Source organism: Thermoplasmatales archaeon (assembly GCA_014361195.1).
In the GTDB taxonomy this organism is placed as follows: domain Archaea; phylum Thermoplasmatota; class E2; order UBA202; family JdFR-43; genus JACIWB01.
The window spans coordinates 1-201,435 of the sequence record JACIWA010000003.1; the positions used below are offsets into that span (position 1 = coordinate 1).

At 34.4% G+C, this 201,435-nt stretch carries 200 protein-coding genes, 10 tRNA genes, 1 other RNA gene and 2 pseudogenes; 101 read left to right on the forward strand and 112 right to left on the reverse strand.

What is annotated here, in order from left to right:
- The 3 genes from H5T44_02465 to H5T44_02475 all read right to left on the reverse strand — a co-directional run.
- On the reverse strand, positions 1 to 1,173 hold a 1,173-nt coding region (locus tag H5T44_02465; GenBank protein ID MBC7081097.1), incomplete at its 3' end, for a tandem-95 repeat protein.
- A gap of 107 nt (positions 1,174 to 1,280) precedes the next feature.
- On the reverse strand, positions 1,281 to 1,889 hold the full coding sequence (locus H5T44_02470) for a hypothetical protein (protein MBC7081098.1): 609 nt from the start codon (positions 1,887 to 1,889) through the stop codon (positions 1,281 to 1,283).
- Between the two features lie 100 nt (positions 1,890 to 1,989).
- A complete protein-coding gene (locus H5T44_02475) occupies positions 1,990 to 3,810 on the reverse strand; it encodes a hypothetical protein (protein MBC7081099.1) in 1,821 nt (606 codons plus the stop codon).
- 92 nt (positions 3,811 to 3,902) lie between these two features.
- Between H5T44_02475 and H5T44_02480 the strand changes: the two genes are divergently transcribed.
- The 3 genes from H5T44_02480 to H5T44_02490 are packed head-to-tail and all read left to right on the forward strand — an operon-like array spanning position 3,903 to position 6,621.
- Positions 3,903 to 4,325 carry a response regulator gene (locus tag H5T44_02480; GenBank protein ID MBC7081100.1) on the forward strand — a complete coding sequence of 141 codons (423 nt, stop codon included), beginning with the start codon at positions 3,903 to 3,905 and terminating at the stop codon, positions 4,323 to 4,325.
- Positions 4,322 to 5,320 (forward strand): UbiA prenyltransferase family protein, encoded by a 999-nt coding sequence (locus tag H5T44_02485; GenBank protein MBC7081101.1) that lies wholly within the window; start codon positions 4,322 to 4,324, stop codon positions 5,318 to 5,320. The genes H5T44_02480 and H5T44_02485 overlap by 4 nt, the downstream gene beginning before the upstream one ends.
- A gap of 11 nt (positions 5,321 to 5,331) precedes the next feature.
- On the forward strand, positions 5,332 to 6,621 hold the full coding sequence (locus tag H5T44_02490; GenBank protein ID MBC7081102.1) for an NAD(P)/FAD-dependent oxidoreductase: 1,290 nt from the start codon (positions 5,332 to 5,334) through the stop codon (positions 6,619 to 6,621).
- 4 nt (positions 6,622 to 6,625) lie between these two features.
- Here the strand turns inward: H5T44_02490 and H5T44_02495 are convergent, their stop codons facing one another.
- The 3 genes from H5T44_02495 to H5T44_02505 all read right to left on the reverse strand — a co-directional run bounded on the left by H5T44_02495 (position 6,626) and on the right by H5T44_02505 (position 8,709).
- Positions 6,626 to 7,573 carry a hypothetical protein gene (locus H5T44_02495; GenBank protein ID MBC7081103.1) on the reverse strand — a complete coding sequence of 316 codons (948 nt, stop codon included), beginning with the start codon at positions 7,571 to 7,573 and terminating at the stop codon, positions 6,626 to 6,628.
- Between the two features lie 35 nt (positions 7,574 to 7,608).
- Positions 7,609 to 7,690: transfer RNA gene (locus H5T44_02500), tRNA-Leu, on the reverse strand.
- Positions 7,681 to 8,709 carry a hypothetical protein gene (locus H5T44_02505; GenBank protein ID MBC7081104.1) on the reverse strand — a complete coding sequence of 343 codons (1,029 nt, stop codon included), beginning with the start codon at positions 8,707 to 8,709 and terminating at the stop codon, positions 7,681 to 7,683. Before H5T44_02505 ends, H5T44_02500 begins: the two co-directional genes overlap by 10 nt.
- 327 nt (positions 8,710 to 9,036) lie before the next feature.
- Between H5T44_02505 and H5T44_02510 the strand changes: the two genes are divergently transcribed.
- From H5T44_02510 to H5T44_02570, 13 genes are read left to right on the forward strand one after another with little or no spacing between them, the layout of a single operon-like run.
- The gene (locus H5T44_02510; GenBank protein ID MBC7081105.1) at positions 9,037 to 9,291 is read left to right on the forward strand and encodes a ferredoxin family protein; all 255 of its coding nucleotides are present in this window, start codon (positions 9,037 to 9,039) and stop codon (positions 9,289 to 9,291) included.
- A complete protein-coding gene (locus H5T44_02515) occupies positions 9,281 to 10,384 on the forward strand; it encodes a 2-oxoacid:acceptor oxidoreductase subunit alpha (GenBank protein ID MBC7081106.1) in 1,104 nt (367 codons plus the stop codon). The genes H5T44_02510 and H5T44_02515 overlap by 11 nt, the downstream gene beginning before the upstream one ends.
- Positions 10,377 to 11,186 carry a 2-oxoacid:ferredoxin oxidoreductase subunit beta gene (locus H5T44_02520; protein ID MBC7081107.1) on the forward strand — a complete coding sequence of 270 codons (810 nt, stop codon included), beginning with the start codon at positions 10,377 to 10,379 and terminating at the stop codon, positions 11,184 to 11,186. The genes H5T44_02515 and H5T44_02520 overlap by 8 nt, the downstream gene beginning before the upstream one ends.
- Entirely contained in the window at positions 11,183 to 11,719 is a 537-nt protein-coding gene (locus H5T44_02525; GenBank protein MBC7081108.1) for a 2-oxoacid:acceptor oxidoreductase family protein, read from the forward strand. The genes H5T44_02520 and H5T44_02525 overlap by 4 nt, the downstream gene beginning before the upstream one ends.
- Entirely contained in the window at positions 11,704 to 13,626 is a 1,923-nt protein-coding gene (locus H5T44_02530) for a CoB--CoM heterodisulfide reductase iron-sulfur subunit A family protein (GenBank protein MBC7081109.1), read from the forward strand. The genes H5T44_02525 and H5T44_02530 overlap by 16 nt, the downstream gene beginning before the upstream one ends.
- Entirely contained in the window at positions 13,623 to 14,027 is a 405-nt protein-coding gene (locus H5T44_02535) for a hydrogenase iron-sulfur subunit (GenBank protein MBC7081110.1), read from the forward strand. The genes H5T44_02530 and H5T44_02535 overlap by 4 nt, the downstream gene beginning before the upstream one ends.
- Positions 14,024 to 14,902, forward strand: coding sequence for an oxidoreductase (locus H5T44_02540; GenBank protein MBC7081111.1), 879 nt, complete (start codon positions 14,024 to 14,026; stop codon positions 14,900 to 14,902). Before H5T44_02535 ends, H5T44_02540 begins: the two co-directional genes overlap by 4 nt.
- Positions 14,892 to 16,337 (forward strand): Ni/Fe hydrogenase subunit alpha, encoded by a 1,446-nt coding sequence (locus H5T44_02545; protein ID MBC7081112.1) that lies wholly within the window; start codon positions 14,892 to 14,894, stop codon positions 16,335 to 16,337. Before H5T44_02540 ends, H5T44_02545 begins: the two co-directional genes overlap by 11 nt.
- Positions 16,330 to 16,782 (forward strand): hydrogenase maturation protease, encoded by a 453-nt coding sequence (locus H5T44_02550; protein MBC7081113.1) that lies wholly within the window; start codon positions 16,330 to 16,332, stop codon positions 16,780 to 16,782. The genes H5T44_02545 and H5T44_02550 overlap by 8 nt, the downstream gene beginning before the upstream one ends.
- Entirely contained in the window at positions 16,763 to 17,116 is a 354-nt protein-coding gene (locus tag H5T44_02555) for a 4Fe-4S dicluster domain-containing protein (protein MBC7081114.1), read from the forward strand. The genes H5T44_02550 and H5T44_02555 overlap by 20 nt, the downstream gene beginning before the upstream one ends.
- Positions 17,117 to 17,119: 3 nt before the next feature.
- Positions 17,120 to 17,914, forward strand: a complete 795-nt coding sequence (locus tag H5T44_02560) for a CoB--CoM heterodisulfide reductase iron-sulfur subunit B family protein (protein ID MBC7081115.1) — start codon at positions 17,120 to 17,122, stop codon at positions 17,912 to 17,914.
- 1 nt (position 17,915) lies between these two features.
- Positions 17,916 to 18,593 carry a 4Fe-4S ferredoxin gene (locus tag H5T44_02565; GenBank protein ID MBC7081116.1) on the forward strand — a complete coding sequence of 226 codons (678 nt, stop codon included), beginning with the start codon at positions 17,916 to 17,918 and terminating at the stop codon, positions 18,591 to 18,593.
- Positions 18,594 to 20,243, forward strand: coding sequence for an FAD-binding protein (locus H5T44_02570; protein MBC7081117.1), 1,650 nt, complete (start codon positions 18,594 to 18,596; stop codon positions 20,241 to 20,243).
- A 13-nt stretch (positions 20,244 to 20,256) separates the two neighbouring features.
- Here the strand turns inward: H5T44_02570 and H5T44_02575 are convergent, their stop codons facing one another.
- The 6 genes from H5T44_02575 to H5T44_02600 all read right to left on the reverse strand — a co-directional run bounded on the left by H5T44_02575 (position 20,257) and on the right by H5T44_02600 (position 24,885).
- On the reverse strand, positions 20,257 to 21,705 hold the full coding sequence (locus H5T44_02575) for a TrkH family potassium uptake protein (GenBank protein MBC7081118.1): 1,449 nt from the start codon (positions 21,703 to 21,705) through the stop codon (positions 20,257 to 20,259).
- Positions 21,705 to 22,355, reverse strand: coding sequence for an NAD-binding protein (locus H5T44_02580; GenBank protein ID MBC7081119.1), 651 nt, complete (start codon positions 22,353 to 22,355; stop codon positions 21,705 to 21,707). The genes H5T44_02575 and H5T44_02580 overlap by 1 nt, the downstream gene beginning before the upstream one ends.
- A gap of 46 nt (positions 22,356 to 22,401) precedes the next feature.
- On the reverse strand, positions 22,402 to 22,629 hold the full coding sequence (locus H5T44_02585; GenBank protein MBC7081120.1) for an RNA-binding protein: 228 nt from the start codon (positions 22,627 to 22,629) through the stop codon (positions 22,402 to 22,404).
- Between the two features lie 136 nt (positions 22,630 to 22,765).
- Positions 22,766 to 23,632 carry a restriction endonuclease gene (locus tag H5T44_02590; protein MBC7081121.1) on the reverse strand — a complete coding sequence of 289 codons (867 nt, stop codon included), beginning with the start codon at positions 23,630 to 23,632 and terminating at the stop codon, positions 22,766 to 22,768.
- Positions 23,629 to 24,513: a site-specific DNA-methyltransferase gene (locus tag H5T44_02595; protein MBC7081122.1), complete on the reverse strand. Its 885-nt coding sequence runs from the start codon at positions 24,511 to 24,513 to the stop codon at positions 23,629 to 23,631. The genes H5T44_02590 and H5T44_02595 overlap by 4 nt, the downstream gene beginning before the upstream one ends.
- Positions 24,514 to 24,747: 234 nt before the next feature.
- A complete protein-coding gene (locus H5T44_02600; GenBank protein MBC7081123.1) occupies positions 24,748 to 24,885 on the reverse strand; it encodes a hypothetical protein in 138 nt (45 codons plus the stop codon).
- A gap of 105 nt (positions 24,886 to 24,990) precedes the next feature.
- On the opposite strand from H5T44_02600, the gene H5T44_02605 reads away from it, so the two are divergent.
- A complete protein-coding gene (locus tag H5T44_02605; GenBank protein ID MBC7081124.1) occupies positions 24,991 to 25,521 on the forward strand; it encodes a winged helix-turn-helix transcriptional regulator in 531 nt (176 codons plus the stop codon).
- Here H5T44_02605 and H5T44_02610 read toward each other — a convergent pair whose 3' ends face one another.
- The 3 genes from H5T44_02610 to H5T44_02620 are packed head-to-tail and all read right to left on the reverse strand — an operon-like array spanning position 25,522 to position 29,189.
- On the reverse strand, positions 25,522 to 26,571 hold the full coding sequence (locus H5T44_02610; GenBank protein MBC7081125.1) for a hypothetical protein: 1,050 nt from the start codon (positions 26,569 to 26,571) through the stop codon (positions 25,522 to 25,524).
- A 40-nt stretch (positions 26,572 to 26,611) separates the two neighbouring features.
- Positions 26,612 to 27,499 (reverse strand): deoxyhypusine synthase, encoded by an 888-nt coding sequence (locus H5T44_02615; protein ID MBC7081126.1) that lies wholly within the window; start codon positions 27,497 to 27,499, stop codon positions 26,612 to 26,614.
- A gap of 58 nt (positions 27,500 to 27,557) precedes the next feature.
- Positions 27,558 to 29,189 (reverse strand): TCP-1/cpn60 chaperonin family protein, encoded by a 1,632-nt coding sequence (locus H5T44_02620; GenBank protein MBC7081127.1) that lies wholly within the window; start codon positions 29,187 to 29,189, stop codon positions 27,558 to 27,560.
- A 117-nt stretch (positions 29,190 to 29,306) separates the two neighbouring features.
- Between H5T44_02620 and H5T44_02625 the strand changes: the two genes are divergently transcribed.
- Genes H5T44_02625 through H5T44_02635 form a run of 3 tightly spaced genes read left to right on the forward strand, consistent with a single transcriptional unit; the run spans position 29,307 to position 32,486 of the window.
- Positions 29,307 to 29,699, forward strand: coding sequence for a 4Fe-4S binding protein (locus H5T44_02625; GenBank protein ID MBC7081128.1), 393 nt, complete (start codon positions 29,307 to 29,309; stop codon positions 29,697 to 29,699).
- A 4-nt stretch (positions 29,700 to 29,703) separates the two neighbouring features.
- Positions 29,704 to 31,512, forward strand: a complete 1,809-nt coding sequence (locus tag H5T44_02630) for an aldehyde ferredoxin oxidoreductase family protein (protein MBC7081129.1) — start codon at positions 29,704 to 29,706, stop codon at positions 31,510 to 31,512.
- Positions 31,509 to 32,486 carry a hypothetical protein gene (locus H5T44_02635; protein ID MBC7081130.1) on the forward strand — a complete coding sequence of 326 codons (978 nt, stop codon included), beginning with the start codon at positions 31,509 to 31,511 and terminating at the stop codon, positions 32,484 to 32,486. Before H5T44_02630 ends, H5T44_02635 begins: the two co-directional genes overlap by 4 nt.
- On the opposite strand, the gene H5T44_02640 is transcribed toward H5T44_02635, so the two are convergent.
- The 3 genes from H5T44_02640 to H5T44_02650 are packed head-to-tail and all read right to left on the reverse strand — an operon-like array spanning position 32,483 to position 35,651.
- On the reverse strand, positions 32,483 to 33,304 hold the full coding sequence (locus H5T44_02640) for a carbohydrate kinase family protein (GenBank protein ID MBC7081131.1): 822 nt from the start codon (positions 33,302 to 33,304) through the stop codon (positions 32,483 to 32,485). The two genes, H5T44_02635 and H5T44_02640, sit on opposite strands and share 4 nt — an antisense overlap.
- Complete coding sequence (locus tag H5T44_02645) at positions 33,301 to 35,304, reverse strand: hypothetical protein (GenBank protein ID MBC7081132.1); 2,004 nt, start codon at positions 35,302 to 35,304, stop codon at positions 33,301 to 33,303. The genes H5T44_02640 and H5T44_02645 overlap by 4 nt, the downstream gene beginning before the upstream one ends.
- Positions 35,305 to 35,327: 23 nt before the next feature.
- Positions 35,328 to 35,651 (reverse strand): UPF0058 family protein, encoded by a 324-nt coding sequence (locus H5T44_02650; protein MBC7081133.1) that lies wholly within the window; start codon positions 35,649 to 35,651, stop codon positions 35,328 to 35,330.
- 46 nt (positions 35,652 to 35,697) lie between these two features.
- On the opposite strand from H5T44_02650, the gene H5T44_02655 reads away from it, so the two are divergent.
- Genes H5T44_02655 through H5T44_02665 form a run of 3 tightly spaced genes read left to right on the forward strand, consistent with a single transcriptional unit; the run spans position 35,698 to position 37,766 of the window.
- Positions 35,698 to 36,003, forward strand: coding sequence for a hypothetical protein (locus H5T44_02655; GenBank protein MBC7081134.1), 306 nt, complete (start codon positions 35,698 to 35,700; stop codon positions 36,001 to 36,003).
- A 15-nt stretch (positions 36,004 to 36,018) separates the two neighbouring features.
- Positions 36,019 to 37,257, forward strand: coding sequence for a 3-isopropylmalate dehydratase large subunit (locus H5T44_02660; protein ID MBC7081135.1), 1,239 nt, complete (start codon positions 36,019 to 36,021; stop codon positions 37,255 to 37,257).
- A complete protein-coding gene (locus tag H5T44_02665; protein MBC7081136.1) occupies positions 37,254 to 37,766 on the forward strand; it encodes a 3-isopropylmalate dehydratase in 513 nt (170 codons plus the stop codon). Before H5T44_02660 ends, H5T44_02665 begins: the two co-directional genes overlap by 4 nt.
- Before the next feature lie 168 nt (positions 37,767 to 37,934).
- Here the strand turns inward: H5T44_02665 and H5T44_02670 are convergent, their stop codons facing one another.
- The 5 genes from H5T44_02670 to H5T44_02690 are packed head-to-tail and all read right to left on the reverse strand — an operon-like array spanning position 37,935 to position 41,403.
- Positions 37,935 to 38,723, reverse strand: coding sequence for an MBL fold metallo-hydrolase (locus H5T44_02670; GenBank protein MBC7081137.1), 789 nt, complete (start codon positions 38,721 to 38,723; stop codon positions 37,935 to 37,937).
- A gap of 41 nt (positions 38,724 to 38,764) precedes the next feature.
- Positions 38,765 to 39,499, reverse strand: a complete 735-nt coding sequence (locus H5T44_02675) for a ZIP family metal transporter (GenBank protein ID MBC7081138.1) — start codon at positions 39,497 to 39,499, stop codon at positions 38,765 to 38,767.
- Positions 39,496 to 39,861 carry a Mov34/MPN/PAD-1 family protein gene (locus H5T44_02680; protein MBC7081139.1) on the reverse strand — a complete coding sequence of 122 codons (366 nt, stop codon included), beginning with the start codon at positions 39,859 to 39,861 and terminating at the stop codon, positions 39,496 to 39,498. Before H5T44_02680 ends, H5T44_02675 begins: the two co-directional genes overlap by 4 nt.
- 4 nt (positions 39,862 to 39,865) lie before the next feature.
- The gene (locus H5T44_02685; protein ID MBC7081140.1) at positions 39,866 to 40,657 is read right to left on the reverse strand and encodes an NAD(+)/NADH kinase; all 792 of its coding nucleotides are present in this window, start codon (positions 40,655 to 40,657) and stop codon (positions 39,866 to 39,868) included.
- A complete protein-coding gene (locus H5T44_02690; protein ID MBC7081141.1) occupies positions 40,654 to 41,403 on the reverse strand; it encodes an inositol monophosphatase in 750 nt (249 codons plus the stop codon). Before H5T44_02690 ends, H5T44_02685 begins: the two co-directional genes overlap by 4 nt.
- An 80-nt stretch (positions 41,404 to 41,483) precedes the next feature.
- Here H5T44_02690 and citF point away from each other — a divergent pair, with 80 nt between their 5' ends.
- Both citF and H5T44_02700 read left to right on the forward strand, forming a co-directional pair.
- Complete coding sequence (citF, locus tag H5T44_02695) at positions 41,484 to 43,016, forward strand: citrate lyase subunit alpha (protein MBC7081142.1); 1,533 nt, start codon at positions 41,484 to 41,486, stop codon at positions 43,014 to 43,016.
- Complete coding sequence (locus H5T44_02700) at positions 43,013 to 44,191, forward strand: 3-isopropylmalate dehydratase large subunit (protein ID MBC7081143.1); 1,179 nt, start codon at positions 43,013 to 43,015, stop codon at positions 44,189 to 44,191. The genes citF and H5T44_02700 overlap by 4 nt, the downstream gene beginning before the upstream one ends.
- On the opposite strand, the gene H5T44_02705 is transcribed toward H5T44_02700, so the two are convergent.
- On the reverse strand, positions 44,184 to 45,917 hold the full coding sequence (locus tag H5T44_02705; protein MBC7081144.1) for a hypothetical protein: 1,734 nt from the start codon (positions 45,915 to 45,917) through the stop codon (positions 44,184 to 44,186). The genes H5T44_02700 and H5T44_02705 overlap by 8 nt on opposite strands.
- A 71-nt stretch (positions 45,918 to 45,988) precedes the next feature.
- On the opposite strand from H5T44_02705, the gene H5T44_02710 reads away from it, so the two are divergent.
- From H5T44_02710 to H5T44_02720, 3 genes are all read left to right on the forward strand, one after another.
- Positions 45,989 to 46,324 carry a carboxymuconolactone decarboxylase family protein gene (locus tag H5T44_02710; protein ID MBC7081145.1) on the forward strand — a complete coding sequence of 112 codons (336 nt, stop codon included), beginning with the start codon at positions 45,989 to 45,991 and terminating at the stop codon, positions 46,322 to 46,324.
- Positions 46,324 to 47,238 carry a ribonuclease Z gene (gene rnz / locus H5T44_02715; GenBank protein MBC7081146.1) on the forward strand — a complete coding sequence of 305 codons (915 nt, stop codon included), beginning with the start codon at positions 46,324 to 46,326 and terminating at the stop codon, positions 47,236 to 47,238. The genes H5T44_02710 and rnz overlap by 1 nt, the downstream gene beginning before the upstream one ends.
- A 143-nt stretch (positions 47,239 to 47,381) precedes the next feature.
- Positions 47,382 to 47,454 (forward strand) — tRNA-Gln (locus H5T44_02720).
- On the opposite strand, the gene eno is transcribed toward H5T44_02720, so the two are convergent.
- A complete protein-coding gene (gene eno / locus H5T44_02725) occupies positions 47,455 to 48,711 on the reverse strand; it encodes a phosphopyruvate hydratase (protein ID MBC7081147.1) in 1,257 nt (418 codons plus the stop codon).
- Positions 48,712 to 48,744: 33 nt separating this feature from the next.
- Positions 48,745 to 49,038, reverse strand: coding sequence for a DUF5611 family protein (locus H5T44_02730; GenBank protein ID MBC7081148.1), 294 nt, complete (start codon positions 49,036 to 49,038; stop codon positions 48,745 to 48,747).
- Between the two features lie 42 nt (positions 49,039 to 49,080).
- On the opposite strand from H5T44_02730, the gene pyrH reads away from it, so the two are divergent.
- Together pyrH and H5T44_02740 are read left to right on the forward strand one after the other, a co-directional pair.
- A complete protein-coding gene (gene pyrH, locus H5T44_02735; GenBank protein MBC7081149.1) occupies positions 49,081 to 49,734 on the forward strand; it encodes a UMP kinase in 654 nt (217 codons plus the stop codon).
- A 1-nt stretch (position 49,735) separates the two neighbouring features.
- A complete protein-coding gene (locus tag H5T44_02740; GenBank protein ID MBC7081150.1) occupies positions 49,736 to 49,930 on the forward strand; it encodes a DUF2116 family Zn-ribbon domain-containing protein in 195 nt (64 codons plus the stop codon).
- Here the strand turns inward: H5T44_02740 and H5T44_02745 are convergent.
- Positions 49,927 to 50,940: an RNA 3'-terminal phosphate cyclase gene (locus H5T44_02745; protein MBC7081151.1), complete on the reverse strand. Its 1,014-nt coding sequence runs from the start codon at positions 50,938 to 50,940 to the stop codon at positions 49,927 to 49,929. The two genes, H5T44_02740 and H5T44_02745, sit on opposite strands and share 4 nt — an antisense overlap.
- 41 nt (positions 50,941 to 50,981) lie before the next feature.
- Between H5T44_02745 and H5T44_02750 the strand changes: the two genes are divergently transcribed.
- Positions 50,982 to 51,056, forward strand: a tRNA-Met gene (locus H5T44_02750).
- Here the strand turns inward: H5T44_02750 and H5T44_02755 are convergent.
- Complete coding sequence (locus H5T44_02755) at positions 51,057 to 53,258, reverse strand: CDC48 family AAA ATPase (protein ID MBC7081152.1); 2,202 nt, start codon at positions 53,256 to 53,258, stop codon at positions 51,057 to 51,059. It lies immediately after the preceding tRNA gene.
- 362 nt (positions 53,259 to 53,620) lie between these two features.
- Here H5T44_02755 and H5T44_02760 point away from each other — a divergent pair, with 362 nt between their 5' ends.
- From H5T44_02760 to ftsY, 7 genes are read left to right on the forward strand one after another with little or no spacing between them, the layout of a single operon-like run.
- Positions 53,621 to 54,055 carry a 30S ribosomal protein S19e gene (locus H5T44_02760; protein ID MBC7081153.1) on the forward strand — a complete coding sequence of 145 codons (435 nt, stop codon included), beginning with the start codon at positions 53,621 to 53,623 and terminating at the stop codon, positions 54,053 to 54,055.
- A 49-nt stretch (positions 54,056 to 54,104) separates the two neighbouring features.
- Positions 54,105 to 54,398, forward strand: a complete 294-nt coding sequence (locus H5T44_02765) for a hypothetical protein (GenBank protein ID MBC7081154.1) — start codon at positions 54,105 to 54,107, stop codon at positions 54,396 to 54,398.
- A 1-nt stretch (position 54,399) separates the two neighbouring features.
- Entirely contained in the window at positions 54,400 to 54,555 is a 156-nt protein-coding gene (locus H5T44_02770) for a 50S ribosomal protein L39e (GenBank protein MBC7081155.1), read from the forward strand.
- Between the two features lie 4 nt (positions 54,556 to 54,559).
- Positions 54,560 to 54,970 carry a 50S ribosomal protein L31e gene (locus tag H5T44_02775; GenBank protein ID MBC7081156.1) on the forward strand — a complete coding sequence of 137 codons (411 nt, stop codon included), beginning with the start codon at positions 54,560 to 54,562 and terminating at the stop codon, positions 54,968 to 54,970.
- A complete protein-coding gene (locus H5T44_02780) occupies positions 54,954 to 55,631 on the forward strand; it encodes a translation initiation factor IF-6 (GenBank protein ID MBC7081157.1) in 678 nt (225 codons plus the stop codon). The genes H5T44_02775 and H5T44_02780 overlap by 17 nt, the downstream gene beginning before the upstream one ends.
- A 24-nt stretch (positions 55,632 to 55,655) precedes the next feature.
- Entirely contained in the window at positions 55,656 to 56,069 is a 414-nt protein-coding gene (gene pfdA / locus H5T44_02785) for a prefoldin subunit alpha (protein MBC7081158.1), read from the forward strand.
- Positions 56,053 to 56,958 (forward strand): signal recognition particle-docking protein FtsY, encoded by a 906-nt coding sequence (gene ftsY, locus H5T44_02790; protein ID MBC7081159.1) that lies wholly within the window; start codon positions 56,053 to 56,055, stop codon positions 56,956 to 56,958. Before pfdA ends, ftsY begins: the two co-directional genes overlap by 17 nt.
- A gap of 1 nt (position 56,959) precedes the next feature.
- Here the strand turns inward: ftsY and H5T44_02795 are convergent, their stop codons facing one another.
- On the reverse strand, positions 56,960 to 57,871 hold the full coding sequence (locus H5T44_02795; GenBank protein MBC7081160.1) for a flippase-like domain-containing protein: 912 nt from the start codon (positions 57,869 to 57,871) through the stop codon (positions 56,960 to 56,962).
- Between the two features lie 45 nt (positions 57,872 to 57,916).
- Between H5T44_02795 and H5T44_02800 the strand changes: the two genes are divergently transcribed.
- Complete coding sequence (locus H5T44_02800; GenBank protein ID MBC7081161.1) at positions 57,917 to 60,085, forward strand: PAS domain S-box protein; 2,169 nt, start codon at positions 57,917 to 57,919, stop codon at positions 60,083 to 60,085.
- On the opposite strand, the gene H5T44_02805 is transcribed toward H5T44_02800, so the two are convergent.
- From H5T44_02805 to eif1A, 11 genes are read right to left on the reverse strand one after another with little or no spacing between them, the layout of a single operon-like run.
- Positions 60,086 to 61,762 (reverse strand): glutamate--tRNA ligase, encoded by a 1,677-nt coding sequence (locus H5T44_02805; GenBank protein MBC7081162.1) that lies wholly within the window; start codon positions 61,760 to 61,762, stop codon positions 60,086 to 60,088.
- A complete protein-coding gene (locus H5T44_02810) occupies positions 61,759 to 62,706 on the reverse strand; it encodes a polyprenyl synthetase family protein (protein MBC7081163.1) in 948 nt (315 codons plus the stop codon). The genes H5T44_02805 and H5T44_02810 overlap by 4 nt, the downstream gene beginning before the upstream one ends.
- Positions 62,694 to 63,704 (reverse strand): type 2 isopentenyl-diphosphate Delta-isomerase, encoded by a 1,011-nt coding sequence (locus tag H5T44_02815; protein MBC7081164.1) that lies wholly within the window; start codon positions 63,702 to 63,704, stop codon positions 62,694 to 62,696. Before H5T44_02815 ends, H5T44_02810 begins: the two co-directional genes overlap by 13 nt.
- Positions 63,705 to 63,724: 20 nt before the next feature.
- A complete protein-coding gene (locus H5T44_02820) occupies positions 63,725 to 65,050 on the reverse strand; it encodes an MFS transporter (GenBank protein MBC7081165.1) in 1,326 nt (441 codons plus the stop codon).
- Positions 65,040 to 66,059, reverse strand: coding sequence for a phosphoribosylaminoimidazolesuccinocarboxamide synthase (gene purC, locus H5T44_02825; GenBank protein ID MBC7081166.1), 1,020 nt, complete (start codon positions 66,057 to 66,059; stop codon positions 65,040 to 65,042). Before purC ends, H5T44_02820 begins: the two co-directional genes overlap by 11 nt.
- Positions 66,047 to 66,814 (reverse strand): isopentenyl phosphate kinase family protein, encoded by a 768-nt coding sequence (locus tag H5T44_02830; GenBank protein MBC7081167.1) that lies wholly within the window; start codon positions 66,812 to 66,814, stop codon positions 66,047 to 66,049. Before H5T44_02830 ends, purC begins: the two co-directional genes overlap by 13 nt.
- Positions 66,811 to 67,209 (reverse strand): DUF126 domain-containing protein, encoded by a 399-nt coding sequence (locus H5T44_02835; protein MBC7081168.1) that lies wholly within the window; start codon positions 67,207 to 67,209, stop codon positions 66,811 to 66,813. Before H5T44_02835 ends, H5T44_02830 begins: the two co-directional genes overlap by 4 nt.
- Positions 67,200 to 68,366, reverse strand: coding sequence for an aconitase X catalytic domain-containing protein (locus H5T44_02840; GenBank protein MBC7081169.1), 1,167 nt, complete (start codon positions 68,364 to 68,366; stop codon positions 67,200 to 67,202). Before H5T44_02840 ends, H5T44_02835 begins: the two co-directional genes overlap by 10 nt.
- Before the next feature lie 27 nt (positions 68,367 to 68,393).
- Complete coding sequence (locus H5T44_02845; GenBank protein ID MBC7081170.1) at positions 68,394 to 68,924, reverse strand: RNA-processing protein; 531 nt, start codon at positions 68,922 to 68,924, stop codon at positions 68,394 to 68,396.
- A gap of 1 nt (position 68,925) precedes the next feature.
- Positions 68,926 to 69,630 carry a serine protein kinase RIO gene (locus H5T44_02850; GenBank protein ID MBC7081171.1) on the reverse strand — a complete coding sequence of 235 codons (705 nt, stop codon included), beginning with the start codon at positions 69,628 to 69,630 and terminating at the stop codon, positions 68,926 to 68,928.
- Positions 69,627 to 69,935 (reverse strand): translation initiation factor eIF-1A, encoded by a 309-nt coding sequence (eif1A, locus tag H5T44_02855; GenBank protein ID MBC7081172.1) that lies wholly within the window; start codon positions 69,933 to 69,935, stop codon positions 69,627 to 69,629. The genes H5T44_02850 and eif1A overlap by 4 nt, the downstream gene beginning before the upstream one ends.
- A 226-nt stretch (positions 69,936 to 70,161) precedes the next feature.
- On the opposite strand from eif1A, the gene H5T44_02860 reads away from it, so the two are divergent.
- Together H5T44_02860 and H5T44_02865 are read left to right on the forward strand one after the other, a co-directional pair.
- On the forward strand, positions 70,162 to 73,410 hold the full coding sequence (locus H5T44_02860) for a DNA polymerase II large subunit (protein ID MBC7081173.1): 3,249 nt from the start codon (positions 70,162 to 70,164) through the stop codon (positions 73,408 to 73,410).
- A 35-nt stretch (positions 73,411 to 73,445) separates the two neighbouring features.
- Positions 73,446 to 73,554: transfer RNA gene (locus H5T44_02865), tRNA-Tyr, on the forward strand.
- Between the two features lie 689 nt (positions 73,555 to 74,243).
- Here H5T44_02865 and aspS read toward each other — a convergent pair.
- From aspS to H5T44_02880, 3 genes are read right to left on the reverse strand one after another with little or no spacing between them, the layout of a single operon-like run.
- Positions 74,244 to 75,533: an aspartate--tRNA(Asn) ligase gene (gene aspS / locus H5T44_02870; protein MBC7081174.1), complete on the reverse strand. Its 1,290-nt coding sequence runs from the start codon at positions 75,531 to 75,533 to the stop codon at positions 74,244 to 74,246.
- A gap of 31 nt (positions 75,534 to 75,564) precedes the next feature.
- Entirely contained in the window at positions 75,565 to 76,161 is a 597-nt protein-coding gene (locus H5T44_02875) for a DUF1614 domain-containing protein (protein MBC7081175.1), read from the reverse strand.
- Entirely contained in the window at positions 76,158 to 76,784 is a 627-nt protein-coding gene (locus H5T44_02880) for an HAD-IB family phosphatase (protein MBC7081176.1), read from the reverse strand. Before H5T44_02880 ends, H5T44_02875 begins: the two co-directional genes overlap by 4 nt.
- Before the next feature lie 68 nt (positions 76,785 to 76,852).
- Between H5T44_02880 and infB the strand changes: the two genes are divergently transcribed.
- The 4 genes from infB (at position 76,853) to H5T44_02900 (ending at position 81,813) form a co-directional block, all read left to right on the forward strand.
- A complete protein-coding gene (gene infB / locus H5T44_02885) occupies positions 76,853 to 78,571 on the forward strand; it encodes a translation initiation factor IF-2 (GenBank protein ID MBC7081177.1) in 1,719 nt (572 codons plus the stop codon).
- A complete protein-coding gene (locus tag H5T44_02890; GenBank protein MBC7081178.1) occupies positions 78,564 to 80,396 on the forward strand; it encodes an ATP-dependent DNA helicase in 1,833 nt (610 codons plus the stop codon). The genes infB and H5T44_02890 overlap by 8 nt, the downstream gene beginning before the upstream one ends.
- 22 nt (positions 80,397 to 80,418) lie before the next feature.
- Positions 80,419 to 80,489, forward strand: a tRNA-Cys gene (locus tag H5T44_02895).
- Between the two features lie 37 nt (positions 80,490 to 80,526).
- Positions 80,527 to 81,813, forward strand: coding sequence for a tryptophan--tRNA ligase (locus tag H5T44_02900; GenBank protein ID MBC7081179.1), 1,287 nt, complete (start codon positions 80,527 to 80,529; stop codon positions 81,811 to 81,813).
- Here H5T44_02900 and H5T44_02905 read toward each other — a convergent pair.
- Positions 81,810 to 82,127, reverse strand: a complete 318-nt coding sequence (locus H5T44_02905) for a hypothetical protein (GenBank protein MBC7081180.1) — start codon at positions 82,125 to 82,127, stop codon at positions 81,810 to 81,812. The two genes, H5T44_02900 and H5T44_02905, sit on opposite strands and share 4 nt — an antisense overlap.
- Before the next feature lie 49 nt (positions 82,128 to 82,176).
- Positions 82,177 to 85,323, reverse strand: a complete 3,147-nt coding sequence (locus H5T44_02910; GenBank protein ID MBC7081181.1) for a carboxypeptidase regulatory-like domain-containing protein — start codon at positions 85,321 to 85,323, stop codon at positions 82,177 to 82,179.
- 117 nt (positions 85,324 to 85,440) lie between these two features.
- Between H5T44_02910 and H5T44_02915 the strand changes: the two genes are divergently transcribed.
- Genes H5T44_02915 through H5T44_02935 form a run of 5 tightly spaced genes read left to right on the forward strand, consistent with a single transcriptional unit; the run spans position 85,441 to position 89,255 of the window.
- Complete coding sequence (locus H5T44_02915; GenBank protein MBC7081182.1) at positions 85,441 to 85,845, forward strand: hypothetical protein; 405 nt, start codon at positions 85,441 to 85,443, stop codon at positions 85,843 to 85,845.
- Positions 85,842 to 86,900: an ATP-NAD kinase family protein gene (locus H5T44_02920; GenBank protein MBC7081183.1), complete on the forward strand. Its 1,059-nt coding sequence runs from the start codon at positions 85,842 to 85,844 to the stop codon at positions 86,898 to 86,900. The genes H5T44_02915 and H5T44_02920 overlap by 4 nt, the downstream gene beginning before the upstream one ends.
- Positions 86,900 to 87,301 (forward strand): CoA-binding protein, encoded by a 402-nt coding sequence (locus H5T44_02925; protein MBC7081184.1) that lies wholly within the window; start codon positions 86,900 to 86,902, stop codon positions 87,299 to 87,301. The genes H5T44_02920 and H5T44_02925 overlap by 1 nt, the downstream gene beginning before the upstream one ends.
- Before the next feature lie 16 nt (positions 87,302 to 87,317).
- Positions 87,318 to 88,274, forward strand: a complete 957-nt coding sequence (locus tag H5T44_02930; protein MBC7081185.1) for a bifunctional phosphoglucose/phosphomannose isomerase — start codon at positions 87,318 to 87,320, stop codon at positions 88,272 to 88,274.
- Between the two features lie 33 nt (positions 88,275 to 88,307).
- Positions 88,308 to 89,255: an NAD(P)/FAD-dependent oxidoreductase gene (locus tag H5T44_02935; protein MBC7081186.1), complete on the forward strand. Its 948-nt coding sequence runs from the start codon at positions 88,308 to 88,310 to the stop codon at positions 89,253 to 89,255.
- Here H5T44_02935 and H5T44_02940 read toward each other — a convergent pair.
- The 7 genes from H5T44_02940 to H5T44_02970 are packed head-to-tail and all read right to left on the reverse strand — an operon-like array spanning position 89,248 to position 98,784.
- On the reverse strand, positions 89,248 to 92,274 hold the full coding sequence (locus tag H5T44_02940; GenBank protein MBC7081187.1) for a hydrogenase iron-sulfur subunit: 3,027 nt from the start codon (positions 92,272 to 92,274) through the stop codon (positions 89,248 to 89,250). The two genes, H5T44_02935 and H5T44_02940, sit on opposite strands and share 8 nt — an antisense overlap.
- Complete coding sequence (locus H5T44_02945; GenBank protein ID MBC7081188.1) at positions 92,271 to 93,944, reverse strand: CoB--CoM heterodisulfide reductase iron-sulfur subunit A family protein; 1,674 nt, start codon at positions 93,942 to 93,944, stop codon at positions 92,271 to 92,273. Before H5T44_02945 ends, H5T44_02940 begins: the two co-directional genes overlap by 4 nt.
- Positions 93,937 to 95,211, reverse strand: coding sequence for a CoB--CoM heterodisulfide reductase iron-sulfur subunit A family protein (locus H5T44_02950; protein ID MBC7081189.1), 1,275 nt, complete (start codon positions 95,209 to 95,211; stop codon positions 93,937 to 93,939). Before H5T44_02950 ends, H5T44_02945 begins: the two co-directional genes overlap by 8 nt.
- Positions 95,208 to 96,266 carry a (Fe-S)-binding protein gene (locus H5T44_02955; protein ID MBC7081190.1) on the reverse strand — a complete coding sequence of 353 codons (1,059 nt, stop codon included), beginning with the start codon at positions 96,264 to 96,266 and terminating at the stop codon, positions 95,208 to 95,210. Before H5T44_02955 ends, H5T44_02950 begins: the two co-directional genes overlap by 4 nt.
- A complete protein-coding gene (locus H5T44_02960; protein MBC7081191.1) occupies positions 96,259 to 96,711 on the reverse strand; it encodes a 4Fe-4S binding protein in 453 nt (150 codons plus the stop codon). Before H5T44_02960 ends, H5T44_02955 begins: the two co-directional genes overlap by 8 nt.
- Before the next feature lie 43 nt (positions 96,712 to 96,754).
- Positions 96,755 to 97,525 (reverse strand): FAD/NAD(P)-binding protein, encoded by a 771-nt coding sequence (locus tag H5T44_02965; protein MBC7081192.1) that lies wholly within the window; start codon positions 97,523 to 97,525, stop codon positions 96,755 to 96,757.
- Positions 97,526 to 97,548: 23 nt separating this feature from the next.
- On the reverse strand, positions 97,549 to 98,784 hold the full coding sequence (locus H5T44_02970) for an ATP-binding protein (protein MBC7081193.1): 1,236 nt from the start codon (positions 98,782 to 98,784) through the stop codon (positions 97,549 to 97,551).
- Positions 98,785 to 98,819: 35 nt separating this feature from the next.
- Here H5T44_02970 and H5T44_02975 point away from each other — a divergent pair, with 35 nt between their 5' ends.
- The 4 genes from H5T44_02975 to speB all read left to right on the forward strand — a co-directional run bounded on the left by H5T44_02975 (position 98,820) and on the right by speB (position 104,808).
- Positions 98,820 to 100,916 carry a type II/IV secretion system ATPase subunit gene (locus H5T44_02975; protein ID MBC7081194.1) on the forward strand — a complete coding sequence of 699 codons (2,097 nt, stop codon included), beginning with the start codon at positions 98,820 to 98,822 and terminating at the stop codon, positions 100,914 to 100,916.
- Complete coding sequence (locus H5T44_02980; protein MBC7081195.1) at positions 100,906 to 102,744, forward strand: hypothetical protein; 1,839 nt, start codon at positions 100,906 to 100,908, stop codon at positions 102,742 to 102,744. The genes H5T44_02975 and H5T44_02980 overlap by 11 nt, the downstream gene beginning before the upstream one ends.
- A gap of 901 nt (positions 102,745 to 103,645) precedes the next feature.
- A complete protein-coding gene (locus tag H5T44_02985; GenBank protein MBC7081196.1) occupies positions 103,646 to 104,029 on the forward strand; it encodes a translation initiation factor IF-5A in 384 nt (127 codons plus the stop codon).
- Positions 104,026 to 104,808 carry an agmatinase gene (gene speB, locus H5T44_02990; GenBank protein MBC7081197.1) on the forward strand — a complete coding sequence of 261 codons (783 nt, stop codon included), beginning with the start codon at positions 104,026 to 104,028 and terminating at the stop codon, positions 104,806 to 104,808. Before H5T44_02985 ends, speB begins: the two co-directional genes overlap by 4 nt.
- Here speB and H5T44_02995 read toward each other — a convergent pair.
- Positions 104,791 to 105,825 (reverse strand): HDIG domain-containing protein, encoded by a 1,035-nt coding sequence (locus H5T44_02995; protein MBC7081198.1) that lies wholly within the window; start codon positions 105,823 to 105,825, stop codon positions 104,791 to 104,793. The two genes, speB and H5T44_02995, sit on opposite strands and share 18 nt — an antisense overlap.
- A 67-nt stretch (positions 105,826 to 105,892) precedes the next feature.
- Here H5T44_02995 and H5T44_03000 point away from each other — a divergent pair, with 67 nt between their 5' ends.
- Positions 105,893 to 106,543, forward strand: coding sequence for a gamma carbonic anhydrase family protein (locus H5T44_03000; protein ID MBC7081199.1), 651 nt, complete (start codon positions 105,893 to 105,895; stop codon positions 106,541 to 106,543).
- 1 nt (position 106,544) lies between these two features.
- Here H5T44_03000 and H5T44_03005 read toward each other — a convergent pair whose 3' ends face one another.
- Genes H5T44_03005 through H5T44_03025 form a run of 5 tightly spaced genes read right to left on the reverse strand, consistent with a single transcriptional unit; the run spans position 106,545 to position 109,720 of the window.
- Positions 106,545 to 107,060 (reverse strand): nitroreductase family protein, encoded by a 516-nt coding sequence (locus H5T44_03005; GenBank protein ID MBC7081200.1) that lies wholly within the window; start codon positions 107,058 to 107,060, stop codon positions 106,545 to 106,547.
- A complete protein-coding gene (locus tag H5T44_03010) occupies positions 107,060 to 107,362 on the reverse strand; it encodes a hypothetical protein (GenBank protein MBC7081201.1) in 303 nt (100 codons plus the stop codon). Before H5T44_03010 ends, H5T44_03005 begins: the two co-directional genes overlap by 1 nt.
- Positions 107,363 to 107,373: 11 nt before the next feature.
- The gene (locus tag H5T44_03015; GenBank protein MBC7081202.1) at positions 107,374 to 107,607 is read right to left on the reverse strand and encodes an Lrp/AsnC ligand binding domain-containing protein; all 234 of its coding nucleotides are present in this window, start codon (positions 107,605 to 107,607) and stop codon (positions 107,374 to 107,376) included.
- Positions 107,608 to 107,646: 39 nt separating this feature from the next.
- The gene (locus H5T44_03020; protein ID MBC7081203.1) at positions 107,647 to 108,468 is read right to left on the reverse strand and encodes a hypothetical protein; all 822 of its coding nucleotides are present in this window, start codon (positions 108,466 to 108,468) and stop codon (positions 107,647 to 107,649) included.
- Between the two features lies 1 nt (position 108,469).
- The gene (locus tag H5T44_03025) at positions 108,470 to 109,720 is read right to left on the reverse strand and encodes a hypothetical protein (protein ID MBC7081204.1); all 1,251 of its coding nucleotides are present in this window, start codon (positions 109,718 to 109,720) and stop codon (positions 108,470 to 108,472) included.
- A gap of 100 nt (positions 109,721 to 109,820) precedes the next feature.
- On the opposite strand from H5T44_03025, the gene H5T44_03030 reads away from it, so the two are divergent.
- On the forward strand, positions 109,821 to 110,036 hold the full coding sequence (locus tag H5T44_03030; protein MBC7081205.1) for a 4Fe-4S binding protein: 216 nt from the start codon (positions 109,821 to 109,823) through the stop codon (positions 110,034 to 110,036).
- A 62-nt stretch (positions 110,037 to 110,098) separates the two neighbouring features.
- Positions 110,099 to 110,944: a hypothetical protein gene (locus H5T44_03035; protein MBC7081206.1), complete on the forward strand. Its 846-nt coding sequence runs from the start codon at positions 110,099 to 110,101 to the stop codon at positions 110,942 to 110,944.
- Here the strand turns inward: H5T44_03035 and H5T44_03040 are convergent.
- A pseudogene (locus H5T44_03040) lies at positions 110,941 to 111,445 on the reverse strand (flavin reductase). The gene H5T44_03035 and the pseudogene H5T44_03040 overlap by 4 nt on opposite strands.
- Positions 111,446 to 111,475: 30 nt before the next feature.
- A tRNA-Leu gene (locus H5T44_03045) sits at positions 111,476 to 111,558 on the reverse strand.
- A 92-nt stretch (positions 111,559 to 111,650) separates the two neighbouring features.
- On the opposite strand from H5T44_03045, the gene H5T44_03050 reads away from it, so the two are divergent.
- Positions 111,651 to 112,127 (forward strand): hypothetical protein, encoded by a 477-nt coding sequence (locus H5T44_03050; GenBank protein ID MBC7081207.1) that lies wholly within the window; start codon positions 111,651 to 111,653, stop codon positions 112,125 to 112,127.
- Here the strand turns inward: H5T44_03050 and H5T44_03055 are convergent.
- Genes H5T44_03055 through H5T44_03065 form a run of 3 tightly spaced genes read right to left on the reverse strand, consistent with a single transcriptional unit; the run spans position 112,124 to position 114,352 of the window.
- On the reverse strand, positions 112,124 to 112,768 hold the full coding sequence (locus H5T44_03055; protein MBC7081208.1) for a fibrillarin-like rRNA/tRNA 2'-O-methyltransferase: 645 nt from the start codon (positions 112,766 to 112,768) through the stop codon (positions 112,124 to 112,126). The genes H5T44_03050 and H5T44_03055 overlap by 4 nt on opposite strands.
- Entirely contained in the window at positions 112,752 to 113,972 is a 1,221-nt protein-coding gene (locus H5T44_03060; GenBank protein MBC7081209.1) for an FAD-dependent oxidoreductase, read from the reverse strand. Before H5T44_03060 ends, H5T44_03055 begins: the two co-directional genes overlap by 17 nt.
- Positions 113,969 to 114,352, reverse strand: coding sequence for a response regulator (locus H5T44_03065; protein MBC7081210.1), 384 nt, complete (start codon positions 114,350 to 114,352; stop codon positions 113,969 to 113,971). The genes H5T44_03060 and H5T44_03065 overlap by 4 nt, the downstream gene beginning before the upstream one ends.
- Positions 114,353 to 114,438: 86 nt before the next feature.
- On the opposite strand from H5T44_03065, the gene rplJ reads away from it, so the two are divergent.
- From rplJ to H5T44_03085, 4 genes are all read left to right on the forward strand, one after another.
- Positions 114,439 to 114,948, forward strand: a complete 510-nt coding sequence (gene rplJ, locus H5T44_03070; protein ID MBC7081211.1) for a 50S ribosomal protein L16 — start codon at positions 114,439 to 114,441, stop codon at positions 114,946 to 114,948.
- A 30-nt stretch (positions 114,949 to 114,978) separates the two neighbouring features.
- Complete coding sequence (locus H5T44_03075; protein MBC7081212.1) at positions 114,979 to 115,323, forward strand: hypothetical protein; 345 nt, start codon at positions 114,979 to 114,981, stop codon at positions 115,321 to 115,323.
- A tRNA-Phe gene (locus H5T44_03080) sits at positions 115,289 to 115,361 on the forward strand. Before H5T44_03075 ends, H5T44_03080 begins: the two co-directional genes overlap by 35 nt.
- A 5-nt stretch (positions 115,362 to 115,366) precedes the next feature.
- Positions 115,367 to 116,020 carry a CDP-alcohol phosphatidyltransferase family protein gene (locus tag H5T44_03085; protein MBC7081213.1) on the forward strand — a complete coding sequence of 218 codons (654 nt, stop codon included), beginning with the start codon at positions 115,367 to 115,369 and terminating at the stop codon, positions 116,018 to 116,020.
- On the opposite strand, the gene H5T44_03090 is transcribed toward H5T44_03085, so the two are convergent.
- Together H5T44_03090 and H5T44_03095 are read right to left on the reverse strand one after the other, a co-directional pair.
- The gene (locus H5T44_03090; protein ID MBC7081214.1) at positions 115,995 to 118,277 is read right to left on the reverse strand and encodes a hypothetical protein; all 2,283 of its coding nucleotides are present in this window, start codon (positions 118,275 to 118,277) and stop codon (positions 115,995 to 115,997) included. The two genes, H5T44_03085 and H5T44_03090, sit on opposite strands and share 26 nt — an antisense overlap.
- 28 nt (positions 118,278 to 118,305) lie before the next feature.
- A complete protein-coding gene (locus tag H5T44_03095; GenBank protein MBC7081215.1) occupies positions 118,306 to 119,847 on the reverse strand; it encodes a DEAD/DEAH box helicase family protein in 1,542 nt (513 codons plus the stop codon).
- Between the two features lie 80 nt (positions 119,848 to 119,927).
- Between H5T44_03095 and H5T44_03100 the strand changes: the two genes are divergently transcribed.
- The 3 genes from H5T44_03100 to H5T44_03110 all read left to right on the forward strand — a co-directional run bounded on the left by H5T44_03100 (position 119,928) and on the right by H5T44_03110 (position 122,142).
- Complete coding sequence (locus tag H5T44_03100) at positions 119,928 to 120,413, forward strand: hypothetical protein (GenBank protein ID MBC7081216.1); 486 nt, start codon at positions 119,928 to 119,930, stop codon at positions 120,411 to 120,413.
- Positions 120,414 to 120,486, forward strand: a tRNA-Thr gene (locus H5T44_03105).
- 126 nt (positions 120,487 to 120,612) lie between these two features.
- Positions 120,613 to 122,142, forward strand: coding sequence for a radical SAM protein (locus H5T44_03110; GenBank protein MBC7081217.1), 1,530 nt, complete (start codon positions 120,613 to 120,615; stop codon positions 122,140 to 122,142).
- Between the two features lie 2 nt (positions 122,143 to 122,144).
- Here H5T44_03110 and H5T44_03115 read toward each other — a convergent pair whose 3' ends face one another.
- From H5T44_03115 to H5T44_03145, 7 genes are all read right to left on the reverse strand, one after another.
- Positions 122,145 to 122,801 (reverse strand): TraB/GumN family protein, encoded by a 657-nt coding sequence (locus tag H5T44_03115; GenBank protein ID MBC7081218.1) that lies wholly within the window; start codon positions 122,799 to 122,801, stop codon positions 122,145 to 122,147.
- The gene (hypB, locus tag H5T44_03120; protein ID MBC7081219.1) at positions 122,786 to 123,424 is read right to left on the reverse strand and encodes a hydrogenase nickel incorporation protein HypB; all 639 of its coding nucleotides are present in this window, start codon (positions 123,422 to 123,424) and stop codon (positions 122,786 to 122,788) included. Before hypB ends, H5T44_03115 begins: the two co-directional genes overlap by 16 nt.
- Positions 123,425 to 123,482: 58 nt before the next feature.
- Positions 123,483 to 123,713, reverse strand: a complete 231-nt coding sequence (locus tag H5T44_03125; protein MBC7081220.1) for a DUF357 domain-containing protein — start codon at positions 123,711 to 123,713, stop codon at positions 123,483 to 123,485.
- Positions 123,704 to 124,936, reverse strand: coding sequence for a GTPase HflX (gene hflX / locus H5T44_03130; GenBank protein MBC7081221.1), 1,233 nt, complete (start codon positions 124,934 to 124,936; stop codon positions 123,704 to 123,706). Before hflX ends, H5T44_03125 begins: the two co-directional genes overlap by 10 nt.
- A gap of 101 nt (positions 124,937 to 125,037) precedes the next feature.
- Complete coding sequence (locus tag H5T44_03135) at positions 125,038 to 126,471, reverse strand: DNA-directed DNA polymerase II small subunit (GenBank protein ID MBC7081222.1); 1,434 nt, start codon at positions 126,469 to 126,471, stop codon at positions 125,038 to 125,040.
- 7 nt (positions 126,472 to 126,478) lie between these two features.
- An RNA gene (ffs, locus tag H5T44_03140) (signal recognition particle sRNA) lies at positions 126,479 to 126,791 on the reverse strand.
- 36 nt (positions 126,792 to 126,827) lie between these two features.
- Entirely contained in the window at positions 126,828 to 127,070 is a 243-nt protein-coding gene (locus tag H5T44_03145; GenBank protein MBC7081223.1) for a hypothetical protein, read from the reverse strand.
- A 69-nt stretch (positions 127,071 to 127,139) separates the two neighbouring features.
- On the opposite strand from H5T44_03145, the gene H5T44_03150 reads away from it, so the two are divergent.
- Positions 127,140 to 129,878, forward strand: coding sequence for a DNA polymerase elongation subunit (family B) (locus H5T44_03150; protein MBC7081224.1), 2,739 nt, complete (start codon positions 127,140 to 127,142; stop codon positions 129,876 to 129,878).
- On the opposite strand, the gene H5T44_03155 is transcribed toward H5T44_03150, so the two are convergent.
- From H5T44_03155 to H5T44_03195, 9 genes are read right to left on the reverse strand one after another with little or no spacing between them, the layout of a single operon-like run.
- On the reverse strand, positions 129,879 to 130,394 hold the full coding sequence (locus H5T44_03155) for a hypothetical protein (GenBank protein ID MBC7081225.1): 516 nt from the start codon (positions 130,392 to 130,394) through the stop codon (positions 129,879 to 129,881).
- The gene (locus tag H5T44_03160) at positions 130,387 to 133,008 is read right to left on the reverse strand and encodes a hypothetical protein (protein MBC7081226.1); all 2,622 of its coding nucleotides are present in this window, start codon (positions 133,006 to 133,008) and stop codon (positions 130,387 to 130,389) included. Before H5T44_03160 ends, H5T44_03155 begins: the two co-directional genes overlap by 8 nt.
- Before the next feature lie 3 nt (positions 133,009 to 133,011).
- Entirely contained in the window at positions 133,012 to 134,004 is a 993-nt protein-coding gene (locus H5T44_03165; GenBank protein ID MBC7081227.1) for a hypothetical protein, read from the reverse strand.
- The gene (locus H5T44_03170) at positions 133,995 to 134,435 is read right to left on the reverse strand and encodes a hypothetical protein (GenBank protein MBC7081228.1); all 441 of its coding nucleotides are present in this window, start codon (positions 134,433 to 134,435) and stop codon (positions 133,995 to 133,997) included. The genes H5T44_03165 and H5T44_03170 overlap by 10 nt, the downstream gene beginning before the upstream one ends.
- Positions 134,404 to 134,976, reverse strand: coding sequence for a hypothetical protein (locus tag H5T44_03175; protein ID MBC7081229.1), 573 nt, complete (start codon positions 134,974 to 134,976; stop codon positions 134,404 to 134,406). Before H5T44_03175 ends, H5T44_03170 begins: the two co-directional genes overlap by 32 nt.
- The gene (locus H5T44_03180) at positions 134,954 to 135,364 is read right to left on the reverse strand and encodes a hypothetical protein (GenBank protein ID MBC7081230.1); all 411 of its coding nucleotides are present in this window, start codon (positions 135,362 to 135,364) and stop codon (positions 134,954 to 134,956) included. The genes H5T44_03175 and H5T44_03180 overlap by 23 nt, the downstream gene beginning before the upstream one ends.
- Entirely contained in the window at positions 135,361 to 135,819 is a 459-nt protein-coding gene (locus tag H5T44_03185; protein MBC7081231.1) for a hypothetical protein, read from the reverse strand. The genes H5T44_03180 and H5T44_03185 overlap by 4 nt, the downstream gene beginning before the upstream one ends.
- Positions 135,816 to 136,211, reverse strand: coding sequence for a carboxypeptidase regulatory-like domain-containing protein (locus H5T44_03190; protein MBC7081232.1), 396 nt, complete (start codon positions 136,209 to 136,211; stop codon positions 135,816 to 135,818). Before H5T44_03190 ends, H5T44_03185 begins: the two co-directional genes overlap by 4 nt.
- Before the next feature lies 1 nt (position 136,212).
- A complete protein-coding gene (locus tag H5T44_03195) occupies positions 136,213 to 136,713 on the reverse strand; it encodes an Ig-like domain-containing protein (GenBank protein ID MBC7081233.1) in 501 nt (166 codons plus the stop codon).
- Positions 136,714 to 136,830: 117 nt separating this feature from the next.
- On the opposite strand from H5T44_03195, the gene H5T44_03200 reads away from it, so the two are divergent.
- The 6 genes from H5T44_03200 to H5T44_03225 are packed head-to-tail and all read left to right on the forward strand — an operon-like array spanning position 136,831 to position 144,147.
- The gene (locus H5T44_03200; GenBank protein MBC7081234.1) at positions 136,831 to 137,061 is read left to right on the forward strand and encodes a ferrous iron transport protein A; all 231 of its coding nucleotides are present in this window, start codon (positions 136,831 to 136,833) and stop codon (positions 137,059 to 137,061) included.
- Positions 137,058 to 138,758, forward strand: coding sequence for a ferrous iron transporter B (locus H5T44_03205; GenBank protein ID MBC7081235.1), 1,701 nt, complete (start codon positions 137,058 to 137,060; stop codon positions 138,756 to 138,758). Before H5T44_03200 ends, H5T44_03205 begins: the two co-directional genes overlap by 4 nt.
- Positions 138,759 to 138,778: 20 nt before the next feature.
- Positions 138,779 to 141,232: a PQQ-binding-like beta-propeller repeat protein gene (locus tag H5T44_03210; GenBank protein MBC7081236.1), complete on the forward strand. Its 2,454-nt coding sequence runs from the start codon at positions 138,779 to 138,781 to the stop codon at positions 141,230 to 141,232.
- Between the two features lie 27 nt (positions 141,233 to 141,259).
- Complete coding sequence (purQ, locus tag H5T44_03215; GenBank protein MBC7081237.1) at positions 141,260 to 142,036, forward strand: phosphoribosylformylglycinamidine synthase subunit PurQ; 777 nt, start codon at positions 141,260 to 141,262, stop codon at positions 142,034 to 142,036.
- Positions 142,030 to 142,971: a tRNA-intron lyase gene (gene endA, locus H5T44_03220; GenBank protein MBC7081238.1), complete on the forward strand. Its 942-nt coding sequence runs from the start codon at positions 142,030 to 142,032 to the stop codon at positions 142,969 to 142,971. The genes purQ and endA overlap by 7 nt, the downstream gene beginning before the upstream one ends.
- Positions 142,972 to 144,147, forward strand: coding sequence for a hypothetical protein (locus H5T44_03225; GenBank protein MBC7081239.1), 1,176 nt, complete (start codon positions 142,972 to 142,974; stop codon positions 144,145 to 144,147).
- On the opposite strand, the gene H5T44_03230 is transcribed toward H5T44_03225, so the two are convergent.
- Positions 144,136 to 144,603 (reverse strand): DUF1947 domain-containing protein, encoded by a 468-nt coding sequence (locus H5T44_03230; GenBank protein MBC7081240.1) that lies wholly within the window; start codon positions 144,601 to 144,603, stop codon positions 144,136 to 144,138. The genes H5T44_03225 and H5T44_03230 overlap by 12 nt on opposite strands.
- Before the next feature lie 48 nt (positions 144,604 to 144,651).
- On the opposite strand from H5T44_03230, the gene H5T44_03235 reads away from it, so the two are divergent.
- Both H5T44_03235 and H5T44_03240 read left to right on the forward strand, forming a co-directional pair.
- Positions 144,652 to 144,813: a DUF1610 domain-containing protein gene (locus tag H5T44_03235; GenBank protein ID MBC7081241.1), complete on the forward strand. Its 162-nt coding sequence runs from the start codon at positions 144,652 to 144,654 to the stop codon at positions 144,811 to 144,813.
- Between the two features lies 1 nt (position 144,814).
- Positions 144,815 to 145,075: an elongation factor 1-beta gene (locus H5T44_03240; GenBank protein MBC7081242.1), complete on the forward strand. Its 261-nt coding sequence runs from the start codon at positions 144,815 to 144,817 to the stop codon at positions 145,073 to 145,075.
- Here H5T44_03240 and H5T44_03245 read toward each other — a convergent pair.
- A pseudogene (locus H5T44_03245) lies at positions 145,072 to 145,409 on the reverse strand (hypothetical protein). The gene H5T44_03240 and the pseudogene H5T44_03245 overlap by 4 nt on opposite strands.
- A gap of 85 nt (positions 145,410 to 145,494) precedes the next feature.
- Between H5T44_03245 and H5T44_03250 the strand changes: the two are divergent.
- Positions 145,495 to 145,764, forward strand: coding sequence for an acylphosphatase (locus tag H5T44_03250; GenBank protein ID MBC7081243.1), 270 nt, complete (start codon positions 145,495 to 145,497; stop codon positions 145,762 to 145,764).
- Here the strand turns inward: H5T44_03250 and H5T44_03255 are convergent.
- Positions 145,761 to 146,519, reverse strand: a complete 759-nt coding sequence (locus tag H5T44_03255) for a transposase (protein MBC7081244.1) — start codon at positions 146,517 to 146,519, stop codon at positions 145,761 to 145,763. The two genes, H5T44_03250 and H5T44_03255, sit on opposite strands and share 4 nt — an antisense overlap.
- 38 nt (positions 146,520 to 146,557) lie before the next feature.
- Here H5T44_03255 and H5T44_03260 point away from each other — a divergent pair, with 38 nt between their 5' ends.
- Complete coding sequence (locus H5T44_03260; protein MBC7081245.1) at positions 146,558 to 147,340, forward strand: class I SAM-dependent methyltransferase; 783 nt, start codon at positions 146,558 to 146,560, stop codon at positions 147,338 to 147,340.
- Here the strand turns inward: H5T44_03260 and H5T44_03265 are convergent, their stop codons facing one another.
- From H5T44_03265 to gcvH, 7 genes are read right to left on the reverse strand one after another with little or no spacing between them, the layout of a single operon-like run.
- Positions 147,341 to 150,229 carry an RND family transporter gene (locus H5T44_03265; GenBank protein MBC7081246.1) on the reverse strand — a complete coding sequence of 963 codons (2,889 nt, stop codon included), beginning with the start codon at positions 150,227 to 150,229 and terminating at the stop codon, positions 147,341 to 147,343. It abuts the gene before it with no gap.
- Between the two features lie 57 nt (positions 150,230 to 150,286).
- Positions 150,287 to 151,273, reverse strand: coding sequence for a histone deacetylase (locus H5T44_03270; GenBank protein ID MBC7081247.1), 987 nt, complete (start codon positions 151,271 to 151,273; stop codon positions 150,287 to 150,289).
- A gap of 20 nt (positions 151,274 to 151,293) precedes the next feature.
- Positions 151,294 to 152,406 carry a tRNA 4-thiouridine(8) synthase ThiI gene (thiI, locus tag H5T44_03275; GenBank protein MBC7081248.1) on the reverse strand — a complete coding sequence of 371 codons (1,113 nt, stop codon included), beginning with the start codon at positions 152,404 to 152,406 and terminating at the stop codon, positions 151,294 to 151,296.
- A gap of 13 nt (positions 152,407 to 152,419) precedes the next feature.
- Positions 152,420 to 152,818 carry a thioredoxin family protein gene (locus tag H5T44_03280; GenBank protein MBC7081249.1) on the reverse strand — a complete coding sequence of 133 codons (399 nt, stop codon included), beginning with the start codon at positions 152,816 to 152,818 and terminating at the stop codon, positions 152,420 to 152,422.
- Complete coding sequence (locus H5T44_03285; GenBank protein ID MBC7081250.1) at positions 152,815 to 153,120, reverse strand: PqqD family protein; 306 nt, start codon at positions 153,118 to 153,120, stop codon at positions 152,815 to 152,817. Before H5T44_03285 ends, H5T44_03280 begins: the two co-directional genes overlap by 4 nt.
- Positions 153,110 to 155,065, reverse strand: a complete 1,956-nt coding sequence (locus H5T44_03290; GenBank protein ID MBC7081251.1) for an oligopeptide transporter, OPT family — start codon at positions 155,063 to 155,065, stop codon at positions 153,110 to 153,112. Before H5T44_03290 ends, H5T44_03285 begins: the two co-directional genes overlap by 11 nt.
- A complete protein-coding gene (gene gcvH, locus H5T44_03295; GenBank protein MBC7081252.1) occupies positions 155,062 to 155,448 on the reverse strand; it encodes a glycine cleavage system protein GcvH in 387 nt (128 codons plus the stop codon). The genes H5T44_03290 and gcvH overlap by 4 nt, the downstream gene beginning before the upstream one ends.
- Positions 155,449 to 155,585: 137 nt before the next feature.
- Here gcvH and H5T44_03300 point away from each other — a divergent pair, with 137 nt between their 5' ends.
- Positions 155,586 to 156,131, forward strand: a complete 546-nt coding sequence (locus tag H5T44_03300) for an Hsp20/alpha crystallin family protein (protein MBC7081253.1) — start codon at positions 155,586 to 155,588, stop codon at positions 156,129 to 156,131.
- A gap of 27 nt (positions 156,132 to 156,158) precedes the next feature.
- Here H5T44_03300 and H5T44_03305 read toward each other — a convergent pair whose 3' ends face one another.
- The 3 genes from H5T44_03305 to H5T44_03315 form a co-directional block, all read right to left on the reverse strand.
- Positions 156,159 to 158,024, reverse strand: a complete 1,866-nt coding sequence (locus H5T44_03305) for a GNAT family N-acetyltransferase (GenBank protein MBC7081254.1) — start codon at positions 158,022 to 158,024, stop codon at positions 156,159 to 156,161.
- A 182-nt stretch (positions 158,025 to 158,206) separates the two neighbouring features.
- Complete coding sequence (locus H5T44_03310) at positions 158,207 to 158,401, reverse strand: tautomerase family protein (GenBank protein ID MBC7081255.1); 195 nt, start codon at positions 158,399 to 158,401, stop codon at positions 158,207 to 158,209.
- Positions 158,402 to 158,509: 108 nt separating this feature from the next.
- On the reverse strand, positions 158,510 to 158,959 hold the full coding sequence (locus H5T44_03315; protein ID MBC7081256.1) for a hypothetical protein: 450 nt from the start codon (positions 158,957 to 158,959) through the stop codon (positions 158,510 to 158,512).
- 320 nt (positions 158,960 to 159,279) lie between these two features.
- Between H5T44_03315 and H5T44_03320 the strand changes: the two genes are divergently transcribed.
- Positions 159,280 to 161,298 (forward strand): site-specific DNA-methyltransferase, encoded by a 2,019-nt coding sequence (locus H5T44_03320; GenBank protein ID MBC7081257.1) that lies wholly within the window; start codon positions 159,280 to 159,282, stop codon positions 161,296 to 161,298.
- Positions 161,299 to 161,300: 2 nt separating this feature from the next.
- Positions 161,301 to 164,135, forward strand: a complete 2,835-nt coding sequence (locus H5T44_03325) for a DEAD/DEAH box helicase family protein (GenBank protein MBC7081258.1) — start codon at positions 161,301 to 161,303, stop codon at positions 164,133 to 164,135.
- Between the two features lie 64 nt (positions 164,136 to 164,199).
- Here the strand turns inward: H5T44_03325 and H5T44_03330 are convergent.
- The 3 genes from H5T44_03330 to tuf form a co-directional block, all read right to left on the reverse strand.
- A tRNA-Ser gene (locus H5T44_03330) sits at positions 164,200 to 164,285 on the reverse strand.
- Positions 164,286 to 164,335: 50 nt separating this feature from the next.
- The gene (locus H5T44_03335; protein MBC7081259.1) at positions 164,336 to 164,647 is read right to left on the reverse strand and encodes a 30S ribosomal protein S10; all 312 of its coding nucleotides are present in this window, start codon (positions 164,645 to 164,647) and stop codon (positions 164,336 to 164,338) included.
- Positions 164,648 to 165,937: a translation elongation factor EF-1 subunit alpha gene (tuf, locus tag H5T44_03340; protein ID MBC7081260.1), complete on the reverse strand. Its 1,290-nt coding sequence runs from the start codon at positions 165,935 to 165,937 to the stop codon at positions 164,648 to 164,650.
- Positions 165,938 to 166,241: 304 nt separating this feature from the next.
- On the opposite strand from tuf, the gene H5T44_03345 reads away from it, so the two are divergent.
- Positions 166,242 to 166,793 (forward strand): UbiX family flavin prenyltransferase, encoded by a 552-nt coding sequence (locus tag H5T44_03345; GenBank protein ID MBC7081261.1) that lies wholly within the window; start codon positions 166,242 to 166,244, stop codon positions 166,791 to 166,793.
- Positions 166,794 to 166,799: 6 nt separating this feature from the next.
- On the opposite strand, the gene H5T44_03350 is transcribed toward H5T44_03345, so the two are convergent.
- Positions 166,800 to 166,952: a hypothetical protein gene (locus tag H5T44_03350; GenBank protein ID MBC7081262.1), complete on the reverse strand. Its 153-nt coding sequence runs from the start codon at positions 166,950 to 166,952 to the stop codon at positions 166,800 to 166,802.
- Positions 166,953 to 167,020: 68 nt separating this feature from the next.
- On the opposite strand from H5T44_03350, the gene H5T44_03355 reads away from it, so the two are divergent.
- Genes H5T44_03355 through purL form a run of 3 tightly spaced genes read left to right on the forward strand, consistent with a single transcriptional unit; the run spans position 167,021 to position 170,046 of the window.
- Positions 167,021 to 167,485: a hypothetical protein gene (locus H5T44_03355; GenBank protein ID MBC7081263.1), complete on the forward strand. Its 465-nt coding sequence runs from the start codon at positions 167,021 to 167,023 to the stop codon at positions 167,483 to 167,485.
- Positions 167,478 to 167,732, forward strand: coding sequence for a phosphoribosylformylglycinamidine synthase subunit PurS (purS, locus tag H5T44_03360; protein ID MBC7081264.1), 255 nt, complete (start codon positions 167,478 to 167,480; stop codon positions 167,730 to 167,732). Before H5T44_03355 ends, purS begins: the two co-directional genes overlap by 8 nt.
- Positions 167,725 to 170,046 (forward strand): phosphoribosylformylglycinamidine synthase subunit PurL, encoded by a 2,322-nt coding sequence (gene purL / locus H5T44_03365; protein MBC7081265.1) that lies wholly within the window; start codon positions 167,725 to 167,727, stop codon positions 170,044 to 170,046. Before purS ends, purL begins: the two co-directional genes overlap by 8 nt.
- Here purL and H5T44_03370 read toward each other — a convergent pair.
- The 3 genes from H5T44_03370 to H5T44_03380 are packed head-to-tail and all read right to left on the reverse strand — an operon-like array spanning position 170,043 to position 172,093.
- Positions 170,043 to 171,059 (reverse strand): flap endonuclease-1, encoded by a 1,017-nt coding sequence (locus H5T44_03370; protein ID MBC7081266.1) that lies wholly within the window; start codon positions 171,057 to 171,059, stop codon positions 170,043 to 170,045. The genes purL and H5T44_03370 overlap by 4 nt on opposite strands.
- Positions 171,050 to 171,406: an endonuclease gene (locus H5T44_03375; GenBank protein ID MBC7081267.1), complete on the reverse strand. Its 357-nt coding sequence runs from the start codon at positions 171,404 to 171,406 to the stop codon at positions 171,050 to 171,052. The genes H5T44_03370 and H5T44_03375 overlap by 10 nt, the downstream gene beginning before the upstream one ends.
- Positions 171,407 to 172,093, reverse strand: a complete 687-nt coding sequence (locus H5T44_03380; GenBank protein MBC7081268.1) for a glycosyltransferase family 2 protein — start codon at positions 172,091 to 172,093, stop codon at positions 171,407 to 171,409.
- A 77-nt stretch (positions 172,094 to 172,170) separates the two neighbouring features.
- Between H5T44_03380 and purE the strand changes: the two genes are divergently transcribed.
- The 3 genes from purE to H5T44_03395 are packed head-to-tail and all read left to right on the forward strand — an operon-like array spanning position 172,171 to position 174,182.
- Complete coding sequence (purE, locus tag H5T44_03385; protein MBC7081269.1) at positions 172,171 to 172,608, forward strand: 5-(carboxyamino)imidazole ribonucleotide mutase; 438 nt, start codon at positions 172,171 to 172,173, stop codon at positions 172,606 to 172,608.
- Complete coding sequence (gene guaA, locus H5T44_03390) at positions 172,601 to 173,545, forward strand: glutamine-hydrolyzing GMP synthase subunit GuaA (GenBank protein MBC7081270.1); 945 nt, start codon at positions 172,601 to 172,603, stop codon at positions 173,543 to 173,545. Before purE ends, guaA begins: the two co-directional genes overlap by 8 nt.
- 1 nt (position 173,546) lies before the next feature.
- A complete protein-coding gene (locus H5T44_03395; GenBank protein ID MBC7081271.1) occupies positions 173,547 to 174,182 on the forward strand; it encodes a DUF115 domain-containing protein in 636 nt (211 codons plus the stop codon).
- On the opposite strand, the gene H5T44_03400 is transcribed toward H5T44_03395, so the two are convergent.
- Positions 174,160 to 175,077 carry a caspase family protein gene (locus H5T44_03400; protein MBC7081272.1) on the reverse strand — a complete coding sequence of 306 codons (918 nt, stop codon included), beginning with the start codon at positions 175,075 to 175,077 and terminating at the stop codon, positions 174,160 to 174,162. The two genes, H5T44_03395 and H5T44_03400, sit on opposite strands and share 23 nt — an antisense overlap.
- A 62-nt stretch (positions 175,078 to 175,139) precedes the next feature.
- On the opposite strand from H5T44_03400, the gene H5T44_03405 reads away from it, so the two are divergent.
- Entirely contained in the window at positions 175,140 to 175,403 is a 264-nt protein-coding gene (locus tag H5T44_03405; protein MBC7081273.1) for a UPF0147 family protein, read from the forward strand.
- A gap of 15 nt (positions 175,404 to 175,418) precedes the next feature.
- Here the strand turns inward: H5T44_03405 and H5T44_03410 are convergent, their stop codons facing one another.
- Entirely contained in the window at positions 175,419 to 175,622 is a 204-nt protein-coding gene (locus H5T44_03410; protein MBC7081274.1) for a hypothetical protein, read from the reverse strand.
- A 106-nt stretch (positions 175,623 to 175,728) separates the two neighbouring features.
- On the opposite strand from H5T44_03410, the gene H5T44_03415 reads away from it, so the two are divergent.
- Together H5T44_03415 and H5T44_03420 are read left to right on the forward strand one after the other, a co-directional pair.
- Complete coding sequence (locus H5T44_03415; GenBank protein ID MBC7081275.1) at positions 175,729 to 176,529, forward strand: phosphatase PAP2 family protein; 801 nt, start codon at positions 175,729 to 175,731, stop codon at positions 176,527 to 176,529.
- A 23-nt stretch (positions 176,530 to 176,552) separates the two neighbouring features.
- Positions 176,553 to 177,146: a hypothetical protein gene (locus H5T44_03420; protein MBC7081276.1), complete on the forward strand. Its 594-nt coding sequence runs from the start codon at positions 176,553 to 176,555 to the stop codon at positions 177,144 to 177,146.
- Here H5T44_03420 and trxA read toward each other — a convergent pair.
- Positions 177,141 to 177,524 (reverse strand): thioredoxin, encoded by a 384-nt coding sequence (gene trxA / locus H5T44_03425; protein MBC7081277.1) that lies wholly within the window; start codon positions 177,522 to 177,524, stop codon positions 177,141 to 177,143. The two genes, H5T44_03420 and trxA, sit on opposite strands and share 6 nt — an antisense overlap.
- A gap of 46 nt (positions 177,525 to 177,570) precedes the next feature.
- Here trxA and H5T44_03430 point away from each other — a divergent pair, with 46 nt between their 5' ends.
- Genes H5T44_03430 through H5T44_03440 form a run of 3 tightly spaced genes read left to right on the forward strand, consistent with a single transcriptional unit; the run spans position 177,571 to position 179,431 of the window.
- The gene (locus H5T44_03430; protein MBC7081278.1) at positions 177,571 to 178,308 is read left to right on the forward strand and encodes a lipoate--protein ligase family protein; all 738 of its coding nucleotides are present in this window, start codon (positions 177,571 to 177,573) and stop codon (positions 178,306 to 178,308) included.
- Entirely contained in the window at positions 178,277 to 178,561 is a 285-nt protein-coding gene (locus H5T44_03435; protein MBC7081279.1) for a lipoate--protein ligase family protein, read from the forward strand. The genes H5T44_03430 and H5T44_03435 overlap by 32 nt, the downstream gene beginning before the upstream one ends.
- Positions 178,562 to 178,588: 27 nt before the next feature.
- Positions 178,589 to 179,431, forward strand: coding sequence for a ribose-phosphate diphosphokinase (locus tag H5T44_03440; protein ID MBC7081280.1), 843 nt, complete (start codon positions 178,589 to 178,591; stop codon positions 179,429 to 179,431).
- Here the strand turns inward: H5T44_03440 and H5T44_03445 are convergent.
- Both H5T44_03445 and H5T44_03450 read right to left on the reverse strand, forming a co-directional pair.
- Positions 179,412 to 180,242 carry an ABC transporter permease gene (locus tag H5T44_03445; protein MBC7081281.1) on the reverse strand — a complete coding sequence of 277 codons (831 nt, stop codon included), beginning with the start codon at positions 180,240 to 180,242 and terminating at the stop codon, positions 179,412 to 179,414. The genes H5T44_03440 and H5T44_03445 overlap by 20 nt on opposite strands.
- Positions 180,235 to 181,140: an ABC transporter ATP-binding protein gene (locus tag H5T44_03450; protein MBC7081282.1), complete on the reverse strand. Its 906-nt coding sequence runs from the start codon at positions 181,138 to 181,140 to the stop codon at positions 180,235 to 180,237. The genes H5T44_03445 and H5T44_03450 overlap by 8 nt, the downstream gene beginning before the upstream one ends.
- A 527-nt stretch (positions 181,141 to 181,667) precedes the next feature.
- Here H5T44_03450 and argF point away from each other — a divergent pair.
- Complete coding sequence (gene argF / locus H5T44_03455) at positions 181,668 to 182,564, forward strand: ornithine carbamoyltransferase (GenBank protein ID MBC7081283.1); 897 nt, start codon at positions 181,668 to 181,670, stop codon at positions 182,562 to 182,564.
- Here the strand turns inward: argF and H5T44_03460 are convergent.
- The gene (locus H5T44_03460; GenBank protein ID MBC7081284.1) at positions 182,539 to 183,084 is read right to left on the reverse strand and encodes an inorganic diphosphatase; all 546 of its coding nucleotides are present in this window, start codon (positions 183,082 to 183,084) and stop codon (positions 182,539 to 182,541) included. The two genes, argF and H5T44_03460, sit on opposite strands and share 26 nt — an antisense overlap.
- Before the next feature lie 92 nt (positions 183,085 to 183,176).
- On the opposite strand from H5T44_03460, the gene H5T44_03465 reads away from it, so the two are divergent.
- Positions 183,177 to 184,571 carry a PKD domain-containing protein gene (locus H5T44_03465; protein ID MBC7081285.1) on the forward strand — a complete coding sequence of 465 codons (1,395 nt, stop codon included), beginning with the start codon at positions 183,177 to 183,179 and terminating at the stop codon, positions 184,569 to 184,571.
- A gap of 1 nt (position 184,572) precedes the next feature.
- Here H5T44_03465 and H5T44_03470 read toward each other — a convergent pair whose 3' ends face one another.
- Positions 184,573 to 184,944 (reverse strand): DUF504 domain-containing protein, encoded by a 372-nt coding sequence (locus tag H5T44_03470; GenBank protein MBC7081286.1) that lies wholly within the window; start codon positions 184,942 to 184,944, stop codon positions 184,573 to 184,575.
- On the opposite strand from H5T44_03470, the gene psmB reads away from it, so the two are divergent.
- The 3 genes from psmB to H5T44_03485 are packed head-to-tail and all read left to right on the forward strand — an operon-like array spanning position 184,843 to position 192,075.
- Positions 184,843 to 185,466, forward strand: a complete 624-nt coding sequence (gene psmB / locus H5T44_03475; GenBank protein MBC7081287.1) for an archaeal proteasome endopeptidase complex subunit beta — start codon at positions 184,843 to 184,845, stop codon at positions 185,464 to 185,466. The genes H5T44_03470 and psmB overlap by 102 nt on opposite strands.
- Before the next feature lie 5 nt (positions 185,467 to 185,471).
- Positions 185,472 to 187,370, forward strand: coding sequence for a beta-CASP ribonuclease aCPSF1 (locus tag H5T44_03480; GenBank protein ID MBC7081288.1), 1,899 nt, complete (start codon positions 185,472 to 185,474; stop codon positions 187,368 to 187,370).
- A 40-nt stretch (positions 187,371 to 187,410) separates the two neighbouring features.
- Positions 187,411 to 192,075: a PKD domain-containing protein gene (locus H5T44_03485; protein ID MBC7081289.1), complete on the forward strand. Its 4,665-nt coding sequence runs from the start codon at positions 187,411 to 187,413 to the stop codon at positions 192,073 to 192,075.
- Between the two features lie 21 nt (positions 192,076 to 192,096).
- Here the strand turns inward: H5T44_03485 and H5T44_03490 are convergent.
- Positions 192,097 to 192,169, reverse strand: a tRNA-Pro gene (locus H5T44_03490).
- 42 nt (positions 192,170 to 192,211) lie between these two features.
- Here H5T44_03490 and H5T44_03495 point away from each other — a divergent pair.
- From H5T44_03495 to H5T44_03505, 3 genes are read left to right on the forward strand one after another with little or no spacing between them, the layout of a single operon-like run.
- Entirely contained in the window at positions 192,212 to 192,865 is a 654-nt protein-coding gene (locus tag H5T44_03495) for a CPBP family intramembrane metalloprotease (protein MBC7081290.1), read from the forward strand.
- Positions 192,866 to 192,907: 42 nt separating this feature from the next.
- On the forward strand, positions 192,908 to 194,047 hold the full coding sequence (gene coaBC, locus H5T44_03500) for a bifunctional phosphopantothenoylcysteine decarboxylase/phosphopantothenate--cysteine ligase CoaBC (protein ID MBC7081291.1): 1,140 nt from the start codon (positions 192,908 to 192,910) through the stop codon (positions 194,045 to 194,047).
- Positions 194,044 to 194,883 (forward strand): hypothetical protein, encoded by an 840-nt coding sequence (locus H5T44_03505; protein MBC7081292.1) that lies wholly within the window; start codon positions 194,044 to 194,046, stop codon positions 194,881 to 194,883. The genes coaBC and H5T44_03505 overlap by 4 nt, the downstream gene beginning before the upstream one ends.
- A gap of 118 nt (positions 194,884 to 195,001) precedes the next feature.
- On the opposite strand, the gene tgtA is transcribed toward H5T44_03505, so the two are convergent.
- Positions 195,002 to 196,924 carry a tRNA guanosine(15) transglycosylase TgtA gene (tgtA, locus tag H5T44_03510; protein ID MBC7081293.1) on the reverse strand — a complete coding sequence of 641 codons (1,923 nt, stop codon included), beginning with the start codon at positions 196,922 to 196,924 and terminating at the stop codon, positions 195,002 to 195,004.
- Positions 196,872 to 199,055 carry a vitamin B12-dependent ribonucleotide reductase gene (locus tag H5T44_03515; GenBank protein ID MBC7081294.1) on the reverse strand — a complete coding sequence of 728 codons (2,184 nt, stop codon included), beginning with the start codon at positions 199,053 to 199,055 and terminating at the stop codon, positions 196,872 to 196,874. Before H5T44_03515 ends, tgtA begins: the two co-directional genes overlap by 53 nt.
- Positions 199,056 to 199,149: 94 nt before the next feature.
- On the opposite strand from H5T44_03515, the gene H5T44_03520 reads away from it, so the two are divergent.
- On the forward strand, positions 199,150 to 200,097 hold the full coding sequence (locus H5T44_03520; protein ID MBC7081295.1) for a methyltransferase domain-containing protein: 948 nt from the start codon (positions 199,150 to 199,152) through the stop codon (positions 200,095 to 200,097).
- Here the strand turns inward: H5T44_03520 and H5T44_03525 are convergent.
- Positions 200,094 to 201,435: peptidase C25 (locus H5T44_03525; GenBank protein MBC7081296.1), on the reverse strand; the 1,342-nt coding region annotated here is incomplete at its 5' end. The two genes, H5T44_03520 and H5T44_03525, sit on opposite strands and share 4 nt — an antisense overlap.

Sequence of the window (201,435 nt, forward strand, 5' to 3'; positions counted from 1 at the left end):
TGCAACTGGTGGATCATTTTTTGAATTTATTGTTATATTTACCCATGCTTCATTACTATCTGCTCCATCATTATCCTTTACTTTATATTTGAATGAATCTGAGCCATGATAATTTGCGTCTGGTAGGTATGTTACTGTTCCATTTGCATTTACTGTTACATTTCCATGAGATGCATTTTGGGTTATTGTTACACTGCTTGCATTTATTGTTCCATCTATATCATAGTCATTTTCCAATATGTTTATTATAACAGGTGTATCTTCATCTGTTGTGCAATAATCATTATTTGCAACTGGAGGATCATTTACTGGTGTTATAGTGATATAAACTGTTGAAATGTTGCTATAATCTTTTCCATCATATGCTTGATATGTGAAATTATCCTCGCCACTATAATTTGCATGAGGTGTATAAGTAAATGAGCCATCTGAATTTAGTGTTAATGTTCCATGAGATGGACCGTTTTCTAAAACAGCAGTTAAAGGATCATTATCGCCATCATAGTCATTTCCTAATACTCCAGGTGCATTTACAGTTAAAGTAGTATCTTCATCTGTGCTATAATAATCATCAATTGCAACTGGTGGTGAATTTTCTACATTAACATATGCACTATCTTCATCATAAACAATAATATAGCTTATATTTCCTTCAGCGGTTACATTTGCTAAATTTGTAAAATTTCCATTTCCGCTAACAGTAACATTAAAAGTAATATAAAACCATGTTGAATTTGAAAATGGCCCTGTCAAATTCCATGAAATATTATTTCCCCATTGAATTGGATCACTTAAGGGTGTATCATTCTTTTTAGCGGATCCATTTATATAACTAAATGAATTTGGTAATATATCTGTAATATTTATATAAGATAAATTCTCTGTCCCAGTGCTGATCACTGTTATATTAAAAGTAACTATATCTCCAGAACGAACATTAACAGATTCATCCCAATATGAATTATTCCATACAGTTTTACTTGCTGTTATGTTTGGATATCTTGGAGTAATTGGAGGAATACTTACATTTGCATAATTTGAGTTATAGTGATAACTTTTTCCCTTATTATCTTGAATTATTGCATTAATATCAGCAATACCGCTTCCAACCGCACGGAATCTGTAAATTACATAGTGATAATCTTCTGCAAAAGAGGAATTACTGGTATACACCTCATGAATAGTTGCTAGTGTATCATTACTCTCATTTTTTTTATGAACTGTAACATTAACTAATTCAATTATAGCGGGATCGTATTCTAATGGAAAACCACATTCATCTATATCCCTAGTGACATTATCCCATACATGACTTCAAATTCTTCCCCTATTGCAGGATTTGCATTTGAAATATAAACAAACTCCGAGCTGTCTTGACTCTGCTCTTGTAATCCCTCAACCCTTAAAGTTTGGCTTGCATTTGCGGGAGTTGCATTATCCGCTGTAACAGTTATTGTAAATGCTCTTGTATATCTCTCTTTACTTGTTATATTATCTCTTGTTATATTTACAACAAAGAAAACATCCTTACTGCTATTCGCTTCTATGATTCCAATATTTTTTGTTGTTCTTTCATTTCCATGTAGGTAAATATAAGTTGAATTATTTATTGAATTCCAGTTAAAATTTACAACAACATTTTTTGCATTAGAAGAGCCATTATTCCATATTCTTAATTGAACAACTGAACAATTCGGCCCTTGTGTAGCTGGCTTATTATTATCTATTCCTATAACATTCCATGAGACAATTGCCACCTCTAAAGTAGGGGTGTTTTGTCCTTCTATTATCCTTGGAATCAAAACTCCTCCCGCTATTATTATCGCTATCCCTATTATTCCCAATTTTTTGAGAGAATGCCCTCTCTCAGCTTTTTTCTCATTTTTCATTTTTTATCAGCCTCTATTTAAAAATGAATTGAACGGTATTTAAATCTTTCTACTGAATTAAAAAATTTTACTAAAAATTACGACTTTGCTATCAATTTGCTTATTTTATCGATTTCAAAAATTCATCCCACAGCGTATTTTTTGCAAAATCAGTGGAAGAATAATATTTTGAATAATATAAGGGCAATGGGAAATAAATTGAACCATTTCCATATAAAATTGAGGACAAATTAAAATTAATCTTGTTTGCAAATGAATAAAGCTCAATATATTGCGTATTTATTGCGCTTTCATTTCTTGCATCCCAGAAACTTGAATTTCTTACCGCATCAATAAAGCATTCAAATTGCTCCATAAATTCATCAAACATGCTCAAATTCCATATCCCGAGCTTTGGAGAAGCATAAGAATAATATCTCATATATTCCTCATAAATTATCCCGCAAAATTCCTCCACGCTTTCATCCCCACAAACCCTTCCAAAAATTGCCCCATGCGGCAAGCCCGTCGCAAGCACCGCCGAAGGACACGCAAGCATATATTCAGAGCAATTTCTCAGAGCAAATGCAACCTCTATGCATCCCATATGGCATGAAGAAAAAACTATTATGCTCATATTTTTATTCTCCAATACATTTTTAATTTCTCCTAACTCCAGCGTGTCAGAGCTACTTTTATCTAAGCATGTTCCCGCCCATCCATTTCCATGCCCCCAAAATTCAATCACATAATTTTTTGCTTTTAAATTTTCCTGAGCAAATGTTACAAATTCCTCCAAAATTGAAGCATCACCCATATTCAGCTCATTTTTTTCAATTATTGTTATAGAATTATTCATAATTATATAGAGAGCGGAATCATTGTTTAGTGAACCATCAAAAAGAATTGCAATTCCTACGCTATTGTTGATGGAAAGCAATTCATTTACCTCATTTACTGCATAATTATATAAATCATTATCCCCGCTAATATAAACCAGATAACCCCAATTGAGCAAGTATTCATGTTCTAAACTTTCATTATAAGTATCTTCAATTTCATCCTCATTGGTTTGATTCGATTCGATTAAATCATTGTTTTCATTTTCCTCATTTTGGTATTCATTCTCCTCGGTTTCATTTTCTCCCTCCCCGTTGCCATAATTGCTTTCTTGCGCACTTTCATTAAATTCTTCAGCTATGCTTTCGCTATCATTGCTTCCTCCTGATGCACTTTCATTTTGCTGGTTTTCCTCTTCTTCATTACCATCTATTTCATTTTCTTCACTTTCATTATATTCTTCATTTTCTCCCTCCCCGTTGCCATAATTGCTTTCTTGCGCACTTTCATTAAATTCTTCAGCTATGCTTTCGCTATCATTGCTTCCTCCTGATGCACTTTCATTTTGCTGGTTTTCCTCTTCTTCATTACCATCTATTTCATTTTCTTCACTTTCATTATATTCTTCATTTTCTCCCTCCCCGTTGCCATAATTGCTTTCTTGCGCACTTTCATTAAATTCTTCAGCTATGCTTTCGCTATCATTGCTTCCTCCTGATGCACTTTCATTTTGCTGGTTTTCCTCTTCTTCATTACCATCTATTTCATTTTCAATGCTTTCATTTCCTTGAATTGGCTCATTTTGATTTTCTGTATTCACTTCATTTTCTTCACTTTCATTATACTCCTCTATCCCTGCGCCATCATTTTCATTTTCCTCTTTAATCCCATTTTCATCTTGAACTGGCTTTTCTGGCAAATTATCAATATTTTTTATTGCATCAAAAAGCTTCGGGAAAATTAAATAAAAAAGGGAAAGAAATGAAGAGGGCAAGTGACGAGATAATTTTTCCTCAAGCGAAGATGATTTTACATAAATGCAAGTAGATGAGGAAACAATGCATATACAAACAAACATTGCCAATAATTTATTTAATTTCATATTGCTCACATTTTGCTAACAAAATGTAAATAAATTGCAATTATATAAATTTTTCCAAAACAATTATAAATTAGCAATGCATTAAAAACGAGATGAGGAAAAAAATAATGCTGATAATTGATGATGAAAAGGAAATACATGAATTGATTAAGGAATATCTATCTCCATTAAATATTGAGTTTTATTCTGCTTATAGTGGCGAGGAGGGTGTGAAAATGTACAATGAGTTGATGGCAAAGAATAAAAAACCTGATTTAGTAGTGATGGACTTAAATTTATCTGGATCAAGAAAGTTTGAAGATTTAATAAAGCAGATTGAAGGAAAAGAAATGGATGGAGTAAAAACAACAGAAGAGATATTGAAAATAGATAAAAATGCAAATGTTGTTGGATTTACCGCATTTGCCCATCTTGAATGGGGAAAGAGGTTGAAATCACTGGGAATAAAAAATGTTTTTGGAAGGGAAATAGGATTTGACGGATTTGCTAAAAAAATAAATGAACTCCTATCATGAAGAAGATCTTTTCTTATTCAAAGCTGATTCGGCTTCCTGGGCTTGGGGGGCTTGCAATTCCACCTGTGTTTGGAGCTATATCTGTTGGAGTTTATGATTTTTATTCTCTTGCCCTGCTTTTTATAATCGGGGCGGTTTCGGCAATATATGGTTTTGTTCTGAATGATTATGCGGATGTTGAGCTCGATAGTTTGGTGCCAGAGTTAAGAGGTAAGCCAATTGTCAGTGGAGAAATTTCAAGAAAAAATGCCATAGCGGTATGTTTCTTTTCAGTTCTAATTGCATTTCTTTCAATAACAATATTATGGAGGGGGAAAGTTATAGATGAGCTTAAATTTTCCGCATTTGTAAGCATTTTTCTTGCAGGTGTATTAGGGAGCATATATAATTTATATGGAAAGAAAATTGCTGGCTCCGATTTTTTTGTTGCAATTTCAATGTCTTTTGTATTTCTATTCGGTGCTTTATCTTTTGATAAACCAAATTTGCTGACATGGATAATTTTTATTCTTACTTTTGAGCAAACATTGCATATGAACGCAATTGAAGGAGGAATAAAAGATGCGGATCATGACTTTCTTATGGGTGTTAAAAACATTGCACTGACAAGCGGTTTAAAGGTAGAGAAAAATAAAATTTTCATTCCCATGTCATTTAAATTATTTGGCTTTTTACTCCGCCTCTCTTCAGCAATCTTAATTTTCATTCCTTTCATATATGGCCTAAATTATGATATATGGCAAATTTCCCTGCTTATTCTCCTAACCCTCTCTTTTCTTTACATTGAAATAAGATTTTTGAGCATAAAGGAATTTGATAGAGCAAAAATAAGAAAAATGATAAGCTCAGCAGCATTTATAAGATATGCGGTTGTTCCCATAATGCTTGTAAGCAAAATTGGCTTCCTTGGCATATTTCTCGCAATTTTCCCTATATCATGGTATATAGCATTTGTTCCTCTAACAGGCGTAAAGCCATTCCAGCCTGAAATGTAAAAGGGATGAAAATGAAGGCATGCATAATCGGCGCGGGCGTCGGCGGGCTCGCAACGGGCGCAATGCTTGCAGAAAATGGATGGGAGGTGGAGATTTATGAAAAGGAAAAGATAGCGGGCGGGAGGGCAATGTCCTTGAAATTGGGCGAGGAGTATTTTGAAATGCTGAAGAAATTTAATATTTCTGTTTTGGAAGTTTCTGGAGAATATGAGGAAAAAGAGCTGGATTTAGGTTTTCATTTAATTGGGGGTGGAAAGAAGGGTGGATGTGCAAGATTGCTGAAAAATTTAGGAATAGAAGTTGAATTTATTGGCTCAAAAATCGGTTTTATAGGAAAGGAAATAAATTATCCATTTTTAAGCGGGTATGATAAAATAAAGATGTTGCCAAGAATAATACAGCTCCTTACAACAAGGAAAAGCAAGATAGAGGAAATGAAAAAAAATTCAATGGAGGAGATGATCAAAAAATATGGGAAGGGGAAAATGAAAGATGTTCTTGAAATTTTCCCCCGTCTTGTAACAACTGTTAATGATTTGAGTAAAATTTCCGCGGGCGAATTTTTTTTTGCACAGCGTGAATTGCTTGGGGGTGAACCAGTTGTATATCCAAAAAATGGTTTGGGAGAAATATCAAAAAAGTTAAAGGAATATATAGAAGGGAAGGGAGGGAAAATATTTTTTGGGGAGAAAGTAGATGAAATTTTAATAGAGGATGGAATTGCAAATGGAATAAGAACTGGAGAAGAGGAAAAATATTATGATGCAATAATTTCAACAATTCCATTGCAAAAAATTTTTTCAATAGCAGATGAAAAGCATTTTCCAAAAGAATGGGCAAATTATATAAAAAATCTCAGGCCAACCGCAAGCCTTGTTTCATATCACGCGGTTGATTTCAATGGCTTAAAAAATAAATCATTTGTTTTTATTGAAAAAAATTGTGGGTTTGAAGGAAATGATGTTGTTGGAATGATTGATTTTAAGAAAGAGGGAATAATTCAATCTTATGCAATATGCTCACCAGAAGAAGCAAAAAGCAAAAAGAAGATGGAAGAATTGAGAAAAATAATTGAGAAAAATTTAGAAAAACTTATCCAGGGAAAGAAAATAAAATGGTATATTTATTCAGCGGTAAGATATTTAGATGGAGTTGCAAAGACAATTGATTGCATAAAGCCAAATGTTACCACACCATTGAAAAATTTATATGTTGGGGGAGATTATGTTAATTCAAAAGGAGTTGGAGTAAATTGTGCGGTTGATTCCGCGAACTTAATTTCTTCTATTCTTTTAGCATAACTTATTATTTCGGCATAACTTTTTCATTCTTTATCTTAATAATTTCCGCCTTCTCCATTACTTTAAGAATTTCTTTTATTGCTTCCTCCTCAATTAATATTTCTTCCTCTCCTTCTTCATCTTTCCTATATATTTCCATCATTTCTTCAACAATTTCATTAATACCAAACTTTTTCCCTTTCAATTTTCCTAATATTTCATCAACCAAGGTAAGCATAAAGAAGAGTTTTCCATATCTTGGTTTCTCTTCACATAATTTCTTTACCCTATCAATCTCATATAAAACGTCGAGCATATTTGCATAAACATCTGAGTTTTTAAAGACCTCTATTGTATATTCTTTTTTCAAACCCAATTTATCCGCTTCTTCATCACTTACATCAAAATATCTCCTTATGGAAAGATTATCCGCTATTTTTCCATACATTTTTCCTTCTCTGTGCTCTACTCCATTGTTTATCAAAAGGGTATGAATGTCTTTTATAATATCCAATTCTTTAAGCCATTGGAGAATATATTTATTAAAATTTTCCTCTCCTAATTTTTCAATAATTTCTTTCTGTTTTTCCTCTGTTTGCTCAGCAATCCATGGAATGATGCTAAGTCCATCAGGCATTTCCGCTATATTCAATGATTTTTTAATCTCTTCATATTTTTTCCTCTCTGGCAAGAATTTTTCAAGAAATATATTATCAAAATATTCTATTTCCATTCCTTCCTTAAAAATTTCTCTTGCAGCTTCAATCTTCTTTTCCACATCTAAAATCGCTTCTGCAATAATCCCTTCCTTATATTTCTCTTTCAGCTCTTTTATATCTCCTTCAACAAAATATTTTAACTCAATCGTTGCATCTAAATAATTCCTTATATCGCATCCAACACCCGCTCCCCTCAAATCTCCCATTACTTCATCAATCTCATCTTCAATAAATGTCCCAACATATACTCGCATGAAGAAAAACATCGCCAACTATTTTAATTTATCTATGCGGGGGGTGGGGATCGAACCCACGAAGGCCTTCGCCACAGGGTCCTAAGCCCTGCGCCTTTACCTCTTGGCTACCCCCGCAGGAGCTTAATTGCTATTGGTAAAAAATTTAATTCTTTAATAATCTTTGCTTTATCGGTGCTGAATGTCCTTATTGTGTATTTTTCCGCCTCCCATCCATTTTCCCTTATCTTCTGCAAAGCCTGCATTTTGTGTAATTTATAGTTTTCATAGTTACGATGCATTGAAATTGATACATATTCAAAATTTCTTGAGGCAAAGAATATTGTTGGATCATCAATAATTTTTTTAATTTCATCATTAGCAGGAGAATATTTTGGATCAAATATTAAATGACAAAATGAGAGAATTTTCAAATTCATTTTTGAGAAATCTGGAACAGCTATTAATTTTATCATTTCGTTAAAAAATTTTTTCTTCATTCTTCCAACTGTATGGCGAGTTATACCAACTTCTTCAGCAATTTCTTTAATTGATGTTTCTGGATTTTCAATAAATTTGCAAAATACCTCCACTTCCTTTTTGCTCAAGTTTGCTTTCTTTACTCTAAACAAATTTTCATCCTGAGATTTATCATTTATATCAAATAAATTGCTCAACAGGGGGGCAAAGGTAAAAAAGCGATAAATTCTGCTTATTTCAAATGGAAATATAACTTCTTTTGGATATTCCCTGTCAAGCAATCCAAGTTTTCCAAAGGTTCTTGCCCTTGTATCATTTATCTTTCCTATATCAGTATAATTTCTTGAAAAACTTATTGAAAATCCTTTATCTTCTTCACCCATGGAAAATACTATTTCTTCATAAGCCTCAATATTTTTTTCAGTTATCTCTATTCTCTTTTCAAGAGGGATTACTGGATTGAAATTTGTATGGGTTAAAACAAGCATTTCCGCCCCTAAATTCTGGAGCATTGGAACTGATAAAATCTTGTAATATCCCTCTTTCTTTAACCTTTTCCTAATGGCGGAAACTGTTGATTGTTTTAAAGAAATTTTTTCTGATAAAAGCTTGTCATTATAATTTGGAAATTTTACAATTCCATAAAGAACCTTTTTTTCATTATTTGTCAAATCCATGTATGAAAATGGATTAATGAATTAAAATATTTTTCCTAAAAATTTTCTCGACTTATGTATTTTCCTTTAACTTCCGGATACTTGCTTCTCTCATAATTCTCGCACCATTTCTGGTTTTACAAAATCCAGATTCGCTTTCTCCTCTTTAATATAGCAAAGATTCTTTAATCACAATTTTATTTAAACCATGATTTTAAATTTAACTCTTTATCAAAATATAATTTTGTAAATTTTTATTGAAAAAAAATTAACATTTTTGCAAAAATTTAAGCTTTTTTTTCTCGAGCTGGAAAAATATTTATATATCAAATTTTATATCGCAATAAAATGAAATACTGGACAAAAGAAGAGCTAAAACCACCTCATGGAAAGATTTACTTAATAAAGGATAGATGCAAGGGTTGTGGATTTTGTATTGAATTTTGCCCTAAAAAAGTGCTGGTTGAAAGCGAGGAATTCAATTCAAAAGGATATCACCCTCCAAAGCTCGATGAAAGCAGGGATAAATGCATTGCATGTGGTTTCTGCGCCCTTGTGTGTCCTGAATTTGCAATTTATATGGAGGAAGAGAATGAAAGCTAAATTTTACAGTGGAAATATTGCCTGTGCAGAAGGAGCATTGCGTGCGGGCTGCAGATTTTTTGCGGGCTATCCAATCACTCCTTCAACAGAAATTGCAGAGCACATGGCATTAAAGCTACCAAAAGTGGGAGGAATTTTCATCCAGATGGAGGACGAGATTGCATCAATAGCGGCGGTGCTCGGCGCCTCCTGGGGCGGGCTGAAGGCAATGACCGCCACAAGCGGGCCAGGCTTCAGCTTGATGCAGGAGAATATAGGGCTTGCTGCGATTACAGAAACACCTTGTGTGATTGTTGATGTGCAGAGAGCGGGACCGAGCACAGGAATGCCTACTCTTGTTGGACAAGGAGATGTGATGCAGGCAAGATGGGGGAGCCACGGGGATTATGAAGTAGTTGCTCTTTCTCCTTCTACACCCGAGGAATGCTTTTATATGACTATAAAGGCGTTTAATTTATCTGAAGAGTATAGATGCCCAGTTATCCTTTTGATGGATGAAAGTGTTGGGCATACAAGCGAAAAGATTATAATTGATGATGAAAAAATTGAGATTTTTGAAAGAAGAAAGCCAACAGATAAGCCATATTTCCCGTTTGATGAAAATGCTCCAATGGCATGCTGTGGAGGTGGATATAGGGTTCATGTAACTGGATTAACTCATGATAGGAAGGGTTATCCAATGGCTACTTCTCCAGAAGTTCAGGAATGGCTTGTAAGGAAAATATGCGATAAAATAAGAAATAATGAGGCAAGGATAAGGAGCATTGAAGAATTTTTGATGGATGATGCAAAGCTTGCGCTTGTTTCTTTTGGTGGCCCTGCAAGAAGTTGCAAATCCGCAGTAAAAAAAGCAAGGAATGAAGGATATAAAGTTGGATTGATAAGGCTTAAGACAATATGGCCATTCCCAGAGGAATATTTTGAAAAAATGAAGGATATGGATTTTTTGGTTGTTGAGGTTAATTACGGGCAGATAAAACTTGAAGTTGAGAGATGTGTAAGGAAAAAAGTTCATTTATTGCCAAAAATGGGAGGAGAAATACATAAGCCCGATGAAATATATGAAAAAATAAAGGAGGTTTACAATGATTGAAATAAAAGAGCATCCTTTGGATAAATATCTTCGTGCGGATAGAATACCTCATATATGGTGCCCCGGCTGTGGGCTAGGAAGCATTTTAAATTGCTTCCTTCATGCATTAAAAGAATGTAAAATTGATTTGGATAACCTTGCAATTGTATCTGGAATAGGTTGTACCGGCAGGGTTGCTGGCTATCTTAATGTTGATTCCTACCATACAACTCATGGAAGGGCGATACCTTTTGCAACAGGATTAAAGCTTGCAAATCCAAAAATAAAGGTAGTTGTATTCAGTGGAGATGGTGACTTATTTGCAATAGGAGGAAATCATTTCATACATGCTGCAAGAAGAAATGTTGATATCACAGTTATATGTGTAAATAATTACAATTATGGAATGACAGGCGGGCAACTAGGCCCAACCACTCCTATTGGAGCAAAAACAACAACCACTCCATATGGAAACTTTGAGCATCCTTTCAATCTTTGTAAGGTTGCAGCGGCGAGCGGGGCGGTTTATGTTGCGAGATGGACCGCATTGCATGTAAGGAGACTTAAAGAGAGTATGAAGGAAGCGCTTATGAAAAAAGGATTTTCGTTCGTTGAGGTTATTGCTTCTTGCCCAACAACATATGGAAGATATAATAAAATGCCAACTGGATTGGATACAATGAAATACTATAAAGAAAACTCCATTATAATGCATAGTATAGACCCAAATAAAACAGATATAGATGATAGGATAATTGTTGGAAAATTTGTTGACATAGAAAAACCAACATTTGATGAAATGCTAAAAAAGGTGGGCAAATGAGGAAAGAAATAAAATTTGGTGGATTTGGAGGGCAGGGAATTGTTTTAATGGGCAATATAACTGCAAAAGCGGCGGCAATATATGACAACAAATATGCAGTTTTTACTCCTTCATATGGGCCAGAAGCTAGAGGAGGGGCGGCGAGCTCAAATGTTGTAATAGATGATGAGGAAATTGATTATCCTTATGTCACAAAACCAGATATACTTGTTGTGATGAGTCAGGAGGCATATGAGAGATATGCTCCATTACTTAAAGAAGATGGCCTGCTTATAGTGGACGAAGATTTGGTAAAGCTGAAGAATGGGTGCGGGGCAATAAAAATACCAGCAACTAGAATTGCAGAATCTCTTGGAAAAAGAATTGTTGCAAATATAGTTATGCTTGGATTTTTTGCGGGTGTAACAAAAATTGTTTCATATGAAGCAATAAAAAAGGCGGTTCTTGAAACTGTGCCAGAAAAATTCCGTGAGCTAAATGAAAATGCTTTAATGAAGGGATATGAAAGAGGCATAGCATGGCAAAAAGAATAGGAGTATTTGTATGTCATTGCGGAGTTAATATAGCGGGCACAGTAGATGTTGCAAGAGTTGTTAGAGAAATAGCTAACTATCCAGGTGTTGTATTTGCGGTGGACTATCAATATATGTGCTCTGATCCAGGGCAGAATTTAATAAAAAAAGCAATTGAGGAAAAAAATTTGGATGGAGTTGTTGTTGCAGCATGCTCTCCATCAATGCATGAAGAAACTTTCAGAAATGTCTGCAAACAATATTTCAATGAATATAGATGTGAGATGGCAAATATAAGGGAGCATTGCTCATGGGTTCATGAAGGAGAGGAGGCAACAAACAAGGCAATAAAAATAATTAAAGCAATGATTGAAAAATTGAAGGAAAATGAGGATTTAGAACCAATTCTTGTGCCAGTTGAAAAGAAATGCCTTGTGATAGGCGGTGGCATCGCTGGCATACAGAGTGCTTTAGATATTGCGGATGCGGGCTATAATGTTATTTTAGTTGAAAAAGAGCCAAGCATAGGCGGGAGGATGGCCCAGCTGAGCGAAACTTTTCCGACACTTGACTGTTCGCAGTGTATTTTAACCCCAAAAATGGTGGCAGTTGCAAGGCATCCAAAAATAAAGCTACTCACATATTCAGAGGTTATTGATATAAGTGGATATGTTGGAAATTTTCATGTAAAAATACTGAAGAAACCGAGATATGTTGATGAAGATAAATGCACTGTTTGCGGGGATTGTGAAAAAGTCTGCCCTGTTATAGTTCCAAATGAATTTGAAATGGGAAGAAAGCCGAGAAAAGCAATTTATATACCATTTCCGCAAGCGGTTCCATCAACATACACGCTTGATATAAAAAATTGTCTCGGTTTAAATCCTCTTATATGTGGAAAATGCAAGGATAAATGCGAGGCAAAGGCAATTGATTATGATATGAAAGAGCAGATAATTGAGGAAGATGTTGGTGCAATTATTGTTGCAACTGGGTATGATCTTTATGATAAAAATAAATTGATTGAATATGGTTATGGAGAGGATGAAGATATAATCACAAGCATTGAATTTGAAAGAATGCTTTCCGCAAATGGCCCAACAAAAGGGGAAATAATAAAGCCAAGTAATGGAAGAGAGGCAAAGAAAGTTGTTTTTATTCAGTGCGCTGGCTCAAGGGATGAGCAACACATGCCATATTGCAGTTCAATCTGCTGCATGTATACCGCAAAGCATGCATTGCTTTATAAGCATCATGTTCCTGATGGAGATGCATATATATTTTACATAGATATAAGAGCTGGGGGTAAAGGATATGAAGAATTTGTTTCAAGAGTTATGAAGGAGGAGAGGATTAATTATATAAGAGGAAAGGTTGCAAAGATTTATAGGGAAGGAGATAAATTGGTTGTATGCGGGGTGGATACATTAACTGGAAGAAAAGTAGAAGTAAAGGCGGATTTAGTGGTTCTTGCTCTCGCAATCTTGGGAAAAAATGAAATAGCAAAAAAATTGAGGGTTGCAGTTGATGAAGGAGGATTTTTCAAGGAATCTCATCCAAAATTAAAACCTGTTGAATCATTATCTCGAGGAATATATTTTGCGGGCTGTTGCCAAAGCCCGAAGGACATACCCTCCGCGGTTGCGCAGGCGAGTGCATCAGCGAGCAAAGTCCTTGGCCTAATTTCCAGGGACAGGCTTGAAAAAGATCCTCTTATTGCTTTTGTTGATGAAAATTGCTCAGGATGTGGAATATGCATAAGTGTATGTCCATATGGAGCATTGGTTAAGGAGGGAGGGAAGGCAAAATGTATTCCCGCATTATGTGAGGGATGCGGAACATGCTCCGCAGCTTGTCCTAGCAATAATATAGAGATGAAAAATTATAGAGACAAACAAATTGAGAAAATGATTGAGGTGATAATATGAGTTTTGAGCCAAAAATAGTTGCCTTTCTATGCAACTGGTGCAGTTATGCTGGCGCAGATCTGGCAGGAGTGAGCAGATTTAAATATCCACCAAATGTTGTTGCTATAAAAGTGATGTGCTCTGGAAGAGTTGATACGGAATTTATTATAGATGCTTTCAGGAAAGGAGCGGACGGTGTGCTTATTGGAGGATGCCATCCGGGGGATTGCCATTATGTGGAGGGAAACTATAAGGCGAGGAGGAGGGTTGAGATGATGAAAAGGTTGCTCGAGGAAATTGGAATAAATCCAAAAAGGTTAAGAATTGAGTGGATTTCTGCAACAGAAGGAAAGAAATTTGCAAGCGTTGTTGAAGAATTTGTTAAAGAAATAAAAGAGCTTGGGCCGCTGGTGAAAAAATGAAAATTGCGATGTATTGGGGAGCAAGTTGTGGAGGATGTGATGTTTCACTGCTTAGCTTGCATGAGAAAATTCTTGATTTGCTTAAAGAAGTGGAGATAGTTTTCTGGCCATGTGCAATGGATTTCAAATACGAAGATGTGGAAAAAATGCCAGATGGAAGTATAGACATATGTTTTTATAACGGGGCAATAAGAACAGAGGAAAATGAAAAAATTGCAAAATTGCTAAGGAAAAAATCTAAAAAATTGGTTGCATATGGCTCATGTGCAATTGAAGGATGTGTTATAGGTCTTGCAAATTTATATAGTAGAGAGGAAATTCTTAAAGAGGTTTATTCGAAGGATGTGCCGGGAGAGGATTTGCCGGAATTCTTGCCATATTTAAAAACCCTTGAACAAGTTGTGAGCATAGATGCTTCCATTCCTGGATGTCCTCCTCCAACTCCAATTCTTGAAGATGCATTGAATGCTCTTTTGCAAGGAAGGCAATTTGGAAAAAATGTTGCATTATGCGATGAATGCCCACGCAAAGACAGCAAACCTGACAAAATAGAAATAGATAATATTTACAGATGGCATGAAAAAAAGGATAGCGGGGAATGCTTCCTCGCCCAGGGAATAATATGCATGGGTCCAGCAACTAGAGGAGGTTGCAAAGCGGAATGCATTACCGCGAATATTCCATGTACTGGATGTGTTGGTCCGATTCCAAAAATTAAGGAGCAGGGAATTAGTATGATTTCTGCAATTGCTTCAATAATTAGCAATAAAAACGAAGATGAAGTAATTGAAAAGATAGAGGATTATGTTGGCACATTTTATAAATATTCAGCTGCAAAGCTTTTGCCAGAAGGGAGGTTGAAAGATGAAAGTTAGTAGCATAAAAGTTAGTATTGACCCAATAACAAGGCTTGAAGGGCATGGAAAAATAGACATATTTTTAGATGAAAATGGAAATGTAACCAATGCAAGAGTTCAGACTCCTGAGCTGAGGGGCTTCGAGAAATTCTGCGTTGGAAGAAAAGCGGAAGATATGCCAATAATAACCGCCCGCATATGTGGTGTCTGCCCTGAGGCGCATCATATCGCTTCCGCAAAGGCACTTGACATGGCCTTCGGGGCGCCCCCGCCGAGGACAGCGCACCTGATCAGGGAGTTGCTATACAATGCTTATATATTCTATGACCACTGCCTCCATCTCTATTATCTAGGGGGAATTGATGTTTTGCTCGGGGATGTTGAGAAAAAGGACAGGAATGTTATAGGATTGATTAAAAAATTTGGCTTGGAGTTGGGAGCTGAGATAATAAAGCACAGGAGATATGCAATGGAGACAATAAAGATGGTCGGGGGAAGGGAAATTCATCCGGTATGCGCAATTCCTGGAGGAGTAAGCAAGAGAATAAAGGAAGAAGAGAGGAAAGAGATAGAGGAAAAGTTTTCAAAATGCATCTCATTTGCTGAGAGAAGCATTGCCCTATTTAAAGAAGTTTTTGATAGCGATAGATGGAATGAATTGCTTGGGCTTGATGAAATAAAAACTTATTATATGGGAATTGTTGATTCAGATAATAGGGTCAATTATTATGATGGAAACATAAGAATTGTCTCTCCTTCTGGAAAGGAATTTGCAAAGCTTAAACCAAATGAATTGATTGAAAACATTGATGAGCATATTGAAAAATGGAATTATGTTAAATATCCCTATTTAAAGAAGGTGGGATGGCATGGATTTGTTGATGGAGAAAAAAGCGGGGTATATAGAGTTGGTCCTCTCGGAAGAATTAATTCTGCGGATGGAATGAATACTCCAATTGCAAATAAAGAATTTAAGGAATTCAGGAAAAATGGAATTGTTCACAAAACATTTGCATATTATCATGCCCGCTTAATAGAAATGCTAAATGCTGCTGAAAGAGTTTATTATCTTTGCCAGGAAAAGGATATAACAAGCGATGATATAAGGAGTATGCCAACAAAAACTGGCGAGGGAATAGGAATTGTTGAAGCGGCGAGGGGTGTTCTTATTCATCACTATGATGTAGATGAAAAAGGCCTTATAAGGAAAGTTAATTTGATAGTAGCAACAACAAATAACAATGCTGCAATAAATATGAGTGTTGCAAATACCGCAAAAAAAGTTATAAAAAACGGAGAAGTGAATGATATATTGCTTAATAAAGTAGAATCATCTTTCAGATGCTATGATCCCTGCATGGCCTGTGCAAGCCATGCAATAGGAAGAATGCCAACAATCATAAACTTATATAGGAATGGAGAGCTTTATAAGAGGTTGGTCAGGGATGCGTAAGATAGTTGTTGGGGTTGGAAATCCTCTGCTTGGAAATGACGGGGTGGGAATTGCTGTTGCTGATATGTTGCAAGATATATCAGATGATATATCTAGCGATATAAAAATTGAGAAATCAATGGCGGGGGGAATAGAAATCTGTGAGATGATATCTGGTTACGATCTAGCAATAATAATAGATGCATATAGAGGGGAAAGAAATGGAAATGTGAAGGAAATAAGCATAGATGAGTATGAAGGAAGGGTAAATCATGATGTAAATTTCATAAACGCTTACAATATTTTGAAGAAATATTTTAAAATGCCTGAAGTTAAAATTATAGGTATTGAAGTAAGCGATATTGATTATGGAGAAATTTCTGAAGAAGTAAAGAAAGCTATTCCAAATGTAATTGAAAAAATTAAGAAAATTTTGGAGGACGAAAATGCTTGCAGAAAAGGTTGAAGAATTATCTGGAGAAAATCTATATGCATGCTACCAGTGCGGAAAATGCTCCGCGGGCTGTCCGATGGCTGAAATGATGGATTTTCTTCCAAATCAAGTCATATTGCTTATATTAAGAGGGGATGAAGGGGTTATAGATTCAAAAACTCCATGGATATGTGCTCAATGTTATCAATGCGGAACAAGGTGCCCAAAAAATGTTGATATAACAAAAATTATGGAGGCTTTAAGGGCTATAAAACTCAGGAAAAATATTGACCATTTAAAGATAAATAAATTGAAGAAGTTGCCACAGATAGCGGTTGTAAGTGCAACAAGAAAATATACGGGGTGAAAAATGAAAATAGCATACTATCCAGGATGTACTTTAAAAACAGATGCAAAAAATTTTGAGAATGCTACAATAAATTTATTTAAAAAATTAGGGGTTGAATTAATTGAATTGAAAAAATGGTATTGCTGTGGAACAGTTTATAGCCTAACAAAAGATAATTTGATGTACAGGCTCGCTGCAATAAGAAACCTAATAAAAGCAAAAGAGGAAGGTTATGATAAAATAACAACATTATGCTCCATCTGCTATAATACATTAAAACAAGCAAATGAGATGGCAAGAAATGATAGGGAAGCAATGGATAAAATAAATTCTTTTATGGAAGAGGAAATTGATTATGATGGAAGTGTAGAGATTATTCATCCTCTAGAGATTTTAAAAAATATGGAAGATAAAATAAGGGAGAATGTAAAAAAGCCTTTGAATAAAAAATATGCATCCTATTATGGCTGTCTGCTCCTCCGTCCAAAAAATATTGCAATTGATGAATTTGAAAATCCAAGCATTATGGAAAGAATGTTAGAAGCATGTGGTGGAAAGTTGATAAATTTTCCTTTAAAAAATGAGTGCTGTGGCTCATATACTGTTGTAGAGGATAAAAATGCGGTGGTGGAGAGATGCTATCGCATAATAAGCAATGCAAAAATAAATGGAGCAGATGCAATAATAACAAGCTGTCCGCTCTGCCATTTTAACTTGAGTGAAATTCAGGAAGAAATAAAAAAATGCTATACAACTTTCACCGGCTTGCCTGTCCTTTATTTCACCGAAGTAATGCTGGAAGCATTGGAGGGATAAAATGGAAGAAGTAAGAATATATATTATGGGAAAAGAGTATAAGGTGCCTGCGGGGCTAACAATAATGAAGGCTATGGAATATGCGGGCTACAGGTATATAAGAGGGGCTGGATGCAGGGCAGGCTTCTGCGGGGCTTGTGCAACGATTTACAGGAAGGAAGGAGATTATAAGCTCTATGCAGACTTAGCATGCCAGAAAACTGTTGAAGAAGGAATGCATCTTGTCCAGCTTCCTTTTTCACCCGCAAATAAGGCAATTTATGATATTGAGAAGATAAAGGTTGATGATAAAACAATTTTATCTTTTTATCCTGAGATTGCGAGATGTGTTTCATGCAATACCTGCACAAAAGCATGTCCTCAGGAACTTGAAGTAATGGACTATATTCAGGCATCATTGAGGGGGGATATAAAGAAAGCTGCTGAACTGGGTTTTGACTGCATCCAATGCGGGCTATGCGCTATAAGATGCCCAGCGGAGATAGTTCATTATCATGTTGCCCAGCTCGCGAGACGCCTGTATGGAAAATATATTGCACCAAAATCAAAACATTTGGAAAAGAGGGTAAGGGAAATAGAAGAAGGGAGATATAATAAGGCGATTAAGGAATTAATGAATAAAAGTTTAGAGGAATTGAGAAAAATGTATAATGAAAGAGATATTGAACCAGGTGATTAAATGTATCCAAAAGAAATGCAGAAATCTATAGAAAAAGTTGAGAAAAGCAGGGAAGAAAGATTGCATAAGTTGCCAGAAAGATTGAAAGAAAAGGAGAAAGAAGAATTGCTCCTTAAATGGCATCCTGACTATAAGCCGGAGGCAAAAAGGAAAATAAGGGTAGGAGTTAGCAAAAATGCAATTGTGCCAAATGAAGTTGCGGACTTAATTGAGGCATATCCTCTAGAAAATCCAGCTGAAATAGATTTGAGTAACATTGATTATCAAACAGATATCCTTATAATAGGAGGAGGTGGAGCGGGCTGCACAGCCGCACTTTTTGCATATTATAATGGAGTAAAGCCAGAGAATATATTGATTGCAACCAAACTAAGGAATGGAGATGCAAATACAATGATGGCTCAAGGAGGTATACAGGCTGCTGATAAGGAAAATGACTCGCCCTTGATACATTATTTAGATGTTATTGGAGGTGGGCATTTCGCAAACAAAACTGAGCTTGTTGAAAGGCTTGTTATGGATGCTCCTATTATAATTAAATGGCATGAGGAGCTCGGAGTGATGTATGACAAAAAAGATGATGGAGAAATGATTACTGTTCATGGAGGGGGCACATCTCGCAGAAGGATGCATTCTGCAAAGGATTATACAGGAATGGAAATAATGCGTGTTTTGAGGGATGAAATAAGGAATATTGGAGTAAATATTATTGAATTCTCTCCCGCAATTGAGCTTCTTATTGATGATGAAGGGAAAGCAGCGGGAGCAATACTCTATAACCTTGAGACAGACCAATATTATGTTGTTAAAGCCAAAGCAACAATAATTGCTACCGGTGGATTCGGCAGACTACACATTCAAGGATTCCCAACAACAAATCACTATGGAGCGACATGCGATGGGGTTGTTCTTGCATATCGAATGGGGGCGATCTTGCGGGATATGGATTCTGTACAGTATCATCCTACTGGTGTCGCATATCCAGAGCAAATTGTTGGACTGCTTGTAACAGAGAAAGTTCGTAGCTTGGGGGCTCAGCCATTAAATAGCGAGGGGGAGCAATTTGTTCATCCACTTGAGCCAAGAGATGTGGAAGCGTCTGCGTTCATAAAAGAATGCTATGGAAAAAATAAGGGGGTTATTACTCCAACTGGAATGCGAGGAATATGGCTTGATTCACCCATTATAGATATTTTGCATGGAGAAGGAACTATAGAGAGAAGACTTGGAGCAATGTTCAGAATGTTCAAAAGATTTGATATAGACATGAGGGAAGAGCCAATTTTAGTATTTCCTACATTGCACTATCAGAATGGTGGAATAGAAATAAATTCAAATGCAGAAGTTTTATCTCCAAAAGGAGTTATAAAGGGGCTTTTTGCTGCTGGTGAAGTAACTGGTGGAGTCCATGGAAAAAATCGCTTGATGGGCAATTCCCTCCTTGACACACAAGTATTTGGAAGAATAGCGGGAATAAATTCAGCAAAATATGTAAAAAATTGCAAAATTGGAAAATTGAGTGTGGAGCATGTAAAGAAATACGTTGAGGAATTAAAGAAAGAAGGGATAGAAGAAAAAAGGAGAGCACCTATGATATTACCAGACTACAGGGAAAAGAGAGTTTTATCAAGAGCAATAGACATATTATAATCAATAATTATAATCAATAAACTTTCCTCCCTGCCAGAGATTGAAATATGCTCCTAACCAGAACAAGGAATGGTATTATTTCTAATCTTCCTATCCACATGTTAAGAATGAGCATAAATTTGGCAATCGCAGACATACCTAAATTTGTTATACCAACACTAAGCCCAACTCCTCCCTGAGCAGAACAAACTTCGAAAAATGAATTTATCAGTGTTTGTCCTGTTGAAGACGAAATTATTAATGAGCCAGAAATGATTAGAATAATCCATAAGAATGAAATTACAGAAGCTTCGCCAAGTATTTCCATTGCTTCCTCCTTAAGCAAAAATTCTCTTCCAAATTTGTAAGGAAATGTGCTTCTCGCTGGTAAAAAAGCTCTTTTCAATTTCCATCCAACACCCTTGAAAAGCAAAACTAACCTTATTAGTTTGATTCCTCCTGCGGTGGAGCCAGCTGCTCCTCCAACAATCATGGCCAGTGATAGCAAAAATTTTGCGTTTTCGCTCCAATTTGCTATATTTGCAGTAGAAAAGCCAGTTGTAGTTATTGCGGAAATAAATTGAAATGCGGAATCAAAAAAATTAACTTTGCCTAATATTGGCAAAATCATTAAACCGATTAAGATAATTAGAAACATTGCTTGAACTTGAATATCTCTGATAAATTTCTTTGCTTTTCTATAAAGGATTTCATAATGGGCAAAAAATGAAGTTGCTCCGAGTATCATCAAAATAACAATTACAAATTTTATTGGGGAGGAATAGGAGGCTAAACTATCGTCTCTAACTGAAAAACCACCTGTTGCGATTGCGGTCATGCCGTGATTTATCGCTTCCCAAAGAGGCATGCGAAGTAAAAAAAGTATAATTATTCCTACTACTGTATAGAAGAGATATATTATCCATATTATTTTTGCTGTTGAAATCACACTTGGCTTTATCTTTTCTTCTCTTCCCTCCGATTTATAGAGTGTGAAAGCACCGCTACCAGGGCGAAATAAAACAACTATTGCAAGAACTATTATTCCCGCGCTTCCAATCCATTGACTAAAGCTCCTCCAGAATTGAAGAATATGTGGCAATTTGCTCGGTTGTGAATACATTGTTAAGCCAGTCCCACTCCATCCCGCTGTTCCTTCAAAAAGGGCGGATAAATAATCTAGCTTTAATCCATCACTATCAGGAATCAAGCAAAAGGGGATGGCGGAAATCATTGACAATATGATCCAGCATAATACTGCGGTTATCATCGCATGTCTCAATCTCGTTTCATAATCTGTTTTTCCTAAAAGGGAGAATATATACCCAACTATTAAAAAAATAGATGACATCAACACAAACCATTTAATATAATCAATTTCTTTAAATACTACTCCAACTATATTTACAAAAAAAGATGCAATTCCTACAATAATTAATATCCGCCCTGTATCCCGGAATATAATTTTTAAATTGTTATTCATTATTCTTTAATAAATATCTTCATTATGTCGTCTATTTTATCCTTCCTTGCAAGAAATGTTACAAGGTCACCCGCTTCAAAAAATGTGTCTGGAGATGGTAAAATAACTTCCTTTCCTCTTTCTATCGCTATCAATGTAACCATTTTTGGAAGGCGAGCATCTTCTACTTTCTTTCCAACCATCTTTGAGTTTTCTGGAATGCCTATCTTGAATATTTCCATTTTATCTCCCAGACTTATATATTCCTTCACGAGAGGATGGCGAATCGCTCTGTAAAGATGTTCAGCGGTGATAAGACTTGGATTTTCTACAATATTTACCCCTTTTTCTATAAACATTGCCCTATTTTCTTCCTCATTCACTATTGATACGAGCAAGGGTATGCCAAGAGATTTTGCAAGAGAAATAACCAGTAAATTTGTTGCATCATCCGCGGTGGTTAAAATTGCATTTGCTGAATCTGCGCCCGCCTCCATGAGAGTTTCTTTCAGGGTTGCGTCCGCATTTATCACTATTACATCATATTTTTTTGATATTTCCTCGCATTTTTCTTTGTCCTTTTCTATAACAACAACATCATCCTTGTTCTGAAGGGCTAATTCTATGAGTTTTTCCCCTATTTTTCCAGCCCCAACGATTAGGAGATACATATTTCATCAACTTCTGATAATATTTATAATGTATTAAACTTTTTCTTTAATGGAGGGAAATGCTAACAATATTATTCCCCCTAACCATAACCCTTCCTAATCTTTTTTCCAATTTTTCATTATCTTTTTCAATTTCCTCTTTCGCATCCTCAAGAACAATATTGAGATAGGCATCATATCCACTTAATTTCCCAATCAAAATTCTCCCGTCTTTGAGGCGAATTGCCACCTCTCTGTTAATGCTTGTTTCAAGTAAATCCATGGGTAATACCATAGATAAGAATAGATATCTCTTTTATATATCTTATGGGGTTTTTAAAGAAGTTACAACCGATCATTTGTTAAAGAGAGAATTGATTGGAGCGGATGCAAAGACAAAGATTTTGTTAGGCAGTGTTTTGTTTGCATTTTTAGCCATAATATTCATCCAATCTTTCAGCCAGTAATTTTGCTAATTGGGTAGAAGGAAGAGTATATTTCTCTCTGAAAAATCTTAACAAAAGTTCTAAAGTAATTCCTTCCTTAAATATCGCTTTTATTATTCCCTCCTCCCATAATTTTCTGTTTTCTAAAATTTTTCTCCAAGTTCTCAACTCTAAACTTTTAATTTCCTCAAAACTTTCTTCGGGTGATTTATCAAAATTTATTTCAGGTAATTCTGGCAAACTCTCTTTCCACTGCTTTAACCATAAAAGAATATTGTTCCATATATCTGGTCGTTGTAAGTAATCAAATAATTCTTTACCGTAGAAAAGATAAAGTTTGACACCATAAAATTTCTCAAGTCTCTTTAATTCCTCTTCATAATAATTCTTGTTTTTAGAAAGATCTGGGTCAATGAAATACATAATACCGAATAGGCCAGAACCATGTTTCTTATGCAAAATCTCAAGTTTTGTTTCAAAATTGGAAATCTGTCCCCGTTTTTTCGTAGAGTCGTGGTCGTCCCTTACTTTCTGTTCGATAAAATAATATATTCTACCGTCTGTAAAATATTGATCTAATGATAGTTCCTCCCCTTCTTCATTTGCTATACTTTTGGATAAGATCCTAAAACCCATATCTTTAAGAATCTCCTCTATTATCTCTTCAAGAGCATCCCCCATACGAATTTCATGTGATTGGAGGAGATGCTGTAAAATCTTGGCACCAGGTTTTGTTGGCCTGAATAAACCTATAAAACGCTCTGGATTATCAGCTATTCTTCGGAGGAGTTCTTTCTTCTCGCCTTCAAATATATGTTTATTCAAAATTTCACAGAATTTTTCGTAGTTCATTTGAATTCCTCCAAGTTCATGTATCTGTTTATGTATCTTTTAGTTGGATATCCACTATCTGTTATTTTCAATGGATGCCTAAATCTCTCTTCTATCCCTTTTACATATTTCTGATTAATTTCTATCATAATAAAATTTCTTTTTAGCGCTTGAGCAACATATCCTGTTGTTCCAGTTCCAGCAACTGGATCTAAGACTAAATCCCCTTCTTTTGTAGATGTTAAAATAACTCTTTTAAGGAGTTCTATTGGTTTTTGTGTGGAATGTAATTTCTTCCCTTTTTCATCTTTAAGTCTTTCATCGCCCCAACATATAGGTAAAACCCAAACATTTGCCCCTATCTTTCCGATACCAAATATTCTTGCATATTCTTTATTAAAAGTATATCCTTTAACATTTCTATCTTTTACCGCCCATATGAGATTTTCTGTAGCATTTGTAAATCTGACACCTAACCAATTCGGCATCGGATTTGTTTTCACCCAAATTATATCATTAAGGATCCAGTAACCTAAATCCTGCATTATTTTTCCTATTCTAAAAATACTGTGGTAAGTAGCAATAACCCATACTGTAGCGGATGGTTTCATAATCCTTTTTACTTCGATAAGGAGTTTCGTAATAAACTCGTCATATTCTTGAAATGATGAAAATTTATCCCATGCATCATTTACACCTTCAACCACAGTTTTCACTGTCCATCTTCTTAACTCTTTATTCGGCAACTGTAAAAAGTAAGGCGGGTCTATAAAAACCATATCCACACATTCGTCATCCAGTTTCTTAAGCACTTTAAAAGCATCACCCAATATTACTTTATTTATGATTTCATGAAGTTTATATTTTTGGATTTCTTCTTTATCTTCTATCACAAGATTGATATTTTCATTTAAGAAAGAATTATTATTTAATAAAATCTTCTGCGAGTTTTTTGTCTCCTTCATTTTTTCCTTATTTTGATATAGATTCGGATTTTAAAAATTTTACGTGTTAAAAGCCCATCAAGATAAACAACATGAATAAAACGAATAAAACCATCTGCATTATTATTTTTGGGTTTTTCTCAACAGAAAAAATTTTATATGATTTAAATATAAAAATTGGGGTGTTAAAATTTACGAAATAGGCTTGTTTGCAAGTATTGTTGTTGCTGGCATATCATTGCTTCTATTTATAATTTCCATGATATCATTTAATAGGGTAAGAGAAACAAAGATTCTTTTTATAGGTCTTTCTTTCCTTATTTTTTTCATAAAATCAATAGCGGTGATATTCTTAAAATACTACAGGCAATTTAGCTACCTGGTTCTTTTTGATTTGCTTATAATTTTCTTCCTTTATATTGCTGCAGCGAAAAAATGAAAGAAGAACACCTTGCTTTAGAAACAAGAAGGAAAATATATGAATTAATAGCTTCTTCCCCTGGGCTTCATAAAAGAGAAATATCAAGAAAATTAAATCTCTCCCTTAGTACAGTTGATTATCATCTCCACTACATGGAGAAAAAAAATCTGGTTATTGCAAGAGAGGATAGTAGGTATAGAAGATATTTTGTCGCAGAAAAAACATTGCCACAGGACAGCAGGATAATTTCCCTGCTCCGCCAGGAGACGCCCCGCAAAATACTGATTTTTTTGCTAGAAAATCCAGATGCAATCCATCGAGACATATATCAGGGTGTAGGAAAAGCTCCTTCAACTATTTCATTTCATATAAAAAAAATGGTTGAGGCGGGAATTCTAGAAGAAATCTCCTTGGGAAAAGAAAAGGGATACAATATAAAAAACAAGGATAGAATTATTGATATACTTATCACATATAGGGGCACTTTCCTAGATAGAGCGGTTGATAAATTTTTAGATGCTTGGACATCTTTTGGAAAGGTCTAATTATTTTTTGAATAGATATAGTGCAGCTAAGGATATAACAAAAATGCTCAAAATTAATATAATAATTTTTCCAGCTAAACTTTCAATAAGGAATTCAATACTAACTTTATATTCACTAAAATGCGGTATGCTTATAAGCAATATTACTCCTTCTTTTGAGTCAAGTTTATAGTATTCGGGATATATACCATCATCATTTGGGTTTAAAATGTCCTCCAGGCTATCCGCTTCATCAATCTTTTTGCCATCAAATTTTACTGTAAATTCATCAGAGAAAAAGATATTTTTCCCCAGATTAATCTTTATTACTTTCCCAGATGATGAATTTCCTCTTACATTGAGCAATATTCTTCCCTGGGTTATATTAATTGCCTCTATCGATACTTCCCCAAAATAAGAAAGGGAATATGTTTCATTATTTAAATCAAAACCCGCTATTACTATTTCTCCACCTATTGATTTATTCAGAAAAGCATCCTCTATTTTTTCTTCTGAATAATAAAAACTTGCGAGAATCATGTTATCCTGAGCGGTTATATTTTCTCCATCAAAAAAAATGTTCCTGTCACTCATCAAAACAACACCCATATCCCCTTTCCTCATTTTTATTAAGCTTTCATTAATTTTATTTATTTCATAACCATAAATCTCACTTATAACTATCCTATCAGAAAATATTTTTAGAAATCTGGTAGGCGCATCATGCAACTCCACCACGCATCCGCTATATTCAAATCCAAAAAATGCTCCCTTTATGTTTATAGGAACAAGAGCTTTTCTTATCTCTTCCTTTAAAAGAGGATCTCTTTCAATAATTTTTTCAAGAGCATCAAAAAACTGTATTGATACTTCTATTGATTCATTTTTATAAACCATGTCAATTATTTTTTTATCTTCCTTATAGCAAGAAATTTTTCCTTCAAGCCCCGCTGGAAGATATTTTCCACTTATTTTCCCATCCTCTACCTTGAAACCACCAATTTCTATAGATTGAGCTTCAAAATTAATGAAAATGAATGCTAGCAATAAGTAAATCAGCAATTTCTTCATGATGTTTATACACTATTGTTTTATAAAAAATCTGGTTCAATCATCGAATAGAAGAGATCAGGAGAGGAAGTATAACTGTTGCATCTCCTTCTATTGTAACATGCTTCGCTTTTTCCTTTATCTTCCCCCATGAAATCGCTTCTTTTGCCCTCGCTCCAGATAAAGAGCCGTCCCACTCCTGAGCAGATGTGATATAAATAGCTGCATCTAAACCATTGTGAAATTGAGCCCACCATATAAGATGATGCTTTGCAACACCTCCTCCAATTACAATCCCTCCTATTTTACCATCTCCAAAAAATATATCCGCCAGCTCATCCTCATCCTTTGAAAAATCGATTTCTATCCTATTCTTCATTCTCCATATCTGCCAGCCGACCGCCCCATCGTAAATTGCGGGCACATAAAAGGGTATTTTGTTTTTCCATGCCCAGTATAGAATTGAATTCTTGCTCAATTTTTCTCCTATTTTCCATGCTATTTCCCTGCTCCCTAATTTTCCTTTAAAATCTTTGAAAAATTTCTGGATTTTTTCCTCTATTATAATTCCATAGCTCTCATTTGGAATGAATATATTTCCGAGCCTATTTATCCCTTTCTTATGTAGCTCCACATCGTCAGCATCAAATGAACCATGATAATAATTTTTAAAATCCCTAGCCAAATCATGGTCAATCGTTCCACATGTTGTAATAACTCCATCAACTATTTTCTCTTTTAACATATCTCTTATAACACCTCTCGTTCCAGTAGCAACTAAACATGCGGGAAAAGTAAGAAAAATGAAATAATCTTCTTTTATCATTTCCTCCAATATTTTAAGTGCATTCCCTATTTTTTTTGTGGTGAAGCCTCCTGAGTAGTAAAATTGTTTTACTAAATCCCTGACATTTTTAACTTTTTTTAAATTTATATCTCTAACAATCATGAAAGAAATACATAAAAATATATAAAAAGAATACTAAAAAGGGAAGAGGATTTAGAATTTAGAATTCACTCTCTTCTTTTTCTTCCTCTGGTATCTTGCCTTTCTCTTTTGATACTTCCCTTGCTGCAATTACGTCGTCTATGCGCAAAATCATTATCGCTGCTTCTGTTGCGGAACGAATCGCCTGTTTTCCAACACGCAGTGGTTCAAGAACATTTTTTTCTCTCATATCAACTGTTCCTCCCTGATAAACATTCACTCCATGATATTTCTTGCCCTCAGAATGTACTTTTCTTAGCTCAATAAGTATATCTATCGGATCAATTCCAGCATTTGCTGCTAAAGCTCTTGGAACAATTTCAATTGCATCCGCAAATTTTTCTATTGCCAATTGCTCTCTTCCTCCAATAGTTGCCGCATAATCTCTTAAACCCATTGCAATCTCTATTGCTGCTGAGCCTCCTCCTGTTGTCATCTTTCCATCTTCTAGGGCTACAGCTATTACACTCAATGCATCATGCAAGCCTCGCTCGATTTCATCAACAACATGCTCTGTGCCTCCTCTGAGTAATATACTCACTGCCTTCGCTTCTTTGCATTCTGTTATGAATGTCATTTTGTCATCGCCTATTTTTCTTTCTTCTACTCTTCCCGCATGACCGAGATCCTTTGGCTTTATTTCATCAAGTTCAGTTATTATTGAAGCCCCTGTTGCCTTTGCAAGCTTCTCCATATCTGATTTCTTAACCCTTCTCACCGCATATATTCCTGCTTTTGCTAGGTAATGCTGTGCCAAATCATCGATTCCTTTCTGACATACAACAACATTTGCACCGCTCTTCTTTATCTTTTCAACCATGTTCCTTATCATTGCCTCTTCTTCCTCAAGGAATTTCTGAAGCTGAGATGGATCTGATATTCTTATCTGTGCATCTACTTCTGTCTTTTTAACTTCAAGCGCATTGTTTAATAAAAGTATTTTTGCATCCTTAACAATAGCTGGCATATCTGGATGGACTCTTTCCTTGTCAAGAATTATACCATTTATTAGCTCTGTGTCTTCAACTGAACCCCCTTGCTTTTTCTCAACCTTTATATTATCTATATCAACTTTGGTTTCTCCATTTATCTCTTCTGCAACACTCTTAACCGCTTTATATGCAATAGCTGCAAGCAATTCCTTGTTTGTTTCTGCAACTTTTCCTGTTATCGCCGTCTCTGCGATTTTCTTTAGCAATTCCTCATCATTTGGTTTTACATCCAAAGCTATGCTTTCGAGTATTTCACAGGCTTTTTTGCTAGCCATCCTATACCCATCCGCTATCACTGTTGGATGAATATCTTGATCTATCAAATCCTGGGCATTCTTTAGTAACTCTCCAGCAAGCACAACAGCGGTAGTAGTACCATCACCACACTCTTGGTCTTGAGCTTTTGCGACTTCGACAATCATTTTTGCTGCGGGGTGCTCCACATCTATCTCCTTGAGAATTGTCACTCCGTCATTTGTAATCACTACATCTCCCATGCTATCCACGAGCATTTTGTCCATGCCTTTTGGCCCAAGAGTAGAGCGAACTGCGTCCGCAATTGCTATCGCTGCCCTTATGTTGTTATACTGTGCTTCTCTCCCTTTCTCCCTTTCAGTTCCTTCCTTCAATATTAAAATTGGCTGTCTACCTGTCAACATTTTAATCACCAAAGTATATAATAATTCTTCTATATAAATTTTTCTTTCAGCAATTGTGAGCTTTTCCTGATTTTCATTTCTCACTAAAATCTTATAAACATCTTACTTATTTCATAAATGATGTATGTCAAGGCAGTCCCTGAAAATTGTTCTGGTTGCAAGGCATGTGAGGTAACTTGCTCATTATGGCATTGGAAGGTTATAAATACAAAGAAATCAGGAATAAATGTGGTTAAGAAAAGTGTTGTTGAAGATATACCAAAATTATGTACTCATGGCAAAGATTGCAATTTTGAATGCGTCAATGCCTGCAAATTCGATGCGATGAAAAAGAAAGACGGGATTGTTTATGTAGAGCATGAAAAATGTACCGGTTGCAAAGCTTGCGAAAGGGCGTGTCCTTTAAATGCGGTGTGGATTCATGAAAAGAAGGCATATAAATGCGATTTATGCAATGGGGATCCGCAATGCATTAAATTCTGCTCTCAAAATGCAATTGTATTAGGGTGAGAGAATGTGTTATGCAGGAAATGTATTAAAAATAGATTTGAGCAAGGAAGAAGGAAAGAAGCAAAAAATTGGTGAAAGCTTTGTTCTTAAATATCTCGGGGGCGATGGCTTCGGAGCATATTTTATGAATAAAGAGGTGGATGCAACCATAGATGCTTTTTCTCCAGATAATGCTTTAATAATCTGCCCTGGCCTATTTGTTGGTACTTCTGTTCCAACCGCAGGAAAAACATCCTTCTTTTCCAAATCCGCTTTAACAGATGGATGGAATGAAAGTGTGATGGGTGGAAGAATAGGATTCGCAATGAAGCAAGCGGGTTATGACGCAATAATAATTAAAGGAAAAGCCAGCAGGTTAAGCTATATTGTTATAAGAGACGATGAAGTAAAAATAAATTCGGCGGAGCATTTAAAAGGTGAAACAACAAGAAAAACAGCGGAAGAAATAAAGAAAGATGAATCCATTGATGTTGTTGCAACAATTGGCATTGCGGGAGAAAAACTTGTAAGATTTGCAAGCATAGACTGCGACGAGAGGCAGGCGGGCAGGGGAGGCATAGGCGCGGTGATGGGGAGCAAGAATTTAAAGGCAATTGCAATTGATGGCACAAAGGACATAAAGGTTGCAAAACCTGAAAAACTCCTGAGACTTTCTGAGGAATTTTATGAAAAAATGATAAATCATCCTTCTTTTGAGGAGGACGGGAAATATGGAACTGGAGAATTTCTTGAATGGATGAATTCTGAAAGAGGGACTTTTCCGACAAGAAATTGGAGGGAGGGAGTGTTCAATGAAAGGAAGGAAATAGATCCCTATTATTGGGCTCCAAGATATGCCAGGAAAAATAAAGCATGCATACAATGTGTGAAGCCATGTGGAAAGGCATTTGTTGCCAAGGATTTCATGTTAGATGGAATTGAATATGAAACCCTCTTTGCTCTCGGCTCAAATTGTGGTGTAGGAAGTATTGAGGATGTTGCAAAAGCAAATGAATTATGCGATTTATATGGTATGGATACGATATCCACTGGAGGAGTAATAGGATTTTTAATGGATTTATATGAAAATGGGATAGTTAAAAAAGAAGAGATAGGGTTTGAGGCAAGATTCGGGGATGGAAAAGCTTTAATTGAATTAATAAGAATGATTGCAAACAGAGAAGGCATAGGTAACTTACTGGCGGAAGGAGTAAGGGGGGCAAGCCAGAAGATAAAGAATTCGGAAAAATATGCGGTGCATGTAAGAGGGCTTGAGCCACCCGCCTATGATGTGCGGGGTATAAAAGGCATGGGGCTTGCTTTCATGAGCTCGCCACGGGGGGCATGCCATCTTCGCTCTGGAGCATATGCCTTAGAGCTAACTGGAAAGTTTTGGAAATATGAGGGTGTGGATAGATTTAGCGGTAAAAACAAGGGGAAGGAGATAATGGATATGGAGAATTTCATGGCGGTTTATGATGCTCTGGGAGTGTGCAAGTTCTCGAGGAAAATATTTCTGCTAAACTTTGAGGAATTTCTAGATGCATGTATTGGAAAGGGAATGAAAGAGGATGAATTACTTTTGATAGGGGATAGGATATGCAACTTAAAGCATATTTTCAATATAAAAGCGGGATGGAGAAAGGAGGATTGCAAATTGCCGGAAAAATTCCACATACCAATTCCAGAAGGTGTTTCAAAAGGAAGTTATATAAGTAGGGAAGAAGAAAAGGAGATGCTTGAAGACTATTTCAAGGCGAGAGGGTGGAGGAAGGACGGAAAACCAAAGAAAAGCAAGATTAAGGAATTAGAAATAGAAGAATTTTGGACATGAAGAAAGAAATTATAGCCCTTGCTTTAATTGTTGCATTCTCGCTTCCAATAAAGGGAGTTAGCAACAGTGATTATGATATAAATGATGCAGCACACTTCAAATATTATGAAAATGATGAAAACATAATATACTGGTATGAATGGTGGTACGCAAACATAAAAAGTGAAGATAAAGCAATAATGATTTCCTTTATTACATTAGGAAATTTAAATGATCCTCTGCTATCTATTGCTGGAGTTTTTACTACTTTTTTTAACAATAATGATTTTGTAAGCGATTTTATTTCTTTTCCATTTATACCATATCACCTTGATTATGAAAAATGCAATGTTACAATTCTTAACAATAGATTTTATGAAGAAGATGGAAAATTTTTTGTTGAATATAACGGAAAAGATTTAAAAATTTATTTAGAAATTTGGCCTGAAGGAAAAAGATTCGGGAGCTATTGCAATATTGATGAATGGCAATGGATGAGCTGGTATGTTGCAAGTCCTTATGGAAAAGGAAGGGCAAGAGTTGTGTATAATGGAAATGAATATTATTTTGAGGGAAATACTTATCATGATCACAATTGGGGAATAGCAAAGTTCTATGATTTAAAATGGGATTGGGGAGAATTTAGTTTGGGCAATATTGCTTTAATATATGGCTTTGTCGAAGGAAAAGAAATGCAGGGAGGAGTGCATATAGTTAGCCAAAATGAGCACATCTTTATTCCATATAGAAAATCAAATATGGAAATTCTTGAATGGAGAAGGTTTGGCTTGGAAAATAAGCCAAAGAAAATTCTTTTAACAGCAAATGATGAAAATATAAATCTAGAGATGAATATAGAAATGTATAAGTTTTCCTACATAATTGATGAATTGAAATTAAAGCCTTATCTATTGGGAAAGGCATCTGGAATATTAAAAATTTATAACGAAAAAATTATTTTTTCTGGAATAAAAGGATTTTATGAGCATCGCTAAAGTTTTCCAAAATTTTTTTCATATCTTTCAACAAAATCCTCATATCTCGGAAAGTTTTGTGCACCAAACTTCTCAATTACAAAAGAGGCAAGGGTTGTTCCAATCTTACAGCATTTTTCAATATCATATCCCTCGAGCCACCCATACCAGAAGCCCGCCTTGAAGGCATCGCCTGCGCCGGTTGCATCAATGCATTTCACCTTTATTGAAGGAATTTTCTTCTTTTCCCTATAAATCATGCTACCCTTTTCGCCAAGAGTTATTATCATTTCCTTATCCTTTATAAATTCTTTGATTATTTCTTTAATTATTTCCGCCTCATGACGATTGCAGAATATTATATCCGCCTTCTCTATGATATATTTCAGCTCTCTTCTATTAAATTTTTTTAAATCTTGGCCTGGCTCGAAGCCAAAAAATTTGGATTTTTCAGCCATTCTCATAGCAAGCTTGGGATGACATGGAGAAATATGCAAAATATCGCTTTTTATTCCCTTCATATTTTCCATTTCTTCAGATGCTCCCCAGTAAAAATAAGTTTTTTGCTCCTTTCCAATGTTGAATATATAAGCTCTTGCACATTTTTTGTTGCTCTTAATTATCCTTTTATTTAATTCAAATTTTTTTAGATAATTTTCATATTTTTTAAAATCTGTCCCCGCCACACTATAAAGTTGCACTTTTTTGCCTAATGAAGCCAGTCCGATCGCAATATTTGTTCCACCTCCTCCATAGCATTTCCTGAAATATGTTATATAGTGAGAGTTATCCAAATTGAAGATATAATCATATGCTATATGTCCAACAACAGTTATCATATATTTATTATGAATACATTCATTTTTTCTTCTTTCCTCTCTTTACCATAAGCAACTAATTTTATTTCATGTTTTCCAATTAAAAATTCATCAAATGTCCATGAATATGGTTCTGAAGTATCAACATATTTTAATTCATTATCAATATAAAATTCCACTTTCTCCGCATTATAAGCTCTTGCTTCTATTGTAATTTTCCCTATTATTATTGTTTTTCCAGAGAATGTTTTTATTATTTCCTTATCCCCTATATACAAGTAACCTTTCAATGGCTTACTGATGTATAAGAAAACTTCATCTCCTATGTAACCACCAATTCTTAAAGTCGGGTCCCCAAAAAGTGTCCATTCTTCAATTGTTTTGTAATCCGCATCTCCTTTCTGTGGAATAGCAGATATATAACCATTTATAGATGTAGCCCATATATCCCCTATAATTTTCTTACCTTCCTTATAATAAGTGAAGAAATTTATTTCCATCCATCCAAGAAATGCTTTTGATGAATATGTTCCAAAGGCACCATATCCTATGCCAGATGATGCAAGGCTTGCTATTCCGCCACCATTTGGATTATCCAAAAATTTCCATGCAAAGCAGTCGCCAGAATCAAATCTGCCACATGAACAGGCATTTATTATCACAACAGGCAAATTTTCCTTATTTGTTGTTTGCAAAACATGTGTCATTCTATATTCGATCCATTTACTTCCATCAAGAGGGGGGTGAGTTGCCCATTCAATTTTATTTCCATGTCCACTGAAATCAACAAAACCCGCACCATCACTTATAAAACTTGTTATTCTAGATGCATCAAGATTCCCAAGAGATGCCCATAATTTAGTTCCATTAAAATCACTCATTTTATTTAAAACAATACTATTCAAATATTCCCCTTCATACACTCCAGATTTGTCGCCGTCATCAGGCGTGAATGTGTCACCCCCGCAAACTATTGTATTTCTAAACCATTTCTGAAATTCTGGAATACCATTTTCATAAATTATTATCTTATTTACAATGTTTGATACATCTTCTTTGCTACTGCATGCAATTCTTCCAATATATACATCAGGTGATAAATCCACCAAATCAGTATTACCTTGATATTTGTATTCTCCAAATTTGTTATTATTGTTTGTATCCCAGCTTGAAAAGGTACCATTTGGGAAATAGATGTCTGCAAAATATAAGTCGCTTGGGAAAGATGTTTCGTAATTTTCGCTCGGTATATATGAAAGCCTGTATGGCAAATTTTTCCCATCTCCAACAAGCATTACATATTTTATTCCCCATTCTTCAATTGCATTCTTTATGAAATACTTCACTTTTTCTGCATCATCTCTTCCCTTTCTTGCTGATGGATGAGCATAAATTTCATTTAACCCTACTACTATTGTTCTTATTCCCTTGCTTTCCTTATGCTCTTTAAGCAAAGATAGCTCGCTTACCCATGCATCAGGAGAAATTATTAGGAAATCATATGCTGAAGCGAATGTTTTCTCTGGCAAAGAATAATCAATTTTTATATCAAAGTCGCTTGCATGAAGAATTTCATTTCTTAATGCATTATATCTGAATGGATATAAATAAACTGTTAAGAATATTACTCTTTCACCATTATTTATTCCCGCATGAATTTCATATTCATACCAGCTTGATGGATAAAATTCATCCTTGCTATATATCTCACCCTCTTTTATTTCAAATTTTTTTGGATAAGGTGCTGGAGCGGGCTCTATCTTTCCACTTATTTTTATTTTTTCAACATTTTTTTCCATTACTTCTATTTCCTTTATTTCTGTTCCAAATGGAAATATGTATGTTTCATATTTATATGGCAGAATAGGATAACCTTCTCTGTAAATTGAGGAGAAGTCTTTAACATAGATAGTATAGTATTCTCCGTTTTTTACTATTTTATATTCATTTCCTTCTGGGGTTGCTATATTTGATATACCTAAAAGTAACAAAGCCAATAAAGAGGCAATTATTTTTTTCATGGGTTGTAAATTATTTTCTGTATTTAAGCTTTGATGCTCATTCTTTCTAATCTTTGGGCCATTTTTGCAAGAGATGCATATTTGTTGTTGTTTGAGAAATATTCCGCAATTTCTTTTCCTAGAATGAATATTGCTCTTTTATGGGCACTTTTTGATTTATGCACATGCTGCGGCATAACTCCAAGTTGTTCATATTCCTTGAATAGGCCGTTTTTTTCTGGAAGTTGCCTCTCTATCTCGTTCTTTATTTGCACAAATAAAGCGTGTAGCTGTATCAGCTCTTCTTTCTGCATAACCCATCTCCCTCCAACAGGTATATCTCTTTTCTTATATTTAACTCTTTCCAAATTTTTTGATTGGAAAAATTTAAATTTTTAGGTTAAATTAACAAAAATGAGAAATATATTGGTGTTATTGATTGCAATATCTGTTTCCTTACTTTTATCTGTTTATCTCAAGGAACAATCTATTGCAATTTTTTTAACAATCATTGGTATGTGGCTCGCTTCATTGGGAATAAAGGAAGGAAGTAAAAGCAAAGTATTTTGGGGCGGTTTCCTGGTTTCGATATCAATTTCATATCTCTTATATTGGATTATGAAAACTAAATGGCAGATAACTGGAGTAATTTTTATTTGTGGGATAATTGTAACTTTGTTTATTCTTAATTCAATGAAGATGGAAAAAAATAAAAATTAGAAAAGTATTGATGGCATGCCAACAATAATTGAAAAAATTTTTCAGACTCACACAAAGGATAGAGTAGAAGTAGGGGAAACAATATGGCTGGATATTGATTTAAGGACTGCACGCGACTTTGCAGGAGCGAATGTAGTAAAAAATTTAATCGAAAATTACAGCAAGGATTATATAGCGGATGCAAAAAAAACATTTTTTACATTTGACTGCAATGCCCCTGCAAATACTATTGAATATGCGACAAATCAGCAAATATGTAGAAAATTTGCAAGAGAAAATGGAATAAAGATTTATGATGTGGATAGCGGGATAGGAAGTCATGTTGTCATTGAAGAGGGGCTTGCATACCCTGGAATAACCGCGGTTAGCACGGATAGCCACTTTAATCTTCTCGGAGCTATAGGAGCTTTTGGACAAGGAATGGGGGATGTGGATATTGCCTTCGCTTTCAAAACAGGCAAGATATGGTTTGAAGTTCCTCCAACAATAAAAGTTAATTTTATTGGTATGCCATCTGGCCTATGGAATGCAAAAGATTTAGCTCTTTTATGTGTAAAGGAATTGAAAAGAATTTCTTTAGGAAAAGCGATAGAATTTTATGGTGAAATAATTGATTCTCTTTCTTTGGATGGTAGAATAACTCTTTCCTCAATGGTCACTGAAATGGGTGGAATAGCGGGATTTATTCCCCCAGATGAAAAAGTAATAAAATTTTGCGAAAAGGCCTCTGGAAAGAAAATAAAGCCATTTTATGCGGAGGATGCAAACTATGAGAAGGAAATAGATATAGATGTAAGGGATCTTGAGCCATTGGTTGCGATGCCTCCTTCTCCCAGCAATGTAAAAAGGGTTAGAGATGTGAAAGATGTGAAAATAGACAGTGTTTTTATTGGCTCATGCACAAATGGTAGGATGGATGATATGCAATCCGCATGGAAAATAATAAAAGGAAAAAAGATAAAGGAAGATGTAAAAATGAAGGTTGTTCCAGCAACAAGAAGATTATGGAAAGAAATGCTTGATAGAGGCATAATAAAAGATTTGGTTGAAGCTGGAGCCATAGTAAGCCATGCATGCTGTGCCGGATGCGCCTCTGGCCAAATAGGAATGACTGGAATAGATGAAAATCAGGTATCAACTTCAAACAGGAATTTCAAGGGCAAGCAGGGGGCGGGCAACACTTATCTTGCATCTCCTGAAACAGCAGCTGCGAGTGCTTTAACTGGCTACCTTACTGGAGGTGATGAAATATGAGAATATCTGGAAGAGTTTGGAAGATAGAGAGAGAAGGTAAACTTATTGATGACATTGATACAGATATGATTTATCACAACAAATATTTGCATATAACCGATAAAAAGGAGATGGGGAAATATGCTTTCAGCAATCTGCAGGGATGGGAAGATTTTCCTAAAAAAGCAAGAAAAGGAGATATAATTTTTGCGGGGGAGAATTTTGGATGCGGTTCATCTCGCCAGCAGGCGGTTGACTGCTTTATTCAGCTTGGTATAAATGCGATCGTTGCAAAATCTTTTGGGGCAATATACAAGAGAAATGCAATAAATAGCGGGCTTGCGATAATTGAATGTAAGGATATTGATAAGATAGAAGTAAAAAATGGGGATGAAATAGAAATAGACCTTATAAAAGGAGAAATAATCAAGGATGGGAAAATTTTAATAAAAACAAGCCCAATGAGCGCCATTCAGTATGCTATTTATAAGGCAGGAAATTTATTTGAATATGCGAAATCAATTCAATGAGCACATTCTATTACTTCATGGACTATTTCCTGCGCGCCATTCATTATTCTTTCCGACAACTTTATGAAGAGCATTTCCTCAAGGAATTCTTCCTTTATTATTTCCATTTTAATCCCCTCCCGGGTAAAATGTAAAACAAAAAGATATATAATATATTTTCTAAAAATTTTATTGTTTCTTAATCTCTATCCTATCTTCCATATATACTCTCATTCCATCAAAAGCGGATATCGTTGGAATGCCCGTTTTTTCAGATAGCCAATTTGCCTGCAATGTTGCTTGTGGTATTGTTTTTAAACCCATATGAGTAAGAATTGCAATTTCGGGTTTAACTCCTTCTATTAAGCTAGCAGCATCTTCTGTGGAAAGATGATATGGTATTTTTCCATTCAAAGGGCGAGTTAAGCAAATTATAAGAATTCTGCTCCCTTTGTGGGCGTATATTAATTCATCAAAGAGTTGGGTATCACTTGTATATGATATTTTTCCGTTTTCAAGATTTATCTGAAAACCAACTGTTGTTTCATCAGAGTGAATTGCAGGGGTAATAGTCATTTCATACAACTCTTTTATTAATATCTTTTTTCCAGGTTTTGCAACAACAACATCTTTTACTAAGCTCTTATGATAAAAAGATATTGGTCTATAATTATTTATTCCTTCGATGACACTCTCACTCCCTATAAGCATCCCTCTCTTTATCTTTCCACCCATTGTTATTGCTTCAATCAATATCTCCGCATCATTGTAGTGATCAGGATGAGCATGAGAAACAAAAATAACATCAGTTTGGGTTGGATTCAAATCAAGATTATACATTTCCACAAGGGCGCCTGGGCCAGGGTCAACATGCATAAGCAAGCCTTTTTCCGCTATATATATTCCTCCTGTTTTTCTGTGCTGGAAGATAGTTGCAAATCTCCCTCCGCCGGTGCCAATGAATGTAATCTTGCTCATTGTTTGGAAATAATTTTAACTCTATAACCTTTTTGCAAAGTTTATTCAACAAGTGTCAAGAGATACATGATAATTATTCCAGCGGAAAGCGACAAAAGCTGTAGGAAGGATTTTTTCAAATTTGATTCTTTATGCAATTCTGGCACTAAATCCGAGCCCGCAATATAAATAAATCCTCCGATTGTAACAGGGATAAGAATATCTATAAGAGAATCATTTTTTATTATTAGAACAAGTAATGTACCAAAAATTGCGGTGAGAGCAGAAAGGAAATTGAAAAGCAATGCTTTTGATTTATTGAAACCGCCATAAAGAAGAGAGCCAAAATCACCTATTTCCTGAGGTATCTCATGCAGTATAACCGCTATTGTTGTTGCAACTCCAAGACTTAAGCTAGCCATATAACTTGCTCCTATAATGAGACCATCTATAAGATTATGAAGAATATCCCCAAAAAGAATCATAAAAGAAAGAGTGTGAGGATGTTTATCGGAGGGGAGTATATGACAATGCCTCCAGCAAATGATTTTTTCAAGCAAAAAGTAGATAATAATTCCTAAAATAATATAAATAGCATAATAACTTTTAAACCCCCTATCAACCATCTCAGGCAATAAATGAAGGAAGGCTCCGCCAAAAAGCCCTCCCGCAGAAAAGGCTACAAGATATATTAAAACTTTTCTCAGTTTTTCATCATTTATCCATATAACTGCCAATCCAATAAGCGAGATCAGGCTAACGATAATAACGCTTGATATTGCATATAACCATATCATACTACCTCCAAAAATATTTCCTTGCCCATACTATCATAAGCTTTCCAATTTTTTTCATTATAAGGATATGCTATTATTATATGAATCCTTCCACTTTTCCTGAAAGAAAATAAATCCTCGCTTGATGGAAAATAATTGCCAGATGGATGGGAGTGCGCGGTTCCAACTACTGATTTGTCCGAAGGAAGCAATGCAAGATTAAAAGATGAGGATCTTTTGCCATATATCATCTGTGGGAGTATAATAAATTCTTCTATTGTATCCTTTTTTCTTCTAACCGCGAGAAATGCTAAAAATTCCTTTGGATGCATCTTCTTTGCGGATTCAATTATTGCATCCAAGCACTCTTTTTTTATTTTCATTTTTTCATTTTTCCAATTTTTTATAAACTTTCTCAAAAAATTTATCATTTATTTTTATAAATTTCGCTTTCTCTGGAGATGCCATTACTTCAATAACATCATCTTTTGAGATAATTTTATTATATAGCCCATCTATTGCAATTTCCGCATCTTTCTCAACCTCTATTTTTATCTTTCTTTCAGACGATAAAACTAAAGGATAAAAAGCTCTTCTGAATGGAGCAATTGCAACAATTAAAAAAGCATTCATTTTTGGTTCAATAATTGGCCCACCTAATGAGAGAGCATAGCTTGTTGAGCCAAGAGGGGTTGAAACAATCAAGCCATCTCCACTCCATTTCTTTACCATTTTATTGTCAATATAAACTTTAAATGGAAGAATTTTTCCAAGATTTGCGGTATGAACAACCATTTCATTTACCGCATCGGGCAATCTTTTTTTATTAAGCAAAATTTTTATCTTCATGCTTTCCTCAATGAAATAATTTCCTCTTAAAATCTCTTTTAGTGCTTTTTCCGCATCTTCCGCATCCACTTCTGTAAGAAATCCAATTCTTCCAGCATTTATAGAGAAAATTGGTTTTTTAACCTGGCTTAAAGTGAGTAAAATAGTCCCATCCCCTCCAATAACAATTATACCATCGCATTTTTCCCCGAGCTCTTTAATTTTATATCCTTTTTCTCCAATAAAACTCGCTATTTTACTTTCAAGAGCAACATCTCCAATCATCTCATATATTCTTTTTCCAATCTCAAATGCTTCCTTCGAAGGCTTGCAAACCATGCCCCATTTCATATTAACACCTCAATCATTTCCTCATTGCAAACCGCAATAATTCCGCTTCTTACATTCAAATCAAATGGCAGATCAAGCTCCTCCCCTTTTTCATCCCTAACAATCCCTCCCGCCTCCTTCACAATCAAGCTCGAGGCTGCAAAATCTGTAATTCGCAAGCTCCTTCTGCCCATATAATATGCCTGCACCGCCCCGCTGGCAACGAGGCACATCTCCAAAGATGCTGCCCCCATTGCCCTTACATGATGTCTATTCGCTATTTTCCACGTTTTTTCATTTCCTGATTCCCCTAGAACAAGGCAAAGAAAGGGTTTTTTAGCCTTCCTTACTCTTATCCTTCTATTATTCAAAAAAGCTCCTTTTCCTGCAAATGCTTCAAAAACATCACCCGTTGGAATATTTTTCACTATTCCATATAAAATATCATTCAAGCTCTCTTTACCTATTGCTATTGAAACCCCATAAAAAGGGATTCCAGCAATTGCATTTCTTGTTCCATCAACTGGATCAATTATAAAAGTATATTCACTTCCATTATCTATAAAACCACATTCTTCAGATAGAATATTTGCTTCCTTCCCTATTATTTTTAATCCAATTTCTTCAGCAACCTTATCTATATAATTTGTAGGTGTTCCATTCGCTCCCATGCATATAAATTCACTAAATTTATTTCTGTCCTCTTCTCTTATTTTTTTATCTATTTCATCCACTGCTTTCCTTGCAAGCTCTATAAGTTTTTCCATTGTTTTTAAATAATTATTAATATTAAAACAATTCGGAAAGTTTGAGAGCAAAAGATATAAACATTCTTCTAATTCTAATTATGCGAAATGCGGTTGGAAGGGAAATACCTGAGGAAATAGCGGGAAGGAAATTAATTACTTATAATGGTCCTTTTTCTTTTAAGCCAGATAAAAGGCAATATGGAAAACCCTTAAAATGCGTTTTCCCAGATGAAAAAAAATTATTGCCATCTATAAGAGATGCTATAAAAAAAGTGGGACTTGAAGATGGAATGACAATTTCTTTTCATCATCACTTAAGAAATGGAGATGCAGTTGTAAATTTAGTTGTTGATGAAATTGCTAAAATGGGAATAAAAGACATAAAGCTTGCTCCAAGTGCTCTCTTTCCTGTACATGAAAAACTAATTGAGCATATAAAAAACGGGGTTATTACTTCAATAGAAGGAAGCTTAAATGGTCCTCTTGGGGAGTATGTTTCCAAGCATGGATTAAAAGAGCCGGTAGTGCTCAGAAGCCACGGAGGAAGAGCAAGAGCAATAAAAAGCGGGGAGCTACACATAGATGTTGCTTTTCTAGCTGCTTCAATTGCGGATGAATATGGAAATTGCAATGGAATGCTTGGCAAGTCCGCATTTGGAGCAATGGGATTTGCTTATGCAGATGCCCTCTTTGCGGATAATGTTGTAGTGATTACAGATAATTTACAGCCATATCCTGTAATACCAATATCAATTCCACAAATATATGTTGATTATGTAGTGCAAGTTGAAAGCATAGGCGATCCTTCTGGCATCCAGACGGGAACAATGCAGATAACAAGAAGCCCCGCTCGCCTAACGATAGCAAAAAATGTTGTCAAATTCCTAGCAAAAGCAGGCATTCTAAAAGATGGCTTCTCGTTCCAAGCGGGAGCGGGGGGAATTAGCCTCGCGGTAACGAAATTTTTGCATGAATATATGAAGGAAAATGGGATAGTGGGAGATTTTGTGATGGGGGGAATAACCGGGTTTGTTGTTGATATGCTCATGGATGGAACAATTAGAAAAATTTTGGATGCTCAGAGTTTTGATTTAAAGGCGGTTGAGTCAATAGCCAAAAATGCGGGGCATGTTGAAGTGAGCCATATAATGTTCGGTGACCCTCATACATGTGGATGTGTTGTAAATAGGCAAAATGCTTGCTTTTTAGGTGCAACAGAAGTTGATTTGAATTTCAATGTAAATGTAAATACTCACTCTGATGGACTGCTTCTACATGGAATAGGAGGGCACCAGGATGCTGCAGCGGGAAGTGATATCACTATGATAACAGTTCCATTGCTAAGAGGAAGGTTGCCTGTAATAAGGAAGGAGGTTACAACTGTTTCAACACCCTGCCAAACTATTGATGTTATTGTTACTGATAGAGGAATTGCAATAAATCCTGAGAGGGAGGATTTAATTGAAGAGGTAAAGGGAAAAATTGATATTGTTGATATAGGAGAGTTATATAAAAAGGCGATAAATTTGGTTGGTGAGCCAAAAGAGCCAAAGTTGAGTGATGAAATTGTTGCAATAGTTGAATATAGGGACGGGAGTGTTCTTGATGTTATAAGGAAGGTGAAAGAATGAGCTTATCAGAAAAAATATTGTCTGAGAAATGTGGGGAGAAAGTTGAGGCGGGAGAGATAATTGAGGCAAGAGTTGATAAGGCAATGAGTCATGACAATGCAGCACTTGTAATAAAAAGTTTTAAAGAAATTGCAACAGAGCCGTGGGATGCAGATAAGATAGTAATTATACTTGATCATAGGGTGCCAGCTAACACAATAAAAACAGCGGAAAATCATAAGCGAATAAGGGATTTTGTTAAAAAGCATGGGATAAAAAATTTTTATGATATAAACTATGGAATATGCCATCAAGTAATGATTGAAGAAGGACATGTAAAGAAAGGAATGCTTATTGTTGGAACAGACAGCCATACAACAAGCTACGGAGCACTAGGAGCATTTTCAACTGGAATAGGGGCAACTGAAATGGCATCGGTTTGGGCTACCGGAAAAATATGGTTGAAAGTTCCCGAGACAATAAAGTTTGAGATTACTGGAAATCTCGGGAAAGGAGTTTTTTCAAAAGATATAATTTTGCATATTATAGGAAAGATGGGTTGCGAGGGGGCAAATTATAAAGCTTGCGAATTCTATGGAATAGTTGAGGATATGCCACTTGCTGACAAAATAACAATAGCAAATATGTCAATGGAAATGGGAGCAAAAGTTGCTCTTTTTGGAGGGGATAAAAATGATGTTTTTGAAAAAGAAATAGAGATAGATATAACAGAGCTTGGCCCACAGATTGCATGCCCTCACAGTGTGGATAATGTAAAGGATATTGAAGATGTGGAGGGAAAAGAAATAGATCAGGCATTACTCGGCTCATGCACAAATGGAAGAATTGAAGATTTGAGGATAGCCGCAAAAATACTGAAAGGAAGGAAAATAGCAAAAAATGTAAGGTTGCTGGTATTTCCCGCATCAATGAAGATTTATAATCAGGCAATAAAGGAAGGGATAATTTCAACTCTCATAGAAGCGGGAGCGGTAATTATGAATCCTGGATGTGGCCCGTGCCTCGGGGCGCATGAGGGAGTGCTCGCGAGCGGGGAGGTTGCGATAACAACAACAAACAGAAATTTCCAGGGAAGGATGGGAGCAATAGATTCTGAGATTTATCTTGCATCTCCTGCAACTGTTGCTGCGAGTGCGATTGAGGGTAAGATAAGTGACCTAAGAAAATTTATCTGAGCTTTCTATAAATGAAAAGCAATAACATGATTAAAATTACAATTGGTAAAACTACCGCAATAATCTCAACTCCTCTTAATTTCTTATATTCTATTCCATATATTTTTTTATCAATTTTTTCAAATATGTCTTTTACAATTTCAATTCCTTTCTTATAATTCCCTTCCTTGAAATAATTCTCCGCCTTTTTATATTCATCATAAAACTTGCTCCCATTTACAATCCTCTCAATATCCACTCTTGTCTTGCACATGCTTAAAATAATTTCACCCAGCTCATTGGAGAAATTTTTTAAAAAATCGATGTTTTTTTCAATTTCACATATTGAGGTATAATAATCCTTTTTCCACAGATTTCTCAAATTTTCTCTTTCTTCATAACTTGAATTTAAAAATATTTTTTGCAAAATAATTGCTTGCTTCTGCATTTCAACATCAACAGAAGTTAATATTTCACTTGCCATATCAATATTTTTCATTGCTATATCCTCCACCTTTTCATTTTCATATACAAGGACTTCTTCAAAATTTCCAAAACTAACATTCCCATGCCCGTATTTTCTTAATAAGGAAAGAGATATCTCGGCTGCTTTTCCATTTTCATAATCATCATATATCTCATAATCACATATATGAACTGGAATAAATATGGAAGAACACTGGTCAGGAGCAAACCATCCAGCCATAAGTATTTCTGGATTGCTAAGAGGTATCTTAAATATCATACATGCTTTCATTTCATTTTCGCATAATCCTCTTAGCCCTTCTATTTGCCAAGAATGAATTCTAGATATATTCATTAAATCAATTACATTTATATTCCTGTATTTCTCATTTAAAATTCTTCCAATTCTATTTTCCCATTCATAATATTCATAGCAAACCCTCAATTTTGCTTTTCTTCCATTTGCTTCCTTGAATTCTACATAAAAATTTCCAACCTTGCTTCCATTGCCTTTTTCAATTTTTGTCTCTTCCCCTAAAGGAAATTGCTTTACAATTACATAATCATCTTTTATTTCCACTACTCTTATCCCATAAATCCCTCCTATTCTTACAACTTCTTTTTCAAATACATATCCATCAAAAACTTTATCAAAAGATGATGCAATTCCAATCTTCCTTAAAAACCTGCTTTTCCATAGATATTTTGGATAATTTGACATAACCTCCAAGCCCTGAACTTCTCTTGAATAAAAATGAAGTGCATCCGCTTCAATTACATATGCTTCTTTTCCGACAACAAATAAATTTTCTCCTATACCTGGAGCATGCATATCAACAACTTCTTCAAGCAAGGCAACCGCCTCCTTTTCATTCCCTGCCTGCTGCGCCGCATAGCGGAGCCAATCGAAGTCGTCCCATGCTCTTTTTGTTGGATTTATCCAGTAGGTGGGCACATCCGCATCACCATATGCAAGACCCGCGCTCGTCATCATCATTCCCGCCTTCACTATATTTGGGGGTATATCTCCAGATGTTGCAACCCCTATTATTTTATATTTTGTTTTGAAAGCCATTTCATAATTTCTCCAGGGATGGTGGTAATTATATTCATATCCTTCATTTAAAATAAATAAAACCTGCAAACCAGAGCGAGATGGGTCACGGACTTTCATGAAAAGATTGTAATTTCCAGAAGTTGCTTCATCCATAACAATTATATCTTTACAAGCGGAAGATAAGGGAAGAATTAACACTACAATAAGCAGAGCAATTTTATTCACAAAAATAATAAAAAAGAGGTAAATTTATTTTTCTAATTGCAAAATATTTTTATTACCAAGAGATATTAATCATGGGAAAGTTTAAAGATGCTATTAGTAGCTATATGGAAGCAAAAAAAGAATTGATAAAGAGCGAGCCAGAAATAATGAAAAATTATCAGAAATTCGTGGAATCAATTCTGAAAGAAGGACATCTGAGCACAAAAACAAAAGAATTAATTGCACTGGCAATAGCGATTGTAAAAAGATGTGAATATTGCATTGGAATACATGTTGAAAAAGCATTAAAAGCAGGAGCAACCAAAGAAGAAATAATTGAAGTCGCTTTAGTTTGTACACTGATGGAAGGAGGACCCGCAATGACATATTTTACGGAAGTAAAAAAAGCATTGGATGATTTCTGCTAATGCAACTCTATATTTATTTCCTTGGGACAGGAGGCAGTTGGCCAACAGTCCAGAGAAATGTGTCTTCAATAGCAATAAAAAGAGGAGGAGAAGTGCTCCTCTTTGATTGTGGAGAAGGAACGCAACGGCAACTCCAAAAATCTGAAATAAGTTATATGCAGATAAAAAGAATTTTTATAACACATTTCCATGGAGATCATATCTTGGGATTGCCTGGATTAATTCAAACTTTTCAGCTAAATGATAGAAAAGAGGATTTGCATATATATGGGCCGAAAGGAATAAATGAACTTGTTCATGAAATTGCCCATCTCGGTTACTTCAAGCCTTCCTATAAGATTTATTCACATGAATTGAATGAAAATGATTGTGTTGATTTTGATGGATATAAAATAAAATGCATTTTTGTTGAGCATAATGTTCCAACCCTTGCATATTGCTTGGAAGAAGATATTAGACCTGGAAAATTCAACAAAGAAAGAGCTCTATCTCTTGGAATTCCGGAAGGGCATTTATTCAGGGAATTGCAGAAGGGAAAAAGTATAGAGATAAATGGAAAAATAATAACCCCCGACATGGTGCTCGGCGAGCCCCGCCCCGGGAGAAAAATTATTATATCTGGAGATACAATGCCTTGCAGTAAATTAGTAGAATTTGCAAAAAAGAGCGATGTGCTGATACATGATGCAACCTTCTCATCAGATATGGAAGAAAAAGCAAAAGAGTATTTTCATTCCACCGCAATGCAATCCGCACAAATAGCAAAAGAAGCGGAAGTAGAGATGCTTATTTTAACTCATATAAGTCCAAGATATAAGAATGCAAAAATTTTGGAAGAAGAAGCGAGGAAAATATTTCCAAATTCATATTTAGCAAATGATTTTATGAAAATTGAAGTTAAATTAAAGAAGTGAGGAGTGAGGTAGAGGAGGTGAAAAGAAAAAGATAAAAAGACCTCACTCCTCATTGAGAATAGATTGTCGATTTATAAATTTTTGGTAAAAGATTTAAAGAATAATTTTTTACATTATTGCTCCATAGTTATTCCTCAATAATCAGCCCCGTGGTGTAGTGGTCAAGCATGTGAGGCTCTGGACCTCACGACCCAGGTTCGAATCCTGGCGGGGCTATCAAATTTTTTTCCATTTTCTTCCCGCATATATTGGCTTCTCAATGCCCTCTTCAATTCTCATCAGTTGATTATATTTTTCTGTTCTCTCCGCCCTGCAGGGTGCGCCCGCTTTTATCTGCCCGCAATCTATTGCGACTGCTAAATCCGCTATAAATGAATCGCAGGTGTCACCAGAGCGATGGGATACCATTATTGAATAATTATTTTCCTTGCATATTTTTGCTACTCTGAGTGTTTCAGTTAATGTGCCGCATTGATTTGGCTTCAGCAGCAATGCATTGCATGCCTTCTTTTTTATTCCTTCTTTTAATCTTTTTGCATTTGTTACAAAAATATCATCTCCAACAATCTGTATTTTCTTTCCCAATTTTTTTGTTATTTTAACAAATCCATCCCAATCATCTTCAGCAAAAGGATCTTCAAATGAAATTATAGGATAATCTTCTACAAGCTCTTCATAAAAATCAATTAGCTCATCCACATCTTTTTCTCCTTCTATATGATAGCTATTGCCTTTATAAAAAGAAGAGGCTGCGCTATCAATTGCTAACATAACTTCATTTTCATAGCCATTTTCTTCTATAGCATTCATTATTAGCTCAAGGGCGGATCTTGTCTCCTTTAGAGGAGGAGCAAATCCACCTTCATCACCAACATTTATTGAATTTTTCCCATATTTCTTTAAGAGTATTTCCTTCAATGAATAATATACTTCACATGCCTTTCTTACCGCATCTGAAAAACTTTTAGCCACCAATGGAGCAATCATGAATTCCTGTATGGCAAGCTCATTTCCCGCATGCTTTCCTCCATTTATTATGTTCATGAAAGGAATTGGCAAAATATTTCCATTCTTGTTTAAATATTGATATACAGGAATTTTTTCTTCATTGGCGGAACACTTACAGCAAGCAATTGACGTAGCTATTGATGCATTTCCCCCAATTATTCTTTTATCTGGTGTCCCATCTATTTTAATAATCTTTTCATCAATTTCCTCCTGCTCTTTTACATCCATCCCCACCAAGGCGGGGGCCAGAATTGTATGAACATTTTCTATTGCATTCCTTACTCCTTTCCCATGAAATTCTTTTCCTCCATCTCTAAGCTCAACCGCTTCTCTCGCTCCGCGACTTGCTCCGGATGGGGCGCTTGCCCTCCCTGTAGCATTTTTTGTTTTTACTTCTACCTCTATCGTTGGATTTCCTCTTGAATCAAGAATTTGCCTGGCTTTTATGCTCTCTATTCTGCTCATGAAAATAAATAGGAAATATTTAATAGATTTTTCTCAAATTTTTTCCACTTCCTTTTCCAGCAATTTTTTTCTCTCCTTGGCACTTCTACCTGTTGCCTCAAAAAGAAAACTGTTCCATTTTTTCAATATTTCTGGATTCGGCTCAATTTTTTCAGGTGGTTTTATATCTATTAATATCTCATTTTTTTCCTTTTTTATGAATATTTTCCCTATCCCTTCTTCTTCAAATTCAAACCCTTCGCTCAAATTTCCTTCAACATTAAAATATTTCTTCAGCAATTCATTCAAATCCGCTTTATGCCCCTTCTTTATTGAATACTCCCTCATAATGGTATAGAAAACATTTTATAAATTCTTTTTAATACATTCATGAAAGTTGCTCTCTCCTTGGGAGGCTCATTGCTCTCTCTGGATAATCCAGAATTTATAGAAGAAATATCAATTTTTCTGAAGAAAATATCAGAGAAAATTCCTCTTTTTATTGTTGTTGGTGGTGGAAAAACTGCAAGAGAATATATTTCAGTTGGAAGAAAATTTTGCAAGGATGAAAGATATCTTGATGAAATTGGAATAATGGCCACCCGTTTAAATGCATACCTCATAAATTCTTTCTTCAGAAAAAAAATCCCTGAGACAATAGAAGAGGCAATTCAAATTGGCCCCCCTCTTGTGATGGGTGGCACCACTTCAGGCCACTCCACAGATGCGGTGGCGGCGATGCTTGCGAGGGCGGGAAATGCGAGCCATCTTGTGATTGCAACTGATGTTGATGGGATATATGATAAGGATCCAAAAATTTACAGTGATGCGATTAAATTTGATAAAATTGGTATAGATGAGCTTATAAAAATGGTTGGGGATGAATGGAAGAGCGCTGGCTATAAGGTTGTTGTTGATCCTGTTGCATGCAAAATAATAAAGGAAGGAAGGATAAAAACATTTGTTGTTAATGGAAAAAATATTAAAGAATTAGAAAATGCTATATATGGGAGAAAATTTAATGGAACAATTATAGAGGTATAAAATGATTCCACAGCACAGTCATTGCAGGATATGTGGAAAAGCAATAAAATATGATGAGGATTTTTGCAGTGAAAAATGCAAAAGTGAATATGAAAATTATTTAAAGAAGAGGAGAAGACTACAGATAATATTCTACATCCTGATTTTCTTGGTAATTATAGTGTATATGTTCTTAATCATTAGCCAGAGGGGCTAGAGTAATTTCTTTCCATTTATTTCCACTTCACATATATCATTTCCACTGACTTTTGCGTCTAAATCAAGGAATTTCTTTAACAAAAATAATTCTGTTGTTGCATGATTGCTAATTTTCTTGCATTTAAAGCATGTTTTATATCCACTTATTGCAAGGAATGGTATGATTTGGTCAACCGCTTTTTCATCAAGGTCAACATTTGCATAAATTTCCTCAAGAATTTTTTTTGAAACAGATTCTCCTATTTCTTCCGCCCTCCTGCCCTTCTCCCCCAGGCAATCCGCCCCTAATATTTTTGGCTTGCTCCATAGAACAATTCCTACACCTGGAGAAATTGCCTCATATTTTTCAATTCTTATATTTTTTGGAAAATCCTTTATATTTTCTTCCACGGATTTCTTTATTCTTTCCGCTATTTGAACTGGAAGATTTGAAATATTAACAATTCCTTCTATTTCCTCAACTTTTTCATCAAAATAAATCGGCCTTATTTCTTTGCATGGCTTTATAATCACCTCTACCTTCCCTCCACCAGCGGGATAATACCCTCTTTTGTGCAATTTCCCGTATATTTCTATTCCCATTTTTCTAAGAATTTCAAGAAAAACATTTTTAAAATAATCCCAGGGAGGAGCCCACCTCACATCTGTCCCTCCCTTCAGAATCAATTTTGTTTCTTTTTCAGCAAAAATTGATGGAATTATGCATGCCTGCAAAACAAGGGCTATACTTCCAGCGGTTCCAACATCAAATTCGTATTCTCCTCCCTCAATTTCTCTAGGATAAAATTCTATTTCGCTTGAACCAATTTTTAATCCTTTAACATTTGCATTGCATATTTTTGAAACAGTTTCAATTGAAGCAATGTGCTGATTTCTCAGTCCTGGATTTGGTCTATTTGCCCTTATATTGAAAATTCTAACCGGCTTTTTTGTTATAGAGGAGAATGCTATGCTCATCCTCAACATCTGCCCTCCGCCTTCTCCATAACTTCCATCTATTTCAATCATTTTACCACAAAGCTTAAATTATTATATATTTATAATCCCATAGCGGGGTGGGGTAGTCAGGAAAACCCGTCGGGCTCATAACCCGAAGATCCGTGGTTCAAATCCACGCCCCGCTACTACATTACTTCTACTCCTTTCTTCAACTCTTTCTTGGCAACTCCCTTGCCCAACTTCTTCTCCATTTCTTTATAATATTCCATCATTTCTTCATCAACAGATGGATGAACTTCTTTCATAGCCCTCATGAAATGCTCTCTTGTTACTTCATTTGCATTTTCTCTCAATGCCATCATTCCTGCCTCCCTGCATATCGCTTCTATATCCGCTCCTACATATCCTTCCGCTATTCCCGCCAGCTCATCTATGCTAACATCTTTTGCAAGTGGCATATTTTTTGTATGTATCTTGAAAATGCTCTTCCTGGCTTCTTTATCTGGTATTCCTACAAGTACCAGTTCATCAAACCTCCCGGGGCGAAGGAGGGAGGGGTCAATTATATCTGGCCTGTTCGTTGCACCAATTATAACAACATCACTCATCTGCTCCAGCCCATCAATTGAAGTTAGAAGTTGATTTACAACAGTTTCAGTTACCCTTGTTCCTTCATGGCTCCCTCTTCTTGGAGCAATTGCATCTATTTCATCGAAAAATACTATTGATGGAGCGGTCTGCTTTGCCTTCTTGAATAACTCTCTTATTGCTTTCTCACTCTCACCCACCCATTTGCTGAAAATCTCTGGTCCTTTTACTGACAAAAAGTTTGCTTCACTTTCTGTCGCAACCGCTTTCGCAAGCAATGTTTTTCCTGTTCCTGGTGGGCCATAAAGCAAAATTCCTTTTGGTGGCCTGATTCCCATTTTTTTAAATGCTTCAGGATTTTTTAATGGCCATTCAACCGCTTCTCTTAATCTTTGCTTCACATCTTCAAGCCCGCCAATATCCTCCCACCTAACATTTGGAATTTCAATTAAAACTTCTCTCAGAGCGGATGGTTCAATCATCTTAAGGGCTTCTTTGAAATCATTCATCATAACAACCATTTTTTCAAGAACTTCAGTGGGAATTGGCTTATCAAGCTCTATCTCTGGCAAATACCTGCGCAATGCATTCATCGCCGCCTCCCTTGCAAGTGCTGCAAGATCCGCTCCAACAAATCCATGGGTTACATCAGCAAGTGCATCCAGATTTACATCTTCCGCAAGGGGCATGCCTCTTGTATGAATTTGAAGAATCTCCTTTCTGCCATCTCTGTCTGGAACTCCTATTTCAATTTCCCTGTCAAATCTTCCAGGGCGCCTTAAAGCGGGATCCAAAGAATCTGGCCTGTTTGTTGCCCCTATAACTATTACTTTTCCCCTTCCCTTTAATCCATCCATTAGAGTAAGCAATTGAGAAACGACTCTTCTTTCAACCTCACCATGCACTTCCTCTCTTTTGGGAGCAATTGCATCTATTTCATCAATGAAAATTATTGAGGGAGCATTTTTTTCCGCTTCCTCGAATGTCCTTCTCAAATTTTCCTCGCTCTGGCCATAAAATTTACTCATTATTTCAGGCCCATTTATTGTAAAGAAGCTTGCTCCAGATTCATTTGCAACAGCTTTTGCAATCAATGTTTTTCCTGTTCCTGGTGGGCCATAAAGCAATACTCCTTTTGGAGGATCTATTCCAAGCCTTTCAAAAAGCTCAGGATGTTTCAATGGCAATTCTATCATCTCTCTTATTTTCATTATTTCTTCATCAAGTCCTCCAATATCTTCATAGCTTATCTGTGGCAATTTAAGCAATTCTTCCTTTATCGGCTCTTCTTTGACTATAACACTTGTTTCATCCCCAATAACTACTAATCCTTTTGGCTCGGTTTTAACAACTCCAAATGGAAGGGAGTTACCAAAAAGAGCAATTCCTGGAACAATTATTGTATCTCCCGCAGTGAGTGGGCGTTTATAAAGCCCTCTCTTAACTATGCTCTCTATACCATGCCCAAATTGGATTCTCTGGCTCTGAGAAATTGCTGGGGCAATAACAACCTGGCTCGCTACCTTCACTTCCACTTTCCTTATTGTTACCTTATCCCCGATTCCAACTCTCGCATTTTTCCTCGTAAGATTGTCTATCCTTATTATTCCCTTCCCCTCATCAATGGGGCGGGCGCGCCAGACTATTGCTCCAGTTTTTCTTCCCCCTTCTATCTCAATTATGTCGCCTGGTGCAACATTTAGCTTCATTCTCGTTTCAGTATCGATTCTCGCTCTTCCCGCTCCTACATCCTGACTAAGGCCTTCAGCCACCCTAAGCACAACTTCATTCGTTTCCATCAGTTTTGATAATACAACACATATTAATTTCTTTTGCTGAATTTATGCAAGCTTTTTATTCCATTAAACCACAGGCACTATCAGGAATTAAATTTAAATAATAGAAAAACTTTCAAAATTACTTGATGAAAGAAGAGAATATTTTGCTGAATGTAGGAAAGAGAAAAATTGACTTTGAATCAATTCATTCAGATTCATCTTTTTACTAAACTGAATTTAGAGGTGTGTGAATAAAAATAACAAGGCAAGGTTTAGGAGCATGGAACTGCATTAGTTAATCTATAATATGGAGGTAAGAATTTCTTGGCACTGAAAGGCAAACAATAAGTTACATTTTTATATTCCTTCTTTATTGCTTTTCAATGACCACCGCATATGATGTGCCTGCAGAGCCATTGATAAAAAGGCTTGCAGAAAAACTCAAAAACGAGTTTAAAATAGCTCCGCCTGAGTGGGCTAAATGGATAAAGACAGGGATACATAAGGAAAGACCACCTGAAAATCCTGAATGGTGGTACATAAGAGTTGCTGCAATCCTGCGAAAAATTTATATGCGAGGGCCTATTGGAACATCTCGCTTGCGAGGGCTTTATGGAGGAAGGAGAGATAGAAGAAATGCACCATACAAGCATGTAAAGGGTAGCGGTTCAATAATAAGAAAAGCGCTTCAGCAATTAGAAGAGCAAGGACTTGTTGAGCAAGTAAAAGGAAAGGGAAGAAAAATAACACCTAAGGGGCAATCGCTTGTTGATAATACCGCCCATGAATTAGCGGAGGAGATAGGAAAACTTATATAGTAGATAGAGGTGATTTATAGTGGATGATACTGAAGAAATAAAGAGAAGAATGCTTGAGCAAATGCAAAGAGAAGCGGAAGAGGAGCAGAGAAGACAGATTGAAAAAGAGATATGGGAAGCTCAAAAAAGGAATTTATTGAAAATTTTGCTTGACGCAGATGCGAGGGCGAGATTAGAGAGAATAAGAATGGCTAAGCCGGAAGAAGCGGAATATATAGAAAACCAAATTATAAGGTTATATCAGATGGGAAAAATAAAAAATAGGATAAATGATGAGGTTTTGAAAATTTTAATATCTCATCTTATGCCAAAGAAAAGAGATATAAGTATAAGGAGGTTGTAAGATGGCAAAAAATAAACCAGCAGCAAAAAAAAGAAGATTGATGAAAGAAACAAAAAGCAATAGGCGTGTGCCCGCCTGGATAATAATAAAGACGAGCAGAAGGTTTCTACAGCACCCAAAAAGAAGACATTGGAGAAGGAGTAATTTAAAGAGGTGATTTTATGGAAGAAAAAATTTATACTGTGCCGTTGATTAAAACAAAAAATTTTTCCAGAGCTAAAAGAGCTAAAATTGCAATGAAGGAAATAAGAGAATTTTTGAAAAAACATACAAAAAATGATAATATTAAGATTGATAAAAGCGTGAATGAAGTTGTATGGGAAAGAGGAATAAAAAATCCCCCAAGCAAAATCAGATTAAAAGTTGTAAAAGTTGACGATACTGTATGGGCTTATACACCTGAGACAGAAATTAAAATTGAGGAAATTGAGAAGAAGAAGGAGAAGAAAGAGAAGAAGGAAGAGAAAGAGGAAAAGGAAGAGGAAAAGATGGAGGAAAAAGAGGAGAAGGGAGAAGAAGAGGAGAAAGAGAAAGTAGAGGAGGAAAAGCAGAGCCATGCTGAAAAGGATTGATTTTAACGGGAATTCATATTTGGGTATTTATTGTAAAGCAAATAATTTAGTAGCTTTTGTCCAACCCTTTCTTCCTGAAAAAACAAAAAAGGAAATTGAGGAAATTCTTAAAGTAAAAACTTTTGAGCTTACAATTGGAAGTAGCACAATAATTGGCTCTCTTTTAGCTATAAACTCAAATGCAATTGTTGTTACAGATTTCATAGAAAAAGAAGAAATGGAAATAATCGAGGATAAATTCGATGGAGAGATATTTATTTTGGAGGATAAATTTAATGCTGCTGGAAATAACATACTTGCAAATGATTATGGAGCAATTGTTCATCCCTTGATGGGAGAAGATACTATAAAAAAGCTGGAAAAGGTAATGGAAGTGGAAGTAAGGAAGGGGACAATAGCGGGATTAAATACTGTTGGAATGCTCGGATTAGCAACAAATAAAGGAGTGTTATGCCATCCAAAAATAAAGGAGGAGGAGAAAAAATTAATTGAAAAAGTGCTTGATGTGGAAGTAAATATCGGCACAGTAAATCATGGCATGCCATTTGTGGGGGCGGGGGCGGTGGCGAATAGGCATGGCGCAATTGTGGGGAGCGCCACAACAGGAATAGAGATGGGGAGGATTGAGGAAGCACTCCACCTTTCTAAAAATGAAGTATAAATATTAGAAATTGATATAGGAAGAATGAATGAAGAAGAGCTTAGGAGAAATATATATTTATTGCAGAGGCATCAGGAAGAGATTGAGAATACATATGCCCAAATTGAAGTTATTGAAAAAATGATAAATGAGTATAGGAGGACAATTGAGACACTTCAGGAGATTGCATCTACTGAAGGAGAGAAGGAAATTCTAATGCCATTGGGTGGGAATGTTTTTGCTTACACCAGTTTAAAGGATACAAAGAAAGTTATAATAAGTATAGGGGATAAAGTATTTATAGAGAAAACAACAAATGGGGCAATTGATTTTTTGAATAAAAAGATAGAGGAATTGATGAGAAGTGAAGAAAAATTGATAGCCCTTGTTGATGAATTAAGCCAGAGAATGGAGGAAATTTCAAAGAAAATAAAGAAAGAAGATGTTTCAGTTTCTTAAAAAAAAGTTAAAGAAAACAGAGGAAACAATTGAGGAAGAAAAGAAAAAAGGGTTAATTGGAATAAGCGAAAAGAAAATAGATGAATTGCTATGGCAAATCGAAATTGATTTAATTGAAGCGGATGTTGCATTTGAAGTTATAGAAGAAATTAAAAGGGAGATAAAAAATAGTTTGATAGGATTATCAAGGAGGGAGGCGAAGGAAGAAGTTGGGAAGATAATCAAAGATGCAATATATAAAATACTGAAGGAGAGCGAGGGAAACTTCTTTGAGGAAATTAAAAAATTTGAGAAGCCAGTGGTTATTTTATTTGTCGGAGTGAATGGCTCTGGAAAAACAACCGCAATAGCAAAACTTGCCTGGCAATTAAAAAATATGGGTTATAGTTGTGTAATTGCTGCATGCGATACTTTCAGGGCGGGGGCAATTGAACAGCTTGAAAGGCATGCTGAAAAGATAGGGGTTAAATTGATAAAGCATGATTTTGGCTCTGACCCAGCAGCTGTTGCTTATGATGCAATAGAGCATGCAAAAGCGAGGCATAAGGATTTTGTTTTAATTGACACAGCGGGAAGAATGCAGACAAATATAAACCTTATGGAAGAAATGAAGAAAATAAAGAGGGTTGCAAAGCCAAATCTTGTAATTTTTGTCGGTGATGCATTAGTTGGAAACGATGCTATAGAGCAGGCAAAGAAATTCAATGATGCAGTTGGAATAGATGGAGTGATATTATCAAAAGTAGATGCGGATGCAAAAGGAGGAGCATCAATCTCCATAGCATATTCAATAAAGAGGCCTCTTTATTTTATAGGTATCGGACAGAATTATGAAGAGCAAATGCCTTTTAATGCGGATTGGATGATAAAGAGGATATTTGAGGAGTAATTTATCTTTTAATTGACAATATTCCTCCAATGAAAGCGGGCAAAAGAATTGTTATTACATACCCACTTAAAGAAAGAGCTACTACTGATGCGCTATCAATTCCATAAAAAGAGAATAAATAGATGAGAGTGCTCTCCCTTGTTCCAAAACCAGCAATTGTTACTGGAATTATACCTATTAATGAAGCAACTGAATATATAATTACAAAATCAAGAAATGGAATTGAGATATTCATGGAAAGGGATATTATATATATTTGCAGGAATAAAATTAAATAGCTTAAAATCTCTATGAGAATTGTTAAAGAAAGAAAAATAAGGGAGGGAAAATTGTACACATAATCCAGGGAAATCCATGAGGAGAATCTTTCTGGTATTACAAATTTGAAAAAAGATAATATCTTTTTGCTATTTTTCTCAAATATGAAATATAGGAGGATAAATATGAGGGAAATAAAAAGGAAGGAAGGAAAAAGATAGGGAAATCTTTTGTAAATAAAAATGCTTCCAAAGAGGGCAAGAAAAATAAGGGATGCTAACTCAATAATTTGATCTATAAAAACATTTATAACACATGCAGAAATCGGCTTTTTGCTCTCTTCTCTAAGATAAGGAGCTCTTATATAATCTCCGAGCCAGAGAGGAGTTATGCTTCCATAGAATAAGCCGATAAGATTAATTTTTATTAAATAAAGATATCTTGCGTCTATACCTTGTTTTTTGCATATCATCATCCATTTATAAGTGCTTATGAAGAAGCGAGGTATGAAAAGAAGAGAAGAAATTAAAATTGCTTGAAAGGATATTTTCTTAAAAATTTCAAAAATTTCATTTATTCCAGTATCGTAAATAATATAAAAAAATAGAATTAATCCAAAAAATGGCAATATATTTTTTATATGATTCCATTTCATAGTGAAAAAAAGGATAAGTTTATAATATTTTTCTGATATATTTCTGTGAAATTTAGATATAAACTAACTCTTCTGCTGATTGCAATTTCACTTATTCCTTTGATTATTCTTCCCTATACACTATCTGAAAGAACTAAAGTGGAGATTAAAAAGCAAGCGGAGGAAAATATAGAAACAATGGTAAATATAAAATCTGATTTTTATAATCACATTTTTTTGGACTTTAGAAATAGAGTAGAGGCGATGGCTCAACTTATAGAGGAAAATTGGGGAAAAGGAAGCTATTATAATTTATCCTACATATATAGCAAAAATGGAAGCTATCCGGAGGAAATCAAAAATTTTGAATTTATAAAGCAGGCACTTGATATATTTGGTAAAGATAAGAACATAACTCTTATATATTTTGTATCAGAGAGTGGATTATGTTTTTTTAATAATGCGGAATTTTGTAAAAAATTGAAAGAGATGAGAGAAAGAGGAGAAGCAATTGATCCAAGGGAAAGACCATGGTATAAATTGGCAAAAGAAAAGAATTCAACAGTATGGACTCCTCTTTACATTGATTTAAACACTGGAAAACTTACAACAACAATCTCAACGCCTGTATTTTTAAACGGCGAGTTTTTTGGGGTGGCGGGCATAGATATTTTGTTTGAAACATTAAAGGAGGATATAATTGATATAAATTTTGCTGGAAATGGATATGCATTGCTGGTGGAGGAAAATGGCAATATTTTGGTGAGTCCAGAATATACTGAAGGAGGAAAAAAATGGAATGAAACTTTTGAGGAGTGGAATATTTTTGATATAAGCGGACTAAAGGAAATGGGAGAATATGTAAAAAATTTCTCTGCTGGAAGGAAAATTATAAAAATTAACAATGAAAATTATTATGCTTTTTCTCATCCAATCGAGGAAATTAAAGGTTCATTGATTTTTTTAATTAAGGAAGATATTCTCGCCCAGATTGTTGCCCAAAGGGAAATAGAATATATTTCAATGTTTTTTATTCTTCTCATAATAGTTATAGCGGTGGCTTTCATATTTTCAAGGAGTTTAACCAAGCCAATAGAAGAGCTTAGAGAAGTTACAAGAGAGGCGGGCAAGGGAAATCTTGATGTAAGGGCTAAAACAAAAGGAAAAGATGAGATATCAGAGCTTTCAAAAGATTTTAATAGAATGATGGAGGAATTGAGCATATATAATAAATCTCTCAGAGAATCAGAGGAAAAATATAGAGGAATATTTGATGAATCAATGGATGCAATCTATATCTCAACATATGAAGGAAAATTTGTTGACATAAATAATGCTGGGCTAAAGCTACTTGGCTATACCAGGGATGAAATTTTTAAGATAAATGTTGAAGAAATTTATGAAAAAAGAGAGGATAGGGAGAAATTTAAAAGAGAAATGGATAAAAGAGGTTTTTTAAAAAATTATGAAGTGAGATTGAAAAGAAAGGATGGAAGAATAATTGACTGCTTGATTTCCGCTGTAAAAATTGAAAAAGACGGCAAAATATATTATCAGGGAATAATAAAAGATATAACTGAATTGAAGGAAGCTAGGAAAATGCTTGAAATGTATAACTCTTTGATAAGACATGATATAGGAAACAGGAATCAAATTGCAGCGGGCTGTTTAGAATTGCTCGGGGAAAGTAAATTAAAAGATGAAGACAAAAAATTGCTTGACAAAGCATATGAAAATATAATGCAATCCCAGAAGCTTCTCTATAAATTGAGTTTGATAGGAAGGCTTGGAGAAAAAGAGCTTAAAAAGATTAGCTTGGATAATGCAATAGAAAAAAGTATAGAATTTCATAAAAATGTTGCAAATGAAAAGGGAATAAAAATTTCTTTCAAAAAGAAAAATGCTTATGTTATTGCGGATGAGTTGCTGGAAAATGTATTTTCAAACTTTATAGAGAATTCAATAAATCATTCAAATTGCAAAAATATTGAAATATCAATTGATGAAAATAATGGCTATTATATTGTAAGAATAAAAGATGATGGGAAAGGAATAAGTGAGGATGTTGCAAAAAGAATATTTGAATTTGGAGTAAAGGGTAAAGAAAGCAAGGGAAGCGGGCTCGGCCTGCATCTCTCAAAGATTATTGTTGAGGGATATGGGGGAAAAATAGTTCTAAAAAATGCAAAAAATGCGGAATTTGAAATATATCTCAAGAAAGCGGCTAACTATTAATTATTTATGAGAGAAAATTCCTGTTAAGCCATCTTTTCTTTCAATTCTTACAAATCCAAATCTCTCAAATTGAATAATTTCTCCGTCTTTTAGCAATTCAACATTTTTCTCCGCATATCCATGAACTATTTTTAGGCTATCTTTATCAAATTCATCGTCTTTAAATGGCAAAAGAGGAACCATTACTTTCATTTCTATCCTTTCCTCGCTCACCCACTGTATCTTTTCTATTCCTTCAATTATTTTTTCTCCCGCAAATCTTCCCCGCAAATATTCATTTTTCTTTTCAATTTTTACATTATACAAATCTTTTAATCTTATGATATCTCCTTCCTTTATTTTCAAAGCATCTTCTTTTGGTATATAAAATATTTTTCCAATTGATATTTTTCTTTTCCCCATATCAATGGAAGGATGATTTTTCAACTCTACTTCTTTCTCAATCCCATCTTCAACAAAAAGCTTAACTGGCTCTGGAACAAAGAAATATCTTTTTGCTTTTGGATCAAGATTTTTTCTGTTTATTGCTTCTATATTTTCAAATACAACCATTCCTTCCGATTTAGAAACACCCTGAGAAAGAACAAATTCTCTTATTGTTTCAGGCAATATACCTCTCCTCTTTAAACCAATAAGGGTTGGCAGGCGTGGATCATCCCATCCCATAACAATTTTATTTTCTATTAATGGTTTTATCTTCCTTTTTGAAACAGGCATCCCTTTTATTTCAAGACGGGAGAATTCCATTAAATGGGGTTTTCTCAGACCAAGGCAATCAAGTATGTAAAAATATACCTCATCTCTCAATTCATATTCCTTGCTTCTGAAAGGATGTGTTACCCCTGATAAAGAATCCTCAACCGCTCCATAAAAATCATATGTTGGCCATATTCTAAACCTGTTTCCATGTATTGGATGAGGATGCTCTATTATCCTAAATAAAACAGGATCTCTCATTGCGGTATTAAGGGATTTCATATCTCCCTTTAACCTTATAGTTGCCTCCCCTTCTTTCATTCCCCTGAAATCTTCCCATGAAAAATTACCTCTTATCCTGCATTCACATTCCTTACCAATTGCCCTGTTTTCCCTTACTTTTTCCTCACTGCAAGTACATATATATGCATTTCCCTCATAAAGCATTTTCTTAACCAATTCATAATGCTTTGGCAGATTATCAGAAGTTCTATATTCCTTATCCCATTCTATACCAAGCCATTTCAAATCCTCTTTCTGGGCATCATAGAATTCCTTTCTTTCATTCACTGGATTTGTATCATCGAACCTAAGAATAAATGTTCCTTCATAAATTCTGGCATATTCATAATCAACAAAAGCAGCTTTTGCATGCCCTATATGCAAGTAGCCATTCGGCTCGGGCGGGAAGCGCGTAACAACTTCCCCCTTTTTTGCAAAGGGAAGGGGTGGTAACTTTTTTTCTTCTTTCGCTTTCTCCTTTTTAATTTCTTCCAAACCCATTCTTTCAATTTCTTCTCTTTGTTCGTCAGGGCTTAAAGTATTTACTTCCTCAACAATTCTTCTTACAATTGGTATTATTTCTTTTGCATCCACCCCAGCTTCTGCAATAACCTTTCCAATAACTACTTTGAAATCCGCTTTCCCGAATTTTATTGCATTTATTAAAGCATGTTTTTTTGCAATTTCTTCTATGTTCATTTTTCTCTCTTTACCGCAAATTCAGCAATCTCAATTAACCTCTTTTTTTCTTCGCTATTCTTAATCTTTTCCAAAGCTCTTTTTGCTTTTTCTACATAACTAAAAGCCATATTTTTCGCATAATCTATTGCCCCTATTTCTTCCAGAAATGAGATTGCTTTTTTAACATCTTCCTCACTTTCTTTCCCGTAATTTTTAAGTAACCTTTCCCTGTCCTTTTTATATGCATAGATATACAGTATTGTTTTCTTCCCCCTCCTTATATCACTTCCAACTGGCTTACCTATATTCTTTCCAATAACATCAAGGCAATCATCCCATATTTGAAATGCCATTCCAAGATTGAGACCATAATTTCTCAAAGCTTCTATCTCCTTTTCCTTAGCCCTTCCAATGATTGCACCTCCCATGCTTGCATGCTCAAACATTTTTGCTGTTTTTTTCTCAATCATTTCAAGAAATTTTTTTTCATCAACATATTCCATCTTTTCAAAGCTCATATCCATATCCTGCCCCTCACAAATTTCTTTTGCCATTATCGCAAGATTTCTTAAAATTCTCTTTGCAATTTTATCATTTTCTATCTGACTTGCTATTTCAAAAGATTTTGCGAATAATGCATCGCCCGCCATTATTGCAGTATTCTCTCCAAATAATTTATGAACTGTTGGCTTTCCTCTCCTTTCCTCATCCTTATCCATTATATCGTCATGTATGAGAGTAAAGGTATGGATTAGCTCAAGAGCAACTCCAAAGGGAATTGTATCCTCCCCTCTCCCTCCGACCGCCTCACAGGAAATGAAGGCAATTATAGGGCGTAATCTTTTACCTCCCGCAAATGGCAAATGCTTGACCGCATCATACAAATTTTTTGGCTCCATTTCATAAAGATAATTCTCTATTCCCTTATCAATAGCAATTCTTATTTCCTCTAAATACTCCATATTTCCACCTCCCTCAATTCCTCAATATTTTTGCAACCTGTCAAAAATAATGAGAAAAGGAGGGATTTTCTAAAAATTTCCATCTTTTCTTCCATTGATTTGCTTTTTAAGATAGCACTTGCTACGCCCGCACAATCCGCACCCAATGCAATGGATTTTGCAACATCAAGCCCGTGCTTTATTCCTCCTGTAGCAATTATTTCAATACCCGCATCTCTGCATATTTCAGATATTTCAATCAAACAATAAGGAGTTGGAATTCCCCAGTCCCAGAATATTTTCCCTATTTCTTCCTGTATCCTGTCCTTGATTTTCCTCGCCCTGTAGCTTTCAACCGCTGAAAAAGAAGTTCCTCCCGCTCCTCCTACATCTATTCCAACTATATCCGTGTCAAGCAATTTTTCAACAACTTTTCTTGATATACCCGCTCCTGTTTCTTTTACAATAACTGGCTTATCAAGAGAGGATGAAATCTCTTTTATCATATTCAAGCATCCTTTCGCATTTCTATCACCTTCTGGCTGAATCACTTCCTGCAAAAAATTAAGATGGACTGCAAGCACATGAGCATCTATCATCTCTATTGCCTTATTTGCTTTCTCCACCGCATCCTTCCATTCAAGTAGCTGGGGGGCACCAATATTTGCAATTCTTAGAGGAATGCGATAATTCTTCACAACACTATAGCTTTCCACAAGCCCCGCATCTTCCAGGCCAGCCCTCTGCGAACCAACTCCCATGCCGATGCCGAATTTTTCCGCAATTCTTGCCAACCCTTCATTTATTTTTTTTGCTTCTTCAAAACCACCTGTCATTCCCGCAATTATTAAAGGCATTGACAATTTTTTTCCAAAGATCTCTGTTGAGAGGTCTATTTCGTCTATATTTATCTCAGGCAATGCATTATGGAGCAACATGAAGTCATCCCAATAATTGTATGAATGCGTGACATCTTCTTCCATCACTATTTCCAGATGTTCTTTCTTCCTGTTTTTCATCTTTCCATTAATGCTTAAAATTATTTATAATTATTTCTTCCCCTTACAATTGAAGTAAATATTCCAAAAAGACAAAGAATTGCGGATATTATGAGGGCTTTCTCCATCGCATCTAAAAATTGATTACTTTTTGTAAGGGAAATTGCGATTCCCATGCTTGCAGATTGGCCAACAACTCGCATTGTTGCAAGTGTTGCGGATGCGACCCCATATTCCCTGCTTTCTACACTACCCATAATTGCATTTGTGTTTGGAGAAGAGAAAAATGCAAAACCAAATCCAATTAAAGATAGAGTTGCAATTATTGCAAATATGCTATAATTATTTCTTATGCATAGAGAAAGCAGGAAAACGCCAATTCCAGTTAATCCTATACCAAATGATGCAATTATTTTTGCATCTATTTTATCAGATGCCTTTCCAGCAATTGGAGAGAATAATGCCTGAACAACTGATTGAGAAATCAGGATTAGCCCAGCATTACTTGCGGAGAAGTTTTTTATGTTTTGAAGATAAAGGCTCATAAAAAATGTTAATGAGTAAGTTGCGGAATAATGAATCAATGCGGTTAAATTTGAAAAAATAAATACAAAATTTCTTTTGAAAATTGATGGTTTTATCAAAGGTTTTTCAATCCTACTCTCATATAAAGTAAAAACTAAAAAAATTAAGAGAGAGAAGATTGCAAGCATAATTCCTGTAATTGACCCAATTACCGAAATTCCATATATCAGAGAAATTATGAAAGTTGCAAAGAGAAGAGAGCCAAAATAATCAAATTTCTCATAATTATGAGAAAATTCATATTTAAAATTTCCTAGCAAAAGGATTATTATAATGCATATTAAAATCATTAGAAAAAATATGCTCCTCCATCCAAAATAACTTGTTAAAAATCCTCCAATGAGCGGGCCGGTTGAGAGGCCTATATAAGTAAATGAAACATTTATTCCCAGTGCCTTTCCTCTATCCTCTTTAAAAAAGGAGGAAAGCATAGCAATTCCATTTGAAAAAATAATTGCACTTCCTATTGCATGAATTATCCTGAAAGATAGGAAAAAATAAGGTGGAGAAGGAATAATTGATAAGAAAGAAGCAATAGCAAAAATTATTATTCCATATAGAAAAACCCTCTTTCTTCCGTAAATATCCCCAATTTTCCCAAATGGCAAAAGAAAAACCGCGGTAGCCAATATATAGGAAGTGGTAATCCATCCCAGAAAAAATGAATCAACGCCAAAATCCTTTCCTATTGATGGAAGGGCTATATTAATTGAGGAAGAGGTGAATGGAATAAGGAATGATGAAAAACAAGTTACAATTAAAACTATATTTTTATCCTTCACTTAAGACCCTCAACTCTTCTATTATCTCCTTCAATGAGCCAACATCAAAAAATCTCCTCCCAGTTATCTCATTACAAAAAGCTTGATAAATCGATGAAATGCACCTCTTTACTTCCACCCGCAGGAGCGGGGGCGGGGGAGTAAGCTTCCGCCACCCAATCGCATCAATTTTTTTTGCTTTCTCTATTTCATTGTACCAATCTGTTTTTCTATAGTATATCCTTGCAATTTCCTTACTTATTGGAATCCCATTTATTGTGAATCTACACTCGTCAGGTGTTCCAACAACATCAACAACAATTATATTTCTCTCTTCATCCATCCCAAATTCAATTTTTCCATCTTCATTTCTTGCCCCTATTTTTTCTACTTCATCGCTTATCATTCCATTTATCTTTTCCGCAATTCCCAAAATTTCATCTATTTCATCATTGCTTATCATCGCAATTCTCTTTACCTCTTCCCTATCTATATATCTATCGATTTCCTCCAGCTTTGTAGAAAATTCAAATATTGGCTCATCAAGTTTTTGATTTAATTCAATTTTTTTCAATCCATAATTTGCGATATTTATCTTTCCCTCTCTTAATCTTTTCAAAAAGCTTGAGCCTTCTGAAATGAAATTTCTATATATTACTTCAACAGGTATCAGAAAATTTGATTTTTTCTCGAAGTAAATTGAGTAATCATATTTTCCATTAATTATTTTTGGCTTAAAAACCCTTAAAAGTTTTATTCTCATCCTATTTGTCGCTTTTTTAATTTCATTTATTCTTTTTACCTCACCATTTTCAACAACCCCGATGTAATGATTTTTTATTCCTTTTTTGCTCATTTTCTCAAAAAAGTATGAACCAATTAAGCAAAGAGATGAGCCCTTATTTTCTATCAAATCGGGCATTTCACCCCAATCAAAAACGGAATAGCGATCTGAGAATATGAATTCCGCAATTCCAGGCAAATTTTCTTTTGCATCTTCAATAATTTTTAAGTCCTTTACACTTCCCATTTTCTAACCCTTTTCATTGTCCCTATTCTTTCTCCTTTAATTGCTTTTGTTAAATTACCTCTTATTTTTCCATTAATGAAATAAATATCACAATCTATTTTTTTCGCTTCTTTAATCTTATTTTTTATTCCACCTGTAACATCAAAAATTCCTTCACTTGTTTTTACTTCAAATTTTTCATCTATTAATTCTATCAGTTTCGCATTCTTTTCTTTTGGATTTTTGTCATAAATTCCATCAACATCCATTAAAAATATAACTTTTTCAGCGGAAAAATTGTTTGCAATATATGTTACTATCTGGTCACCGGATAGAATATCAATTCCTTTATCAATTGAAATTGCCACATCTCCATAAAGAAAAGGGATAAAATTTTTTTCGATCAAATTTTTAATTACTTCAATATATGCATAAAAAATTTCTCCTTCCCTTACAATAAAAATTGAAGAAGGACAAACAGGAAAGGATGGCAGTCCTTTTCTAACAAAAATATCAACTATTTTCTTATTCAATTCTATCATTGCCCTGTGTGTTTGATAAAAACCAATTGCTTTTTCATCACTCCATCCCTCTCTTATTTTATATTTTTTTGCAACAGGATGGCCGTAGCTACCTCCTCCATGAACAATCAAAAATTTTTTTTCCGGATAAAAAGATTTGATTTCATCCGCAATTTGCTCAACAATTTTTTTGTTAAAGGAGAAAGGCTTTTCCTTATTACTTATAACACTTCCCCCAATTTTTACAATTATCATTTTTCCACTATTACTTCCGCTTCCTTTTCTTTTGCATCTATCGTGATAATATCTCCATTTTCTATAGCATCTATATCAATTCCATCAACACATACAATTCCAGCAATTATTGCCCCTGTTGCAACTATTGTTTCAGTTTCTTTATTTAATATCGCTTTTGGAGCAACACCATTTTTTTTAAGAGCATAAATTACATACGAGCCAACAGTAGAACCCTTTCCTTGTGGAAATACAAAAATCTTATCCTTTATACATTTTCCATATAACTGGCTATTTTTATCAATAATTACTCCTGTTTTTGTATCAACTCCTCCATAAAAGCTGAATGCTTCCTTGCTAACCAATGCCTCACCTTTCACTTTCCCCGGATATATTGTTCTCCCTTTCATATTAATTCCTCCGTTCTTGCAAAAAGGACTTTTTGATTACAAAAACTCGGGAGATAATGAGCTGCTTTCGCAGAATTTACACCTGTTTTTTCAAAAATTTTCTCAATGGGTGAGACAACCATGCATGTATCCGCTATTATTTTCCCTCCCGCCCTTTCAATTTTCTCATTTAATCCCATTCTATCCGCAATTTCCTTAATTGCTCTAGATGTGCATATCCAAAAATTCCTTTTAGCTTTCCTGTTTTCAAGTAAATTCGCAATTTTTATTATTTCATTAAGAGACGCATGAGGACATCCAAAAATTGCAATATCCGCATCATCACCGCTTTTGAGATTTGAATATGTCTCCTTTATCTCTTCCTCCCCGACTTCAATTTCTTCCTTGCCCTTAATCTCATAGCAACTCGCCTCAGGAGTAATATTTTCAACATGATACATTGCCACCGCCCCGCTCGCCGCCATCGCCGCCCCCAATTGCTTCAGGTCATCTGTATCCGCATCTTTTATTCCCCTGAAATAAGGTATCTTATTTTTAATTTCTTTTCCCACATAATAGCCAAGGGCGGAAAAATCCGTGGAAGATTGAAGATTTGCCTTTACATTTATTATGAAATCCGGCTCCCTGTTTTCATCTAAATGCAATCCATAATATGGAGTTAAGCCTGTTATTGCGGATGCAAGAGCGGAAGGGCCTCCTTCTCGATTTGTTCTTGCCCCTATAACGGAGTTTGCAAATGAAACCGCTGATGATTCACTCCAGGCTATGTGTTGCCTATATCTTGGCAAGTTTCCAGCAAGATAAGGGGTGCAGGTTGCGGAAATAACAACTCCCATTTTTTTAAAGGCATTTATTATAGCCATTTGTTTCTCTGCAAAGTCCTCACTTATCCCCATTTCTCGCCAGTTTTCTAAGTCCATTCCCGCAGGATTTAGATAAGTTAAAATTTTAACTCTCGCTTCTTTTGCTATATCTTCAAGAAATTCAAGACCCGCATCCTCTATTGATTTATATGATACCCCCGCAATCTGGGCGGAATGAACCTCAATCAATTTTTCCGCTTTATAAACTTCCCCGAGCCTCACAAGGAGGCGGAGTATCCTTGCAACAATTTCTCCTTTCTCACCATCAAGCATTTTTTCCTGCTCTTTGGTCAGGTACATAATTGAATAACCTCAACAATTAAAAAACTATTTGATGCCGAATTCCATCAATCTTTTTCTTCTGTGCTCTTCTTCAAGGAATCTATAAACTGTTGAATGATTTGCTCCATCGAGTAGCATCTCTATCGCTTTTTTTGCTATCTGCAAATTTTCAATTTTACCTATTATTCCAACAGTATGACCATAAACACTTACATATGCCCCGCTCAACTCCTCTATTATCTCCCTTGCTCTCCCATCTTTTCCGATTATTCTGCCAGCGAGTCTTTTGATATGATTTTCCTTTTTTCCAACCCAGTCCCTTATATCAATTATTTCAAGATAGTAATCCTCATTGAACAGCAAAAATGCTTTTTCTGGAGAAAAACCTCTCCCGATAGCAACGACAACATTTTCCGCTTCCATTTCCCTTATTTTATCCTCGCTCTCTATTTTTACTTCACCAATTTTTGAGTCGACTTCAATTTTTATCCCATAACTTTCTATTTTGCTCTTTGTTTCTCCATTTTTCCCTATTAAGACGCCTACTCTATCAATTGGAATCTTTACATATTTCATCTTAGTCCTCCATTATATAAGAAATTACATCTTCCTCCCCTACATCGATAAACTTTTTAAAAAATTTTACTATGTTATAAACATCTCTCCTCAAAAACTCAATTGCCATTGGATTATCTCTTTTAACGGTTTGCCCGACATCTATTATAACCGGATTGTTTCTATAAACCAGTACATTATATTCAGAAAAATCCGCATGCACGAGCTTTGCTTTCTGATACATCAATTTCAAATAATTCTTTATTTTATCAAAAATTTTTTCAGCATTCTTTATATTTGCATCTTTCAAGAGAGGTGCTGGCCTGCTCTTGCTTCCTATATATTCCATTACAATTACATTCCCCTCCATCACGATGGGCTCTGGCACCCTTACACCCACTTCGTGAAGCTTTTTAAGATTTCCGAATTCTTTTTTTGCCCACGCAAATATTATGTTTCTTCTTTCAAATTTTATTTTTTCAGGAGGGTCATACATCAAATATTTTGATATGCTTCTGAATGTTGCGGTATTTATTCTATAAATCTTTATTGCTATCAACTTTTCTTTGCACACACCTCTAAAAACATTTCCCTCCTTTCCTGTTGAAATCGGGAAATCAATATAATCAATAAATCCTTCATCCATCAATTTTGCTAAAGCATTAAGGGTTGTTTTTTCAAAAACCTCTCCTTCTGTTTTTCTCAAAATTTCATCAATATTTTTCATAAGAATCCTTTAAGAGTGTCAGGGACGAGATTTTTTTTATCCAGATTTAATACCTGAGTTGGGGTATAACGATATACAACATCTGCTTTTTCATCTTGAAAATCCCATGTCCTAATAATAAGAAAGTCACCTGTTTTTATCCATTTCTTTCTCTTTATTTTTCCGGGTATTCTTGCCATTCTTGTTTTTCCGTCCTCGCAAATAATCCTTAATCTACCTCCTCCCATGTGCTGTTCAACAATAGCAAACATCTCATTTTCTTCTTTTTTTGGCAGTGGTATTCTCTGTTCAACTTCTTCATCCATTATAAAAGTTAATCTGTAAATATATATGAAGATATCGATTTGAGTTGATTGGGCTCTTTTTCATCAATGAAAGGCAGATTTTATCCCTTTCATTAATAAGATAAAGATTTTTTGCTATAGATTTTACTCTTTTATTTTCTCATTATCACTTTTTCACTTTTAGCATTTTTACCCCTTTCAAACTAAAAAAATAAAAAATTAAATTTATGACTTTGCTATTCTTTTTGTGGAAGAATATTTTAAAAGCATAGAAAAAAAAGTAAATGAATGCTATGAAATAGCTATTTTGGCGAGGAAAAAGGGTTTTGATCCAAAAAAAGAGGTTGAAATATCTTTTGCAAAAGACCTTGCGGATAGGGTTGAGGAGCTTGTTGGTCCAAAAGGAATTTCTCACAAGATAAGAAAATATTTAAAGGAAAAAGGGAGGGAAGAGACTGCTATCCAGGTAGCAATTGAAATATGCGAAAACATGCAGGGAAGCCATGCGGAAATAATTGAGCAATCTGTGAGGACAGGGCTTGCAATATTAACTGAGGGTGTTTTAGTGGCTCCTATAGAAGGAATATCATCTGTTGAGATTGGGAAGAATTCTGATGGAAGTAAATATGTTGATCTCTATTTCTCTGGGCCAATTCGCTCTGCGGGAGGAACAGGAGAGGCAATGAGTGTTTTAATCGCGGATGTTGTAAGAAGGAAGCTTGGACTGGATAGATATAAACCAACTGATGATGAAGTTGAGAGATATAAGGAGGAAATTCCTCTTTATGACAGGATGACCCATCTCCAGTATTTGCCATCCCCAGAGGAAATAGAATTAATAATAAGAAATTGTCCAATATGTATAAATGGTGAACCAACTGAAAAAGAAGAAGTTATGGGAAAAAGAGATTTGCCAAGAATCAAAACAAATAGAATAAGAGGAGGGGCATGCCTTGTAATAGCAGAAGGGCTCTGTTTGAAAGCACCAAAATTAATGAAGCATGTTGCAAGATTGAAACTTGAAGGATGGGATTTCTTAAAAAATTTTTCAAAAGAGCTTGATGAAAATAAGGAGATAGCTCCATCTGAAAGATACATTGAAGATTTAATAGGGGGGCGCCCCGTTATAAGCCATCCATCACGCAAGGGTGGCTTCAGACTTAGATACGGGCGAGGAAGGACCTGCGGGCTGGGGGCGACCGCCATACACCCCGCAACAATGTATTTGCTGGATGGATTTATTGCGGTTGGGACACAACTAAAAACAGAAAGGCCAGGGAAGGGGACGATTGCAACACCCTGCGACACTATAGAGGGGGCAATGGTTTTGCTTGATAATGGTGACTTTATTCAGATAAATTCTATTGAGGAAGCAATTAAAATTGCTAAAAATGTTAAAAAAATAATTGATTTGGGAGAAATATTAATACCTTTTGGAGAATTTTTTGAGAATAATTCAATCTTGCCACCCGCAAGCTTCTGCTATGAATGGTGGATAAAAGAGCTCGAGGAAAAAGCAAATATTGAAGAAGTGAAAATAAAACATGGAATAGATAATTTTGAAAGCATATACTTTGAAAAGGCGATTGAATTATCAAAGGAGTATGATATTCCTCTCCATCCTTCTTATAATCTATTCTGGCATGATATAAGTAAAGAGGAATTTCAAATTTTAAGAGAATTTATAAGGAAAGGAATATATGATGGAAAATTATACCTTGAAAAGGATAAAAGATTAAAGGAGATTTTGCTAAGCCTTGGAGTAACTCATCTTGAGAGAGAAAAATATATAGTGGAAAAATATGCGGATGTTCTTATAAAATGCTGTGGTTTTGAGGTAAAAAATGGAAAAATTTTTGAGGTTAAGAATAGCTCAAAAGAGGCAATTGAAGCGGTTCAGGAAATTCTTGGAATAAGGATAATTCCAAAGGCACTCCACAGAATCGGGGCGAGAATGGGAAGACCTGAAAAATCTTCGGAAAGGAAAATGGACCCACCCCCACATGTTCTTTTCCCTGCTGGAATTGGAAAAGGTGGAAAAGAAAGAGTTTTAAATACCGCTGGAAAGATAAATGCGGAGCTGGGAGAAAGAAAATGTGAAAAATGCGGAAGAATAACTTATAAAACAAAATGTGAGTGTGGAGGACATACTTATTTTACAGGAAATACAAAAAATTTTGAAATAGATGTCGGCGAGGAAATTAGTAAAGCAGAGAAAAAATTAAATATTCAAGTAAAGAAAGTTAAAGGAGTTATTGGCTTATCTTCTTCAAAAAAAACACCCGAGTGCATAGAAAAAGGGATTATAAGGGCTAAATATGATGTTTATGTTTTTAAAGATGGAACCGCTAGATATGATATGACAAATATGCCACTAACCCATTTTAAGCCATATGAAATAGGCCTTTCCTTGGATAAACTAAAAGAATTGGGATATGAGCACGACTACAAAGGGGAGAAGCTTGTAAGAGAAAATCAAATTATTGAATTAAAACCACAAGATGTTATACCTTCAAAAAAATGCGGAGAATATTTTTTAAGAATATCAAAATACATAGATGAAATTCTTTCAAAAATTTATGGAATGAAACCTTTTTACAATGCAAATAGCTTAAATGACTTAATAGGGCATTTGGTTGTTGGTTTATCCCCTCACACATCCGCAGGAATTGTTGGTAGAATAATTGGATTTATTGATTTAAATGTATGCTGTGCCCATCCATTTTTCCATGCAGCAAAGAGAAGGAATTGCGATGGTGATGAAGATTCTTTAATGCTCTTAACTGATGTATTGATAAATTTTTCAAAAGAATATATACCTGAGAAAAGAGGGGGAAAGATGGATTTGCCCCTTGTTATAGCAATGAGAATTTCACCAAGTGAAATAGATAAGGAAGCATTGAGTTTAGATACCTTGAATTCCTATCCTCTCATATTTTACAGAAAAACCCATGAATATGCTCATCCAAAAGAATTGGAAAAGGAAATGGATTTGGTTGCTAATAGATTGGGGAGCGAAAGAGAATATAAATTTTTCGGATTCACACATGATACTAGCAATATAGGAAATGCTCCAAAAACTTCTTCTTATAAGCTATATGAAAATATGGAGGAAAAGGTAATTGCACAGATAAATTTGGCAAAGAAAATAAGAGCAGTGGATGAAGTAGATGTTGTTACAAAAATAATTCAAAAGCATTTCCTTACCGATTTAACAGGAAATTTAAAAGCTTTTACAAAACAGCAGTTCAGGTGCACAAATTGCAATACAAAATATAGGAGAATACCTTTAAATGGAAAATGCGGGAAATGTGGAAATTCACTTTCTCTGACAGTTCATGAAAGCTCTATAAAGAAATATTTAGGAATTATAAAGAAGCTTTCAGATGAGTTTAAAATACCAAATTATGTACAGCAGAGAATAATTCTTTCAGAAAAATTTGTTGAATCCCTATTTAAAGATGAGAGAGATAAAACTCTCACCGACTTCTTTTAACAAAAAATTTAAAAAAAATTATTGTATATTATTTGCCCGGCGTAACTCAGACTGGTAGAGTGGCGGACTGTAGTTGCATCCCTTGGGCTATAACCCACCGCCGCGGAAATCCGCAAGTCGCTGGTTCAAATCCGGCCGCCGGGACTCCAATAATTTTTATCACTCCTTCGTTTTTTATTGTATCTTTCTAAATGAAAGGATACATATATGAATATTAATACCAGAGGCAGATGTAAATCCCGTTCCACCACAAAAGATCTGGCTGGATTAAAAAATTCATTATCACATTCCAGAAACAAATGATTGCTCCTAGAAATATTGTAACTCTAACTGTTGCAATATTAACTTTAGGATATAAAGGTGTCATAGTGCAAAAGGCGCTGAATTTGTAAATAAATAAACCAAATTAAAATCTGGTTTCCCTGATTTAATATCTATCGGGAACCAGAAGGCTAAAAATGCTAACTCAACAACCCAATATCTTATAACAGACAAACCCTGAACAAATGAAAAAATTATGTAAGTGAGTGGCGCATAAAAACTAAACTCCCTACTAACCTTTTTTGAAAATAATTAATCAATCACAAAAATAATAGGAATAAGCTTAAAAATAGGGTAAAATAGGGATAAATTATCTATTAAAGCATTCCTAAGAAGGTAGGCAATCACTTCGCTCATTTTAGAGAGATCGTATCCCTTTTCTGTTAGTGGAGGAATTGAGTTGGCCAAGATTAAAATGACAAAGAACCACCATCTGCGATTTATTGATTCAAGAACTCTTGAATTTTCTCAAGATTTTCTTTTTTCATCCTCTCTAACTCTTTTTAATCCAATCACGGCCTAAGCCTATATCTATCTCTCGGGAAAAGAATGCATTCCCTTATATTCTTTAATTTAAGCAAACCCATCAAAAATCTTTCAATTCCATATCCAAACCCGCCGTGAGGTGGCATGCCATATTTAAAGGCTTTTAGGTAATCTTCAAAATTTTTTAAATTCATTCCAAGCTCACTCATTCTTTTAGTGAGTATTTCATAATCATGTATTCTTTGAGCTCCTGATGCAATTTCCATTCCTCTTAGCTCTAGGTCAAAAGCTCTTGCATATTTTCCAGATGGCATTGCATAAAAAGGCTTTGATTCAACAGGAAAATCCTTTATAAAATATATTTCATAACCTAAATTTTTGTATAAAATACTTTCCTCATCTGCTCCTAAATCCTCACCCCATGAAAATTTTATTTCCTTGCTCAGTATTTCAACAACTTCATCGTATTTTACTCTTGGATAAGGAGGAGATGGCATTTCTATCTCTAAATTTAATATCTCTAACTCCTTGCTGTTCTCTTCAACTATTTTATTTATTGAATAATCTGTCATTTCTTCCGCAATCTTCATCACATCTTCTTCACTTTCAATAAATGCCATTTCTATATCAATTGCAGTTGATTCATTTAAGTGGCGGGTTGTATCATGCTCCTCCGCCCTGAAATACCATGCTATTTCAAATACCCTATCCAAACCAGATGCCATTAGCATTTGCTTATACAGCTGAGGGGATTGAACAAGATATGCATCTCTATCAAAATAATTTATTTTGAATACCTCTGTCCCTCCCTCAGAAGAGGATGATGAGATTTTTGGAGTGTGTACTTCTATAAATCCTTTCCTTCTCAAAAATTCAACAGCATTTTTTATAAATGAATTTCTTATCATGAAAACTGCTCTAACATCATCTTTCCTTAAATCTATTATTCTATTATCAAGGCGTGTATCAAAATCAACATTAACCTTATCTACAACACCCATTGGTAAGGGAGTTGAGGAAGGGGCAAGTAATTTAAATTCCTCAATCAAAATTTCCCATCCATTCATTACTTTTTCATTTTTCTTGCAAATTCCACAAGCGGAAATTACGCTTTCTCTATTTAAAGAAACTAATTCTTTAAAAAGCTCCAAATTTTCTTTTTTAATAGCGGTAATTTGAGCTCTTCCAGTTCTATCTCTCAATATAATGAATGCTATTCCCCCGAGATTTCTTATTTCCTCAACCCAGCCAGCAAGACAAACCTTCTTTTCATTCTCTTCTTCTCCTACCTCATTTATATAATGTGTTCGAAGCATAAAGTTATATTATTGCCCATTATATTTTTTCTCATTCATAAAGCAAGCCAGCGATTATAACCGCTATTATTCCTGTAAGAAAAACCATATCAAGAATTGCTGCCCCTCCAATACTTGCAATTCCTGGAGAAGCTACTTCCAAAAATTCCTCAAAATGGAGGAAATCCGCTCCAATGATTGCACCAAATGTTCCACAGGAATAGGCAATGCTTGCGACCCTCCTTTTATTTTTATAGCCAGCAATTAATGAATACAGGCCCGCTGAAACGGGAGGGAGGAGCCAATATGGAAAAGGAGATACAATTCCTTGAGAAGATGGATAGCTAACCATATATGCAATAAATGAAACAATTGCTATGCCTGGCAAACTTCTTAAAAATATTTTTCTTGAGATGATTAAATAGATGCTTATCATCAAGGGCAAAAATGCTCCGCTCAAATTTATCGCTATAATCATCCCCTTATACTGAAATAACGGGATATCTATATTTCTAAAAAGGACGGAGCCAAAAACTATTAAGCTCGCCTCCCACCATTTAAAGCCAACTTCCTCAAAAACATAAGTTAAGATAGAATAAACAAGAAATGAAATTAATGCTAATATCAGGAATATAAAGAGAGATATCATATTTTGATATACTTTTCAAATATTTTAATTAATTCATTTAAATCCCTCTTTTCAACCACAAAATTTGCAAAATTTTTTATCTCATCTGTTGGATTAAAAGCAATCTTTACTCCAGCTCTTCTGAACATATCAATATCATATTTTGTATCTCCTATCACAATTACATTCTCTTTCTCAACCCCTAATTTTTCAATTAGCTTTTCAAGCACTTTTCCTTTTTCCATCAATGGCACATTTAGAATTGCTTTCCAAGGCAAATTTTCTCTATAAATTATTCCATTTGCAAAAACATATTTTATTCCAAAATTGGCAATTCTTTTTGCTAGCGTATCAATTCCTCCAGAGATAATTGCAATTTCTCCAATTTCATTGAGATATTCAATGCATTCCCTGCATCCAGAGGTGAGGTCTATTGAATTGAAAATTTTTTCAATATTCTCTTTTCTTATCCCCTTTTCTCTCCACCTTTCAATATCTCTATTTAAAAATTCTTCATCATCTATCTCCCCCTTTTTATAAGCTTCAACAATATCATCATTTTTTATCCCGTATTTTTTATGAATTACTTTCCATGAACTCCTCTCTTCAATAAATACTCCATCCATGTCAAATACTATAAGCATAATAGTATTTCAGCGAAGATAAAAATATTTTTGGCAAAAATTATTTAATTACCTCCAATTTTTCTTTCATGTATCTTAGACAGCCAATCGTTGCGGTTCTCGGACACGTCGACCATGGAAAAACAACTCTACTTGACTACATAAGAGGTAGTTGCGTAGCAGCCAAGGAGGCGGGAGCAATCACCCAGCATATAGGAGCAACTGAGGTGCCAATAGAAACAGTTAAAGAATTATGCGGTAATTTGCTTAAAGGGAAGGAATTCAAAGTTCCTGGGTTGCTTTTTATAGATACTCCCGGACATTTTGCCTTCACAACTTTAAGGGCGAGGGGCGGGGCGCTCGCGGACCTGGCAATTCTTGTTGTGGATATAAATGAGGGAATTATGGAGCAGACAAAAGAGGGAATTGCGATATTGAAAAAGTATAAGACGCCTTTTGTTGTAGCGGCAAATAAGATAGATTTAATAGATCTATGGAGAAAAGAGGGGGGGATAATATCTCAAAGGCTCGAAAAGCAAAATGAAATAGCAAAAGGAGATTTTGATAAAAAATTTTATAGACTTGTTGAACAGCTTTACAATCTGGGTTTTTCATCTGATAGATATGACAGGATAAGGGATTTTACAAGAAATGTTGCAATTGTTCCAATTTCAGCAAAAACTGGCGAGGGAATAGGTGAATTAATAATGGTTCTGATTGGGTTATCTCAAAAATTTCTTGAAGAAAACCTGATTTGCGAGGAAAGGCCAGCGGAAGGAACAGTTCTTGAAGTTAAAGAAGAAAAAGGACTTGGAACAACCATTGATGTAATAATCTATAATGGTGTTATTAAGGAAGGAGATGAAATAGTAATTGCTGGAAAAAAGGGAGTAATAGTCACATCAGTAAGAGCATTGTTAAAACCTAAACCCCTTGATGAAATAAGGGCTCCTGAGGAAAAATTTAAAAGAATTAAGCTCGCCACCGCAGCATGTGGATTAAAAATAGCTGCTCCAAATCTAGAGGATGTTTTTCCTGGTGCTCCGATAAGAGTTTTGAGCAATTTGGAAGAAGATATAAAGAGGATAAATGAGGAAATGAAAATAAATATTGAAACAACTGAAGAAGGAATTGTATTAAAAGCGGATGCTCTTGGCTCACTCGAAGCACTATCCTTAATTCTTAAAGAAAAAGGCATACCTCTAAGAAAGGCGGATATAGGAGATATATCAAAAAGGGATATTTTTGAGGCAAAGACAAATGAAAAGGAGATAAATAAAGTGGTTATTGGTTTCAATGTGAAAGTTCTTCCTGAAATAGAAGATAATGAAGGAGTTGAAATAATAACAGATAACATAGTCTATCACTTAATTGAAAAGCTTGAAATATGGAGGGAAAAGAAGAAGAAAGAAGAAGAGGAGAAGAAAAGAAAGGAAATAACATATCCTGGGATGATCCTTTTCCTTCCAAATTGCACATTTAGGCTTAGCAAGCCAGCAATTATTGGAGTTAGAGTTCTTGCGGGGGAAATCAGACCAGAGCAACATTTGATAAGAGAAGATGGAAAAAGTGTTGGAAAAATAAAAAGCATTCAAAAAGAAAAAAAGACAATTGATAGAGCAACACAAGGAATGGAAGTTGCAATTTCAATAGATGGGGCAACTGTTGGAAGGCAGATAAAGCCTGAGCAAATACTTTTTGTTGATTTAAGTAATGAAGATATACAAAAATTGCTTGAAGAAGAGCTCACTTTGGATGAAAAAGATGTTCTTGAAAAAGTAATAAAAATAAAGAGAAAGCATGATTGATTTTTTCCCATATAAGCCAAGGAAATTTCAGCTCGAAATTATTTCAAAAATTGAGGAATGCCTCAAAAATAAAAAAAATCTGGTGATGGAGGCGCCCGCTGGGAGCGGAAAAACAATATGCGCTCTGGCACCGTGCATCAGTTTTACGGTTGAGAAGGATATGGGGGTAATTTATATAACGAGGACAAACTCTCAGCAAAAGCAAGCAATAAGCGAAATGAAAAGAATGGGTAAAAAAATCAAGGCGAGTGGATTGCAGGGAAGAACAAATATGTGCTTGCTAATTGAAGATTTTCCTTCATTGAGAAATTGCAGTAATGAAGAGCTTTCAAGAATATGTGCTAGGAGGAAAAAAGGGTGTATGGAAAGGAAGAAAGATGATTTCAACAGGTGCATATTTTTTGAGAATTTTCTTAAGATAAAAGAGGACTTTGGATATATTTTATCATCTGAAGAGATATATTCATATGGAAAAATGCATAATGCCTGTCCTTATGAAATAAACAAGGAGATGGTCAAAAAATCAAGGGTAGTTATAGCTCCCTATATTTACATTTTTGATGAAATACTGAGGGAGAAATTCTTCTCCTTATATCAATATCCACCAGAAAAAACAATATTGATAATAGATGAAGCTCATAATCTACCAGATTTTTGCAGAGAATTGCTTTCAACATCCCTTTCTTATAACTCATTGAAAATGGGAATAAAGGAGGCAGAGGAATATGGTGTTAGAGATAAAAGTATTTTGAGTTTCCTGAATATTATAGATAAAATTTTTGAAGAAATGCGGGAGGAGTTTAAGCTATCAGAGGAAGGAGATGCTTTAATTGGGGATTTTTTTGATAACAGGATTAAGAAATATTTTTCAATTGATGAAATAAAAAGGGTTTCTGAGAGCATGATTGCATATGGGGAGGCAATTGCGGATATAAAAGAAAAAAATAATAGTTTTCCAAGGTCTTTTTTAAGGAGCATAGGTAATTTTATTCTTTACTGGATTAATCTGGATAATAGATGGGTTAAACTGATTGAAGTAGATGATGAAAATTTCAGAATTGTTGCCTATTGCCTTGAGCCATCTATAGCATCTTCAATAATCAATTCATTTTATTCATCAATTCATATGTCAGGCACATTGCAACCGATAGATGAATACATAAATTCTATTGGAATTGAAGCGGAGAAAGCAATTTTTCCCTCCCCTTTCCCAAAGGAAAATAGAAAGATTTTCTATCTTGGAGGGGTATCAACAAAATATTATATGGAAGATGAAATGGTTAAAAAAATAGCTGGTTTGATAGAGGAAATATGCAATAATGTAAATAAAAATACTTTAGTTTTTTTCCCTTCCTATTCAGTAATGAATAGATTCATAAACTCTTTGAATATAAAGAGGAATTTGTATATAGAAGGAAGGAATGAAAGGCAGGAAGAGTTAATGAATAAAATAGAGAATTTTAAGAGATCAGGAGGTGTTTTTTTATCGGTTATTGGAGGAAAAATATCCGAGGGAATTGATTTTCCATCTGAAGAGCTTGAAATTGTTTTAATAGTTGGATTGCCATATCCTCCTCCTTCTGCAAAACAATCCTCATTGCAGGAATACTATGAAAGGAAAAGCCAGAATGGCTGGAAATATGCTTTTGAGGCACCCGCAATAAGAAAGACAATGCAAGCGATAGGCAGACTTATAAGGAACGAAAATGATAGAGGAATTGCAATTATATTGGATGAGAGAGCAACCAGGTTTAAAAAATATGTTGAAATTGAAAAAACAAATGATGCACTTGCAGAAATAAAAAAATTCTTCGGAAAAAGTTAAAAAACCTTTCATGTTTTTTAATGGGCGGGTCACCTAGTGGCAGGGTGGCGGACTGCAGATCCGCATACGCGGGTTCAATTCCCGCCCCGCCCTTCCAAAATATTTATATCTTTCCATAATTTGCAATAGTATGATTGATCCATGGGGTTCGCAGAAATATGAATATGATGAGCTATTTGAGAAATTTGGGATAGAAAAATTCTCGAGTGAGCTATGGAGGGATTTGCCAAATCCTCCTTTTTTCTTTCGCAGAAATATAGTATTTGGACATAGAGGATTTTACAATATAAAGGAGGCAATTAAAAGGCGCATGAAATGGAAAATATTGACTGGATTGATGCCATCTGGTAAAATGCATTTCGGGCATAAAATAGTGATAGATCAGGTTATTTATTATCAATCAATAGGGGCAAATGTTAGCATTGCGGTTGCGGATATAGAAGCATATGCAACAAGAGATATTTCTCCAAAAGAAGGAGAGAAAATTGCAATTGAAGAATATATTTTGAATTATATTGCTCTCGGCTTAAAGCCGTGCAGAATATATTTTCAGTCAAAAAATGAAGAAGTTAAGAGCCTAGCTTACTTATTGGCAAAAAAAGTAAATTTCTCTGAGGTAAATGCAATTTATGGATTCCAAGGTTCAACAAATATGGCACATATTTTTGCACCATTTGTCCAGATTGGAGATATATTGCATGTTCAACTTGATGAATATGGAGGAATATGTCCAACTCTTGTGCCTGTTGGAGTTGATCAGGATCCCCATATAAGGCTTTGTAGAGATACAGCAAACTCACATCGCATTTATAGTATAGTTAAAGAAGAAAGCAGGGTAGGAATATTTATAAAGGGAGATGAAGATGTGAAAAAATTTTTAGATATTGCGGAGAAAATTGTAAAAGATTATGGAGAAGTTATAGAAAGGATTGATGGCTATAAAGCAATATATGCAAAAATTGATGATTTATTTTCTTTTGAATATGAAATTGCTAAAGCGGAAAGAGAAAATGGAGGATATGGATTTATCCCGCCTTCTTCAACATACCATAGATTTATAACTGGTTTAGATGGAAATAAAATGTCAAGCAGTAGGCCAAACTATGCAATATTTCTTACAGACAATTTAGATGATTTGAAAAAGAAAATATGGAATGCAAAAACCGGAGGCGCAATTTCCGCTGAAGAACAAAGAAAATTTGGCGGGAGGCCTGAGGAATGCATAATATATGAAATTTTCAATTATGGAGTTTTGGAAGACGATGATGAAATTTTTAGAATAAAGGAGAGATGCAAAAAAGGAGAAATTTTATGCGGGGAATGCAAAAAATATGCTTATGAACTACTTTCAAAATTTTTAAATGAAATAAAAGAAAAAAGAGAGTGTGCAAGAGATGAAATAAAAGAGTATATCTAAATTTTTTCTATTTCCAAATCAAGAATGCCATTTTTAAAGGTTTTCTTTATTTTTTTATTAATTTTGCACGGGAGATTTATTCTTTTTGTCCATCCATTTTTTAATCTTATTTCAATTGCATCCTTATATGCCTTAACTTTTATATCCTCTTCGCTCGCATCCAGTTCAATTGTAACATAAATTTTTTTATCATCTTCATTTATTTCAATATTCTTTTCTCCAGAAAATTGCTCTATGGCATCCCTAAATACTTCTTCAAATATTTTCTCCATTTCCTTTATTATCTTCCTAAATTCATCTTCTTCATCAACCATTAAATAAAAAGAAAAAGGGATATTAAAATATTTTGGGAAGAGGGTTAGCTTATTTTCTTCTTCTCAGCAAGAAAATCGCTGCAAACATTGCAATTGCAATGCCTATCATTTCAAAGCCTGGTGTCTTTGGCCCAGCTTTCACTTCAACTGTCTTTGTTGCTTTGTAATAGCCATCCTTCTCCGCAACTATTGTTATAGTTCCTTCCTTGTCTGGTGTGAATTTTATCTCACCATTTGCATCTGTTGTAAATGTCTTTCCATCTATTGTTACTTTTGCATTTGCAACTGGTTTTCCACCTCTTGTTGTAACTGTTATCCTTGCTTCCTTTCCTTTTTCAAGCTCAGGAGCAATTATCTTCAATCCAATTGCCACATCTATGCTTCCTGCATCATCGTCCTCTACAACTATCTGTATCTTTCCTGTTTCGAGTGGAACAATTCCAAACAGTAACTTTCCATTTGAATCTGTTTCTCCAACATCTATTGCTCCCATTGGAGTGATTATTCTAACATTTAATCCTTTTAATCCCGCATTTGTTAATGGGTGTTTGACAAGAATTGTTATCAGATTTTCCTCTGCAAGGAATGCAACTTTTTCTGCGGGTTCAATTATTTCAACTGTTGGAGTTGTTATTCTAAGCATTCCATTCGCCTCCGCAAATTCGCTTCCATCAGCGGATGGTTTAAATTCGAAGGTTATGTTGCCTATTGCAGTTGCATTTACTTCGCTGACATTTCCTATTCCATTTGTTATTGTTATTTCAATTGTATCATTTACCCATGTAACATTTTGGGCATTAATTCCTTTTATGCGCAGTGTTCCATTGAATGCCTTTTCTTCCCATGTAACGCTGAATGATACTGTTACATTTTTATCTACATTCTTTACAAGCAAGCTCGGGCTTGCGGTAACTGTTGCTTTTGTTACTTCAAAGCTTGGCTCATTTTCCATGTTATCATGCTTTTTGTCAGCAGTTCTTACATATAGATAATATTTCCCAGCTTCTTCTATATGATATTTGAATGTTGAATTTGCACTGCTTGTTGTATGCACTGGAGAAGGCAATGTAAATGTGCCTTCATGCAGTTTTTGCAATTCTGTTTCATTTAATATAAAGAATTCAAAGTTATCTGAATAAGCTTGTCCTCCTTTTGTTATATTAACTGTAAATTCAGTATTTTCTCCCGCAAGAACTTTTGATGGGGTAATTGTTACATTTAGGTCATGTGCAGCTCTTGATTCAATTCTTGCATATGCATATTGGGTTCCTACTCCAACTATATAATCTACAACAACTATTATATTCTTTCCAGCATGTTTTGAAGTAATTGTGAAATTGTATTTTCCATTCAAGCCTTTTCCAGGTGAGCCATCTCCTGATATTGTTGCATTTTCAACAGCGTCACCCAAAAAATAGAGATTTTCTTCATAATACATACTTACATTTGCATTTGCAATTGGATTTCCATATCTATCTTTTACCTCTACTTCAATATTTGTTGGTGTATCAACCACTATTGCTTTTGGTGTAACTGTTACAACTCCTCCATCACTTATATTTATTGTTTCTTTTGCGGTTCCTTTTTCAGGCCATGTAACATTTATGTAAATGATTCCGTTTCCTTTTGTTGGGAATACGTAAATTTCCCATGTTCCATTTCCTAAATGATTATATGCATTTTCTGGTGGAGAATAAATTACATCTCCTTCTATTTTAATTCTATCTGTCACATTTTCATTATTTGCTCCTATATTTAATGCATCTGGAGTGCCATATGTTGTCATATTGCTTCCAAATATCTGAATTCTTAAAAGCTGTTTATTTGCAGCAGGTGCCAAAACATTCATTATTTTATCCAATGGCTGTAAAACCTTTATATTTACCGCTGGCGCTGAAGGGATGCTGAAATCTTTCTCGCCAACATATTCCCAATTTCCATCTCCAGTTACATCAACATCAACTTTGAGTATATAATTTCCCGCCTCCCACATCAGTGATGTTAGATTTAGGAATTTTCCATCTATATTAAAAACAATATTTGTTTGATTGCTTGTTCCTGTATTATTTCTCCATGCATACAACTCTCCACCTTTATAAACGGATATGTTATAATTGTTCCCTGGCAATAATTGCAAACCATCTTCTGGATATGTTATTTCAAAGCTTACTTTTCCTATATCAAATCCACCTATTGCATTATTAACTAATAAACTTATATTTGGTGCAACTGTTTTAACATTTACAATATCATAACCAAATGCATCTGGATATTGCTCATCTCCAATATATGCAGTAACATTATATTTACCCGCTCCTTTCTGCCCTATATTTCTATCAATGAATGAAAACCTTCCATCGCTTGTAACATTTTGAGTTTCATTGCTTCCATCTGGATAAATTAATTTAATTTTTGCCTGCGTCGCTGGCTGGCCAGCCATTGTGACTGTTCCTTCAATGTTTATGTAGCATCCTGGTTTGCCAACTTTTATATAATTCACTTCATCAGGAGTGGCATTTACAACAAGTTCAACTGGCTTAACATCTATTGCAAATGCATTTGCCTTGTTATCATTTACCTTGTCAACTATCCACCATTTTCCACTTATATTGAGTAATACGTTTGACCATCTTACATAGCCCGGTCCCTGTGCAGTAAATCTTGGCTCTGTTTCACGTGGAGCATATAAATAGACTGTTCCTTCTGCATTATTTATTTCAATTGTCTTTGTTTCATTCCAATTTGCAGTTGTTGGAGTAACTTGCAGTGTGGTCAAATTTGCAATTGGAATATAATCGGTATTAACATCTTCTTCATTCCCTTCATTGTCTATGCTGTAATATTCTATTTTATGCTTCCCTGGTGTGCTCAATGTAAATGGTGCGGTATAAGTTATCCAATTTCCTTCATTTATTCTATAATATGTTGCATTTACCCCGCTCTCGTCATCTTGTGCAGTAAGTGTTACTGTTACATTTGTTACATACCATCCCCAGACTGGCAATTGTGGCTCAACAGATATTGTTGTCACTGGTGGAGTGGTATCTTGTGCCAAGACTGGCAAAGCGCTCGCTAATATTGCAACTACCACAACCAAACTTCCTATTTTTCTAATATTTCTTCTATTCATTTTCATTCCCCCTTCGATTTTCTTTCTAAAATGCTTTTCCTTTTTTAACTTTTTCTCTTTTTCCATTTTAAACAAGTAGAATTCAATTCCTTTTTATAAAGATTTTGCTTTTTACAATACTCTGGCTAACACAAAAAGCTTATATTTAGATTTGTTTTAACATTTTGTTAGCAAAATGATAATATGAGTAAGCCAATTGGAGTAAGAGTTGATGAAAAGCAGGAAGAGGTATGGCTTAAATTCAAGGAGTTTGTAGAAGGAAAATACGGAAAAAAACATACTGTTTTAGGAAATGAGCTTGTAAAGGCTTTACAGCTATATTTAGAGTTATATGAGAAAATAAATTATAAGAAAGAGCCACAAACACATCTTATAAGGGAGAGGAGAGGAGATATAGAGCTCATGCCTCTTAGAGAAATATCTTATGATTTGCTAAATACATTGATAGCATGTCGTGGATACTTAGAGCATATAGAAGATGAACTGGAAAATATTCCAGATAGCGCCAGGGAAAAAATAGATAAGATAAGGCAATCCCTTTTCAAAATGCAAAAAATTATTCAAGATAGAATAGAGACAATTAAATGAAGAAAATAGGTTTTATAATAAATCCAATTGCTGGAATGGGAGGGAAAGTAGGATTGAAGGGCACAGATGGAAAACTTGAAGAGGCAATCAGAAGAGGGGCAAAACCTGTCGCAATAGAAAGAGCTCTCGAATTTTTATCAAGCACAAAAAAAGATTATGAATTTATCACATGCTCATCTGAAATGGGGGAAAATGCTCTCTTAAGGGGTCAAAAAAAATTCAAAGTTGTTTATGAAGCAGGGGAAAAAACAACCGCGGAAGACACAAAAAGAGGAGCAAAAATAATCTCCAAGGAGGCAGAGATAATAGTTTTTGTGGGTGGAGACGGCACCGCAAGGGATATTTTTGAGGCTATCGACGCCAAATTGCCGATACTTGGGGTGCCATCAGGAGTGAAGATGTATTCGGGTGTGTTTGCAATGACTCCAGGTGATGCGGGTAAGATAGTTGATGAAATTGATGAGCTGGGGTTTGAGGAGAGGGAAATATTTGATATAGATGAAGATGTGCTCAAGGAAGATAAGATAATAACAAGAATAGTGGGTTATGCAATTGTTCCTCGCCATGAAAAAGTTCAATGCGGTAAAGAAGTTTATTATGGAAATGGAAAAGAGGAGATTGCTTCTTGGTTTATTGAAGAAATGGAAAGAGATGTTTTATATATAATAGGAGGAGGATCCACAACTTGGGAAATAAAAAAGAGGATTGGAGGAGGATCTTTTCTTGGCATAGATTTAGCAAAAAATGGAAAAATTATTTTTAAAGATGCGAGTGAAGAGGATATAAAAAAATTTTTGAAAGGGAAGGCAAAAATTGTTGTATCTCCTATGGGGGGACAGGGATTTATTTTTGGAAGGGGTAATCAGCCAATAAGTGCGGAAATAATAAGAAATGTGGGCAAGGAAAATATAATAGTTGTTTCAACAAAAGAAAAATTGGATAGAATAGATTCCTTAAAAGTGGATACTGGAAGCGAGGAGGTAAATGAAATTCTTCATGGCTTCATCTCAGTTTATACAGGATATAAGGAAAGAAAAATAATGAAGGTGGTATAATGTTAATAGCAGAAAGAGATAAAATAATTGAAATTTTAAAAAATGCAAGGAACATTGCAATAGTCGGGATATCAAAAGATGAGGGAAGAGCAAGTTATCAAATTGCAAAAAAACTTGGCAAATATAATCTATTTTTTGTGAACCCAAAATATGCAAATGAAGAAATTCTTGGAAGAAAAGTTTATTCTTCCCTTAAAGAGATAAAAGATAAAATAGACATAGTAGATGTTTTCAGAAATAAACTATATGCGGAAGAAGTAATAAAAGAGGCAATTGAGGCAAGGGCAAAAGTTGTGTGGTTTCAACCCGGCTCCGAAAATTTGGAGATAATAGAAAAATACAGGGATGAGATAGATATTATATTCAATGCGTGTATTGGAGTTATAAACGGTTTTATATAATAAAAGATTTACTATCATGCAAGCATTCTCGCTCCTTAATTCATTTCCCGAGCAAATAAAGGATGCATTGAAAATAGCAAGCTCTTATAATTTCTCATTTTCTGCTGATAAAATAATTTTTTGTGGGATGGGTGGCTCAGGAATAAGCGGGGAGATATTAAAAAATTTCTCAAATGTCCCTTTTATTGCTGTTAAAGATTATAATCTCCCATATTTTGCAGACTCTTCTACTCTTTTAATTGCAATGAGTTACAGTGGAAATACATCGGAAGTAATTTCATGCTATAAAGAAGCAAAGAAGAAAGGTTGTAAAATTCTTGCGGTAACATCAGGTGGCATACTTTCAAAAGAGAAAAATTCAATAATTTTGCCCGCAGGCATGCCCCCAAGATTTGCAATTGCATATCTTCTTTTTACACTTGCATTAACTCTTGAAAATAACGGGCTTATCAAAAAGCAAGATTACGAAGAAATAATAACAGTTACTGAAATTATCAGAGATAGAATGAAAGAGAAGGGCAATATTGCGGAAGAAATTGCAAAAAAAATAAAAGGAATTCCATTGATATATGGATATGCGGAAATGGCGAGCATAGCAAAAAGATGGAGGCAACAATTAAATGAAAATGCAAAAATGCTTGCATTTGATTTTCAAGTAAGCGAATGCAATCATAATGAAATCGAGGCTTGGGAAAGAGATTTAAAAAATTTAACATGCATTTTTTTAAGAGGAAATGAAAATGAGGAAGTTAAAAAAAGATTTGATTTCATGAAAAGAAAATATGGAGAAAAAGCAATAATTATTGAATATTTTGCGGAAGGTAAAAGTTTGTTTGCAAAAATGATATCTTCTCTTTATATAGGCGATTATGTGAGCTTATATAAAGCAAATTTGGATGGTTTTGATCCAATAGAAACAAAATTGATAAAAGAGTTGAAGAAAGAGCTGGCAAGCAAAACTCCGCAAAAATAATAAATTGCATTTCTATATACTTTGGGGATAAAAATGGAAGAAATGTACGATGTTATAGTTGTTGGAGGTGGGCCTGCTGGTTTGACAACTGCTATCATGTGTGCAAGCAGGATGCTTAAAACGCTTGTGCTTGAAAGTGGGAAATGGGGTGGATTGCCCGCTACTCTATACCCGAGTAAAGTGATACCAAATTATCCAGGATTTCCGGAAGGTATAACCGGAATTGAACTTGTGAGGAAATGGATAAAGCAAGCAAGGGAGAGCAAATATATTACAATGGTCAGGGAAAGAGTTATTAAAATAGAGAAAGGAGGTGTTGTTAAAACAGAGGAAAATGAATATCATGGAAAGACAATTGTTATAGCAACTGGAACACGCCCGCAGGAGCTTGGCATAGAAGGAGAGAGTAAATTCAATAAAGGAGACAAAGGGGTTTATTACTATGTTACCCATAGAGAGGATTTCATAGGGAGTAAAGTTCTTGTTGTGGGAGGGGGAGATACTGCGGTTGATGCATCACTTGATTTAGTTGACCTTGCTGAAGAAATAACAATAATTCACAGGAGAGATAGATTCAGGGCTTTAGATGAAAATGTGAAGAAGATGGAGGAAAGCAAGATAAATATAATGCTAAATACAGAGCTTGAAGAAATAAGAGGAAAGGATAAAGTTGAGGAAGCCATTCTTTTCAACAACAAAACAGGAGAAAGAAAGACATTGAAAGTAGATAAAATAGTTCTTGCGGTTGGTCTAAAACCAAATACAGAAATGTTTGAAGAACTTGGAATAAAAACAGATGAAAAAGGATATATAATAACCGATCACATGCAGCGCACAAATGTTGAAGGAGTTTTTGCGGTGGGAGATATCGTGAGGGGGGCATTCCGCCTTCTCATTGTTGGCGCAGCCCACGGAGCAATAGCATCCCAAAAGATATATGAATATGTAAGGAAGCCATATTGGGCGGGAGAAATCAGCTGAACATCCTTCTAATCCTCTTATAATAAGGTAATTCAGAGTACTTGAAATCTATCTTGAAATCTACCCCAATATCTGCGTCGCAAATTTCTATTCCTTTTTCCAAAATTCTCTCTTTCAATTCTTCAAAATATTTATTTTTTTCAAAATTTAAAAAGCATATTTTCTTCAATTTTTCTGCATTAAAATCCATGATTATTCCCAAATCAAGTATATCCTCAACTTCAAAAGGAGTAAAAAATTCGTGATTGAATTTTATTTCTGGGTCAATTTCTATTGATTTTGCAAATATTTCAATTTCTTTCTCTTTTTCTTCATAATCAATAGCATTTTTAATGCATTCATTTCCACATATTCCGCAACCCAGACAAGCTCTGCATGCCAAGCATCTATTTGCTTCACTAACAGCGGTTTTTTTATCAAAACCTTTCTCAACTTCCTTAAATGTGCTTATCCTTTCATCAATGCTTATCTCCTCAATATTTTTTCTCTTTTCTTTTCCAAAAATTGATAAAACAACATTTCTTTTCATGATATCAACGTCTTCATAACTTGCTATCATTCTATTTATATCTCTTTCAACAGGATCAAAATCTATTTTTTTGCCATGTAAATAGGCATCTATTGCCTTTGCAACTCTTCTTCCCCATGCAACCGCTTCTATTACTATAGATGGGCCACTCACCGCATCTCCTCCCGCAAAAACTCCCGGCAGAGATGTTGTTCCAGTATTTTCATCAACATAAATCAATCCATCCTTCTTTATTTCATCTGGCAGAAATGATAGATCAGGTTGCTGACCAATTGCAGAAATAACAACATCCGCCTCAATGAAAAACTCACTGCCTTTCTTTGGAACAGGTTTTCTTCTCCCACTTTCATCTGGCTCTCCTAGCTCCATCTTCACACATTCAATTTTCTCAACGCTTTCTTTTCCAACAATTTTTAAAGGAGCGGTTAGGAAAAGAAAATTCACTCCCTCTTCTTCTGCATATCTTATTTCTTCCTCGCGAGCGGGCATTTCCTGCCTGCTCCTTCTATATAAAATTGTCACATCGCATCCAAATCTTATTGCACACCTTGCAGCATCTATTGCAACATCTCCTCCACCTATAACAACAACTTTCTTCCCTGAAATAATTGCCCTTACATTTTCTGGATATATATTTACTTCTCTTAAGAAATCAACTCCAGGTATAACTCCTTTTAAATTTTCCCCTTCTATACCCATCTTTCTGCTCTTATGAGCTCCTACTCCAATAAATATTGCATCAAAATTCTTCCTGATCTCTTCAAAAGATATATCCTTTCCTATCCTACAATTCAACTGTATCTCAACACCCATTTCAAGAATTGCATTTATTTCTCTATTCAGCACATCTTTTGGAAGCCTATAGGGAGGAATGCCAACCGCGAGCATTCCCCCTGCAACAGGTAGTGCTTCAAAAATTTTAACTTTATACCCCATTCTTGCAAGTTCATATGCAACAGTTAAACCCGCTGGGCCTGAGCCAATTACCGCAATCTTATATTTACTATTTTCATTTACTGGCATTTTTCCGAGATCAATTTTTCCCTTATTTTCCCACTCCCAATCCGCAACAAATCTCTTCAATAACCTTATTGAAATTGCCCCATCAATTCCATTTCTCCTGCAAATTTCCTCACAGGGATGAGGACACACCCTTCCAAGCACACCTGGCAAAGGAAGGCGCTCTCTTATTAAATTTATTGCCCCTTCAAAATCTCCTTCCGCAATTCTCGCCACATATCCTCGAACATCAACATGTGCAGGGCAATTAGTTTGGCAGAAAGGGCTCTCCTTCTCAAGGAAAAATGTGCTTGGTGCGCCATTTCTTCCATAAATTGCTTTCCTTGAAAAAATAGTTTGCTCCCTATCAACTGTCCTTACAGGGCATATTTCATAGCATATATTGCAGTTGTTGCAGTTTTCATTAACTCTTGTAGGATATTTTATTATTTTTACAACCCCATCCCTTATGCTTTTTACAATTGAATTGTTTGCAATAAATATTTTTCCTTCCTTTACTAAGGCCAGAAACTCGTCATATTTGCAATCATCGTTTAAAGAGGAGAGGTGCTTCCTTATGGTATATTTATTTATTGATGGATATTTCTCAACAATAACAACATTTTCTCCATTTTTTGATAATTCAATCGCCTTGTTTATGCCATATGCTCCTCCTCCTATTATCACATGTGCCTTCTTCAATTCGCTTATATCTTTTGTTTCGCTTATATCTAATGAAAAATCTTTTTCCTCTTTTTTTATTTCATTTTCTAATAAAAATACATATTTTCCATTTTCCTCTCTGAAAGATAATTCCCCATTTTTTATCATATCAAGCAAATATAAATATAGAATTTTTTTATCAATAAACTTCGATATTTCATCAAATCCTTTTCCTTCATTGATTAAAAATTTTATTGTTTCTATATTCATCTCATCTCTTAAAATTTCATCGCCTATTCTGTCAAACTCATAATTTGTATAAATTTCATCATATTTATTTCCAAGGAATGTGAGCATTCTGTGCTTTCCCGCAATAATTCTTGCTCTTGGTTTAATTGAAACATTGTATGCAACTTTAAGAAGGGTATCATCTTTCAACTCCTCTTTCAATGGCCCGAGCTTTTCAATTTCTCTTGAAAATTCATCAACAATCCTTGCAAATTTTTCTCCCTCAGAAGCAGAAATCCATTCCAGCCTTAAGCGAGATGGATTAACCCCCGCAAATTTAAGTAGCTTTTTTGCAACATAAATCTTCCCTATTGTATAATAATTTCCAGTGACATAATGGCAGTCTCCAAGATGACAACCTCCAACAAGAACACCATCAACACCTTTTAGAAATGCTTTAATAATGAAAAATGGCTCAACCCTGGTTGAGCACATAACGCGAACAACTCTTATTGTAGGAGGATATTGATATCTGCTCACTCCCGCCAGATCCGCGCCCGCATAACTGCACCAGTTGCAGAGTAGGCCAAGTATTTTCAATCTATCACCTCTATTTCCGCAACTATTTGCTCATCTCTGAAATGCTTCATATCAATTGCTTTATGTATGCAGGATGAAGAGCATGCCCCGCATCCCTTACAAGCAGCGGGTATATTTTCAGCAACTTTCTTACCATTTTTTTCAACAATTATCATTGCTCCATATGGACAAACTTCAACACACATTCCACAGCCCATGCATTTATTTTCATCAATATATGGCGTATATGGCTCAACTTTCACAAAACCATTTAACATAGGAATGGATGCCCTTCCAGCAGCTGCAAGAGCTTGAATTTTTGCTTCCTCAATTGTTGCGGGCGCCCTGCAGGAACCACACATGTAAATTCCATCTGTTGCAAAATCAACAGGGCGCAACTTTACATGGGCCTCAAAGAAAAAGCCATCTAAACCAAGAGGAACTTTTAGCATTTGGGATATTTTTTTAGCGTCTTCGCTTTCTACAAGAGGAGTGGAAAGAATAACCAGATCCGCAGGCAATTCAATTTTTCTCCTGAGCCCTGGATGATACAATCCAACAAATATTTTGCCATCTTTTCTTTCAATTGATGAAACTGTTGGAATGCTATCACTAACTCTTATGAACCTAACACCTTCTTCTCTTGCCTTCCTCACATATTCTTCATATTTTACTCCATAACTCTGCAAACCCTTATGAATTATATATACATTTGAATCAGGAATCATTTTCTTAATTATCCTTGCATTTTTCACCGAGTTCATACAGCATATCCTTGAGCAATACCTTACTCTTTCCCCTCTCCCTCCAACACATTGTATAAAAACAAAATCATTTCCTTTTAATTTATTCTCCTTAAGCATTTTTTCAAGCTCAATCTGGGTTATTATATTTTCATATTCCTGATAATTATACATATATGTTGGCTGATATGGCTTTGCTCCAATTGCAACAATTATTGTTCCTACCTTTATTTCCTTATTTATTTTCCCTCTTATTAGCACGTTGAAATTTCCTATATAGCCATCAATTTTTTCAACCTTGCTTGATAAATATATATTTATGTTCCTGTACTTTTTAACTTCCTCAACAGCATCTTTTAGCACTTTGCTCGCTTCTTCATCTTCTGGATATACCTTATATATATAATTCAATATTCCCCCGAGTCTATCCTCTTTTTCAACTAAATGCACCTCAATTCCCTGCTTTGCAAGGGCAACAGCAGAAGTTAATCCAGAAATGCCTCCCCCTATAATAAGGCAGGATTTTTCAACAGGTATTTTTATTTCTTCTAATGGCTCTAATAAGCGGGCTTTTGCAACTCCCATTCTTATTAAATCCTTTGCTTTTTCTGTTGCCTTCTCCCTTTCCTTTTGATGAACCCATGAGCATTGGTCGCGAATATTAACAAATTCAAATAAAAATTTATTCAACCCAGCCATCTCACAAGCTTTTCTGAAAAGTGGCTCATGCGTTCTTGGCGTGCAGGATGCAACAACAACCCTGTCAAGCTTATATTCCTTTATTGCATTAATTATTTCCTGCAGACCTGCATTGGAGCATGTGTACATATTTTCCTTTACATAAACCACGTCTGGCAAGCTCTTTGCATACTCACACACCACTGGTACATCTAAAAAGCCCGCTATATTTGTACCGCAATCACAAACAAAAACCCCTATTCTAGGCATTGCACCACTCCCCCGCCCTGCATGCGGCAGCGCTTGCCTGATAAACACTTTCTGTTATATCTTTAGGGGCACAGCAACAACCTGCTGCATATATTCCTTTCCTTGTTGTTTCAACACCATTTGTTTTAATGAACCCATGTTCATCAAGCTCTATTCCAAGGATTTTTGAAATTTCTGAATTGGTATCTGATGGCATTATAGGGGTTGCAAGAATAACCATTTCTACTTCAAGCTCTTTCACCTTCCCCTCATTTTCATCTTCATAATATATTATCAAATTTTTAGTATTTTTATCCTCAATTATTTCTCCTGGACGAGCATGTATATATGTAATTTTATAATCCTTCTCCCCTCTTTTGCTATACTCATAAAATCTTTTGCTAAAGATTCTTAAATCTGAATAAAATATGAAGGACTCAATATCATTATAATGCTCATTTGCTAGCATTGCACTTTTTATAGATACCATACAGCAAACAGAAGAGCACCATCTGCATCTTCTAACATCTCTTGAGCCTACACATTGAATAAATGCAATCTTTTTAGGTCTTCTTCCATCAGGAGCACATTTCAAATGTCCATGAGTTGGACCAGATGCGTTTATAAGCCTTTCATATTCAATCCAAGTATGAACATTTGCAAATTTTCCATAGCCATATTCTTTTATATCATATGGCTCATATGCTTTTAAACCCGTAGCAACAATTATTGAAGCAACTTCAATTTCAATTGTTTTATCTTCCTGACTATAATCTATTGCTTTTGCCTTGCATATTTTCTGACATAGCCCGCACCTATTCTTAGTTAATTTCAGGCAATATCTCTTATCAATTGTTGCTTTCCTTGGAACCGCTTGAGGAAATGGAAGAAAAATTGCCTTTCTTTTATCGATATAGTTATTATATTCATTTGGCACTTCTGTAGGACATTTTTCCATGCAATCACCGCATCCAGTGCATTTGCTAGCATCAACATATTTTGCCCTCCTCTTCACTTTAACCTTAAAATTTCCCGCATTTCCATTAAGCCCAACAACTTCAGAATATTCAAGTATCTCTATATTTGGATGAGATGCACATTCATTCATTTTAGGAGCAAGAATGCATATACTGCAGTCATTTGTTGACATTGTCTTATCTAACAAAGCCATCCTCCCACCGATGCTGGGCTCCTTTTCAACTAAATAAACATGTATACCTCTATCCGCTAAATCAAGCGCCGCCTGAATGCCCGCAACCCCTCCGCCAATAACAAGCACGCTTTTCATATTGCTTCTCCAATTGCTTCAACAAAATCCTTTACTTCGAGCTCATAATTTTCATGACTCATGGTACATAGGAAATGAATTTTGCATTTGGGACAGGTTGTTATTAGCATTTTTGATTGCTGTTCCGCTTCTAAAAGCCTTTCTTTCCTTATTTGCTCCGCCTTCCAATCACAGGCCATCCATGCGGAAGTGGAACAACAAATTGCTTTCTCTTTTGAATGGGACATTTCTTTTATTTCATATCCCGCATTCCTTAATGCTTCTCTTGGCTCTTCATAAATTCCTAGATGGCGACCTAATCTACAGGAATCATGGAATGTGCACTCTTTATTTAAATTTCCCTCAATTTTGCTATTTTTAAGGAATTCAGAAATATGCATCATTTCAATGCCAGCTTTGTAATCATATTTAAAAGTTCTATAGCATTCAGGGCAGGAGAATATTATTTTTTCAAAATTTTTTATTTTTTCCATGTTCTTTTTCTTCATCTTTTCAAAAATCTCATTATTTCCATTCCATAATGCGTCATGCCCACAGCATGAAAATAAAACAGCGGGAGCAATGTCAAAATAATTCAAAATTTTTATTGTGTTTTCTGCAATTGAAATTCCACTGAATCCGATATTTTCAAAAAATACATCATACAATGGCAGACAGCCAGCAAAATAAAGAATTTTTGATTTTTCATCTATTTCTACATTTTTTATGCTAAAATTTAAATCATTTTTTTCAAATAGAATGGGCAATTTTCCAAAAATATTTTCATGAGCTGGAATTCCAAAATTTTTATTTTCCATTGCAATCTCTCTCACTTTTCTTATAAAAGATAAAAAATCAACACCAGATGGACATATTTCCTCACAAATTCCACATGTCAAACATTTCCATATATCATTTGAATAAACCAATTCATCTTCTATACCTATAAGAGATCTTTCAACAATGCTTGCAGGAGAGAATTTGCCATAAACTCTTGTAACAGGGCATGCGGAGCTACATTTCCTGCATTCAACACAATAGTATGCCTTACTCTCATTTACTATCTCTTTAATCATTTTTAACACCAAATAAATGGATAATTTTTGAAAATTTTTTGAATTTTTCACTATCTGAAATCTTATCAGAAAAAATGCATTTCCTAACCTCTATTTTTTTCCCCTCATATAACTTTTCAATTGCAATTCCGATATCAAATCTTCTCTCGCAAAAAATTACTGAATTTTCCTTCTCAATAAATTCATACAAGCATTTTTCACATTCAAATTCATTTACTTCAATTTTTTCAGATAAATAAAAAAATGATTCATCTTGTATGTGATATATGGCGGAAGATGGACATGAAGCAACACATACACCACAACCCTTGCATGAAATATCATTAACCGAGACAATTTTTTTCTCTTTATCATATGAGAAGCAATCGCATATTGATAAACATATTCTGCATTTTGAGCATTTTTCTTGATCTATTGAGACTGGAAATTGTTTATAAAGGAGCATCGCTGAAATAATTCGCATCTCTTATTTATTATTTACTTTGACATTAAATAGCATGCTTATATTTAGCATACTCAAAAACTGGCCCATCAATACATGAATAATAACTTCCAACAATACAATGCCCACATTTACCTATTCCACATTTCATTCTTCTCTCAACCGATAGATAGATTTTTTCTTCATTTGCTCCCCTTTTTATAGCTCTTTCTATAACTGGTTTAAACATTGCGGGAGGGCCACATATCAGAATATATTCATTTCCATCAAAGACTATTTCATCCAATAGCTCAGTCACAAACCCTCTTCTTGCTCCTTCTTTTTCAAAAATTTCATATACTTCAGCATGTCTCTTCCATTCCTCAATTTCTTCCTGAAATAGCATATCTCGCCTGCTTCTTGCCCCAAAAAGAATTCTCAACTGATTATAAATTTTTGAATGAATTGCTTCCTTTATAAAACTTCTTAAAGGTAATATACCGAGGCCTCCAATTATTGCAACAATATCTTTTCCTTTCAATTTTTCCATCGGAAAACCATTTCCAAAAGGTCCTCTATAAAAGATATATTCAATTTTATCTAAATTGTAAAGAAAGGAGGTTGCTCTTCCAACATTTCTTACACAAATTTCAAAAAAATTTTTTTCATATGGAGGAGAACATATTGAGATGGGAAATTCTCCAATTCCAGCAAGAGATATTTCAACAAATTGCCCAGGAATAAAATTAAAATTTTCCGCTTCAATCCTTAAAAATTTTTTATCATCTATCTTCTTATTTTCTATTACCCTCCCTTTTACTGGCATGAATGGGTTCATTGGTGTAATATTTGCGGATATATTTATTTTTTAACAGCGGATTTAATGGCTGGCTCTCCTCCCGCATGCCAGCTTCTCCTCGGTCTTATTTTTACTAAATGACTTACTTCTGTTATATCATCAACTATTAATGCAACCCCTTTTTCACTCCCCATTTTCTTAATTGCCTCTCCTATACTCTCCCTCATATAAGTGGGTCTCACATTATTCATCGCATCAATATCCTCTTGTGAGGTCAAACGATGGCAAATTATTATATCCGCATGAGAAAGCACTTCCGCGTCCATTGAACTAACTCTTTGTGTAGCCAGAATTAAGCTAAGGCCCGGCTGGCGCCCCTGGCGGAGCCATTTCCTGATGAAAACATCTTTTGTTATCTTATCTTCTTTTGGCAGAAAAATGTGAGCTTCATCTATTGCAAGCCATATGAAAGGCAGATTTTGCTGGGTTTGAGAAATTCCCATTTCTCTTTCCTCATCTCTTTTTCTTTCAATAATCCTTTCATAAAAAATAATTTCTCCTAAGATGCTTAAAATTACTTCCTTTATGCTCTCATCATAAGCGCTTAGATCAATTATAGATATTTTTCCTTTTTTGGCTATATCCGCCAGATTTATTCCTTCTTTACCAAATATTTTCAAATTTTTTGCCATGATAAAAAAATTTATGCAGGCCAACTTAGTTTCTTTGCTTATCTCATCATCATTCCTTATTTTCTCTATTACATCATCTATACTATATTTCCCCTCCATATCACCTATTGCTCTTGATATCGCAACTCCTTCCGCAGAAAGAGAGGATATTCCAAAGAGCCTGCACCAGTGAAATGGCTTAAGGAAGGATGTAGCTATTAAAATTTCTTTTGCATCTATTCCAAATCTCCTGTAATAATTCACCAGCTCAGGAGATGAAAATATTTCAATTTCCACCCCGCTCGCCTCAATTCCCCATCTCTCCAATTTTTCCTCCTCCTTCCTGTTCGGGAAAATACTGGACCAAAATATTCCTAATGTGTCCGCAACAATAAAGGAAATATTTTTCCTTATTTCTTCATCAAGAGAATAAAATTCCTCAAGGAGAACTCCTATAGTATATGATTTTCCATACCCTCTTTTCCCGCATAAAAAAATCACATGTGGCTTTGAAATGTCCAAATACACGGGCGCCCCGAGCGAGCCATCCAGCGCATAATATCTCCCAATATTCAAAACCGCTTTTTCATTTCCTTCTTTAGCCCCCAGGATATATTTTCTATCCATAAAATATATATTTAAACAATAAATTAATTTTTTGAATGAATTATAGGATAATTAAGGAAGGGGGACTTAACTTAATTGAAATAGATTGCTATTCATGTAATTATTCCTCCTCTCTTTTGGATGAAAACTGTAGGAGAGAATTGATTGAAATAATTGGAAGGGAAGGAAAAATCGATAGAATAAAATTAAATCATTATTTTGTGAAGATAATAGAAGGAGAGGCTCTGGAAAATCTTTTTGAGATTTCAAAATTCAAGGAAGAATTGTCCTCTCTTAGAGCAAATGATTGCAATGATTGTATTTTTAGCAAAGAAATAAAGGGTATATTGGAATTGGCTGATAAAGATCAGATAAAATCTTTTTTTAGTCTCTCAAATCTATTTTATAAACTTAAGAAACCTTTTATTTTCAGAAAAGAAGAATGCGAGGAATGTAGGAGTGAAAATTTAAGGAAGATGGAGAATATAATAAGAAAATTTGAGAAATTGAGGCATATCTCTTATGAAGATATAAGAATTTATCTAAGGCCAATATTTTTTGATACATCAATTGAATATACTCCTCCAAATGATGCAATTTTTATTAAAAGTTATGAAATAAAAAGAGAAAGAGGTTCAATAAAAGTTTCTCTGTATGAATTAAAAAGAAGAGCGGAGAAATTATATTTTATCATACCTCCAGAGTATAATATAAATCTGGAGGAACTTAAAATACTTATTAAAGCAAAGGAAAAGCTTGCAAAACACAGACCACCAGATACTTCATTCATGGATCCTGAAAGGACGAGGGAATATTTTTACAGGTTTGGAAAGGAAAAGATAATAGAGATAGCAAAAAATATAAATTATAAGATCAGTAGCGAAAAAATAGATTTTTTGGCGGATATATTTGCAAAATACACATCTGGGTTTGGAATACTTGAAGATTTACTGGCGGATAAAAAAATACAGGATATTTATATAAATGCTCCAGTGAGTTACAATCCCCTGCACATAGTACTTGAGGGAGAAGAATATGTAACAAATATCTATTTTTCGGAGAATGATATCGAAGCACTTTCATCGCGCCTTAGAAGCCTTAGCGGAAGAGGTTTTTCTGAGGCAATTCCAGTGATGGATGTTGGGCTCCCTGAATATGACTCACGTATAACCGCAATTTCTCCTCCAATAACTCCAAAAGGAATAGCATTTGCAATAAGGAGACATTCAAGCGAGCTATGGACTCTCCCAAAATTTATTTCATGCAAGATGCTCTCTCCTTTAGCTGCGGGCATGCTGAGCTTCTTTATTGATGGGCAGGCGACAATTCTAATTGCGGGCTCGAGGGGGGCGGGCAAAACCTCTTTGCTATCTTCTCTAATGCTTGAGATACCGCAGAGGTATAGGATATTAACTATAGAAGATACGCCTGAGTTGCCAGTTGATGAATTGCAGAGGTTGGGATATAAGATTCAATCTCTCGTCACTAAATCAGCTGTCAGTAACGAAGGTATAGATGAAAAAACCGCAATTAAAACCGCTTTAAGATTGGGTGAATCAGTTATAATTCTTGGGGAAGTTCGTGGGGAGGAGGCAAAAATATTGTTTGAGGCAATGAGGATAGGGGCAGCTGGAAATTTAGTTATGGGAACAATTCATGGCTCAACTTCAAGAGATGTTTTTGATAGAATTGTTTATGATATTGGCGTGCCACCAGTTTCATTCAAAGCAACAGATGTGGTTGTAATTGCTTCACCAATAAGAGTAGGTGGTGGAATTGAAAGATTGAGAAGGGTTATACAAATATCTGAGGTTAGTAAGAAGTGGGAAAGGGAGGATGTTGATAAAATTTTTTATGATATAATGCAATATGATTACTCAAAGGATATGCTTGAGGCAACAGATATTTTTTATATGGGACAATCAGAAATAATAGGGAAAATAGCAAGAAAATGGGGAATCCGCATGGAGGATGCAATAGAAAATATAAAAATGAGGGCAAGGATGAAAGAAAAAATTGCTGAGATTGGAAAAACAGATGCAAAATTTGTAAGGGATGCAAACAATTTTTATTGGTCTTCTCTTGAAGAAACTAAAAATTTTTATGAAATCGAGGAAAAATGGAATGAATGGTTGAAGAAACATGCAATTTGAAAAATTATGTAGAAAGGTTGTTGGAAAATTGAAAATAAAAGAGGAAGATAAAGAGAGAGTAAATAAAAGAGTATCTAAGGAATTTTTAGATAGCTTGCATTTCACTGGAATTGACCTTGAACCCTATGAAATAATCTATTTTTCTTATATCTGCGCATTAATTTCTTTTTTAATTACATTCCTTATTTCTATTTCAATTTTTGCAATTTATGGTTTTTCAATAAGAAATATGGGTTTTTTAACAATTTTCTTGATAATTTTGCTTCTTTTTGTTTTTCCTCTTCTTTCATTGCACTATGTAAGTGAATACCCTAAAATAAAGGCAAAATATATGAAAGCACGCTCCCTGGGCGATATACCGGAGATAATATCTTATCTTGTAATGTATCTAAAATTAGTTCCAAATTTAGAAAGAGCATTTAATTTTGCAGCAAAAGAGTCAAATTCTTCTCTTTCAAAAGATTTAAGGAAAATTATATGGGATCTACAGATAAGAATACATAAAAGTATAGATGATGCAATAACTTATTTTGCAAATTTATGGGGGGAATGGAATGAATATTTAAGGAGGGCAATTCATTTAATAAGAAATTCTGTAAAGGAAAAAGAAAATGAAAGAGTTGCTACATTAGATAGAGCTCTTGATGTTGTTCTGGAAGGAACAAGGGATTTAATGATTGATTTCTCCAATAAACTTCATCAGCCAACTCTTATAATATATTCTCTTGGCTTTATGCTCCCTATTGCAACAATGGCAATGCTTCCAGCGGTTAATGTAATCGGCCTCAGATTCTCTATCTTTCATATAATCATATTTTATGATATTCTTCTACCTGTTTTCCTGTTTTTTTATATAAGAAAAATTCTTGCAAATCGCCCCGCAACTTTCAACCCACCTTCAATTCCATCAAAAAAAATCAGGAACATAAAAAATATCTTAATTTCAATTTTTCTTTTCCTTCCTTTCCTAGCCCTTTTTCTTCGTCCCCCTACTTCTCTCTTTTCTAAAAATTTTTTCCTGATATGGGGTGTGGCAATTTCAGTCTCGATTTACTGCCTCCTTACCTATAACAAAGATAAAAAGGAAAGAGATAAAATAAGGAAAATGGAGAAAGAATTTGGTGACGCCCTCTATATCCTCGGCAGGAGGGTGGCGGAAGGCAAGCCCCCAGAAGAAGCATTTAATCATGTAGCCCAAGCAATGAAAGGCTCTACTATAGGAGAAGTTTTTGCAAAAGCATTTTATAATCTGATTTCCAGAAGGATAAAAATTGAGAATGCGTTTTTTGATGAAGAATATGGAGCTCTTGCCAATGTTTATTCAGATAGAATAAAGGCTATAATAAAAATTTTTATAGAAGGAGTTAAGAAAAGCTATGAATATGCTGGAATTGCAATAGTTAAAATAGCGGATCATCTAAAACAGCTTCAGGATGTGGAAAAGAAAATAAGAGACAGCTTATCTTCAATAACTTCTTCTCTTCGTTCAACCGCGACATTTTTTGCTCCTTTGATAGGGGGAGTAACTCTTGGAATGACAAATCTAATGCAAAAAATTCTTTCTTCATTGAATTTTTCATTTTCTGAGGATGTAACAATTCCAATATTTGGAAAGATATTTTATGTTGAAACAACAGGTGATTTTGCTATTGTAATTGGAATCTATATTATTCTTCTTGTATTTTTGATATTGAGGCTCGCAAATGGAATAGATGAGGGGGATGATAAAATAGAATATTTCTATGGAGTTGGAAAATCTCTCCCAATAGCGGTTTTCATTTTTACAATTTCCTCCGTGTTTTCTTACATGATTTTTTCAAGTTTATGAATAAAGATGTCTATTTTGCAAAATCTTTTCATAGATTACCAATCTCTTCAAGCGCTTCTGACAATTATTGCATTAGCCATATTCGCCCGCATTCACAATTCCCTTAATAATCATTTTGATATTACCCCCAATAATCTCTAATTTAACCAAAAGAATAAAGAAGGCAGTTTATTCCCATTTCATTGCATTTCCGGATGACTCTTTTAGAAAAATCGCTAGCAATTATCACTCCCGCAATACATTTATGAAATCGAGCAATAGGGATAGAATCTTTGATAAGAATGTCCACATGTAACTCTGGCAAGGCTTTTTCACCAAGGAATTCCAAATCTTTTGGACTTATAAAAGATTGGAATAAGAATTCCTTAAAGTAAAAAATTCAGGTGGTGAGACAAGAGATTTGTTCCATGTAAGAAAATTGTAAATACTTCATAATTATCGCTCCGAAAAAATGTGTTTTTCTGTAACCTCCTCTTAAAAGCAAATTTTCCGCAACATAAGCAAACTCTGGCCTTACCATAGGTTCAACAAATTCAAGGAGTGGTTTTAAATAGAGGTGAAAAAGAAAATAATAGGTTTCCTCTCTAACCTACTATTGCAGCATATAAAAAAGAGATATACTCTCCTGTTTGAATGTTTGTGAATGCCCATAATCCATTTATACTATTTGTAAACCCTGCAAGAGATATTTTATACATAAATCCAAATTGGTTCTATTTGATACAGAAATTAAAAAGTAAGACATATTATTCACCCTTGCCAAGTTTTATCTCCTTAAATATAACTTTTTAAATCTTAATGAATTTTGTTTAACCTTAAATTGGCAAAATTACCCACTTTAAGCTACTTCACTCATGCAAAATCTTATCTATTAGTTTCTTATTTCTTTTTTGGTGTAAAGATGAAGGAAATGGCAGAAGTAAGAGAACTTAAAGAGAATAGATACATAATCATTGATGATGAGCCTTGCAAAATTCTTAGCATAGCCACTTCAAAGCCAGGGAAACATGGAGAAGCAAAAGCAAGAATAGATGCGATCGGTATATTTGATAATCAAAAGAGAAGTGTCATATATCCAGTAAAACATAAGGTCGCAATTCCAATAATTGAGAAAAGGACTGCACAAGTCATATCTGTAAGAGGAGATAAACTACAATTGATGGACATGGAGACATATGAAACTTTCGAAATGGATATACCAGAGGAATTCAAGGGCAAAGTTGAGGAAGGAAAAGAAATAGAATATCTGCAGGCGATGGGGAAAAAGAAAATAACAAGAGTATGAAGTTTGCTGATGCAGAAAATAGCTACGAAGATGCAAAGTTTGTTATTATTGGCATACCATATGAGGATGCAGAAATGTCTTTTAGGAAAGGTACTTCATTTGCACCTGATCACATAAGATATGAAAGCTGGAACTATGAAAGCTATGATTTAAGAAACAATTTTGACTTGAGCACCGCAAAAATAAATGATGCGGGGAATTTTGGGCTTGATGAAGGAAGGAAATTTGTAAATAAAGTAATATCTGATGGAAAAATTCCGATTATAGTAGGAGGGGCTCATTCAATTTCACCTTCTATTTTGCCAGATGAAACAGGGGTTGTTATTTTAGACGCACATCTTGATTTTAGAGAAGAATATTTAGGAGATAAAAATAGCCATGCATGCGCCGCCCGCAGGATTTTTGAGAGGGTAGGAAAGGAAAAAATAGTTTCTTTTGGAATTAGATCCGCCTGCAAGGAGGAAATTGGGGATGCAAAAAAACTTGGCTTAAAACATTTTTATGCGTGGGAATTTAAAGCGGGGATGGCGGAAAATATTGATTTTGATAAAATTTTTTTGAGTATTGATATGGATGTTTTTGACCCGTGTTTTGCTCCAGGTGTAAGCAATCCTGAGCCATTTGGGCTTGGGTATGAAATATTTGATTTTATAAAAATTATTTCAAAAAAAGTGCTTGCAATGGATGTTGTTGAAGTATGTCCTCCTTATGATGATGGTAGAGCATCTTTACTTGCAGCAAGAATTATAAGAGATTTTATTTCATTTAGAAGGTTTTAGCCCATCAACGATTCTATCAATATCCAAGCCAGCGAACTTACTCAATTTTTCGTGAGTCTCTATCAATTTTTTAACCTGCTTATCCCCAAATTTTTTAAATTCATTTATAGCCTCTTCAATATTCCTGTAACCATTTGAAGTGAGATTATCTGCATGCGAAACAATTTCCTCTTCTATGCTTTTTGGAATATAATCTTTTTTCGGCAAACCAAGCCTTTCAGCGTCTTCCTCATCTATTCCGGAGCCAACATGCCTTTCTATTATTGCCACTACCTTCTTTGGCAGACCGTATTTTTTTGCAATTTTAACTCCTTCAACAACATGCATCAAATCATTTCTTTTGGCTCTACCAACATCATGGAGAATTGCGCCCGCTTCAATTGCTTCCATATCCAAATTTATTCCATTTTCCGCTATTTTTTCAGCAATTTTAATTGCCAGATCTCTGACTTTTTTGCAGTGTTCAATAACATCTTTACTGCATCCCTCCTTTTCAAGAATTTTCAAGTAATTATATGATAATTTTTTTCCTTTCTTGCTCGGAATTATTTTAATTACCCCGCCAAAATTTCTCTTCATCCATTCCCCGCCATTAAGCATGTGTAAAAAAATGGCAATAGATGAAACTTCTGAATGAGGTTGATTTCCTATTGCAACATTATAATCTGATATTTCATAAAATTCTCCTGGAACCTTTTCAGAACCAACAATAACAAGAATATTTTCAAATTTTTTAATTTCTTCTATAACATTCTCAATTTTCTCCCCATACATTGTAAGATGAATTATTTTTCCGTTCCATTCTTTGATCAACTTTTTCCAATCTATTCCACTTTCAATAAAAAAATTCCCTCCAAATCTCTCGATCACCTTCCTAATTCTTTTTTCTAATTCCTCGTCTTTTCTATCTACAAAAATACCATCCGCCCCAAAAGCCCTGGCAGCAAGCGCAACATGGGTTGTCATTCTTTTATCTCTTTCTATTCTGTGCCCGTATCTATAAACTATAACCTTCATCTCTTTTTATCAATTTATATTAATAAATTTTTTTGCAAAGTTTATAAATCTATAGATAATTCAGTCCATGAAAGTTGGAAAAAATACATTTATAGCAAAAAATGCAGTAATTATAGGAGATGTAGAAATAGGGGAAAAATGCAGTATATGGTATAATGCAATTTTAAGAGCGGATTTGAACAGGATATATATAGGAGATGAGAGCAACATTCAGGATTGCTGTGTAATTCACTGTTCAAAGGAGAATTCTGTAACAATAGGAAAAAATGTTTCAGTTGGGCATGGAGCAATTGTGCACGGAGCAAAAATAGAAGATGACTGTATAATTGGAATAAATTCAACAGTTTTGGATGGCTCAAAAATAGGGAAGGGAAGTATAGTTGCAGCAAATGCGATTGTTTTGCCAAATACAGTTATACCCCCAAATAGCTTGGTTGCGGGTGTGCCAGCGAAAGTGATAAGGGAGGATGAAAAACTCATTGAAGAAATAAGGAAGAATTCCTCAATTTATGTTGAGCTTGCGGAAAGATACTTAAAAGGAGGGTTTGAAGAGGGTAAAAAATGTCCCGTATGCAATGGAAATATGGAGAAAATTGCATCTGGAAAGGATTTTCCACCAATTCCATTTATAAAAATTCCAGATTGGATAAAGGAAGTAGATGCTTATAAATGCAATTCATGCGGATTTGTTGGATTATGGATTTGCCATTCATTATAGGCTACCATCCGTTATAATGAATCATATCATTGATTTCTCTTAACTCTTTCTCTTCAGGCTCTTCGTCCGCATAACCAACAGGAACAATTGCAACTGGCTTTATATAAGATGGTAAATTCAATATTTTAGCAATCTCTTCTTCATCAAAAGCTCCTACCCAGCATGTAGCAAGTCCTTCATCAAATGCAGAAAGTAAGAAATTTTCAACAGCTGCACAAGTATCTTCTATGCAGTAAAGCTTACCTCTTTTCCCATAGGGCAAAATTCTTCTTTCATTAGCACAAAAAACAACAACAAAAGGAGCGGATGAAATAAATTTTTGCCCATAAGAAGCTTCCGCAATTTTCTCCTTTATTTCTTTCTTATCAACAATTATGAATTCTCTCGCTTGCAGATTGCCCGCAGAAGGGGCAAGATTTGCAAGATAAAGAATATTGATTAGTTTCTCTATATCAAATTTTTTATATGAAAATTTCCTTATTGACCTTCTATTTTTAATTGCTTCTTTTAGCTCCATTACGCCTTCATTATACCAGCAAGAAATACTCCAATAGCAATAACCGCGCCAATAATTCCCCCTACAAGCGAGGCAATGCCTTTCTTCACTATTTCCCAGTCCCATGCTCTATCTCCCCATATTGCCCCGCCACTGTAATTGTAGAAAACCAAGGCAACAACCAGGCCTATTATCAGCAGAATTGCGCCTATCGCCCTGCTCCTCCCCGAGCCAAAGTATATTGTAAATAGCCCCCCTATTATTGTTCCAACCGCAAACACTAATAGAAGCATGCTCAAAAACAACCCCATAATATCGCTCATTTTTTCACCTCTCAAAATTTTGTTCCAGTAAGGGTTTTTGTATCAGTTACCCCATCTATCTTTCTTATTTTTTCTACAACAATTCTTCCAAGCTCTTCCAAGTCCTTTGCCTCTATTTTTGCAATTAAGTCATATTCTCCAAACAATGGGTGTAATTCCGCTATTTCCTTCAACTTTAAAAGTTCATTGTAAACCTGGTGCTCTTTTGCAGGTGCGGTGGATATCAATACAAACCCCACTGGCATAAGAGATAATATAATTTCTACTTATTAATTTTTCTATTTTCAAACCAGTTTCAATTTTCCGAGTTGAGGCTCATATATTAGACCTTTTTCCATTAATGAACATATTATTTCTTCTACACTTTCCCTATCCATTCCTATCTTTATTCCTTCTTCAACAACTTTTTCCCAGCTTACTCCATCAATTCCTTGCATTTCTTCAATTATTTTGAATATCTTTTCCTCACCCTCCAAATTCTTTTTAATATCTAATTTTTTTGATGTTATGAAGGAAAGAGTTTCTTTTAAAAGTATTTCATAATGCTCTATATCTATTTCTTTGTACAATTTAATCGCTTCTATTACTCCTTCCGCAATTATGGTTGGATAACCAATTTCAACTAAATTAGCAACGGTGGGATTTTTCATGTTCATTGCTTCCTTTATTGCATCTATCCTCATTGCCATATTTTTGCATGCTTCAAGAGTCCAATATTTTCTTATTTCTTCATTAACTTCTTTAGCAATTTCCGCCCTAGCAGAAACATATAGCACGCCTTCTTCTGGCTCATAAATTCTTGCCTTTCCAACAATTGCTACATAGGAAGGAATCTGTATATCCGCTAGTATGCTCGCTACTTCTGGCTTAAATGTTTCCGCATATACTACATGCGAACCAGTTGGATCAGATATTCTTGCCTTTCTTCTTATTCCTTCTCCACCTATTTCTTCCAAATCAGTTAAAACCCCAACAATATATAATCTATTGACTTTTGCTCCAAGAGGTGTTATTACATATTTAGGTGTTTTTTCTCCCTCGCTTTCAACAACATGGATCGCATCATTATATTCAGCTGCAAATATCCTCCAGGCAGGCTCTCTCATTTTAATCACCCAAGCTTGTTAAAAGCTCATCCGCTTCTTTTTCTACATCCACGCTAATTATTTCCGCATCTTTTGCAAATATTGTAACTATAAAATCACTCTGTATTGAATCGCCATGAACTCTTATAAGATGTGCAATAATTTTATCCTCTATTTCTTCGTTAACAATATCATAATCCATTGTCTCTTTTGCCATTGAAATATATTCTTCCATTTTTCTATTCAAAATTTTCTCTGATATTTCCCTATTAAATATTACATCAACCGCTCCTGTTCCATCATCAACAAGTGCCCTTATTCTCAAATCAGGAATAGCATCAACATTTCCATCTTCCTCGCAAACTCCTTCCCTTACCCTCCTGTTACATTTCGGGCATCTAAAAATTATGCCAGAATCTTTCCTGAGTTCAAGAATTGTTCCCTCTATCAGCAAGTCGATTCCTCCTCCTGCCTCCACAACCTTATATATAGGAACAACCCTCTTTTCCCTAATAATTTCTTCATCCAATTTTTCAACATCAGAATTTTCATCAAAAATAAGCTGGGGCGCGCCCCGCCAGCTTCTCACATACGCACCTTTTATTCTATAAACTTGGTCCTTTTTGAGGGAGAAGTCTTTCCATGAAGTGAATCTTATTCTTGCGGTTTCATCTTCAATTATTCCAGAAAAAACTTTTCTTACTTCATCCGCAATATTTACCTCTCTTTCTTCAATTTCAACAATCTTCCCCCTGACTTCAACATTTGATAAACCAACTTTCAAATCTATTAAATTATATTTTTTGGGGGCCCTTTTAATTAATTCTATATCATAATCAAGTTTTGTTATTTCAGTCCATTCAGAAAAGCTGAGGCGGGGATTTCCTTCCCACTCGCTTGATGATGCATTCTTTATTCTTAAAACATCCCCAACTTTTATATCAAAGTTTTTCCAGGCGGTGAATGGAATTATTGCGGTTTCATCACCTATTAACCCCCTGAATATTTTCCTTTTTTCTCCTCTAACTTCTACTTCCTTTTCATCTATAAATATTATTTTTCCAACCATATTAATTCCTCTCTCATTAGCCTTTATATCCTTTATCTTCCTCTCTCTCGATAACTTTCCGTATTTATGCAAAATTGCATCTTTTGCTTGGCTTAAAGGCACGCCATAATCAATGAATCTTCTTAAATCTTCTTCAATTTTTTCTCTTTCAACATTGACAACTGATATAATTTCCTCCACCGCTTCTTCAATTTCATCATTCATGACAATAAATTTCTAAATTTATATAAAATTTTGGAAGGCAAAGTGCAAAACAACCCATGATATCTAAAAAGATTTATAAAGATGCAAATAATTTCCAATCATGATAAAGAAGTTCGAGTCTTCAACGGGAGAGATTGTGATTGAAATTGACTATGACAAGTGCGAGGGAGCAGGTAAATGCGTGGAAGTATGCCCGGTTGGGATATATGAGTTAAAGGATGGAAAGACAATCGCAAACAATGTTGATGACTGCATAGAGTGCTGTGCCTGTGTTGAGTCTTGCCCAAACAATGCAATAAAACATAGCTCTTGCTGATGAAATTTATCCCCCTTCTAATTTCTTTTTTTCTTATTTTTCAAAATATATATGAAATTGAATTGAAGGATGATGCATTTCATTCTTCTTTGCCTTTTCATATTGAAACTTGGTATTTTGAGGCAATTTTTGAAAATTACAGCATTGTTTTCATGATTACTTTATTGCCAAATATTTTTGTTATGATTGGCGGGCATATTTATTCAAAAGGAAGAATAATATATGAGGAAAGGAAAATCTACAGGTCTTTTATTGTATCTGATGAATATCCTCTATTAAGAATTGATGAAGAGAATTTTATGGAAGGATATATCATTGATGGAAAAATATGCTATAATATATCCTATGTAGGGGATAATTTTGGCTTCAATTTAAATTTTGAAAATAAAACAAAGGGATGGAAAACTTTGCCTGATTTCTGGCTCTCTTTGCCAAATATGCCTGTTGAGGGAGAAATATTTATAAATGGATCGAGAGAGCTTGTAAAAGGTAAAGGATATCACGACCACAATATTTTTTATTTAAAATCAATATTTAGCAAGGGATATTTTGATGGAAAATTAATAGAGGAGAATTTCTCAATTGTATGGGGAAAAATAATTGGTAAGGAAGAGTTTATAATATTAAGCAATGAGAGTTTCTTTTTGCTCAAAAATGTTTCAATTTATATGGGCAATTATACTTTTGATCACGGGAAAATTATACCTACATCATTTAATATTCATGGAAAAAGTAAAAATATAGAGGTGTCTTTAAATTTCGATGCTTGTTCCATCCATTATATAAAGTTACCATTCATAAATTATTGGAGATACCATGTTTTTGTATCAGGAAAAGTATGTATTGATGGCTTTGAAAAAGAAATAAGAAGTTTTGAAATAATTGAATACATGGACTTTCTTCTTTAATCCTTTATATATGTTGGAGCATTTTTTGGCACTTTTCCTTTAATTTCATGATAATATGCATAAGTCATTGGCTCTTCATCACTTATTATTTCCGCATTAATTACTTTCCCAAAAAATACTGTATGGGTAAATACATCTGTTTTTCCAATTACCTCACATTCAATATAGGCAATGGAGTTTTCAATTAAGATAGGCGTTCCACTTTCTCCTATTTTATATTTCAAGTTTTCAAATTTTTTTATCTCCCTCCCACTTCTAAAACCAAATTTTCCTATGAAGGGCAAAGGAGTATTTTTACTTAATACAGAAATGCTGAAGAAATTGCTTTTCTCTATGAATTCGTGTGTTAAATTTTCCTTATTTATACATACCGCTATAACAGGTGGTTCAGAACAAACTTGAAAAAACAGAATTTGCTATCTGCCCGTTTAAAATATCATCCTTCTTAGAAGAGACAACATAAAGTCCATAACTTATTTTATGAAAGGCTTTTCTTTCCATAAAAGAAATGCTTTTTATATTAAAATGTTATGCGAGGGGCCGGATTTGAACCGGCGATGGCCTTCGCCAGCAGATCTTGAGTCTGCCGCCTTTCCTGGCTTGGCTACCCTCGCGCAACAATAATATTTTTTAGCTTTTTAAACTTATTTTTCGGTAACCCTTACTTTTCTTTAATTTTAAATATTTTTGCAGGCATACATATATGTTGAGGCATTCCGCAAAAACTGGTATAAGCTTTGGCCTAACTTCAGGAGTTATAACAACCCTTGGCCTTATGGTTGGATTGCACAGTGGAACAAATTCAAGAATTGCGGTTATTGGAGGAATTCTTACAATAGCAATTGCGGATGCTTTTTCTGATGCCCTTGGAATTCATATTTCTGAGGAATCGGAGAATAAGCATACTTCAAAGGAGATATGGGAATCTACTTTCTTCACCTTTATTTCAAAATTCATTTTTTCAATATCATTTATTGTCCCAGTTATAATCCTTAATCTCTCCTTTGCAATTATTGTAAATATTTTTTATGGAATTATCCTTATTGCTTTATTCAGTTTTTATTTGGCGAGAGAGCAAGAAGCAAGCAAATGGAAGGTAATAGGAGAGCATGTTATAATTACTGTTGTTGTAATAGTTATATCTCACTATATAGGGGAGATAATAAGTACGGTTTTCTCCTAAATTTTTAAATTTATTGCAATATGGTCTTTTGCATATGGTGAAAGCTCAATCATTTCAATTATTTCATAATTTTTTTCTATTCTCTCCTTAACTTTTTCAAAAATTTTTTTCGGCTTTTCCGCTATATCTATGCTTCTTGCTTTAACCATTATCATTCCATATTTTGGATAGAATTCCTCAATATTCTTCAAAAAAATTTCAATTTGGTTTTTTTGCGCTATATCCTGATATAAAAAATCAATTTCCTCAACTATTTTTTTGTATTCATCGGGTTTGTTTGCATCACTCATTATTGGTATCATATTCTTTCTATCCTCACAAAGTTTTACAAATTTTTTCATTGGCTTAAAAGCAATTTCTACCCCATAAATGATTCCTTCAGTTAACATATCTGAAAAATGACTTGCGGTTGTTCCATTTGCTACTCCTAAATAAAGCATTTTGCTTTTTTTATTCAATGGGGAAAATTTAAGCCCTTTCAATATTGAAGCACACATCTTACTCCTGTAAGGATTCCATACCCTGTATTCTTCTTCCCCCACCCTTATTATTTTTTCCCCATAAACATTTTTACCGGGCAAAAGATTTTTTGTCAAAATTTTATTCTCTTCTCTATAAATTCCTTCAAATATCTTTTTCATCTTCAACCTTCCTCTGCAAAATATTAGAGACAATTGCCAAGCAATCAAAAACTGGAGCAACAGATGGGGCATATGCATTTTCAATTTTCGCAAAATCTTTAACCCTCATCCTCGCATATATTGCAACCGCTACTCTATCTATTACTTTAGCAGCTCCTCTGCCAACCGCTTGCGCCCCCGCAATTTTTCCATCCTTTGCAACCAACTTAATCAAAAATTCTTCTCCTTCCATATAATTCGGCAAGTCCTTCCCAATATATTTTGCTGAAACTCCTTCGCTTCCCATAAGTCCAACAGATGCGATTTCAATTCCAAAAACTTTCGTTGTTTTTGAAAATAAAGGAGGAATTAAGCTTTCATTTCCTCCCGCGGAATTTATCCCAGCAACCATTCCTTGTCTAACCGCTATGCTCCCTAGCCCCACATTTATCGCCCTCCCAAAAAAATCTTTAACCTTTGTGCAATCACCAGCAGAATATATATCCTCTCTGAAATAGCATTTCTCGTCGACATCTATTACATCTTTTATTATTCCATTTGGCTTGTTTCCTGTAGCAATAACGGTAAAATCACTCTTATAATTCTCTTCCCCAAAAACCTCTCCACCTTGCACTTCTTCAACCTTATAATTCAAAACAATATCAAGCCCTATTTTTTTCATTAAATAATCCGCAACATCCTTATCAAGCATATTTGGTAATATATTTGGCATATACTCAAGAATTTTAACTTCAATTCCAATTTTTTTTAGTGCTTCCGCTATTTCAATTCCAACCAATCCAGCACCTATCACAATTGCACTTTTAGCATTTAAAGCAATTCTTCTTATCTCAATTGCATCATTTAAATTTCTCAGAAAATAAGCATTTTCCGCCTTAAATGGGCAACTTGGCTTTGCTCCAGATGCAATAATCAATTTATCAAACTCTTCCTCTTTTTCTCCTTCAACTATCCTTGCATCTATATCTATTCTTTTAATCTCTTCATTTCTATAAGATATGCCCATTTTTTCAAAATCGCTCCGAGTAAGCTCAACTATTTTTTTCCAATCCATTCCAGAAATTACATATGGCAAAGCACATCTTGAATAAAGCCCCATCCCTTCTTTATCAAATAAAACAACCTCCGCTTTCCTATTTGTTTTTTTTGCAAACTGGGCTGCGGTTGCGCCAGCGGAACCGCCTCCTACTATAACTATTTTCATAATTTGAAAAATTCCTTGATCTCTTTCACAAAACCATCAAAGCCCGCATATCGAGGTATTACTTTTTTTGCCCCCACTTCAATTAGTTTTTCCGCCCAATCAGTACCAAAAAATGCGGTGAAGCCATATACATTTGCATTTTTATCCATTTCAATAATTTTTCTTGTTGTTTCAACGCCATCTATATCTGGTAATTTTAAATCCATTATAACCAGATCCGGCTTCTTTCCTTTTTCCATAAGCTCCTTATATTTCTGAATTCCTTCTCTTCCATCATATGCAGAATAAATCTCAATTTTAAGACCTTCTTTAATCATGTACCTTTTCATCAATTCCTGCATTTCTTTCTCATCTTCAACTATCAACAGCACACTTTTCATTTTTATGATAGTAATGCAAAGAGAATATAAATTTTACTTAAATTTGCAAACTCAGAAAATCATAAATATATGCCAGTTATAACCTCATGGCAAGAAAGCCCGGAAGAATGTATCGAGATATAAAGGGCAGGGTAACTACAAGAAAGGAATATATAGGAGGTGTTCCCGCCCCAAGAATTACTCAATTTGACCTAGGTAATCTTAGCCAGGAGTTCCCTGTAGAAGTATCCCTAATAACAAAGGAAAAATGCAATATTCTGCATCGAGCTCTAGAAGCAGCGCGTGTAACAGCAAACAGATATATCATGCAAGCAGCTGGCAAATCAAATTATCGCCTAAAAATAAGGATTTATCCTCATGTAGTAATAAGGGAGAACAAGCAGGCAACCGGCGCAGGCGCGGATAGAGTTTCTCAGGGAATGAGGAGATCATATGGAAAGCCGGTGGGAACCGCAGCTCGGGTCAAAGAAGGGCAAAAAATAATATCGATATGGACAAACCCTGAATATATAGAAGGGGCAAAAGAAGCACTTAGAAGGGCAATTGCAAAACTTCCAACACCTTGCAGAATAGAAGTTACCCAAAATAGGAGTTAAAAGCACAATATTTTTAATATTCATTTAATTATGCTTGTGGACGAAAAAAACTTTGTTGAAAAATTGCAGGAATATATAGAGATTGTAGAGAGGCATTTAAAAGTTCTTTTGATAGTAAAAGAAGAGGGACCAGTAGGAATAATAAAATTATCAAACTTAACAGGCTTGCCGCCTCACAAAGTGAGATATTCTTTAAGGATTCTTGAAAAAAACGGACTTATAAAGGCAACAACAAGTGGAGCGACTGCAACAGATAAAACAGAAGAATTTATAAACCATTTTCAGAATATATTAAACAACAATCTCGAAAAATTGGCAAAACTCAATGAAATAATAAAAAGCCGCGGTAGCTCAGCTGGGAGAGCGTGCGGCTGAAGACCGCAAGGTCGAGGGTTCGACCCCCTCCCGCGGCATTTTTATGTCAAAAAGTAATATATTGCTCAAAATATCATTCGCGGATGCATTTACCATAGTAAATGGAATAAGTGGTTTATTTTTAATATTTTTTTCAATCAATAAAAATTTTTACATTGCATTTGTCTTTCTTTTAATAGCGGTTCTTGCTGATGGATTAGATGGAATTATTGCAAGAAAATTGGGAAGTTTTGTTGGAAAATATATGGATGAATTTTCTGATACTGTTTCTTTTTGCGTTTCTCCCTGTATTTTTGCTTTTTTAAAATACGAAATAAAAACAAGCGATTTAATTTTCCTTTCTGTTTCATCAATTTTCCTAATTTCTGGCATACTTCATCTTATCTCATACCATATAGGGGAAAAAAATTATTTTATTGGACTCACTACACCAGCGAGTGCAATAATAATTTTCTGTATTTCTTATCTGGGTATTCCATTATTCATATTATATATAGGGTTTTTATTGCTTTCATTTCTTATGGTTTCAAATATTCCTTATCCAAGAATTGAAAAATACAATTCAGTTATTTCAGTAATAATAATATTTCTTGCAATGAGCGGTTTAAAAGAGTTTATCTATCTTCTCCTTTTCTCAACAACCTTATATATCATTTTTGGGCCAATTTATCTTATTCGTAATAGTAAGAGTTTTTGAAGAAGGTCAAATCTATTTTTTCCCAATCATTGAAATCATTTATTCCATGACTGCCATCTGAATAATCAACAAGCTCGAAGGAGTAACGATAATTCAAACAGCTTTTATAATTTTCATATTTCCAATAGCCAGGAAGCCATGGGGCATTACAGCTTTCATTATCTATTCCTCCAAAATCATCTTCAAATAAGCCGAGGTTATGGCCGAGTTCATGCATTATTAGGCTTGCATAAGCTGTTTTCCTTTTTTCCCCAATTCTCCAGTCATTTATATACTGGCAAGCAAGCAAAATTGAGTCGCAGTTATCATAACCAACAAAGGCATTTCCTCCTCTGGCGCCAGGGCCATACGCAACGAGGATTAAGTAATGATAAATTCCATGTTTTGGGCTATTTGCGTTTCCGTTGAGGAAATAATCCCAGTAAAAATCCCTTGCTTCCTTATAATATATCCTCTCCCTATAAGGCAATTCATCATCTACTTTAATATGGAGTGTTATATTATGCTTCGAGAAAGCATCACATAGCATTTGAATGCTTTCATTGGATATCCTATATTGGGGCATATAATCTATTTCAACAAAAATATCCTTTGCGAAAGGATCTGATAAATCATATCTCATCATATATTCTTCTAAATTACTTAAACCATCATTATCTGTGTCAATATTTGCATGATTTTCTGGATTAAAAGGATCATAACCATATTTATCTTCCCATTCTATGGCTACACCATCTCCATCATAATCAATTCCATAGTCGCTTACATATGGATTTGTATGGTATATATTTACTTCTTCCCAATATGTTAGCCTGTCATTGTCATAGTCATTGTAAATTATATCAAACCATATTTCATAATTTTCGTGCTTTATGCGCCCGTAACCATCTTCATCACCAAGAAAATCATCTCCAAACCACCCACCTGTTGCTAAATCATAATAAACATTGAATTTTTTTCCTAAATTGAATGATATTTCTACAAATTGCTTTTTGTCATCAACATTTTCCCAAAATATAATTTCTGGATATTCATCTCCACAGAATATACTGCAATTTTTCTTTCCATCTATTTTAACCTCAAGTAGCCCTTTCCTAGGAAATCTGGCTCTTTTTATACATATTCCCACCCATATATCTACTAAAGGGTCAAAATCATCTGTTTCAATCTTTAACCTTTTTATTTCATTGCTTATTTTTTCAAACTCCTTCTCCTCGTTTTTGCACATTTTCTCATAATATTTTAATGAATAATTTTCATATATCGGCTCAAGAAGCCATGGCATATATTCTATCTTGCTCAATTTTTTGTGAAATTTCTGGGGTGCAATTTTTCCCCAATAATTTCTTCTTGCATTACATATAGAATAAGAAGCATCTATTGAATACATCTCACTTCCAACTATATCATTGTAATTTATCAAAATATCCTTGCTCTTCTCTAAAGCTATAGAAAACCTGCATCTTTTTATAAGATTTTTATAAATTTTGATTTCATGGGAGCTTTCAATTTTAACACCATATCTACTCTTAATTATTCTACATTCCTCTATCTCAATCCCTTTTGATTCAACAATTTTTATTCCAAAACTTCCATAAGATATGTTACAATCCTTTATTTTATTTGAAAGTGAATTGATAAAAAATATTTCTCCTTGATTGTTGTTGCATTTATATAATTCGCATTTTTCAATTAAATTATTCGAAGAGTATTCTCCATATATCCCTGCTCCACAAGTATGAATTCTTAAATTGGATATGCAATTATTTTGAGATATTTCCAATCCAATTCCACATTTATATATTTCGCAATCTTCTAAATAGCTGTTGTTTGCTAAAATACCCCCTCCACATTCAAAAATTTCGCAGTTTTTTATGATAGTTTTATTTCCAATTATACCATATCTTCCCCTGTAAATTCTTGATTTTTCAATTAATCCATTTTTTCCTTCAAATATAACCACCCCATCACTTGAATTAAAAATTTCTAAGCCAGATATATTTACAAAATCCGCTTTTACTTTTATAGCGGTTTCCCCACATCCATCTATAATTACTCTTCCAATTCCATAAATTTTTAAACTTTTATTAATTATTATATTTTCCCTATACACTCCTTCCCTGATAAATATACTATCTCCTTCTCTTGCAGAATCTATTACATCTTGGATACTCTGCCCATTTTCAACAATGAAGTCGTCTGTAATTGCATTTGGCAAAAGGAATAGGAAAGAAACAAACAAAACATATTTTTTCATAAAATTATATACTTCAGATATTAAATTTTTATTGGAACCAATCAATTTTTGTTTGCCCTACCATTTCTCTCTTTTCCATTTTTTCCTTCTTTTTAAGGATATCATTCATTTTCTTAATCTGCATCATCATCTTAGCCTCTTTCCTTTTACTGCTCCAGTAATATGCCTCATCCCTCGATCCTTTCATTATAATTATCACAACCTCGCCCGGCGCGCCCCCCCTTGCAGTCCTTCCCCTTCGCTGAATATGCCTTATTGCGCTTGCAACTGGCTCATAAAAAATTACAAGGCTTGTTGAAGGTATATCTATTCCTTCCTCACCTATGCTTGTTGAGACAAGAATGTTGCATTCCCCGTTTCTGAATTTATTTATAACTTGTTTTTGTTCTTCTTGACTCATGCCATCTCCTTCACCTTTTGCTTGACCTATAAATTTTAAAGAGTTTATGCCAAATTTTTTAAGATAGGAAACTATTGTTTCTATTGTATCACGATATTCAGCAAATATTATGATGCGGGCGTTTCTATTTTCTGATAAACGGGTTTCTACAATCTCTTTAGTTATTTCAAGTTTTGGATTTTCTATTTCACCAATTATTTCTCTCTTTATTTGTATGAATTCTGGATTCATTCTTATTTTCTTTCCGGATCTTGAAAAATCCTTCTCAATTTTTCTAATATAATTTTTTGCCGAGTCAACACCTTGACTTGTAAGCATTTCTTTTAAATGATATAGTTTAAGAATTACCGCAAGTGTTGAGATTGCATTATATATGCTCCCTCCCTCGCTGATTCTTTTCTGCAAATTATCTTGCAAATTGAGGAGCATCTTTTTTGTAACTCTTTTTGGAGAAAGAGATATTTTTATATATTTATTCATTTCAACAAAAAAATCGTTTATAATTTTATCTATCTTGGTTACAATATCTTTTATTCTTTGGGGCATTTCAACTATTTTCCATTGTATTTTTCTCTCCCCCACATATGGCTTAACATCTGGATCATCATCTGTTCTTGCTTCAATATTTTCTATTCCAAGATTTTTTATTACTTCCCTAAGTCTTTTAATACTGCTTCCAGGTGATGCAGTAAGAGCTAACACTTGGATATTATTTTCAATAAATTTTTTACCTATGTCAACATATGCATAATTTCCAACCGCGCGATGGGCTTCATCAAAAACAACCAAACTGAATTTTTTAAAATCGAGCAATTCAATATCATTTTTTATTGTTTGAGGGGTTGCAACAATTATATTTCCCACCCTATAAATTTCTTTTCTCTTCTCTTTCTTTGTTTTTTCACCAGTTATAAGAAAAATCTCTTTTCCTTCAATTAATTCTTTCAATGTTGCATGATGTTGCTCGCAAAGTGGTTTTGTTGGAGCAAGAAATAAAACTTTTCCTTTCTCTAATTTATCTGCAACTAACATTGTCGCTATAAACGTTTTCCCTAATCCTGTGGGCAAGACAACAAGAGAATTTCTATTTCTTATTGATGTGAAAATGTTAATTTGGTATTCTCTGGGAGTTATTTTATCCAATCTTATGTTTTTAATTTTTAATTCCATTTCATTTTTAATTAAAATAACCATATAAATTTATTGGATTCAAAAACAATAAGATTATTAATCTCAAACATTTTCTTTTTGTGAAGAAAATAATTATTGCAATTGCTATAATGCTCAATATCTCGCTCTGCGGTTGCATTTCTGCTGGGGAAATTTATGGAAAGATTTCTGATCTTTTTAAAAAGCCAGAAAAATATGAATGGAGGACAATGGTTAATTTAAAAGATGAATTTAAATGGATAGATATTCTCAACCCAGATATTGCAAAAAATGTTTCCGTCCCAATAATTGTTCGCGAAAAAACAAAATATCTACATATCTCCATTGAAGTGAATTTTTCAAACCCTTTATCCTCTGATATCCAGTTTTTGAGCCAAGGAAATCTGAATTTAACCATTCTAACTCCCTCTGAGGAGATAAACAGAGAATACTGCACAACCACAAAATCAAGATCATACCAAGAATATTTCTATTTTGAGAAACCTCTGCCAGGTGAATGGGATATCATTTTGAAATTGGTTGGATGCGGGGAATATAAAATATTTGTAGAAGCATTTGTTTCATAGGCCGCCGTAGCTCAGCGGGAAGAGCATCTGATTCGTAATCAGAAGGTCGCGGGTTCAAACCCCGCCGGCGGCTTCCCACCCCTTCATTTCCACTGGAAAGTTTATATTTTGAAAAAAATTTATTGGCGTGATAACAATAATTGATGGATATGTAGACGAACCTTCTTGTTTGGGCGTCCCTCCTTTTATATCACCTTATATGAGATATATCTGTGGAGCAATAAGAGATGCGGGAGAAGAATATGAATATATTACAATAGATGAATGGAGGAATGGAAAAAAAATCAATGGAAATATACTATTGATTTATGCTGGCTCGGTTATTCCTGGAAAATATTTGAGAGGGATGCCAATTTCTTTTAGAGAATTTTTAAACATTTGCTCAAATTTTAAAGGTATAAAAATATTATGTGGAGCATGTGCAAAATTTGGATTTTGCCAGGGAGGAGGAAAAAATTTAATTGATGGGAAAAAATTTGTTGATTATTATTCATTAGGTGATGATGATGCTTTTATATATGATTTTTTAAATGGGGAAATAAATCACAGGAGGAGAAAAAAAGAGGAATGGAAAAGATGGAGTATTATGGGAGCTGAATTGGTTAAATATCATCCAGATTTTCCACAACCATTAATAGCGGAAATAGAGACATATAGGGGTTGCGTAAGGTGGTTTACAGGAGGTTGCTCCTTCTGCATTGAACCTTCTTTTGGAAAGCCAGAAATGAGGGATGAGAGAGAAATAACTAATGAGATAAAAGAATTGAATAAGATAGGTGTAAAAAATTTTAGATTAGGATGCCAGACATGCTTTTTTTCTTATAAAGCAAAAGGGATTGGAAAGAGCGAATTACCAAAACCAAATGTAGATGCTATTAAAAGACTCCTTGAAAGAATTTCAAAAATTAAACCGAATGTATTGCATATAGATAATGTAAATCCTGCAATTGTTGCGGAATGGGAAGAGGAAAGTAGAAAAATAGTAAAAATGATAGTGAAATATTGCACGCCCGGCAACACCGCAGCATTTGGAATGGAAAGCGCGGATGAAAATGTAATAAAGGAGAATAATTTAAATGCAAATCCAGAGCAAGTTTTTAAAGCAATAGAGATTATAAACGAAGGAGGAAGAGATATAGGAAAAAATGGTATGCCAAATTTTCTTCCTGGAGTAAATATTCTTTTTGGTTTAAGAGGAGAGAGTAAAAAGACTTATGAATTGAATTTAAAATTTTTGAAAGAAGTTATGAATAAAAATCTTCTTTTGAGGAGAATAAATATAAGGCAAGTGGTTTATTTAAAAGGGAGGAGAGTAAAAATAGATATCAAATTATTCAAAAAATTCAAAAGGTTTGTTAATGAAGAGATAAATAAAAAAATGCTGAGAAAAATACTACCCGAAAAAAGTATTTTAAGAGATGTTTTTCTTGAAATAAATATAGGGAAAAATACTTTTGGAAGACAAATAGGTTCATACCCTGTTCTTGTCTGTTTACCATATAAAACCAGTGTGAATCGTTTTGTTGATGTAAAAATTTTTGATTATGGATATAGAAGTGTTACAGGTGTAGAATATCCTTTAAATATAAATAAAGTCGGTTATAATGTAATAAGAATTTTGCCTGGTTTGAAAAATAAAGCGGTAGATATAGTAAAGAAAAGACCTTTTAGAGATATAAATGAAATAGAAGAATTTGGAGAAGAGCTGCTTGATTGGTTTGTAGTATAAATTCACAATAGATTTTTTAGATGAATGATTTCGAAATTTAGTTTTTTATTGCTGATAATTTTTTTGATTCCTTCTACATGACCTTCCCCTACAATTGCAATAACTTTATCATATTTTTCCATTAAATTTATCATGAAATTTGCCATATGCTCATCCCTCTCATCTATCAATATTTTTTTGATTTTTGGAAATCTTATTCCCATTTCATTAATAAACTCATTAGGCCTATCTTTTATTTCATTGAGTTGTTCCTCAATTCTTCTTCTATTTTCAAATAAGGAGAAAAATATACCAAAAAGAAATAAAATTTTTTCTTTAAAACTCAACTCATTCCATAATCTGCTAACTATTTCATTCGCTTTTTTATCAATATAAAATATAGGGATGTTTTTATTTTTTGCTATATCCATAGCCACAATCATCTCTTTCCCTAACTCAACTCCTAATTTTTTAGCAACATTATCCTGATATTTAGCTAAAAGATAATAAAAAGAGAATGAAAATCTTTTTTTATTTTCCTTTTTTTCAATAAACATTGCTCTCTCTTTGTCTAGCTCAATGGCAATTGCATCCGGCTCCTCCTCCAGAATTATCCTTCTAATCTTGTCCTCCAAATCAAATACATGTCCTACCCCTAAAATAATCAACTTTTTATCCATTCTACAATCTCTTTTATACCAACTCCTCTTTTAGCATCTGTTAAAAATACTTTTTTTGGTGCTATTTTTCTTATATCTTCCAGCAAAACATCTATGCTCGCATCCATGTAAGGAGCAAGGTCTATTTTATTTATTACAATAAAATCAGATAGCTGAAATATTAAAGGTTGTTTTCTAACCATATCATCCCCCTCACTTATAGATATAATAACACCTCTCCTGTGCGCCCCCAGCTCAAAGTCCGCGGGGCAGACAAGATTACCAACATTTTCTATAAACAAATAATTTATCTCGTTGAGGTTAATTTCTTCAATTGCATGCTCAATTAAATGGGCATCCAAATGGCACTCTTTACCAGTATTTATATTCACTACCTGCACACCGTATTTTTTAATTCTCCTGTAGTCATCATCACCACAAACATCACCAACAATAACCCCTATCCTAAACTCTTTCATATTTTCTATCAATCTTTCAATGATAAGGGTTTTACCTGAGCCAACAGAACCCATAAATTCAATAGCTTTTACTTTCTTTTCATCAAGAATTTTTCTTATTTCTTCCGCAATCTTTCTATTTTCCTCATATAAATCCTTTCCGATTTCCAAATCTATTTTATGCATAACAATAATGAAATGATATGATATTAAAATTTTTTTGATTTAAAGTTAAATAATGTAGTTAAATTTTGTCACCCCAATTTTCACTCTCTTTTTTAAATCTTAAAGCATCTATTAAGCCATGAGCATAATTTATGCACCCAAAAGCGGTAAAATAATCTTTTTTTTCCAAATAAAATATTGCATCTTCATAATATCTCTTTGCCATATCAACTATCTTAGCATCTTCTACTTTCTTGCAATTTTCTACAAATAAGGCTATATCTTTCTTTATTCTTTCCTCTATTTCCATATTCTTACCTCACCCCCTATCCTATTGCATTTTCCTAATATTATTTCTTTTACTTTTTCACTACATTTTACTTTCAAATTAGCATTTACATCTATAGAAAAATCCAAAACATTACTATTCTTACATATCCAAGAAATGAAGGATTTCTCATTTTTTGGAATACATATCTCTAAATAAGAAAATGGTAAAGAATTTTGTAATTCATCTATAAGCAAATTTATGTTTTCTCCAGTCATCGCGGATACCGGTACAACACCAAAATTAAAATTTTCTTTAACAATTTTTATCTTTTCTTCCAGCTCAATTTTATCTATTTTATCTATTTTGTTCATAACTATGATTATTTTTGGCTCTTCTTTCAGCATATAAATTTCCTTGAGAGAAGTATTTATTTTTTCCGTCATAGATTTTTTGTCGTCGGATGAATCCACAACTAAGAGAATTAAATCAGAGAAGGAAATTTCCTCAAGAGTTGAATGAAAAGCACTTATTAGCCAGTGAGGCAAGTCTCTTATAAAACCAACTGTATCTATTAAAAGAATTGGAAGAGAATCATTTAATTTTTTTGTTTTTGTAGAGAGTGTAGTAAATAATCTATTATCTATTTCAACATCTCCACCAGTTAATGCCTTCAAAATGGAACTTTTGCCAGCATTTGTATAACCAGTTATTGATACAACATAAAAACCTTTTTCCTTCCTCTCCTTCCTCATCAAACCTCTTTCTCCCTCAATTCTTTTCAATTCCTCTTTTATTTTTTTAATCCTCCTCTTTATCATTTCATAATAATCTGCAACCACGTATTCTCCTCCTCCTAAAAAACCAGGCCTCTCTTTTTCACTAGTTCTATGAAACAGTTCTCTCACAAAAGGTTTTTCATATTGCAACTTTGCTAGATTGACTTGCAATTTAGCCTCCTTCCTCTTTGCTCTTTTTGTAAATATCTCGAGAATCAATCTTATTCTGTCATATACCTCAATTCCTAGGCTTTTCTCCAAATTGTACCATTGAGAAGGGCGCAGAGAATCATTTACAAAGGCTATTTTAATATCTCTCTCCCTTACATACTTCTTTATTCCTTCTATCTTCCCCTTTCCAATATAATAGGAAGGATCTTCCCCTTTCTTTTGTATGAAAACCTTATCTATTTCATAGTTCAAGGATTCAACAAGAGAAATTATCTCCGATACATCCTCTTTTGTAGATATTACAATTCCTTTCACACCTTTTAATAACATTTCAAAATATAAACTTTCCAGTGGAAATGAAGGGGTGTGGGTAAAAGCCGATAATACTTAAAAGATGATAACAAAATGATAATAATCTAAAAGCTGATAATACTTCCTTTAAAATTTGCTAAATTCACTACCACTGGCTTTGCAGGATCAGGTAATAAATTCATTGTCCTCTGATAATCTGTTTGCTTCTGCCATGCGGATGCGTTCACCAAAATAACTCCTCTATAGCTCTCTATACAGGAAACATGCACATGTCCTGTAACAAATATATCTGGAACAATATCCACAACTAAATAATCTTCTCTTTCTGGAGCTAATGATGTTAAACCCCCATAAATTGGTGCAAGATGCCTTCTTCTAAGCATTTCCCTCATTATTTTTGTCGGATTATTCTGATTTAATCCTGGCAAAACTGATGCAAAATCTTGAATTGACTGACCGTGATAAGATAGAATTGTTGCATTGCCAATTTTTAAATAACATGGATTGCTAACAAAAATAAAATTTTTTCCCTCAAAAAATTGCCTTATTTCCCTTTCTAGGGGTGGTTGAGGGAGGGGCGGGCGCACCGCATCATGGTTGCCTGGTTGCAAAATTACTTTAATATAGGGGGGAAATTGAGAGAGCTTTTCAGAAAGACACTTATATTGCTCAAATATATCTTCTATTTCTAAGTCCTTTTCTTGATTTGGGTAAATGCCAATCCCTTCAACAAGGTCGCCAGATATAATTACATATCTAATTTTCCTCGCAACTTCTTTTTGTCTTTCTGTGCCGTTTTCACCGTTTAACCATTTTACAAAATGATTCCATTTCTTTTCTAAAAAGTTTTTACTTCCAACGTGTAAATCTGAAATGAATAGAACATATTTTTCCTCATCCAAAAAATTCTTCCTCCCCTCAATTGGAATCTCAGGCCTTACAATGTTTTTTGCAATAAAAAGGTCCTTGTTTTTTTTCCCATTAATCCCTATCACTTCATCATTCATTATTGAGGAATCAACATCTTTCGGAACATACACAGAAATTGAATCTTCATCATCTTCAATATCTAAAATAAATCCATTCTTTGCTTGTCTTATATCTCTGATAATCCCTATTATTGAAACATCTTCCTCTCCTCTTTTTTTAACCCTCTTTATATTTAAACAACCTCTCATCTCTTGCCTTCTTTTGATTATTTCTCTTATTTTAAAAAATCTATCTTTAAAAAGCTCTAAAAAATCATCTACTTTCCCAGAGCAGTTAGTTTTCTCGCCCAACTCTTTTATTATCTTAAACTCCTCCTCTTTTATTTCCCTTTTCCTCTCCTCCCTTTTTTCTATTTGCTCTTTCCTTATTTCTTTAAAAAGCTCATTTAATAAATCAACAGAAATTGCCAAAGGCTTTTCCTTCATATTTGAAATTTTTTCCAAGCAATCGAGAGGATCAATCCTCTTCTTTAAAATAAATTCAATCGCCTCCTGCTGTATCAGAAAGCCGTTCCTCTGAAAGAAATCAACGATTTTTGCTTCTTCCATTTAGCCAGCATGGAAATGCCGTGGGTGGACGCAAAAAGCAGACAGAGATTTACCCATGCTTATCTCAACCCCGCACCCCTCTGAGCATCAACAGTCTTGGACCGGACTGCTCCCTTCCGGGCCTGGCCCATTCTTCCAAGTAAAGACAGGCGGACAAATCCTCCAATTTGCCCACCTATCACCTTTGACCCCAGAGGACGAGGCCTCATCGTTCAGCAGTGGATCTATGCCTGCGGTTTGCGCCGCCCCACTGGCTTCGGCCCCAGCGAAAGGCGGTTTCTGGTTACAGGGGACGCCTAACCCCCCGGCCTATTCCATGCCTTTAGCCAAAAATAAAATAGATGAGATTAATAAATTTATGGCTTTCTCAAAAGCAAAAACTGACATCTAAAGAGGCGGTAAAATAACCATACCATTGATGCGGTTTGAAAAGCGACATCTCTAGCAAATCTCCAGAAAAACATTTCATATTTTTCCAGATTACCCCAGTAATAGCCCGCATAATAAGCATCTTTAACGACATAAATTGTAGCGATAACAAAAATCGCAATCATAATTATATCCACATAAAAAAACCATCTCTGCCATTTTCTTTCCATAGATAGTTAATAAAAAGAAATATTAAAATTTTATCCAAAAAGTTATAAGGGCATCATTTTATTAATATTATGCTGATAAATGTTTCTCCTTCTTGGATATACTGGCAAGGGAAAATTCAAAAGGTTAGTGAGCTTCATACTCCTTATTTTCTCCTCCTTTTTCCAGATAATGCAAATGTAGAGGAAGAGAGGAAAAGGCTTGTTGAAGCAATTCAGGGAGATGAAAAAATAAAAGGAATGGGGGAAATAGAAGAATACAATTCTTTCTGGGATTTTGAAAAGAAGAGAAAAGTTATGAAGGTATATGTAAATCATCCTTCTCAAGTACCAGAAGTGAGCGATAAATTATTCAACCTTGGTTTTTATACAGGAGAGCATGATATACCATATCACGAGAGGGTTTTAACTGATTTAGCATCCCAAGGCATATGGATTTTTGATACAAAAGGGAAGGAAAGAAAAATAGATGTAACTGTCTATGATATAGAAATAACAAAATATGGACAGAGGGATGCACCAATTGATATTATAGGTTACTCAAATCTTAACATATCTTTTGTTTCAAACAGCAATTTGCAAAATGAAGAATTCTTCTTTCAAATAACTGATATGCCAGAAAACGAAGAAAAAATCGAGCAACTGATTGCTAATGATGAGAATGAAGAAATAAAAAATTTGTTGAAATTTTGTAATATTGCAAGTAAATCAGATATAATAGCGGGACATAATATACTTGGCTTTGATAATTTACAGATAGAATCAAGAATAAAAAATTTATTGCAGAAATCAAGCATTCTTTCTGATGATGAAATAAAAGATTTTAAAAATTTTGTTGATAAATATACAAGAAGAGACCAATCTTTTCATTTTGGTGTTGCGACTGATACGACAATATTTTATCCATCAAGTTTTGATACATATCTTGCATCGAGAAAATTCTACTCTCTAGAAGATTTTAGCCTAGAAGGAGTTGCAAATTTTTTAGGCGTTGGAATAAAAGATAGAATAATTGTTTCATTGGAAGAGATGACTCTGGATGAAAAAACAATTAAGTATAATGAGCAAGATGTGATTGAAGAGGTAAGAATTTTTTTGAGCCTTGTTCAGCAGGGTTTGCCGTTGGCATTTACAACAGGTATGCCTTTTGAATTGCTTTTTTCTGCTGGTGCGGTGAAAATGTGGGACTATATGGCAATGATAAGGGCTTCATATCATAAGAAGATCATGCCTCCTATATGCAGGGTTTATGATATTGCAAAAAAGATAAGTAGCTATGGAAGCACTAAAAAAGAAATTGCGGAAAAAGTAAGGAAAGAAGGAGCTAACAAGGATATAATGAGAGTTGTTAAGTATGGCGAGGAGATGCCTGACTGGGTTGAATATCCATTTCTTATATGTGGAGAAAATAATGAAATTGCCTACCATTTTCCAGGCGGAATGACAATCAAGCCAGATAGAGACGCAAAAAGCCATTTTATTCCATGGTTTAAGGTAATAGTTGCGGATGTTGGAGCAATGTACCCAACAATATTGAGGGCTTTAAATGCGGGCGCAGACACTGTTGCATTAGCGGATGGTGAGCCAGATGAATGGGTTTGGCTGAAAAAGGTTCCTGAGAAATTTATAAGCAATAGAAAAGCGATTAAAGAAGGAGGAGAGGAATTTGTTGATAGAGGATTTCTTATAGGGGTAAAGATATCAAAAAATCCAGGTGTAATAAATCTTGCAATGAGAGGAATGATGGATTTTATAAGGAGGATAAAGAAAGAAATGAAGGAAAAAGAAGGAAAGGAAAAAAAGAGATTGCAGATGATGTATCAATCATTGAAGGCGGCGAGAAATGCGGGCACACATGGTATATTATCCGCTCCTATGGTTGCATGCAGGCAGTTCAATCTCTGGGGAGCTGCACTTATAACGACAAAAGGGCAAGAAATTTTGTATGATACACTTCGCACTCTCACTCAAAGAAATGCAAGAGTTGTTTATGGGGATACAGATGGTATATATGTTGCATGCTCCCGCTCAGCCTCTGAAAAGCTGAGAAAAGCTCTAGATTGCGAGAATGGTAAAGAGGATTGGATTTTGCATCCATCAAAGGTTTATGAAATTATAGAGGAATGTAACAGAAAATGGAGGGAAAAATTAAAATATGAGGAATTTGAGCTTGAAGCTGAGGAATATGAGGCAATGATATTTGTTAAGCATAAAAACTATTTGATTTTTGATGTTGAAAATGAAAAGGTAAAGATGATAACAAAAGGAAACAACTTTAAAGGAAGCGATAAGCCAGATATAGCAAGAGTAATTCTGGAAGATATAATGATAAATGTAATCAAGGAAAATTTAAGTTGGATAGATGAAGAAGCGGCGAGAGAAAATGTAAAAAACTCAATAAAAAATGTTACAGTAGAGAAAATAAAAAGTCTAAATATAGAAAATTTTGATATAAGTGCATTTACTCTTGTTCAATCTGTCCAACCTCACAAAAGATATAAACCAAATTTAAATGGTACTTTATCTGTTTATGGGGAGCGCTCCGCGGCTCTTGAAAAATTGATTGGAAAAATAAATGCGAGAAGAAAATTTAGATTTGTTATAACAAAAAAACCTTTGCCAGGTATAAGAAAACCAACAAAGAGTGGATTGAAACCAATACATTATATGTATCCATTAGAGCTTTTGAAAGATAGAAATGAGATAGATATGGAATGGTATAGAGAAATGATTAAAAATTTTGTTGAAGGCGCATTTGGATTGCCAAATATTGATTTTAAAAATCAAAGCGGGCTGGATAAATGGATGTAATCAAGAATAAATTAGAATGTATTTTTTTCCCTTTATATCCTCAACAAGTTCAAAAATTAGAGAATATTTTCCGCTTTTTATCATAAAACCTTCGTTGCTAGTAACCCATCTATCCTTTTCAATTATTCCTTTCCTAAAATATATATTGTTTAGCCATATTACTTCCTCACTCTTTCCTTTTATCTTATAAAATATGCAATTCCCTTCACCAACTATTTTATCTTTTTTTTGAGGATTGAAACCAAAGGCAACAAAATCAACTTTTTCAGATAGAAAAAAATCAATTTTTCTCCTATCCCCACTTAAATCAGATGGATTATAAACTTTTCTTGAATTTCCACTTGCAATCAATATTTCAAGTTGGGATAGGGCATCATTTATCTGCCTTTTAACATCATTTTCCGCTATACCAATTTCAGCTTTTCTCCAGGACAAATAAAAGATTGAAATTATGACAAATGAGAGGATCAAGCTTATAATCACTCTTACTGGAATTGTAAAACCTTTCTTATCCATTTTTTTCCACCGTTGCCTCGGGTGGCCATAAATCCGCTATTGGCATTGTGGGGGGCGTTATTGCAAAAAATAATGTTTTGAATGAAAAGTTAATTTCCCTATTATAGCCTATAACACTTTTAGTAACAGGATTTTCCACTGTTTCGTTTCTCCTTTTTAAAACTTGATTTTCATAGCCAAATAATTGGTTTGGGATGCTTTCATTTGAATCAAGAAGTGTGAGGCTATGGCTACCTTTTATTTCCACATACCATGAATTAATTGTAACAACCCACGGGGTTATAGGTGTTGGAAGGAGTGGTAAACCAAGTGGAAATAAGCATGTATTTTTGAAAACTTTTTCTTGAAAATCAGGATCACAATCTACTCCTATTGATATGCTTTCATTCCACTCTCCCTTTATTTTCATATCTAATAAACCAATGTTAAGAAAAGAAAAATCGATTTTTAAATCTTTTAATTTTTTTAAATCCATTTCTTTGCCAATTTTATCCTTTACTTTATTGGAAACTTCTTCATCCAAATCTAATGTTTCGCTCAAGCTTTTTTCTATGCTATCAAGATACCATTTCACACCCTCTAAAATGGCTTTTGCTCCAGCACTCTTATATAAATCTCCTTCTTTGTAATACTCTTCTGTGAAAGAGTAATAATTTTTTTTATTTTCCCTGAATTTCTGTAGCAAAAATTCTCTCTCCATATTTATTGAATCAATATTTGGGATATTATTTGCATCGATATTTTCTATCATCTTACTTTCATATTCTTTTTTATCTTCTTCAATCTTTTCCAGAATCCTTTCCAATTCTTTGAAAATCTCCCCTCCATTTTTAAGCCAACTGACATCAACCATCTCATCTAATTTATATTCTCTATCAATATATTCATTTTCCCCATTTAAATTAATAAAGCAATTTTCTCTGAAATCTACAAATTCATTTACGAATAACTTTAAAGCGGTTTCAAAATTATCATCTTCATGAGACTTTTCTCTGCAATCCAAGATTTTTTTATGAAAAACATCCTTTATATCATGCTCACTCATAGGAATTCTAAATTCAAATTCCCCAGATGCGTGATGAGTAACAGTGTATAAAACAGTTTCATTTTTTCCTCTATCAAAATACTCATAATATTCCTCTCTCCTAAGCTCAAATTTTACATTTTCGCTATATGGCAAAGAAGGCAAATCCCCTTTTTTGAGCTCCTTATCCACCCATTTTATTTCTCCTTCCCAATTGCCTTCCCCTACCCTTTCTCCCTTTTTAGTTCCTTCATACCATTCATTAAAACTCTTTACAATTTTTGCTCCACCTAAATTTACTCTATAAACATTTTCTACAGTTTCATTTATTTTTTCTAGAGTAGCGGGATTTTTAACTGTTGTGTTGAGAGAAATGCCAATAAAGAGATATTTTTTACCCTTTTCCTCAAATTCATACCCCTTATATTCGGTTTTATTGTTAAATTCTCCAGTTGACAAATTATATACATAAATTCTTTCATATAGCAGCTCTTGAGCAATTTTTAAAACAGGATTTATTTTTTTATCATCATTCTCAATTTTTTGCTCATTTTTCTTAATTTCAGAAATTCCTTCATTATAGACTTTTTCCTTATCAAACTCACAAAAATCTTTGAAAAAATCTTCTACTAGGGGCTCATCAAAAGAAAATGAATCATCTAGAAATAATTTTCCCAAATTTACAGTCGTTTTGAGCACAGAAACAATATCCACACTATTGAAAATTAAAAATTGAATGATTACCATGCCCAGATTTGTTATTGGAATAAGCCATCTATTGCTAACTATATTGTTTATCCCCCCTCCTCCATATTGAAGCAATGCTCTTATTTCAGTAATACCTTCTCCCATTACTGTAACAAATGTCATCAACGGTTTAAACTCTCCCGTTAAATTATTCTCATAATCTATAGAAAGCTCCATCAACAAAGGCAGGCGAGATGGAATTATTGCGGATATACTCAATTCTTTTTCATATTTCTTATCTTTCTCTAAGTCATGTATTTCAATTTTCATTCCATCAACAATTGTCTTCCAGTAAATTGTATATTCTTTATCATTTACGCCCAAAAATTCTACATTTCTGTCCAATTTCATCCTTATGTCATCTAACCTTATATTTTCATAGGATGGTTTTTCAATGACATTTATTGCATAATCTCCCACCTTATATTTATCATTTTTAAACATTTCTTCAAGATATTCACTCAGTGTATTATTAATTAAATCTCTTACCCAATTTTTGTTATATTTCATTATTTTCTCTTTGTCTAAGCTTTCAAAATATGGATCGCTTCCACCATATTTTCTCGCCAATTCATAATCTATTTTTTCATCATCTTTTGGCAGATAAAATACCGGATTTTCTCCTAAAACTTTCATTGCTTCAAGTCCCGCATATCTTAAAATTCTGACCATTTCCTGTTCAAAGTTTAATAAAGCATATTTTAGCGAAGAAGATTCCAAACTTTCAACATGCCTTGAAGAATATTCCTTTTGTAAGTTTGAGATGATTGAAGATGTAAATATGGCTCCCAATAGAAGAAAAACACCGAGCAAAGAAAATGGTATTCTCCCTTTATTATCCATTTTTCACCTCCATATAAATAGAGTAACTTCCGCCCTACAAAAATCAATTCTCTTAACAATTTTACTTATTTCCCCATAATACTCATCAATAAAGTCATTTAATCTCTCTTTCACAAATTCGACGATTTTATTGCGTGCATAATCAAACTTTTCTTCCAATTTTTCAAAAGATTCTTCCATCATTTGCTCAAACAGCTCCTGAAATTTCTCTTCTATAAATTCGCCCAAAAAACTATCTAATTTCAAAATATCATTATCAAAAATCCCTGATTTCTTTACAGTTTCATTGAAAATAAAATCACAGATATTTTCTCTTAAACTCTCAAATAAATCTTTTAGTGTTTCATCTATAAAATCCTCTATAATTTCATTCAAATATTCCTTAATTTTTTCCTTATCAATTTCATTCTTTATTTTTTCTATCTGAAGCCCAATAGATGTTATAAAGGAAGGAGGCATCATAATCAATAGACGAGATGAATAAACACCTTTATCAGGAATTTCATCTCCAACGCATATTTTTCCTCCAAAATCTAACCCAATTATGGGTTGCCATACCGCAGTAAAATTGAATTTATATCCCTTTAGATTTTCCCTAAAAAATTCCTCAATCTCTTCTTCAAGATTCCTCTCAAAACCTTTAACAAAAAAGTTAAAATTTTTTCCTTCACATCTTATCTGGCATAGCAGGCAAGTTGAAACAAGCTCACCATAAGATAAATGAAGCGATTCCTTGCCCAAAAATTTTTTTATTATCCCCTCAACAAACCCCTTCGCTTCTAAATCAAATAAAATATACTGGAAATCATTTGTATTACTGCTCAAAAAAGTATATAATGCCTCATTCACCCTTTCCTCATTTTCCTTTTCCTCATAAATGCTCGCCATCTTCCCGCCAAAGAGGGCGGGCGCCAGCACCATTGCTGATATAGATACCATTATACAAAAAATGATGGCATCCTGCATTATTGAAATTCCCTTTTTTCCTAATCCCATATGATCACCGTTACCCATCCATAATCTATTTCCGCATCGTTCAGCATGATAGGCATTGATTTTGAAGCAGAGATTGCATTTTTTCCTTTCTTTTCTCCTATTTCAAAAATTTTATTTCTAACCTCAACTTTTAGAAGAAAATCTCTCTTTATAATGCCCTTCATTTCTTCATAATTTTCGTTTTTAATTTTTTTGGCATCAATGCAACCATTCCTAATCACTGGACTGTTTTCATTTGTCAATTTTTCAAGCAAGTAATTTGCATCCGCATATCCATCTATACTCCTGACCATTTCTTTATAGGAGAGATATACACCTGCTATTAAGGAAAAAAATATTGCAAGAGCCATCATTACTATCAAAAGAGAAGGAAGAGCAGTAAATTCTTCAGATGCCCTTTTATCTCTTATAAATGAGAACATATTCCTCACCATAAATTTCCATTTTTTCTATAAAAACTTTTTCTTTTGGATAAATTATCATCTGCTCATATGAAAAAAACTTTATTGATTTTGAAAGATTCTCCGCCAAATAATCTTTTGGATTAGAATATCCTAAATCCTTGTATCTCTCCTCCTCTATAAATTTTTTTAGCTCCTCACCGCTTTTCCAATCCCAATTGTCACAACGAGGATAAATCTTTATCAGCAACTTTTTATTAACCTCTATATTTTTCCTTATTCTTCCATCATTCCTTATAACTCTTATATAATCCGTGGATATGCTCACCTGATAACTAAAATTTTTATCAAGAAATGTAAAGGTTTGATAGCTTGGAAAACTATTGAGATCAACTCCATATATTGCTGATGCAAAATTTGATGCAATATTTTTTATCTCCGCTTCTTTTATCCAATCATTGTAGAATGCAAATCCAGCAATACTCAGAAGAAGAAAGGAAGTGGCTAAAAAAAGGCTAAATTGAGAAAGCAACCAGGATATATCTCCATTATTCCCCAACCTGTATTTCAACATATTTCTCCCCGTTCTTTTTCAGCTCGAGCGTTAGAAAATTTTTTCCAGGGTAAATCTTTTGATCGCATCTCAAATTTACATCTGAATATAAAACCCTGTTTTCATTCCATTTCATAACTATTCTAATTGATTTATCTCTTATTTCAACAAAACTAACATCTTTTCCTATATTCACCTCCATTGATTTCCTTGTGCCCTCCTCTGCCTGCGCCGCCATCAGATTTGCCTCGCTTATAATTTTTCTAATTTCTTTCTCTGCCTCCTCTATTCTATAATTCCTCCAGGTTTTATATAGGGCAAAAGATATAATTGAGATGGCAAGGGATGCGATAATAATCATGATAAGATATTGAACTGGTGTTTCTAAAATCCCTTTATTTTTCATTTAATCACCTTTCTTCCAAATGTAAGAATTATGAAAATTCCTCCGATTATTGCAATAAAAGGAGGTGAGGAAACAATATTTTGATAACCCAGAAAAACCATAATTGCTACTATTATTAAAAGCAATCCAACCCCAAAACTTGTTATTTCAATCGGTAATATTATTCTCTCCAGCCTTTTTGTTGATATCTTATTTTCTATTTCCGCCAATTTCTTCTCCATTTCCTTAAATTTCTCATTTTCTTCTTCAAGAAAAACTATTGGCTTAGCTCTCTTAATTTCTTTTGCCTCTTTTTTCTCATAAAAATTTACATTTTCTCCAGATAATCTTCTCTCTATTGCATCTATTCTTTTATCTAGTGCTTCAACATTTTGCTCTATTTTTAAAATCCATCCTCTTATTTCCGCATCTTCTCTTGTATATTTTCTCTCCTCCTCTTTTTTCTTGACTTTCATTTTCTAACTACCTTTATTTTTTCAATACCTTCATACTTTTCATAACCAATAGCTCTTACTTCTATACTTAAATAACCTTCATTTTCTTCAAGATGGGGCATAAAAGCAATTACCGCCTTTCCATCTATAGTTTTTTGAGATGAAAAATTTCCTAATCCCTTAATTATTACATTTGCACCGCTAATTGGCTTAGAATTTTCATCAACCACAGTTACTTCTATTAAAATTTCTTTTCCATCAAATTCGTAAATGTCTTTGTCCCAAGAAACAATTAGTGAAGGAGATGGTTTAAGAGTTCTAATATAAGAGACAACAATAAAAAGAGCAAATAAGCCAATAGCCAGGCTAACAATGAATTTCAGAGGTAAATCAATTGTTCCAGAAGAATTCATTCTACGATGAAACTCTTAATATTAATATGCCTTCATCATCAACAAAGCTCTGATAACCAGATGCCTTTACCTCTATTCTCATGTAAATCTCTTCTTGATTTTCCTCAAGTTTTGCACCCTTGATGTTTATTTTTGCAACCCCAGTTGCATCTGTTTTGTTACTTCCTGCGGTCCCCGCCCCACTGATTGTGACTGTTGCACCACTAATTGGCTTATTGGTATTTTTTTCATATACTTTTATCTCTGCGGTAAAATCAATGTTCAGCACCCTTTCCATTCCTTTCGCTTTTACCCTCACCAAATAACCTTCGCCACTGATCACATTTCCACTTCCTGTGATCTTGGTACAGGTTGCTTCTATTGGCTTATCAAATGTTATATATTTCATCATTGCGAGAACTGCTGCAAGAACTGCAACTGCAATTACAACTATTATTATCAGATACATTGGCAAACCTTCTATCCCCCTTTTATCTCTAAACAAATTCCTCCCTTTCCTCATAAAAGTATATACAAAAATTATTTATAAATTTTTTTTTAATCAACTCGCCTAAAATTGCAAAATACCTAAAATTTAGGTAAGCCGAAATATTTTTAAATATTCATAAATTTCAGAGCCGTGGAAATACCTCTTGTTGATTTAGAACCTGGAAAAGAAGGAATAATTGCATCCATAGAAGGAGGTTTTGGCCTAAAGAGAAGAATAAGGAGTATTGGACTAAGAGAAGGAAAAAATTTAAGGGTAATAGCATCTCATCCCTTTGGTGGGCCAATAGTTGTTGAGGTAGATGGAAGGGAAATAAGTATTGGAAGAGGAATGGCAATGAAAATATTTGTTGAGATAAAATGAAGATAGTTTTAATGGGCAATCCAAATGTTGGAAAAAGCGTAATCTTTTCTCGCCTCACTGGAGCAAATGTAGTAGTATCCAATTATCCTGGCACAACAGTTGATTTCACAAAAGGGAAAATGAGGCTAGAGGGAAAAGAGGTTGAAATTATAGATGCTCCTGGCACATATTCCTTAACTCCTTCAAATAAAGCGGAAGAAGTTGCAAAAAAAATTATGGAAGAAGCAGATTTGATAATAAATGTTGTTGATGCAACAAATCTTGAAAGGAATTTATTTCTTACACTGGAAATTATTGAAGAAAAAAAGCCGATTGTTGTTGCCTTAAATCTATGGGATGAAGCAAAACACAAAGGAATTGAAATAGATTTAAAAGAATTGGAAAGGCAATTGGGTGTGCCTGTTGTTGCAACGGTGGCATTGACTGGAGAAGGAATAAAAGAATTGGTAGAAAGAATTAAAGATGCGAAGGTTAAGGAGAGAGAAAAGACAAGCGATGATGAAAAATGGGTTGAGATAGGAAGAATTATAAAAAATACTCAAAAAGTAAAACATCGCCACCATACTTTAAGAGATAGATTATCTGAGCTATCAATAAAACCACTCACTGGATTGCCAATAGCAATTTTTGTTTTAATTATCTCCTTTTTATCAGTAAGACTTCTAGGAGAAACTTTGATAAATTATTTCTTTGATCCAATTTTTTGGTTCTACAAGATATTTGTGATGAAAATAAGCAATTTTTTAGGAGAAGGAATAGTCCACGATATCATTGTGGGAAAATTAATTGATGGAGAAATAGATTTCATGCAATCCTTAGGGATAATTACAACAGGCTTGTATGTTCCTTTTGGTATTGTTCTTCCCTATATATTTTCCTTTTACCTAATTCTTTCAATACTTGAAGACACTGGCTATTTACCCCGCCTCTCTACGCTATTAGACAATATTTTCCATCGTTTAGGAATGCACGGCTCGGGCGTAATACCTCTTTTTCTTGGCTTGGGTTGCAATGTTCCTGGTTTGCTATCTACAAGAATACTTGATACAAAAAAGCAGAGGTTTATAGCAATAACTCTTATAAGCATAGCAATTCCATGCATGGCACAGACCGCAATGATCTTCGCTCTCTTAGGGAGATATGGAATAAAATATATAGCAATAGTTTATTTAACCTTGGGAGCAATCTATACTACTGGTGGTTTGCTTCTAAACAGATTTTTAAAAGGAGAAAGTATTGAAATATTTTTAGAAATTCCTCCTTATAGGCTACCAAGCATTTCCTCAATCTTCAAAAAAACATGGATTAGAATAAAATGGTATCTTTCAGATGCCCTCCCATGGCTTTTCACAGGTGTTTTCATAACAACTATCCTCTACTCTTTAGACCTATTTTCAAAAATCTCGAGCATATTCTCTCCATTTATGAAACCCATATTTGGATTACCCGGCGAGACAGCTTTCCCATTACTCATAGGATTTTTTAGAAAAGATCTGGCGGTTGGCCTCCTGATGCCCCTCAACCTCACCGCCCCTCAAATGGTGGTGGCGGTGACCGTGCTTACAATTTATTTCCCGTGTGTTGCGTCTTTTGCGGTTTTATTTAAGGAGCTGGGAAAGGATGCAATAAAGACAGTGGCAATAATGCTATTCACTGCACTTTTTGTTGGATTTATTATGAAGACAATACTTATTTAAAACCCCATGATATTTCATTTATGAAATTTCTCCCATTGTTCCTAACCTTACTATTTATAACCCCAATTAATTATGAATTGCCTTTAGAGGGAAATAGTGTTTATAGTAATGCTTGCAGGTATAATATTCAGGGATGGATATATGTTCATATAGAAGGCGATGCCTATGAGCGAGGTTATCAGCATGGCTATTTATTGTATGCAGAAATAATAGATATGATTTATAGATGGAGCAATATTATTCATAACTGTCCATTTATTATTAAATATTTACCAGTTGATGTAAATTCATCAAGATATGAGGAAATATCAGAAAAATGGTGGGAGGGGTGTAAAAAACTTTCGATGAGAATATTTTGGCCATATTATCCAGAAGAATATAAGGAAGAAATAAGGGGAATAGCGGATGGGGTAAAAGCAAGAGGAGGAAAAGTATATGGGAAGGAAGTGACATATGAAGATATACTAACCCTCAATGAAATGTATGAACTGATGAGCATATTGACGAATTTTCCAAAAGGATTTCACCTTTTAAAAGATATTTTTAATCTCTTTTCTTTTTCTAGCAGAGATTTCTATGAATTTGCCCTCTCATTTTATCCAATTCATCATTGCAATGGCTTCGCAGCGGTTGGGAATGCAACAAAAGATGGAAATATTGTTATAAGCGATAGTGTATGGTGCGGGGGATGGTGGTATAGCTATTATATTGCACAGAGATGGAATGTAATACTTGATATAGAGCCGAGCAATGGCCATCGTTTGATTATCTCAACTTCTCCTGGTTATATATGGAGCGACGAAGATTTCTGGCAAAATGATGAGGGCATTGCAATGATTGAAACAACTTTCATACAAGGAGTTTTTAAACTGAGAGGTTTGCCTCTTGCAGTAAGGGCAAGAATGGCTATTCAATACGGAAGCAGTATAGACGATGTAATAAAATATCTTCTTGAAGGAAATACGGGTGTAATGAATGCTCAATGGCTTATAGCGGATGCAAAAGAAAAGGAAATAGCACTTTTTGAATTCGGCCTCTATCATTATAATATCATAAGGAAAAAAGATGGGTTTTTATGGAGTGCAAACAATCCTTTTGATTTCAGGGTGAGAAGAGATATCATAGGATATGAAGTTCTTAAAGCTCCTCTATTCAGGCTCGCTCACATTTTGTTTAATGCAACTGGCTACCAGTATTACACCCTTTTTTATACACCTTCAGAAAGAGATATAAAATTTGAAGAACTTGGAAATCAATATTATGGTAAAATAGATGCAGAAGTTGTTAAGAAAATAATGTCCTCTCCTCCAATAACTGATTTTACAACAGATTGCAAAATAACAGACGGGAATTTAATATTTAACAATTCTCTATGGGCATTTTTTGGAAACCCTATATATGTATGGAACACATCTTCATTGAGCAAACTGAAAGGTGTTGTGGATGTTCCGCCCGCTGGATGGGTTAGAATTGATGGCGTTGCTTATAATTTCTCTCCAAATTTTGAAAAAGGGGCGAGTGGTAAAGGAAGGGAAGGAAAATTGTTATGGGCATTTGAGTTTGGCGAGAAGAATCATGAACATGCAAATCTTAAAAGCGATGGGAAAAATGTATATGGATATTATGGCAGAACATTATATGTTTTGAATGAAAATGGTAGCTTGATAATGGAGAAAGATTTTGGTGAAGAAATAAATGATTTAGAGATAAAAAATGGAATAATATACGTTTCAACAGATGAAAATTCTTACTCATTTTCAATTGATGGAAAAGCTTTATGGAAGGGAGAAGGAGGAAAGGATATTGAGATAGGTGATAGGGTTTATACAAGCAATGAACTGATAAAATACAAGGATAAAATATATTGGGTAGAGGGAAATAAAGTTTATTGCGATAAATGGAGCTATGAAGCAAATGGAAAAATTTTATCTTTGATGGTAGAAGATAATGTGTATGTTGGGGCAATAGATGGGATTTATTGCTTGAATAAGGATGGAGAAATGAAATGGAAATATACCACTGGATGGGGTGTTATAGATATAGATATCGGGGAAGAAATTTATTCCGCCTGCTTAGATGGAAATTTGTATTGTATTGGTAAAGATGGAGTGATAAAATGGATTTTTACCACAAATGCATCTCTTAAAGGAGTTGAAGCATATGGAGATAAAGTTTTTATTTCTTCAACAGATGGAAGATTTTATGCCATAAATAAAAGTGGAAAAGTTGATTTCAGCTTTTCACCCTCTCATGAAATTCAAGGTTTGTATAACTATATCACAACTCCTATATCAAAACCTGTTGCAATAGATGGTAAGATAATTTTTTCCGCAAACGGAAAAATATATTGTATGGATGCTGAAACAATAGAAATTTTAAATAAAGAGAAAAGGAATGGATCGCCATTCATAATTTTAATTGCAATAATTGCCATCCTCCTTATAGCCATCTTTTTTATCAGGAGAAGAAAATAAAATTAAATATCAATTTAATTTACATTTGTGGAAAGAAATGAAATAAGGGTAGCAATTCTTCGGATGGAAGGAACAAACTGCGAGGAAGAAACTCTCAATGCTTTTCTTCGCCTCAAAGTAAATGCGGAATATGTGCATCTCAAGGAATTTGAAAGCGGAAAAAAGAGCTTGATGGACTACCAGTGCATATTTTTGCCAGGCGGTTTTTCCGCGGGCGACTATGTGAGGGCGGGCGCAATATTTTCATCTCGCCTTAAAGCGAGTGTTTTCAGGGAGCTTGTAAGATATGTTGATGAAGGATATGCAATTGCTGGAGTTTGCAATGGATTTCAAGTACTTGTTGAACTGGGTCTTCTTCCTGCTCTTAATGGAATAAGTGAGGAGCCAGAAGCATGTTTGGCAACAAATGATTCAAATAGATTTGAGTGCAGACAAACTTTGCTGAGGCATGAAGGGAATTGCAAGCTAACAAGGAACATTAAGAAAGGAAAAGTTTGCTTGATTCCATGTGCTCATGCGGAAGGAAAATTGATTTTTAAAAATGAAGAATATGGGGAAGAAGTCAATGAAAAGCAAGTTGTTTTTAGATATGTAAATTCGGAAGGAAAAGAAGATGCATACCCATTTAATCCAAATGGTTCATATGCAAATATTGCGGGAATAACAAATCCTCAAGGAAATATCCTTGGAATGATGCCCCATCCTGAGAGAGCTTTTTATAGGTGGCAAAACATTAATTGGCGGAGCGGGGATGGAAAAGGTATATTTGAAGGAATAATTAAGTATATAGAAAGAAGATGTTAAGAATAAGGGGTAATTTTGTGGAAGAAAAAAATAAAATGAGCCTAATCGAGGCATGCTATCTGCTTGAGAAAGGAAAGACTGAAGTAGCAATTGATGGAAAAAAAGTTGATTTTGAAGAATTTTTAAAGCACGCTACTTGTGTTTTCAATGATTTTGAAATAAAGTATCTAGTATATCGTGATTTAAGGGAGCGTGGCTATATAGCGGAAATTGGAGATGATTTTCTTTTATATGAGCGTGGAAAAAAACCACCTGCAGAGCCATCATTTATTGTAAAGGCAATTTCTGAAAGAGCAAGATTCAAAATAGAAGATATTGTTGATTGGCTTTCTAAATCTAATAAAAAAATAATAATCGGGATTGTTGATGAAGAAGGAGATTTAACCTATTACTCAGTTAAATTTTTTGAAATGAAAGGAGAAAAGAAAAAAGAGAATTATAAGGGCAATATAGTGGTGCTAAATGACAGAAGTGTTGTTTTTGATGAGCAATTGATAAAAAAAATAAGGAAAGAAGGCATCGGGAGGGATTTTGGAAAATATTCTCAACTTTCTTTAATGGAAAGTGCATATATGGCGAAGAATGGGGCAAATCTTATTAAAAATGGTGATCCAATATCTTTAAAGGATTTTATAAAGAATGCAAAAACTATTCAGCCAGATATAAGTGAAAGATTGAAAATTTATGAAGATTTGAAGAATAAAGGAAAGCTTCCCAAAACAGGATTCAAATTTGGCTCACATTTCAGGGTTTATGATGGAAAAATCGAAGAACATGCTCCATATCTAGTTCATGTTATAAAAAACAATTACACCGCAACATGGGCGGAGATAAGCAGGGCGGTAAGGCTTGCTCAGTCTGTTAAAAAGGAAATGATATTTGCGGTTGCTGGGAAGGAGATAAAATATATAAGAATAAAAAGAATTACCCCATAAATGAAAAAAATTGCAGTATTTATTATTGCATTTCTCATGCTACCAAGCTTTGCTCATTCAAAAATTGATAAGAGAGAAATAAAGGTTGCAATTTATGACTCAATTTCCCCTTCTGTTAGACTTGTAGAGAGAGCTTTTAAATATGCATGGGAAGAAGATGGAATTAGATATGAAATTTCTGCAAAAAGAATTGATTATAAGGATGTTGTAAATGATGGTTTGAAAGATTATGATATTCTTGTAATAGGGGCAAGCGGAAGGCAGTATTTTCATGGATTGAGTAAAACATGGAGAGATAAAGTTAGGGAATTTATAGCCAGCGGGAGAGGATATATAGGGATTTGTGGGGGAGCAAATATTGTTTCAAAAGGATATGAAAAACCAAAACATTTTTTTGATTTTATTATAAATTCAGGTTGCCTTAAAATAGTTGATGCATATATAAATGATGACCAAGATGAGGAATGGCAATATCTATGGAAAGAAATAGGCGATTCAAGGATACCTTTGAAAAATGAAATAATAGCTCCTCATCCAATTTTTGAAAATCTTTCATATCGATACATCACTTATGGTGGAGGCCCAGGAATGTATGGAATGAGAGAAGCAAAAGGAATTGCAATTTATGCGGACGAGCCGATGGAGGTAGCACCATTGCATTACTGGGTATGGTTGGGGAAATGGATTCCTTATAAAAAAATTAAAACTGATATAAAAGGACAGTACTCAATTGCTGAAACATTTTATGGAAATGGGAAAGTTATTGTATTCAGCTCCCACCCAGAAATACCATGTGGAATGAATGGAAGTGTTTATGAGTTTTTTGGAATCTCAATATATGGGGTTCCAAGATATGTTTATTCATGGGTTAATGGAAATAATACAAATATGAGCTATAATTGGTGGATATTGAGGAGGGCAATAGCATATACCCTATCTCTCCCTCTTCCTCCAATGGAAGAGCTATTTATTTACTTAAGATACTCAAGTGGGGAAATAATTGCATATGTAGAAAATGCGGAAAAAGTTATTTTTTATGTTGATGGTGATCTCTATGAGATTAAAAATGAACCACCCTTCAAGATATCCATAAATGACGGAAAAATGCATGTTGTAAAGGCGGTTGCTTTAAAAGGAAATGCAGAAGCATGGGATGAAATCACACTAAACACTTAACCTCCATATCTCATCTCCCAAATGATGAATATTTTCAACCGCTTTTCCCTTACCCTTCTTTTTTATCTCTTCCGCATCCATTAAAGCTTTACCCACCGCAATTGGATTACCTCTTGCATCTCTAACCCAGACCATATCTCCCTTTTTTATCTCCTCATCCATCTCAATTATTCCAGGCGCCATCACATCCGCCCCGCCCACTATATGCTTTATTGCGCCATCATCAACCGTTAAGTATTTCTTTTTTGGACTATATGCTCGGAAGCCCGCTAAATTCAAAAAAAGTCTTTCATCTATAAAGAAGGCAACAAATTTTTTATTTATAAGCAATATTTTCATATCTTTGAAATCTGCAATTTCTACCTCACCTTCTATTTTGCAATCAAGCTGATTTTCTATTTCATCAAGAATTTTTCTCGCCTCTTTTTTTCTTAAAACATGCCTATTCTTAAACATTAAAATTAATTTTCTCAAAATTTAAATACTTATTTCTCATAACAGAACATGCTTGAAGGTAGATGCATAAGTTGCGGAAGAGGACTAACATTAGAAGGGCATTCTCAGTTTCCCTGCCCGGAGTGCGGGGCATTGATAAAGAGATGCAGGAATTGCAGAGCTCTTTCTGCAAAATATAAATGTAATGAATGTGGTTTTGAGGGGCCATAACATGGGAAAAGTAGCGGTAAAAATAAAATTAATGCCATCTGATATCTCAATAAATCTGGAAGAAATTAGATATCAAGCGGAAAAAATCATGCCGGATTATGCAAAAATAGTAAGGCATGAAATAATTCCTGTAGCATTCGGATTGAACGCTCTGCTATTAACAATTATAATGCCTGATCAAAGTCCTGATGAAGTAGTTGAAAAACTGGAAAAAATAGAAGGAGTAGAGAGCTTAGAAGTTGAAGAAGTTGGTTTGATTTAAATATTTTCCTTCCTAAGTAATTTATCATATTTTAGATAGGGAATTAGCAATATTATCCCTATTATAAAACCCCCTAATATAAATCCTATTATAACCCACAAAAGCTGTTTCTCCTTTGCCTTCCTGTAATCCTTGTTATCTATTAGAGTGTTTATTTCCTTTATATTGGTTCTTATAATGAAGTCAGTTACTCCAAAAATTATGAAAATTATTCCTACAAGTAATATTAGGGTAACTACACCTATTACTAAAAATATTATTGCAAATATGAGCGCTATTATTCCCGCAACATTATTCAAACTTTTATTGTTTGTGCTTCAGGTGGAAGTTCCATGATGTAATATATTAAAACATATTTATATTATTTGGTTAATCAATTAATGCAATGCCTTTTTATACCTTTCTTCTATAAAATTTTCATGAAAAGGGTAAGTGTTAGAATATATGGAAAAGTTCAGGGGGTTTGGTTCAGGGCTCATACAAAAGAAATGGCGGATAAACTTGGCTTGTGTGGGTGGGTGAAAAATATGCCTGATGGGAGTGTATGGGCTGTTTTTGAAGGAGATGAAAGGAGAATAGAGGAAATGATTGAATGGTGCCATCACGGCCCTCCTCTTGCAAGAGTAGAAAGAGTGGAAATAAATGAAGAAGAGCCAAAGGGTGAGAAAGATTTCAGAATAAAATATTAGCCAATTTCTAGCCCCATTTTTTTAATTTTTTCCTCAATTCCTTCTATTCTGCCGTGTAAATAAACTTTTCTGCAATGAGGTGTTGCATCCTTCATCTTAAACAAAATTTCATCATTTATTTTCACATATTTAGGGGCAATATGTCCAAAAGCAACATTTTTTTCAATAGCAATTTCACTGAAGCGCGGAGCATAATGCCCGCCCCCGATTCCTATCGCAGAAAATGCCTCTTCCTTAGCTTCGGAAAATTCAAGAATCGCCTCCGCCACCGCCTGGCATGCTTTTTCATCATTCCACTCCTTTCTTGTGCTCCCTATCTCGATAAAAAAAGAGGGTTTTTCAAGATATGGGCCATGATGTGTTGCTTCATAGCAAACTTCATAACTTTCGAGATTTTTTTCTTTCAGAGTTTTAATCGCATTGAGCATAAGGAAAGGGTTGCATTTGATTATCTCTCCATTTTTTCCACCATATTCCGCATTTCCAAAGTTTCCTATAGCATGCACGCTTAAAGTTTTTTTATTTTGAGACGATGAATGGCGAGATGCAAAAATTATTGTATCCACTCTATATCCTTTCTCCTCTATCTCCTTATCAATATTATCATGATATATGTGCAAATCATCTATAAAGTAGAGCAAAAAATCTTCTGAAATAAGCAATCCTTTCTCCTCCCTCCATTTTCTACTTCGCAATATAAATTTTGAAATGTTGATGCTTGCCTCATCTTCTTTTGAGAAAATTATACAGAGCATAGGAGAATAACTTAAATAGATAAAAAAATATTTGGTTAATGCCATTGAACAGGAAAAAGGAAGAGCTGGAAGCATTTATAAGAAAGCTTGAGCAACAGGCCCTGGAAACAGCAGAAGAAAGGCACCCAATTTATGTTGAAGCGGGTTTAAAGGATGCTAAAATTGTTCTTGATGTTGGATTTGGCTCAGGAGCGGTAACAAGAGATGTTTGTGCTCATACAAGTGGCGAGGTTATTGCAATTGATGACTCTTTTGAAATGCTTGAAATAGCAAAAAAAATGCTGGAAGGCGTAAGAAATGTTAATCTCTACATAGCGGATGCCCATTTTCTTCCTTTTAAAGATGAAACATTTGATATTGTAACTTGCAATCTTCTTCTTATGTGGGTAAAGGATCCACAAAAAGTAATAAATGAAATGGCAAGAGTTACAAAGAAAGGAGGTAAAGTTGTTGCAACTCTTGAACCAGATTTCGGTGGAAAGGTGCATTGGCCACCATTTCCAGAAGTTGATGAGATATTTTCAGGAAAAGCAATAAAAAATAGAGGGGGGGATCCATATATAGGGAGGAAATTAAGAATGCTATTTGTTAGAGCGGGATTAAAAACAAAAATAGGGTTAGGGAATAAAAGGATATGGGTTTGCGAAGAGGATAGATTATCCTTTTTAAGAGCAAAAAATTTTTATGAAAATGTTTTGATGAGGGAAGGTTTAAGCAAAGAAAAAATAGAGGAATGGGAAAGGGAGCATTTAAAATCAATTGAAGAAGGAATTGAATTCAATTTCTTCCCCCAATTTTATGCAATAGGAATAAAGGAATAATTATTTTTTCCTCAACAAAAGTATTGATGGAAGCAATGTTATGGATGCAATAAAGGAGTATAAGATGGTCAAGCACATTATCACTCCAAATTGCCTCTCTGGTGGCATAGGCGAGAAAATGAGCATGGAGAAGCCCGCAATTGTAGTTAAAGCTGCCCCAACTATGGCGGAGCCGGTGGAGGAGAGAATTTCAAACATGCTTTCTTTGCTTTTATCTGATTTTCTGAATCTATCTGTTATATGAATTGAGTAAGTTATTCCTAAGCCAATTGTAAGAGATGTTACCATTATTGTCATAACATTTAAAGAATAATTCATCAATGCCATGCTACCAACTATCCATATTGAAGCAATTCCAACAGGAAGAATGTTTAAAAACCCGAGAATAAAATCTTTATATATTATTGCCAGAATTATTATGGAAAGTATTATGCATATCAGAGTTGATTTAATTTGATTTTTTACAAGCGATGATGTTATTGTATATGTCAATATGGTTGGGCCGGTAATTATTGCATTTCCTAATATATCTTCCTTCAATTGATTATAAAACTTCTCTATATTCTTATTTACATCCCCACCAGATGAAATTGCATTGTTATAAATTATTATGAGAGATGCATCATATTCCCCATTTTTTCTATGCAAAACTCTCCTTATTTCATTTTTATATTCCTTATTTTCATATAAATAGTCATAAATGTTTTTTACATCCTCATCGCTTTTCGGCAATCCATCCTCGCCTATATTAAATTTTTCCGCAATTGTTCTATTCTTTTTTACCGCATCTTCAATTAAGCTAACTACGGACAAAACCTTTATTCCACCATCAGGAGTTTTTAAAATAAATTCATCATCCTTCATATTTTTATGCATTTCCTTAATTTCTTTTAATGTCTTTAATTTAGTAACATTTTCTTCTATTATTATGTAATCTTCGCTCTGAATGAAAAACGGAAAGTTTTCATTTATCTTATTTAAAGTTTTTATTGATGGGCTTTCCTCTGGTAAAAATTCCTCTATCCTGAAACCTGTTTTTACATTTCCCATACTGAAGAGCATTATAATTGTAAAAATAGAGAAAAATAAAATGACAATTTTTGGTTTTTTAACAACAAAATTTGTTTGTTTTTTAATCAAGAAATCAAAGGAAAAAGATTTTTTCTCATATAAACCAAAATCATCTTTTTTATCAATAAAATATCTCACTGAAGCAAGAAGTGTAATTGTTACAATAAAAGTATAAATTATTCCAATTGCACATAAAAAACCAAAATATCTTAGAGGAGGAATTGTTGCGGTAAGAAATGATAGGAAGCCTATGCATGTTGTAATTGTTGCAAGAAATAAGGCGGTGCCCGTATTTGCTATTGCATTCGCTATTGCTTCGCCCGCCCTCTTTCCATTGTTTCTTTCATTTATATATCTATGGAAAAGATGTATGGAATAATCCACACCGAGCCCCATTATAAGAGGCATTATTGCAACATAGAGGGCATTAAAATTTATATTAAGAATGGACATTGTGCCGAAAGTCCATATTAAGGAAATGAAAAGACCAGCGAAAGAGAGAATAACATAAGATATCTTCCTTAAATCTAAAAACAGGAGAAATGCTATTGCAATGAATATTCCAATCCCTATTATTCTATTTGATTTATCAGTCATTTCATTTATTTCATTTGATATTATTTTTTCTCCAGTTATTTTAAATTCTTCTCTTTTTATATTTCTCAATCTCTCATAAAAAGAATCAAAATCTGATGAATTTATCTGGAAAAGAACAATTGTTGATTTTGCCTTCATTTTTTCATAATCTTTTGATAAAATCATCAGAGCGGAATTTTTCATTTCATCCATGAATTCCGGTTTTAAGAATAAAACAAAAGAAGAATTTAATGAATCAATTTCTGACCATAATTTATCAATGTCCTTCAATGAAATGTTGTGATTCAAGAAATCCATTCCAACAATCTTTTCATCTATTGCAAAACCGAACCAGGGAAATTTATATTTTCTTAAACCTATTTTAATCTCTGTTAGCTTTGAAGGAAGCTCCATGCTTCCAAATTTTCCTATACCAAATTTACCGAGCTCATCCTTATCAATTTCAATAACCACTCTATTTCCTGATGTGTAAAATTTGCTCTCATTTAGTTTTACAGGGAAATATGTTCCATTGCTAAAAACCCATATGTAAACATTTTCTTCTTTATCCCTTTTCTTCAAATTTTCTTTAAGACCCGCCCCAAATACCCATATGGGTAGTAAATCATCTCTTGCAGATATCTTATAGGGGACTGAATTATCCCCTATTTTAGAATTGAATTCTATAAACCATTCGTATTCTTGCCTATATGAATTTTTTGGGATTTGAAAAGATTCAATTGAGAAAAAAATCTTAGTATCATTTTCCTTTACATATGCTGAGTAAATTTTTGCCCCATCTTTTTTATTTTCCCCGATTTTTATTTCTTCATAACTTTTTTCATACATCAAATCCTGAAATGCATTAATTATTTCTTCATCAGAGCAATTTATCAAATTTTTTCCATATTCAATATTGCATATTATATCAACAAGTCCCGCAATACTTAAACAATTAAAATTTCCAATTTCTTTTGAGAAATTATAAATTTCTCTTAAGGAGCTGGGTTTTAAGACATTGTCATTTTCTATATACACCATTATTGCACTTGAACTATCTCCAAAGTATTCCCTAACCCTTCTCTCCGCCCTCACAACTTCACTGTCTGGAAGAAAATCATTAAGAGAAGTACTCATATTTATAAAAGGAAGGAATGATGAAAATATCAATGTAATTAGGATAGCTATTGCAATAATTGTTACTGTCCTTTTTTCAACAAATCTTCCTACCCTATCTAGCATATGGTTTATAACTTCCAGATATTTAACTTTATTGTGATTATCATAATTTTCATATTTTCATAAATTCCAATAATTTTTCATAACTCTTTTTATTTCCTCAACTATTCTATCGCATTCTTTACCTCCTACATTCTCCTCAAAACTTATTGGTTCATCAACAAGATGACTTATTTCAATTGCAACTCCTCTTGCAAGATTATCCGCTAAATATCCTCCCTCAAGCAAGCAAACAATTTTTTCTTGAACCCCTTTAAATTTCTCTATTATTTCTCCATAAAAATTTATTCCTAGAGCAAGTCCTCCCAGTGGATCTGCATAATGGCTATCAAATCCAGCAGAAATTATAACAAAATCTGGTGAAAATTCCTTTGCAATTGGAATCATAATTTCATCCATAATTTTTCTAACACACCCTTCACCACTTCCATATGGGAGAGGAGCATTAACTGTATATCCTTCCCCTTCCCCAGTCCCTACTTCTTCTATTCTTCCAGTTCCAGGATAATGAGGGTAAAGATGAATTGATTGATAAAGGACATCGCATCTCTCATAAAATATATCCTGCGTTCCATTCCCGTGATGCACATCGTGGTCAAAAATCAGCACCCTTTTCCCTTTTTCTGCAAGCCAGTTCCCAGCAATCCCAGCATTATTAAAAATACAAAAACCCATCGACGCATGCCTCGTCGCATGGTGGCCGGGCGGGCGCAAGATTGCAAAAGCATTCCTATCTTTTCCCTCAATTATTTCATCGCACGCCTTGATTGCCCCTCCAGCAGCAAGTTTTGCTACTTCATAGGAGAATTCATTTGTATAAGTATCCATGTCGAGCCATCCAACTTTTTTGGCCCTTTTAATCATCTCTGAATCATGAACTTTTTCAATTTCATCCTCACTTATCTCATCTGGCTCAATTAAATTTAATTTATCATAGAATGGCATTTTTTTTAGGAAATTGATTATTGCAGTTGCTCGAGATGCATTTTCAACATGCGTTGGATTATCATGAAGCAGAAATTTATCTGAATAAATTACAAGGGTCATAAAGATAAACATATAATAAACTAAAAATTTTTGCAAATTGCCTTTTCAATTGCCTCTTCAATAACTTTTTCATTTAATCTTTTCTCCATTTCCTTTATTTCCTCAATTCTTGCTTTCGTAGCGGGATTTTTTGCAACCAAAAACGAACAGCAATCCGGCATTTCTTTTATAGAAATTTCATATGTCCCAATTTTTTTTGCTAAATCAACAATTTCATTCTTGTTCATCCCTAGAAGTGGAGAAAAAACCGGCGATGAAGATGCTTCATATATAGAAGCGAGATTTTCAATTGTTTGAGAAGCAACTTGTCCGATGCTATCACCAGTTACAATTGCCTTCGCGTTTTCCATTTTAGCAATTTCATTTGATATTTTCATCATTGCTCTCCTATAAATTATCATCCTGTAACTTGCTTTTATATTTGAAATAATTTCATTTTGTATATCTGCGAATGGAAGAAAATAAACCTTACTTTTACCCTGAAATCTAGAAAGTATCTTTGCTATTTCCTCAATTTTTTTTGGATAAGCTACAAGATTTTCATTATAAAAATGAAGAAATATGTTTTTGCAACCTCTTTTCATCATAAGAAAGGAGGCAACTGGCGAATCTATTCCTCCAGAAATCAGAGATATAACCTTTCCTTGGCTTCCAACAGGTAATCCACCAATTCCTTTTATTTTTTCTGTGTAAATATATGCTTTCTTTTTACATATTTCAATGAATATGTTTAGCTCAGGATTTTTTAAATTTACCTTCTTACCCAACTTATTTTTTATCTCCTCTCCCAAAATTTCGTTTAATTCCTGAGAAGTATATGGAAAATTTTTATCCTCCCTTCTTGTTGAAATCCTGAAGTTTGAGAAATCCATTTTTTTAGAAATTTCCAAAACCTTATTCCTCAAATCATCAATTTCAAGCCCCGCTTCAATTGCAAAAGAAAAATTTTCAATTCCAGGAATATTTTTGAGAATTTCTCTCGCCTTCTCGCTATTATCAACTATTATCCTTCCATGCTCTCTCTTTACTTTAACACCTCTAAGCATTTCCTCTATATTTCTAACCAAATTTTTTTCGAAAAAAATTCTGTTTTTTCCTTTTATACCTATTTCTCCATAATGAACAATTATCATTAATAAACAAATCTCACATTTTTAAAACCTTTTCCATATCCGCCAAAAATTGCTCTGCATTTCTATATCCAATAGTTCTATAAACTTCTTTTCCATCTTTTAAATAAACTATTGTTGGAATCTGGCTTACTCTATATAAATTCGCAATTTCAGGATTTTCATCCACGTTAATTTTTATTGCAACAAAATTTTTCATCATTTCAATAACTTCCTTATTTTTATAAGTCTCATTTTCCATCCTTCTACATGGCCCGCACCAATCCGCATAAAAATCAAGAATCGCTATCTTATTTTCATTTAAACTCTCTTCCAGCCCTTTTTCATAATTAACCCACAAAATTTCCCCCATCTCTTTTTTTAAACACCCAATAAGAAGTAAAATAAAAACAAAAAATAATAAAATTTTCCTCATTCTAATCTTATATATTCATTTCTTTCAAGCATTTTTATAAATATAGGAAATCCACTCGCTTTTTCTTTCCCGTAATTTTCCTCAATCATCTTCATTATCTCTCCAACGCTATTTTTCCCGTCAAATTTCCTCCAGGCAAATGAACCAATTTCATCAAGATTTACAATGAAATAATCTGGCCTTTTTAAAATTTTGCAAAAAATTTTTCCGATTTTACTCTTAAATTTAATTATTTTAAGCCTTACAAGCCCTTCTTCTTCAAACCATTCAACATTTCTTATTGGCCTTGAATCATCCTTCATTTGCAATCCTGAATTCCCTTATAACAATATAGCCAAGCAAGAAAGCAATATAACCCCAAACAATCATTCCAGGCCATGCGGGTGCTTCCTCAAGAACTCCTAAATTAACCCTTAATATAATCAAAAATGCCCCTATTATTCCCATTAAAGCTTCTCCCGCTATTAAGCCCGCAGAGAAAAGCAAACCAGTTCTATGAGCTTTTTCTTTTGGTTTTATTCCTGTCTCTTTTATAGCCATTTCCCAGTCGCTCATCTCTTCCTCCTCTTCCGCTCCTTCCTTCTTAAGCTTTCTATCCACTATTGCCCTGACAATTCCTCCCACAAGTATTGGAACAGTAAGGGTAAAAGGTAAATAAATTCCTATTGCAACAGGAAGAACAGGTATATCCATAAGAATAAGAACTATTGCAAGAAATGCACCCGCTATTACAAATGGCCATACAATTTCTCCTCCTATAACTCCCTTAACAATTCCTCCCATAAGGAATGCTTGTGGAGCGGGCAAATCAGCGCTTCCTATCTTATATGCTTTATCCAATGCCTGTATTACAATTGCAAGAACAGGAGCAGCAGCAGCCACGCCTATAATTTCCGCAACCTGCTGTTTCCAGGGGGTGGCGCCGAGCATCTGGCCCGCTGCCATTGATTGAAGCACATCTCCACTTATTGCAGCGGCACAGCATACAACCGCCGCCATCCCTATTACAATTGTCATTCCTTCATAGCCAGTTACTCCAAATGCAAGCATCAATATGCTAACAAATAAAAGGACCGCAACAGTTACACCTGAAATTGGATTATTTGATGAGCCCAGTAAGCCCGCCATATAGCCCGCTATTGCGGATGCAACAAAAGCAAGAAATACAAGAATTACCGCCATAAATGCACTTACCGCATACATATTGCTTAGCCATCCATAAATCAAGAAAATTGGGATAATAAGCAACCCTATGGTAACAAAAACCTTCTTTATATCTAGGTCATGCTCCGTTCTCTTTTTAGTTTCCACCGTCCTTCCTCTCAGCCCTACAACCGCTTCCTTAACTCCATGAAGTAAATTTTCTCTTAATTTCCATATTGTATAAAGCCCACCAACAACCATTGCCCCCACACCAAGGTAGCGAACATAACTACTCCACACTTCCATAAATCCTTCAAGTGCTGGTGTTCCAGATGGCAAGCCAGTAGAAAGAATGATCAGGGGAGTAATAATAACCCATCCAAGCAATCCGCCAGCAAAAACAAAAGCGGATATTTTTGGACCAATTATATATCCAACTCCAAGAAGGGCGGGTGATGCTGCAACTCCTCCATAAAAGTAGCCCTCGCTCGATTTTCCCATTACTCCATATTTACCCGCATAAAAAATTTCCTCAACTTTTCCTTTGAAAACGTTCAATGAAACTTGACATAGCTTAACTACGCCTGCAAGAATTGCTCCCGCAAGCATCCAAAAACTACTCCCCTTTCCTTCTTTTCCAACAGCAGTATTTATAACCGCTGCAACCGCTACACCTTCAGGAAATGGTAAATCTGTTTTTACTATCAATGCTCTCCTTAGCAAAACCATCCATAGCACACCAAGCACACCACCAACAAGAGCAATTAGTGTTGTCTCCCAGTAATGTATTTCATGCCATGCCCCAATCACAACAAGAGCGGGAATTGTAAATATCACGCCCGCAGCAAGCGCCTCGCCAGCTGCAGCCCCCATCATTCCCAGTGTTACTTCCAGCACAGTTGGTTTAAATGGTTTTAGCAGAGCGAGAGCCATTATTGCTCCAGGAATAGCAGCAGAAACAGTCATCCCTGCATATAGGCCAAGGTAGGCATTTGCAGCACCCATTATTATTGCAAGTAGAGCCCCTACCGCAATCGCTCTAAAAGTGAGCTCCGCAACGCTTTTTTCTGCTGGTATAAGAGGCTTAAAATTTTCCCTACTCATTTTTCTCCCTCCAGAATTTTTTCATAATCTTTCGGATTTATAAGATCTTTTAACTCCTCTTCATTCTCCATTTCTATTTCAAAAATCCAACCACTATCATATGGCTCACGATTTATCAATCCCGGATCATCATTTAGTGCATCATTTATCGAGAAAATTTTCCCGCTGACTGGAGCATAAACTTCGGAAACAGATTTAACTGATTCCAGAGTTGCAACAACCTCTCCCCGCTTAAAATATTTTCCAATTTCAGGTAATTCAACATATACTACATCGGTCAATTTATCCTGAGCATAATCTGTTATTCCAACTCTAACAATGCTATTTTTCCTGAGAATCCACTCATGCGTTTTTGTATAAAGCAAATTCTCTCTAATCTCCATATAAGTGGAATGCTAACACAAATTTAATCTTTTTGAATTGTTATATCTTCTTAATTTCATTTGCATGAAGTGAGGCAAAATAAAATTTGATAGAAAAATATTTATATACCTTCATATATATATTTGAGGTGGTTAAAATGGTAAGGAAAAAGGATAAGGAAAAGGATTCCTTTGACTGGTTTGATGATTGGGGATTTGACGATATATTCGAGGAATTCGATGAGAGATTCAGAAAAATGCAACATCGCATCAACAAGTTACTCAAAGACGCGATGGAAGGAAATATACCAGCTAAGGAAGGAGGCCCGTTTATTTACGGATGGAGTTTCAGAGTTGGACCCGATGGCAAACCTCAATTTGAGGAGTTTGGAAATATAAAGCCGAGGACTGGCATAGAAGAGATGGCAAGAGAACCACTTGTAGATGTCATAGAGGAAGGAGATAAGATATGCGTAACAGCGGAAGTTCCTGGTGTAACAAAAGAAGACATTAATCTTGAAATAACAGACAGCAAATTGGTTATAAAGGTTGACAGAGAAGACAGAAAATACTATAAGGAGGTTAAACTGCCAGCGAAAGTCGATGAGGATTCAGCGAAAGCAACATACCAGAATGGAGTGCTTGACATAGAATTCAAGAAAATAAAAGCAGAAAAGAAAGGAAAGAGAATAGAGATAAAGTAATCCTCTTCCCTTCTCTATTTTTATTTATCAAAATCTTATTATAATTTTATAAACTCCATTCTCCAATTTCTTTTCGGTTTCAAAAACTTTATCAAGTAAATGAAGAGCAGCTTTGTTATCTACAAGCACTTCCGCCGTAAAACCAAGCAAACCATTTTTCTTTGCAATTTCTGCCAGATATCCAACCAATTCTTTTCCAATCCCTTTATTTTGATAATCATCTCTCACAACCATTGCAATTTCTGCGGTATAATTTGATTCATCTATTGTGTATTGAGCTAACCCTATAACCTCTTCCTTTTCATCTTTTGGTATTGTAGCAATTATAACCATTTCTTTTTTAAAATCAACAATGCAGAATTCCTGCAATCTCTCATGTGGCATATCTGTTCTTGCCGACATAAATCTCCTATAAATTGTATTATCAGACAGAGAATAAAAAAATTCTTTTAGGAGAGGTTCATCTGATATTTTAACTGGTCTTAAAAATATTTCTAAACCCTTTTTAGTTCTTCTCCATGTTTCCAGCTCCTCTGGATACTCACCTCTTGCCCCTGGAATTATCGCTTGATCCTTAAATACAAGATTATGTTTCTTTGCCTCCTCAAGGAGCCATGCCCTGAATTTTGGATGTGCTATAGATATCAATTCCATGGCTCTTTCTCTTATATTTTTACCCTCCAAATATGCAATTCCATATTCAGTAACAACATATTGAATATCTCCTCTTGTCAATGTAGCCCCTCCTTCCAAAAATGGGACTATCCTACTAACCTCTCCTTTCCTTGCAGTCGAGGGAATGGCAAGTATGCTCCTTCCTCTCCCCAGCAGGGCGCCCCTCATAAAGTCCGCTTGTCCACCTATGCCACTATAAAATGTGTGAGCAATTGATTCTGCGGTTGCCTGACCTGTTAAATCTATCTGGAGAGCAGTGTTTATTGCGGTCATTTTTTTATTCTGCGCTATAATCAGCGGATTGTTTGTATATTCTATCGGATGAAATTCGAAATCAGGGTTATCATCTAAATAATCATATGTTTCTTTTGTTCCAAGGCAGAATGATGCAACTGTTTTATTTCTATGAATTGACTTTTCTCTGTTTGTTATTACTCCCTCCTTCATCAGATTAACTATACCATCTGTAAGCAATTCTGTGTGCACACCGAGATTTTTCTTTCCTTTCAAACTTGAAAGCACTGCATCTGGTATGCTTCCATATCCAACCTGTATGGTTGAACCATTCTCAACAAGCTTTGCAACATATTTACCAATTCTTTCAGATATCTCATCTGGAGCAGAGGGTTTATATTCAAGCAATGGCTCATCATATGGGACTATAAAATCTACATCCTCTATATAAATGAAGCTGTTTCCATGGGTACGGGGCATGTTTTTATTAACCTGTGCAATAATCAAATCTGCATTTTCTGTCGCTGTTTTAACCAAATCAACACTTATTCCGTAACTCATATAGCCGTGTTTATCAGGTGGAGAGAGCTGAATCAGTGCAACATCCACACGGATAATTTTTCTTCTTAATAAATCAGGAGCTCTTGAAAGAAATATTGGGGTGTAATCAGCATTTCCTTCATTTACTGCCTTTCTTGTATTTTCTCCTATAAAAAATGAATTGTGACGAAAATTTCTTTTAAATTTTTCATCTGTGTAAGGAGTTACACCAAGGGTCCATATATGTATTACTTCAGCATCAACAAATGCTTTTGGATAACTCTCAACATATGCAACAAGTTCCCTAACCAAATAAACCGGCTCACCGCAAGCTGTGCCAATAAATATTCTGTCTCCTCTATGAATTTTTGAAAATGCTTTTCTTAAATCCACAAACTTTTCGGGATAAATTTTCTTAAACCTACTAAGGAAATTTTCTTCCATAATTTTAAGCAAATCCATTTTTAAATCTTATGTTTTAAGACCTGAAAAACAAAAAAGAGAGGAGGGGGATGAATGCAATCCTGCATATGCCCGCTTTAGGGCGCTTTATTATATGCAGGTTTTTATCCTTGAAAATAAATTTTTGCGGGTATATAAAGGAGGGGAGGGGTGTGGATGCCTTTTTAAATATTTCGGAATTTTTCCGATGCAAATTCTCCTCCAATTGCCCATCTTGTTTTTGGAACATCATGCACTAAAATTTCAACAGCATTTTCTGGTATTCCCATATCAACGAAAACTTTTGTTAATTTCTTCACCATTTCCTTTATTTCCTCATCTTTCCTTCCTTCCCAGAGAAATACATGAACTATTGGCATAAACAAAAAACACGATTAATTTAAAATATTTTGTTAGCGCCGCAGAAGAATCTTCTCTTATCTTCCAGATTTTTCTGATAAATAGTTTAACATTGCTGTTTTTATGATTTATTCATCCTCTAGTTTTATTTTTGCCCAAACAATTCCTCCGCCCTCAACTTCCTTTATCTTTTTCCATTCTTTTGCTTTATCTAAAATCCAGATGTAAACCATGCCAGTTCTTGTTTTTTCTGGTATCAAATATTTTGGATAATAATTCCAATATTTTTCGCCAGCAAGTTCAATCAATTTATTTTTGACTTTGTTTGGCTTAACTTCTATGCAATCCTTTATTTCCACGCTTCCTATCGCCCCAATTTTATTTTCTATTTCTTTTATTTCCCTTTCATTTGCATTTTCTAACCAGACATCATCTATGCCTCGTGTTGCAATAACTGCCACTCTCCCTCTTCTCTTTGTTGGAATAGAACGCACAAGAAAATTCAATTTCCCCCTTACCACATCAGTTGCCCAAGGCTGAAAAAGTTTAAAACCTGCCTCCAAAACTTTTTTTGTCATTTGTTTATAGATATAAAATAAATTTAAATTATTTTTGGTTAAATTCAGTATTTTCCGAAAGTAAATGAATTTTGTTCTTATCATCGTCTTTCAGTAAAATCTTGTTGCCACCTATTTCATTTATCCCCCCATAAAATGTTAAGCTAACGGACAATTTAATCACCTACCTTATTTTTGCAACTATTAACAAATATATAAAACCTCCGAGACAAAAACTATTGTAAAAGGGCAAAAATATAGCAACGGGTTAAAGATAATGAAATTTGGTTGGAAAGAGGTTTAAACATAAGCTTTTTAATATTTAAATTGATTATCAACTAATGAGCGGTTGGGTTGAGCTTATCTGGAATGGAAAAAGAGAAAACAGTTTTACAAAAGAAAGTGTTGATAAATATTACGGAAAAGTTAGGGAAGTAAAAAAAATTCATTTACCCTTCCAGAAAATAGAGCTTCTTGGAATAAAAAAACTTCCTACTCTGGATAGATGGATACCTGAGTTTCCTGAAAGAGATTGGCCTAAAAATTACCCGAAGAATTGGAAAAACTTGCTTATATGGGGGGATAACAAACTTGCCATGTCTTCTTTACTTCAGGGTATAAACATAAATGGTGAAATACTAAATTTGAGAGGAAAAATAAAGCTTATTTACATAGACCCACCTTTTGCAACAGGTGCTGATTTCTCTTTTAAGGTTCCAATGCCTGAAAGCTGGAAAGATTTGATACCAGAAAATGAGATGGTAAAAAATCCTTCAATAATGGAAGAGCTTGCATACAGAGATATGTGGGGTGGAAAAACACCAGAAGAGAGAATCTCATCTTATCTCAACTACATGTATGAGAGACTCCTCTTAATGAAAGAGCTTCTGGCAAACGATGGTTCAATTTATGTTCATCTGGATTATAGAATGGCGCATTATGTAAAGGTTATGATGGATGAAATTTTTGGAAGAGAAAATTTTAGGAATGAGATTGTGTGGTGTTACACTGGGCCTGGAAGGCAAATAAGTGATTTCCCTGACAAACATGACCTAATCTACAGATATTCTAAATCAGAAAACTATATTTTTAATCCAGATGAGATAAGAATACCTTATGTTAAATTAGATACAGGAAAAACTCATGGCATCTTTAAGCAAAGAGCGATTTTAAATGAAAAAGGGAAAATTCCTGAAGATTGGTGGTCTGATATAACTCCTGTAGCAAGATTACATGCCACTGAACTATTAGCTTTTCCTACCCAAAAACCCGAAGCCCTATTAGAACGCATCGTTCTTGCCTCTTCAAATGAAGGTGATATCGTTGCTGATTTCTTTTCTGGCTCTGGGACTTTGGCAAGAGTTGCCGAAAAACTTGGGAGGAGATGGGTTTGCTGTGATATATCAAAGTATGCAATTCATCTTACAAGAAAAACACTTCTGGATATAGAAAATACAAAGTCCTTAGGAAGAAAGAGTGGTAAAGATAAAGAACCTTATGGGAAACCTTGCCGACCTTTTTACTTGATAACTATTGCAAATTATATGACGGATAAAATGGATAACAGAGCTGATGTTATTAGTCTCATTCTGAATCTTTATGGAGCATCACCTATGAAACAAGTCTTAGAACATCTACATGGTATAAGAGAGAAAGAGAAAGAAATTGTGCATGTAGGACAAGCAAATTTTCCTGTAACTCCTGCTGAGATTTATGAGGTTATCAAAGAGTTTAAGGAAACCCCCTTCTACAAGGATGGATGGACTCTCGTAATCCTCGGTTGGGACTGGGCACCAGATACATTTGAGAGAGCAAGAGATTTATGGGAGAGAGAGGATGTTAAACTTAAACTTCTGCACATTCCCCCAGTTAAAAAAATTGAGGAAATAATTGAAAAACACAATTTAGATTTATCTAAAATTATTAAGTTCGAATATGCTTTTGATGAAAAAGTAAGAGAAAATTTGAGGTTCGTAGAGCCAGGATATGTGCAACTTGAAGTAAAAAAAGATGGTTTAAATGTTGAAATAAAGATAAAAGATTTCTGGGTAAGACTTCCTCATGGGTATGAAGACCTGGAGGAAGAGATAAGAAAAAGAATATCAGAGACAAAAACCGATAAAATCAGAGAAAAATATTTCTTGCCTCTGATAAACTACTGGGCTGTTGATTGGAATTATGATGGAAATGTTTTTAAACATGATTTTGTAAGTTTTGATAAAAAGCTTGGAGAAGGAAAAGTGGATATAAAAGCAAGCAATACTTATGTGAAAGCGGGCACATATAGGGTTGTCGTAAAAATAACTGATATATTTGGCGGTGAAACCTCAAAAGAACTTATTGTGAATGTGGAGGGATAAAGATGGCAAGAAAGAGAGTGAATGAATTTCTATTTGAGGTTAAAAAACCACCCTCCGACATAACTTTTGTGCCCCCAGATTCTATCCTCCACCCATATCCTATCAGGATAAAAATTGATGATCCTTATCTTGATAACGTTAAAAGGAAATTCGAAGAATATATCTGTAACGGTATAGCATGGGCGAACGACCAGAGAAAGAAAGGGAATCCTTATGCAAGATTTCCGTCAGAGGCTGTTTGTGTAAATAATTTAAGGTTAGAGATTAAGGAATGGAGGGAAAAAGGTTATCCTGATGTCACAGAGACAACAAGATATTTACTAAATTTCTGGTTTGAACAACCAAGAGATAAGGTGTTCTGGTTTTCCCAAAGGGAAGCTGTTGAGGCATTAATCTATCTTTATGAAGTTAAGGGAATTACAAAAGTGAGTGAACTTTTGAAGGAATTTGGCGCTTTTAAACTATCAGGATATGGAGAATATGACAAATATCCCAGATATGCCTTTAGAATGGCAACGGGCTCGGGCAAAACACTTGTAATGGCTTTGCTTACCGTATGGTCTTTCTTCAATTATCTTTATGAGGATAAAGAAAAATACACCAGATTCTTCCTCTTTGTTGCACCAAATATAATAGTTTATGATAGACTCAGAAAAGATCTTGAAGATCTATCAATCTATGAAGAATTCCAGCTCATACCAAAGGACTGGAAGAGAGATTTTAAAGTCCAAGTTATCACAAGAGATGCATTCTCAAATGCAGATAGGTTCCCACCCCCAGATGATGAAAGTGTAATATTTGTGACAAACATACATCAAATAGGGTTTATAGAGAAGAAGACTAAAAGGGAAGATATCATAACAACATTATTTGATATTCCTTCTCCTGGTAAGGAACCTTACAAGGCAAAATCGATAAGGTTGTGGGAAATTCTCAATAACTACCCTAATCTGATGATTTTAAAGGATGAAGCCCATCATATACATAGAGAAGAAGCGAGATGGCAAAACTACTTATGGGATTTGCACGAAGCTTTGATGACTACTCATTCTAAAGGAATATTTATGGAGCTCGATTTTACTGCCACACCTAAAGATGAGAGAGGTGCTTTATTTCCATGGATAATTGTGGATTTTTCGCTGCGGGAGGCTTTACAGACAGGAATTGTGAAATACCCTGCGAAAGTTATTGTGCATGATGCTCCACCTATCAAGAAAGGATTTTCAATAGAGGATTTTATGCCGTATATCAGAGCAGCGTTAGAGAGATGGAGAAAACATAAGGAAAAACTGAGAGAGCTTGGAAGAAAATCTGTTCTTTTCATAATGGCAGATGAAATATCAAGTGCAGAAGCAATTTATGAGAAATTGCTTGAAGAACCTGACATAAATTCATCGAATATGATGCTTATTCATTCTGAGCTTGATGAATGGAAAACAAAACTAAAGCAAAAAGGAAGAGAAATAGTTTCAAGGATTAGGATTAATGGGGAAGAGAAAGAAATCGATAAAGAACAGGCGGTTAAACTTGTGAGATGGCTTGATGATCCAGAAAATCCAATAGAGGTTATATCTAGTGTTATGATGTTAAATGAGGGATGGGATGTTCGTTCGGTTACCGTTATTCTTGGATTGAGATCCTATGCATCAGAAAGAGAAATTCTTCCTGAACAGGTTATAGGAAGAGGATTGAGGAAGCTCTTCCCTCAGGATGGGATAGATACTGAGAAATGGGTTAACATACTAGAAATTGTCGGACCTCCTAATCTTTTAAAAGTTCTTGATAATCTTGAGCAACTCGAGGGCATAAAGATTCCTAATGCTCCAGAGGAATTTTTTGTATCTTTTAATCCGAGAGCGGATGCTCCAGAGGAATTTAGGTTCGAAATACCAAAAGCAGAGTTTCTTTCTTTCGAAGAAAATATAGATACTAAAGCCATAGTCGATGAAATTTTTTCAAAATTGCCTTCAAATGTTTTTGAGTTATCTGAAATTGATGAGTTTAAGAAAAAGTATGAATATGAAGTTATTGACTTGAAGGGGCAAACTTTAGATGAAGGGCAGATTGAAACACCACTTTATGATATTCCTATTATTGGATTAACCCGTTTGGCAAGAGAATTGCAGGAAGAAATCCCATTACCCAATTCCTTTAATTTACTGGTGAATATTCTTGAAAAATATATTACAGAAAAACTTTTTAACCAACCTGTCGAACTAAACGATGATGTGCTGAGATTTCTGTCTACAAAAGGTTGGTACTTGGAGATAAAGAAAAATATTATAAATATCGCCAGACCTCTTATAGAAAATCCTATATTCTCAATAGATGCGGAATTAAAACAAACTATTAAAGTGGAAGAACTGGAAAGTTTTCCTTGGACTAAAGATTTTGTGGATTCTGAAAAGAGCTTATTTGTAAGGATTATTTACGAAGACAATGAAGAGAAAAGGATCCCTTCCTCTCCAGTAGATAATGATATGGAAAGAGATTTTGTAAATTTTCTAACAAGAGCTAGAGATGTAATATCGTTTATAAAAAACATTCCTCATAAAGTAGGGCTGGGGATCGTCTACTACGACTCAAGAGAGAGGAAATGGAGAAAGTTTTATCCTGATTTTATAGTAAAGAGTAAGAACGGTCTTTACATTGTAGAAACTAAAGGAAGAGAGGAGATTCAAATTTCAGATAAAAATATCGCTGCTAAAAAATGGTGCGAGGCTGTAAGTAAAAGTACAGGCGAGACATGGATATACCTATACCTAAGAGAAGGAGACTGGGATGGAAAAGATAATCTTAAAGATTGTAAAGAAGACGATACGAGTAGCATTGCTTAAATTAAAAAAAGAAGGATGAGCTACGAGAGTTGAAAAATTCTTAAAATTTCAATATTTTGGTAGGCGCTGAGGGTGGGATTTGAACCCACGAGGAGCGTAAGCTCCACAGGCTCTCAAGGCCTGCGCCGTAGTCCGCTTGGCTACCTCAGCAAAGTAAGCAAAGCAAAAATAAATAAAAAAGAATATAAAAATTTAAAGGGTTAAGATTTAAGAATTATCTCTATATTAACTCCATCTGGAACTTGCACTCGCATTAATTGGCGCAATGCTCTATCCTGGGCATCTATTTCAACCAGTCTTTTGTGAATTCTCATTTCCCAGTGATCCCATGTTTCTGAGCCCTCTCCATCTGGACTTTTTCTGCAAGGAACAATAAGTCTTTTTGTTGGCAATGGTATTGGCCCTTTCATTCTCACTCCAGTTTTCTCCGCGATTTTTTTAATTTGAGAACATACTTCATCTATTTTTTTTGCGTCTGTGCCAGTGAGTGTTATTCTTGCTATCTGTGTCATTTACATCAGTTTCTCATCAACTTCTATGCATACCCCCGCTCCCACTGTTTGACCCATATCACGAATTGCAAATCTTCCAAGCTCTGGGAAATCTTTTGCCCTTTCTATAACCATTGGGCGAGTTGGTCTTATTTTAACAACAGCAGCATCTCCTGTTTTTAGCATTTGTGGATTTTCTTCTTTAACTTCTCCGCTCCTTGGATCAATCTTCTTAACCAGCTCTTCAAACCTGCAAGCTACCTGTGCGGTGTGGCAATGGAATACGGGTGTATATCCTACTGTTATAACCGAAGGATGATTCAATACCATGATTTGAGCGGTAAATAGCTTTGCTACTGTTGGAGGATTATCTACATGCCCCGCAACATCTCCTCTCCTTACATCTTTTTTGCTTATTCCTCTTATATTAGCTCCTATATTGTCTCCAGGCACCGCTTGAGGAATTGTTTCGTGATGCATTTCTATTGATTTAACTTCCCCAACCACTCCTTTTGGTTGAGCGGATGGTAGGAAAATGAGTTTATCCTCTGGTTTCATTACTCCTGTTTCAACTCTTCCAACTGGAACTGTTCCTACACCTGTAATGGAGTAAACATCCTGTATTGGCCATCTCAATGGTTTGTCAATTGGTTTTGGAGGAACTTTGAATTCATTAATAGCTTCTAGCAATGTTGGTCCGTCCCACCATTCTAATTTTTTCCTCTCCTTTACATTATCTCCATTCCATGCAGATACAGGAATATATTTTACATCCTTATATCCAACACTGGTGAGTAATTTTTCCGCCTGCGCTTTCACTTCTTCATATCTTTGCTTGCTATAAGGAGGTTGAGTCGCATCCATCTTGTTTATGGCGACAACAATCTGGGGCACACCGAGTGTTCTTGCGAGCCATGCATGTTCCTTTGTTTGCGCCATCACGCCCTCACCAGGTGCTGCAGATACGACAAGAATTGCACAATCTGCCTGGCTTGTTCCTGTAATCATGTTCTTCACGAAGTCTCTGTGGCCCGGCGCATCAATAATTGTGAAGTAATATTTGTCTGTGTCAAAGCGCTGGTGGGCAACATCTATAGTTAGGCCTCTCTCCCTCTCCTCTTTTAGTCTATCCATTACCCAAGCAAGTGCAAAAGACTCTTTACCCAATGATTTTGCCTCTTCCATGTACTTTTGGACTACATGGGTATCAACTTGCCCTGTCTCAAGCATCAGTCTTCCTACAAGTGTTGATTTTCCATGATCAACATGCCCGATTGTAACCAGATTTAAATGGGGTTTTTGTGCTGGCATTTTTAACCACCTTAGCGTAAATAAGTCATTGTATATATATTTTTTTTCCTGCTGTAATGACAGCTATATCTTTTTCATTATCCACAAGTATTTTCTTGGTTTTCCATATTTTTTTATTCCGCTCTAACCTTTACATCCATTTCCCGTTTGATTTAAAACAATTCAAATTTTTCATGTTTTTTCATTGTTAATGGTTTGCTTTCTTATCTATTGTTTCATCTCTATAGGAAAACTTGGAAATGATGTCCATTTATGGTTATTTTGTAAGCCCAAAATCTTTATATCTTTTATTATTTTTTCTCTGATGAAATTCATTGTTGCAATAACTGGGGCGAGCGGTGTTTTATATGGTATTAGGCTATTGGAGGAATTAAAAAAAAGAAATAACTTTGTTTATTTGATAATTAGTGATACGGGCAAAAAGTTAATAGAGGAAGAAACAGATTATGGGCTTAACAAAATAAGCAAAAAAGCGGACAAAACATTTAGCGAAAATGAAATTACCGCAGAAATTGCTAGTGGGTCAGCTAAATATGATGCAATGATAGTTTGCCCGTGCAGTGGAAAAACTCTATCCGCTATCGCTAACGGATTGGCTATTAACTTAATAATAAGGAGTGCAATTTGCTGTTTAAAAGAAGGGAGGAAATTGATTCTTGTTCCAAGAGAAACACCTCTTGATGCGATATATCTAGAAAATATGCTGAAACTCAATAGATTAGGGGTTATAATTCTTCCTGCAATGCCCGCATTTTATATAAAGCCAAAAAGTGTTGATGAAATGGTAAATTTTATTGTAGGAAAAATAATGGATCAACTAGGGATAAAGAATGATTTGTATAAAAGGTGGAAATAAATTTAATTATTTTCTTTTCTTAATTTCTTCAGCAAGCTCTCCATCTTCAATTATCAAAGCCCCTATATAACCACAATCCTTGCACTTCCATTTACTCCTATCTTGTGGTATAATCCAGTCAATATTACTCGAGCCACATTTAGGGCAATATTTTGTCATTGTGAATAAAACAACCGATATAAAAAAACCTGCCTAAAATTTATATACGGATAAAAAATAACTTCCATATGGGCAAAAAAGGCTTGCTTGCGGTTGTAACTATTGCAATTGTTTATTTTGTATGGCTAATCTTATGGGCATTTCTTGAGTTTTTCACTGATTTAAATTTGCCAATTTCTTTGAAAGTTTGGAGCATAATCGGAATTTTCCTTTACATTGCACTGATTTTAATTGAAATTTTATTTATGATAGAAAGGGAGAAAAAGGAGGAAATTCCAAAGAAAATAAAAAAAGTTGTTTGTGGATATTGCAAAACAAAATTTGATATATCTGATACTGGAGAAAGACCGCTGAATTACATTTGCCCCAATTGTGGAAATGAAGGCGCGCTAAAAGGAAAAACTTTGAAAGGTATTAGCATTTTTATAGAATGCTCAAATTGCGGAAAAGAAGCGGAGATATTTTATTCTGGAGAGAGACCTTTTGAATATGTTTGTCCTCATTGTCATGCAAAAGGGATAATAAATGATTAAAGCAAGGATTGAAATAAAATTAAAAAAAGGAATAGTTGATCCCGAAGGGAAAAATATTGCAAAAGCTTTGAATTTACTTGGCTTTAAAAATGTAAAAAATGTAAAAACATCCAAAATAATAGAAATATTGATTGATGAAGAAAATGAAAGAGATGCATTAAGAGAAGTGGAGGAAATGTGCAAAAAATTACTTACAAATCCTGTGGTTAATGAATATTCAATAAAGATAGAGGGCGTGGATGAGTGAGCATCTATTTATTGAAGATGGTTATGTATGCAGAATAAATATATTAGATGCAGATGACAACCATCTTGAAGAAATAAGTAAATCAATGAAGTTAGCTCTAAATCTTGAAGAAATGAAAAAAATAAGGGAATATTTTAGGAAAAAAAATAGGATGCCAACTGATTTGGAGCTTGAAGCAATAGCTCAGGCATGGAGCGAGCATTGCTGTTATAAATCATCAAAATACTGGTTAAGAAAATATCTTTATAGGATAGGAAAAAATAAAATTGTTGCAAGAGAAGATGCAGGGGTAATGAAATTTGATGCCCGTCATTATTATTCAATTGCCCTGGAAAGTCATAACCATCCATCCGCTGTTGAGCCTTATGGGGGGGCTGCGACTGGTATAGGGGGGATAATAAGAGATGTTTTATGCATGGGCTCAAAGCCAGTGGCTCTTATAGATGCAATATTTTTTGGAAAGCTGGATACTGAATATGAAAAGCTTCCGCAGGGAGTAAAACATCCAAGATATCTTTTTAAGAGAGTTGTTGAGGGGATAAGAGATTATGGAAATAGGGTTGGAATTCCAACAGTAGCGGGGCAGGTATATTTTCACAATAGCTATTTAGGAAATTGTCTTGTAAATGTAGGTTGCATAGGGATTATGAAAAAAGAGCATCTTATTCACAGTAGTGTAAAGAACCCGGGAGATATTTATATATATGCGGGCGGGAAAACTGGTAGGGATGGAATACATGGAGTTACTTTTGCATCAGAGGAGCTTGACGAAGAAATGGAGGAAGAAATAACAGCTGTTCAGCTCGGCGATCCAGTAACAAAAGAGCCTTTAATACACGCCTGCTTGGAATGTGTTGAAAAAGGACTGGTGGAGGGCATGAAGGATATGGGCGGGGGCGGGCTCTCCTGCGTTTGCAGTGAAATTGCCTATGAAGGAGGAAAGGGTGCGGAAGTTTATCTCGATAGAGTGCCTTTAAGAGAGGAAAATATGAAGCCGTGGGAGATATGGGTTTCAGAATCGCAGGAGAGAATGCTTCTTGTTGTTAAGAGGGAAAATGTTGATGAGGTTTTGAAAATTTTTGAAAAATGGGATATTGATGCGGTTGCAATTGGAAAAGTTATAGATGAGCCCAAGATTAAAATTTTTTACAAGGGACAGAAAGTAGGGGAAATTGATCTTGCTTTTCAGGTAGGAGGGGTTGAATATGTAAGAAATTATGTTAAGCCATGTGAGAAAGAAAAGGAAGATATTGAATTTCCAATGCCAAATTTACAGGATATATTTACAAAAATTCTTTCATCATATAATGTTTCAAGCAGAGAATGGGTGATAAGGCAATATGATTTTGAAGTAAAGGGAGCAACAGTTGTTAAGCCATTGCATGGAGAATTTTTCTCGCAAACTCATTCAGATGCAGTCGTTATTAAGCCACTGGAGGAATCATTTAAGGGGCTTGCTATAACAATAGATATAAATCCGTATTTTACTGAATTGAATCCCTACTGGGGCACAACATCTGCTATAGATGAAGCCTGCAGAAATATAGCATCTGTTGGAGCAAAAATAAATTCATTTGCGGATTGCCTTAATTTCGGAAACCCTGAAAATCCCGAAAGAATGGGAGAAATTATTGAAGCAATAAGAGCTCTGTATGATATGGGTAAAAAATTAGGTATTCCATATGTTTCAGGAAATGTTAGCCTGTATAATGAAAGCACAGCGGGTGCGGTTGCGCCGACGCCCGCGATAATGGGGGTTGGAATTTTAAAAGATGTTAGGAAATGCGCGACAACAAACTTAAAGGAAGAGGGAAATCCAATATATTTGATAGGAGAGACAAAAAAGGAGATGGGTGGGAGTGAGTATTATCAAGCTCTTGGAATTGATGCGGGTAAAGTGCCGAGGAGTGATGCAAAAGTTTTGAAAATAAGCATGAGTAAAGTTGTTAGGGCAATTGATAAGGGCTATATAAAGGCCTGTCATGATGTATCAAATGGGGGGATTGCAATTGCTATTGCGGAAATGGTTACGGGAGGAAAGGGAGCGGAAATATGCTTATATTCTTTAGGAAATTTAAGGACAGATTTCAAGCTATTTTCTGAAAGTAATACGAGATGGATTGTTGAAGTTAGAAAAGATAAGGAAGAAGATTTTAAAAACCTTTTTGAAGGATTAAAAATATATAAAATAGGAAATGTAAAAGGGAAAAATCTTGTTATTTATGATGGAGATGAAATAGAAGAATTTATAAACATGGATAAGAAATTTTTGTATGAAATATGGAATAAAAAATTGTGGGAAGAAATGGGTTAAAAATCAAATAAATTTTTTTGTTTCAGTTTCTTTGCAAAGTTCTTATACTTCTCAATTGCATTAATAACTCTTTCCTTATTAAAATCATGCTCATCACACATAAAACTAATTGTTGCTTTCTCATCTATTTCACTCCATTCTAAGTTATAATCTGGATTTATATCTGGCTCGAGAAATATTTTCCTCACCTCTTCATATCCTTCTATATTCAAAATATTTTTTTCTATCAAATTTTCTATGCAACCATGCTCCTTTATTAGTTTCAAAGCCTTTTTAGGCCCTATTCCTTCCACTCCTTCATTAAAGTCTGTGCCAATTAAAATCGCTATATCCACAATTTGCTCCCTGGTTATTCCATTATCTTCAAAAATTCTCTCACTCAATATTTCCTCAGGATAAACATCTACATATATCCGCTTATTCGATAATTTTCTCCTTCCAGTAATAGCAAGATTTCTTATCAGCATTTTAGCTCCAAAAAGAATTGAATCATAATCCTGAGAGGCAACTCCATAAACATCACCCCTCATATTCATGTAAGCAGCCTGCCCCTCCCCCTCGCCCTTTGCCTCTATATAAGGGATGCCCAAGTAATGAAGCAATTCTTTAGATTGGTTTATTATTTTCTCATTTATTGTTCCACTTCTCTTTGCTTTTTTAAGAGCTTCTTCAATATCTCCCTCTTTTAATGCCTCTTCCCATTCTTCTCTTGCAGTCTCCCTTATTTCCTTCCTCTTTTTCAAAACCCTTAATTTTAAAGGATGTGGTTCTCCGTCAAAAACATATACAGGTTTTATTCCATATTCAACAAAATTTGCGGTTCTGTAAAAAATTCCTGATAGATGAGAAGTTATATTTCCTTTTCTATCTTTAAGTGATGTACCATCTATCTGGCGAATTATTGCAATAAACTGATGAATTGCATTAAATGCATCAATTGCAATTATTTTTCCAGATAGATCAGAAATTTCTATTTTCCTTGCAGATATAAATGGCTTTAAATTTACTCCCATTTTACCTCAAACCATTCAACCTTTTTTCTTTCAACAAGTTCCTTTATTCTTTTTTCCTCCTCGCTTAATCTGCTATTTCCAGTTTTGAACTCAACGAATATAATTTTATCATCTTCAAACTGTATTCCATCTATTGGAGAGCCAATAAATCTGAATTTTTTTGTTTCATAGGGATAATTTTTCATAAATGGTGCAAATTGCTCCATGATTTTTCCGTGCAATATAGAAATACTTTTCTTATCCTTCTTTAAAGGATATACAACTTTTCTGTAGATATATATAACTCCCGCAAGAAAACCAAATAGAAGACCAATAAGAAATACATAGATATAAACAAAAGGATCCATTTACTCACCCATCCTTTTTTTAAATAAATATATAAGATTGTTCCATCCATCCCTCCATGATTGTATTTTTGCCCTTCCTTCCCTTTCATATAAAAAAGAATCTATTTCTTTAGCCCCTGCTTTTTTAAACATTTCAATTTTTATTTCTTCAGAGAAAGCCATTCCATCACTAAATTCCTCTATGTTTTTTATTTTTTTAATTGCATCCTTCCTTATTATCCACATCCCAGATTGGGAATCTTTTATTTTTAGCCCGTATAAAATGCGGAGGGTTAATGATAGAATTAAATTCCCGATGAGATGCTTAAAAGACATTGCTCCTTTCTCAAGCCCAGCAAACCTGTTTGTTGTTATAAAATCAAGATTTTCTTTAAGCAGGATATCAACATATTCATGGGCAATTTCAAAGGGATAGGTTGCATCTGCATCCCCTGTAATTATTATTTCCCCGCTTGCTTTACTCAACCCTGTTTTATATGCTCTTCCATATCCCTTTCTTGGCTCAATTATTATTTTTGCCCCCTTTTCTTTTGCAATCTCTCTTGTCGCATCTTTTGAATTTCCATCAACTACAATAATTTCTACATCCATTCCTCTTTTCTTAAATTCTTCCTTGTTGATTTTATCAATTGTCCTTCCTATTCCTTTCTCTTCATTTAGTGCGGGTATAACAAAGCTAACTTTCATTATCAAGATAATATGACTAACTTATATTTTTTTGGTTTTTGCTGAAAAGATTTTTATTCTTCCCATCTTTTATTTTTATGAAAGTAATGATAGTTATGGCCTCGCCAAGTGATGAAGGCATTGGAAAAAAAGCTGCAGAAGTCCTTGAAAAATTTGGTGTGCCATATGAAATGGTATTCGCCTCCGCTCACAGAACACCCGAAAAGATAAAAGAAATTGCAGAAAGTGACGCGGATATATTTATTGCGATCGCTGGCCTATCAGCAGCCCTTCCAGGAAGTATTGCCTCCCTTACAACAAAGCCGGTTATAGGTGTGCCAGTCTCAGGAAAGCTCAACTTGGATGCCATTCTTTCAATTGTGCAGATGCCGCCGGGCGTGCCTGTCGCTGCGGTGGGGCTTGATAGAGGAGAAAATGCTGCCCTGCTTGCGGTGGAGATTCTTGCTCTAAAGTATGAAGGGCTTGTGGAAAAGCTTGAGGAGGAAAGAAAAAGAGCGAGGGAGAAATATGCTTGATGAAAAGGAGTTTGTTGAGGAAGCGGTTGGGAAGCTTAGGAGGGAAGTTAAAGGGAAGGCAATAATTGCGGTATCTGGTGGGGTTGATTCTGCGGTTGCTGCAAAAATAGGGAGCATTGCTCTCGGGAAAAATTTGATTGCGGTTCATGTTGATACTGGCTTAATGAGAGAAGGAGAAAGTGAAGAAGTTAGGAAATTTTATGAAGGGAAGGATATAAACTTCATTTTTGTTGACGCAAGCAAAGATTTCATAAGTGCTTTAAAAGGCGTCGTTGATCCCGAAGAAAAAAGGAGAATAATAGGGGAAAAGTTTATAAGAATATTTGAAGAAATTGCAAAAAAAGAAAATGCGGAATATTTAATTCAGGGCACAATTGCACCAGATTGGATTGAGAGTGGAGGAGGGGTCAGGGATAGAATAAAGAGTCACCATAATGTTGCTGGATTGCCTGAGAAAATAAGCTTTAAGATAATTGAGCCATTGAGAGAGCTATACAAGGATGAGGTAAGAAAAGTTGCAAAATATCTTGGGATAGAGACTCATGAAAGACAGCCATTTCCTGGGCCAGGGCTTGCGGTAAGGATATTAGGAGAAGTAAATGAGGAAAGAATAAAAATTGTTAGGAAAGCATGCAAAATTGTTGAAGAAGAAATAGAAAATTTTTGCAAGGAGAGAAATATGGCAAAACCTTGGCAATATTTTGCGGTTTTATTGCCTGTTAGAAGTGTTGGGGTTCATGGTGATAGAAGAGCTTATGGTTATACAATAGCTATAAGAAGTGTTGATTCTTCTGATGCAATGAGTGCGAGCTATTCAAAATTGCCTCACGAGCTTCTTGAAAAAATTGCGAGCAGAATAGTGAATGAAATAAAGGATGTGAATAGAGTTGTATATGATATTTCAAACAAACCACCAGCAACAATTGAATGGGAATAAAATGGAATGGGAAAAATGGGAAAATATATATAAAGAAATTTTAGAAGATTTTGGTTATAACAAGGAAAAAGATGAAGAAAGTGCCAAAATTGCGGAAGAATTATCCTCAAAAAATAAAAAGGCGGATGAAAATTATTTAAGAGATATTATTGAAGGAAGGGTTGTAAGTGTATGTGGTGCAGCAATTTCTGGGGAGGATATAAAGAAAATTGAGGGATTAATAATTTCTGCGGATGAAACAACATCTTTTTTGATAAAAAATGGAATTTATCCAGATATAATAGTAACTGATCTAGATGGAAATATGGAAGATATATTAAAAGCAAATGAAAATGGGAGCCTAGTGATAGTCCATGCTCACGGAGATAATATAGAGCTAATAAAAAAATATTTAACAAAATTTAAAGGAATTATAATGATAACAACTCAATCAAAACCTCATGGAAGTGTTTATAACTTTGGTGGGTTTACAGATGGAGATAGGGCATATTGTATTGCAAAGCATTTCAATGCAAAGAGAATAAATTTAATCGGGTTTAATCTTTCAAATCCAATTAAAAAAGAAGGGAAAAAATTAGAAATTAAAAGAAAAAAATTAGAATGGGCTAAGAAAATTATGGATACATGTAGTCAGTGAAGTTGTCCACATAGAAAGGATCTACTTTTATTGCATACTTCTTTGCCCACTCCTTCATTTTTTGCACCGCATATGCAGAATCTTGCTCAAAATTATTATAGAAATTCCACCCTTCCATTTGATAGTATGTAAATACTCCATTTTTCATTGTTGAATCTCCATCATATGAATATTGTTTATTGCTTGCAAAAGCCCCAAGTCTGTTTGTTATAACCGCTTTCTGAAAATCTCCTATTTGACATGCATCAAATGCAAAATAGATGTGTGATGAATCCGCACTGCTGAATTTTGATACAAACCAGCTGTTTGTCATCAAATACATGTCATGTGAAATCATACATGATCCATATTTTCTATATCTTGCTCCATGACCTGAATATGTAAATACCACATAGTCATCCGCATCTTCATTTGCAAGTAGCTGATTTATTGCATTATCTATGTTGGTTGCGGTCGCCTGGCTGTCTAAGATGATTGTTACACTATATCCCTTTCCCTGTAGGAAATTTTTCCAATCCACAGCGTCATCATCGCAATAATTCAAATCATTTGATGTTCCTTCATAATCTGATATTCCTATGCAGAGAGCCCATTTCCTAATTACTCCATCTCCCGTGGTGGCTTTTGGTGTTATATCTGTTGTTTCAATTTTATCAGATTTTGCAATCCTGGCAAAATTTTCATAATTTACAACTTCACCATCATTTATATCTAATATAACACCTTCTTCTGTATATAACGGAACAACCTTTCTTGTTTCCATGTATATTCTTGCCTTAAAATTTGTATCATTGCTTTTTTCACTATATGTCATGCTAACACAAAGCATTATTACAACTAAAAATATAGCCAATATTTTATTCATTTTTATCACTATACTAAACACAAATCCCATTTAAATATTTTACCCAAAAATTTTTTATAAATGTTACATTACAATACTTACAGGGTGATAATATGAAAAGCGATGAATTGAAGAATGTATATAGGATGCTCGAAGAACTATCAGAAGATATATCTGTCCCAAGAAATGTTAGGAGAGGGGCAAAAGAAGCGATGGATGCTCTTAATAGAAAGGATGAAAGCTTAGATGTTAAAATAGCATCCGCTATCTCTATCCTGGATGAAGTAGCAAATGACCCAAATACACCTATTCATGGTAGAACCGCGATCTGGAATATAATGGGTGCTCTGGAAAGCATTTCAGCAAAAATAAAATAAAAAAAGGGAAGAGGTTTATTTTTTCTTCAAGAATGGCAAGCCAGTCCTTGGGTTTTCTACCACTGTGTAGCCGGGGGGCATGTCGCATTGTTTGCCACTCTTTGGTTTTCCTGAGCTAAAGAAGTATATTGTTTGCTTTTTCCCCCCTTTCAGTGTAACATCTCTTGTATAAAGTGTGTATTTCTTTTTGTTTTTCTTGCTTATGTATTCGTAGGCCATTTTTATCGCCTCCTTATAGATATGTAATAGGAGAATTTAAACCCTTCGATATTTTCAGGGATAAGCTTAAAAAGGATTTTATATCATTTTTCAATTACCCGTTTAAATGTTGATAGTAAAGGCATTGCTATGGTATATATCCTTATTGTTGGTTCTGATGTGCATTGGAATATTGATATTTGACGAGGAAAGAAAAATATCAAGGAAAACATGTTATAGGAGAGTTAAAGATGGGATGGGCTATTTAATCATACTCATATTTGTTATGGTTATGATAAAAATTGAGAATATATTGCAGGATAATTTTTCAATAGGTCGCGATTTTACACCCCTGATATATGGAATTGAAGGAACCTCTCATATAGTTTTTTTACAAAATTTAATTAATAACAATTTTTTCATTCATTTTGTCTCTGTATTTTATCTTGTATCATTCATGTATGTAATTATCTTCACCCCCATTATTTTTATTTTGAGAGGAGAAGAAAATTTTGCAAAGATTTCAACATATGCAATATTGATAAACTACTTAGTACTTGTTCCTTTCTATCTCTTTTTTAATGTGAGTGTTACATCTTCATATCCTGAGGTAAAGCCAATATTATATTCAAATCCAAATTATATGTCACTCGTCCTCCTTGCGGATAGATTAACTGATAATTTTCCAAGTGGCCATATAAGTGTTCTTGTTCCCCTTTCTCTTATTGTTTTTTCTCATCCAAATATGAAAAGATATAAAATTTTAGTATTTTTCACAACAATTTTTATGCCCTTTGTCATTCTTTATCTTGGAATACACTGGTTGATGGATATTTTTTCTGGTTTAATACTCGGCATCTCATCTTATTTCATCGCAAAAAATGAAAAAGCGAGCAAATTTTTTGACAAAATTATAGGAAAATTTTAAATTTAAGAAAACTCTATTATCTAATGAAAAAAATAATTTGTTTCCTGTTCATAATGCTTATATCAATTACTTTGGCGGATGAAAAAGAAGTTGAGAATATAGGCATTGCAAATGAAGAAATTTTGATAAAAGGAAAAGATGTTTTTGAGGATATAAATTTTAAGAACATAGGTAAAAAAATTTATACTGAAAATATAAAAATATGGATTTGCTCAATTGATGCAGAGGTATCAATTGAAGGAAAAAGATTTAAATATGAAGCGGGGAACAATACAATAGATATTTGCCTGAAAGATTTTGATATTGTTTTACTGCCAGGAAAAAATCTGATTGTAAGATTGCATTATTTAATAGATAAGAAATTTGAGAAAAAGATAATATATCCAACGGATCAAATTGAAATAAAAATAATAACAGATAGCTTTTTAAGAGCAAATATCCCTATAAAATACGAAAACAACACCTATTATTCTTCATATAAGCCAAAGATAAATGAGTTTTTGCTCGTAGAATTTCAGGAAAATGAGAAGAGTATCGATCCCATCTTTATCTCCATAGGAATATTTGCAATATTTTTAGGACTGCTGATAATATACTTAATTTTCAGAAGGTTATAGATTATTTTCTATCCATTCCTTTAACATATCTGCGGGCATTGCCCCAACATTTCTATTAATAATTTCACCATTTTTTAAAATCAAGACAGTGGGAATGCTCATTATCCCAAACCTCTCGCATAATTTTTCATTTTCATCAGTATTAACTTTTCCAAAAATTGCCCTCCCCTTCATCTCTTTTGCAACTTCTTCAAAAATAGGCGAGAAAAACTTACAAGGCCCACACCATGGAGCCCAAAAATCTACTACTATTACAGGATATTTTTTAATAATTTCATCAAAATTTTTATCTGTAAGAGTAATTGGTTTATCATCAAATTTCTTTTCCTTTATCATGTCTTTTATAATTTTTCTCCTTATTTCATCTATCTCGCTCATGCCAGTAAAATCAAAAGAAATATATAAAACCATTCTAAATTATGTCATGGACTTCAGGCTGATATTAGATTCTCATAGAAGTGCCTTTTCAAATATGGCAATAGATGAGGCAATTCTTAGGATTGGGAAACCAACTCTCCGCCTTTATAAATGGAACCCTTCAGCAATTTCCATAGGTTATTTCCAGAGCATAGAAGAGGAAGTGAATATCCCTGTATGCAAAAGGGAGGGTATAGATGTGGTGAGGCGCATAACTGGCGGGGGCGCGGTGTATCATGATTGTGAGGGAGAGATAACTTATTCTTTTGTATCCCCCGTCCATTTTTTGCCCGAGAGAACGATTGATATATACAGGGTTATATGTTCTTCAATTGCAAATGGATTGAATAAGATAGGGGTAGGAGCGAGTTTATCTGGAATAAATGATATAGTTGTTAATGGAAAAAAAATCTCAGGGAGTGCTCAGACGAAAAGGGATAAAAAAATTCTTCAGCACGGAACAATATTAGTAAGAGTAAATGTTGAAAAAATGTTTTCTCTTCTCAAAATAAGCAAGGAAAAAATAAGTGATAAGGAAATAAAGAGGGTTGAGGATAGAGTTACTTCTATAGAAAGAGAATTGGGATACGTGAGCAATGAAAAAATTATTGATGCAATAATTGATGGATTTGCTGAAAACATGAAAATAGATTTTTATAAGGGTGAATTTGAAGAGGAGGAAATAAATTTAGCAAAAATTCTGGAGGAAAAATATGCAAGCAAAGAATGGAATTTTAAAAGGTGAGTTTAAGGTAAAAAATGGCAAATTAATCAAGTGCAAAATAGTATTAAGTAAATCAATAATTGAAGATATAAAATTTCATGGAGATTTTTTTATTTATCCAGAAGAAAAGATTGAAGAAATTGAAGAGAAAATGAAAGGAATAAAATATGAAGAAAATGAAATAAGAAAAGCATTATATGAAAGTTTTGCTGGAGTAGAAATCATAGGAGCGGATATAGAGGATTTTTTAAAAGCAATAATGGATGCAAAATAAATAAAAATATATTTAACATTTCATTTCATGAAAATAGTTGCAGGCTCATCTTCCAAAAATTTGGCTAAAAGAATTTCTGAAAAGACAAAAATAGAGATGGCAAATATTTTTTTGAAAAGATTTCCAGACGGAGAATGCTATGTTAGAATAGATGATGAGTTTGATCACGCAATAATTGTACAAAATACCTATCCTGATGAAAATATAGTTGAACTTTTTTTAATTCAAGATGCGGTTAGCAGATTTGCAAAAGAAATAGATATGGTTATTCCTTACTATGGGTATGGTAGGCAGGATAAAATATTTGAAAAAGGAGAAGCTATTAGTGCGGAGAAAATTGCAAAATTGATTGAAGAAAGTGCGGATAGGATAATTTTAGTAAATCCTCACAAGGAGCATATAAAAAATTTTTTTGGTATAGAGGTAAATATTTGCGACGCAACCCCATCAATTGCAAAATATTTTGATAGAAAGGTAGATGTGGTAATTTCGCCGGATGAAGGGGCAATTGAAATTGCTAAAAAGTGTGCGGAAATTTTAAATTGCGATTATCACTATTTCAGGAAAAAAAGATTAAGTGAGAATGAAGTAATCATGGAATTAAAAGATATGAATGTAGAAGGAAAAAGAGCATTGGTTTTAGATGATATAATATCTACTGGTGGAACAATGAAAAAAGCAATCGAAATGCTAAAAAATCAGGGAGCAAAAGAAATTTATACCGCATGTATTCACGGCCTATTTATAGCTAATGCGGATGAGAAAATATTAAATGCGGGATGTAATAAGATTGTATCAACTGATACAATAGAAACAAAGTATAGCGAGGTTAGTGTTGCAAACGAAATTTCTAAATATCTCTATTCTTGAAAAACAGATAAGCTAATACAAGAGATAATATAATCCACATAAGGAGCATTGAAAAAAGAAAAGTATTGTTATAAAAAGAAGGATAATTAATTTGAATTGGAACTCCTCCTCTTAAAGGTGTAACATTTAAATATACAAGACTTTCAAAAGCACTCACTGGATTTAAAGCACTTAAAATGTAGAACCAGTTTGGAGCAAGAAAATTATCATTTAAAATCTGCAAGGGATTTGATTTATATATGATTATAAGCAACCCAAAAAGTATTATTCCCCATATCATTGAGAAGAGAAACCATGTGAAGATTGCTCCCCCCATGGCGGTCGCCCTCTTTTTAAATAATGAAGAAATCATTATTGAGATTGCTACATAAACAATTCCTAAAAGTATTGAAAGGGCTATAAAGGAAAAATATTCCATCCATTTAACTTCTTTTACATTCATTCCTATTACAATTCCTGCGATCCCAAAACCAATAAAAATTGATGATGCAATTACGCAACTAAGGCCCAAAAATTTCCCGAGCAATACCTCCCATCTTTTCACTGGATATGATAAAACAATTGCAAGTGAGCCTCGCTCCTTTTCTCCCGCAATAGTTGCATATCCGAGCATAAGCCCCAGTATAGGAATCAAAAATTCAACAAAACTCATCATACCAACTATTGTTGCGGAAAGACTCTGCCATTCGCCTTTGCTGAAATATGAAATAACAAGTGTTAGAATTAAAAATATTGCGGAAAGGGCAATAATCCATTTATTTCTCCAGTTATCCATGAATTCCTTTTTTGCTATCGCCAAAATTTTATTCATTTTTCTTCACCATCTTAACAAATATTTCCTCTAGGGTAGGCTCAACTGTCTTGAAATCAATTATTTTTCCTCCCGCATTTTCAATCGCATTTATAACACTTGCCTTTGTCTCAGATGAGCATTTTATCTCTATAATATTTCCCTCCATTTTTGCGTCTTCTACTCCATTCAGTTCCTTTACCACTTTGACCATTTTCTCCGATGGATTCGAAACATTTATTTTCAATTTTGGCTGAATTTTTAATTTTTTACTCAATTCTTCAACACTATCTATCGCAATTATACTCCCTTTATTCATTATTGCAACCCTATCACTTAATTCCTGAACTTCAGATAAAACATGGGAGGAGAGAACTATGGTCGCTCCCTCTTCCTTCATTTTCCTTATTTTATTCCTTATCTCGTATGCTCCAAGTGCATCAAGCCCGCTCGTTGGCTCATCAAGTATTAGCAAGGGCGGAGAATCCATCAGGCATTGCGCCAGCCCGAGGCGCTGTATCATTCCCTTTGAAAAACCTCCGACTTTCCTGTTAATTGCGTCGCCTAACCCAACTTCTTTCAGAATTTCAACGCATTTCTCCTTTTCAAAATCTTTTAACTCCGCAAAAAATTTTAGGGTTTGGAGGGCTGTTAAATTTTCATAAAAAGAAGGTGATTCTGGCAAATATCCGATGAGTTTTTTCACCTCTCTCTCATTTGAAGAAATATCCATCCCGTTTATCCTTATTTCTCCTTCATCAATTTTTATTAAGCCAAGAATTGCTTTTATTGTTGTTGTTTTTCCCGCACCATTTGGGCCCAGCAAGGCAAATACCTCGCCCTTTTTAGTCTCAAATGAAATATTTTTGACCGCAACAAGCCCGTTATATGTTTTCCTTAGATTTTTAACTTCTATCATTTTCAGGTAAATTGCTTTTTTCTATATAATTTTATGGGATTTGTGATGAAAGCCAAATTTGTAATGACAGCTACATCTTTTTCATTTGCAAGATAATCACGTATATTTATATAGTATTGATCAGCAAGTCATTCAACAAATTAATAAAGCAACAAAAGAATATTTTTGAAAACTTTTTCAATAAAAACTCTTTCATAAATATTGCATTGTGAAACATTCTGAATTATCATCTATAATAATGAGAAAATATTGTTTCCTTTATATCAATTTACCATAAACAAGTGATGATTTAGCTCTAAAATAATTCCAATTTTCCCTTCTCTTTTTATGGAGAAAATCTTTTCTTGTTTCTTCATTGTTAGTGGTTTGCCTTCCTATCTATTTCAATTGAAGGATTCCTCATACCATTTTCTACCATATATATTTTGAATGAAATACCTTTTATTCTATTCCTATAGGAAAACTGGGAAATGTCCATGTATTTTTTAATTCAAAAATATTTAATAATGTTAAATAATTGCATTAACATGAAGAAAGATTTGATATCAATGCTCGATGTTAAAAATGATTTGGAGAGGATAATAAATGATGCCATAGAAATAAAAAAATACGGTTGCAAAAGAATAATGGAAGGAAAAATTATGGCGATGATTTTCGAAAAAAGTTCAACAAGGACGAGAGTTTCATTTGATGTAGCGGTTAAAAAATTAGGAGGGCATTCAATATTTTTAAGTAAGAATGAAATACAACTTGGAAGAGGGGAAACAATAGAGGATACCGCAAAAGTACTAAGCAAATATGTAGATGTAATAGTTTATAGAGCATATACTCATGAAAGTATGAAAGAATTAGCAAGACATGCGAATGTGCCTGTTATAAATGCCCTCGATAATGCGGAGCATCCCTGCCAGGTGATTGCGGATTTCATGACAATAAAGGAAAAGAAAGGGAGATTGAAAGACATAAATTTCGTGTATATAGGCGATGGAAACAATAATATGGCTCATTCTTATCTGCTTGGAGGAGCAATTGCTGGGATGAAAGTCAAGATTGTTTCTCCAAAAAAATATTGGCCATCTGAGATATATGTAAAAAAAGCGAGAGAGTTAGGAGGGGTTTTTGAGATAGAGGAATTGAATGAAAATTCGCCATCAGATGCGGATGTTGTTGCAACAGATACATGGATTTCGATGGGTGACGAGCATGAGAAAGAAGAGAGAATCAAAGATTTCCAGGGCTATACTGTTAATGAAGCTTTTATGGCGAAGGCAAAGAAAGATGCAATATTTTTACATTGCTTGCCCGCCTATTATGGATATGAAGTTACGAAAGAAGTTGCTCATGGAAAACAATCAGTAATATTTGAGGAAGCATGGAACAGGCTTTGGGCGCAAATGGCTATATTGAAGTGGATTTTTGAATAAGCTCTTTATAAAGCTTCATGGCCTCCAATATTATTTCTTTCGCCTCTTTTGCATCCCCCCACTTCTTTATCTTAACTTTCTTACCCTCCAACTCCTTATAAACTTTGAAAAAATGCTGTATCTCTCTAAGCAAATGTTTTGATAAATCTCTCTTGTCTTTTATATCATTAAATCTCGGATCATTTAAAGGAACTGAAATTATTTTATCATCTGGCTTATTTTCATCTATCATTCTTAAAACTGCAATAGGTCTTACCTTTATAAGCACCATCGGGTGGCTTGCTTCAGTTACTAAAATAAGAGCATCTAGAGGATCACCATCCTTGCAATATGTTCTAGGTATAAATCCATAATCGCCTGGATAATGAAAAGGAGAAAATATTATTCTATCAAATTCTATTATATTGTATTTTTTGTTATACTCATATTTTTTTCTAGAGCCCATCGGGTTTTCGACTATTACATTAATTATTTCAGGAGGATTCTGCCCAGTTTCTACATCATGCCACAAATTTTTCATGAAAATAAATATGAAATTTAATATATTTTTATTGAAATTTTGAAACATCGAAATGCATAAATAACAAAAATAAATTTTGGAAATGATTTAAAATGAAGAAATTAATAGTATTTGCGGTAATTTTTGCAATTGCGTTGGCAAATGGCAACTCCTTAGTTGCGGATTTTTACTGGCAACCAAACGAACCAACAGATTTACAAGAAGTGCAATTCTATGATAATTCGACTGGTGAAGTGGTTGCATGGATTTGGTATTTTGGAGACGGGGAGAGCAGTACTGAAAGAAACCCTGCACACCTGTATAAGGATGATGGAACATATACGGTAAGGCTTGTTGTATGGGATAAAAATGGAAACATGGCATATAATGAAAAAATTATAAATGTATTAAATGTTCCTCCCGTTGCAATTGCTGGCGAGAATATTATTTCAAACGCAACAGTTATAACATTTAATGCAAGCAATAGCTATGATTTAGATGGATGTATAGTAAATTATACATGGGATTTTGGAGATGGAAGCACTGGATATGGCATCGTTGTTGAGCATTCCTACAATTCATCAGGAATTTATAATGTTACCTTAACTGTGATAGATGATGACGAGGCAAGTGATAGCGACGAAATTCAGGTTTTATTTGATAATAATCCTCCAGAAACAAATTATAGCATTGAAGAAATTAAGGAATGGTACAATAAAAGCGTTGAAATATTTTTAAATGCAACAGATAATCTTGCTGGAATTTATAAAACATTTTATAGAATAGGAAATGATAGCTGGAAGGAGTATAATGAGAGCATCAATATAAGCAGTGAAGGAATAAATATCTTGAGATTTTATAGCGTCGACAACGCTGGGAATTATGAACAGGAAAAAAATTTAACAATAAAAATAGATTTGCATCCACCATCTACAAATTATTCAATAAATGCAACATATGGCAATGAAGGATGGATAAGAAGCACCCCAATAATAAGCTTGAGTGCGAGCGATGTCCTTTCTGGAGTTAATAAAACATTGTACAAAATTAATGACGGAGAATGGGAAGAATATAAGGGAGAAATAAATATCTCCGCTGATGGAGAACATATCATAAGATTTTATAGCATTGACAACGCGGGCAACCGTGAGCAAGAAAAAAACATCACATTAAAAATAGATACAAGGGCGCCAACGATGAGCATTGTTGCACCTGAAGAGGGCTATATTTATATAGCATCGCGCAAGATAATTCCGACACTATTTGATAATACTTATATAATAGGAAGGTTTGCTGTGGAAGTTGAGGCAAATGATACACGCTCTGGAATGTATTGTATTGAATTTCTACTCAACAATCAAACTCTCTGGAAGGATTATGTTTCTCCCTACAGCGTTGAATTGCCAAGAGAATTTCCTTGCTCATTTAATAAATTAAAAGTCGTTGCTTACGACTTTGCGGGAAATAAAGCGGAGAGCAAAGAAATCACATACCTTAAAATCCTGTAAATTAAAACCTGATTTCCTTTCCTTCGTATTCAACTTTTATTATCCTATGATAAGGGATCATTCCCCTTTTTGTTTCAAGAAAATACCCTCCTATATTTATTATATCCTCCCCTTTTAGGTAATCAATATCATTTTCGTTTCCTCTGCTTATGTACCATACTACAACCTTGTTAAAATCATATTTTTTATCCCATTTTAGCTTGTTTAATATCCTTCTCACGAAATATTTATATACCGTTGCTATATTAAAATTGCTATTTTGAGGGATATTATGGAAAATAAAAAAGGAACAACAACACTTGCAATGGTTTGTAAAGATGGTGTTGTAGCAGCAGCAGAAAGGCGGGCTACAATGGGCACACTTATCGCTCATAAAGTAGCAAAAAAGATATATAAAATAGATGAGCATTTACTCCTTACAACTGCTGGGCTTGTTGGAGATGCGCAGATTCTTGCAAGATATATGAGAGTAGAATCAGAGCTTTACAAACTTGAAAGAGAAGAGAAAATGCCAGTAAAAGGAGCTGCAACTCTTATGGCAAACTTCCTCAATCAGAGAAAATTTTATCCATATTATGTCCAACTTATAATAGGAGGGGTTGATTCATCAGGCCCGCACGTGTTCTCGCTTGACCCAGCAGGAGGAGCAATTGAAGATATATATACAACAACTGGCTCAGGTTCACCATATGTTTTTGGTGTACTTGAAGATAATTATTCCAAGGATATGAGTGTTGATGAGGGAATCAATCTTGCAATAAGGGCACTGACAGCCGCGATGAAACGTGATTCAGCATCTGGAGATGGTATTGATGTTGTTGTTGTAACTGATAAGAATTATATAGAACTTAAAGATGAAGAGATAGAAGAAAGAAAGAAAAAGATGGGATTATAACTTTCATGCCAATTGAAGAAATTTTGGAAAAAATAAAAGAGGAAATAAGAGCATCTATACCTTCAAGTATAAGTATAACAGGTGTAGAGTTCGAAGGAGCGGAGTTGGTTATTTATACAAAGGACCCGGAAAAATTTGCGGAGGAAAGTGAGCTTATTAAACAATTAGCTAAAAAAATCCAGAAAAGAATTGTTGTAAGAGCGGATTCATCCGTTTTAATGGATATGGAAAAAGCGGAGGAAAAAATAAAAGAGCTTATCCCAAAGGAAGCAAATCTTGTAAATATATATTTTGAACCAGATGTTGGAGAAGTAACCCTTGAAGTTGAAAAACCCGGCATAGCTATAGGGAAAAAAGGAAATTTGCTTAATGAAATAAGAAAAACAATAGGTTGGGCACCGAAAGTGATAAGGGCTCCTCCTATGCCATCAAAGACAGTTCAGGACATAAGAAAATATTTGCGTCTTGTTTCTGAAGAAAGAATAAAGTTTTTGAGAAGATTTGGGAGAAGATTACATAGGGGCGTAAGCGAAGGGGAGAAGTGGGTAAGAATAACATCTCTTGGAGGATATAGAGAAGTCGGCAGGAGCTGTACAATGCTATCAACAAATGATAGTAAGATATTGATTGATTGCGGGTTAGATGTTTCATCACCTGAAAACGGTTCTCCATATCTCAATATGCCGGAAGTTTTACCCCTTGAGTCCATAGATGGAGTTGTAGTAACTCATGCTCATCTTGACCACTCGGGCTTAGTTCCAATGCTTTTTAAATATGGTTATGATGGACCAGTTTATGCAACATATCCAACAAGGGATGTAATGGTTCTTTTGCAGATGGATTACTTAAGAGTTTGTGGGGATGAGGCAAAAAAAGCTCCTTATACTTCAGAACATATAAGAAAAGAAATTCAGAATACAATCCCTCTTAACTACGGAGATACGATAGATATAGCCCCAGATATAAAATTAACAATGCATAGAGGGGGTCATATCCTTGGCTCTTCGATATGCCATTTCCATATAGGTGATGGATTGTTTAACATTGCTTTCTCAGGGGATATAAAATATGAGAAAACATGGCTTTTTAGCGCCGCCGCAACCCACTTCCCGCGCCTTGAGGCAATTGTCCTCGAATCAACTTATGGGGGAAAAGATGATATACAGCCGTCTCGCAAGAAGGCGAGCGAGCAACTTCGAGATATCATAAAGAAGACTATTGAAAACAAAGGAAAAGTGCTTATACCTGTATTTGCAATTGGGAGGTCACAAGAGGTAATGATAGTGATTGAGCAACTTATAAAAGAGAAGGAATTGCCGGAAGTGCCTGTGTACCTTGATGGAATGATATGGGAGGCAACTTCTATCCATACTGTTTATCCGGAATACTTAAATGCGGATTTGAGAAAAAAAATATTTCAGGAAGGAGAAAATCCACTGATGGCGGATTTTTTTGAAAGGGTTGATAGTGTTGATAAGAGGAGGGAAATTATAGACGAGAGCAATGAATGCATTATTCTTGCAACAAGTGGAATGCTCAATGGTGGACCAATAATGGAATATTTCAAGGCATGGGCGGATGATTCAAGAAGCACCCTAATATTTGTTGGTTATCAGGCAGAGGGAACTCTTGGAAGGAAATTACAGCGAGGTAATAGGGAAATCATTTTGGGAGATAAGGAAATAAAGGTTGAAATTAATATTGAAACTTGCGAAGGTTTCTCAGGCCATTCTGATAGAAACCAACTAATGAATTTCATAAAAAATATCTCACCAAAACCAAAAAGAATAATATTGAATCACGGGGAAGAGACAAAATGTATGGATTTAGCAGCTAGCTTATATAAAAAATTTGGGATAAAAACTCTCGCAATAAAAAATCTTGAGACAGTAAGATTTAGATAAGAATTATAAATAACCAATTGATTATAGTAAGGTGAATAGCATGGGAAAAAAGATAAAAGCAACTGGCATCTTGGTATTGTTATCCTTAGTAATTTTTATAAATAATGCATATGATGTATACTCTGGTAGCATGGATGAATTAATTGTTGATTTTTATTTTGAGCCAGAGACACCTTTAACATTCCAAACTGTTTATTTCTGGGACAATTCTACATATAACCAAAACTATGCGGTAAATTTTTCCTGGGACTTTGGAGATGGAAATATAAGCTATGAAAAAAACCCACAGCATGTTTACTCAATTCCTGGAAAATATAATGTAACACATGGGATAACTTTATACAATAATAGTGGTATTATAAACACTTCAATGGTTGTAAAGCAAATAAATGTTCTCAACCGCCCACCTGTGGCAAAATTTTATTGGAATGCTTATGGCAACAACTTTACATTCCGGGGGAATTTCGATTACGATCAGAGCTATGATTTAGATGGATATATAGCAAATTACACATGGGATTTTGGAGATGGGAGCATTGGATATGGAGCAGTCGTCACGCATACGTATATTTTAACAGGGAGATGCAATGTTACTTTAACTGTTCGCGATAACAATGGTTCAATTAATTCAATAAGAAGGGAAATAAATATTTCAAATAAGATGCCTTTTGCAAATTTTTCGTATGAGCCAGCAAATCCAACATCTCTTGATAATATTACATTTAACAGTACTTCATATGATCAAGACGGCTATATAACAAATTGGATATGGGACTTTGGAGGAGGAAAAATATTCTTTAATTCTACAGTTACATATAGATACGATGATAATGGAATTTACTCAGTATATCTTTTTGTAATAGATAATGAAGGAGCATTTAATTATACTTTGAAGAATGTTATAGTTTATAATATTCCTCCTTTTGCAAACTTTACTTGGGAACCATTTTACCCTATACCAAATAAAAACATAACATTTAATGCAAGCAATAGCTATGATTTAGATGGATATATAGCAAATTATACATGGGATTTTGGAGATGGAAGCACTGGATATGGCATCATTGTTGAGCATTCCTACAATTCATCAGGAATTTATAATGTTACCTTAACTGTGGTAGATGATGATAATGAAAATGCAACTCAAAGGTACTCTATCCTGGTTGCGGATTTTTATGTTGATAAAAATGTTTATGATCCCGCCAATCATACATGGAATAGAATTAGTGATGCATTGAATAATGCAAGTGATGGAGCATTTATATATGTAAGGGAAGGAATTTATGAAGAGGATGTAAATGTCTCAAAAGAGGTTTTTATTGAAGGAATTAATGCAACAGTATATGGAAATGTTAGCTTGCTGAAAAATATTACTTTTTGCAAAATGGGCACAAAAGGCTCATCATTTTCCGCTGGAGAAAATTGCTCAATATATAATTGTACAATAGAAGCGGATAAAATAAAATTAAACAGGAAAAACATCCTCTTCTACAATGAAATCAAAGGTGAAATTGAATTATTGGATTGGAACAATTTGACATATAACTCAATAGGAGGGGGAGTATCTGTAAAGGGAAATGAAAATGAATTTTACGAAAATAAGGTTTATAATGCGTTTTACGGATTTAATCTATCCGGTGAGTTCAATAAAGTGGTAAAGAATGAAATAAGTGGATGTATCTACGGAATATACCTCTGGAAATTCAATGAAATTGTCAGCAACGATATAGGATTTAGCGGATTTGGAATCTATATAAATACGGACAATATCCTTATTGGGTATAATAAAATTGCGTATAGCTACTTTGGTATATACTCAGCAAACTCAGAAAATGTAACTCTTCTCGATCTAATTCTTTTAAACAATACCAACTCCATTTACTCAAAAAATATTTTTGCTGAAAATGTTAAAATAGAAAATGGAAAAAATGGAATAATAGCAAATGGAAAAGTAATTAATTCTTCAATAAAGGGTTTGGAGAACGGAATAATAGCGAGCAATGTATTGATAGAAAATTGCTCGATTGAAAAATGTAAAAATGGATTGAACATCAGCAATTCAGAGATTGTTTATACCAATTTAGAAGAAAATTATATAGGAGCTTATATAGATAATACCTCCGTCATAAATTGCAGTTTCTCAAAAAACATTTACGCAATTAAAGCGGGAGATGGAAATAGCATATCAAATTCAACTCTTTCAAATAATTCTTTTGCGATAATATGTGATGGAATAAATAACTCAATTTTTAAATCCAACATTTATAGGAACGGTGGCGGTATATACATAAAAAATTCTTTTAACTCAGTTTATGAAAATATTGTAAAAGAAAATGAGTATGGATTGAGGATTTTCACCTCACCCTATAACACAATTGATAAAAATAGTTTTGAAGATAACAAATACAACTTTGATATGGAAGGAAGCGAAATTAATCATTTCTATCAAAAAATAGAAAATAATACAGCGAATAGCCTTTCATTCTTATATCTTTTAAATGAATCAAACGTTGCATTAAATGGGAGCTATGGCTACATTGCCCTTATTGGTTGCAAAAACATTTCATTAAATAATTTCAGCAACTCGCATGCTGGCGAGCTTTTGCTGGCGGGCTGCTGGGATGTGAGGTTTAAAGGCGGAGTTGTGCGGGAAAATATAGAAGGAATTTATGTTTTTAAGAGCAGGAATTTATCTTTTGAGGGTATTGAAATAAGGAATAATGTGCGGGGTTTATCAACGAAATCATCTTATGGGCTTGCAATTTATAATTGCTCATTTGAAGGAAATGAAAAGGGAATTAACTTATTCAATATAGGAAGGGAATTTTCTGAAGTTAGGATGGCAATGGTGAATTTCTATAATAATTCATATGGTTTCAGTATAGAGAATGCGGATGGAATAAATGTGAGCGGTGTAAATGCTAGTATGAATGGATTGGATGGGGCTATATATAATGGGAATGTCTATATTAGTTATTCAAAAATTTCATCTTTATCATTTAAGGAATCAGAGATAAACATATCTGTCTCAGAAATTTATAAAATTTATGTAGAAAACTCAAAAATTTCAATCTTTAACAGTTCAATTAAGAATTTAGACGCTAAGGAATGCAACTCTTATATTGAGAGATGTAACTTATCAGGAAATCTGAGCTTATATAATGGAAAAATTGAATTGAACAATAGCATTTTTTACAAAAATGAAAATATATTGTTTAACTTTTCATATGTTTCAATAAGAAATTCAATATTTAATTGGAACAATATATCTAAATTCACAGGTGCAAATGGGTCTTTGAGAGATAGTATTATAGCAAACAATAGCATTGGGCTATTGGTCGAGAACTCAACTCTTTCATTAACTAACATAACTGGTTATAAAAATGGTATAGGAATTTACTTGAATTCTTCATACTGCGAGATTTATTACGGGAATTTCTCTGAAAATAATATATCAATTTTTGTAGATGGATGGAACAATACAATTGAAAAAATATTGATTCATCATAATAAGAAAGGCATTTTGTTATATGGAAATAATAATACGGTAAAAAATTGCTCATTCTGGAGAAATGAAATTGGAATTGAAGCATATGGAAGCAACAAAATCTATTCAAATAATTTTGTTTATAATTGGAAAAATGCAATTGAGAAAGGAAATAATAGCTGGAATTTAACCTATCCTGTTGGAGGAAATTATTGGCATGATTATCTAGGCAAGGATTTTATGAAGGGTGAGAAGCAGAATATAAGTGGAAAAGATGAAATTGGCGATACTCCGTATCAAATAAATGGGAGCTATGATTTCTATCCTCTTATAGAAAAATGTAATACCGCTGCTTTAATCCCGAATGAAAAACCAATTGCAAAATTTTATTTCTATCCATCATTTCCTTCTTCATTCGAAAACATAATGTTCTTTGATTCTTCCTATGATGAAAATGGGGAAGATGACATAATTTCATGGACATGGGATTTTGGAAACGGAATTAGAAGCAATGAAAGAAATCCAATTCACAACTATACTGTTCCTGGAAATTATACTATAACTTTAACAGTTAAGGATAAAAGCAATGAAACAGGAGCATTCTCTATAAATATTTCAATAAAAAATACTCCACCATATGCAGACTTTTCATTCAAAGAGAATCCAAAATCATATGAAATTGTTGAATTTAATGCAAGCAATAGCTATGATTTAGATGGATATATAGTAAATTATACATGGGACTTTGGAGATGGAAGCAATGGATATGGAAATATTTCCTATCACAAATATATAAAGCCAGGGATTTATAAAGTTAAATTGGTTATTATTGATAACAACGGGAGCAAAAAAGAAAAGGAAAAGGAGATAGAAATAATTAATAGAGAACCAAGTGCTGATTTTATATACTCGCCCGAAAAAGCAAGTCCTGGAGAAGAGATGGAATTCACCGATCTATCAACTGATATGGACGGAGAAATAATTTCATACATTTGGAATTTTGGAGATGGAACCTTTTCATACGAAAAAAATCCAACTCATGCATATGAAAAGCCAGGAGAATATGAAGTAACATTGATTGTAAAGGATGATTATGGAGCGATTGCGAGCATTAAAAAAACAATAACGGTGAAGAAAAAAGAAATCCCATCCTTCGAACTTATCATATTTGTGTTTGCACTGATAATCTTAATTTCAAGAAGAAAAATCTGCTTTTAAAAACATAATTTAAAAATTTTATGGGCCCGCCCGGATTTGAACCGGAGTCTCTGGCTCCCAAGGCCAAAAGGATACCAGGCTACCCCACGGGCCCTAAAAATCGTAAAGTAAAAAAGGATATAAAACTTTTCCATTCATGAAAAAAATTATTGCTAATCTGATTTTAGTATTTACATTGTTTGTTATATACTCATCTGTAGCAATCAGTTTCTTCATTGATTTTGAAGCAGAGATTTCCTCCCAATCTCTAATGTTTGCTCTTATATTCAATTTCCTGATAATTTTTATTCCTTCCATATTATTTGCTTACCTTTATTATGGTGAGATATGGAATAGTCTTTATTTTAGAAAAGAGGGTGCTGTAAAATCAATATTATATGGCTTTCTATCAACAATAATTTTTCTCTTTCTGCAAGGAGCTTTTCTAACAATTATAGGATATGAAGAAAGCAATCCTTTAGCAGAGAAAATTGTTGAAATTGTAAAAAGAAATTCATTTCTCTTATTTCTAATACCAATAATCTCTTCAATAAGTGAGGAAACTTTTTATAGAGGGGTTATTCAAAATTTGCTACAAAAAAAGATGGGCATATATTCAATTTTTTTAACTTCTTTAATTTTTGCAATTGCGCATATAGAGTACAAAACAATTTTCCAAATTTTGATGCCCTTCCTTTTTGCCCTTCTTTTGGGTTTTTTAATGTACAAATTTAAAAACATTTTTGCACCGATATCCGCACATTTCTTCTATAATTTTTTAAGCTTGCTTGTTAGTGTTTTTTATGGATGAAGATATTTCATTAACTTTATTTACACAAAAATAATTAAATATGTGCATCCGAGCGAAAGAATAAAGGGAGAAAAGAGCAAAAAATTATGGAATAAAAAAATTATTTTTGGGATTACAGGCGGAATTGCAGCGGTTGAATGCGTGAAGATTGCCAGGGAGCTAATAAGACACGGGGCGGATGTTTATCCAGTGATGACAAAAGATGCGTGTAATATACTGCATCCGCAAGCAATGAAATTTGCAACAGGAAATGATGTCATAATTGAGTTGACGGGCAATGTAGAGCATGTTTCCTATGAGGCGGATTTGTTGCTAATTGCGCCTTGTACAGCAAATACGATTTCTAAAATTGCGAATGGAATTGCGGATAATGCCCTCACTACTTTTGCTCTTGCATTTGAAAATAAAATTATAATTGCTCCTTCAATGCACGAAAAAATGTTTAAAAATAAATTTCTTGAAGAAAATATTAAAAAATGCAATGAAAAGGGAATTAAATTTATTCCTCCAAAAATTGAGGAAGGAAAAGCAAAAATGGCAAGCAATGAAGAAATAATTGAAGCGGTTATAAGGGAATTGAGAGGAAAAGATAAAGAAGGTAAAAAAGTGCTAGTTATAGGTGGCCCAACATCAGAGCCAATAGATGATGTGAGAGTTTTAACAAATATTTCCTCCGGAAAAATGGCAAGAGCAATAGCAATAGAGGTATATGAAAGAGGGGCGGATGTTGAAACATGGTTTAGTAGTATAGAAAGCTTTTCATTTATTCCGAACAGGAGTTTTTCTGCAATAAAGGATCTAATCAATTTAATTAAGAAAGCAAAAAAATATGATGCAGTAATAAATTGTGCTGCAATTTCAGATTTTATAGTAAAGAAAAGAAAGGGAAAAATAGAGAGCAAAGAAAAAGTAGTTGTTTGCCTTGAGCCATCTCCAAGAATAAATCCAATGCTCAAGAAAATAGGAAAGATTGTTATTGGCTTTAAACTAGAAGAAAAAAATGTTTTTGAAAGAGCATATAAAAGAATGAGGGGAGATGGAATAGATTATATGATAGGGAATAAGATAGATAGTATAGGAAAAGATTACACACAGATATGGATAATAGGGAAAGAAGGATTAATTAAAAAAGTTAAAGGTAGAAAAGAGGAAGTTGCAAAAAATATAGTTGATTTAATATGAAGGTTATTTCCTTTGCTCCATCACACATAACCGGCTTTTTTGAAATATTTTTAAAGGAGAGTAGCGAAAAAAGCGGCTCCAGAGGAGCGGGATTGTGCATTTCCCTGGGAAGTTATGCAATTGCAGAAAAAATTTCTGGAAAAAAAATGGTAGCGGAAGGGAATATTGGAAAGGGTGAGGTTACAAAACTCGCTATCAAAAGAATTGCTAGTGGTGTAAAAGTGAAAATAAAAAATCAATTGCCTTTCTCTCAGGGTTTTGGTATAAGCGCAAGCTCTTCTCTTTCCTCCTGCCTGGCGGTGGCGGAATTGCTTGGAATTGATAGATCAGAGGCAATAAGGGCGGCACATTATGCGGAGTTAAAAAGTGGCACAGGCCTTGGGGATGTTGTGACATCAGCGAGAGGAGGGATGGAAATTAGGTTAAGGGAAGGAATTGGAGGAGAGATTAAAAAAATTGAATTGAACGAGAAAATAATTGTTGGGATAGTTGGAAAAAAAATTCATACAAAAAGCATATTGGAAGATGAGAAAAAGAGGGAAATTATAAATGACATCGGGAAAGATTGCTTGAAGAAGTTTTTGAGGAAACCAGATATTGAGAATTTTTTTGATCTATCTCTTTATTTTGCGGAGAATAGCGGGCTTATGAGCGAGAAGGTAAAGAAAGTTTTAAAACATCTCAATAAAATAGGAAAAGCATCAATGTGTATGATAGGCAACTCTGTTTTTGCAATCTATAATAAAGAGATTGAAAAATATCTATCAAGATATGAAAGTTATGTTTGCAACATAGATAATTATGGAGCAAGAGTTTTAGCAACCTTTTTCCCTTAAATGCTTTCTGAAACAATCTTTATGCCAGTATTTTCCATCCTTAAAAATTTCATCTTTTTCTATTTCTTTTTTGCAATAATGGCATTCCATAATTAAGAAATTTTTAAGTTTATATAAATTAAACTACTTCTCTTGTTATAACCGCAATACCTCTCTCAAAATCAGTCATTTCTTCTCTATTAAGAACACATTGTCCAACCGCAATAAGTTCGTCATTTTCACTCACTATCAATGCTTCATCATATGGTCTTAACTCCTTACAAGCATCCAGAACAAATTTTGCAAAAACATTTTTACCTTCCTTTACAAATGATATTGCTTCTTTTCCAATATAAACCCGCATTTTTGGTGGTTTAAAATATTTGTGCAATATTTTTGCTCCTTCCTTCTTAAGGGTGAAGAAGCCATCTGTTGCCCTCATTGAAACTAAATGTTTTCCATCGCAAATAACATTTCTTATTTTTCCTGTCTTTTTGGATTTAATTAATTCTATTTTTCCTTTAAAAAGTGCGTTTCCCGCTCCTTTTCCAAATTGATAGTCCGCGATCGCTCTTATTTTCCTTAAATCAAAATTTTTGCTATTTTTACCAAATTCCTCATATCCCGCATACTCTAATTTTTTGAATTTTCTCCATATCTTTGAGCTTTCTTTCCTTGTTTCATCATCCAAAATTTCTGGAAAAACTGACTGGGCAACTGGATAAATTTCATCAAGCTCAATTGGAATTAAACCAAATGGAGAATCTATAAAAACATTTCCCTCAATTTTTTTCAGCCATTCATTCTTACTGGTATATGGCTTTTGCATTTCATCAAATATTATACTTTTTTCAAAAAATGGCTCATATCTTTCAATAATTCTCTTCTGCAATCTATAAACTATGGGGCGATGTATGGAATATTTACCACTATAAATAAATGCTTTGTCTTTTGATATGTTTTCATATTTTTCAAGCCATCTCTTATTATTCTTTATTATTTCCATTGCTTCCATTAGGTTAGGATGACAAACCGCTCCTCTTTCAACAATTTCCATAAGGTAGCCATGCTTTATTGCCTCCCTGATTTTTTTTATCTTACCAAATGCCTGTAAAAGATTGTGCTGAGCAATTTTCTTTTCCCTTTCTCTTCTATCCATTTTCCTCATTTCATCCGCGGAATAAGAATCGCATATCTTACAATTGCAGGGAATTTCATCTATCTCATCTAACTTTTTAGTTCCATCGGGAAATATAAATCTGTTATCTTTTGCATACTTAACATAAGAAGCGGAATCGAAAATATCACATCCAAGAGCGACCGCCAGCGGAAAAATTAACGGATGACCCGCCCCAAAAAGATGAATTGGTCGTGAGGGCGGGAGATTTTTTTTGCATTCTATTATTATCTCCGCCAACTTTTTATATTCTTGATTCTCCATAAGAGGAACAACTCCTCCAATTGGATAGATATCCGCTCTGAGCTTTGCCATCTCTTTTGAGCATTTCCTTCTTAATTCCTTATAAATGCCCCCCTGAACCGTGCAAGCCAAAAGCATTTCTCCTTTTTCCTTAATGCTTTCTTTAGCCCTCCTTATTGTTTCCTCCGTCTCTTTTTTAACAATCTCATAATCCTTTCTCTCCGAAAATAAATCAAGAATTGTTCCTATATCGCTACCAATTTCTCTCTGAAATTTTACTATCTCAATAGGATCTATTTCTATCCCGTATTTATAAATCTGGAAGGAGCCAGAATCAGTCATTATCGGTTTCTTAAAATTCAGCAAGGAATGCAGCCCTTTTTCAACAGCTTCTTTTCTTAAATTTTCATCACTATATATTATGTATGAATTTGTTATTATAGCATCTGCCATAGGAATTTCACTTACTGGTAGCAAATCTATGTGAGGATTTATTACGGGTAAAAGAGTTGGAGTTAAAATTTTTCCATGTTTTGTGTGCAGAACACCTATTCTTGCAAGGCCATCTCTTACCTTTATTTCAAACATTTTATCCGCAAGTTGAATAGCCACATTGTTTGCATACCCTGCACCCTTCCTCATAGACAAGAGGTGATCCGCAATCAGGGCATACTCCTATTGGATATTTTTCCCCGCCTTCTTTTTCCTCAAAATGATCCAATCTAGGCATGTCGAAAGCTACTTCACCTTTTATATATTCCTCAATTGCCTTCGCTATTGCATCAGGGCACGAAAGAATTTTCACACCTTTTGGAAGATTTGAAGGGCTAGGGCATCTTATCAACTTCAGCTGCTTTATTATTGCCTCGGGCTTTACCCCAGAGCGGAGGCAGAGCGACACAAGTCTCCCAACCGCTTCAAGCTGTGCATCCGCGCATCCTCCCGCCTTGCCCAACCTTGCAAAAACCTCAAAAAGCCCTTTCTCATCTTCATTCATTGTTACATATAGATTTCCACATCCAGTTGGCAATTTTCTTGTTATACCTCTCATGATGGCTGGGCGGGGGCGGGGCATGCTCTTTTTTGTTGTTATTACTTGCTCTGGTCTGCTTCCTTGTCTATAGACTGTTATTCCCTTGCATTTCAATTCGTAGGCAAGCATATATGCATTTCTTACATCATCAAGTGTCGCATCTTCCCTTAAATTTATTGTTTTTGATGTTGCATTATCAACATATTTTTGAAATGCACCCTGCATCATCACATGCCATTCTGGTGGGATATCTAGAGCGGTTACAAAGAGTCGCTGTATTTCCTTTGGGATTATATCTATTCCTTGGACTGAGCCATTTCTTTCTGCAATTTCTTCAAGCAATTCATTGCTCAAAAATCCATTTTTTTCAGCAATTTCCTTGAAATAGGGATTTATTTCATATAATTTATCTTCCTTATCCAGAACATTTCTAGTAAATGAAATGGCAAAGAAAGGCTCAATTCCAGATGAGCAACCCGCAATTATTGATATACTTCCAGTTGGGGCAATTGTTGTAACTGTTGCATTTCTCATTGCTTCATATTTCCCGTAATATATGCTTTTTTCAAAATTCGGGAAGGAGCCACGATTTTTCCCAAGCTCAACAGATGCATTCTTTGCCTCTCTTTGTATAAATGACATTATTTCCTCTGCTATTTTTAAAGCCTTTTCATCAATGTAGGAAACATTAAGCTGAACAAGCATATCTGAGAAGCCCATTATTCCAAGTCCAATCTTTCTATTGGCAAGGGTCATTTCTGCAATTTGAGGAATTTGATATTTATTCATATCAATTACATTATCAAGAAAATGAACCGCTATCCATACAACTTCCTTTAATTTTTCCCAATCTATTTTTCCTTTTTTAACAAATTTTGCGAGATTTATTGATCCAAGATTGCATGATTCATATGGCAAAAGAGGTTGTTCCCCGCATGGATTTGTTGCTTCTATTTCTCCTATTTGAGGGGTTGAATTGTGACGATTTATCTCATCTATAAATATTATTCCTGGCTCCCCTGTTTTCCATGCTTCTTCAACAATCTTATCGAAAACCATTTTTGCACTAATTTTTTTGACCGCCTTTCCTGTCCTTGGATTTATTAATTCATAATCTTCTCCTCTTTTCACTTTTTCCATGAAATCGTCAGTTACCGCAACAGAGATATTGAAATTTGTAAGCTCTTGAGGGTCTTCCTTGCATGTTATAAATTCGAGTATATCCGGATGATCAACCCTGAGTATTCCCATGTTTGCCCCCCTCCTCCTCCCTCCTTGCTTTATAACATCTGTTGCGGAATTAAAAACTTTCATAAATGAAACTGGACCGCTTGCAATCCCTCCCGTGCTTTTTACAATATCTCCTTTTGGCCTTATGCGGGAAAAAGAGAAGCCAGTTCCACCTCCACTTTGATGTATTAAAGCGGTGTATTTTAAAGTCTCAAAAATCTTATCCATGGAATCCTCTACAGGAAGGACGAAGCAGGCGGAGAGCTGTTGAATATTTGTTCCAGCATTCATTAGAGTAGGAGAATTTGGCAAGAAAAGTAAATTCGACATTACTTCATAAAACTGCTTCTCCGATTTTTTTGCATCTTCTCCATATTTTTCATCCGCTAATGATATATTTTTTGCAACTCTATGAAACATTTCCTCTGGAGTTTCTATAACTTTTCCATTCTCATCTTTTTTTAGATATCTTTTCTCTAAAACTTTCATTGCATTTTCAGTGAGTTTCATAACTGCTATAACATTGTTTATTAAAATATTTTATCGTTGCTTTCAACTCCAGTTGCTTTAGAAATATGTAAATATTTATTTATTCTTTATAATTGTGAAAATTTTGATTGAATTATCTAAAGAATATCCAACCTTACCCTTATCTGAGGCAAAAGCATGTATGGGTGTTTGTGGAATAGATTATAAAGAAATTTATCACAATTCAATATTGATTGCGGAAGTTAATAAAGATGACTTTGATGAATACTCAAACAGAGTTGCTTTAACCTTCAGTGTAAATGAAATAATAAGCGAGGATTTAGAAAATTTTATTGAAAAATTGAATATTCAAGGGAGTTTTAAAATTGAGGGAGGAAACTATGAGATTAGAAGAAAACTCGGAGAAATAATAAAAAGCAAAAAAAATTTAATAGTTGATTTAGAAAGGCCGGACAATTTATTAAAAATCTTTTCTGGAAAGAAAGAGTATTTCTGCAGAGAAATTAAAAAAATTGATAGAAAACAATTTGAGATGAGAAAGCCAAACAACAGACCTTTCCATCCACCTGTTTCAATGCACCCTAAAATTGCAAGGGCATTAGTAAATTTGACGCAAGTTAGGAGAGGACAAACCCTTCTAGATCCATTCTGTGGATCAGGTGGATTGCTTATTGAAGCTTGCTTGATTGGGGTGAAAAGCATCGGGGTGGACATAAAGAAGAAAATGGTGGAAGGTTGTAGGGAAAACATGAATTACTACGGGATAGAGAATTATGAAGTTTTTAATATGGACATGAGGGATCTTGATATAAAAGTGGATGCGGTTGCCACAGATTTTCCATATGGTCGCTCCTCCCATATTTCAGATGAAATGAGCAAATTATACAAAGATGCTATTGAAAAGATAAATGATTTTTTAAGAAAGGGAAGGAAAGTGGTAATTGGCTTACCATCACTTGAATATAGGGGGATATGTAAAAATTATTTTAATATAGAAGAAATACACTGTTTTAGAGCGCACAGAAGCCTTACAAGATTTTTCTATGTTTTGTCTAAGTCCTAGTAGCCACCTATCTTTAATGTTGGATCTCCAAGCAAAACCCATTCCTGAACCGTTTTACAATGAAATTCATCTTTCATCACATTGTGTGTATTTATATAGCTTATAAGAGTATTTGCATGAATCACTCCAATAATATCCTCACCACTTGCATATTCTTTGAAGAAATTTACATTTAAAAATCCTGAGTAATATTGGATGCAATCTGGCAGATCATCTCCATCCTCATTTCCAATCGCAAAATAATCCAAACCAGTGTAGCCAAGGCTTGCTATTGCTCCCCCATCCTTTATTCTTACTATTTTCCATCCCCAGCATTCATAAGCGGTCTCTCCTTTGTAAATATAGCTATACCATTCCTTTATATTCCATATCTTGAAAAGATTAACAATGCTCACATTGAATTGACTATTGTGGCATCCCCCAACAACACACACAGGATACATTCCCTTGTTTTCCAATTTATTCATGTCTCTTAAGCCCAATCCATCAATCCACTCCTCGCTATGTGGCGGATGTGTCGCCCAATTCATCGGGTTTCCATGCCCATCAAAGAAGAGGAAGCCCGCCCCGCCATTTATTGCATTTATAACATCCTGCGGACCAGTGAGTGTGCCAAGAGAGGTCCATAGTTTTATTGCCTCAAAATCTTTCATGTATGCAAGGGCTGCTTTATTTTCCTCCTCCCCTTCATAATAGGGATCACTTGGATTTGGCCAACTATCTCCACCTACAACAATCATTTTATTGAACCAATCTTTACCCTTTGCATTGTTTTCATATTCAATAATTTTATTTATAACATCTCTTAACTCCATCTTATTTTTGCAAGCAAGCCTGCCAACATAAACATCAGGCACCAAATCAAGCTTGTCTTTTTTCATTCCTTTCCATTCCGCATATATTCCATTTCCATTGCTATCCCAGTCCTCAAAAGCGATCGAGCCATTTTCATATTTATATATATCTGCAAAATATAAGTCGCTTAAATAACCAGTTTCCCATCCACTTCTATCATCAAGATTTGTATATCTTACTGGCATAAGCCATCTTTCATTGAATATTCCTCCCTGCCTTCCTCCAACAAGCATTACATATTTTATTCCCCATTCTTCAATTGCATTCTTTATGAAATACTTCACTTTTTCTGCATCATCTCTTCCTTTTCTTGCGGATGGATGAGCATAAACTTCATTTAACCCTACTACTATTGTTCTTATTCCCTTGCTTTCCTTATGCTCTTTAAGCAAAGATAGCTCGCTTACCCATGCATCAGGAGAAATTATTAGGAAATCATATGTTGAAGCGAATGTTTTCTCTGGCAAAGAATAATCAATTTTT

Coding starts and splice junctions, on each gene's coding strand:
- H5T44_02470 (MBC7081098.1), bottom strand. CDS start 1,889: ATGAAAAATGAGAAAAAAGCTGAGAGAGGGCATTCTCTCAAAAAATTG.
- H5T44_02475 (MBC7081099.1), bottom strand. CDS start 3,810: ATGAAATTAAATAAATTATTGGCAATGTTTGTTTGTATATGCATTGTT.
- H5T44_02480 (MBC7081100.1), top strand. CDS start 3,903: ATGAGGAAAAAAATAATGCTGATAATTGATGATGAAAAGGAAATACAT.
- H5T44_02485 (MBC7081101.1), top strand. CDS start 4,322: ATGAAGAAGATCTTTTCTTATTCAAAGCTGATTCGGCTTCCTGGGCTT.
- H5T44_02490 (MBC7081102.1), top strand. CDS start 5,332: ATGAAGGCATGCATAATCGGCGCGGGCGTCGGCGGGCTCGCAACGGGC.
- H5T44_02495 (MBC7081103.1), bottom strand. CDS start 7,573: ATGCGAGTATATGTTGGGACATTTATTGAAGATGAGATTGATGAAGTA.
- H5T44_02505 (MBC7081104.1), bottom strand. CDS start 8,709: ATGGATTTGACAAATAATGAAAAAAAGGTTCTTTATGGAATTGTAAAA.
- H5T44_02510 (MBC7081105.1), top strand. CDS start 9,037: ATGAAATACTGGACAAAAGAAGAGCTAAAACCACCTCATGGAAAGATT.
- H5T44_02515 (MBC7081106.1), top strand. CDS start 9,281: ATGAAAGCTAAATTTTACAGTGGAAATATTGCCTGTGCAGAAGGAGCA.
- H5T44_02520 (MBC7081107.1), top strand. CDS start 10,377: ATGATTGAAATAAAAGAGCATCCTTTGGATAAATATCTTCGTGCGGAT.
- H5T44_02525 (MBC7081108.1), top strand. CDS start 11,183: ATGAGGAAAGAAATAAAATTTGGTGGATTTGGAGGGCAGGGAATTGTT.
- H5T44_02530 (MBC7081109.1), top strand. CDS start 11,704: ATGGCAAAAAGAATAGGAGTATTTGTATGTCATTGCGGAGTTAATATA.
- H5T44_02535 (MBC7081110.1), top strand. CDS start 13,623: ATGAGTTTTGAGCCAAAAATAGTTGCCTTTCTATGCAACTGGTGCAGT.
- H5T44_02540 (MBC7081111.1), top strand. CDS start 14,024: ATGAAAATTGCGATGTATTGGGGAGCAAGTTGTGGAGGATGTGATGTT.
- H5T44_02545 (MBC7081112.1), top strand. CDS start 14,892: ATGAAAGTTAGTAGCATAAAAGTTAGTATTGACCCAATAACAAGGCTT.
- H5T44_02550 (MBC7081113.1), top strand. CDS start 16,330: ATGCGTAAGATAGTTGTTGGGGTTGGAAATCCTCTGCTTGGAAATGAC.
- H5T44_02555 (MBC7081114.1), top strand. CDS start 16,763: ATGCTTGCAGAAAAGGTTGAAGAATTATCTGGAGAAAATCTATATGCA.
- H5T44_02560 (MBC7081115.1), top strand. CDS start 17,120: ATGAAAATAGCATACTATCCAGGATGTACTTTAAAAACAGATGCAAAA.
- H5T44_02565 (MBC7081116.1), top strand. CDS start 17,916: ATGGAAGAAGTAAGAATATATATTATGGGAAAAGAGTATAAGGTGCCT.
- H5T44_02570 (MBC7081117.1), top strand. CDS start 18,594: ATGTATCCAAAAGAAATGCAGAAATCTATAGAAAAAGTTGAGAAAAGC.
- H5T44_02575 (MBC7081118.1), bottom strand. CDS start 21,705: ATGAATAACAATTTAAAAATTATATTCCGGGATACAGGGCGGATATTA.
- H5T44_02580 (MBC7081119.1), bottom strand. CDS start 22,355: ATGTATCTCCTAATCGTTGGGGCTGGAAAAATAGGGGAAAAACTCATA.
- H5T44_02585 (MBC7081120.1), bottom strand. CDS start 22,629: ATGGTATTACCCATGGATTTACTTGAAACAAGCATTAACAGAGAGGTG.
- H5T44_02590 (MBC7081121.1), bottom strand. CDS start 23,632: ATGAACTACGAAAAATTCTGTGAAATTTTGAATAAACATATATTTGAA.
- H5T44_02600 (MBC7081123.1), bottom strand. CDS start 24,885: ATGAAAAAAATAAGGAAAGAAAGACCTATAAAAAGAATCTTTGTTTCT.
- H5T44_02605 (MBC7081124.1), top strand. CDS start 24,991: ATGAAAGAAGAACACCTTGCTTTAGAAACAAGAAGGAAAATATATGAA.
- H5T44_02610 (MBC7081125.1), bottom strand. CDS start 26,571: ATGAAGAAATTGCTGATTTACTTATTGCTAGCATTCATTTTCATTAAT.
- H5T44_02615 (MBC7081126.1), bottom strand. CDS start 27,499: ATGATTGTTAGAGATATAAATTTAAAAAAAGTTAAAAATGTCAGGGAT.
- H5T44_02620 (MBC7081127.1), bottom strand. CDS start 29,189: ATGTTGACAGGTAGACAGCCAATTTTAATATTGAAGGAAGGAACTGAA.
- H5T44_02625 (MBC7081128.1), top strand. CDS start 29,307: ATGATGTATGTCAAGGCAGTCCCTGAAAATTGTTCTGGTTGCAAGGCA.
- H5T44_02630 (MBC7081129.1), top strand. CDS start 29,704: ATGTGTTATGCAGGAAATGTATTAAAAATAGATTTGAGCAAGGAAGAA.
- H5T44_02635 (MBC7081130.1), top strand. CDS start 31,509: ATGAAGAAAGAAATTATAGCCCTTGCTTTAATTGTTGCATTCTCGCTT.
- H5T44_02640 (MBC7081131.1), bottom strand. CDS start 33,304: ATGATAACTGTTGTTGGACATATAGCATATGATTATATCTTCAATTTG.
- H5T44_02645 (MBC7081132.1), bottom strand. CDS start 35,304: ATGAAAAAAATAATTGCCTCTTTATTGGCTTTGTTACTTTTAGGTATA.
- H5T44_02655 (MBC7081134.1), top strand. CDS start 35,698: ATGAGAAATATATTGGTGTTATTGATTGCAATATCTGTTTCCTTACTT.
- H5T44_02660 (MBC7081135.1), top strand. CDS start 36,019: ATGCCAACAATAATTGAAAAAATTTTTCAGACTCACACAAAGGATAGA.
- H5T44_02665 (MBC7081136.1), top strand. CDS start 37,254: ATGAGAATATCTGGAAGAGTTTGGAAGATAGAGAGAGAAGGTAAACTT.
- H5T44_02670 (MBC7081137.1), bottom strand. CDS start 38,723: ATGAGCAAGATTACATTCATTGGCACCGGCGGAGGGAGATTTGCAACT.
- H5T44_02675 (MBC7081138.1), bottom strand. CDS start 39,499: ATGATATGGTTATATGCAATATCAAGCGTTATTATCGTTAGCCTGATC.
- H5T44_02680 (MBC7081139.1), bottom strand. CDS start 39,861: ATGAAAATAAAAAAAGAGTGCTTGGATGCAATAATTGAATCCGCAAAG.
- H5T44_02685 (MBC7081140.1), bottom strand. CDS start 40,657: ATGAAATGGGGCATGGTTTGCAAGCCTTCGAAGGAAGCATTTGAGATT.
- H5T44_02690 (MBC7081141.1), bottom strand. CDS start 41,403: ATGGAAAAACTTATAGAGCTTGCAAGGAAAGCAGTGGATGAAATAGAT.
- citF (MBC7081142.1), top strand. CDS start 41,484: ATGCGAAATGCGGTTGGAAGGGAAATACCTGAGGAAATAGCGGGAAGG.
- H5T44_02700 (MBC7081143.1), top strand. CDS start 43,013: ATGAGCTTATCAGAAAAAATATTGTCTGAGAAATGTGGGGAGAAAGTT.
- H5T44_02710 (MBC7081145.1), top strand. CDS start 45,989: ATGGGAAAGTTTAAAGATGCTATTAGTAGCTATATGGAAGCAAAAAAA.
- rnz (MBC7081146.1), top strand. CDS start 46,324: ATGCAACTCTATATTTATTTCCTTGGGACAGGAGGCAGTTGGCCAACA.
- eno (MBC7081147.1), bottom strand. CDS start 48,711: ATGAGCAGAATAGAGAGCATAAAAGCCAGGCAAATTCTTGATTCAAGA.
- H5T44_02730 (MBC7081148.1), bottom strand. CDS start 49,038: ATGAGGGAGTATTCAATAAAGAAGGGGCATAAAGCGGATTTGAATGAA.
- pyrH (MBC7081149.1), top strand. CDS start 49,081: ATGAAAGTTGCTCTCTCCTTGGGAGGCTCATTGCTCTCTCTGGATAAT.
- H5T44_02740 (MBC7081150.1), top strand. CDS start 49,736: ATGATTCCACAGCACAGTCATTGCAGGATATGTGGAAAAGCAATAAAA.
- H5T44_02745 (MBC7081151.1), bottom strand. CDS start 50,940: ATGATTGAAATAGATGGAAGTTATGGAGAAGGCGGAGGGCAGATGTTG.
- H5T44_02755 (MBC7081152.1), bottom strand. CDS start 53,258: ATGGAAACGAATGAAGTTGTGCTTAGGGTGGCTGAAGGCCTTAGTCAG.
- H5T44_02760 (MBC7081153.1), top strand. CDS start 53,621: ATGACCACCGCATATGATGTGCCTGCAGAGCCATTGATAAAAAGGCTT.
- H5T44_02765 (MBC7081154.1), top strand. CDS start 54,105: ATGCTTGAGCAAATGCAAAGAGAAGCGGAAGAGGAGCAGAGAAGACAG.
- H5T44_02770 (MBC7081155.1), top strand. CDS start 54,400: ATGGCAAAAAATAAACCAGCAGCAAAAAAAAGAAGATTGATGAAAGAA.
- H5T44_02775 (MBC7081156.1), top strand. CDS start 54,560: ATGGAAGAAAAAATTTATACTGTGCCGTTGATTAAAACAAAAAATTTT.
- H5T44_02780 (MBC7081157.1), top strand. CDS start 54,954: ATGCTGAAAAGGATTGATTTTAACGGGAATTCATATTTGGGTATTTAT.
- pfdA (MBC7081158.1), top strand. CDS start 55,656: ATGAATGAAGAAGAGCTTAGGAGAAATATATATTTATTGCAGAGGCAT.
- ftsY (MBC7081159.1), top strand. CDS start 56,053: ATGTTTCAGTTTCTTAAAAAAAAGTTAAAGAAAACAGAGGAAACAATT.
- H5T44_02795 (MBC7081160.1), bottom strand. CDS start 57,871: ATGAAATGGAATCATATAAAAAATATATTGCCATTTTTTGGATTAATT.
- H5T44_02805 (MBC7081162.1), bottom strand. CDS start 61,762: ATGAACATAGAAGAAATTGCAAAAAAACATGCTTTAATAAATGCAATA.
- H5T44_02810 (MBC7081163.1), bottom strand. CDS start 62,706: ATGGAGTATTTAGAGGAAATAAGAATTGCTATTGATAAGGGAATAGAG.
- H5T44_02815 (MBC7081164.1), bottom strand. CDS start 63,704: ATGAAAAACAGGAAGAAAGAACATCTGGAAATAGTGATGGAAGAAGAT.
- purC (MBC7081166.1), bottom strand. CDS start 66,059: ATGGGAAGTGTAAAGGACTTAAAAATTATTGAAGATGCAAAAGAAAAT.
- H5T44_02830 (MBC7081167.1), bottom strand. CDS start 66,814: ATGATAATTGTAAAAATTGGGGGAAGTGTTATAAGTAATAAGGAAAAG.
- H5T44_02840 (MBC7081169.1), bottom strand. CDS start 68,366: ATGTACCTGACCAAAGAGCAGGAAAAAATGCTTGATGGTGAGAAAGGA.
- H5T44_02845 (MBC7081170.1), bottom strand. CDS start 68,924: ATGAAATATGTAAAGATTCCAATTGATAGAGTAGGCGTCTTAATAGGG.
- H5T44_02850 (MBC7081171.1), bottom strand. CDS start 69,630: ATGAAAAATATTGATGAAATTTTGAGAAAAACAGAAGGAGAGGTTTTT.
- eif1A (MBC7081172.1), bottom strand. CDS start 69,935: ATGGATGAAGAAGTTGAACAGAGAATACCACTGCCAAAAAAAGAAGAA.
- aspS (MBC7081174.1), bottom strand. CDS start 75,533: ATGCTTCGAACACATTATATAAATGAGGTAGGAGAAGAAGAGAATGAA.
- H5T44_02875 (MBC7081175.1), bottom strand. CDS start 76,161: ATGATATCTCTCTTTATATTCCTGATATTAGCATTAATTTCATTTCTT.
- H5T44_02880 (MBC7081176.1), bottom strand. CDS start 76,784: ATGCTTATAGTATTTGACATGGATGGAGTATTTATTGAAGAGAGGAGT.
- infB (MBC7081177.1), top strand. CDS start 76,853: ATGTATCTTAGACAGCCAATCGTTGCGGTTCTCGGACACGTCGACCAT.
- H5T44_02890 (MBC7081178.1), top strand. CDS start 78,564: ATGATTGATTTTTTCCCATATAAGCCAAGGAAATTTCAGCTCGAAATT.
- H5T44_02900 (MBC7081179.1), top strand. CDS start 80,527: ATGATTGATCCATGGGGTTCGCAGAAATATGAATATGATGAGCTATTT.
- H5T44_02905 (MBC7081180.1), bottom strand. CDS start 82,127: ATGGTTGATGAAGAAGATGAATTTAGGAAGATAATAAAGGAAATGGAG.
- H5T44_02910 (MBC7081181.1), bottom strand. CDS start 85,323: ATGGAAAAAGAGAAAAAGTTAAAAAAGGAAAAGCATTTTAGAAAGAAA.
- H5T44_02915 (MBC7081182.1), top strand. CDS start 85,441: ATGAGTAAGCCAATTGGAGTAAGAGTTGATGAAAAGCAGGAAGAGGTA.
- H5T44_02920 (MBC7081183.1), top strand. CDS start 85,842: ATGAAGAAAATAGGTTTTATAATAAATCCAATTGCTGGAATGGGAGGG.
- H5T44_02925 (MBC7081184.1), top strand. CDS start 86,900: ATGTTAATAGCAGAAAGAGATAAAATAATTGAAATTTTAAAAAATGCA.
- H5T44_02930 (MBC7081185.1), top strand. CDS start 87,318: ATGCAAGCATTCTCGCTCCTTAATTCATTTCCCGAGCAAATAAAGGAT.
- H5T44_02935 (MBC7081186.1), top strand. CDS start 88,308: ATGGAAGAAATGTACGATGTTATAGTTGTTGGAGGTGGGCCTGCTGGT.
- H5T44_02945 (MBC7081188.1), bottom strand. CDS start 93,944: ATGCCTAGAATAGGGGTTTTTGTTTGTGATTGCGGTACAAATATAGCG.
- H5T44_02950 (MBC7081189.1), bottom strand. CDS start 95,211: ATGAAAAGCGTGCTTGTTATTGGCGGAGGGGTTGCGGGCATTCAGGCG.
- H5T44_02955 (MBC7081190.1), bottom strand. CDS start 96,266: ATGATTAAAGAGATAGTAAATGAGAGTAAGGCATACTATTGTGTTGAA.
- H5T44_02960 (MBC7081191.1), bottom strand. CDS start 96,711: ATGCTCCTTTATAAACAATTTCCAGTCTCAATAGATCAAGAAAAATGC.
- H5T44_02965 (MBC7081192.1), bottom strand. CDS start 97,525: ATGAACCCATTCATGCCAGTAAAAGGGAGGGTAATAGAAAATAAGAAG.
- H5T44_02970 (MBC7081193.1), bottom strand. CDS start 98,784: ATGGATAGAAAATATATCCTGGGGGCTAAAGAAGGAAATGAAAAAGCG.
- H5T44_02975 (MBC7081194.1), top strand. CDS start 98,820: ATGAATTATAGGATAATTAAGGAAGGGGGACTTAACTTAATTGAAATA.
- H5T44_02980 (MBC7081195.1), top strand. CDS start 100,906: ATGCAATTTGAAAAATTATGTAGAAAGGTTGTTGGAAAATTGAAAATA.
- H5T44_02985 (MBC7081196.1), top strand. CDS start 103,646: ATGAAGGAAATGGCAGAAGTAAGAGAACTTAAAGAGAATAGATACATA.
- speB (MBC7081197.1), top strand. CDS start 104,026: ATGAAGTTTGCTGATGCAGAAAATAGCTACGAAGATGCAAAGTTTGTT.
- H5T44_02995 (MBC7081198.1), bottom strand. CDS start 105,825: ATGAAGGTTATAGTTTATAGATACGGGCACAGAATAGAAAGAGATAAA.
- H5T44_03000 (MBC7081199.1), top strand. CDS start 105,893: ATGAAAGTTGGAAAAAATACATTTATAGCAAAAAATGCAGTAATTATA.
- H5T44_03005 (MBC7081200.1), bottom strand. CDS start 107,060: ATGGAGCTAAAAGAAGCAATTAAAAATAGAAGGTCAATAAGGAAATTT.
- H5T44_03010 (MBC7081201.1), bottom strand. CDS start 107,362: ATGAGCGATATTATGGGGTTGTTTTTGAGCATGCTTCTATTAGTGTTT.
- H5T44_03015 (MBC7081202.1), bottom strand. CDS start 107,607: ATGCCAGTGGGGTTTGTATTGATATCCACCGCACCTGCAAAAGAGCAC.
- H5T44_03020 (MBC7081203.1), bottom strand. CDS start 108,468: ATGAGAGAGCCTGCCTGGAGGATATTTGCAGCTGAATATAATGATGCG.
- H5T44_03025 (MBC7081204.1), bottom strand. CDS start 109,720: ATGAATGATGAAATTGAAGAAGCGGTGGAGGAAATTATATCAGTTGTC.
- H5T44_03030 (MBC7081205.1), top strand. CDS start 109,821: ATGATAAAGAAGTTCGAGTCTTCAACGGGAGAGATTGTGATTGAAATT.
- H5T44_03055 (MBC7081208.1), bottom strand. CDS start 112,768: ATGAAAAAGATATTTGAAGGAATTTATAGAGAAGAGAATAAAATTTTG.
- H5T44_03060 (MBC7081209.1), bottom strand. CDS start 113,972: ATGAAAATAGTTATAGTAGGAGGCGGTTCCGCTGGCGCAACCGCAGCC.
- H5T44_03065 (MBC7081210.1), bottom strand. CDS start 114,352: ATGAAAAGTGTGCTGTTGATAGTTGAAGATGAGAAAGAAATGCAGGAA.
- rplJ (MBC7081211.1), top strand. CDS start 114,439: ATGGCAAGAAAGCCCGGAAGAATGTATCGAGATATAAAGGGCAGGGTA.
- H5T44_03075 (MBC7081212.1), top strand. CDS start 114,979: ATGCTTGTGGACGAAAAAAACTTTGTTGAAAAATTGCAGGAATATATA.
- H5T44_03085 (MBC7081213.1), top strand. CDS start 115,367: ATGTCAAAAAGTAATATATTGCTCAAAATATCATTCGCGGATGCATTT.
- H5T44_03090 (MBC7081214.1), bottom strand. CDS start 118,277: ATGAAAAAATATGTTTTGTTTGTTTCTTTCCTATTCCTTTTGCCAAAT.
- H5T44_03095 (MBC7081215.1), bottom strand. CDS start 119,847: ATGGAATTAAAAATTAAAAACATAAGATTGGATAAAATAACTCCCAGA.
- H5T44_03110 (MBC7081217.1), top strand. CDS start 120,613: ATGAGATATATCTGTGGAGCAATAAGAGATGCGGGAGAAGAATATGAA.
- H5T44_03115 (MBC7081218.1), bottom strand. CDS start 122,801: ATGGATAAAAAGTTGATTATTTTAGGGGTAGGACATGTATTTGATTTG.
- hypB (MBC7081219.1), bottom strand. CDS start 123,424: ATGCATAAAATAGATTTGGAAATCGGAAAGGATTTATATGAGGAAAAT.
- H5T44_03125 (MBC7081220.1), bottom strand. CDS start 123,713: ATGGAAATAGAGGAAAGAATAAAGAAAGATATAGCCTTATTTGTAGAA.
- H5T44_03135 (MBC7081222.1), bottom strand. CDS start 126,471: ATGGAAGAAGCAAAAATCGTTGATTTCTTTCAGAGGAACGGCTTTCTG.
- H5T44_03145 (MBC7081223.1), bottom strand. CDS start 127,070: ATGGAAAGAAAATGGCAGAGATGGTTTTTTTATGTGGATATAATTATG.
- H5T44_03150 (MBC7081224.1), top strand. CDS start 127,140: ATGCTGATAAATGTTTCTCCTTCTTGGATATACTGGCAAGGGAAAATT.
- H5T44_03155 (MBC7081225.1), bottom strand. CDS start 130,394: ATGGATAAGAAAGGTTTTACAATTCCAGTAAGAGTGATTATAAGCTTG.
- H5T44_03160 (MBC7081226.1), bottom strand. CDS start 133,008: ATGGATAATAAAGGGAGAATACCATTTTCTTTGCTCGGTGTTTTTCTT.
- H5T44_03165 (MBC7081227.1), bottom strand. CDS start 134,004: ATGGGATTAGGAAAAAAGGGAATTTCAATAATGCAGGATGCCATCATT.
- H5T44_03180 (MBC7081230.1), bottom strand. CDS start 135,364: ATGAAAAATAAAGGGATTTTAGAAACACCAGTTCAATATCTTATCATG.
- H5T44_03185 (MBC7081231.1), bottom strand. CDS start 135,819: ATGAAAGTCAAGAAAAAAGAGGAGGAGAGAAAATATACAAGAGAAGAT.
- H5T44_03190 (MBC7081232.1), bottom strand. CDS start 136,211: ATGAATTCTTCTGGAACAATTGATTTACCTCTGAAATTCATTGTTAGC.
- H5T44_03195 (MBC7081233.1), bottom strand. CDS start 136,713: ATGAGGAAAGGGAGGAATTTGTTTAGAGATAAAAGGGGGATAGAAGGT.
- H5T44_03205 (MBC7081235.1), top strand. CDS start 137,058: ATGAAGATAGTTTTAATGGGCAATCCAAATGTTGGAAAAAGCGTAATC.
- H5T44_03210 (MBC7081236.1), top strand. CDS start 138,779: ATGAAATTTCTCCCATTGTTCCTAACCTTACTATTTATAACCCCAATT.
- endA (MBC7081238.1), top strand. CDS start 142,030: ATGTTAAGAATAAGGGGTAATTTTGTGGAAGAAAAAAATAAAATGAGC.
- H5T44_03225 (MBC7081239.1), top strand. CDS start 142,972: ATGAAAAAAATTGCAGTATTTATTATTGCATTTCTCATGCTACCAAGC.
- H5T44_03230 (MBC7081240.1), bottom strand. CDS start 144,603: ATGTTTAAGAATAGGCATGTTTTAAGAAAAAAAGAGGCGAGAAAAATT.
- H5T44_03235 (MBC7081241.1), top strand. CDS start 144,652: ATGCTTGAAGGTAGATGCATAAGTTGCGGAAGAGGACTAACATTAGAA.
- H5T44_03240 (MBC7081242.1), top strand. CDS start 144,815: ATGGGAAAAGTAGCGGTAAAAATAAAATTAATGCCATCTGATATCTCA.
- H5T44_03250 (MBC7081243.1), top strand. CDS start 145,495: ATGAAAAGGGTAAGTGTTAGAATATATGGAAAAGTTCAGGGGGTTTGG.
- H5T44_03255 (MBC7081244.1), bottom strand. CDS start 146,519: ATGCTCTGTATAATTTTCTCAAAAGAAGATGAGGCAAGCATCAACATT.
- H5T44_03260 (MBC7081245.1), top strand. CDS start 146,558: ATGCCATTGAACAGGAAAAAGGAAGAGCTGGAAGCATTTATAAGAAAG.
- H5T44_03265 (MBC7081246.1), bottom strand. CDS start 150,229: ATGCTAGATAGGGTAGGAAGATTTGTTGAAAAAAGGACAGTAACAATT.
- H5T44_03270 (MBC7081247.1), bottom strand. CDS start 151,273: ATGACCCTTGTAATTTATTCAGATAAATTTCTGCTTCATGATAATCCA.
- thiI (MBC7081248.1), bottom strand. CDS start 152,406: ATGATAATTGTTCATTATGGAGAAATAGGTATAAAAGGAAAAAACAGA.
- H5T44_03280 (MBC7081249.1), bottom strand. CDS start 152,818: ATGAGGAAAATTTTATTATTTTTTGTTTTTATTTTACTTCTTATTGGG.
- H5T44_03285 (MBC7081250.1), bottom strand. CDS start 153,120: ATGAAGGATGATTCAAGGCCAATAAGAAATGTTGAATGGTTTGAAGAA.
- H5T44_03290 (MBC7081251.1), bottom strand. CDS start 155,065: ATGAGTAGGGAAAATTTTAAGCCTCTTATACCAGCAGAAAAAAGCGTT.
- gcvH (MBC7081252.1), bottom strand. CDS start 155,448: ATGGAGATTAGAGAGAATTTGCTTTATACAAAAACGCATGAGTGGATT.
- H5T44_03300 (MBC7081253.1), top strand. CDS start 155,586: ATGGTAAGGAAAAAGGATAAGGAAAAGGATTCCTTTGACTGGTTTGAT.
- H5T44_03305 (MBC7081254.1), bottom strand. CDS start 158,024: ATGGAAGAAAATTTCCTTAGTAGGTTTAAGAAAATTTATCCCGAAAAG.
- H5T44_03310 (MBC7081255.1), bottom strand. CDS start 158,401: ATGCCAATAGTTCATGTATTTCTCTGGGAAGGAAGGAAAGATGAGGAA.
- H5T44_03315 (MBC7081256.1), bottom strand. CDS start 158,959: ATGACAAAAAAAGTTTTGGAGGCAGGTTTTAAACTTTTTCAGCCTTGG.
- H5T44_03320 (MBC7081257.1), top strand. CDS start 159,280: ATGAGCGGTTGGGTTGAGCTTATCTGGAATGGAAAAAGAGAAAACAGT.
- H5T44_03325 (MBC7081258.1), top strand. CDS start 161,301: ATGGCAAGAAAGAGAGTGAATGAATTTCTATTTGAGGTTAAAAAACCA.
- H5T44_03335 (MBC7081259.1), bottom strand. CDS start 164,647: ATGACACAGATAGCAAGAATAACACTCACTGGCACAGACGCAAAAAAA.
- tuf (MBC7081260.1), bottom strand. CDS start 165,937: ATGCCAGCACAAAAACCCCATTTAAATCTGGTTACAATCGGGCATGTT.
- H5T44_03345 (MBC7081261.1), top strand. CDS start 166,242: ATGAAATTCATTGTTGCAATAACTGGGGCGAGCGGTGTTTTATATGGT.
- H5T44_03350 (MBC7081262.1), bottom strand. CDS start 166,952: ATGACAAAATATTGCCCTAAATGTGGCTCGAGTAATATTGACTGGATT.
- H5T44_03355 (MBC7081263.1), top strand. CDS start 167,021: ATGGGCAAAAAAGGCTTGCTTGCGGTTGTAACTATTGCAATTGTTTAT.
- purS (MBC7081264.1), top strand. CDS start 167,478: ATGATTAAAGCAAGGATTGAAATAAAATTAAAAAAAGGAATAGTTGAT.
- purL (MBC7081265.1), top strand. CDS start 167,725: ATGAGTGAGCATCTATTTATTGAAGATGGTTATGTATGCAGAATAAAT.
- H5T44_03370 (MBC7081266.1), bottom strand. CDS start 171,059: ATGGGAGTAAATTTAAAGCCATTTATATCTGCAAGGAAAATAGAAATT.
- H5T44_03375 (MBC7081267.1), bottom strand. CDS start 171,406: ATGGATCCTTTTGTTTATATCTATGTATTTCTTATTGGTCTTCTATTT.
- H5T44_03380 (MBC7081268.1), bottom strand. CDS start 172,093: ATGAAAGTTAGCTTTGTTATACCCGCACTAAATGAAGAGAAAGGAATA.
- purE (MBC7081269.1), top strand. CDS start 172,171: ATGAAAGTAATGATAGTTATGGCCTCGCCAAGTGATGAAGGCATTGGA.
- guaA (MBC7081270.1), top strand. CDS start 172,601: ATGCTTGATGAAAAGGAGTTTGTTGAGGAAGCGGTTGGGAAGCTTAGG.
- H5T44_03395 (MBC7081271.1), top strand. CDS start 173,547: ATGGAATGGGAAAAATGGGAAAATATATATAAAGAAATTTTAGAAGAT.
- H5T44_03400 (MBC7081272.1), bottom strand. CDS start 175,077: ATGGGATTTGTGTTTAGTATAGTGATAAAAATGAATAAAATATTGGCT.
- H5T44_03405 (MBC7081273.1), top strand. CDS start 175,140: ATGAAAAGCGATGAATTGAAGAATGTATATAGGATGCTCGAAGAACTA.
- H5T44_03410 (MBC7081274.1), bottom strand. CDS start 175,622: ATGGCCTACGAATACATAAGCAAGAAAAACAAAAAGAAATACACACTT.
- H5T44_03415 (MBC7081275.1), top strand. CDS start 175,729: ATGTTGATAGTAAAGGCATTGCTATGGTATATATCCTTATTGTTGGTT.
- H5T44_03420 (MBC7081276.1), top strand. CDS start 176,553: ATGAAAAAAATAATTTGTTTCCTGTTCATAATGCTTATATCAATTACT.
- trxA (MBC7081277.1), bottom strand. CDS start 177,524: ATGAGCGAGATAGATGAAATAAGGAGAAAAATTATAAAAGACATGATA.
- H5T44_03430 (MBC7081278.1), top strand. CDS start 177,571: ATGGACTTCAGGCTGATATTAGATTCTCATAGAAGTGCCTTTTCAAAT.
- H5T44_03435 (MBC7081279.1), top strand. CDS start 178,277: ATGCAAGCAAAGAATGGAATTTTAAAAGGTGAGTTTAAGGTAAAAAAT.
- H5T44_03440 (MBC7081280.1), top strand. CDS start 178,589: ATGAAAATAGTTGCAGGCTCATCTTCCAAAAATTTGGCTAAAAGAATT.
- H5T44_03445 (MBC7081281.1), bottom strand. CDS start 180,242: ATGAATAAAATTTTGGCGATAGCAAAAAAGGAATTCATGGATAACTGG.
- H5T44_03450 (MBC7081282.1), bottom strand. CDS start 181,140: ATGATAGAAGTTAAAAATCTAAGGAAAACATATAACGGGCTTGTTGCG.
- argF (MBC7081283.1), top strand. CDS start 181,668: ATGAAGAAAGATTTGATATCAATGCTCGATGTTAAAAATGATTTGGAG.
- H5T44_03460 (MBC7081284.1), bottom strand. CDS start 183,084: ATGAAAAATTTGTGGCATGATGTAGAAACTGGGCAGAATCCTCCTGAA.
- H5T44_03465 (MBC7081285.1), top strand. CDS start 183,177: ATGAAGAAATTAATAGTATTTGCGGTAATTTTTGCAATTGCGTTGGCA.
- psmB (MBC7081287.1), top strand. CDS start 184,843: ATGGAAAATAAAAAAGGAACAACAACACTTGCAATGGTTTGTAAAGAT.
- H5T44_03470 (MBC7081286.1), bottom strand. CDS start 184,944: ATGAGCGATAAGTGTGCCCATTGTAGCCCGCCTTTCTGCTGCTGCTAC.
- H5T44_03480 (MBC7081288.1), top strand. CDS start 185,472: ATGCCAATTGAAGAAATTTTGGAAAAAATAAAAGAGGAAATAAGAGCA.
- H5T44_03485 (MBC7081289.1), top strand. CDS start 187,411: ATGGGAAAAAAGATAAAAGCAACTGGCATCTTGGTATTGTTATCCTTA.
- H5T44_03495 (MBC7081290.1), top strand. CDS start 192,212: ATGAAAAAAATTATTGCTAATCTGATTTTAGTATTTACATTGTTTGTT.
- H5T44_03505 (MBC7081292.1), top strand. CDS start 194,044: ATGAAGGTTATTTCCTTTGCTCCATCACACATAACCGGCTTTTTTGAA.
- tgtA (MBC7081293.1), bottom strand. CDS start 196,924: ATGAGGAAGGGTGCAGGGTATGCAAACAATGTGGCTATTCAACTTGCG.
- H5T44_03515 (MBC7081294.1), bottom strand. CDS start 199,055: ATGAAACTCACTGAAAATGCAATGAAAGTTTTAGAGAAAAGATATCTA.